This window comes from Methylosinus sp. shoA (assembly GCF_059718125.1).
Map to the genome: position 1 here is coordinate 2,155,069 of NZ_AP046091.1, position 226,110 is coordinate 2,381,178.

The window sequence follows — 226,110 nt, forward strand, 5'->3', positions numbered from 1 at the left end:
CTCCGGCGCCGCCAGCCGTCGCACGCGATGACCGTAGCGGCGCGCCGCCTTGATCGCGGTCTCCACGGCTTCGGCGCCCGTGTTCATCGGCAGGGCGACGTCGAGCCCGGTGAGCGCGCAGAGCTCGGTGAGGAATGCGTCGAGACGATCGTCGAAATAGGCGCGCGACGGCACGGCGAGGCGCTTCGCCTGCTCGGTGAGCGCGGCGAGGATGCGCGGATGCGCATGTCCATGGCTGACGGCGGAATAGGCGCTCATCATGTCGACATAGCGCCGGCCCTCCACATCATAGAGATGCGCGCCTTCGCCGCGCGTCAGCACGACCGGCAAAGGCGCGTAGTTGCGGGCGCGGTGCGGATTGTCGCGTATGTCTTGCAGTTTCGCGTTCATGAACAAACGACCTCGCTTTCTCGAGCTTCTCGCAGCCTCCGCCTCCACGATTCTTCTGCGGGCGATCGGCGGCGGCTCCCGCCGTCGCGGCGTGCAGGAGCGATTGCATAGGGGCGGAGCGCGTCGATCGGACGCTCCGGCGATCGATTGCAAATACATCGAACGCGAGCTATTTGCGAGACAAATAATCCACTGGACGGGCTCGAAGGAAAGAACAATCATGGATAAGCCAACGAATCCCTGCGGAATCACGGCGAATGCCGTAGACATTCTCGTGAAGCTCAACGTCGAGTCTGAGCTGTTCGAGCGCGGAAAGCTACAGTCGCGTTCGTCCGTCACCGGCGAAGTCATCGCTCGTGTGAAGACGAGCGATAACTCTGCTTTGGATCTGACGATCGGCGCAGCCGAGGCCGCCTTCCGCCGCTGGCGCATGGTTCCGCCGCCGCGCCGTGGCGAACTGGTGCGGCTCCTGGGCGAAGAGCTGCGCGCCGCAAAGAACGAGCTGGCGCAACTGGTGACGATCGAGGCCGGCAAGATCGCCTCCGAGGCGCAGGGCGAAGTGCAGGAGATGATCGACATCTGCGATTATGCCGTCGGCCTCTCGCGCCAGCTCTATGGGCTGACCATCGCCACTGAGCGTCCGGGCCATCGCATGATGGAGACCTGGCATCCGCTCGGCGTCGTCGGCATCGTCACGAGCTTCAATTTTCCGGTCGCGGTCTGGGCCTGGAACGCCGCCATCGCGCTCGTCTGCGGCGACGCTCTCGTGTGGAAGCCGTCGGAGAAGACGCCGCTGACCGCGCTCGCGACCCAGGCTCTGTTCGAGCGCGCGGCGAAGCGCTTCGGCGAGGACGCGCCGAGGGGGCTTTCCGGGCTCGCCATCGGCGGACGCGAGCTCGGCGAGGCGCTCGTCGACGATCGCCGCATCCCGCTCGTGTCGGCGACGGGCTCAACCGCCATGGGCCGCGCCGTCGGTCCCCGGCTCGCGCAGCGCTTCGCGCGCTCCATTCTGGAGCTCGGCGGCAACAACGCCGCCATCGTCTGCCCCTCGGCCTCGCTCGATCTCGCCGTGCGCGCCATCGCCTTCGCGGCGATGGGCACGGCCGGCCAGCGCTGCACGACGCTGCGGCGGCTGATCGCGCACGAGTCCGTCTACGATCAATTGCTGCCGCGCCTGCACGCCGCCTATCGCACGGTGGCGGTCGGCGATCCGCGCGAGGCGAAAAATCTGGTCGGTCCGCTGATCGATGAAGACTCTTATCGCCGCATGCGCGACGCACTCGCGGAGGCGCGCGATCTCGGCGCGCGCGTCACCGGCGGTGAGCGCATCCTCTCCGATCGCTATCCGGGCGCGTTCTACGCGCGCCCTGCGCTGGTGGAGTTGCGCGAGCAGGCGGGGGTCGCGAAACGCGAGACCTTCGCGCCGATCCTCTATGCGATGCGCTATCGCGAGCTCGACGAGGCGCTTTCGATGCAGAACGAGGTCGCGCACGGCCTCGCCTCGTCGATCTTCACCAATGATCTCCGCGAGGCGGAGCGCTTCCTCTCGGCGGAAGGCTCCGATTGCGGCATCGCCAATGTGAACATCGGCCCCTCGGGCGCCGAGATCGGCGGCGCCTTCGGCGGCGAGAAGGAGACCGGCGGCGGACGCGAGGCGGGCTCCGACGCGTGGAAGGCCTATATGAGACGCGCGACCAACACGATCAATTATTCGAGCGCGCTGCCGCTCGCGCAGGGCGTGCAGTTCGATCTGTGACGCGACCGTCGCCGAATGCGCCACGCCCTCATCCTTCGAGGCTTCTCGCGGAACGCGAGAAGCCTCGAAGGATGCTCCAGAGGGCGGCCGCTTCGACCCTTCGAGACGCCCGCTGCGCGGGCTCCTCGGGGTGAGGGCGTTGGACTGCGAAGGCGTATGTCGTCGAAATGCTCTCGCTCCAAACTCCGGAGGACCGGCCATGACGCAATTGGTATCCGCCGACACGATCCGCGCGATGTTCTCTGCGGAAATGACGCAGATGTATCGCGCCGAGGTTCCGCAATATCAAAAGCTCGCCCATATCGTCGCCGAGGTCGACGGCCGGGCGCTCGCCGCGGACGAGACGCTCGAGGCGCAGCTGCGGCGCGCCGGCCGCTACGATCTCATCGGCGTCGAGCGTCACGGCGCCATCCGGGTCGGCCGGCCGGAGGAACTGTCGGGCCTCAGGCGTCTCTTCGCCGTGATGGGCATGACGCCGGTCGGTTATTACGATCTCTCGCCGGCCGGCGTGCCCGTGCATTCCACCTGTTTCCGCCCGGTGACGGAGCAGGCGACGCGCATCTGTCCTTTCCGCATCTTCACGTCTCTGCTGCGTCCCGAGCTGATCGAGGACGAGGACTTGCGCCGGGAGGCGCTCGCGATCCTGGAGCGTCGGCGCATCTTCACGCCGCGCTGCGAGCATCTGATCGAGCTCGCCGAGGCGCACGGCGGCCTGAGCGAGGCGCAGGCGATGGAGTTCGTGCATGAGGCGGTGGAGACGTTCCGCTGGCACAAGCAGGCGAAGGTCTCGTCCGACGTTTATCGCAAATTCCTCGCGGCGCATCCGCTCGTCGCCGACGTGGTGTGCTTCCATGGTCCGCACATCAATCATCTCACTCTGCCTTCGCTCGACATCGACGCCGTGCAGCAATCCATGGTCGAGCATGGGCTCGATCCGAAATCGATCGTCGAGGGTCCGCCGCGCCGGCGCGCGCCGATCCTGCTGCGGCAGACGAGCTTCAAGGCGATCGAGGAGACGGCGCGGTTCGACGGCGAGGAGGGCGCGCACAAGGCGCGCTTCGGCGAGATCGAGCAGCGCGGCGCCGCGCTGACCGCCGAGGGCCGCGCGCTCTATGACGAACTGCTGGCGCAAACGCTCGCCGCCGCGCCGCCGGACAGGACGAGCCCGGCCGACTACATGCGCGAACTGGCGCGGTGCTTCGAGAATTTCCCCGACGATGCGGAGGCGCTGCGCCGCCGCCGCCTCGCCTTTTTTCGCTACGCGCCCGCAGCGGGCGCTCGCGCCGGCTCCGGACGCGGCGACCTCGACGAGCTCATCCGCGACGGCCTCGTGCGCGCCGAGCCCATCTTCTACGAGGATTTTCTACCTGTGAGCGCGGCCGGCATCTTCCAGTCCAATCTCGGCGAGGGCGGCCGTCGCGAACTCGCCGCGAACGCCGCCCGCCCGGCCTTCGAGGAGGCGCTCGGCGCGAAGGTCGCCGACGAGCTGGCGCTCTATGCGCAATCGGAGGAGGCGTCGCTCCGCGCGACGCTCGAGGCGCTGGGAACGGCGGCGGTCTCGATGTGAGGGGCGCGGAAACGCGTCACTCCGCCGCGGACGGGAGCCGCGTCGGCGCGATCCGGCGGGAGCGGGCGAGAAAGCGGCGGCACTGCTGCTCGCAATCATAGCCGAGCAGCGTGCCGAGCATGAAGTCTTCCTCCGCCGTCAGCGTGTTGAGAGGGCGCGTCACCAGCGAGCGCGCCACGGCGACGAAGGCCGGCCGGCCGAAGAAGAGATTGGCCTTCGCCGAGCCGAGCTCCTGCACGAAGCGGTCGATGCCCTGCGTCTCCAGCCGGTCGAGCGCCACGGAGAGTTCGCGGCGGTTGATGGTCATCAGGAACAGCGCACGAACGCCGCGGCTGTATTCATAGATGTTGTGATGGAGAAGCCGCAGCACCGGCGCCGCTTCCGCGGAGCGCCGGGTGAGGGAGGGGAGCGGCTGTGCCGCTTCCCCGCTCAGAGCAGCTGGCTCAGCCATGCAGTCACTCGTTTCTCGGTCATTCCGGACTGTGTGTCGAGATCGAGGGCGAGCCCCACGAATTTGCCGTCCCGCTCGGCGGTCGAGCCGACATAATCGTAGCCCTTCGTGTCGGTGAAGCCGATCACCTGTGCGCCGAGCGCGGTCACCTCGTCATAGAGTATGCCCATGGCGTCGACGAAGGAGTTCGGATAGGTCTGCTGGTCGCCGGTGCCGAATAGAGCGACTTTCTTGCCCTTCAGATTGGCGCTGCGCAGCTTGTCGATATTGTCCTCCCAATCGGTCTGCAGGGTGCCGTCGCCATAGGTCGGCGAGCCCAGGATCAGCAGATGACAATTCTCGAAGTCGTCGGCCGTCGCATCTTTTATATCGACCGAACGCCCCTGGCATTTCTTGGAGATGCGCGACGCCACGCCCCGCGTCGCCCCACCGTCGGAACCGAAGATCACCGTTATACTCATGTCCTCACCTCGTCAGTTTGGAATTGGAACAAATGGAAATTCGTCGCTGCATCGCAAAAAATACGAAATATGATCGCGCGATCGGAGACGCGCCACGAAACGAGACGGAAGAATATTGCGCCGCAACCTGGTTGTAAATGACCGGATTTTCGAGAATTATTACAATCTACGCCGTCTATATTGTATTCGTTCCAATTGTAAAAGAAGAGCGGAGAGCATCCGGGCTCGGGACCTCCCCTCCCGGCGTTCTCGAGCGGCGAGATTCAGGCTGGCGTCGGGATCACGCACGAGCGCGATCCCGAGCGCGCGCCTGATCGAAGATGGCTCGAGCAGGTGGCGGGGACCTCGATGTGCTCGACATGGACGCCCACGTCTTCCGCCGCTGGGCATGGCCAATGCGTTGCAAGCCGGACCGGATGGTCGAAGATGCGACGATCGCCGCGACGGCGATCGTCCATGGGGTCATCGTGGTCTCGCGCAATGAGAGGGTTTCGAGGCGCTGGAAGTCGAAACGCCCGAACCCGTTCGAGCCACGAACGACCGTTTCGCAGGCGAGAGCCCTGCTCGGCATGCACGAGATTGTCGAGGAACGACTCCCCGCTATCGAGGGAAGAGCTCCACATGCGTCTCGGCGGTGCGGCCGAAATAGACTGCGCGGCGACCAGAGAACGACACCACATAGCCGGCGCAGCCGCCGGCCATGATCTTTGCGCAGAACCCCGAATAGGTGTAGCCGGGCGCGGATCGTTGCGCCTCTCTGATCGCCGCCACGAGAACGCCGACATCCAGCGCCGCGGCGATCGGCGTTCGATGGCGATGCGTGGGAAACGCGACGCTTTCGCCGTCCGGCAGGTAATAGATCGCCGTCGCGCGACGGAAGTCGATTGCATAGCTCTCGAACCCCGCCTGCATCAGCTCGCCCACGATTTCAGGAAAATTCTTGCTGTCCCTTTCGGCTGCATGCAGACAGCCTTCGGCGATTTCCGAAAGTCGGGCCTCCATCGGTCTACTCCGGTTCGAAAGCGTTCAGTCGAGCGACATTCTGGTCGGGCCGAGACGCGCGACGGTTTTCCGATGACGCCCGGGACGTTCTTCCGGCGTCTGCGACGGCCGTCAGACACGGCCTCGCGTCCCTCGGGAGGGACCAGTCACATGGCGCCGATCAACGCCAATGTTTTGTAGGTCACGACCCGAGGTTGCGCTTCGCGAGCTCTCGATTTGCCGCATCCAGTTTGTCTTCCGGCAGCGGATTGTTCAGCACCCACTTCGCGAAGCGTTGCAGGCCCTGAGCAAGATCGATCGACGGGGAAAACAGGAGCTCCTGCGCTGTGCGAGTCGTGTCCGCGCAATTGTGCCTGATGTCGCCCAGCCGGTATTGCCCCGTCACGACGAGATTTGGAGTTGCGCCGAAGGCCCGACTCAGCAAAGTCGCAATCTCGGCGATGCTCGTCCTCAGGCCGCAGCCGACATTGAACACCGTCGCGCGGGAAGGGGATTCGAGCGCAGCGACGAAAGCTCGGGCGACGTCTTCGACATGGATGAAATCGCGCGTTTCTTTTCCGTCTTCGAAGAGAGGAAGGTGAGCTCCCTTGCGGATTCGGGTGGAAAAGATCGACAAAATGCCCGTATACGGATTGTCGAGCGATTGGCCCTCGCCATAGACGTTCTGAAGACGCAATATCTTGTGGTCGATATGCAGGGCGGAGCAGCAGACCCTGACGAGGTCCTCCTGGGCATATTTGGTCGCAGCGTAAACCGAAGCCGGCGAGACTTGGTCGGTCTCGCGGGTCGGCGCCGCGGTCAGCGGCGCGTCGCAAGTCGGACAACGCGGCTCCCACCGGCCTGCGGCGAAGGCGTCTCTGTCACGAGCGGGGGGATATAGCCGGCGGGCAGGATCACACGCTTCGCAAATATAGGCTCCTTCGCCGTAGACGGCGCGGCTCGAAGCCAAGAGGAATTGCTTGATCCCGAGGCTCCTGTCGTTCGTCAACAGATCGAAGATGAGCGCGGTTCCCTGGCTGTTGACCTCGTTGTAGCGCGCAATTTCATACATCGACTGCCCTGTTCCGGTTTCAGCCGCGAGATGTACGATCGCGCCTACGCCCGACAGCGCGCGAGTCAGATCCGTCGATGACAAGACCGACCCGCGCTGGAATTCGACTCCGTCGAGGCCGAGCCAAGGAAGCGCTGCCGGAATATCGCCGTGAATCTGCCTGGACAAGTTATCGAGAACGCGGACCCGATACTGCGCCTTCACAAGTTGGGGAACGAGGTGTGATCCGATAAAACCCGCCCCGCCCGTCACGAGCACGGTTCGTATGTCCGCCATTTCAACCACCTCGACCTATGCAGCCGTTTTTTTGAGCGCCGTCTTTTCATACATGGCGCGCTCTTCGACCCACAGGTTGGCGAAGTCGACCTGTTGCCAGTTGCTGAACCAAGGCCCGCCATTGGTGTAATGGATCGCGATCGGCGTCCACTCCGGCTTCGGATATTCTCCCTCCAAAAAGTTCCAGGTCAGCGGCAGCTCGCCGATCAGGCTGTCATCAGCTATCCAATTGAAGCGATGAAGAAAAGCTGGCGTTTCGTTGTTGACGACCTCGGGGGTGAGCGCCTTGACCTCCGGAGAGGCGTTGTTGAACAACATGAAAGACGACCAGTTCTTGCGCGGATAGATCGTCTGCTCCTTGTTGTCCATCTTGATGGCGTTTGCCGGGGTGTAGTCGTGCTTTACGACGTAGAGCGCCTTTCCATCGTCTACACCGTCCAACACCTTTGTTATGTCGTCGGTGAACAGGAAGTCGCAATCCACGAATATCGTCCAGCCGTCGTGAGCCGCGAGGTGCGGAGCCAAGAAGCGCGTGAGGGAGAACTCCGTCGAGGCCTTGTCCTCCGGACGCGTATAGAGCCCCATCTCACGAAGGGCGTATTGCTTGATCGGATAAATTTCGACATCGGATCGGGTATGACGTAGAATTGAATGACGACATACCTGATAGGCAATGTCTTCTCGGCTGTCCCAGCCGATGTAGACCTTCAACTTGCTGCCCATGCTTACCCCTCTCGTTCGAGAAGCCCCCAACGCGCGTCACTCACTCTAGGCGACTCCCGCCTTGAGAAGATCGTGGATGTGAACAATGCCGATCGGCTTGGAATTCTGAACGATGAACAGCACTGTAATCCGGCGCGAGTTCATCAGTTCCAGTGCGGCGCTGGCAAGCAATTCCGGAGTCGAGACGACTGGATCGGGCGTCATAACATCCTCGACCAGCATCTGCAAGAACAGGGCGCTCATATGCCGCCGAAGGTCTCCATCCGTCACAATGCCCGTCAAGCGACCCGTTTCGTCGACGACGCCCACGCAGCCGAAACGCCGTCCCGCAATGGCCAAGAGAACATCGGACATTCTCGTCCCTTGCTGAACCAGCGGGACTTCGTCCCCTTCGTGCATGAGTTGCTTGACCGTCATCAGACGGGCGGCGAGACTTCCGCCGGGGTGGAAGATTTTGAAGCTCGACGCCGTGAATCCTCTCTGCTCGAGGACGGCGACGGCGATCGCGTCTCCCATCGCCAGCTGGATCAGAGTCGAAGAGGTCGGCGCCAGATTGAGAGGGCAGGCCTCTTTCACGGCGGGAAGAGCGATCACCGTGTCGGCGGCGCGCCCGAGAGCGCTGTCCCCCTTTCCCGTGAGCGCGATCAAAGGCACTCGAAAGCGCCTCGAATAGCGGATCAGATCGCCCAATTCGACAGTCTCGCCGGACCAGGACAGCGCGAGAATCGTGTCCTCGGGCGTGATCATCCCCAGATCGCCGTGACTGGCTTCCGTCGGATGCACGAAAAAGGACGGCGTTCCCGTCGACGCAAAGGTCGCGGCGAGCTTTCTCGCGATGTGCCCGCTCTTACCGGCCCCGGACACCACGAGACGTCCCGTCGTCGCCAGGATCGTGGCCGTCGCCTTTTCGAAGCTTTCGCTAAGACCAGGAAATGCGCTCGACAAGATTTGCATCGCCGAGACACTGGATTGCACCGCTCGCAGTCCGGCCGAGAATATACTCTCCTTGTCGACAGCCGAAGGTGATTGATGAATCACTGTGGTCTTCATAAAGGCCGCGCCTTTGCCATGGTCGGTTGCTGAGGGCGGAGTGGCCAGCCCGCAACGATTTGCCTTCAATACCCGCTGCAGCAGCGTACTTAAGTATGGAGAAATTATGACGAAAGTTCGACGGTAGTTCCCGCTGCGGCGTCAGGACGCGGCTCGCGCCGATGTCGAGGGCAGGCCGGCGGCGACAGGCGGGCTATCTCGCATGCCTGCGCGGCGAGACCGAGCGTGGAGACCCGATCGCGCGAAAACGCCGAGGTCGCTCCCAGGCGTCCATAAGTCGGGCGTTCAAATCGGGCATGATGTTCGCCGCCGAAAAGGCGTGCGCTCATTCACAACTCGAGGTCGCCTGCGCCGCCGAGTTTGACCACGACAGCGGAGCCCGCCGGCGCCTCCACAATGAACGCATCGGCGCGATTTCCGAGCTCTTCTTCGGCCGCCTTCCGCGCGCCGGGAAAAAAGACGGTCGCAAAATCATCGAGGACGAGAATCCCGCCGGGAGAAATCAACGGCCAAAAAAACCGGATCGACTCTCTCGTCGGTTCATAAAGATCGACGTCGACATGCACATAACGAAAGCGCCTTCCGGCGACCTCGCTGAAACGTGTGGGAATCCAACCCTTGTAATAGCGGATGAAATCGAAGCTTCTCAAATTCGATCGCACCTGCTCTTCGGAGCAGACAAAAAGACCTCCTGTATCGTCCTTGACCGAAGGCGCTTGGTTCGCCAGAAGAAAGTTCAAATATTGCGACTGATCGACATTCGTGGCCCGAGACAACCCCTCGAACGAATCGAAGATATGGAATTCCGGCGGATTCCCGCTCTTGGACAAGATCGAGCAAGCAATGAATGCGGAGAGGCCGCGGAAGCAGCCCACCTCGGCCGCATCTCCCTGCACATCGACGGCTCTATGAAGAGCTCGGGCCAGGAGGTAATACCGGTTTCGGCGCATGGCGCGATCCGACATCTGCGTGGCCGCCAACCCCGAATCGTAGAGCGCATGGAAGTCTGCGTCCATGTCGTAACGAACTTGGGGATTCGTGACGTTCGAATGGGGCCAAAGCTCGGATTCGCGCCATGTCTTCGATGGCATTCCCGGTTCCTCGTCATTGATTTTGTCTGGTATTGTTAGTCTGAAGCTCCATAACAGGCAATCCGGTCCACGGCGACCCATGGCGCGGCGATGAGAAAGTCCCGAGACATCGACCCGCGAAACCCGGGTTGACCGCGCGCGCCGCAAAGCGGAAAAGCTTCAGATCGAGCAAGCTCCGCTTCGCCTGTCGAGTCCGCCGCGCCGCTGGAAAACATGTCGATCGTGAACAACATAGGACGTATCGCTTCGCTGGCGGCGCTCGCCGCCGCGCTGAGCGTCGAGCCCGCTCTGATTCGGTTCGCTCCCGCGCAAGAGGCCGCGCCGGCGTCTTCGGCGTCCGCCCCGACGAGCCCTCCCGCCGTCGCGCCGCAGGCCCCTGCGCCCGCCGCGGGGCCGACGTCCGTTCCGGCCGAGCCTGCCGCCGCGCCCACGCCGCCCGCTTCGGGCGACGCGCCGGCGCCGCAGGCGCAAGTCGCGCCGAAGCCCAAGCAGAAACCTAAGCCCAAGCCCGCGCCGCCGCGCGAGACGGCGTTGTCGGACGACCCGACTCCGGCCTTGCAGCCCGAGACTTTCTTCGCCACTTCGCTCGCCTCCGAGCGCTATGCGGCGATCGCAGACGCCGGAGGCTGGCCGAAGGTCGGAACGCCGCTGAAGCCCGGCGCGAGCGGACGCGCGGTCGCGGCGTTACGCAAGCGGCTCGCCGCCGAGGGCGATCTGCCGAGCGCCGCGGCCGGCGGCGAGGCCTGGGACGCCGCGTTGACGCTGGCGGTGAAGCATTTCCAGTTCCGCATGGGGCTGAAGCAGACGGGCGCCGTCACGGGCGCCACGCTGCGCGAGCTGGATGTGCCGGCGAGCGTGCGCTTCCGTCAGCTCGCCTCCTCGGCGCAGCGGCTCGCCGGCAATGATTTCCCGTTCGGCCCGCGCTACATCGTCGTGAACATCCCTTCCGCCGCGGTCGACGCGGTCGAGAACGGTCGCGTCATGCGCCGTTATACGGCGATCGTCGGCGACGTCGACCATCCGTCGCCCGAGGTCGAGGCGAAGATCGGGGCGGTCAATCTCAACCCGACCTGGACGGTGCCGGTCTCGATCATCAAGAACGAGATCATGCCCAAGATGCAGAAGGACTCGGCCTATCTCGCAAAGCTCCGCATCCGCGTGTTCGACAACCGCGGCGGCGAGGTCGACCCCAAGTCGATCAATTGGGCGAGCGAACGGGCCGCCAACTACACGCTGCGCCAGGATTCCGGCGTGCAGAACTCGCTCGGCTCGATCCGCATCGCCATGCCCAACAAGCATGCGGTCTATATGCACGACACGCCGAGCAAGAGACTGTTCGCGAGCGACTATCGCTTCCTCTCGCACGGCTGCGTGCGCGTCGAGGGCGTCTACGACCTCGCGGCCTGGCTGCTGCAGGGCGTCGGCGGCTCGCCGACGGGGCAATGGGACAAAGCTGCGATCATGGCCAGGATCGCGAGCGGGGAGCGGCAGGACGTGGCGCTGCCCAAGCCCGTGCCGGTCGTCTGGGTCTATATGACCGGATGGGCCTCGGCCGACGGGACGGTGCATTTCCGAAACGACATTTACGGCGTCGACGCGGTCGGGGAGGCGCGCGGAGACCGCTGACGGCCGAGGCCGGGCGTCAGCCGTGGCCGGCGGCCGACGACAGGCGGCCGAGATCGATGCCGATCAGACGCAACGCGCGAGCGTATTTGGACTCGAGATCGTTGTCGAACACGATGCCGGGATCGGCGGGACAGTTCAGCCAGCCATTGTGCTGGATCTCGTTCTCGAGCTGACCCGGATCCCAGCCGGCGAAGCCGAGCGCCAGCAGGGCGCGCTGCGGCCCCTCGCCCTGGGCGATGGCGCGCAGAATGTCGATCGTCGCCGTCAGCGAGACGCACTCGTCGATCGGCATGGTCGAATTGTCGATGAAGAAATCCGCCGAATGGAGCACGAAGCCGCGGTCGGTCTGCACAGGCCCGCCCTGCAGCACTTGAATCTCCTCCGCGCCCGAGGGCAGGCTGATGCGGTCCTGCGGCCGGATGATCTGCAATTGCACCAGGAGATCGGGGAAATTGCGAACCTGCGACGGTTGGTTCACGACGAGGCCCATCGCTCCGTCTTCCGAATGGGCGCAAAGATATATGACGGAGCGGGCGAAGCGCTGATCGGTCATGCCGGGCATGGCGACGAGCAGCTGTCCGTCGAGATAGCGGCGGCCGGAGGATTTCGTCCCCGTTCCCCAGGGCTGGGCATGCTCGGACGCGCGCCGGATCGGCTCGCCGCCCTTGACGCGGGAGCCCGGCTCCTTGTGGCCTTGTTTCTTCCCGATCGGGCTCATAGGATCATACTACGCTTCGCGCAGACCCTTAACAAGCGGCGTTCGACGCACGAAAAAGCGGCGCTCGGGCGCCGTCGGGCATCATGATATGACGAGAAGACGACTCGCCCGGACGGCGGCCGGCGCGCTGCTCGCGCTGTCCGCCCTCGGCGCCGCCGGGGCGGAACCTTTCGCCTCGGCGCCCGCGCGGGCCACGCGCTCGACGGCGCGCCTCCTGGCCGACGCGGGCCCGAGCGGCGGCGTCTATCGCGCCGGCGTCGAGATCGCGCTCGATCCGAAGACGATCACTTATTGGCGCCAGCCGGGCGATTCCGGCGCGCCGCCCGTCTTCGATTTTTCCGGATCGGAGAATCTGGCCTCGGCCGAGCCTCTCTATCCCGTCCCCAAGCACCTCGACGAGGTGGGACTGCTCGTCGCGGGCTATGACGAGAGCGTCGTCTTCCCGCTGCGCGTCACGCCGAAGGACGTCCACAAGCCCGTGACGCTGAAGCTCGCGCTCGATTACGCCGCCTGCGGCGACATGTGCCTGCCTGCCAAGGCGAAGCTCTCCCTCGCCCTGCCGATGAGCGGCGCCTCGCCTTACGCCGAGCGGCTCGCCGCCGCCGAAGCGCAGGTTCCGAAGCGGCTCGGCGAGGCGGAGGCGCGCGCGCTCGTCTCCCTGACGAAGGACGCAGACGGCTGGAGGCTTCGTTATACGGGCGAGGGCAAGGCGGAGGACGTCTTCGTCGAGGCGCCCGAGCCCTACGTCATCGACGTGGCGCGCGAAGACGACGGCGGCTTCACCCTGAAGCTCGCCGCAGGCGAGCGGGGATCCGCGATCGGGGCGCATCTGACGATTCGGACGGAGAAAGGCGGCGTGGAGCTGCCGCTGCGCCTGGAATAAAACCGGAGCGGCCGCCGCAGCCGCTCCCGGAGTGGAGAAGAAGAGTGCTACTTCATCCGAAATGGGCGCCGGCTAGGCGTCGGACAAGGGGTCGTGCGCTGCGGCCGGCCGTTTTCGCTGGAACGGCGCCATGCCCTTGCGCGCAAGGGCGTCGGCGCGCTCGTTCATCTCGTCGCCGGCGTGGCCGCGGACCCAGTGCCAAGCCACGTCATGGCGCTCCTGCGCCGCGTCCAGCCGCCGCCACAGCTCTGCATTCTTGACCGGCTTGCGGTCGGCGGTCTTCCAGCCCCGCGCCTTCCAGCCATGAATCCACGAAGAGACGCCGTCGCGCACATATTGCGAGTCGGTATAGAGGTCGACCGGGCAGGGGCGGGTCAAGGCCTCGAGCGCCATGATCGCCGCGGTCAGCTCCATGCGATTATTGGTCGTCTCCGGCTCGCCGCCGCTGATTTCCTTCTCTCGGTCGCCGAAGCGCAGGATCGCACTCCAGCCGCCGGGGCCCGGATTGCCCGAGCAGGCGCCGTCTGTCCAGATCGCGACCCGGCGGCTCACGACAGGCCATAGTCGCGCACGGCGCGGATCGTGCGGTGGAAGCGCAGCCGCGCGAGATATTCGCGCGGATCCTTGGGCCGCACCAGGGCGCCCGGCGGCACGTCGAGCGAGTCGACGAAGCGCGTCAGCAGGAAGCGCATCGCCGCGCCGCGGGCGAGCAGCGGAAAGGCGTCGGTCTCCGCCCCGCTCAGCGGGCGCAGCCGCCGATAGGCGTCGAGCATGGCCGCGCCCTTGGCCGCATCGTAAGTCCCGGCCGCGTCGAAGCACCAGGCGTTGAGGCAGACGGCGAGGTCATAGGCGAGCGCGTCGGTGCAGGCGAAATAGAAGTCGATGAGGCCGGAAATCTGGTCGCCGAGGAAGAACACATTGTCGGGAAAGAGATCGGCGTGGATCACGCCCTCGGGCAGGCCGCGCGGCCAGTCGCGCTCCAGGAGGTCGAGCTCGGTCTCGACGAGCGCGCCCATGTCGGCCGCCACTTCGCCGGCGCGCGCCGCGCAGGGCGCATAGAGCGGCCGCCATCCCTCGACCGAGAGCGCATTGGCGCGGCGCATCGGGAAATCGGCGCCGGCGAGATGCAGCCGCGCCAGCGCCGCGCCGAGCCGGGCGCAATGGACGGCCTCGGGATGATGGATCGAATAGCCGTCCAGAAAAGTGACGATGACCGCCGGCCGTCCCGCGAGCCGGCCGAGCGCTTCGCCTGCGCGGTCGCGCACCGGCTGCGGACAGGTGACCCCCCGCGCCGACAGATGCTCCATCAGGCCGAGGAAGAAGGGCAGATCGGCCTCCGCCACGCGTTTTTCGTAGAGCGTGAGGATGAAGCTGCCGGCGCTGACATGGAGATAGAAGTTGGAGTTCTCGACTCCCTCGGCGATGCCCTTGCAGGAGAGCAGGGCGCCGAGGTCATAGGCGCGCAGAAAAGCGATCAGCTCCTCGTCGTCGACATCCGTATAGACGGCCATGGTGATTCCCGGGCGACGGCGGATGGATGCGGCGGCGCGCGTCAAGCGTGCGCGCGCAACTCCTTGGGCAGCGGAAAGGAGACGTCCTCGTCGGCCGCCGAGACCGTCTCGACCGAAATCTCGTAGCGCTCGGCGAAGGCGTCCATGATCTCCTCGACCAGCACTTCCGGCGCGGAAGCGCCGGCGGTGATGCCGAGCGAGCCGATGGCGCCGAACAGGTCCCAGTCGATCTCCGCGCGTCCCTGCACCAGCCTGGCCGGCGCGCCGGCGCGCTCGGCGACCTCGCGCAGACGCTGGGAATTGGAGGAGTTGGGCGAGCCGACGACGATCACGGCGTCGACCTGCGGCGCCACCTGCTTGACCGCCGCCTGGCGGTTGGTGGTGGCGTAGCATATGTCCTCCTTGTGCGGTCCGACGATCTGCGGGAAGCGCCGCGTCAGCGCCCCGACGATCTCCTGCGAATCGTCGATCGACAAGGTGGTCTGCGTGACATAGGCGAGGTTGCTCTCGTCGCCGAAGGCGAGATCCGCGATCGCGCCGACCGATTCGACCAGCACCACGGCGCCGGGCGGCAATTGCCCCATGGTGCCGACCACTTCCGGATGGCCGGCGTGGCCGACGAGGAGCACGGTGCGCCCGCGCTTCCAGTGGATTTCCGCCTCGCGATGCACTTTGGTGACGAGCGGGCAGGTGGCGTCTATGGCGAGAAGGTTGCGCTCCTCGGCCTCCGCGGAGACGGATTTGGCGACGCCATGGGCGGAGAAGATGACCGGCGCCTGCGTGTCCGGCACTTCCTCGAGCTCCTCGACGAAAATCGCGCCCTTGGCCTTCAGCGCCTCGACGACGTAGCGATTGTGCACGATCTCATGGCGGACATAGACGGGCGGGCCGAATTTGGCGAGGGCGCGCTCGACGGCGTCGATGGCGCGCACCACTCCGGCGCAGAAGCCGCGCGGCGAGCACAGCAGGATTTTCAGCGGCGGCTTCGGCGGGCGGGGCTCGAACGTCATTGCTTCACGCCTCTCCTCCAAGGGACCGCGGGACCCGGCGCCGCTACGCCGGATTCTAATGTCTCGCGCGAGGGAAGGCGTCAAGCGGCTGTGCGGGCGCGGGAGCCGTCAGACCGAGGGGCCTCTCCTCGGTCCCGGGTTCCGCGGGCAGAAACCGAAGCGGAACAACCGGGGCCATCGAGCGGGTGCGCCGGGGGAAGGAGGAGGGGGCGCTCCCGCGTAGGGGGACGCACAAGCATCACAGAGTGAATCTCAAGGTTCCTCCTATCGTTCGAGGGAAGCGGTAGAAGTTGAGGACCGCCGGCGCCGTCGCGGTGCCCGGATCGATCGCTATCGCCGCCGTGTTCATGATCGGCAGCTGATTGGTCAGGTTCTTCACCCAGACATTGAGGCTGACGCGCTCGTCGTCGGTCCTGACGCCCAATCCGAGATTGGTGATGGCGTAGGCCGGCTGCCAATAGACGAAGACCGCGTCCGGATTGGTCACCTGCGTCTTGTTCTGCCAAGACACATTCACATAGGCGAAGCCGGTCATGGGCTGGTTCCACCACTCGCCTTCGCCTTCGAAGAGGCGTCCGAGCTTCCGTTCGTAATTGGCGCCGATGTTGAATTGGAAGGTCGGCACGGCGTTGAAGCGCGTGTTGCTGCGGCTCACCTTGGCCGGCGCCGTGAGGCCCGCAAAGGGACCGGTGGTCGCGATCGTCGACCAGGTCCAGGCGGCGTCGACAGGCGCATCGTCGAAGTCGATCCAACGCGCTTCGACGACGGCGCCGGAGTAATTGAGCCAGAAGCCCTCGAAGGCGTTCCAGCGGCCGTCGAACTCGAAGCCGCGCAGGCGCACATGCGGGGCGACGCCGAGATAGGTCTGCCGGACGGGCACGCCATTGCCGTCGAGGATGGAGGCGTCGACGAAGTTCGTCTGGAAGTTGTAGATGTCGTTCCAGTAGAAATTGCCGTTGAGGACGAGCCTGCCCTCGTCCCAGACGGTCTTGAGTCCGACCTCATAGTCCCAGGAGGTCTCCGGCTTGGTGATGAGGGGCTGGAACTTTTGGAACACGCCGCCGACGAAAATCGCCTGCGCGGACGTGTTGACCGCGCCCGCCTTCTCGCCCCGGCCGACCAGGCCGTACGCCGTCACATTCTCGGTGACCTTATATTGCGGATTGAAGATGCCGGTGAGCGCGTTGAGCGTCGACTTCGTCCCGCCCGTGTCGAAGAATCGCTGCCCGCCGCCGGCGACGATGGCCGCCTGCTGCTCCTCGAGCGTGCCATTGCCGGGGAGGACGGTGAACCAGCTGAAATTGGAGCCGGACCGCACCTCCCAGCTGTCGCGCAGGCCGAGCGTCACGCTCAGCTGATCGTCGAAGTGATATGTGCCGTTGCCATAGGCCGCGACCTGCACGTCGCGCGCCTTGCCGTCGCGGTTGCTCGCCATGTCTCGCAGCAGGAAGGGCCGAGGAGTCAGAATGCCATTATTGCTGATGGTTCCGAACCAATTGGCGGCGTCGGCCCCGAAGATCGTGTTGGCGCGATTCCAGACATATTCGTAGAGGCCATAGAGCCCGACCTGCCATTCGAGCGGCTGGTCGCGCGCCGATGTCAGCCGGAACTCCTGCGAGAACTGGTCGACATAAGTGTCGGAGGCGCCCTTGCTGATCTCGGTCAGATTATTGCCGCGCTGATTGCGCGGCAGCAGCCGGAAGTTTCCAAAGGCGCTGATCGAGGTGAAGACATTCTCGCCGATATTGTAGTTCAGCTCGTTCGAGACGATGTACAGACGCTGGTCGAGCGTGCCCTGGTCGGTGTTCGAGGGCTTATAGGGGTCTGTGGTGAAGAATGGCCGGCCGAGCCGCTCGGCGAGGTTCTGCGAATAAGTGCGCCCCGGACGCGTTCCGTTCCAGAAAACCTGGAAGGTGTCGGCGTAAGGGCCGGAGGAGTTGTTGTTGTATTCGTGCGATTGGGACGTATTGAAGATGAGGCGGTCGGTGAAATCGTCTCCAACATAGAGTAGCTGCCCGCGCACGCCCCATCGATTATTGTTCAGATATGTCGCGCCCGAAACCTGATCGACCACCCATCCATCGCCGCGATCGTAATAGGCGGCGATACGGTAGGCGAGCTTGTCGTCGATGATCGGCCCGGTGGTGTTCACCTGCTGAAGCACATGGGAATAGCTGCTGAACTGGGTCTCGAAGGTCGTCTTGCGTTCGAAGGACGGCAGTTGCGTGCGGACGACGAAGCTGCCGACCGTCGTGTTCTTGCCGCCCGACGTTCCCTGCGGCCCCAGGGCGACCTCGGCGGATTCGATGTCGATGAAATTGGCCCATTGGAAGCCCACATGCTTCAGGAAGACATTGTCGACCATGAAGCCCGTGTCGAATTCCGCGCCGTCGCCGGTTCCTGCGCCGGCGCTGACGCCGCGGATGGCGGGACGAGCCGTTCTCGGATTGCCCGAGCCGGGATTGTAGTTCGGAATTTTCTGGGCGAAATCCTCGAGGCGGTACAATTGCTCGCGTTGCGCCGTCTTCGGATCGACGACGACGATGGGACGTGGGATTTTTTGGACCTGAGCCTTTCGTTTCGACAGTTCTCCCGGCTTGTCCTTATCGCTGCTCGTGACGATGACGTCCTGGACCCGAGCGTCTTGGGCGCGCGCCGCCCCGACGATCGTCACTGACGCGACCATGCTCAGGAACGTGCTGGAAAGAAACCACTTCCTCAGACGCTCGACGCCGACCACCCTCTCTTGCATTTCTCGCCCCTAATACGGTTGAAACATACTAATTAAATATGATTAAAGCCAGAGCGCAAGCGCAATTTCGATCTCGGCGCCCTGCGCGGAGGAGAGCGGCTCCGGCAATAATATTTGCTATATATATCAATAATATAAATTTATACAAAGGGCCCGACGGCATCCGCGCCGCCACCCTGGCGGGTCGCTGCCGCTCGCGGGTCGGCCTTCGTTTAATGATAGTTTTCAGACGGATTTTATCGAAGCACTTCCGGGTTTTGGCGCGGCGAGCGCGCCGCCGCTTCGCGCCTCGGGGCTTCGTAACTCGCCGACATTGGCGAAATCGGTTAAGAAAGACGGTGAACGAAACGAACGGCCGCGCCCAGGTCATGCGGCCTCATCGGGGGACGGGAGGGGCATATGTCGAACATCGACGATATTGTACGATCCGCCCAGGGCGGCCGGCTCATCGACAATCTTTCGGAACGGCTCGGCCTCGCGTCCTGGCAGACCGAGGTCGCCGTGCTGGCGTTGGCGCCGGCGCTCTCCGCCGCTCTGATCAAGGCGGCCGAGACGCCCGAGACCCTTCGTCCGGTCGTCGCCGCGATCGACGAGCCGCAGCACAGAGCCTCTTTCGAGAGCGCCGAGAGCGCGAATTCTCAGGAGAGCGTCGAGGCGGGCGACGTGATCGTCGCCCATTTGTTCGGCTCGCCGGCCGCGGCCGGCGAGGTCGCGCAATTCGCCGCGCGCGCGAGCGGACTGCGCGCCGATGTGTTGCAGCGGCTGCTGCCCGTGCTCGTCTCGATCGTCGCTGGCGGACTCTCCTCGACCTTGGCCGAGCGCGGCCTCGGCGAGGCGCTCTCGCGGGCGAGGGAGCCCGCCGTCGAGCCTGAGCAGCCTGAGCCCGTTGCCGAACCTGCCGCGGCCGGCGGTCTCGCGGGCGCGCTGGCCGGACTCTTCGCCGTTCTGTTCGGCAGGCGCGCGGCGCCGGCCCCCGCCGCCCCGCCCGTGGAGCCGGCTCCCGCGCCGGCCGGAGACGCCGACGCTCTGGAGGCGGCCCTGGCGCAAATTCGACAGATCTTCGCGACGACGAGGCCGTTCCCGGACGATCACAAGGCCGAACTCGACGAACTGCTCGGGCGGACCTTCGGCGGCTCGCGCGGCTGAGGTCCGTTCAGGTCAGATTGTTCACGACCGGCATATAATAGGCCGAGGACAATTTGGTCCCGATGAGCCTCGTCGCGGTGATGATGAGAATCGACGCGAAGACGCCGATCGCCGCATATTCCAGCGCGGTCGCTCCGTTGTCGTCGGCGAGAAATCTGCGCAGCGATCTTTGCATGCCGTGAACCTCTCGTCGCGGCCGCGGGCGCTTCCGCCCTGGACGGAAAACAAAGCCTTTCCGGATCGGGCGGGATCTTCGGAAGGCCGTCAACTCCACAATAGGCTTTCGGACTGTCGAAAGCGTTAACGCCTTCACGGAGGGGAGTTTTCCGGGCGCACTTGCGCGCGGGCGTCTTTTCCGCCAATTCACCGGCCGGAACGCAGTTTGCTTCGGCGCCGTCGCCGGAGGCGGCCTCGTTCACGCCCACCCTTCCGTCCCCGCGCGGAAGTGCGCGAGAGACAATCCCAGGACCGCGGCGCCCCGGCGTCCGATCCCGTTTCGAAAGTTGCCGATGGCTCGCGACGTTAATGATTCGACGCCGGTCACGTCGCGAGACGCGCTCGTGGAATGGCTGGAGGCCGGCATCAAGAGTCCGGACGCGCTCGCCGTCGGCACGGAGCACGAGAAGATCCCGTTCTTCGCCGGCCGGCGCGCGCCCGTCCCCTACGATCCGCCGAGCGGCGGGATCCGGGCGCTGCTCGAAGGGCTCGCCGCCGCCCTCGGCTGGGCGCCGATCATGGACCGGGACGCGCTGATCGGCCTCTATGACGAGCATGGCGGCGGCGCCGTCTCGCTGGAGCCGGGCGGTCAGTTCGAATTGTCGGGCGCGCCGCTTCCGACCGTCCATGCGACCAAGGCGGAGACCGACGCCCATTTCGCCGCGCTGGAGCCGGTGGCGCGGCGGCTCGGAATAGCCTTCCTCGATCTCGGCGCGAGCCCGAAGTGGCGGCGCGACGAGACGCCGGTCATGCCCAAGCAGCGCTATCGGATCATGGCCGCCTATATGCCGAAGGTCGGCTCGCTCGGCCTCGACATGATGTTCCGCACGGCGACGGTGCAGGTCAATCTGGATTTCGTCTCAGAGACGGACATGGTGGAGAAGCTGCGCGTGGGGCTCGCGCTGCAGCCGGTCGTCACGGCGCTGTTCGCCAATTCCCCCTTCATCGACGGGGCGCCGACGGGCCTTCTGTCGCAGCGCTCGCAGATCTGGCGCGACACCGATCCGGCGCGCACCGGCATGCTGCCCTTCGCCTTCGAGCCGGGCATGGGCTTCGAGCGCTATGTGGATTACGCGCTCGACGTGCCGCTCTATTTCGTCAAGCGCGGCGACGTCTATCATGATGTGGCCGGCCAGAGCTTCCGCGATCTGCTCGCGGGAAGGCTCGCCGCTCTGCCGGGCGAGCGCGCGACCATGGCCGACTGGGCCAATCATCTCGGCGCGATCTTCCCGGAAGTGCGTTTGAAGCGCTATCTCGAGATGCGCGGGGCGGACGCCGGGCCACGCTCCCATATCGCCGCGCTGCCGGCGCTGTTCGTCGGACTGTTCTACGATCGAACCGCGCTCGACGGCGCCCTCGAGCTGATCAAGGGCTGGAGCGCGGCGCAGCGCGATGCGCTGCGCGCCGACGTTCCGCGTCTCGCGCTCCGCGCGCGCATCGACGGCCGCGAGGCGCGCGACGTGGCGCTCGACATGCTGGCGCTCGCGCGCGGCGGACTCGCGCGGCGGGCGGCGCGCGACGCGCAGGGGCGCGACGAGACTATCCATCTCGCGCCGCTCGAGGCGATCGCCGAGACCGGCCGCACGCTGGCGGAGCAGCGTCTCGAGGCCTACCGCGGCCGCTGGCGCGGCTCGGTCGATCCGGCTTTCGAGGACTGCGTGATGTGAGCGGGGGCGGAGCCCTGGTCGCGCAGGCTCTTCTGCTCACCTGCGCTCGATGGTAGGATCGCATCATGAGCGCCGCCGCCATTCTCAAACTGCAGGCTTCGGGTTTTTCCACGGAGCAGGTCTCGGCTCTGGCCGAGCTTCTCGACACCCAGGTCGCCACCAAAGCCGATATCGAGGCCAGCGAGCACCGGCTGGAACGGAAAATAGACGGGCTCAAGTCCGACCTCGAGCTCAAGATCGGCAATCTGAAGGCCGACCTCGAAGCGACGGAGCATCGGCTCGAGCTCAAGATCGGCAGTTTGAAAACCGATCTCGAGGCGACGGAGCACCGGCTCGAGTTGAAGATCGCCGATCTCAAAGCGCAGTTTCAGGCGGATAGCGCCGAGACGAAATCCGAAATGCGCGTCATGCGATGGATGATCGGCTTCACGCTCGCCTTCCAGCTCGCGATTTTCGCGAAGCTGTTCCTCCACTGAGCTTTGTCGAGCCCTCAGCGCGGATAGAGTCCGGTCCAGCCGGACGGCGCGCGGATATAGGAATGACCGACCGGCCGCATGTCCCCGCGCGACGCCGGCGCGCCGAGCGCGCCCACGTCGACGCGGACGTGACCGCCGAGCCGCACGCAGGAGCTCGATCCGGCGACCGGCACGAAGCCGTCGCCATAGCGCGCGCAAGGGCCGGGCGGGAGAGAGCCCGTCGTCTGCGCGACGGCGCATTCTGGCGCGAGGAGCGCTACGCCGAGCCACAGCCCGGCGACGAAGCGCGGGACGTCGAGCCCGAGCGGTTCGGCGGTCGATACTCTCATGCGTCGATTAGCCTCGAAAAATGTCGCATCGCAACAGCGCGGGGGACGCAGATCGCGCGCCATGGATCGATGTTGCCGGCCGATTGTTTACCAACTCGTTACAAGCACGCTCGTGACAAGTACCCTGTGGGGCGCGGCGGTCGCGGCGGACCGACCGCTCCACTAGAGGGGAACATCGTGGCGGGATCGTGTCGTCGGCGGCCTCATCGCCAATCTCCGATCGTCGCTTGAACGATCGACAGCGCGGCGACGGCCGCCGTATCCGCGCGCAGGATGCGGGGTCCGAGCGCGAGCCGCGCGACCTTGCGCGCGGACAGGATTGCGGCGCGCTCGTCCGCGTCGAACCCGCCTTCCGGCCCGACGAGCACGGCCGCCCCTCGATGCTCCGGCGCCGCGCGCAGCGCCGCGATCGGACCGGCGATCTCGGCCGCCTCGTCGCAGAAGACGAGCAGGCGGTCTGGGGATACGCCGGCCAGGAAGACGTCGAGCGGGGATTCTTCCGCAATCTCCGGAACGGCGAGGACGCCGCATTGCTCCGCGGCTTCGATCGCATTGGCGCGCAGTCGCATCAGATTGACGCGCCGCGCCTGGGTGCGGCGGGTGATGACCGGGACGAGACGCGACGCCCCCATTTCCGTCGCTTTCTGCGCCATATAGTCGAGCCGCGCATGTTTGAGCGGCGCGAAGCAATAATGCACGTCGCACGGACTCGTCTGCTCGCGCATGCGGTTCATGGCGACGAGGTCGGCGGAGCGCCGCGACACTTTCTCGAGCCGCGCCAGCCATTCGCCGTCGCGGCCGTTGAACAGCAGAATGGTCTCGCCCTCTCGCAGGCGCAGCACATTGAGCAGATAATTGAGCCGGTCGGCGTCCGGAAAGATACGTGCGCCGGCCTCGAGCCGCTCGTCGACGAAGAGGCGTTGCGCGGCGAAATCGTAAGAAGGCACGGGTGATCCGGGGGAGGGCGGCGCGCCGCCATCAAGCCGCCGCTTTGCCGGCGACACTGCCCAAAGCTTGCAAGCGGCGCAAGTGTCTTGCTAAGACCTTGCGAAATCGAAAAAGGGGACCTCGGCCATGATCGCAGGAGGGGGATCGCGCAGACGCGTCGGCGCGCCGGTTTTGGGACTGCTCTTCGCCGTCGCGGCGGCGCAGACGGCGTTCGCCCAGTCCTGCCAGGAGGACTTCCAGAAGCTGTCCGAAAAGCGCAATGCGCAGATGATGGCGTTGAACAAGATCGGCAAGGCGGCCAAGGGCAAGATGGACCCGATCGCCGCCTGTCCCGTCGCGCGCCGCCTCGTCGCGGTCGAGACGGAGATGTTCGCCTATCTGCAGAAGAACAAGGAATGGTGCAACATCCCCGATCAGATGGTGGATAATTTCAAGCAGCAGCGCGCCAAGACGCAGGGCTTCGCATCGCAGGCCTGCTCTTTCGCCGCCAAGGCGAAGAAGATGCAGGAGGAGCAGGCCTCGGGAATGGGCCCGCAGGCGCAGAAGCTGCCGGCCGGCCCATTGTGAGCGCGGCGGAGCGCGGCGAATCCCCGACATGCGACGAGCGACTGCCGGACGCCGTCGCAGATCATTTTCTCTTGCGGCTGGCGCCGGCTCCATTGCGACCCTTCGTCCAGTTGGCGCGGCTCGACCGGCCGATCGGCTGGTGGCTGCTGCTGCTGCCCTGCTGGGAGGGAAGCGCGCTCGCCTCCGCAGCGCTCGGCCGGCCGCCCGACATTCTTCATCTCATTCTGTTCTTCATCGGCGCCGTGTCGATGCGCGGCGCCGGCTCGACCTATAACGACATCGTCGACCGCGACATCGACGCCAAGGTCGAGCGCACGCGCGGCCGCCCGCTCGCCAGCGGCCGGGCGAGCCTGCGCGCCGCGATCGTCTTCCTCGTGCTGCAATGCCTCGTCGGCCTCTGCGTGCTGTTGTCCTTCAACGGTTTCACCATCGCGCTCGGCTTCGCCTCGCCGCTGATCGTGCTGCTCTATCCTTTCGCCAAGCGCGTCACTTCCTGGCCGCAGGCGGTGCTCGGCCTCGCCTTCGCCTATGGCGCGCTGCTCGGCTGGACGGCGCAGACGGGATGGCTCGCCTGGCCGGCGATCCTCCTCTATCTCGCGGCGATCTTCTGGACGATCGGCTACGACACGATCTATGCGCTGCAGGACAAGCGCGACGACGCCATCGTCGGCGTAAGGTCGACGGCGCTGCTGTTCGGCGCGCGCGTGCGCCTCGCCGTCGGCGCGCTCTATGCGGCGTCGGTCCTCTGTGCGGAGTTCGCTGTGCTGGCGGCGCATCTCGGCGCCGCCGCGCAAATCGGCGTCCTCGCCTATGCCGCGCATCTGTGCTGGCAGGTCCGGCGCACAGGGCCGGGCGTTACGCCCGCGACGGCGCTGATGCTGTTCCGCTCCAACCGCGACGCCGGCCTGCTGCTGTTCGCGGGGCTCGCGATGGAAGCCTTTTCATCGCTGGCCCGCTCATAGATATCGTTGCGCAACCACGAGCCGAGGGCGCCTGCGCTTTCGCGACGAGGCGCGGGGAGGAAGCCGGAGGCTGAACGCGCCGGATGTTTACATACTTAGTAAGTAGGTTATATTGCGTGCGGCGCTGGGCCGGCGTCTGATTACGACGCGACGAACACGGCGGAGCCAGGCAGGAGCCGGAAGGAATTTTCCATGAAAAAAATCGGATTTATCCTGGCGGCAGCCCTGGCTGCGACATTCGCCGGCGCCGTCGCAGAACTCGGCGCGGAGCCCGACAAGTCTTTCGTCTACACGGCGCCGGAGGACGTCGCCTTCAAGAGTCCCTTCGGCGTCGGGCCGGATCAGGCGGTGTTGTACGGCGATCCGTCGAAGCCCGGAGTCTATGTCGTGCGCGTGCGCTTTCCGCCCGGCGCGCATTCCAACCCGCATTTCCACTCCAAGGATCGCCATGCGACGGTGCTCAAGGGCGTGTGGTGGAACGGCGTCGGCGAATCCCTCGATTTCAACAAGGCGAGGCCGGTGAAGGCCGGTTCCTACGTTCTGCACCCGGCCGGCGGCGTGCATTGGGACGGCGCCGGCGACGAGGAGACGATCGTGCAGATCATCGGCGAAGGGCCGGTGGAGACGACCCGGCTCGACAAGCCGGGAGCGGAAGCCGGCTATTGGCCGAAGCCGAAATGACATTAGGCGAAATGACATTGTGTCATTGGACGCGCGCCTCTTCGACCGAAGCTCGCCACGCCGTTACGACGACGTGACCGCCGTCGTCCGGCAGGGGTGAGATCGAATGCTCCGCACTCGATCGTCCGTGTCAGGGAGCGGCGGCCGTCTTCAGCTTCGACAGCGCGCGAATTTTCACGCGCACGCTGGCGGGCTTGGCCGCGGCCTTCACCATCTCGCCCGTCGCGGGATTGCGGACCAGCGTGCCGGCCTTGCGGGCCGGGACCTTGCGCAGCGAGACTTTCAGCAAGCCCGGAAGGGTGAACTCGCCGACGCCGCGCGGATGCACGGAGCCGAGGAACACCTCCTCGAGCGTGGCGTAGACCGCCGCCGCGGTCTTGCGCGGAAGGTCGTTCTGCTCGGCGATATGATTGATCAGCGCCGATTTGGTCAGGCTCTCCTTCACCGGACGAACTGCGGACGCCTCGGTTTTTCTGGTCCTCTTGGCCGCCGCCGGCTTCTCGCTCTTCGCCCTGGCCATCGCATGTCTCCCTGCTGCAACAGGCCCCGCATCGTCAAAACGGATGCGGCGCGCCGTAAACCGCTTGCTAACGTTTCGAACGCTGATTCGCAATCATCGCGTCGCGTCATGCACAAGCGGCGCCGAAGGGATTCACTCGTCGAACACGCCTTCCAGCGCATAATGGGTGACCGTCTTGCGATTGGCGATCAGCTCGTCGATGGTCGGCTCGCCCTTCAGGGCGCGGGAGATCGCGAGCTTCGTCGCCTCGTAATTGGTGCGATAGAGATCGCGCTTGTCGAGATCGGGATCGGTCGCGCAGCGCGGATCGAGCCAGACCATGATGATCATGACGAGCTCGTTCACCTGATCCTTGGGGATGATTCCCTCGGTCACGGCGTCGACGATGGCGTCGCCGGTCGCGGCCTGCACCACGCCGCCGAGCAGCTCCACATAATCATTGGAGCGCACGGTCATCTTGGTGGTCATCATGGTGGCGGGGCGCACCTGCTGATTGAGATCGCGGATGACGAACATGCGGGGATGCCCCGCGACCTGTCCGGTCATCGACGCGAAGGCCTGGCCCACCGGGCCTTTCACATGGCCGATCAGCACTTCCGGCATCGCGTCGGTATATTGTCCGTCCGCCGCCAGAACCGTCGCCTCGCCCGTCGCCAGCCAAATCTCGCTCATCTCGCGCTCCTCTTCTTTCCGGAGGCGGTCGAATAGCATCGGCGGCCCGGCGCCGGAAGAGGCTGAGGGCGATCGGGTGAAGGACGTCCTCATCCCGAGGAGCCGCCGCAGGCGGCGTCTCGAAGGACGAGACGGCCTCTTCGAATCCTCCTCAGGATGAAGGATAAGGAAAGCACTCCTTCCTCCGATAGGCCGGGTCAGCCCTCCTGCGCCCATTCCGCAGCGCGACGGCCGACGAGCGCGGCGAAGGGGATCTGCTCCCGCTCGAGCGTCGCGAGCAGGCCGCGCTTGGCGCGTCCGACGAGCCCGGGCCCCGCATAGACGAGCCCGCTGTAGAGCTGAACGAGCGTCGCGCCGGCTTCGATCTTGGACAACGCCGCCTCGGGCGAATCGATTCCGCCGGCGCCGACGAGCGGGAACTGCCCCTCGACGCGGAGAAAAGCCGAAGCGAGCAGCCGCGTCGACGATTCGAACAAGGGCGCGCCCGAGAGCCCGCCGTTCTCCCGCGCGTGCGGCGAGCGCAGCGTCGAGGGACGAGCCAGGGTCGTATTGGAGACGATCATGCCGTCGATGCGGCGGTCGCGGGCGATGCGGACGATGTCGTCGAGTTCCGCGAGCGAGAGATCGGGAGCGATCTTCAGCAGCACCGGCCGGCGCGGCCGCGACCGCTCGCGCGCCGCCAGCGCGCTGGACAAGAGCTCGTCGAGCGCGGTCTTCTCCTGCAGATCGCGCAGACCGGGCGTGTTGGGCGAAGAGACATTGACGGCGAAATAACTCGCGACGTCGGCGAAGGCCTCGACGCCCACGACATAATCGCCGACGCGATCGGCCGAATCCTTGTTCGCGCCGATGTTGACGCCGACGATTCCGCCGCGCCAGCGCCGCGCCGCGAGCCGCGCATGCGTGCGCGCGTGCCCTTCATTGTTGAAGCCGTAGCGATTGACGACGGCGCGGTCCTCGGCGAGCCGGAAGACGCGCGGGCGCGGATTGCCCGCCTGCGGCCGCGGCGTCAGCGTGCCGACCTCGACGAAGCCGAAGCCGAGGCCGAGCATGGCGTCGGGGACTTCCGCGTTCTTGTCGAAGCCGGCGGCGAGGCCGATCGGATTGGGAAAATCGAGGCCGAAGGCCGCGATGCGCAGACGCGGATCGTCGCGTGGCGGCGCGCGCGGCGGCAGGAGCTTCAACGCCGCGACGGCGAGCATATGGGCGTCCTCCGCGTCGAAGCGGCGCAGCAGAGAGGAGGCGAGGCCGCCCAAAGCGGAGATCATGCGAGCAGGCCGGAGAAATCATGAGCGCCGTCGGCGCGCAGCGGCAGCGGATCGACGCGCGCGACATGCTCGAGGGCGAGCGGCCCGTAGAGGTGCGGGAACAGGTCGCCGCCGCGCGAAGGCTCGAAGCGCAGCGCAGCGCCGAGCCGCTCGGCCTCGACGGCGACGAGCAGCAGGTCGCGCGCGCCGGCGAAATGGCGCGCCGCGGTCTCCTCGACCTGGGCGCCGGTCGAGAAATGGATGAAGCCGTCGGCGAGGTCGACGCCGGCGCCGGCGAAGACGCCCGCCGCCTGCGCCTCGCGCCAGAGGCTTTCTGGAAGAATTTTGAAGACGAGGGTCATGGGCGTTCAAATAGCAGGCCCTTCGCGCGCCGCCCAGAAGCTTCGCCGTGCAATCGCGCGAAATCACGCGGAGGACGTCTCGAATTTCGACGGGGCGATACGTATAATCATGTCAGACCTCGCGTCCTCCGACGCGCGCACATGGGTCCCGCCATGGATTTCGTCGCCGCTTTCGTCTATCTGGCCATTGTCCTCTCCGCCGCGCTCGGCGTCTATCTGAAGCGCCGACAGGCGCGGGCGGCGCTCGCAAATCGCGACGCCCCGCCCGCCGAATTCGCCGAGAGCGTGACGCTGGAGGAGCATCGCCGCGCGGCCGACTACACTTCGGCGCGCATGCGGCTCTCGGCCTATGAGACGCTGTTCGAGGCGGCGCTCGCCGTCGCCTGGCTCGCCCTCCTGCTCGGCCCTCTCCATGCGCTGCTCTCGCGCGTGTTCGCGCCGGGCCTCACGCTCAGCGTCGCGGTGGTCGTGGCGGCGGCCTTCGTCGACCATATGCTGCGACTGCCCTTCTCCATCGCCGAGACCTTCGGCCTCGAGCAGCGCTTCGGCTTCAACCGCGAGACGCCGAAGACGATGCTGCTCGACGAATTGAAGGGCGCGGCGCTCTGGCTGCTGTTTGCCGTCCCGCTGCTCTATGGGCTGTTCCTCGCCCTGCGCCTGTCGCCGGATTATTGGTGGATCATGGGCTTCGCCGGCGCGCTCGCCTTCATGCTCGCCATGATGATCGTCTATCCGAGCGTCGTCGCGCCTTTGTTCAACCGCTTCACGCCGCTCGAGGACGAGGGGCTGAAAGCGCGCATGGAGGCGCTGCTCGAGCGATGCGGCTTCGAATCCGGCGGCCTGTTCGTCATGGACGCCTCGATGCGCTCCACCCATGGAAACGCTTATTTCTCGGGCTTCGGCAAGGCCAAGCGCATCGTCTTCTTCGACACTCTCCTGCGCAAGCACACGCCGGACGAGATCGTCGCCATCCTCGCCCATGAGCTCGGTCATTTCAAATTCGGCCATGTGCGCCAGCGGCTTTTCCAGGCGGCGGTTCTGGTCTTCGTCGGCTTCCTGGCGCTGCATCTCGCCTTTACGCGCGGCTTCGCCGGGGCGTTCGGCCTGCCCGACGATCCGGGCGTCGTCCTCGTCGTGGTGATGACCGCCGGCGCGCCGATTCTCCATCTCCTGTCGCCGCTGACCAATTATCTGTCGCGCCGCGCCGAGTTCCAGGCCGATGATTTCGCGCGCAGGATCTGCGGCCGCGAGCCGATGGTGAGCGCGCTGACCAAATTGTCGCGCGACAATCTGGCGACGCTGACGCCCGACCGGCTCTATGCGCTGTTCTATTATTCCCATCCGCCGGCGCCGCTGCGCATAGCCGCGCTCGGCGGCGAGCCGCGCTGACGGGGGCCCGTCCGGTTCGGGCGCCGGGCCCCTACCCAAACGCCCCGCTGTCCAATATAGCTGCGCCGAGCGCAAGCCTCTCGAGGGGAGTCCCAATTCGCCATGGCGCACGAATCCACTCCGCATTTCCACAATCAGCCCGGCGTCGCCAAAATCCGTGTCGGCGCCAAGGAATTCATGTGCATCGGCGCGCTGCCGCCCTTCGACCATCCGCATGTGTTCATCGACATGGGCGCCGCGGACGAAGCCGTCTGCCCCTATTGCTCGACTCTCTATGTCCATGACGCGAGCCTGCACGGCGGCGCCGATCCGGCCGAATGCGTCTATCATTCCGAGACGGTCCTCGACCCCGCGGCCGCCTGACGCTTCGCCGCCATGGCGGAGCCCCCCTTCGTCGTCGTCGGCGCCGGCATCGGCGGACTCGCCGCCGCGCTCGCGCTCGTGCGCGCGGGCCGGCGCGTCCAGGTCGTCGAGCGCGCCCCGCGCATAGAGGAGGTCGGCGCCGGCCTGCAGATTTCGCCCAACGCCGGCCGCATCCTGCAGGATTTCGGCCTCGGCCCGGCGATGCGCGCAACGGCGCTCGAGCCGCAGGCGCTGCGCATCCGCCGTGCGGGCGACGGCGCCGTTCTGGCGAGCCTGCCGCTCGCCGCGGTTCGCGACCGCTGGGGCGCGCCGTTCCGCGTCTTCCATCGCGCCGACCTCCAAAAACTCCTGCTCGACGAAGCCTTGCGCTCGGGCGTCGAGGTCGCGACCGGCCTGCGCTGCGAGGGAGTCGAGCAGGACGCCGGGGGCGTGCGCCTGCGTCTCGACTCCGAGTCCGGCGGGGAGACGCGCGCGGCGGCGGCCGTGATCGGCGCCGACGGCCTGCGCTCGACGATTCGCGACGCGCTGCGGCTGCGCCCCGACGATGCGCCGATCCCCGCCGGCATGACCGCCTGGCGCGCGATCCTGCCCGCGGATCTGCTCCCCACCCCGCTGCGCGAGCGGGCGACGCAGCTCTGGCTCGGGCCGAACGCGCATGTCGTCCATTACCCGCTGCGCGACGCATCGATCGTCAGCGCCGTGGCCATCCTCGGGGATCGCGTGGACGAGGGCGCTCCGGCGGAGACGCGGACCGGCGCCGGGCTCGCCGCGGCGATCGGCTTTCCGCGCTGGAGCGCCGATCTGCGCGCGCTGATCGAGGCCGGCGCGTCCTGGCGGCGCTGGCCGCTGTTCGTGCGGCCGGCGCTCGCCCGCTGGGGCCGCGGGCGCGTCGCCCTGCTCGGCGACGCCGCGCATCCGATGACGCCGTTCCTCGCCCAGGGCGCGGCCCAGGCGATCGAGGACGCGGCTGCGCTCGGCCGCGCCCTCGCCGGCGCGGACTCGATCGAGGCGGCGCTCGGCGCCTATCAATCGGCGCGGATCACGCGGGCGACCGAGATCCAGCGCGGCTCCTGGCGGCAGGGGACCTATGTGCATCTGGGCGGCTCGGCCGCCGCCGCACGCGACCTCTCGATCCGGCTGCTCGGCGGCCGCGGCATGCTGGAGCGAAACGCGTGGCTCTATCGCTGACGCGGGCAGGGTGAAGTCTCGCGCTTTGACCGGGCGGGCGCCTATGTTACGGAGGGCGACCTCCGGCCGGCGGCGCGACCGGAGCGCCGATATAAAAAGCACAACAGGGGCGGAAGGAACTTCGACACATGAGCCAGAGGCGCTCGTCATTCGGTTATGAGGATTTGCTCGCCTGCGCGCGCGAAGAGCTGTTCGGCCCCGGAAATGCGCAGCTGCCCCTCCCGCCGATGCTGATGTTCGATCGCATCACGGAGATTTTCGAGGAGGGAGGCGAGCACGGCAAGGGCTATATGCGCGCCGAGCTCGACATTTCGCCGAGCCTATGGTTCTTCGACTGTCATTTCAAGGGCAATCCCGTGATGCCGGGCTGTCTCGGCCTCGACTCGCTGTGGCAGCTCACCGGATTCTATCTCGGCTGGCTCGATCTGCCCGGCCGCGGCATGGCGCTCGGCGTGGGCGAGGTGAAATTCAGCGGCCAGGTGCGTCCGACCAACAAGCTCGTTCGCTACGGAGTCGATTTCAAGCGCGTGTTCAAGTCCAAGCTGGTGCTCGGCGTCGCCGACGGCTGGGTCGAAGTGGACGGAACGCGCATCTACGAGGCGAAAGACCTGCGCGTCGGCCTCGCCAAGCAGGACGCGCCCGCCGCGGCGTGACCGAGCCGCAACGCCGTCGGGCGGCGCGCCGAAAGCCGGACGGGACGCAAGGGCTCGCCGGCGCAAAGGAGATTGGACACGCAAAGGGAGGTTGGACATGAGACGAGTGGTCGTGACCGGAATGGGGATCGTGTCGTCGATCGGCAATAACGCGCAGGAGGTCGTCGCCTCCCTGCGCGAGGCGCGTTCCGGCGTCGTGAAGGCCGACAGATACGCCGAGCTCGGCTTCCGCTGCCAGGTGCATGGCGCGCCGACGCTCGACCCCTCCAGCGTGGTCGACCGCCGCGCCATGCGCTTCCACGCCATGGGCACCGCCTGGAACCATGTGGCGATGGATCAGGCGATCCTCGATTCCAGCCTCGGCGAAGACGAGATCTCCCATGAGCGCACCGGCATCATCATGGGCTCGGGCGGGCCGTCGACGAAAGTGGTCGTCGAATCCGCCGACATCTGCCGCGCCAAGGGGCCGAAGCGCGTCGGCCCCTTCGCCGTGCCCAAGGCCATGTCCTCGACCGCCTCGGCGACCCTCGCCACCTGGTTCAAGATCAAGGGCGTCAATTATTCGATCTCGTCGGCCTGCGCGACGTCGAACCATTGCATCGGCAACGCCTATGAGCTGATCCAATGGGGCAAGCAGGACGTGATCTTCGCCGGCGGCTGCGAGGAGCTGGAATGGGAGCTCTCCGTCCTGTTCGACGCGATGGGCGCCATGTCCTCCTCCTTCAACGACCGGCCGGCGACCGCCTCCCGCGCCTATGACAAGAATCGCGACGGCTTCGTCATCGCCGGCGGCGCCGGCGTGCTGGTGCTCGAGGAATATGAGCGCGCCAAGGCGCGCGGCGCCAAGATCTACGCCGAGATCGCCGGCTATGGCGCGACCTCGGACGGGCATGACATGGTGCAGCCCTCCGGCGAAGGCGCCGTGCGCTGCATGCGCCAAGCGCTCGCGACGGTGAAGACGCCGATCGACTACATCAATCCGCACGCCACCTCGACGCCGGTCGGCGATCTCAAGGAGATCGAGGCCATTCGCGAGGTGTTCGGCGGCGGCGACAAGAGTCCGCCGATCTCGGCGACGAAATCCTTGACCGGCCATTCGCTCGGCGCGACCGGCGTGCAGGAGGCGATCTACTCGCTGCTCATGATGCAGAACGGCTTCATCTGCGAGAGCGCCAATATCGAGGAGCTCGATCCGGAATTTTCCGACATGCCGATCCTCCGCGAACGGCGAGACAATGTGGCGCTGCGCGCCGTCTTGTCCAACTCCTTCGGCTTCGGCGGCACCAACGCCACTCTGGCGTTCAAGCATCCGGACGCCTGACGACCACCACGGGATCATCGCAATATGACGGTTTCAACGGGCCTCATGCAGGGCAAGCGCGGCCTTGTGATGGGCGTCGCCAATGATCATTCCATCGCTTACGGCGTCGCCCGGACGCTCGCGCGCCACGGGGCGACGCTCGCCTTCACCTATCAGGGCGAGGCGCTCGGCAAGCGCGTGAGGCCGCTCGCGCAGGAGCTCGGCTCGAGCCTCGTCCTGCCTTGCGACGTGGAGGATGTCGCGACCGTCGACGAAGTGTTCTCGGCGCTGCGCAACGAATGGGGCGAGATGGATTTTCTCGTCCATTCCATCGCCTATTCCGACAAGAGCGAACTGAGGGGCCTCTACGCCGACACGAGCAGGGAGAACTTCGTCCGCACGCTGGTGATTTCCTGCTTCTCCTTCACCGAAGCGGCGCGGCGCGCCGCGGCGATGATGCGGAGCGGCGGCGCCATGCTCACCGTCTCCTTCGGCGGCGGCACCCATGTCATGCCGAACTACAATGTGATGGGCGTCGCCAAGGCGGCGCTCGATTCCTCGGTGCGCTATCTCGCCGCCGATTTCGGCGCGCGCGGCATTCGGGTCAACGCCATCTCGCCCGGCCCCGTGCGCACCATGGCCGGCGCCGGCATCACCGGCGCGCGGGCGATGGGCGCGTTCCAGAAGGCCCATGCGCCGCTGCGCCGCATGATCACGCTCGACGAGATCGGCGGCTCGGCGGTCTATCTCCTGTCGGAGCTCTCGGGCGGCGTCACCGGCGAGGTTCATCTCGTCGACGCCGGCTACAACATCATGCTGCAGCCGCGCCCCGAGGATTTGAACGGCGCCGTGACGGAGTAGCATCGGATCGCGCCGCCTCCGAGCGCGCCGCGGCCGACGTGGCGATCACCGACATTCGCACGAGTTCGACGAGCGTCGCGACATTGGCCTTGGCCATGATATTGGCGCGATGGAGCTCGACGGCGCGCAGCTCGAGGCCGAGCGTGGCTGCGATCTCGGGGCTCGGCCGGCCCTCGGCGAGGCCGGCGAGCACCTCCCGCTCCTCGTCGCCGAGCGCGGCGAAACGCGCCAGAATGGCGCGCCTTTCGGCCTCGCGCGCCTTCTCGCCGCGCGCGGCCGCGAGCGCCCGCGTAACCGAGGCGAGCAGCGCTTCGTCGTCGAAGGGCTTCTCCAGCAGATCGCTCGCCCCCGCGGCCATCGCCTCGACGGCGAGCGGCGCGCAGGCGGAGGCGGTGACGACGACGGCCGGCAGAGCAAGGCCGCGCGCGCGCAATCTCGCGAGCAGCGCGAGCCCGCTCATGTCGGGCAGGCGCAAATCGGCGACGAGGCAGCCCGTCGGCCTGCGGCCGAGCCCGTCGAGGCAAGCGGTCGCGGTAGGATAGGCGCGCACGCGAAAGCCGCGTGAGCGAAACATCACCGAGAGCGCGTCGCGCACGGCGGCGTCGTCGTCGACGAGATGAACGAGCGGCGAACAGGTCATTCCGGCCTCGCTTCCACCTTGGGCAATGTGAAGCTGAAAATCGCGCCGCCATGGGGGTTGGGCTCCGCCCATATGCGGCCGCCATGCGCCTCGACGATCGAGCGCGAGATCGAGAGGCCCAGTCCCATGCCCTTCGCCTTGGTGGTGCGAAACGGCTGAAACAGCGCGCGGCGGGTCTCCTCGTCCAGTCCCTTGCCGGTGTCGGCCACGTCGAGCCGAACGAAGCCGTCCGCGATCGACGTCGACAGCGACAATTCGCGCCGCGCCGCGCCGTCCATCGCCTCGATGGCGTTGCGCATCAGATTGACGACGACCTGTTGGATCTGCACGCGGTCGGCGAGGACGAAATCGTCCGGCTCTCCTTTCGCGACCTCGAGCCGCGTATCGATTCGCCGGCCGGCGAAGGCGAGCGCGGTCGCCTCGTCGACGAGATTGGAGAGACGCTGCACGGTCTTGACCGAATCGCCACACGTCACGAATTCGCGCAGGCGGCGGATGATCTCGCCGGCGCGGATCGCCTGCGCGCCGGCCTTGTCGAGAATATCCTCGATCTCGGGGTTGCGGCGCTTGGGCTTGCGCTGCAGCAGCCAGCGCGCGGTGCGGACATAAGTGGCGATGGCGGAGAAGGGCTGGTTGATCTCATGCGCGAGCGCCGCGGCCATTTCGCCCATTGCCGAGAGGCGGCGCGCATAGACGAGCTCCGACTGCAGTTCCCGCAGCCGCGCCTCGGCGGCGTGCGCCTCGCGCAGATCGCGGACGACGGCGACGAATTGGCGCGCGCCGCCGCCACGCGCCTCGCCGATCGTCGCTTCCGCCGGAAAGCGCGCTCCGTCCTTGCGGCGCGCCTCGGTCTGCGAAGGCGCGCGCGAGGGATCCGCCCAGCCGGGAAGAATCAGCGAAATATCGCAGCCCGAAAGCTCGACGCGGGGGAAGCCGAACAGGCGCTCCGCCGCGGCGTTCGCGGCGAGCACCGATCCGCTCTCGTCGAAGATCAGCACGCCTTCCGTGACGCCCTCCATCACCGCCGCGAGCCGCGCTTCGGCGAGACGCGTCGCCTCGTCGCTCGTCGGCGCCGGCTCCCGTCGGGGCGGCCGACGCAGCGTCGCGGGCGCCGGGCGCCGTCTCACCCGCGCATCTGTCGGCGGTTGGCCCATCGACGAGCTCCCTTCGAAAAGAATGCGCAGTCAAAAAAAAATTCCGCCTCGAGAGGCGATTCAATGAAATCGAACGAGCCCGATCACGATGCGCAACGCCGTCGTCATCGCCGCCTGGTTCGAGTATTGTCGGAAAGAAGCGGCTTTCAATCCGGTATGAGCGAACAATACACAGCAAACGGCTCGGGACCTGCTCCGCTTCGGCTCGCGGCGTTTCCTATTCGAGAGGACAGATTGGCGTCGCGCAACGTGTTTTCCATTCCGCCCGGCGCTGCTTTCCTAAGCGCCTTTACGCATGCGCTGCTGGAAGGCGAGATCGTTCCCGGCCTGACGCGCGCGAGCGGTCCTCTGTCCCTGGCTCGGACCACGATCTATGTGCCGACGCGCCGCGCGGCGCGGGCGCTCGCCGCGCAATTGGCGGCGGCGATCGAGACGCCCGCGGCCCTGCTGCCGCGCATCCTGCCGCTCGGCGATCTCGACGAGCAGGAGGCCTCGGCGCTGTTTCACACGGATGCGGACGAGATCGGCGCCGACGAGGCGCTGGCGCCGGCCGCGCCGGAGATCGACCGGCGCCTCACGCTCGCCGCGCTCGTGCTGCAATGGGCGCGAGCGCTCCGCCACGCGATCGTCTCGATCGATCCGTTCGGCCGCATCGAGCATGACCCGCGCGAGATGCTGCTCGTCGCGCCTTCGCCGGCGAGCGCCTATGCGCTCGCGGAAGAACTCGCCCGCCTCATCGACGAATTCATCATAGAGGATGTCGATCCGCGCGCTCTCGGCGCCCTCTCCGACGACGCCCACGACCGCTATTTCGCCATCACCACCCATTTCCTGCGCATCGCGCTCGAGGACTGGCCGAGGATTCTCGCCGAGCGCGGCCGCGTCGACCGCGCGACGCGGCGGAAGGCTCTGGTGGCGGCGCAGATCGACTCTCTCGTAAGCGGAGCGGCGCGCGGGCCGGTCGTCGCGCTCGGCTCCACCGGCGCCCAGCCGACGACGGCGCGGCTGCTCGCCGCCATTGCGCGCCTCGAGCAAGGCGCGGTGGTGCTGCCGGGCCTCGACATGGAGATGGATGAAGACTCTTGGCGACGCGTCGGCGAAGCGGGCGGCGAGCGCGAGGAGCCCGCCGTCACGCATCCGCAGGCGATGCTGAAGCGCCTGCTCTCGGTCATCGGCGTCCCGCGCGAGGAGGTGCGGCGGCTGGGCGAGCCGCCCGCCGAGCTCGAGGCGCGCGCGCGCCTTCTCTCCGAGGCGCTGAAGCCCGCCGATTCGACCGACCTCTGGCGCGTGTTCCGCGCGGCGCATGGCGCGTCTTTCGATGCGGCGCTCGCGGGCGTTTCCGTCATCGAGGCGGCGGACGAGCGCGAGGAGGCGCTCGCCCTCGCTTTGCGCATGCGCGAGGCGCTGGAGACGCCGGGCCGGACGGCGGCGCTGATCACGCCCGACCGCTCCATCGCGCGGCGCGTCGCGGCGGAGCTCGCGCGCTGGGACATAGAGGTCGACGATTCGGCCGGGCGCCCGCTCGCGTCGACGCCGATCGGCGCGCTGGCGCGACTCGTCGCGGCGAGCCTCGAAGACGGCGTTTCCGCCGTCGACGCGGCGGCGCTGCTCGCCCATCCGCTCGTTTCGCTCGGGCTCTCGCGCGCAAAAGTCGCGCGGCTCGCGCCGCTCGTCGAGATCGGCGTGCTGCGCAATGTGGAGCGCCGCGCCGGCCCCTTCGCGGCGATGGTCGCCCCCTCCCGCGCGCGCTCCCGCGGGCAGGACGCCCATCCGGCGCTGCGGCGCATCGGCGAGGCGGATTGGCGCGCGATCGAAGATCTGCTCGCGCGGCTCGATGCGGCGCTCGAGCCGCTCGACGCGCTGCCCGCCGAGGCGCCGCTCGCGGCGCGCGTGCGCGCCCATGCGCAGGCGCTGGAGCTGATCGTCGGCGCCGAGCCGGCGGGCGAGGGCGCCGAGCAATTGCTGGAGCTCTTCGACGCGCTCGAGACGGCGGGCGGCGCGCTCGCCTTCGACGCCGCGGGCTACGTCTCCTTCTTCGACCGGCTCGCCTTCGAGGCGGCGGCGCCCAGTCCGCGGCGCGCCCATCCGCGTCTCGAGATTCTCGGCCTGCTGGAGGCGCGCCTGCTCGGCGCCGATCTCGTCCTGCTCGCCGGTCTCGACGAGACGATCTGGCCGCCGCAGGCGGAGGCCGGCGCCTTTCTCAACCGTTCCATGCGCGCACAATTGGGCCTGTCGCCGCCGGAGCGGCGCATCGGCCAGACCGCGCATGATTTCGCCATGGCCTTTTGCGCGCGCGAGGTCGTGCTGAGCCGGGCGCGCAAGAGGGACGGCGCGCCGACCGTCGTCTCGCGCTTCGTCGCCAGGCTCGCGGCGCTCGCCGGCGACGCTTTCCTCGCCTGCAAGGCGCGTGGCGACGAAACGCGCGCTCTCGCCGCGGCGCTCGATCATCCTGCCGAAATCCGCGCCGTGTCGCGGCCCCTGCCGCGCCCGCCGGCGGAGCTGCGCCCGGCGCGGCTCAGCGTCACGCGCATCGAGAAGCTGCGGCGCGATCCTTATTCGGTCTTCGCCGAGCATATTCTGCGCCTCGCGCCGCTGCCGCCGCTCGGCGCCGAGAAAGGCGCGCGCGAGATCGGCGTCGCCGTTCACGCGGCGCTGGCGAAATTCAACGAGGCGCATCCGAAAGGTCCGCTGCCCGAGGATGCGCGCGCACGTCTCCTCGCGCTCGCGCGGAAAGAGCTCGTCGCGTTTCTCGACGATCCGTCCTTTCTCGCCTTCCAATGGCCGCGCCTCGAGGCCGGGCTCGATCATGCGCTCGCCTTCGAGCGCGAGCGGCGCGCCGAGGCCTGCGAGACCTTCATCGAGATCGGCGGCGAATGGCGCGTGCCGCTCGCGGACGGGAGCGTTTTCACGCTCTCCTGCGTCGCCGACCGCATCGAGGTCGACGCGGCGGGCGCCGCCTTCGTCTTCGACTACAAGACCGGAACGCCGCCGACCGCGAAGCAGGTCGGCGCGGGATTCTCGCCGCAATTGACGCTCGAAGCCGCGATGATCGAGGCGGGCGCCTTCGAGGCGATCGGCGCGCGCGCCGCCGCCGGCGCCGCCTATGTGCGGCTCGGCGGCAAGACCGGCGGCGAGACGAAATGGCTGGAGTTCAAGGACAGGAGCTTCGCCGACATGGTCGCCGAGCATCGCGCCAATCTCCTGGTCTTGCTGAATCAATTCCGCGACCCGGCGACCCCTTACCCTTCCCGTCCCTTCGTCGAATTCGCCGCGCGCTACGGCGACTACGACCATCTCGCTCGCGTCGCGGAATGGTCGCGCGACGGCGGCGTCGCGGGAGAGGAATGATTCCGCGCGACGCCGACATTTACACTTTGCTCACGAATCGGCGGCGAATTTCCGCCGATCCCGATTCGGACCCGGTTTGTGCGAGTCCTGTGTCGAGCCTCCCGATTCTGAACAATCCCGAGAAGCTCGATGTTCATGCTTCGGCAAGCCTTCAGGCTCGCCTGGCGATCACATGCACATATTCTTCATCCTCGTTGGTCTCCGCCGCCACGCGGGCGCCGCTCGCGCCGAAGATCACCGCGTCTTCTTCGAAACCCGCTCTCGCGACCTCGCCGGGAATGGCCCAGAGGCTGATCGCATGAACGAGAATGCCGAAGTCGTGCGCCTTGTGGAGCAGAATGGAATGGTCGACGTCGGTGGATTCGAGTCCACGACGCTCGGCGATGCGCGCCCAACCGAGCACGCCGCCGACCGCGTATTTCGCGAGGCTGTATCCCAACTGCAGCGGATTGGCGGAAGCGACGATCTTGCGATTGTTTCGGCGACCGCGGAAACCCGGGCCGTCGCGATTGAAGGTCGAGTACAGCAACAGGCCGCCCTCACGGAGAACGCGCGCGCATTCCGCGAGAACGCGCGCGCGGCCCTCGTGATCGACTGCGTCGATCCCGTTCCAGCTGAAGACGACGAGGTCGAAGGAAGCGGAGGCGAAGGCCGACAGGTCGCGAGCGTCGGCTTCGACGAAGGAGAGGCCCGGAAAGCGTTCGCCGGCGAGAGCGACCATCTCCGGCGTGTAATCGACCCCGACATAACGGCCGGCGAGCGGCGCGAGGAGAGCCGCCGTGCGGCCGCCGCCCACTCCGATATCGAGTATGCTCCCTCCGCGGATCTCCGGCTCGACCGCTTCCAGCGCCGCCTGCTCTCCCGCATCCGAATATCCGCTGCTGCGGCGATAGTGGCGGAGCGAGCTGTTGGCGCTCCAGGTTCGACGATTGATGGTTTCCATCTCATGCATGATGTGTCCTCCGTATAAGCGAGCGAAATCATCGGGCGGGCTTCTGCAAATCGCATGTCAGAAAAATTGCGCAGATTTGGCACAGCTCGGCGCCACCGCGTAAGGAAGGCGTCGGCCCGAGGCCGGCCGTCGTGAGAGAGCGCCTCGAGCGACCCTGCATTCGTGTCGTTCGGTTGCGATTATGGTAAATCCAAGATAGTTTTTCGCATCTTTTCCCGGAGGTCGGCCCCTCGCGCCGGCGAAGGTCCTCGACGCTTCGTCGTCATCGGCCGAGCGCGACGCGAGCGATGCGAACCTCCCGAAGGATGCGCCGGCGTCCGTTTCCGAGCGCTTCGCGCGAAAGCACATACTCTGACAAGGAATCGAAAATGAGTCTCGACGGAGCGGACAGGCGACACAGGAACCGCATCATCTTCGCGAGCCTCGCGGGCACGACGATCGAGTTCTTCGACTTCTACATCTATGCGACCGCCGCCGTATCGGTCTTTCCCCTGCTGTTCTTTCCGGCGGGCGAGGGAAGCGCCGCGCTGCTCGCCTCCATGGCGACCTTCGGCGTCGCCTTCATCGCCCGTCCGATCGGCTCGATCGTCTTCGGCCATTTCGGCGATCGCGTCGGGCGCAAGGCGACTTTGGTCGGCTCCCTGCTGCTGATGGGTCTCGCCACATTCGCGATCGGCCTCCTGCCCACCTATCATCGCATCGGCCTCTTCGCGCCGCTGCTGCTCACCATCTTCCGCTTCTGCCAGGGCGTCGGCCTCGGCGGCGAATGGTCGGGCGCCGCGCTGCTCGCGACCGAGACCGCCGACAAGGGCGCGCGCGCAAGAGCCGCGATGTGGCCGCAGCTCGGCGCGCCCTTCGGCTTCATTCTCGCCAACGGATTCTTCCTGGCGCTCACCATCGCCTTCGGTTTCGACTCCACAAAGGCGAAGACCGACGAGCATTTTCTCGCCTGGGGCTGGCGGCTGCCCTTTCTGCTGTCGATCCTGCTGGTGACGCTCGGCCTCTATGTCCGATTGAAGCTGCATGAGACGCCGGTGTTCGCCCGTGCGCTCGAGCGCGGCGAAAAGCTCAAATCGCCGCTCGTCCATGTGTTCCGGACCAATCTGAAGGAACTCGTGCTCGGAACCTTCATCATGGTCGCGACCTATGGGCTCTTCTATCTGATGACCACCTGGATCCTCTCCTATGGCATCGGCAAGGTCGAGCTCGGCAATCTCGGCATCGGCTATCGCGATTTCCTCGTGCTGCAGCTCGTCTCGGTTCTGTTCTTCGCCGGCTTCATTCCCGTCTCCGGCCATCTCGCCGACCGTTTCGGCCGCCGCAAGCTGCTGCTCGTCGTGACCGCGGCCATCGTTCTCTTCGGCTTCGGCTTCAAATATTTTCTCTCCAAGGAGCTCGTCGGCGCGGGCGCGACGGCGAACCGCGGCCTCATCCTCCTTTTTCTCAGCGCCGGCATGACGCTGATGGGTCTGAGCTTCGGGCCGATGTCGGCGCTGCTGCCCGAATTGTTCCCGACCAACACGCGCTACACCGGATCGGGCGTCTCCTACAATCTCGCCTCGATTCTCGGCGCGGCGCTGACGCCTTTCGTCGCGACTTGGCTCGCGCAGAATTACGGCGCCGTTTCGGTCGGCTATTATCTCGCCATGCTCGGCGCGCTCACGATCATCGCGCTGCTGCTGACCAGAGAGACGAAAGCCACCGATCTCGACAGCATGATCGACGAAGCTGTCGCCGAGCGCATCGAGCAGACGTCGCCCTGAAGCGCGCATGAGCGACCGCCGCCCCATAGCGCAGGACACGCGCGAGAAGCAGCGCATCGCGTCCGACCCCGGCCTCTCGGCCTGGGTGTCGGCGCATGCGGGCTCGGGCAAGACTCATGTGCTCTCGCAGCGCGTGGTGCGGCTGCTGCTCGCGGGCGCGCCGCCCTCGCACATCCTTTGCCTCACTTATACGAAAGCCGCCGCCGCCAATATGGCGGCCCGCATCTTCGACATTCTCGCGCGCTGGGCGCTGCTCGACGACGAGCCGCTCATGGCCGCGATCATGGCGACCGGCGCGCCGCGCCCCTCCCGCGCAGAACTCTCGCGCGCGCGAAAACTCTTCGCTCATGCGGTGGAGACGCCGGGCGGCCTGAAAATCCAGACCATACACGCCTTCTGCGAGCGGCTGCTGCATCTCTTCCCCTTCGAGGCCAATGTCGCCGCCTCCTTCCGCGTGCTCGACGATCTCGAGCGCGCCGAATTGCTGGAGCGCGCGCGCCGCAAGACGCTCGCGCGCGCGGCGCTCGACAGCGGCGAATTATGCGAGGCGCTCGCGAGTCTGTCGCGGCTCTGCTCGGGCGAGGGATTCGACGGATTGATTTCCGAATTGCTCGATCATCGCGAAACGCATCGCAATCTCTCCTCGCGCGATTACGCCGGCGCGCTGCGCCGCCATCTCGGCCTCGCCGAGGGCGAGACGCTCGCGGCGATCGAAACGGAGATCGTCGAAGGCGGACTGCCTCCCCGCGTCTGGCCGGAGCTCGCGCAGACTCTGCGCCGGGGCGGAACGAACGACGGCAAGCTCGCCGACCAGCTCGACGCCGCCGCGAAGAACCTCGACGTCGACGACTATCTGCGCGTCTTCTTCAGGAGCGACGGCGAGCCGCGCGGGCTCGGCAAGCAGAAGATCATCTCGGCCGCGCTGCAGAAGCAGCAGCCCGCTCTGCTCGCGCGGCTCGAGGCGGAGCGTGACCGCCTCGTGGCGCTCGCCGAGCGGCGCAAGGCGGCGGCGGCCTTCGACCGCTCCCTGGCGCTCGCCGTGATCGGCGACGCGATCCTTTCCGAATACGAGCGGATGAAGAGCAATCGCGGCCTGTTCGATTTCGACGATCTGATCGAGCGTGCGCGGCGTCTGCTGCTGCGCTCGAACGCCGCGTGGGTGCTCTACAAGCTCGATTCGCAGATCGATCACATTCTCGTCGATGAAGCGCAGGACACGAGCGCGGCGCAATGGGACATATTGGCGGCGCTCGCCGCGGAATTCTGCGCCGGCGAAGGCGCGCGCGGCGTGCGTCGCAGCTTCTTCGCCGTCGGCGACGAGAAGCAGTCGATCTTTTCCTTCCAGGGCGCGGCGCCGGAGAAATTCGATTCGATGCGCCGCGCCTTCGCCGGCCGCTTCCGCGATGCGAGTCTGGGCTTCGAGACGGTGAGGCTCACGCGCTCTTTCCGCTCGTCGCCCGATGTGCTCGCAGCGGTCGACGACATATTCGCGCATGAGGGCAATCGCCGCGGCCTCGGCGCCGATCCGCAGGAGCCGGCGCCGCGGCACGAAGCGTGGAAGGCCGATGTGCGAGGCCGCGTCGAGATTTGGGAGCCGGAGAGCGCCGAGAGCGCCGAGGCGCCGCCCGACTGGCGCCTGCCGCTCGATTATGTGAACGACGCGACGCCCGCCGCGCGCCTCGCGCGCAAGATCGCCCGCAAGACGAAGGCGCTGCTCGCGCCGGAGAGCGGCGAATGTGTCGAGGACAAAGGCGCGATCCGCGCCGTGCGGCCGGGCGATGTGATGATCCTCGTGCGCAAGCGCGACGCCTTCTTCGAGGCCGTCATCCGCGCTTTGAAAGCGGAGGGCGTCGCCGTCGCCGGCGCCGACCGTCTCGATCTCTCCGGTCACATAGCGGTGATGGATCTCGTCGCGCTCGGCCGCGCGGCGCTGTTGCGCGAAGACGATCTCACTCTCGCCGTCCTGCTCAAATCGCCGCTCGTCGGCCTCGACGACGACGATCTCATCGCCGTCGCGCCGCAACGCCGCGGCTCTCTCCATGATGCGCTCGCCGCTTCGCTCGTCCCGCGCCACCGCGAAGCGGCGGCTTTCGTCGAGCATTGGTCGCGTTTCGCCCGCACGCTCGCGCCTTTCGATTTCTACAGCCTCGCGCTCGGCGCGGGCGGCGGCCGCGAGCGGCTGGTCGCGCGGCTCGGCGTCGAGGCCAATGACGCGATCGACGAATTCCTGCGTCTCGCCTGCGCCTTCGAGCGCGAGCAGGCGCCGACGCTCACCGGCTTTCTGGCGAGCGTCGAAGCGCTCGACCTCTCCATCAAGCGCGACATGGAGCAGGCCGGGGACGCCGTGCGCGTGATGACCGTTCACGCCGCGAAAGGACTCGAGGCGAAGATCGTTTTTCTGCCGGATACATGCGGCGCGCCGGCCGGACATCATGATCCCGAGCTCTTCGCCCTAGGCGAGGAGGACGAGGCGGCGCTCGTGTGGTCGACGAGCAAGGACGCCGATCCGCCCGCCGTGGCGCGCGCGCGCGAAACGTTGCGCGAAGCCGCGCGCGACGAGCACCGGCGTCTGCTCTATGTCGCGCTGACGCGCGCCGAGGAGCGGCTCTATATCGCCGGCTTCCACGGGCCCAAGGGCAAGGCCGCCGATTGCTGGTACGACGCGATCCGCAATGCGTTGGAGCCGTCTTGCGCGCGCGCGCCGGACCCGTTCGACGAGACGAAGGAGATTCTCGTCCGCGGCCGCGCCATGCGCGAGCAGATCGAGGCGCCGCCTCGGCGCGACGGACGCATAAATGTTCCGGCCTATGCGCTGCGGCCGGCGCCGCGCGAGAGCGCGCCGGCGCCGCCGCTGCGTCCCGTGACCGCGCTCGCCGCGGCCGACGTGATTACGGCCGCGGACGAATCCCTGTCGACGATGCGGCGCGACGGCCAGCGCCTGCTCATCGGCCGACTCACGCACGCATTGCTGCAACGCCTGCCCGACACGCCGCTGGAACGACGCGAAGAGGCCGCGCGCCGCTTTCTCGAGCTGCGCGGCGCGACGCTGGACGCCATGCAGCGCGAGCGGCTCGCACATGCGGCGCTCGATGTGCTCGCCGATTCATCGCTCGCGTCTTTGTTCGGGCCCGGCTCGGCGCCGGAAGTGGAAATCGTCGCGAAGCTCGCGGGAGCCCGAGGCGAGATCGCCGTGACGGGGCGCATCGATCGTCTCGCCGAGACGGAGGAGGAAGCGATCGTCGCCGATTTCAAGACCGGCGCGCCGCGCGATCCACCGAGCCGGACGCAATTGCGCCAGCTCGCCGTCTATCGCGCCGCCGCGGCGCAGCTCTATCCGGGGAAAAAGATTCGCTGCGTGTTGATCTTCACGGAGACGGCGACGACCGTCGAGCCGACGCCGACCGAGCTCGACGCCGCGCTCGACGAGATTTTGACAGAAATCTGAGTCGCGCTCTCCTTCTCCCGCTCGCGGGAGAAGGAGAGCGCCCTATGTCCTCAATCGCCTCCCGTCCACTCCACCTCGGCGCCGAGCGCGCGCAGATTTTCGACGAAGCGCGGATGAGCGCGCTTGATCGGCGTCGCATTATGGATGATCGAGCGCCCTTCGATGCTCGCCGCCAGCATCAAGAGAGCGATGGCGACGCGGATGATGTAAGGGCTCTCCACCTCCGCCGGCATCAGGGGCTTGCCGCCGAAGACGACGAGCCGGTGCGGATCGGACAGAAAGACATGGGCTCCGAATTTCGAGAGCTCGCCGGTCCAGCCGAGCGCGCCGTCATAGACCTTGTTCCAGAACATCACGCTGCCCTCGGCCTTCACGCCGAGCGCGATGAAGATCGGCAGCAGATCGACCGGTAGGTAAGGCCAGGGCGCCGCCTCCACCTTCTGCAGCACATTGCGGGTGAAGGGCTCGACCACTTTCAGCGGACCATTGGCCTTGGTCTTCGACCAGCCGTCCTCGTGATGGATGGCGACGCCGAATTTGGCGAAGGTGCGGTCGATCAGCGGAAACTGATCGGGCGCCGAATTCTTCACGGCGACGCCGCCGCCGGTGATCGCGCCGAGCGCGAGGAAGGTCGCGACCTCGTGGAAATCTTCCGTGAGGCGGAACTCGCCGCCCGAAAGCTCGTCGACGCCTTCTATGGTGAGCTGCGAGGTGCCGACACCCTCGATGCGCGCGCCGAGCGAACGCATGAAATCGCAGAACTCCTGCACATGCGGTTCGGAGGCGGCGTTGGTCAGCTTCGATTCTCCGGCCGCCAGCGCCGCGCAGAGCACGAAATTCTCGGTGGTGGTGACGGAAGCATAGTCGAGCCAATGGCGCGTCGCGCGCAAGGGCCCGTCGGCGCGGATGATGAGCGAATCGCGGCTCTCCTCGATCCCCGCGCCGAAGGAGCGCAGCACCTCTATATGCGGATCGATCTCGCGCACGCCGAGCGTGCAGCCCTTCACGTCATTCTCGAGCCGCGCGACGCCGAAGCGTGCGAGCAGCGGCGGCACCAGCATGATGGAGGAGCGCATCTCCACCGGCAGGCGATGCGCGGCCGGATCGAAACGCGTATCGCGATGGCAGAGCTCCAGCAGGCCGGTCGAGAAATCCATCCGCACATCGCTGCCGAGCGTGCGGAACAGGTCGAGGATCTTCTTGACGTCGGTGATCTCGGGCACGCCATAGATGCGCAGCGGATGGCGGGTCAGCAGCGTGGCGCAGAGAATCGGGAGAACGGCGTTCTTGTTCGCGGAAGGAACGATCCGCCCCTCGAGCGGGCGTCCGCCATGAACGATGAGATGAGCCATGCCGCCTCCCGGGCGAAACTTGCGAGATCATGGGACGAGATAGGGGAGCCCGCCGTTTCGTCTCCGGCGGCTGCGGGGTTTCCGCAGCTCAGCCACCGCATAACTTAGATTCATGGCGAATGACGAGTGAAAAAGGGGCTGCGGCGCCTTTCTCACCGCGCGCGCGACCTGCTATCAGGGGCGCATGACCGACAAAAAACCGCAAAAGGCCGGCCGCCGCCCGGAGGGCGGCGAGCGTCCGCCGCGTCGCCGCGCGCCCCCGAAGAGGCCGAAAGCCGAGCCGCCGGCGCCCAAGGCCTTCGAGGGCGACCGCATCGCCAAAGTGATGGCGCGCGCCGGCGCCTGCTCGCGCCGCGACGCCGAGACCTGGATCGCCGAGGGCCGCGTCGCCGTCAACGGAACCGTGCTCGCGAGCCCCGCCTTCAATGTGCGCGAGGGCGACCGCATCGAGATCGACGGCAAGCCGCTCGCCGAACGCGAGCCGACGCGGCTGTTCTTGTTCCACAAGCCCGATGGGCTCGTCACCAGCGCCAAGGATCCGGAAGGGCGCGAGACCGTCTTCGGCTTTCTGGACGAGCGTCATCCCGAGCTGCCGCGGCTCGTCAGCGTCGGGCGGCTCGACATCAACACCGAGGGCTTGCTGCTGCTGACGAATGACGGCGGCCTCGCCCGCACGCTGGAGCTGCCGGCGACCGGCTGGACCCGCCGCTATCGCGTGCGCGCCCATGGCGAGATCGACCAGGCGCGGCTCGATGAGCTGAAGAAGGGCGTCACCGTCGACGAGATCGACTACGCCCCGATCGAGGCGAGGCTCGACCGCGTGCAGGGCGCCAATGTGTGGATCACGATGACGCTGCGCGAGGGCAAGAATCGCGAGATCAAGCGCGTGCTCGAGCATCTGGGGCTCGGGGTGAACCGGCTGATCCGCATCTCCTTCGGGCCATTCCAGCTCGGCGAGCTGGCCGAAGGCGCCGTCGAGGAGGTCAGGCTCAAGACATTGCGCGAGCAGCTCGGCAAGGGCCTCGCCGAGCTCGCCGGCGTCGATTTCTCCTCGCCGCGCCGCGAGCCGGCGGAGCCCGAGCATGTGATCGAGGAGGAGAAGCGCCAGCGGGCGAAGGCGCGGTCGCGCAAGCATGTCTCGACGCTGCGCGCCGAGCGCGAGGAGACTCGCGGCAAGGGCCCGCGCGCGCGCATCGAGCGCAGCGCCACAGCCGACCGCAAGGGCCGCGCTGTTGCGGTGGAGACGATCAAGCCGGTCCGCCGCCCCCAGGAGGAGGAGCGGCCCACGACCCGCAACGCCCGCCGTTTTCAGGCGGAGCGGGAAGAGACGACACGCGGGCGCCGCGGCGAGGGCGCCGAAGCGCGCCAGGAGCGGGCGCCGCCGCGCCGCCGCTTCGGCGAGGAGCGCGACGCGCGTCGGCCGGATGGGGAGGCGCCGCCGCGACGACGCGAGGCCGCCGCCGCACATGGCGTCGATGAGCGCCGCAGGGCGCCGCGCGCCGAAGGCCGCGCCGGCCCCCGCGACGCCGGAGCGCGGCAGGAGCTGCGTCCCCGCCGGCCGCGGCCGGAAGGCGAGGCGGCTCGCCCGCGCCGCGAACGCCCGTCCGATCCCCGTCCCGAAGGGCGCGAGAGATTCGAGCGGCGCGGCCGCGACGATGCGCGTCGCGACAGCGAGCGCCCGGAGCAGCGGCCGCGCCGCGCGCGGCCGGAGGGCGCGGCCCGCGCGCGCCCCGAGGGGCGCGGCAATTTCGAGCGGCGCGGCCGCGAGGAGTTCCGGCGCGACGGCGAGCGCGCCGAGCGTTCGCGGCGCCCGCGGCCGGAGGGCGAGGCGGCGAAGCGAGAATTCGACAAGCCGCGCCGCGAGGATCGCAAGGACGCAAGGCCGCGCTCCGGCGAGCGCGACGGTTCCGAGCGGCGCGAAAGGCGCGGCCCGCCGCGCGAGAGCGCCGAGGGGCCCCGCAAGCCGCGACCGCCGCGGGACGCGCCGCGCGGAGGGAAGCCCGGCGGCAAGCCGCGCGGGGGCAAGCCCGCGGGGGGCAAGCCGGGCGGCCCGCGCAAGCCGCGCGGACGTCCGTGAATGGCGCCGATCGCCGCGCCCCCTCCCCATTCCCCCGCCGGGCGGGAGAGCAAGCAGATTCAGCGCGTCATCGACGGCTCGCGCCGCGCCCGCCGCCTCTCCTGCGCCGCGGGCGAGGGAGGGGGCGATCGCCGCACGATTCATCGGGGCGGCTGAACGATGCGCATCGTCGCCGGCGCGCTGCGCGGCCGCGTGTTGAAGACGCCGCAGAGCCAGTCCATTCGCCCGACCTCGGACCGGCTGCGCGCATCGATCTTCGACATTCTCGCCCATGCCTATGGCGATCCGGTCCCCGGCGCGCGCGTCGTCGATCTCTTCGCCGGAACCGGCGCGCTCGGCCTCGAGGCGCTGTCGCGGGGCGCCCAAAGGGCGCTGTTCGTCGACGACGGCGCGGAGGCCCGCGCGCTTTTGCGCGCCAACATCGAAGCGCTCGGCCTCGGCGGCGTCACCCGCATCTTCCGGCGTGACGCGACCAAGCTCGGCCTCGCGCCGCCCGGGGAGCGCTTCACCCTCGCCTTTCTCGATCCGCCCTATGGCCGCGGCCTCGCCCCGCGCGCGCTGGGCGCCCTGCTCGAGGGCGCCTGGCTCGCCGAGGACGCGCTGATCGTTGTCGAGGAGGCGGCGGACGATCCTCTGGCCCTGTCCGAAGGTTTTACCGAAGCCGAACGCCGTCGCTATGGCGACACGCAGATCGTCATCGCGCGCCGCGCCTGAAACGGCGCCGCCGACGCTCATCGGCTCGGCATGTTGTTCGGCGGCTCGTCCGCGACGCAGATATAGGCGAGCCTGAGCATCTCCATCGAGTAGAAGAGCCTTTTCAGCATGGGCCCACCCGATCCCCTGGAGCCCGGGCCAGACCCTATGGGGGCGAGCGACGGCCGAGACCGGGGACGTCCGCATGGGCGTTTCACACTCCCCTTCGCTAGACTCGGCGGTTTCACTCCTCCCGAGCGCCTTCGGCGCGGTTGCTCACTCACCCGATGACCATGGGCGCGAGAGCCGCGGTCCAGAGGGCGCGCGCCGACGCCCCGCCGCCGTTTCCGGCGCGGGATATGGGAGGTCCGGAACGCCGCGGCGCCGTTTCGGCCGCGAAAAGGAAGGTTGGTCGGAGCCTCGAGCGTTCCGGACCACGGCCGCCTTTTCTGTTCGCCGCCTCCGGGGCCAGGGTTGTTTTCCCCTTTCGGGTAGTCTATCCCCGCGCCACCCTCGGATATTCGGCCCGGTCCGCGCCTCGCTTTCGCGAGGCTTCCGCACGAAGGAAGACCGGCGCCGGCGGCGTGGCGTCGCGAGGGGGCGGGAGAGGGTCGCCTCCCGTCCTCGCGAACCGTGCCCCGCCGACGCCGCCCGACCCTTCGGGCGCCGCCCCATGCGGCGGAAGCGGGAGGAATGTAGGAATAAAATCCGAAAATGTCAAGTCCGCAAATGTCGAGGGCGACGGGGACGCATCCGGGACCACATTCCTCGCCCTCATGCCGAGGAGCCTGCGAAAGCGGGCGTCTTCAAAGCACGAGAGCTAGATCCAGAGGGCGGGACGTCGAGGTTCCGCGCGTGCTTCGAGACAGCTCCTTCGAAGCCTTCTCGGCATGTGGAGCTTTCACCCGATTACCCCCTCGCCCCCGCCCTTGCCTTTTCGCCCGCTCCCGCCCATACCGCGCCGCAGCGAGCATATTCGAGGACAACGGACGCCATGGGCTTCAAATGCGGAATCGTCGGCCTGCCCAATGTCGGCAAGTCGACCCTGTTCAACGCGCTGACGCAGACCGCGGCGGCGCAGGCGGCCAATTACCCCTTCTGCACGATCGAGCCCAATGTCGGCGAGGTCGCCGTGCCCGATCCGCGCCTCGACGCGCTCGCCGAGATCGCCGGCTCCAAGCAGATCATCCCGACGCGGCTCACCTTCGTCGACATCGCAGGCCTCGTGCGCGGCGCCTCCAAGGGCGAGGGGCTCGGCAATCAGTTCCTCGCCAATATCCGCGAATGCGACGCCGTCGCCCATGTGGTCCGCTGCTTCGAGGACGGCGACGTCACCCATGTCGAGGGCGGCGTCGATCCGATCCGCGATATCGACACGATCGAGACCGAGCTGATGCTCGCCGATCTCGAGAGCCTGGAAAAGCGCGTGATCCCGCTCGAGAAGAAGGCCAAGGGCGGCGACAAGGACGCCAAGGAATTGCTCGATCTGATGCGCCGCTGCCTCGATCTCCTGCGCGAGGGCAAGCCGGCCCGCCTCGTCGAAACCAAGCCCGAGGAGCGCGGCGCGCTCGCCGGCCTCGGCCTCCTCTCCTCCAAGCCCGTCCTCTATGTCTGCAATGTCGAGGAAGGTTCGGCCGCTGCGGGCAACGCTTTCTCGGAGACGGTCGCGGCGCGGGCGCGCGAGGAGGGAGCGGCGGCGGTGGTCGTCTCGGCGAAGATCGAGAGCGAGATCGCCGTGCTGCCGGCCGAGGAGCAGAAGGATTATCTCGAAGCCGTCGGCCTTTTCGAGCCCGGGCTCAACCGGGTGATCCGCGCCGGCTACGACCTCTTGCATCTCCTCACCTATTTCACCGTGGGGCCCAAGGAGGCGCGCGCCTGGACGATCGAGGCGGGCACGCGCGCGCCGCAGGCGGCCGGCGTCATTCATACCGATTTCGAGAAGGGCTTCATCCGCGCCGAGACCATCGCCTATGCCGATTATGTCGCGCTGCGCGGCGAGGCCGGCGCGCGCGAAGCGGGCAAGCTGCGGCTCGAGGGCAAGGAGTATGTGGTCGCCGACGGCGACGTGCTGCATTTCCGCTTCAACACCTGAGGCGCTCTCTCTCGCCTCGCGAAAGCCGTCGGATCGAAACGGGCTCCGGGATTTCCCACATCAGGTGACGCACCAGTCGCGCAGCAGATTGTGATAGAGCCGCGTGAGCCGTCCCACTGCCGGATTATCGGGCGATACGGCGGCGACGATCGGTCTCGCGCACGAGACTTCGAATCCGGAAGGAAGCCGCATGACGCGCGCCCGCGTCACCGGCTCGACATGACGAATCGCGCTCGACGAATGGAGAATCATATGGCTGGCGCGCAATTTCACCCGATGCGGCGCGAACTCGCCCATGACGGTCAATTCGCCGCCGTCGTAGTCGTCGGGATCGCCGAGGAACAAAGTCGCCGACATGTCCGCGCGAATCATCAATATTTGAAGTTCAACGCCAAACGATAGGCGCGCGGCGACCCGAGAATGATCCGTTGAGCGCCGAAATTGGCGCTGACCGCATATTTCGTGTCGGCGACATTGTCGATGCCGAGGCTGAGGACGACGTCCTTGTAGAGCTCGTAGGACGACATGAGATTGACGACGAAATAGCCCGGCAGCTTGCCGAAGCGGCCGTTCGGCACGATGCGATCGCCATAGTCCTGCCGGCCGGCCCATGACCAGCTGGAATAGTTCAAGCCTCCGCCCACGGTGACGGGTGTGTCCGGGATGCGATAGGTCGTCCATAAATTGCCGGTGACATTCGGCGTGAAGGCGAGCGCGTCGCCGTTCGCGCCGCGACGATAGAAGCCGTTCGCGAATGCGGCCGGAGCGTCGACGCCCGGCGCGTATACGGGATAATCGCCGGGACTCGCGGCCATCCGGAACCAATCCAGATAGGCGGCGTGCTTCTGCTCGCTGCGCATGACGAGAAATCCGCCGTACAGCCGCCAGTTGTCGGTCACATTGCCCGAGACGCCGAATTCGACGCCTTGCGCGATCTGGTCTCCGTAGCCTTTCAGAGTGATGGGCTGGGCGGCTCCGCCGATGCAGCCCGCGTCGGGAAGGCCCGGCGGATTGCCGTAGCATCCGGTGATCGGCACGGTCTTCACCGTGTGAAAGAGAGCCAAACTCGTGGACAGGCGGCCGTCGAGCAAGTCCCATTTGCCGCCGATTTCGTAATTGACCATCCGTATCGGTCGCGATCCCGGGACGAGAACGACGAGCGCGCGATCGTCTCCGCGCGAAATATCGGCGGAGTTGAGAAAGCTCGCGCCCATCGGCTCGTTGGACCAACTCACCGACCCATAGACGCTCGCCTTCTCGATCGGCTTGTAGACGACGCCGATCTTGCCGGCGACGGTCGTCGTCGTATCCGCATAGCCGTCATACTTGCCGGTCGGCAGACCGGCCAAATCCTTCATTCCGATCGCGAGGCGAAAATGCTCGAGCCGTGCGCCGCCCGTGAGGATCCATTGCGGATGCAAGCGGATCGAGTCGTATGCGTAGCCGGCGATCGTTTCGACTTCCAATCTGTTGACGTTCAACGGGATCGCCGGAGTTTGAAAACGATCCGGATCGGGGAAGAACAGGGACGTCGAGTCTTGGGTGTCGTTGAAGCGAAGCGAGAAGGATTGCTCCAGAGAGTAATCGACGCCCGTCGACAGCTCGTGGCCGAACGGCCCCGTTTCGAATTCGGCGGAGACATTGGTCTGGTTGGTCAATGTGGTGGTGGTGCGATCGTAGGACTGGTTCTGGGTCGTGACCATGCCCGTCGTCGCCACATAAGCGGGCGGCGAACCTCCGGCCGGGGCCCCTGGCAAAGTGTAATTGGCGAAGCGATGCACTTGCGACCAGCGCGTCTGATTGCCGATGGTGACGTTCGGCAGGACGTCGTAAGCGAGACGCGCCTCGGCGGAATTGGCGTCGACATTGTCGAAGTCGCGTTTCAATCCGTAGAATGTGTCCCGCGACGCCGTCATGGCGATCGGATCCGAACGGGCCATATTCGCGAGCGAGGCCGCCGGAACGCCCCAGTCCGGAAGGTCGCGACGTTCCTGATGCTCGTAGATGAAGGCAGCGCGCATATTCGCGCCGAGGCCGAAAGCGATCGACGGCGCGACGCCCCACGGCCTGTTCAAAGCGATTTCGCGCCCCGGCGCGCCGCTGTTCTCGACCATCGCGTTCAGACGAACCGCCGTTTCCGGCGCAACGATATAGTTGGCGTCGACCGTCGCGCGCTTGCGCGACTCCGATCTGTATTGGTCCCAGCCGAACCACGCATCGCCCGAAACGAAATTCGCGAGCATGGGCGCCTTGGTGACCAGATTGACATAGCCGCCGGCGCTGCCGCGACCATTGTCGGCGGCCGCGCCCTTGAAGACCTCGACCCGCTCGGTGTTGAACATATCACGGGAATAATTGCCGTTGTCGCGCGAATTGTCGATGAAGACGTCGCTCGTGGCGTTGAAGCCGCGGAGCCTGAAATTATTGCTCGACGTGAAGCCGTTCTCGCCGGCGTCGATGGTGATGCCGGGCGTGTTGCGCAAGACGTCCGTGAGCGAGCGCGAACCCGTCTCCTGCATGATCGTTTTCGGAATTACCGCGACCGACTGCGGCGTATCCAACAGCGGCAGAGCGAATTTGAATGATTCCACATGCGAGGGCGACAATGGTGCCGCACGATCGACCGTATCCCTCGACGGAGCGCGCGGGGCGCCGACGTCGATGGTCGGCAGAGTCTCTTGCGCGGATGCGATGGAAGTCGACAGGGCGAGCGCCGCGGCGCCGGCGGGAAGTCCGTGAGCTTTGTAAGACATTGTCGAACCTTTCAGCATGAGCCGCCGTCCCCAGAAACGCGGATTGGGTCGAAGGCGCCGAGCATGGCGCTCGCCCGAGGACATCGGCGAGGCGACGACCGGATCCGTCTTCGACGCTTCGCCGATCGCATGAGCTTCAGCGCTTTCGACGAGGGCTTCGTGTGACGCATTGTCGACCGGACGCGCCCTGCGCGCAGCCGAGGCAAAACGAGGGTGGACGCAAGGATGCAGGCGCAGACATGGCGTCCCTGTCGAGATGCGTCCGCGACGCAGGAGTCGACGCAAGCGGACACAGTTATGAGGGAAACGGCTCATGCCGCTGTCGGTCGCCGCGAGGGACGACATGATGAACGGTCGGCGTCCGAGTGACGGAGCGAAGCGATCAGAGACGACAAAGCAGAAAAGGCGCCAGGGCGAAAGCCGAACATTCGCGGCGCATTTCGCGACGTCGACGGCATCGGGATGCGAGCGCTGTACAGATTTGTCGTTCTTGCGAAATCATACGTTCCGCAGCGAACGAACCTCGCGATCCTTCGCCTGCAAAAGGCGAGAATGCATTGCGATCGATGGGGCGAAAGAGTGATTCGAAGGGGGCGGACGCTGTGAGGCAATGTCTCGCGGCTCGAGCGCTCGCCAGCGTCTCGAGGACCGACGCATTGCCGATTCCGACAGGCGCTTCACAAACGCCGCACGAACTCTTTCATGTCGGCCGAGGGAAGAGGGTCCCGATGTCGCGGCGCCGGCGTCCCCAGATAAAGAAACCCGACGATCTGATCGCCCTCCGCCAAGTCGAGCGCGGCGTGCAGATTCCTGTCGAACATCGGCCAGCCAGATCGCCAAATTCCTGCATATCCCAGAGCAACCGCCGCCATCTGCATCGCCATCACCGCGCAGCCCGCCGTCAGTTGCTGCTCGAGGCGCCTGACGATGGGATGAGGACGATGGATGGCCGCGACGACCACGACCATGGGGGCCCGCTTCGGCATATGCGCGGCGCGCTCGACGACGTCTTCCGGCTGCCCGGATCGGCGCGCCGCCTGCTGCATCATCACTCCGAGACGATCGAGGCCTTCGCCGACAGCGATAAAGAATCGATACGGATGCAATCCCTGAAAATCGGGAACACGTAGCGCCGCCCGCAAAATCAGGTCGAGCGCTTCTTTGTCGGGAGCCGGCTCCGCGAGAGCGGCGCAGGAGCGCCGCTCGAGCAGCAAAGTCAAAGCGTCCATCTCATTCGTCCCCGTCGTCGCCGATTCTCTGTCCCGCTCGCAGACGCCGGCGAATATCCATGATGCGTCCGTCCAACCTCTGCAATTCCTCGAGGCAAGCGCGCTCCGCCGCGCTCGTCGCGATCACGTCGGCGACGGCGCCGTTGCGCACCACGATCCTGCGGCTTCCCATGAGCGCCAGTATGGGATCATGCGTCGATATCAGCACGATCTTCTCGCTCGCGACGAGAAGGTCCAACGCCTTGCGCCGGTCGATTCCGGCGTTCTCGATCTCGTCGATCAGAACGATGGGCGAGTCCGACAGCAAGGCGGTGTCGGCGATCATCAAGGCGCGGCTCTGTCCGCCGCTGAGCTGGGTCAAGGCCGCGCCCGGACCGAACGGTTCGCCGGCCAATTCGTTGGCGCAGGCGATGATGTCGGCGACCACGTCGTCCCGCTTCTCCGTCGAACGGCACTCGGCGTGCATCTTCAGGAATTCCGTCACGGAAAGATCCACGACGAAATTCATGTTCTGCGACAGTTGGGCGATCAGCCTGCGCTTCGAGCCGAAACGCAGAGCGGCCTCCGGCTCGGCTCCGTCGATCAGGACTCGGCGCCTGGAGGGCGTGTCTCCCTGTGCGAGACATTCTATATCGCCGAGGAGCCGGCTCTTGCCGGAGCCGGTCGAACCGACCACGCACACGATCTCTCCGACCGCGATCACGAGGTTCAAGTCCTCGCGTTTTCCGCATTTGTCGACGCCGCCGAGCAAGGTCAGCGCCGACAGCGTCCGTCGGCCTTCGACGCGCGCTGCGTCGGCTTGCCGGTCGATGTGAGAAAACAGATGGTCCTGTTCCAGGCCGATATGGCCGGCGTGGAGCGATCCGCGCGCGTCCAGCGCCTGCATGTCGTTCAACGGTCGCGCTTCGAGGTCGGCGTTCATGGCGTCGCGTCTCCGAACGTCATTTTGCGGACGTTGCCGCGTTGATGATCTCCGCCGATCAGCGTCTCGCCGATGCAATAAGGGCACACGGCGGACGGCATCGGGAATCGCAGCCGGCTTCCTTCCAAGCGCTCGACGCTCGGGGCCCGGCGGAAATGAAAGGCGAGCTCGGAAGCGCCCTGGCCCGTCATTCCGTTGAATGGGAGGATCGCGGCGCGCGGATTGGCCGCCTGCACGTTGAAGGCGAAAACCTCGCGTTCGGCCTGGCTGACGATGTCGCCCTTGGTGATCACGACGATGTCGGCGAGCTTCAGCATCGGACCGATCTTGCGCGGGGTGTGAACGCCGGAAAGCGTGTCGACGACGCATACGCCGAGGATTCCATGGATATGCGGCGAGCAGCGGTTGCACAGGCCCGCGCTCTCGGCGATCAGGAGATCGATCCCCGCCTTGCGAGCCCAGTCCAGGCAATCCTCGATGTTGCTGACGAAGAAATGATCGGGGCACAGGCTGCCCGCCAGCCCCGTCACCACAGGCAATCCGGCCTTGGCGTAGATCGCCTCGTCCGAACTCGCGAGCGAATCGAACTTGACGACGCCGATTCGGCCGGCGCCGCCGGCGAGCGTTTCGGCCGTCTTGAGGACGACCGAGGTCTTGCCGACAGAGGGCGGTCCGGCCACAACGATCAGGCGCATCTCTTCTTTCCCTCCGTGTCGAGCGTCTCGCGACTCGCGTGGAACAGCGCGGCGACGCGCTTCGCGTCGCCGGCCATGGAGCGGTGGCGAAGATAGTCCCACCCGGGGAACAGCAGTCGCGCCCCGTCCGGCAAGACCCGCGGACGGCCGGGCGCGAGCGACGGATAGAGATTGTGATCCAGCCAGCGCGCCGTCGCGGGCGCGAATAAATATTCGGCGAAAGGCGCTATTTTCTCGAGATGTGCGGCTTGGGCCGTCATCCAGAGCGGAAAGGCGAGGCCGCCCTCCCGCGGCCACACCACCTCGCTGCGATCGCGTCGCGGACAGAGGTCGGCGAGCGCCCAGGGCAGGACATAGATCGCGCCGAGCGAAGCGTCGGTCCCCGCGCAGCGTGGCATTTGCGCGGAATGCATCAGGCCGGGCGCATTGGCGAGCAGAGCGTCGAGCCCTTTTTCGCCCAATAGGCGCAGCATGGCCACCAGAAAGAAGAGGTTATAGGAGCGCCAGCGCGTTTCGCCCTCGCGTCGCCAGCCGGAGAATATCACTTCGCCGCGGTAGATCGGATCGACGAGCTCCGCCCAGCTTCGCGGCGTGGGCCTCGATCCCAGTCTCTCGCGATCGATGAGAAGAACGAAAGGCGCTATCGCATAGGCGCCGATCCAGCCGAGCGGATCGATAAGCCCCGCGTCGACGAATATTTTCTCGCTCTTTTCCGGCTGCAGCGAGGCGAAGGCGCCGCGCTCGACATGGGCCGCGTGAAAAGCGCGATTGAAGACGGCGCCATGTTCGGACGAGACCAGCAATTTCGGAAAATCATCCAATTTGCGAATGAAGCGCAGCCGCTCCATCGGAGTCCGGCCGCCTTGCCCCATCGGCACACGCCATGTCAGGCGCGCGGCGCCGGCGGCGCTATGCTCTCGCGCGATCTGCGCGATGTCGTCGCGCATTCGCGCACGCAATGGAACGGGGCAGGAACCGAGAAAATCCAATCCGTTCGGCTCGTCTCGCGCCGAGAGATCGGCGAAGACGTCGAAGGCCGCGTCGAGCGCGGGCCGGCCGGTCAGGAGACCCATTGTCGAAGCTCCGTCTCGCGCATCTGCCGGCGCAGCGAATATTCGACGACATGACCGATGACGTCCGCCTGGTTCAGCCCCCATTGCGCCGCGGCGAGGCAGATCGCGCCGCTGCGACCGATATGGCAGCAAATATTGAATTCGAGGAAGACGCGCCGGCCGGTCGCCGGATCGAAACGATAGTCGAGGCGTAAATAATCCATCGGCCCCGCGACCGCCCAGAGCGCGCGGACATCGGCGTGGAAATGCCGCGCGTGATCCGGGCTCTCGAATAACTCGTAGCCGAGAGGATCATTGCGCTTCAGGTCCTCGGTGACGATGGCGCCGAGCCGATTCGACCGGGGCCGCACCAGTCCGAGAACAATCGGCTCATCGCCGCCGAGAACGGGGACCGTCACGTCGATTCCGGGGACATATCGTTCGACGAGCACCGACATGCCGAGCGCGAACAAAGTCTCCGCGATGCGCGCGGCGCCCGTCCAATCGTCCTGTATCGATTGATCCGTGACGCCTTCGGAGGCGGCTCCGAATCGATTCTTCACAAAATAAGGCCCGCCGAACGGCGGTGGATTTTCGAGGTCTTCGCGGCGGGCGTAGACCGCGCCTTCCGCCACCGGCAGGCCGATGGAACGAGCGAGAATCTTGGTCAGCCATTTGTCCTCGGCGAGCGCGCGAATATTGGGCTTGGCGCCGACATGGGGCAGACGCAGAAATTCGCAAGTCGAGGCGACGAAGATTTCCGGATTGTCGAAAGGCGCTCTGTTGTAGAGCGAGAACACCAGATCGATCGAGGGGGCTGCTGCGTCGAGCGCGCGAAAGCGGTTGGATGTCGTCACCGTATAGCCGAAATCGCGCAACACGCTCCAGACGCGATGGTAATAGGCCGGATAGCCCCCGTCTCCGGAATAGGAGGCGGGAGCGTAATCCGGCGCCAGCGGCGCCGAGCGTGCGAGAAAGAAAATATGCGTCGCCGGCGAGGGCGGCGGCCGCAACAGCCTTCTGGCGATTCCTTGTCGCTCCATTGTCGATACTCGCTCCAGAATTTGCGGTCCGGATTATCGAGCAAACCGCGCGCCAGAAATTCTGCTCGTTTTCCGGCGCTACGCCGTCGGTGAAAGTTCGCGGTGGCGTCAACGGCTCATGAAGCCGTTCACGCCGGCTCTCCGACGAGCCGAACCGGCGCCGTCTTGTTCGACGAGCAGCTCCTGCTACGCTCCGACGCCGGGCCTCCGCGCTCCCGATCACCGGCTTCGCACGGGATAACCGAGGCGCCTCCGTCGAGCTTCACCAATCTCGGCGCGGGAGGCGCGCCCATCGCGCGCATTTCGGCCGCGCGTTCCCGCATCGCGCCCATCACGGTGGCCAAACCGGCGTCGAGAGCGGCGTTGCGAAAACCGGCCGCGATCAGCGCATCGACGGCGCACTCCGCCAGAGCGAAAGCGATGGCGTCATAGGCGTGGCCCTGATGGCGCAGCGCGCCCACATATCGATTGAGCGAGATTTCGAGATGCATGATCGATCTCCAGGGTTCGGATGCGGCTCGCGCGGGATCCGAGACGACAGGGAAACGGCTCATGCCGTGTCGGACGCTCCAGCTCGGGACCGGTCGCGTCGGGAACGAGGATCGGTTCTCGATTCAGGCTGCCGCGGCGACGTCCTCGGCGAGATGGACATAGCGGCCGAAACGGCCGAAATCTTTGGGCAGCGCTCCTGCTTCGATCGCAGTCGCGAGACCGTCGGCGTCGCGCACGATGAAGCCGCCGAGGACGGCGAGGCCATATTCGTGCAAGCGCGATGTCATGGGCGTGGAGGGACCGATCAGCGCGACGGCCTGATGGTCGACGAGGCGTAAAATGCGCAGCAGGCTCTGATTGACGAGCGCCGACGAGTTGACGATGGCGCCGCTGCAGCCCGGCAGGAGCGATTCCATGGCGGCCGTCGGATATTCGCCCGGCCGCGGCTCTTTCTCGATGATGAGGCATTCGGGGAGGATGGAGTCCACTCCCGGAAACGCGCCGACGACGACCACAGGCCCCGGAACCTTGCGGAAGCGTCGAACGCCATTGCCCTGGACGCCCTCGAGATCGAAGCGATTGTAATGGGCGTTGGTCGCCGCCACTCCGAGAGCCGCCTCGAGCGGATTCCACGAAAGGCTGAAGCGAGCGAGAGTGCGAAGGCTCTCACGTCTCAGTTTCGGCAAGGAGGGCGTCAGTTCGCGCGGATGGCGGGGAAGATAGGCGAGGCCGGCGCCGCTGCGTCCCTCCACCATAATCCAGCGCGGACCGCATGTGATCCGAACGACGTCATCCTCGGCCACGCCGAGAACCAGATCCCGATAGAGTTTGTCTTGCCCCCACCATCGCCATAATGAGCGACGGTCCGGCGCGACCATCGAGCCTTCGCGTCGCACGAAACTGTGCCAATGATGGATCGATTGGCCGGCGATGGCAGTGAGAACAGGCAGCCCTTTCGCGTGACCCGAGCCGATCGGGAGGCCGACTTCCCGCGTGGCGTCGAGGCAGGCCGGAAAGCGGCCGACGGCGAAAAGATCCGCCTCGTCCTCTATCGCCCGCTCGAGATGAGCGGCCGCGGCTCCCGGCTCTTCGACGAATGCGGCGCCGGAGGAGAGATCGATCGAAAGCGGGACATTGCCGGATGCGACTGCGCCGTGGTCGCGCGCGAAACCGCGCACGGCGAAACCGCGTTGTCGTAGTTCTGCGGCGAATTCGATCAGCAGCCCGTCGACGCTCACCGAGGGATCATGCACGATCACGCCGGGACGGAGCCAGCACGGCCGCCCCGCTTCCGATTGCGCGGGCGGCAATCGGGAACGGCCGGCGTCTCCTTCCATTGCCGGCGAGGAAGCGTAGCGAGCGCGCTGCGACATTGAGGCATCCGTCGAGTTTCCGCGAGTTCCGGAGCAAGGGTCGGGCCATCTCGGTCGATGAGGCGCGCATCGACGTTTCGCGCGCGAAACGCCACGAGTTTTCGTGCGAGCCCTTCGTAACGGCGCAGTTCGCATGACCCGCACCTTCCCGAGCGGATTTTCTCGATTCGTACATTTCCGTGCAGACGAGAGAGTGCGATTCGAAGACGGGCGCGCGAAATCGCGAGCGGAAGCGTTCGACGTCCTCGTGGCGCGAATCCTGCTCGTAGGAGATCGATGATCGGGCGCTTCTCGGACGAGAGCTCGATCATGTCGCCGCTCGCGCGGCGACCGTCCGCGGCATGAGCCGTTCTCCTCGACCAGGATCGACACAGAGCCCTGTGCGCTGAGCGCGACAGGATTCTTTCGGGAGACGCCATGTCCACGGAACGCCGTTCGACGATCTCTCCACGACGTTCGACATCGCGAGCCCGAAGCTCGAATTGCCCTGCAATGGCCGCGATCGAGGCTGCTCGGACAGACGACGATCGCGCGCACGCTCCATCGTCACTTCCGAAGGCGACGACATCGAGTTCTCCAGGCTCCGTCGAGGCGCGGCGATAATGAACATGCACGTGTCTCCAAGAACCCGATTGGCCGAAGCGGCGTTGACGATCGGCGATCTCGACGTCGAGCGCAATGGCAGGCGCATTCTCGAGCGCATCTCATTCGAAGTCGAGCGTGGTCGAGTGACGGCGATCGTCGGTCCATCGGGCGCGGGAAAGACGACGCTGATCAATGTGATCAATGGTCTGATCGCGCCGACCGGCGGCCGGATCGACGCAGCCGACATAGGCCCGTTGAACGATGCGGAGAAGTGGGCGCGAATGCGCCGACAGACCGCGACGATTTTTCAGGATCATGCGCTGATCGGGCGACTCGGAGCGCTCGATAATGTGTTGCTGGGATTGGCGGACGAACGCAATCCGTTCTCGCCCCTGCCCTGGTCCGCCAGCGCGCGCGAGCGCGCCGCGCAGGCTTTGCGGGACGTCGGCATGCTGTCCCGCGCCTTCGATCGCGTCGAGAAACTATCCGGCGGCGAGAAGCAACGTATCGGGATCGCACGCGCGCTCTCCCGTCGCCCGCGTCTCCTGCTCGCCGACGAGCCGTTTTCATCTCTCGACCCTCCACGCGCTCGTCGGATCGGCGAAGACCTGCGCGCTCTCGCCGAGCGCGACGGCGTCACGATCGTTCTCGTGCTGCACCAGATCTCGCTGGCGCGCGCATTCGCCGATCGAATCGTCGCGATCAATTCCGGCCGGATCGTCTTCGAGGGGCCGACCGCGGCCTTCGACGCGGAGACTGAGGAAAGAGCGTTCGCCGCTGTCGATACGGCGACGCAACAATGGTGAGACAGGAGTCGGCAATGATCCAGATGAAAATTTCTCGCTTCCTCGGCATGGCCGCAATAGCCATGAACGTCGCCTTGTTCAGCGCATCGGGCGCCGCGGCGCAGGAGCGGCCGAAAAAGCTTCTGATCGGCCTGTTGCCCGGAGAATCGGCGCCGACGGTGATGCGTCTGAACGAGCCCTTGCGCGCCTATCTCGAAGAAAGGCTGAAACTGCCGGTCGAGATCATCGTCGGCGCCGATTACGCCGCGACATCGGAAGCGCTTCGCTTCGGGCGTCTCGATATCGCCTATCTCGGCCCGGTGACCTATATTCTTCAATCCAAACGCTCGCCGCTCGAGCCCTTCGCGCGGCCGACCCATGCCGGCGTCGGCCCGACCTTCCAGGCGACGATCATCGTTCCGGCCGACAGCCCGGCCGAGAAGCTCGCCGATCTCGAGGGCAAGGAAATCGCTTTCGGCGATCCCGCGTCCACATCTGGGACATGGGTTCCGCGATGGCAATTGTTGAATGAAGGTCTCGTTTCCGGTCGCGACTACACTTTGCGCGTCCTCGGCGCGCATGACGCCGTGGCGCTCGCCGTCGCGAACAAGAAGGTCGCGGCCGGAGGCCTGTCGAAGCCGATCTTCGAGCGATTGTCGAAGGAGGGAAGGATACCGAGCGACAAGGTGCGCGTGCTGCAGGATTCACCGCCTATTCCCGAATATATGTGGACATTCCGCGACGGTCTCGACCCGGCGTTCGAGGAGGAGATCAGAAGAGCTTTCATCGACGTCAAGGACCCGGCCGTTCTCGGCGTGTTTCGAGCCGAGGCCTTCATCCCCGCCATCGATTCGGATGTCGACAAGGTCCGCAAATGGGTCGACGCCGTCCGAGCCGTCAGCGCGAGAACCGCTTGGACTCCGCAATGAGCGAGGTCGCCGCGGCCAATGCATTCGGCGAGCTGGCCACGCAATGGCGGCATCGTCGGCTGCGCAACTTCGGCATGTCCGCTTCGGCTATGATCGTCATCGCGAGCGCCTTCGCCTACGCCGGCGCGCTCGATCCGACGCGTTACGCCGATGCGGCGCCCACAATGCTGCGCCTCGTCGTCGATTCGGCGCCGCCCGACTTCTCGCGCTGGCGCGAATGGGGCCGGCCGCTTCTCGAAACTCTGGCCACGGGCGTGGCCGGAACGGCCTTCGGCGCGGCGCTCGCGCTCCCCCTCGCGGCATTGTCGGCGCACAATGTCGGCTCCCCTTCATGGGTGAGCCAGATCGTGCGATTGGCGCTGAACGCCGTCCGCTCGCTGCCCGGCCTGGTCTGGGCCGTGATATTCGTCGCCGCGGTCGGCTTCGGACCGCTGCCGGGCGTGCTGGCCCTCGGCGTTCATTCGAGCGGCATGCTCGGTAAGCTCTTCTTCGAAGCGATCGAGCATGTTGATCCCGGGCCCGCGGCGGCGCTGCGAGCCCATGGCGCGTCGCCGATCGGCGTCTTCCGTTTCGCGATATTGCCTCAGGCGTTGCCCCGGCTCACCGATGCGATGATCTATCGTTTCGAGCACAATCTGCGTGCGGCGACGACCCTCGGACTGGTCGGCGCCGGCGGCTTCGGCCTCGAAATCGTGACGGCCTTCCACCTGTTCGAATATCGGGAGGCGTCCGCCTTGATCATCGTGCTGTCGGGCTTGGTGACGATCGTGAATATTTTGGGCGCGGCCGTACGCCGGCGTTTCCTGAACAGCGACTGACGCGACAACCAGACGCGAGTTCGGCAGGGCGGCGTCCAGCCGAACAAGAGTTCCAAATCGCTGTCAGTAGGCGCTCTGCTCCGCCAATGGCGCGCCGCTCCGGCGACTGAGCGCGCGCCGCATCCAGAGCGGCTGCGCGCCGGACATCATCGCCTGAACCTGAGCGATGACCTCCTCGATCGGCCGGACCCTTTCGCTCTTGACCGGGAAAACCTTCAGATCATTCACGCGCACGGCGGCGAGATCGCTCAGGCCCAGCGTGAAGAGAATTCCGCAACCTTCGAGGGATTCGACGCGCTCGACCAGCGGATCGCGCCCAGAGCCGTCGTCATTCTCCATATCGTCCATGACGCAGCGGCCTCCATTATTCTCGCGACCGCCGCCCTTGGCCTTCCCTTTGCCGCCGCGCGCGAAATGCGCGACGTCGACGAATTCCGAATCTTCCGCCGAAACATCGTAGAACACGAACTGCTTGGCGGCGACGAAATTGGCGTCCAGATCGACCAGATTGTTCGTCGTGATCGCGATGCGCAAATGCGGAGCGTCCATCTATTCGACTCCTTTTGGATCTCAGGTCATCGGCTGCCCGACGATGATTTTCTCCCGCGCGAAGCGGGTGCGGAAGAAAGCGGGAAGAGAGAGGCCATCCGGCGTGCGGGCGCGCCATTTGATCAACTGGTCGCGGGCGATCGAGCCACGGTCGAGCGCCTCGACCGGAATGATGTGCAAGGCGTCGTCCAGGGCGACGAAAAAATCGATCGCATAGCGCGCCGGATCGCGAAAGCGTTCGCCGATCTCGAACATCACGCGCCCGTCCTCGAGCGTGACTTTCGGATTGTCGCAATCGAAGCGGAAATGGCGATTGAACGGAGCGCGCCGACGAAACTGGTACAGAATGCGATCCTCGTCGGAGAAGCGTTTGATCTCGGCGACGACATCGGCGAAATATTCCGCCAGCATGGCCTCCACATAGGCCTCTGGATAGAGGCTGTCTCGCGCGTGGAGCCAATAGGCGACCATCGTCTCGAGCAGGTCGAGCCCGGCGGCCGTGATCTCGAGCGATAGCGCCACCTTGTCGATCGCCCCGTTGAGACAGACGATCCCGTCGCGCAGATCCGCATGGCCGAAGGCGTTGAACGAGATCTTTCGCACGATGCGCATGATGCGATGCAGCTCGCAGAGAATTTTCTCCGTCTGGGTGCTTTTGGGAATTTCTTTGCAACGCGCCCAGGAGGTCAACGGAAGCTCGGTCGGATAGGCTTCTGCGAGCGTGGCTTCGAACAGAAGCGCTGCGCGGGCGGCGGCTGCTATGCGGTCGATCGGAACGTCGTCCGGCGCCGGCGGCTCTAGAAACTCGAGCGCCTTGCGCTTCGTGTAGAGCTCGATCTGGCGATACTCGGGCAAGCGTAGATTCTTGGACCAGCCGATAGAAGGATCGACGAGCAATTTTTGCGTGAAGCCCAAGGCAAGCGCTCCGGAATTGGATAGAGATGGGGAGCGGACATTGCCGCTCCCCGAATGCATCTCACCAGGTGTTGAGGATCCACTCGCGATCGCGTGTGTATTCCATATGCGTGAACATCGCGTTGGCGATCTGCTCCGCAACCAGCATCGCGCCCTTGTAGCCCATCGTCGGATGGCGATAGAGGCCGGCGCGGTCGAAGGTCGGGAAGCCGACGCGCGCCATCGGGATATTGGCGTCGATCGCCACGTAACGGCCCTTGGAATGGCCGAGGATCAGATCGTATTTCTTCGAGCTGTCCTTGACGCGACGCTCCAGTTCCCAGAGGTCCGCGTTGCAGACGACCTCCATGTCCCAATGCACCTTCTCCTTCATGGCGATGATGCGCGGATCCTTCTTGTAGCGGGTGTTGTCGTCGCCGAGCAGCAGAAGGGTCGGCTCGAGCTCCACCTCGGCGCAGAATTCGGCGAGGCCGATCACGAGATCCGGATGGCCGAAGATCGCCACCTTCTTATTGGCGAAGAACATGTGAGCGAGGTCCTGCAGCGCGTCGATCGCGACGCCGCGCTCATGGACGAGCGAGTCGGGGATCGGCTGGCCGGTGATCTCGCTGATTTTCTTCAGCATGGCGTCGGTGTTGGCGATGCCATAGGGCGCCGCGACCTGATAGCCGGGAACGTCGAAGCTGTTCTTGAGGAAATCCACCGTCGAGGCGGCCTCGTAGCGGGCGAGAGACAGCGAAGCCAGCGCGCCGGTCGAGGCTTTGATGTCTTCGACTGTTGTCCGGCCGTGGGTGTGGATCGTGCGGTCGGGCAGCATGGGCGAGTCGAAATCTTCCGTGTCCATGAAGATGTCGGCGTCGACGCCCATTTCCTCGGCGTAATATTTCAACAGCTGCACGTCGCCGGGATTGACCCAGCCGGGGAAGATGTTGAGCTTGCCGGTCGGGGCGGCCTTCTCGGTCGCGATCGTCTTCCAGGTGGAGAGAACGCATTCGGAATAGCCGCCGACCTGGCTCGATTTGAAGCTCGGCGTGTGGCACGGCACGACATAGACCTTACGCCCTGGAAATTCCTTGGCGATCTGATCCTGCGCATATTTGATGTTGCCCTCGATGTCGTCGCCGATGACCTCCGTCGAGCAGGTCGTGATGACCTGAATGATGCGCAGGTTGGGATAGCGGCGAACGAGCGTCAGAATGCCGTCCTGTATGCGCTGATGGCCGCCGAACACCGCCGAGTCCTCGTGCAGCGACGTCGAGGCGACGTCGAAATTCTCCTTGAAATGCTGGGCGAACAGGAGGCGCACGAACATGGTGCAGCCCTGGCCGCCGTGAACGAGCGGAATGCAGTCCTTCATGCCGATGCCGGCATATTGCGCGCCCGCGGGCTGGCAGTCGTACATCGGATTGATGACGCCGGCCCTTTCACGCGTTGTGATTTCGCAACCCATGGCGGGTTCCTTTCGTTGAGCGGCGGAGCCGCGGTGAATTCGGGGCAGAGGCCGCCGCGCGAACACAGCGGCCAAATGCTCAGTAGAGCGTGTGATTGAGCTCGTGATTGAGCGATTTCGTGATCGTGTGCTCGCGCAGCATCGCCTTCAGTCCGTCGAACAACTCGGAGATCTTCGTCGGTTCGAGCGAGTCGAGCCAGGGGAAGTTCTCCTTGAAATCCTTCACGACTTCGAGCGCGTCGGCGTAGAACAGCCGATCCATCGGCGCGTGCTTCTTGGGCTGGCGTCCATGGAACAGATCGTTTGCGGCGCCGAGGATGCCCTCGATATTCTCCTCCCGGTCCCAGGACCGGGAGAAAAATTGCCACAGATAACGAGACTGCACGTAATCGAAGAGTTGCTTGACCTGCTGCTCGCTCATTCCGCCGCCTCCGTCAGAAGGGCCGTCCGATCGCCGCGAATATCATTGGCGGCGAGCTTCAGAAGGGGATTGTGGACGGCGTTGTAGGTGTCGCGGGCGAGGTTCACGAATCCTTCGAAGCCCATATACGGACCATTGTGGTAGCCGTGGCCGTTGACATAGGGGATATGCAGCTTCTTCACGAGCTCGCCGACGCGCGGGCCGGTGAAGATGACGTCCGGCTTGACGAGGTCGATGATCTCGAAGAATTCCAGCTCGTTGCCGTCATCGATGTAATAGGTGCCGGCCTGACCGCGGGCGATCACCTTTTCGAAATCCTCCTGATGGCCGAATTTCGACGACATGGCCACGACCTGAATTCCGAGATCGTCTTCCACCGACTTGGTCCAGTGCCACAGGCGCGGACCACCGGTCCAGATCGCCATTTTCTTGCCTTGCAGCCTTTCCTTGTACCAGTCGAGCTTACCTTTCCATTTGGCGTATTCGTCAGCGATCAGGGCCTCGCCACGATCCTCGATGCCGAAAAACGCGCAAATCTTTCGGATGCCTTCAGCCATATAGCTGAAGCCCCAGCTATCTATATCGAGGCGCGGAATGCCGTATTGCTTTTTCAACTCGTTGGCGATGTAGCCCGACGAGCGCGCGCAATTGACGACGTTGAGCTGTGCGCGATGCATTCCGCGCAGCGCGTCATAGGTGCCATTGCCGGTGAAGTGAGCGATAACCTGAATGCCGAGCCGGTCCCAGTACGTCTGCAACAGCTGGGTATCGCCCTGGATGTTGAAGTCGCCGATGAAATTCATCGTGTAGTCGCTGGTGATCTCGGGCTCCAGCGTTCCGACTTTCTCGTTGATCCAGCCGATGTTGAGCACGTGATGGCCCTTCGACTGCGAGACGCCTGCGAAACCGGGGCATTCGCAGGTGAAGATGTCGACGTCGGGACGCTCCGACATGACCTTCTTGGCGACCGCCTTGATGTCGTCGCCGATCAACGCCGTGGGGCAGGTCGTGTAGACGAACATGCGCTTGATGTCGGGCATTTCGTCGAAGGCTTCGTTGATCGACTTCTCGAGGCGCTTCTCGCCGCCGAAGACGATGTGGCTCTCCTTCATGTCCGTCGACCAGACATATTTCATGTTGAAATGGCCGTTGTCGGTCGGATACCGCTTGGTGTGCCAGGTGTCATAGGCGCAGCCGATCGGCCCGTGAATCATTTGGATCGTGTCCTTGAGCACGCCGCCGATCACGAGCTTGGCGCCGCAGAAAGCGCAGCCGCGCTCGGACAAGGTGCCGGGAATGGTGGAGGCGTTGGAGACGGGAAGATAGTCGCGCTGATCCTCTCCCTCGACCTTCAGATAGATATGCTGCTGGCGTTCCGGTATCGCCTTGTCGCATTCCAATAGAACCATAGGCATGAGTCTTCCTCCTCACAAAAGCGAGCCGTGTAGAGCCGGTGCGTCAGGGTGGCGGCGATGGAAACGAGCGGTATAGGACCATTGCCGTTCGGCCCTGTTTCGCAGGAAGCGTGCCAAGCGAAAAGTTCGGCCCTTCATCGCGGCGTTCAATGGGCGCAGCGAGCGCCCGATGTCGCATTTCATAAGAGAAGACAGGCGCTGCGTCCGCGCGCGCCAGTGAATTCTGCCCGTCTGCTCTCGGCCTGCTCGAGCTTCACGTGAGCCGTGAAGACCAGATCGTAAAGGCGCTGCACCGATAGGTACGAAACTCTGCGAGTTCGTACCCGACTGCGCCGGGCTTTGCGGAAATAAGGCGGATTCGTCGGGGAGCCGCCATGGCATGTCTTATGCTGCCGTCCCTCTGCCGGAAACCATGAGGGCGACCATGCTCGATACGGTTCTTCAAGAGAAGATCGAAACTCAGGAGAAGGACGACGCTTCGTTCGTTCTGCGTGTCGCGGTGGCGACGCGAGAAGGTTTGCGCGTCGATCTGCACTTCGGTCACGCCGATGTCTTCAGCGTCTTCGATCTCGACGCCGAGGGTCCGCACCCTGTCGCTACGCGCCGGGTGGCGGAGCATGCGCTGAGCGAGGACGAAGATCCGCGCGAGACGATCTATCGCATGATCGCGGACTGCGCCGTTCTCCTCGTCGCAAAGATCGGGGCCACTCCCCAGGAGTCGCTTTCGGCGCGAGGCGTCGAAGCCACGAATATGTATGCCGGTCGGAATGTCGACGAGGCTCTGCGCGAGCTCTACGCCGCCAAGATGGAAGCCAAGCGAGGGACGCCGATCGACGCCGGCGAATTTCGTCTGCTGCATGCGATGCTCCGCGTCGCCGATCTCGACCGCTCGATCGGTTTTTATACAGAGCGTCTCGGGATGCGGGTGCTGGAGCGGCGAGAGCACAAGAAGAACATGTTCTCGCAAGCCTATCTCGGATATGGCGGCGGCTATTCCGGCATGACGATCGAGCTCGTCGCCAATTGGATGCAAGACGAGCCCTATGTCGTCGGCGACGCCTTCGGCCATATCGCGATCGGCGTCGAGAACATCACGCGCCTATGCGATCGGCTCGCCGCCGCAGGGGTGCCCATGCCGCGCCCACCGCGGGCTCAAAGACATGGCGAGAGTGTCGTCGCCTTCATCGAAGATCCCGACGGCTATCGCATCGAGCTGGTTCAAGCGCCGCAGCCTGCCGATGCATCGGCGCTCGAAGGACAGAAGTCGTAAACCTCGAACAATAGGAGCGAACATGCTGCGACAGATTGCTTTCTACGGAAAAGGCGGCATCGGAAAGTCGACCACCTCTCAAAACACGCTCGCTGCGCTCTCGGAGATGGGCCACAAAATCCTCATCGTCGGATGCGACCCCAAGGCGGATTCGACCCGTCTGATCCTCCACTCCAAGGCGCAGGACACCATCCTGTCGCTCGCCGCGGAGGCCGGCTCGGTCGAGGATCTCGAGCTCGAGGACGTGATGAAGATCGGCTTCAACGACATCAAATGCGTGGAGTCCGGCGGTCCGGAGCCCGGCGTCGGCTGCGCGGGCCGCGGCGTCATCACCTCGATCAACTTCCTCGAGGAGAATGGCGCTTATGACGATGTGGACTACGTGTCCTATGACGTGCTCGGCGACGTCGTGTGTGGCGGCTTCGCCATGCCGATCCGCGAGAACAAGGCGCAGGAGATCTATATCGTCATGTCCGGCGAGATGATGGCCATGTATGCGGCCAACAACATCTCCAAGGGCATTCTGAAATACGCCAACTCCGGCGGCGTGCGTCTCGGCGGGCTCGTCTGCAACGAGCGCAAGACCGACAAGGAGTACGAGCTCGCCGACTCGCTGGCGAAGAAGCTCGGCACCCAGCTCATCCACTTTGTGCCGCGGAACAACACCGTTCAGCACGCCGAGCTGCGCCGCATGACGGTCGTCGAATACGCCCCGGACTGCAGCCAGGCGAATGAATATCGCACACTCGCGAAAAAGGTTCATGCGAACAAGGGCAATGGCATTATCCCGAGCCCGATCACGATGGACGAACTCGAAGACCTGCTCATGGAGCATGGCATCATGCAGGCGGTGGACGAGTCGCAGGTCGGCAAGACCGCGGCCGAGCTCGCCGTCTGACGGCCATTCCGGCCCGGATCGCTCCGGGCCGGAGCTGACTTGAAAAAAGGAGCTCCCGATGTCGGTCGAATCTGCGGTCGCCTACATCCGGCGCATGCGCTCGGACGATGATTTTCGACAGAAGATGAATGAGGTTTCCGAGGACGAGGAGGCGAGTTGGGCCGAGATCCGGGCCGCCGGGTACAACTTCACTATGATCGAGTTCAAGAAGGCTCAGGACGTGATCTACGAGGAGCACGGGATCACGCCCATGTGATTTTCTATTTTTCCAAATCACCAAAAAATCGGGCTCCGCGAGGAGCCCGATTTTCTTTGTTCAGCGCCGATAGCGCAGAAGCGCTTGCCGCTTGTCGGTGAAGAATTCGACGATGCGATCCGCGAGGGCGGTGTCGATCGGAACGCCATATTTGCTCGCCGCCGCCAGCAACTGGTCGGCGTCGACGCCCTGCAGAGAGCTCAATCCCGCATTGGCCAGCGCCAGCACGCGGCGCTCGAGCACTTCGTCGGTCGCTTCGGCGAGCCAGTTATCGCGGATGGCGCCGGGAGCGTAATCGGCCGGCGGCGCGAAAGTCGACCCCGCCGTCAGAATCGCGGCGGCCATGGCGATATCCGCCAATAGCAAATTAAAAATTTGGTTTTCCGTCATCTCAGCCATTTCGTGCTCCTTGTGTGGCGGCGCGCCGATAAGTCTTATAGTTGATACCGTGCTTCTCCATGCGCAGACCGAGAATTCGTCTCGTCAGCCCGAGCTCTTTCGCGGCGTCTGTCATATTTCCATTGTGATTCTTCAGCGCCTCGACGACCATCTCATACTCGACGGCCTGAATTTTGGCTTCCAGTCCACAACCGAAGCTCGTTCCCGTCTCCGCAGAAGTCTGCAGTGAAGGCGGGAGATTGTATCCGTGGATCACTTTGTCGTCGGAGAGGATGACGGCGCGCTCGATGACATTCTCCAGCTCGCGAACATTGCCGGGCCAATGATATGCGGTGAGCATGTTGAGCGCCGGCGTCGAAATGCGTTTGATCTCCCTGCCCATTTCCCTCGAACATGTCGTGACGAAGTGATCCGCGAGAAGGATCACGTCACTTCCGCGATCTCGCAGAGGCGGGATCGTTATGGGAAAGACGTTGAGCCTGTAGAAGAGGTCTTCGCGGAACTGTCCTTTTTCGATCATCTCCGGCAGATTGCGGTTTGTCGCTGCAATGATGCGCAGGTCCACCCGAATCGGCTTCGAGCCGCCGACCCGCTCGAATGTCTTTTGTTGCAGGATCCGCAGCAGCTTCGCCTGCAGCGGCAGGCTCAATTCCCCGACTTCGTCGAGGAAGATCGTGCCTCCATCGGCGAGTTCGAACCGCCCCTTCCGCATCATCGCCGCGCCTGTGAAGGCGCCTTTCTCATGGCCGAACAATTCGCTCTCCACGATGCTTTCGGGCAAGGCCGCACAGTTGAAGACGACGAAGGGGCCGCCCGCCGCGGGGCTGCTGAAATGAATCGCGCTCGCCACCAGTTCCTTGCCGACGCCGCTTTCGCCGAGAACGAGCACGGTCGCCTTGGTCGCCGAGACTTTTTCAATGAGGCTGTAGATTTCCTGCATCGGCTTCGAATTGCCGATGATGTTGCTCGGTTTGAACTTCTGCTTCAGCGCGTTTTTGAGCCAGCGGTTCTCGTTCTCGAGACGGACCTTTTCGAAGCTTTCGAGCAGATACAGCTCGACTGCCGGAGCGATCATGGAGCCGAGCGTCGCGACGAGCTCCATATCCTGCTTCAACAGCTGGCGATTGAGATAGACGCGCTCCGCGCTGATCGCGCCGAGCACTTTTTTCGCGTGAACGATCGGCACGCAGAAGAAGGAGGCGTTTCGTCCCGCGCCGTCCTTGTGCGTCTGCGTGCGATCGAGAAAACGCGCATCGTCGCCGAGGTGGGGCACCATGATCGGCTGTCCCGATTCCACGACCTCGCCCGTGATGCCTTCGCCGGGCGCGTAAACGCCGCGAGACTGTTCCTGGTCGCTGAGGCCGAAGCTCCTGTGGATGAAGATGGTTTCCGTTCCGCGGTCATAGAGGGTCACGGCGCCGCGGAGAATCTTGAGGCGGCGCTGCATGATGCTCAGGATGATATTCAGCGAATGTTCGAGATCCTCGCTTTCGGAAATGATCTGGCTAATCTTATAGAGTATCGGAAGGACATTGATCCGGCACTCGCCGGTGAAGCAATGCGTGAAGTCTTCGAGATCGTCGTCGCCAGAGGCGATCATGGACACTCGCGGACCCATGCGATCTCCGATCCTGAATCGGGCGAGGCGAACGCGCCGAGCCCTCGCCGAGCCCAATCTCGCCGCCGGGCGCTCGTCAGAACGTGGCAATTTTCATGCCGATCGTACTATAAACATATCATATAACGATGTCACCTCAGCGGAGCAAGGGGCGCTGTGGCCGGTCCATGCCGTCACGACTGGAGCTATGATATGTAATGCAGTTACATTAATGTACGAACCGGCGGCTTCCGTCGAAGAATTGCACCTCCAAGTTCGCGCACATTTGTGAACAATCGATCGATCGTGTTTTGTTTTCAAATAGTTAAATGACCGATCCGGCGGTGGCCTCTGCTTTGCAAATTGTCGAGAGACGATTGTGGAGGCCGGCATGAAGCCCGAAGAACTCCAGGCGCTGATGAACGAAACCGCCTGCGCTCATAATAAGAAATCCAAATCCGGCTGCTCAAAGCCTGCGCCGGGCGCCACACAAGGCGGCTGCTGCTTCGACGGCGCGCGCAATGCGCTTCTTCCGGTGGCAGACGTCGCCCATATCGTCCACGGACCGATCGGCTGCGCAGGCTCGTCCTGGGACAATCGCGGCACGCGTTCATCGGGGCCGGACACCTATCGGATCGGGATGACCACCGATCTCTCCGACATGGACGTTATCATGGGGCGCGGTGAGAAACGTCTCTTCCAGTCCATTCGTCAAGCGGTCGAGACGCACAAGCCCGCGGCCGTGTTTGTCTACAACACCTGTGTGCCGGCGCTCCAAGGCGACGATATCGACGCCGTCTCGAAAGCGGCGGCTCAGCGCTTCGGCGTTCCCGTCGTTCCGGTGGACTGTGCGGGTTTCTATGGAAACAAGAACCTCGGTAATCGCGTCGCGGGCGACGCCGCTTACCGACATATCATCGGCACGCGCGAGCCGGATCCAGCGCCGCCGGAAAAAGAAATCCCGGGAATTGTTCGCCATGACGTGAATTTGATCGGCGAGTGGAACGTCGGCGGCGAGTTCTGGAATGTGTCGCCGTTCTTCGACGAGCTCGGGCTCCGCGTCTTGTGCAGCTTTTCCGGCGACAGCCGGTTCCGCGAAGTTCAGACCATGCATCGCGCGGAGGCGAGCATGGTGGTCTGTTCCAAGGCGATGCTGCATGTCGCGCGCAAGTTGGAAGAAGACTATTCGATCCCGTGGTTCGAAGGCAGCTTCTACGGCGTCAAGGACACGTCCGAAGCTTTTCGAGGCTTCGCTCGCCTTCTCGGCGATCCGGATCTCGCCGCTCGCGTCGAGGCGCTCATCGCGAGGGAGGAGGCCCGTGTCGAGGCGGCGCTCGTTCCGTTGCGCGAAAGGCTCCGCGGCAAGCGCGTGCTGATCTTCACCGGCGGGTACAAATCCTGGTCGGTCGTGTCCGCCATGCAGGACCTCGGCATGATCGTCGTGGCTACAGGCACGGAAAAATCGACCGAGGAAGACAAGGCCCGCATCCGAGACCTCATGGGCCCCGACGCGCGCATGATCTCGGACAATGACCAGACCGCGCTCATCAACGTCTACCGCGAGTGCGATGCGGACATTCTCATCGCCGGCGATCGCTACATCTACCCGACGCTGAAGTCCCGCATCCCGTTCCTCGACATCGATCATGTTCGCCGCATCGGCTACGCTGCCTATGACGGGCTGATCGAGCTCGCACGCAATCTCGATCATGCGGTTCATTCCCCTGTCTGGGCGCAGGTGCGCTCCCGTCCTGCCTGGGCGGAGCGCATTCCGGCGCGCGCCGTCGCTTGAGGGAGGCCGACATGGCCGAAATCCTCACGCCGACCAAGCCGCTCTCGGTCAATCCCTTGAAGGCGAGCCAGCCGATCGGCGCGTCGCTCGCCTTCATGGGTCTCTCCGAATGCATGCCGCTCGAACATGGCGCGCGCGGCTGCACCTCCTTCAACAAGCTTTTTTTCATGCGCCATTTCAACGAGCCCATCCCGCTGCAGACGACGGCGATGGATCAGACGACGACGGTCCTCGGCGCGGACTCCAATGTGATCGAGGCGCTGGCGACGATTTGCGCGAAGAACGCGCCGAAGGTCATCGGCATCGTGACGACGGGCCTCTCGGAAATGCAAGGCGCCGACGTGCCGCGGACGGTGCAGGAATTCCGGCGCAAACATCCGGAATTCGGCTCGGTCGCGGTCGTGCCGGTCAGCGCCAGCGACACGCTCGGCTGCCTCGAGACCGGCTTCGCCGCCTCCGTCGAGGCCATGATCCGAGCGCTCGTTCCGCGGCGTCCGATCGCGCGAAAGAAGACGCGCCAGGTCAATGTGCTCGCTTCCGCATCCTCGACGCCGGGCGATCTCGAGGAGCTGCGCGCCTGGATCGAGGCTTTCGGGCTGACGCCGATCGTTCTACCCGATATCGGATCGTCGCTCGACGGCCATTTGATCGAGGCGGGCTATTCCACGCTGACCTATGGCGGCACTGGGCGCGCCGAGATCGAATCGATGGGAGAATCGGTCGCGACCTTCGTCATCGGCCGTTCGCTCTCCCGCGCCGCCGATCTCTTGAAGGAGCAGACCAATGTTCCCGATTGGCGCTTCGACCAGCTGATCGGTCTCGCCGAATCCGACGCCTTCACGGAAGCGCTCGCGACTATCTCCGGCGCGCCGGTTCCGCCGCAGTTCGAACGCAAGCGCAACCAGCTCGCCGACGCCATGGTCGATTGCCAGTTTCAGTTCGGCGGCGCGAAGATCGGAGTCTCCGGAGACGCCGATCTCGTCGGCGCCATGACCTGCTTCTTCCACGGAATGGGCGCCGATGTCGCCGTGGCGGTCGCTTCGACCGAGGCTCCGCGTCTCGAGGATCTGCCCATCGAATCTGTCGTCATCGGCGATCTCGAGGATTTCGAGACGCTCGTGCGCGAGAATGAAATCGATCTCATCGTGGCGAATTCGCATGGAGCCGAGATCGCTCGCCGTACAGGCGCGGCTCTGCTACGCGCCGGCTTTCCCGTCTACGACGCCTATGGCGCTCACGCGGACGCGTGGATCGGCTATGGCGGCACGCGGCGGCTGGTCTTCGCCGCCGCCAATCTCCTCTCGGATCACTATCAGGAATTGCGGCCTCATGTGTCGCGCTATCGCAACGAAGCGGCGGAGTGACCCATGCTCAAGATCGCCTTCGCCTCGAGCGATCAAGAGAGAGTGGACCTGCATTTCGGCGGAGCGGAGCGGCTGGTCGTCTATGATGTGTCGCCGGGCCGCGCCGATCTCATCGGCGTTCGGCAATTCTTCAAGGCGGAGCAGGTCGGCGAAACCGGCCGTAACGGCCTCACCGGAACAGTCGAAGACAAGGTCATTCCGAAACTCGAATTCGTCGAAGGATGCGCGGCCGTTTACGCCGCCTCTATCGGCAGCAACTCGATCCGCCGGCTCATGCTGGCCGGCATTCAGCCGATCATCGTCGACGAAGGCCACGACATTCTCGACCTTTTGAACGAGGTGAGCCTCGCTCTCGTCTATGGCGGCCTGGCCTGGGTCGACAAGGCGAAGAAAAAGGCCCTCGCCGCGTCGTCTCCGATCTCGCCGCCTCCGGCCGCTCTGGAGACGACGGCGAGTCGCAAGCTCGTCTCGTCGATGGAAGAGCTGGAGTGAGGCAATCGCGGGCTCGGACCGCATTCCATAGGTGGGTTTCATGTCTTCAATCGGCGCCGGCAACGAGACTGCAATGACCGAGGATGAAAGGCTACGGATCATCGCCGAGATCATCGCAGAGGCGCGGCCCGGAATTCAGGCCGATGGCGGCGACATCGAATTCCTCGCCCTGCGCGATCGGCGCGTCGAGGTGCGCTTGACGGGAAAATGTCTCACTTGCGCGCTCGCCGGCCAGACGCTCGGCTCCATTCGACGCAGACTGCTGCAGGTTCTCGACCAGCCCGTGATGGTCGTCCCCATAATGATCTGAGAAGGCGCATCTCTTCGGCGTCTCCGAAACTCACCGTGAACAGTCACTCTCCTGCCGTTCGGCGTCAGATCCGAACGCCCGACATTCATGAGGAACAGCCGATGATAACGATCGAAGATCTGATGCGAACGGCGGACGGACGGCAGGCGACGACGGCCCCCAATTCCGGCGGCTGCGCGTCCTCCTCTTGCGGCTCCTCCGAGGGAGCGGACGAGCTCGCGCCGGAAATATGGGAAAAGGTCAAGGACCACCCGTGCTACTCCGAGGAAGCGCATCATTATTTCGCGCGCATGCATGTGGCGGTCGCGCCGGCCTGCAATATTCAGTGCAACTACTGCAATCGCAAATATGATTGCGCCAATGAGAGCCGACCGGGCGTCGTTTCCGAGCGTCTCACGCCGGAGCAGGGCGCGCGCAAGGTCCTCGCTGTCGCTCAGAGCGTGCCGCAGCTCTCCGTCCTCGGCATCGCCGGACCGGGCGACGCGCTCTATGACTGGCGCCATACGAAGCAGACGTTCGATCTGGTCGCACGGGAACTGCCCGACATCAAGCTCTGTATTTCGACCAATGGCCTCGCTCTGCCGGATCATGTCGACGAGATCGTCGACATGAACATCGACCATGTGACCATCACCATCAATATGGTCGACCCCGAGATCGGCGCGAAAATCTACCCTTGGGTTTTCTACCGGCACAAGCGTTACAAAGGCATCGAAGCCGCGCGCATTCTGCATGAACGGCAAATGCTCGGTCTCGAAATGCTCACCGCGCGCGGCGTCTTGGTGAAGGTCAATTCGGTGATGATCCCGGGGATCAACGACCAGCATCTCATCGAGGTCAATCGCGAGGTCAAGGCGCGCGGCGCATTCCTTCACAATATCATGCCGCTCATTTCCGACGCCGCGCATGGGACCTATTTCGGCCTCGCCGGTCAGCGGGGCCCGACGCCGCAGGAATTGAAGACCGTGCAGGACGCCTGCGAGGGCGGCGCGAAAATGATGCGCCATTGCCGGCAATGCCGCGCCGACGCCGTCGGCCTGCTCGGCGAGGACCGTGGCCAGGAATTCACCCTCGACAAGCTGCCGGACACGATCGAAGTCGATTTCTCCCGGCGCGAGGCCTATCGCGAGGAGATCGAGCGCAAGCGCGAGGCGCATCGCCTCGCCAAAACGGCGGCGGCCAACCTCCTCGAAGAGGCGGCGGCGCCCGACCTGCGGGCTCTGACGGTGGCCGTGGCGACCAAGGGCGACGGAATCATCAATCAGCATTTCGGCCATGCGCGGGAATTTCAGGTCTATCGCGTGGACGGCGCCAGCGTGCGCTTCCTCGGCGTGCGCAAGATCGACGATCATTACTGCCAGGGCGGCTTCGGCGAGGATTCGGCGCTCGGCGGAATCATCGAAATGCTGCGCGACGTCGATGTTCTGCTCTGCGCGAAAATCGGCGGCTGCCCGAAGGCCGAGCTGAAAGAGGCCGGCATCGAGCCGAGCGACGACTACGCCTTCGAATTCATCGAGCCTTCCATCGCGGCGCTCTATGCGAAGCATCGCGAGAACGCGCCCGCCGACGCCTGACTTCTGCAACGATAGGAAAAGACAATGGCCTACAAGATCGTCGCCTCGCAATGTTCCGCCTGCGGCGCCTGTGAGTTCGAATGTCCCAACGCCGCCATTCGCATGAAGGGCGACACTTACGTCATCGAAGCCGCCAAATGCACGGAGTGCGACGGCGATCCGCCGCGCTGCGCCGACGTCTGCCCGGTCGAAAACACCTGCGTCAAAGCCTAAAGGAGGCCAAAATGCTGATTCTGACGCGCCCCGCCGTGGCGGCGATCGAAAATTCCATGAAGGCCAACGACAAGGCGAACCATGGCGTTCGTATCATGGCCGAGGCCGGCGGGTGCTCCGGCCCGAATTACGCCATGCGCTTCGAGGCGGAGCCGAGGGAGGACGATGTCGTCATCGAAATTCGCGATGTCCGGATCTTCGTCGACGAGCCGTCGATGGACATTCTCCGTGGCGCGACGGTCGACTTTTCCGAGGACGAGGAAAATTACGGCTTCAATTTCATTCTGGCGCAGCAGGAAGTGACCTCGTCCTGCAGCGGCGGCGGCAACCGCGAACAGGGTCACTCCTGTTCGTGCAGCCGCCCGAACTGAATGTGAGCGCCGAGAGCGCCGCGTGCTCTCGGCGCGTTCGCGCGCATCGAGGTCCGTGCGCCCATAGAAAGGCGAGACGCGGGCAATAGGTCATTCGTCGATCATGCGGGCCGCAACGAGCGTCTCGTCGCTCGAGGCCGGCGGCGCGCGCAGCCGCAACTCGCCTTGAACGGGATTGATAGAGGACGGATCGAAACGGGAGATGTGAAAGCCTTTCCCATCCGAAAAGCGAAAGGCGAGCCAAGTGACGAGAGAAGCTCTATGTCGAGCGTCTCGGGCGCTTGGGCCCGGGAATGCCGGATCGAAAAGTCGAGGATTCTGACGACCGACGAGCTTCAATGAGGCCCGGGCGTTTCGGCCCGGGAATGCGGCTCTCTCGCAACTGCCTATTTTGTAGGGCGCAAAACGCCGGATTGCGAGAGGTCCTCGGCCTGCTCGCTCGGAAGACGCCGAGCAGGCCTCACGACATGTTCGCGATGACAAACAACGTCCGAAGAAACAAGCATCTTTTGTACACGCGAGCGCTCCCCGGCGTTTTTGCCGTGTCGCAGCCCTCGTCGCCCATCGGCAGTCTAAAGCCACTTCCGCCGATTTGCCACCGCCGGCGCTCGGCGATAGTCGACATTGCCGCCAGAGCCTTCCCCCGGCGCGCTCGATGCCGCCGAGGGCGAGGGCTTATGTCGTAGCATCGTATCACACTACGCAATTTTGTCGCAGAGCCGCGCACGCACACGCAATAGAAATCCTCGTAGAGCGGCCGCGCCGCCCAACGTTCGGCTTTCAGAAAGGTGACGATGAAGCGCGGATTGGTCTCGCCGCCGGCGCGACCAGGAATCTTTCGTCGTCCACGAAAAATCGCGAACAGCCGAGCGCGAGGAGCCTCCTCGTCGACAAGCTCGAAAATCAGATCGCCCATGGCCGCGCTCCCCGCCCGAATCAGTGCGACCAGGGAATCACGTCCTCGAGCGAGGCGCGACGGGTGCTTGCCGACATAGCGGAACGGAAGATCGCCGCAATCCAACTCCACCCCGAATCAGAAAGCCGAATCTACGAAAACCAAAAAGTTCAACCCACACCGCGCCATTTAGAATTGCTGAAGTAACTATACGGGGTTGAACGGACTGCATCCTCATGTGCTATGTTCGAGCGGAGGTTACAATTTTGCTTTCGCCGGATGCTGCGTGTTTTGGGGTGAACCCGCCAGCGTGCGTTCAACACCGCGAGCCCGCGCCAGAAGCAGGCGCTAGACTACATGTTGTCCGTAGCTATGTTCCCTCATCGGCGCCATTTGTGTGTGGCGCCCTTTGCCGTTGATATGAGCTTGATGGCTCGAATTTAAAAGGACGGTCATGAAAGCCACCGCTGGACCCCAGACGGCTGCAGTCGCGAATGGCGAAATTTCGGCTGAATTAGCCGGCGCGAAAGATCGGAGAGCGAGGGGCCGCTCCAAAATCCTTTTCGTCGATCCCTCCGTCGGCGCCGCGGGAGACGCTCTCTCGAGAGCTGGTCGCCACGCAACAACTCGAGGGGGCTTTTAGATGGACGGCTACTTCAACGTATCCGGAATCGATCGCAACGAGGGCGCGAGCATCGTTTTCGTAATGTGTCGCTCCGCGGCCTCGGATGGCTATGTGCAATTGGGGTCGGGCCACATCGTGGGGGCCAACGGAGCTTTCGTCCCTCCGGGCGTCCAAGCGGGGCAATATAGCGTAACGTTTCGGCTCCCCGAGGGCTGCACGCCGAGCAGCATCGGTGTAAGAGACGACAAAAATGACAAGGCCTTCCTGAAGGATTTCAAGTTAATTCGTTGCTGAAAATCTTCAGGCGCCGGCTTCTATCGGAACACAGCCGCGCAGCGTGGCAGGGTGTTTAACGTATTTCTGTTTCATGTTTTCATATCAGTCTATTAAGTTTCATATCAGTCTATTAATTTGAACATAAGGGATTGAGCTATGGATGGGGAGCTTCTCCAAATTAGCGGGTTCTCCGCCGCCCAGGGCGGGCAGGCGATTTTCTTCTACTATAACATCGGGGGCGTTTATACTCTGCTAGGCACCACGGTATCGACTTCTGCCCCTTTGGGCGGTCTCGGCGGTGTGCCTGCCGGCACATTTAACGGTTTGATTTTTCTCCCGGCCACCGCTACCGGAGGCACTATCGTCGCATATGCTGCAGACGGGACTGACGTCACGCCAAGTATAATCGCGACACCAGTGACCCCGGTTGGCGCGACGGGCGACACCGGAGCGACGGGAGCCACTGGCGCGACGGGCGACACCGGAGCGACCGGCGCGACGGGTGTGACCGGCGCCACCGGCGCGGCGGGCGACGCCGGCGCGACCGGCGCGACGGGTGTGACCGGAGCCACCGGCGCGGCGGGCGACGCCGGCGCGACCGGCGCGACGGGTGTGACCGGAGCCACCGGCGCGGCGGGCGACGCCGGCGCCACCGGCGCGACGGGTGTGACCGGAGCCACTGGCGCGGCGGGCGACGCCGGCGCGACCGGCGCGACGGGTGTGACCGGAGCCACTGGCGCGGCGGGCGACGCCGGCGCCACCGGCGCGGCGGGCGACGCCGGAGCGACCGGCGCGACGGGTGTGACCGGAGCCACCGGCGCGGCGGGCGACGCCGGCGCCACCGGTGCGGCGGGCGACGCCGGAGCGACCGGCGCGACGGGTGTGACCGGAGCCACCGGCGCGGCGGGCGACGCCGGCGCCACCGGCGCGACGGGTGTGACCGGAGCCACTGGCGCGGCGGGCGACGCCGGCGCGACCGGCGCGACGGGTGTGACCGGAGCCACCGGCGCGGCGGGCGACGCCGGCGCCACCGGCGCGGCGGGCGACGCCGGCGCGACCGGCGCGACGGGTGTGACCGGAGCCACCGGCGCGGCGGGCGACGCCGGCGCCACCGGCGCGGCGGGCGACGCCGGCGCCACCGGCGCGACGGGTGTGACCGGAGCCACTGGCGCGGCGGGCGACGCCGGCGCGACCGGCGCGACGGGTGTGACCGGAGCCACTGGCGCGGCGGGCGACGCCGGCGCCACCGGTGCGGCGGGCGACGCCGGCGCGACCGGCGCGACGGGTGTGACCGGAGCCACCGGCGCGGCGGGCGACGCCGGCGCGACCGGCGCGACGGGTGTGACCGGAGCCACCGGCGCGGCGGGCGACGCCGGAGCGACTGGCGCGACGGGTGTGACCGGAGCCACCGGCGCGGCGGGCGACGCCGGAGCGACCGGAGCCACCGGTGCGGCGGGCGACGCCGGAGCGACCGGAGCCACCGGTGCGGCGGGCGACGCCGGCGCGACCGGCGCGACGGGTGTGACCGGAGCCACTGGCGCGGCGGGCGACGCCGGCGCGACCGGCGCGACGGGTGTGACCGGAGCCACTGGCGCGGCGGGCGACGCCGGAGCGACCGGCGCGACGGGTGTGACCGGAGCCACCGGCGCGGCGGGCGACGCCGGAGCGACTGGCGCGACGGGTGTGACCGGAGCCACCGGCGCGGCGGGCGACGCCGGCGCGACGGGTGTGACTGGAGCCACTGGTGCGACGGGCGATGCCGGCGCGACGGGTTTGACCGGAGCCACTGGCGCGACGGGGGCCGCTGGCGCGACGGGTGTGACCGGCGCCACCGGTTCGACAGGTCTGACCGGCGCTGGAGCCACTGGAGCGACGGGGGCCACTGGCGCGACGGGGGCCGCTGGTGCGACGGGTAACGCCGGCGCGACCGGCACGACGGGTTTGACTGGCGCGACGGGTGTGACCGGCGCCACCGGTTCGACAGGTCTGACCGGCGCTGGAGCCACTGGAGCGACGGGGGCCACTGGCGCGACGGGGGCCGCTGGTGCGACGGGTAACGCCGGCGCGACCGGCGCGACGGGTTTGACCGGAGCCACTGGCGCGACGGGTGTGACCGGCGCCACCGGTTCGACGGGTGTGACTGGCGCGACTGGTCGAACTGGAGCCACCGGAGCGACGGGTCTGACCGGCGCGACGGGTCGAACTGGGGCGACGGGCGCGACTGGTCGAACCGGCGTCACCGGAGCGACGGGTCGAACCGGGGCGACGGGAGCAACCGGCCGCACCGGCGCGACGGGTCGAACCGGAGCCACTGGAGCGACGGGTCGAACTGGAGCCACCGGAGCGACGGGGCTGACCGGCGCGACGGGAGCAACCGGCCGCACCGGCGCGACGGGAGCAACCGGCCGCACCGGCGCGACGGGTCGAACTGGCGCGACTGGTCGAACCGGAGCCACCGGAGCGACGGGAGCAACCGGCCACACCGGAAAAACGGGCCACGCCGGACCGACGGGGCACACCGGAAAGACGGGGCACGCCGGACCGACGGGGCACACCGGAAAGACGGGGCACACCGGACCGACGGGCCACACCGGAAAAACGGGCCACACCGGACCGACGGGGCACACCGGAAAGACGGGCCACACTGGACCGACGGGGCACACTGGAGCGACGGGTCGAACTGGAGCGACGGGCGCAACCGGCCACACCGGAAAGACGGGTCACACCGGATCGACGGGGCATAGCGGAAAGACGGGCTACACAGGTCTGACTGGAGCGACGGGCGCCGCCGGGACGCACTCGCAAGGGGCGACCGGAGCGAGCGGTCCTCTGACGACGCCTTTCGGCGCCAGCGGCGGTGGGTTCAATACACTGCGGTTCCTGCATTCTCCGCAGGGCGCGACCGGCTACGGCGGGACGACGCCTGCCGGCGGCGCGGGTGGTATCGGAAACCATGGCCTTGGAGGGGTGAACTTGAATGCGGCCCTTACAACTGTCGACCCGTTGATTGGCGGGTTGAAGACCAATGGAACGGGCGGAGGGTTCGGACCTCATACGCCGAACAACTCGCTGGGCAGCGCACTTGGCAGCCTAGCAGGGAACAATAAGCCCGATCCGAGAGATCTCTTCACGGATCAAGGGAACCCGCATAAGCATTGAAACGGCGTAGCGCTGGGCGGCGGCATGGACAGCCGCCGCCCAGGCTTCACCACACGAGGCTCGGGGCCACAGCAATCGGCTGATGCCCCCGAACCTCCTTCGACAAAATATGTCGTCTAATTACTGTCGACAAATTTCACGCATAGGGACTGCTTATTTGCTGCGGCAAGCGGGCATGATTGGGCGCCATGGTCGCGGGATTGGTGACCGCCGATGAATGTTTATTATCCCTTGATCACAAGCGCTGTCGCCGCGCTCGATGAAAATACCGCGGAAGGCCGCCGAGCCATTTATGAGCGTGCGCGTATCGTTCTGAGTCGGGTCAAAGAAAGCCCTTCGATTACCGAATTGGAAATCGAGCGCGAGCGTCTCGCGCTCGAAGAGGCGATCGGTGAATGCGAGGCCGAAGCTATCCTGCGGAGCCGGGAAAGTTCGTTTTCCAACATGGCTCCTGGCGCGGACGAGCAGGAAAAATCATCCTTATCGCCCTGGCTGCTTCGGATTTTGTCGCCAGTTTGGCTCCACGCTCATCGGCTCGGTCACAGCATCGTCGGTGCTGTCGGCGATAGGCTGTCGCCAAGTGAAACCAACGCTTCTCGCGCCCCGCGCGAGAGCAGTGGAGCTGCGGTTTCACTGAAATTGATCATGCCGGATCAGGGGCGGCCGCGCAAATCTTCGGATACGGCGAAGTCGCCGGCTTCGGAGCCGGATGGAGACGAGGCCGGCGGAGAAGTCCCGGTACATCCCCGCTTGGAAGCGATGCTTCAGGCTGCCCGGTATCATGGCGTAGAGCTCGATATGACCGAAATCAGACATGCGTCCGGCGAGACAGCGCTGTCGGCGGCGGCCCTCTCGGACTGGGCCGTGAATGCCGGCGTTTGGTCACGCGCCGTCCGAATTAAATGGCGACATTTGCTTCGGATCCATGACGATGGGCCGGTCGTGTTGTTGTTCACAGACGGCAGCGCCGGTTTGGCGGTGGGCGCCGACCCGGCGCGAAAGGTTGTTTTTTTAAAGGATCCGTCCGCCCCTGCCGGAGCGGAGTCGTTTCCAGTCGACGAGCTGCGGCTTTCGGAGGTCTGGACAGGAGAGGCGGTGCTCCTGCGCAAGATACGCGGATACGGCGAGACAGATGCGCTGTTCAATTTTCGTTGGCTTATCGATCTGGTGCTGCAAGAGCGTCAATCGCTACGTGACATCGGACTCGCTTCCCTAGCCATGAGCGTTCTTTCGATCTTCCCGCCGCTCTTGGTCATGACGACGGTGAACAAGGTGCTACAGTTCCATAGCATCTCGACCTTGTCGCTGCTGTCCTGGATGATGGTGATTTGTGTCGGGTACGACACGTTCCTGGGATACGCTCGGCGGCTGATTACCTCGGTCGTTGGCGCGCGGTTGGACACCAAGCTGAACCTGCATGTTTTCAATCGCCTGCTGCGCCTGCCTCTCGATTATTTCGAGCGTCACCCGGCCGGCGAGACGATGTACAAGATCGGCCAAGTCCACAAGGTGCGGGAGTTTCTCACTGGTAAGCTTTTCGCCACTTTTCTCGATCTCGTCACTCTTTGTGTGTTGCTTCCCTTTCTTTTTTATCTGAACGCGGCCCTGACATGGATCGTCGTCGCCTGCGGCGTAGCGATCATGTCGATCATCCTGGCCTATTTGGGCCGCCTCAGGGTCCTCTTCAGTCGAGTGGCCTCCGCGGAGAGCTGGAAGGCGGCCGCGCTCGGCGAAACAATTGTTGGAATAAGGACAGTGAAAGCGTTGGCGCTGGAGCCACAGCGCAGGGCCATATGGGACGAACGAATTGCGGAGTCGGGGAAGTGGCGCCTCGCTTTTGAACAATTAGCCAACTGGCCGGCGACCTTGGTGACCCCGATCGAGCGCATGATGACGCTCGGCGTCATGGTGATCGGCGCTTACATAGCGATAAACGATCCGACCGGCTACCTGGTCGGCAGCCTATTTGCATTCATGATGCTGAGCCAGCGCATGGCGCAGCCGCTCGTGGGTCTGGCGCGGCTCGTGGAAGACTTCGAGGAAGTCAATGCCGCGATCGGGGAAGCGGCGTCGGTATTGAATCACCCGCTCGAGTCCGGTTCGGGCGCCGTCGGGTTGCGGCCGAAGTTGATTGGCGCGATCAGCTTCCAGGACGTCACGTTCACCTATGGCGGCAGCAAAGTGCCGGCGCTCGATCGGGTGAGCTTCTCCATTCCCGCCGGCGCCATGCTCGGCATCGTTGGTCGCAGCGGCTCGGGAAAGTCCACGATTACCCGTCTCTTGCAGGGGCTCAACCGCGATTACAGGGGGTTCGTGAAGCTCGACGGATCGGATTTGCGCGATATCGACCTCCGGCATCTCCGTCAGAGTTTCGGCGTGGTTCTGCAGAGCAACTTTCTGTTTCGCGGCTCGGTCAGAGACAACATCATCGCCGGACGCCCTGGACTGACGTTCGCGGACGCTGTCCGCGCGGCGCGTCTCGCGGGCGCCGAGGAATTCATCGAGCGGATGCCGAATGGTTACGAAACTTATATCGAAGAGGGTTCGCCGAACCTTTCCGGCGGACAATGCCAGCGTCTGGCGATCGCGCGCGCGCTGATCCACGATCCGCGCATCCTGATCCTCGACGAGGCCACTAGCGCGCTCGACCCGGAGAGCGAAGCGGCGGTGAACGAAAATTTGTTACGCATCGCGCACGGGCGCACCATGGTCATCGTTTCGCATCGTCTGTCATCCCTGACCAACTGCGATCAGATTCTGGTCATGGAGGAGGGCAGAGTCGATGACGTTGGTCCGCACAGCGAGCTGCTCGAGCGCTGCTCGATCTATCGTCAACTCTGGAACCAGCAGAACCGGCATATGGAGAAGAGCCAAGGGGCGCGTCATCTCGCCCTTGCGCCGAGGACGGTTCCCGGAGGTTGAACGACGACGGTGGCGTCGATGCGCGTAGCGCTGCGTCATCAGGAAGGTAATCCTGCAATGAACAAAGCTTCATTGAAACTGCAGTCCTTGATCAGGCGCCCATCTGAGCGAAACGATCCGACATTGCCGGTGATTCTCGAATTTCAATGGCCGTCGGCGGCAATCGCCAACGCAGAGGTTCCACATTCGGCGCGCAATATCGTTTGGATCATTGCAAGCATGTTGGCTGTTTCGATCGTGACAATGGGGCTTATCCCGATTGACACGGTCGTAACGGCGCGAGGTATTGTAATCTCTCAATCGTCAAATATTCTCGTGCAGCCATTGGAAACCGGAATTGTACGATCGATCGACGTGCGCGACGGGCAAGAGGTGCGAGCCGGCCAGTTGCTGGCGCGGCTCGACCCTACTTTTTCCGATGCGGATAAAGCCGCGCTCCTTGCACAAGTGTCGAGCTTCGAGGCCGAGGTCTCGCGACTCGAGGCCGAGGCCGCGGGACGGCCGTTCAGCTATTCGGGATCCGATCCACACTGGCTCATTCAAGCGGAGATCTTCAGCCATCGCAAGGCCGAGTTCGATGCGAGAGTCGACAATTACCGCAATCGGCTCGATGAGGCTGGCGCGGTGATAGCGCGCTCCGAGGCCGATGCTCTCGCCTTCCGAGAACGCCTCGAAATGGCGCAGAATGTCGAGCGGGCTCGCAAGAAGCTCGAGGCGATGAAATACGGCAGTCCGATGGAAACCTGGATGGCGACGGACAACCGCGCCGAAATGGCGCGTTCGCTGGCGAACGCGGAGCAGACCGTGCTCGGGGCCAGACGCGAGCAGGCGGCCCTTGCGGCGGAGCGTGATTCTTTCATTCGAGGATGGCGGGCCGACGTTTCTCAAAAGCTCTCCGAAGCCAGAAGCAAGGCGAGCGATGGCCGGGAGTTGCTGAACAAGGCGAAGCGGCGCAGCCAGTTGACGGAACTTCGCAGTGAGGTCGACGCCGTCGTCCAATCGGTTGAAAAAGTGTCGGTTGGCTCCGTGCTGCAATCGGGAGAGCGCTTCATCACCTTGGCGCCGCTCAACGCGCCGCTGGAGATCGAGGCCAATATTGCCGGGCGTGACAACGGACATGTGCATGTCAACGCTCCGGTCATCGTCAAATTCGATACTTTTCCCTTTTCTCAGTATGGCTTTGCCGAGGGCACCGTGCGAATCGTCAGTCCCGACAGCTTCACCGCGCAATCCGAGGCGCGCAACCCTACGAGTGACGTCCCGCCGCCTACGGCCGGAGAGCCTTTCTACCGCAGCCGCATCGCCATCGATCGAGTTGCGCTGCACGGTGTTCCGGTCGGCTTTCATGTGATCCCCGGGATGCCTGTGACCGCCGATATCAAGGTGGGCAAGCGGACTGTGCTCCAATACTTCTTCGGCATGGTTGCGCCCATCCCGCAAGAGGCGATGCGCGAACCATGACGGCGGGGCGAGGCGGCGTGACGCTCATGGCAGGAGCTCGATGAGCATGGGCGTTCTGGATAGACTCGTCGGCCTTGTTTCGCCAGCGGCGGCGCTGCGCCGGGCGATCCTGTTGAGCGAGCAAGGGAAATACGCTGAATCCTTTCCCCTGCTGTCGCTTGCGGCGAAGGCTGGCGTTTCTGATGCGGAGTATCGAGTTGCGCGAGCCTATCTCGAGGGCGCCGGCGTGCCGCCGAGCAGGGCGGAGGGCGCGCGGTGGCTGCGGCGCGCGGCGTCGCATGAGTGCGTAGAGGCGCAATCGCTACTCGCGGCTTTGTGCCTGCAAGGATTGGTGGGAGGGGCGAGCGCCGACTCTGCGGATCGCGAGCCTCGGGCGGCTCAGCTGTTGTTTGGCGGAGAGACGTCGGCCGATCCCGATTTCGACCAGGCCATGACATGGGCGCGCCGAGCGGCCCTGGCAGGCTCCGCGAAAGGTCAGGCGTTGCTGGCCTACATCCTCGTCCACGGTCCAGAATCCATGCGCGATCTGGACGACGGGGAGCGATGGTATGAACGCTCCGCGGCGGCGGGCTGCCCCGAAGGAAGCTTGGGTTATGCTCTGTCGCTGGCGCGGCATGCAGAAAACGAGGAAGGCTGGCGGCGTGTCGGAGAGCAACTGAAACGGGCCGCCGAAGCGGGATTGCCGACCGCCATTTACTTGCTGGGGACGCTTGCCGAGCAAGGGCTCGGAACGGCGCGTGATCCCGAATTCGCGGCGCGACTTTATCAAGACGCGGCCGAGAAAGGACTACGTCCCGCGCAGTCGAGATGGGGGCTCGCCCTGATGGAGGGGCGCGGCGTCGCGCGAGATTTCATTACCGGTGAAACATGGTTGCGCCGCGCGGCGTTGGCCGGCGATCCAGAAGCGGCTGTTCTCGTCGGTAATTTATGCCTCGGGAATGGTGAATTGCCGCCGAATTATCCCGAAGCGGCGAGATGGTTTCGCCGAGCGGCCGAGGCGGGAGACCGGGCCGGCGCTCGTGCATTGGGATCGCTGTATCTCGTTGGCGCCGGTGTGGCGCAAGATGATGAAGAGGCGGCCCGCTGGCTGCGCGCCTCTGCCGAGGCGGGCGATCGGGCGTCGCAGGTGGACCTGGCGAATCTCGTCTTGGACGGAGCGGGCAAGGCGGAAGATGCAGGCGTAGTCGCCGATTGGTTCCGACGAGCCGCCGGGTCCGGCGATCTCACCGCCGCCTTCAATCTCGGGGTCTGTCTGGCAAAAGGCGTAGGAGTCGAGCAAAACTACGGACACGCGGCGCTCTGGCTGCGCCGCGCCGCCGAGGGACTGCCGGAAGCCCAATATATGTATGGGCTTCTGCTTACGGAAGGGCGCGGCATGGCGAGTGACTTGACCGAGGCGCGCGCTTGGTTCGCCAAGGCGTCTGACGCCGGCATGTCGGACGCGCAGGTAGCGCTAGCGGAAATGATGGTGAATGGCCGCGGCGGCCCATCCGAAATTCCTACCGCGCTGACCCTACTCGAGAAAGCGGCTGCCAAAGGTCATAGTGGCGCCATGTTCGCACTTGGCGCTCTCCACAGCGGCGGCCATGGTCTGCCGATCGATCGGGAGACAGCTCGGCGTTGGTTCCGTGCGGCGGCGGAACTCGGACACGGCCAAGCCCAGCTGATGCTCGGGCATTATCTCGTCGAAGGTGGCGCGGGCGAACCAAACCAAGGGGAAACGCGGGAGTGGTTGGAGCGCGCGCAGTCGCTCGAGGAATTGCCGACGCGCAGAGCGACCTGACAGCGCTAGCCGATCCATCCTCACTTGCGTCGTAGGCGGGCTAGCGCGCCATCAGATTCCTGGCCAAACAGAAAAAACGTCCCGGCAGTTTCTCGACCGCGTGAATTCCTTCAGGCGGATAACAATACTCGAGAACGAATCGGCCTGAGACAGGTATCTGAATGCATTCCTCAGGCCGTCACCGAAAATCGGCGATAGCTCTCCCTCGTTTCTGAACGCAGCCATGGGCGATCAGCCCGTGGCGTCGCCAGCGCCCGCGCGATCTCGGGCCCTATCAGCGCCTGCGCCCCTGTCGCATCTTCATCCATGGTCAAATAACCATAAACCTGCCGTGTGTCCAAGTATTGCGGTATCTGCCGCCGGCGCGCACAGTCCGAAAATACCACATATTCATGCCGATGACTGTCATCGACATACGAGAGCTGAGGGATCAACTCCGCCCGCACCAAATAGGTGCAATGTACGACCGGAAGCTCGCACACAGCTTTCACCTCACGATACAACAGTGGAAAATACATCTCATGATCCACGAAGTACCCGTTCGCATCGATCGCCGCGTGATAATTCGAATATGACGAATTCGGATCGACATGCCGCAACAGCGGGGCCACGATCGGCAATCCCAAGGCGACAAGCTCTCGAAGAGTGTTGGGCCGGAGAAAATTATCCACGTCCGCGACGAAGTAGTAATCGCAGCCGAGCCGTTGCGTCGCCGCCAGGCTGACATTGCGAATATGCCCCAACACGCCGAATCTGGTCGCGTTCCATTCATGCACGCCGAATTGCTCGACCGGCGCGTCTACGTCCGACTCGTCCATCTCGACCCCGGCGTAGCCGTCACGCACGCGGCTCACCCAGTCCCGCAGGATTTCGGCCGTCCGGTCGGTGTTGTTGTTTGTTCTAATGTAGAGATGGATCGCGTCCTTGGGGTAATCCAAGGCCTCGATGCATTCGAGATAGAATGGCAGAACCGCTTCCTTTTGCTTGGCCAGGATCGCCACGAGGATCCTGGGGGGGGCGACCACAATGCTATGCAGTTCGCGGGGCTCGATCGGCGCGTGGGTGTCGGCGAGGCGTCGCGCCTGATACACGCTCGACGTCGATTTCTCACTGAGATTGGCGGCAGCGGATTTCGCATTATCGAGAAATCGTTTCCGTTGCGAATCCGGACAATTGGGATGGGACACTATGCGCAAATTGGCGTCGAGGCAGTCCTTGTAATGTCCGGACCAGTACGCATTGATTGCATACTCGTCCAACAGTCCCGTCTCATAAATCCAATTTTGGATGAACAGCCCCGTGGGCGGAGACGACTCCGTGAGCTCGAGGCCGCGTTTCGCGATCTGGTATCCTTCCTCGTTCCGCCCGTGCTGGAAAAAGTAATGGCTCGCGCCGTGAAATGCCTCGGCTCGATGCGGCGCCTTGGCGATGGCGCGCTCATAGATGGCTAGAACCTCCTCCTCCGGACGGCCGAGGTCTGCAGAGATGTGCGCCGCTTCGCAGAGCGAGACGTAAATCTCATCGTCCCAAAACCCCATCTTCTCTCTAGCCAGATATCTTTCCAGGGCCTTTTCCAGGCCGCCATGATCCCTATAGCTCTGCGCCAGATAAAAGGTGTACCGGGAAATTAGAAAGGGGTCCTGTTCCGTTGCGAGCGCTCCTTCCAGCAGAGCCGCGTCTCGCTGGAATTTTTCCTTATCTTGACTGCGGCCGCCGCCACCGACGATCGTCATATGGAACCCGGTCGGCGTGACTCGATTTAATCCCTCCTGTGGTGGTTGAAGGAACTCATGCAGCACTCCGCGATAGGTGAAATTTATACTGTTGCGATAGATTTGTGGCCGGTGATGCCGAATCGATCCGTGATGGATCTCGACATCGTAAAAATCGGCCGTCATCCCTGCCTTGAACGCCGCTATATCGAAGCCATCGTCAATATCTATCCGGTCATCGGCATCGATCATGAACGCATAGTCGATCTCCGAATGCTCACGCAATTTCGCGAGGGCGTGGGACCGGTTATACGAGAAATCACGCCACGGCTCTTCGATCACGACCCCGGGGAGCCCGACGCGATCCAGCCAGTTGCGGATGAGTTGCTGCGTCCCATCGGTGGAGCCCGTGTCCTCGATGAGCACATAGTCCAGGAACGGCCGGACGCTATCGAGGCAGCGCTGAAGCACTCGGGCTTCGTTTTTCACGATCATGCAAAGGCCGATGGTAGTCACAAATTCCTCCATCATCAAAGAGAAAGTAATCTTTATTACAACTCGAAAAATGCCGGTCAGAGTGAGCGCAGGCGGCAGTAGCCCGTGCTGCTCATCATCTATTGATCCCCGTAGCAGTCGAATAAGTCGAGATGGTCGATCATATGCTTTATGATTTCACGCTGTTGAATATGCTTTTTGACTTGTCGGTCTTCCCACCGCTAACATGATTAGCGCGCCAATGACTTTCCCTGTTCCAAACGTCCTCCCTCTGTTGGCGCCAGCCACTTCTATACCACGGATCGTCGTCCTACGGCGAGCCAGAGCGCGCCGGCGTGCCGATAAGAACTGGCCTCAATTCCCGCGCTTCTGCTGTGGGGAAGCTGCGAAATTCTCCAATTTTGCGCCTGTTTGCCGCGACGACAGCTTCTCACGCGCAAAGCGCGCATTTTGCTCGACCCGTCGGCGGGTCTCGGCTGGGATTTTCGGATTGCGGAGCAAGCGTTCACAGGCGGCGAGAGAATCGGCGTAGCGCTCGGTCCAATAGGCGTTGACGGCGTATTCGTCCAACACACCGTAATCGTACACCCAATCGTCCACGAAAAGCCCGCCCGCCGGTGGCTTGATACGCAATGCACGCTCCGCGAATTCAAATCCTTCCCGGAATCTCTCGTGTTGTCGGCAGAAGCGCGCCGCGTCGTACAGCGCCTCGGCTCGGCACGCGACAACGCGATCGGCCTGAAGATAACTCTGGATGACGTCGTCCGCATCGTAGCCGAGCTCCGCCTTTATATTCGCGGACCGGTAGAGGCTGATAAATATTTCCTGCTCCCAAAAGCCGAGTTTTGCGCGCTCCTGATAAGTCGCCAATGCTTTTTGTTTTTCGCCCGCATCGAGATAGCTTTGCGCGAGATAAAATTTGTACCGCGCCACCAAGAACGGATCGGCCTCGGTTTGCAAAGCATTTTCAATAACCAAAGCATCTCGTCGATACCGCTCCGTCGATGATGTTCGCCGTCGCGCTCCGTCCTCGGTCATGACGATTTTAACCCCGGGGAGCCTTTTCTGGCTCCGGTTTTCGGCGAAAATTCTCTCACCATTCTTATCGATGCAACTGAGGAACTCATGTAGGACGCCTTCATAGCGCCACGGCACGGTATTCCGGACGAGCTGTGGGCGCAATAAACGGCGTCCCTTATTGCGGATTTCAAGCACGATGGAGTCTTCTTTCAAAAACGGCATCCGGAAACCCGGCGGCAAAGCGAGCACGTCGTCGGCGTCGATGATCAGGCTGTAATCGCCGTGGTTTCTGGCCAGTGTGAGCGCTTCGCTCCGATTATGCGCGAAGTCGAGCCAGGGGCGCTCGTGCAACTCACCAGGAATGTCTTGCAAAGAAGTTCGTATGACATTCTGCGTGCCGTCCGTAGAACCCGTATCTACGACCACCCAATAGTCGATGAGCGGCCGAACCGACGCGAGGCAACGGGCAATCACCGACGCCTCGTCCTTGACGATCATCGAAAGGCAGATCTTCTGGGAGCGTGACTTTTTGAAATGTCTCAATCCCTATCCCCGGCAAACTCAGCCCAAATGCAATAGTCCTCGAAGACGGGCGGGCAAAGACGGGGAGGCGGACAGCTCGGCGCAACTCGTCTCCCACAAGCGAAGATAATCCTCGATCGGCACGCCACTGCGGCCGGGCCAACGGTTCAGAGCGCCCAACGCCTCGATGATGGAAGGGGCTTTCTCGTATTCGTCGAGAATGGTCAAGGATGCGACCTTGGCAAACGGGCTGAGCGCGGCGACGGATTCTATTTCGACGCGGCGATCTTCGAACCACGACCCAAAGTCGGCCGAGCCTGCTTGCTCCCGAGCGAGTACGGAGTAACCTTGGATGGTTTTCCGCCGGTAGTCGGCGATGGCTTCGCCGAATGCGCCGTCATTCGGAAACGGCGGATTGGTCTTCCAGCTCTCGGCTAGACGGCCGAGGCCGTGGATCGAAAATGCTTCCACCATAGCTTCCTCGAGCCACCCACAGGGGCTTGCCGGTTTCGCATCCGGCTCCCAGCTGTTCGCCATGACATGGCCAAGTTCGTGGCCAAATTGATAGGCCAGCCTCGACCAGTCCCGCTCGCCGATATTGACGATAATCCATGCCATGGTGCTGCCGTCGGGATGCAGCCAGATCGCCGGGTTGCCAGACGTATGCTCGTCCACCCGCAGTCTCGTCGGTTGACGGTCCGAGACCAGGCGAATGCCATCGAGGCATGAGTGCCGCATGCGCTCGACAACTCGCTCCGCGGAACCAGGGAGCATATGCCCCCAGTCCCCGGCCATCTCGATGGGCGCGGAGAGCAAGGTCACGGCGCTATTCCTGATTTGAGCAACCGGGTGGTTAGACCATAACGGCAAAGCTAGGCCGAGAGTTCCCGCTCGGAGAAGCATGGTCCGGCGAGATTGCAAGCTATTCTCCTCAGGAAAAAGAGTTCTCTAAACTGTGCAAAGCATGTCGAGAATCGAGTATAGGACGAAAGGCCGGTCGAAAGCAATGATTCCGATGTGGAGAGCGGAGGCTCTGGCGCGAGCCCCGAGTTCGAGGCATGGTCGCGGGTGAGGGAGTTTCTGCGGCGATGGGGTGACAACGGCGCTGAGTGTCGATGATCTTTTCAAAGGCCGGCATTTCGATCGGGAAGTCATTCCTCGGCGTGCGCTGGTATCTGCGTACGAGCTCGGCTAGCGAGACCTCGGAAATGATGGCCGAACGCGGCTTGTCTCTGGCTCACACGACGATTATGCGCTGGGTCCAACGCTATGTTCCGGAGACACCGGGTGAAGACGATGCGGAACATCGTAAGCGCCGTTGTCGTCCCATTGCCGCTGGAATGGAAGAATAGCTTGCAATTCGTTGCGACAAGGCATTGCAAGCCTTTGGCGCAAAGCTTTGTCAGCGATTGGTTCAGCGCAATGGTGAGCGATCAGGCGGCTGGCGTCGGCGACGAGGATTTGAAGGCCCAGGGCATCAGCTCGTCGATGCGCGACTGCGGATGGCCATCGGCGATCGCCTCGAGCGTCGCCTTCATCCAGGCATAGGGATCGACGCTGTTCAACTTGCATGTCGCAATGAGCGAAGCGAGACGTGACCAGGAACGTCCACCTTCATCGTGCCCCGCGAATAACGCATTCTTGCGCGTGAGAGTCAGCGGCCGAATCTGATTTTCGACGAGGTTGGTGTCCATCTCGACGCGTCCATCGTCGAGGAACAGGGTCAGCCCGGCCCAATGATTCAGAAGATAGGCGACCGCCTTGCCCATGTCGCTGCGGCCGGAGAGGCGAGCGGCCTGGGCGCGCAAAAACTCTTCGAGCTCGACGACAAGAGGCCGCGACCGCTCGGCGCGAACGCTCTGCCGGATCGGCGCCTCTTTGCCCCGGATGTCCGCCTCGATCGCATAGAGCGCGGCGATGCGCGCCAGGATCGCCTCGGCGATGGGCGAGCCCGCTTTCGGCGTGGCGGCGATGATCTCGCGCCTGCCATGGCTCCAACACCAGGCGAGCCGCAGTGGGGCGCCACCTTTGCGCTCGGCGCGCGCCAGACGATGATAGCCGCCATAGCCGTCGACCTGGAGAACGCCGTCGAATCCTTCGAGCATCCGCTCGGCGTGCTCGCCGCTGCGACCCGGCGCGTAATGATAGACCACGATCGGCGGATCGGCGCCGCCGTGCCCGCGGTCGTCGCGCAGAACCGCCCAGAGATAGCCAGTTTTCGTCCGGCCGCGGCCGGGATCGAGAACCGGCGCCCGAGTCTCGTCCATGAATAGACGGCCGGACAGCTTCATCAGCGCGCTCATGCGCTCGACGATCGGCGCGAGGTGGAAGGCCGTCGTTCCCATCCAATCGGCCAGAACGGCGCGGTCGAGCATGATCCTGTGGCGCGCGAAGACCTGCGATTGACGGTAGAGCGGCATGTGCTCGCTGAACTTGGCGACCGCCACTTGCGCCAGCAGCGCCTCGGTGGGAACGCCGCCCTCGATCAGATGCGCAGGAGCCGGCGCCTGGGCGACGCCCGCGCATCCTGTCGGACAGGCGTAGCGGGGCCGCACGGTCTCGATGACGCGATATTGCGCCGGCGTCACGTCGAGGCGGCTGGAGCGGTCCTCGCCGATCCGAACCATCAGGCCGCAGCCGCAGGGACAGGCGAGGCTTTCTGGCTCGATCACGCGCTCGACGCGCGGCAGATGAGCAGGAAAGGCGCGCGCGGCGCGGGCGGCGCGCTCCCTGGTCGCCGGGCGCCCCGAGCGGCGCGCGCGATCGTCTTCCCGCTCCTGGACTTCGGCAATGGCGATCTCGATATCTTCCAGAACGAGCTGTAACTGATCGGGATCGAGTTTCTCCGAACGCTTGCCGAAACGCGCGCGTTCATATTCCTTGACGAGCAATTGCAGACGTTCGACCGTCTCCTTCGACGCTGCGAGCTCGCTCTCGGTGTGAAGGCGCGCGGCGAGCTCATGATCGGCGCGGATGCGTTCGGCTTCGAGCATGGCGCGCTGAGCTTCGAACAATGCGCGTAGTTCGGCAGGCAGCTCTGCGAGTCTGGAGGGATCGAAGCTCGGCGTCACGTCGGCGAATCTATCGCAAGCGAGGCGCCGAATGAAGCCGAAGTTGCGATCAGTTCGCCGCGGTCGGCGTCGCCACGATCCGCTCGCCGACGCGCTTCCAGTTGAGCCCGTCGAATAGAGCTTCGAATTGCACCCGGCTCAATTGCAGGACGCCGTCGCTGATCTGCGGCCAAGAAAAGCGGCTATCGCCGAGACGCTTGTAGACGAGCACGAGTCCGGTTCCGTCCCACAGCAAAATCTTCAAGCGATCCATTCGCTTCGAGCGGAACACGACGATGAGCCCGGAATGCGGATCGAGTCCGAGCTTGTTTTGCACGAGAGCGGCCAGCGCGTCATGCCCGCAGCGGAAATCGACGGGACGCACGGCGAGCACGATCCGCAACCCTTGCGACGGAATGATCACGCGCCGCGCTCCAGCGCCGTCATGATCTCGGCGATGCGCGTCGACGCGGTGTCCTGATCCAGCCGTAACACGACCTTGCCGACGACGATCTCGATCTTCGCATCGCTCTCGTTACGAACGGAGGGCTGCTCGAGCTCGATCTCCACGAACTCCGCGGGACCGTCGGTCACCAGCGCGAGCCGCCCGGTGCGCGCCTGGCGGCGCCACTGCGTCAATTGCTGCGCGCATATCCGATATTTGCGGGCCACGTCGGCGACGCGCGCTCCAGGCGCGAGACTCTCTCGTACGATCCGGCCCTTCAGCTCCTTCGACCACAGCCGATTGCCCGAACGTGAACGACGAAAATCCACACGTCCGACAAATCCTGCGCCAAAAGCCGTTTCGATCGTCGCATTCTCGTTCATCTTCGGATCCTTCCAGAGACATGGCTGTCCCTCAGAAGAATCTCACATCCGAAAATCCTTCCGAACCCGAAGAATCAATGGGGTCGCAACGGCGCTTACGGAACATCTTCCGGATTTGCTGTTGCGACAGGCGGCTGGTCATGGCGGCGGGGAAGAAGCCGCGATCGGCGAGCGCGGCTATCCGGCCCGCGAGGACGCGCGCGCGGGGTTGCTGGGCCAGAATATCAGCGTCGCAGAATTTCTCGATCCCGGGCCCGCCGATGGCGTTCGCCGCCGCCAATAGCCGCCAATAATAGAACCGCGCCGCGACGCACGACATGGGGTATGGCGGGCGCGAGGTGCTCCCCTGGCGTGCCAGCCATGCGTCACACGGATGTGGAACGCGCCCCAGCTGGAGCTGTTTTCTCGCGATTCGAATGATTTGCGGAATTCTGGCTGACGACGCAGTCTCGGGCGAACCGGTCTGCGCGCAGAATTCCCTGCAATCAGAGAAAATTACAGGGAAAATCATGAAAATTAGGGCGTCGACTTGAGCGAGTTTCAGAAATATCGCGCATTTTCAATTTGTTGCGATGTAATTCGCCACGCAAAATAACAGGGAGTTAATTCACTGCAACAGGGATCTTCATCGAGTGAACAGTGACGAAAAGCGGGTGGATCTACAGCACAACGTCTGAATCCAGAAAAAATCGTGACTGTGTCAAAACCATCAGTTCACATTTCCGGCAGCACCACTGACCCATCCGCGTCTTCGACAGGTGGAGGCATGTCGTCTCGGAGGAAAAGAGCGTCGATCGCCGACCTCACGGAATCCTGCACGTCAGTCGACTTCTCTCTGCGCAACATTTCTTGTAATTCGGCGATATCCGATTCCGTGTCGCCTGCCGGCCAGAGGGCCGATTCCGCTAACTTGCGCTTTCGGTGCATTAGGCTTTGAAGGAGGCAGTCGAACGTATTCTCGCGGTAGCTGGGGTGTATTGCCATTGGCAGATGAATAGACACTGGGCGCGTCTGTCCGAGGCGATGCACACGGTCGTTACATTGCTCTTCGACCGCCGGATTCCACCATCGAGATAGATGGATCACATGCGTGGCCGCTGTGAGCGTGAGACCCACGCCGGCGGCCTTCGGGCCGAGAACGAGAATATCGAAACCCTGATCTTGCTCCAGATGCTTTTGGAAACGATTCACGATCGCCTGTCGTTGACGGATGGGCGTATCGCCATTGATGAGGTCGATCCGGTCCAGGCCGAACTTGGCGCGGGCCAGTTCGATGAACCGATATTGCATCTCACGATGTTCGATGAAGACGAGGACGCGCTCTCCTTTCCGAGCGATGGCGGCGAGGACATCGAATGTCGCGGCCAGCCGTGCGGAAGCGCCGATAAAGTCGCGGGCGGAAGCCTGCACGTGCAGGCCAGGATGCACGGACACGGCGCGAATGTGATGCAGGGCTTTCAGGGCCGCGCCCAAGCCCCCTTGAGCGAGTTTCAACCTCGCGTCGTCATAGGCGATAACTTGGTCTTCTGGCATAAGACGGGGATGGAGGCGTCGTGTCTTTTTGGGTAGATCGCTAGCGACCAAGTTTTTGATGCGACGAATGGCGAGCGCCGGATGTTCGCCTGCCGACTTGAAAACGCGCGCATGCAACTCGTTCATACTTTCGCCGTCAGGCGTTCCATAGCGACCGCGGAACTCCGCGAGAGTGCCGAGCGCTCCCGACGAGAGCTGTTCCATGACGGCCCACAGGTCGACGGCGCTATTTTCGATCGGCGTGCCCGTAAGGCCGATACGAAAGTCCGCCTTCATGAAAAGCGCCGCCTGCGCGCGAAGACTCGTCGGGTTCTTTAGCGTTTGAATCTCGTCGAAGACGAGCGCGCTGAAGCGAATACGACCCAGTGAATGCTGGTAATTGGTCAGCGTCGTATACGTCGTGAGCAACCAGAATCGGTGGGCGCGGCCTTCCTCGATTGCCTCTGTCAGGAATCCGAGATCGAGCTTCGTTTCGCCGCTGTCGATGTCGCGGCCGGCTTTTCCGGCAATTTTTCGGCTGGAGATTGCGCTTCCGTAGAGACGAATGAGATGCCCGAGACCTGGTTCCTCGACGTGACGAGCGACCTCTTGTTCCCAGTTCTCCAGCAACGACGTCGGCGCAACGATGAGCACGGGGCCGCGCTGCTCTGCGCCTTGCTGCGCCATATGCGATTTCAGCCAGACGAGAAAGGCGATTGTTTGAAGCGTCTTGCCGAGTCCCTGTTCGTCGGCGTTGAGAATGCCAGGGAGGCCCGCGCGCCACGCCTCGACTTGCCACTCGAAGCTCTCGACCTGATGCTGCTTCAGAGGCGTGCGAATGGAGGTCGGCGGGTTGGCGGGAATGAGCGCGCGTCGCGGATCCAGCTTCGAGAACCATTCGAGTTGCTCGAAGTTTCTCTTGCCGTCGAGGACATATGGCCCTTTGTCCTGGAGTGGCTTGTCGTCGCCCTGGTCTTGCGTCTGCCTTTTTCTTTCGAGATGCGCATCAATTGTCGCGAGCGTTTCCGGACGCGCCGGCAGCGGGACATCGTCGAGGAAAACGGCCTCCTGACCGCGTTCTATTGCGGCGCTGACTTCGTCGTGCAAACCCTCCAGTCCGTCCGTTGGGAGATCACCCAGCGCCTTCGCCACCCGACGCGCAAATTCCTCCGGCATCCATGTCGTTCCGCTGCTTTCGAAGCCATCGATGGCCGGCTTCTGAAACAGCGAAATTCCTGTGACTCGTTCCGAAAACTCGCGCGTCTCGACGAAGATGGGACTAGCGGCAGTTTCGATGACTTCTTCTTCCGCCTCGGGGCTCAGATTGTTGAGCTCGCCGTCGCGGCGCAGCGCCGCCTCGATGGCTTCCGTGATGCGAGGGCGCGGATTTCTGATAAACGCTTCGCGTTCGGCTTTCGGAGCGCGCTGCATTTCGGCCATCACATCGAGGGCAGGCAAAGCCGATCGGTCTATGACGAGGAAGCTGCCCTGTCCTAAACGATAGGCCGGAAGCGCGCCGCGCTCTCGAACTCGCCGTTGAAAGACGCCGAGGTCCGGTCCGACAAGCTCGCTGTCGCTCTCCGAGACGAGAGCTTCGTCCCCGACGTCGTCGAGGCGCCGGCTTGAAAAAGGCAGCACGTCGAAGTCATCGCCAACACCGTTCGAAGCTATCGAGAGACGGTCGGCCATGCGCACCTGGAGGCCGGAGAGAAAATCGGTCATTGAAATTTTGGCCGCGTGACTCGGATCTCCAACGTGCACGCCGGGATCGAGCGCTTGGCGAAATCTGGCCAAGGCGCCCCAATGATCGACATCGTCGCCGCCAGGCTGGAAGGATTCGGCGACATCGAGCGCCTCGAGAAGCCACAATGGCAAACGCCGCGGACCATCGGACGTCTCGAGGATAGAACCTGTTCGCCGGGGCGCCTGCCGCTGACCGTGCCTGAACCACTCCGCTTTGAGCCGGAAATTTGGCGTGCCGACAAGACCTTCGGCATCCGTCTTCAGGGTGAGGTCGACGATCTGCGGCAGGCCGAGGATATGCGCTGCCTCGCCGGATAGCGCCGCGGCGAGGCGGTGAGAGAGACGGATATGATCGGCGCCGATGTTCAGCTCGTCCTGAGTGTCGCCTGCGAGCGCCCTGAGGTCGGCGAGAGCAATCAGAAGCTCGCGGTCGCCCGGGGGCAGTCGTGTGAGGTCGCGCTTTTTCTCGCGCGACAATAGGCGGCTCAGCAGACCCTCGCGAGGCCGCTTCAGGGTGAGGTGAACGCCCGTCTTGTCGAATTGAAAATCGAACATGTTAACCTCTAAATTCGCTCCAGGACCCAGCCTTGCCAGTCTCCGAGGTGAGGTTTCTCCACGTTGCTTTTGTGTCGGATGAGGTCGCAATCATATTCCAATTGGTAGAGCTTCGGTGAGCCTTTGTTACTTTCGTCGAAAATATGAACTTTGTAATTATGCGAACCTTCGACGATAATCTTTTTGCCGATTTTCAAGACCAACAAAGATGTCTCCGCGCGGCTTCCGCCAGCGGTCTGCCGTCCAAAGGCCAGAGCGCCTCGGGAGCCCTTGGAGCGCAGCCATTTGGTCGCCAGTTCGACCCCGCTGCCGCTGAATGCCACCCATGCTGCATCTATCCGCTTCTGCTCGTGAAGACCGAGCCAGAATTTGCGGCGAGGCTCCCACATGTGACTTACCTCCACCGCCGAAACCACATCCAGGAAAAATCGGATGTTTTCGCCGGTGAGCCAACGCATGAGAATATCGAGGTGAGCTTTCGTTATACCCGTCCAGGCGCCGCCGCCGTCGACTCGAGGGTCGCCGTACAGACCGAGCAGGCTTTCCGTGATGAATGCGAGATCGTCCGGCGGCGGATCTTGTTTCAACCATGGCTCGATGATGACCGTGATTGCTTCTGCGGCGCCGGACATTCTCGCCTGCTGCCCGGCCGGCTTCAGCCAGGAGAACAGCCGCTCCAGTCCCGTCCTGCCTTTCAGTGCAGGCCGGATCTTATCGACAAAGGCGAGATGCGCATGGTCCATTACACCCGGCGCATGCGGGCTGCGCAGACCAATTTCTTTCAATCCGCTCCAACAATCCTCCATGCCCATCATTCTCGTGGCGACGGCCGCGGGCGCCCCTGCTGGATCGAGAATTTCGGGGATGCTTTCGACGAGTTGTCTTGCGGCGGAGCCGACGTCCGGGAGAGCGCGCGTCATCGCTTTTGCCAGGCGTTTCGTATGGTCAGCCCCTGGCTGATAGGAACCGAGATAAACGGACAACATCGAATCGAGAAATGTGCGCTTCGTCGACGCCTCGATTTCGGCGTAATAGAATTCACGAAGCCTCGACAGATCGGAGCGATTTCGTCGCTCGGGGTCGAAGAGCGCCACCGCCGCGGAGGTGACGAACGACATGGGCGTGTCACCCCATTGATCGTTGTTCCAACGACGAAACATTTCCTGAACAAGACGTTCTCGGTCTTTCTCATGCGGCGTGGCGACGACATCCGGCCAGCGGTCGAGAATGCGGCTCTTGCTGCTCGCCAGTTTTTTGAGATCAGGCAGAGCCAGAGTATTGAGATCCGGCGGCGCTGCGAATTTCATCTGGCCCCTCCCGCGGCGACGCCTTTCCGCAAATCGTCCTGCACTTTCCGAATCTCATCGATAGAGCGCGGAGAATACATGATGATGCGCAGATCGATGCGACGGTTCATGGCCTTGCCCTCCGTCGTGCGGTTGTCGGCCACAGGACGCATCTTGCCATATCCCGCGACAGAAAGGACCGGCTGCTGACGATTGTTGCGGTGCTCGACCAGGGTCGGTTCGCGTTTCAACATCGCGAAGAAGGTCTCGTTGGCGCGACTGGTGGACAGTGTGAGGTTGTTATTGTCCTGTCCATCCGAATCGGTGTGCCCCTCGATTTGGACCGCCTCGATCGCCGCGCCGGCGGCGTTACAGCCGTTGCTCCAGGAGGAGAGACGACCGAGCGTGTAACAGGGCAGCACCTCGCCGAGACGCGCGGCGATCGTTTCGACGATGCGGCGCTTGTCGGGCCGCAATTCGCTCGAGCCTGTCGGAAAGAGACCGTCACCCTTGAAACGAAGGGCGTCCATTTCTTCGCTGATCACGACTTGTAGGTCCGGAAAGTCGGTCCGAAGTTTCGATTGTAAGTCTTGCAGGATACGCCGTCGCTCCGCCGCCACCGCCCCCAGATAGGTCTCTATCGGATTGTTCTTGAGCTTTTCCACTTGCTCCTTGAGGCTTTTCACTTCGTCTCGGAGCGCGTCTCGCTCGTTGACGACGCGATCATAGTCCTTGCGCGAGACGCTATCCGGCTTGAGCTGGGATGCAAAAAATGCAAGAAGAATCATGACGATGAAAAGAAAGCTTACCGTCATGTCGGTCATGGACACGAAGGCGGATTCTTCTTCATCCTCATGCTGGCGCCGTCGAACGGCTCTCACAGCGGCCTCCTGCCGCTCTGCGGCCTGAATTGTTCCGCCTGCTCGACAATAGCCCGCAAAGTATCGAGCGCCGGGCTCAATTCATCCTGCATTTTCCGGACGTGGCCGAACAGGCTTTCGACCGCCATGGCTACCCGACTCGTATATTCCTCGAAAGCTTTGTCGAGCTTCGCGTCCATGTCGTCGAGGCGGCCTGTCTGCGCGTCGAGACGATCTCCCTGATCTTTCATGCGGTTCAGCATATCGCGCAGACCAGACAGGGCCGCTTCGATCGCTCTGGTCTCGCCCCCAAGAACCTCCTTTGCCGCGGCCAAGGTTTCAGCCGCGTGGCGGGCGGTTTCCTCGGACGAGCGGACGACTGTGCTGGCCGCGTGAGACGTGCTGTCCTGCAATTGTGCGATCGCGGTCTCGATACGTTCGTTCGCCGATCGGATCGGCGTAACGGCGGCGGTTAAATCTTGCGACGCCGTCCTGAAGCTGCCGGCGGCTTGTTCGCCCGCCTGTGCCCCGGCGCGGACGCCGTCGGAAAAGCGGCGCATTTCGGCTGCTCCTTCCGAGAGCGTGCCCACGAGCGCGCCGAGCTGCCCGGTGACCTGCTCGAGCGGGGCGAATAGTTCCTGCGCGGCTTTTTGAGCGAATCTTTCGGTCTTATCGGAAATTTCCCTCGTCGTTCGGTCGACTGCGTCGACGACTGTTTCGCCGGCGGATTTGATGGCTTTGGCAGCGGTGTCCCCCTCGACGACGATCTGCTGCTGAGCGGCTTCTCGTCCATGCGCCGCAGCGGCTTCGATTTCAGCGCGAAAGCGTTGCGCTGCCTCGCTCATGTCGGCGGCCGCCTCGCTCAGCACGCGAGATCCTTCGCCGGTGTTGTCGCGGATGCCCTCAAGCGTCCGATTCATGATCGAAAGCAATTGCTCTGCGCCCTGGGTGAAAGCGCCTGAAGTTGCCTGGGCCGTGGCGTTCATCGAAGCGCGCAGATCGTCGAGCGATTGTGTCAAGCGTTCCACGGCGGCGTCGATCTCTGTGCCGACTCGTCCCGAGCTTTGATCCATTCTGTCCGATAGAGCCGCGATCCGATCGCCGGCTATGACGAGGCTCTCGCTCGCTTTGGCCAATGCGCGCCCGACATCGTCGGAGAAGCGGGCCGATAGACCCTTCACCATCTCGTCCATGCCGTCGGCGCTCGCCTGACCCATTTGTTGCATGAGCGGCTCGATAGCCGAACCAATCGAGGCCGCGATGACCGCGGGAAGCTCCTCACGAAGCGGGCGGCCCAGTTCGGCGACCAACTCGAGGCCAATCGTCCGGAAATGATCGCGCTGTTCTCTCGTAGCGGCCAATTGCTCGACAGCGAGATCCTCGAGACTAATGAACTTCAGTCGCTCTTCGAGCGTGGCGCAAAGGTCGTGCAATGCCTGCTCGACAAGAGAAATGCCTCGCCGCAACACGATCGTGAATATGATCGAGCAGAAGAGACCGGCAAGCGACATGATAAATTTGGCGGACGCAATCGTCAAAAGCTCTTTGAGAGACTTCTGAATATTCTCGCCGCCGTTCAAATCCATAGAGCTCAGAGCCGCAATGAGGCCGAGAAAGGTCAGAAGGAGCCCTATGCTGACAAAAAGCCCAGGCGCTGTCCGCCAGCTTCCTGCCCCGAAGCGCAATTCCTCCGCATTGAAAAAGACAGACGGACGCACTGAATTTCGTAGTACATTGACTCCGTCCTCCTTGTGGACGACGAGCGTTTCCCGGTATTCGCGCCACGCGATGGCAATGTGGCGACGGGCTTCGCTTTTTGCTTCCACCTGGATTCTATGATCGATGTCGGCGATCATTCCGCCGAATGCAGCTTCATCGTTCGCTTGTTCGATGAGTCGGCTTAGCCAAATTACCGCGTTTCGACGAGCTGCCGCTATTCCGCAGTAAATAATGGTCGCGATGACCAGCCCGGCCACAAGGGACAGGGTCAATATCCCGGGCGCCGCTTCGAATTTCAGGAGGAGCGCTAAATTGAGAACAAGGTCTCGAACCGAAGTCCCCAGGTGCACCACAATACCAATCATCCCGCTCATCCATTATTGAATGCGCTGCGTTCCGCCCACGAATCCCGCGCGTTATCAACCCATACGCATATCCGGCTTTTTGAAGCAACATACGACCCGCGGCGATCGCCGATTCGGCATCGAGTGGGCGGGGCGCCAGTGGCAGACCTCCATTCGGCGATGCGCCCGGTGCCGTCGGCGAATACGAGCCCCCTCGTTATCAACGAAATTTAGGGCTATGTCGAAAGCTGGCGCGCGGCGAGCCCTGCGGAGGGGCGTGACGCCGACAGCCCAACGCCTTCTCATGCGCCGTCAACGATTTCTTTGACGCCGCGCTCTGTCATGAAATCCCGTAAGAACTCGGAGCCCGGCGCAACGCCGCTGATCAGCAGCCGGTCCCGCGCGCGTGTCGCGGCGACATAGAGCAGTTGCCGTTCGGTCTCATAAGACGTCCTCGAGCTCGACCTCGTCGGCGACCGAGTCGATGCGGGATTGCAGCGGAAGGATTTCGTCATCGCAGGCCATTACCGCCACGGCCTTGAACTCGAGACCTTTGGCGAGATGCATCACGCCGATCGAGATGCGCTCGCCCGCTTCGTCGCCGCGCTCGGACAATTCTATCGGCTCGCGACCGGCGGCGGCGACAGCGGCCCGCGCCCGCGAAAGCTCCTCGGTCCTGCGCGTGAAGACGCCGATCTCGCTCGCATCGACGCCGCTCGCGAGCGCCTCCGTCAGAAAGGCCGCGACCGCATCGATCTCTGCGGCCGCGTCCGGGGCCACGAACACGCGCGGCTCGGCGCCGTTGAAGACGGAGACCGTGCCGCCCCGCGCCTCGGCGACGCCGTCGACGTCGCGAATCTCTTTCGGCAAGAGCCGATCGGCGGCGCGGCGGATTTGATGCGAGGTGCGATAATTCACCTTCAGGCAGGACGAGCGCCCGCGAATGTCGACGCCGAGCGCGCCCCAGGAGAAGGGCTGCTGAAAGATGCGCTGGCCGAGATCGCCCGCGAGAACAGGCCGTTCTCGCCCGCGTTCGCCACGGCGGCGACGAAGCGCAGCTCGGGAACGCCGAGATCCTGCGCCTCGTCGACGACGACATGGGTGAAGGGCTTTTCCGTCCGCTCCGCATAATGCCGCGTCACCGCGGAAAACACGCCCGGCCAAGTGTGGAAGCCGCGCGTCTCGAGGCTCTCCCGCGCCGCCGCGAAGATCGGCCATAGACGCTCGCGCTGCTTGGAGCCGAGCCGGTTCTTGCGGCCGAGACGCGGAACTGCAAGATAGGCCGCGCAATCCTCGACCTGCCAGGCGTCGACGACATGCGTCCATTCCGAGCGCAGGAAATTGGCGTTCACCGCCCCCTCGGCGGCCTCGGTCGCCTTTTCGAGAGCGCGGGCGAGCCGGTCCGGCGCCGCGACATGGGGGCGATGGCCATGCGCCAGCTCGAACAGCTCGGCGGCGATGACCGGGAGCGAGGCGACCCGGATGCGCGACAGCAGCCCGGCGTCGGCGCCGGCGAGCAGCCGGACCTTGCGCTCCAGCGCCGCGGCGAGCGGATCGGAGAAAGTCGCCAGCAGCACGCGCGCATGGGGCGAGGCGCGCGCCAGCCGCACGGCGCGATGCACGGCGACGACGCTCTTGCCCGTGCCGGCCGAGCCGGCGACGCGCGCCGGGCCGGAATAATTCCGCTCGACGAGATCGCGCTGCGAAGGGTGCAGGAACACCGCCCATTTGTCCCAGGGCGCATCGAGCGCCTGCGCCAGCTCCTCGATATTCTCCACGACGCGGAACCGCCGCAGCGCGTCCGGATGGGCGTAAGGATCGGCGGGCGCTGGCGCCGGGCGCACCAGCAGGCCGGTCGTCGCATATTGCAGCAGCGCCTCGGCGGCCTCCACCGGCAGGCGCGGCGCCAGCTCGAGAAAGCCGTCCTCGCTCGCCGCGCGAATGTCGGCGAGCCAATCCGCCGGCGCGCCGATCGAGAGCAGCTCGTCGTCCGACAATTTTGCGAAGGGCGGCGCCCCGGCGCTCTCGCGCGGCGCGAAGAGCAGCATCTCCTCGACCCGCTCGCGCACCTCGACGATCTGCACGGCGCCGGTCTTGGGATGCGCCTCGATCCGCCGCCGCTCCGCCCAGGCATAGGCCCTGTCGTGATGATCGACATAAGCGAGCAGCATGCTCGCCTCGGTCTTGTGGACGATGATGCGAATGTCGCGATTGACGCGCACGGACCAGAAGTTCCGGTCCTTGGAATTTTCGATGCGATGAAGTTGCAGCCCGGGGTTTTGGGGATTGGTCTGGAGATCGAAGGCCGAGGTCTTCACGGCTTTTTGGTCCGGCGCGGGAAGCCGCGCCAGGGAGTCGGTGAAGGTGTCGGCGATGCGGAATTCCATGGACCGAATTTTTGTTAAGCGAGGAAATATCGCCCTTGCTGATCTCGCCGAATTTTACCCTGACTTGTCAATCGGCTCAATGTCGACGGAACCGAAGACAACCGGAGATTCGCGTTTCCTGAGCGATCGCTTCACGAATTTGCCCGGAACTCAATCCAGACCCGTTTTCAGAAAGCGCTTTCAAGCAGAGCTGCATGATCTGCCCATGGCCCGCCCGGCTACTTCCGTCATCAAGTCCCAGAAACGCCTCCAACTGGCTTTTACGCTCCTCAAGCGCAGCAATTTCTGAATCGATTCGATCTATTTCCGCCAACACTTCGCCGCGCACCTGCGCCTCCTCCGACGCCAGACGTTCTTTCTCGTCGAGTATCCTTTTGAGTTTTACTTCCAGAGTCATCTCGCTGCTCACACCTGTCATGATCTTGTTTGCTCTATAGAACGTCTCCACTCAGAGACAGCAGCTTCTTTCGGATAAGCTTTTCCCTTTCACGTACGAACTCTGGCAGCAGGAGCACGTCCCACAGATGTCGGTCCTGCGGAATCAGGTGACATTCGTAATACGAAGAATCCACATTCAACGCCCAGTCTGCGAATTTTTGGGCATTCTTCTTATTGTTCTCGGTAGATGAGAGAATTTGAAGATTTCCAATCTTGGCAGATGCAGCTATGATCTGCTCAATTTTGGATACCGGTAAGTTCGTGGCCATCAGTTTTGATCGTGTTGTTTCGGCTTGAGGGAAGACATGATCAATATCGTAAGGCACAGCGCCCCAGCTCTTTTCATCATAAAGCAGCGAGAGGATCAAAAAAGTTAGCTTCTGCCCATATTTATAGTCGAGCAGAGACGAAATGAGCTCTTCGGTTATATAGGTTGGGCGCTTCCGTTGCCTCGAAATTGCCTCGAACAACTCGGTCAACGGAAAGTCTTGTGATAGTTTAATGCTCGGCGCGATCACGGCTTTTGCCGTTCCAATGACGTTATCGGAGTTGCCGCCAAAAGCGCCAGTTAATAATGCGGAAATCAGCCACAGGCGAATGCGTTCCCTATTTCGCGAATTGAAGGTAGATGAACCTTCAGCAAGATCGATATCTATCTTGTGAATGTAGTATGATATAGGGAGAAGCGCATTCAAGCTTGTTAACGTCTCTCTATCTATACCAAATCGGTTTATCAGGAGAAACGTTCTTCTGAGTGTGAGCTTGATTCGCGCCCAGTTTTCTCGCATTACAGCAAGATTATGATTTGTAAAATTCGAAACTTTGTAAATATGATCAAGATCGGACAATAGCAAGCAAGCCTTCATAACGAAGTCGCTCGATACGTTATTTTTTCTATCAAGGCGCTCGTTTATCATTGAAACAAAGCTGAGTATTTCCTCTTTAGCAGGCAGATCTGTCCATTTCGATGCAATCATCGACATCATCAAATCGGATTTGTTGAGCTTTGTTCCGCCGTCATTCGCTCGAACAAATATAGAAAGAACACGATCATAGTCCTGCTCAACTTCTGTAAAAAAAGATATGATCTTATCGTTCCAGATCACATTGTGAAGCCGGTCGAGGTTTTCCTCTGCACGCGCAACATGCTCACGCGGAGCCGATCCAGGTAGCCTGTCGAATACCGACTGCTTGTAGTTCTCGAAGTCCGCTATTGTTGGATAGTTCAGAACATCGCCGACCTTGATCCAGAGCTGTCCTGCTTCGTCGCGCGGAGGTTTCTCGAATAACTGAAATCCATAAGGCTTTTCGATGTCTTCCTGATCGCCTTCATCAGCGCGCTCGATGCTCGGCTCGACGAGTAGGTCGAGATAGAGGCGCTTCCGTTGCCATGCAGAACTATCGCCCCAACGTCTATTCTTTGCTTTGATATTGAGCGTGCCACGCAGACCCAGCAGAAGCGACGTCAGTCTTTGTTGCCCGTCCAAGACGAGGGTGACCGTTCGGCCATCCGTTTCGGCGGGTTCCGTATGGACTTCGCCGAAACGAAAGTTCTCTGCAAATTTGTATATCTGCCAGTTCGGCTTGTTTTCTGGCGACACAGCCCAAAAAAGAAACGAGCTGATTGGATATCGCTTCATCAGCGAATCAAAAAGAGCGACGACCTGTTCTGGCTTCCAAACAAAGGGTCGCTGAATAGCAGGGAGAAAATACTCTCTATTGAGCTTATCGACCGTGGCGGCGACAGTCGCGGCGTCATACGGCATGTCACTCAGTTCCTCCGAATGCAGAGCGTTCCATGATGGGCGACGGCGGGCGATTCGAACCGGAGCGCAAGGCCCCGGTGGCGTCCTCGAGAGCCATCAATCGCAGTGCATTGTCCTTTGTGCTGCAATCATTTCCGCATGATTCGGCGGCGTTGCCTCACTCCTGCACCGAGGTCGTCGGTTACCGCAAGAGATATTTCGTCACTTCCTATCGCCTCACACCCTGAAAACCTTCATCACCTCATCCCCGAAGTGATTGATCACCTTCACCGCGATCTTCCCCGTCGCCGGGCGCGCGAAGGGCCGCGAGACGTCGCGATACAGCGTCTCCCAGGCCTCTTTGTCGATCTCCGCCTGCAAGGCCGTCTTCAGGCTCTTATACGGATCATTCGCGCCGAGAAAATAGGCGTGGCGGACGAAGAAGCTCTCCTCATTGTAGTTCGTGTCGACGAACCAGGCGGCGATCTTATCGGTGTCGTCGCTCCTGATCTCGCCCGTGTTGGGATCGAACACGTCGACGCCCTTCACCTTCACTTTCACCCGCCCGTCGGCCTCGTGCAATATGTCGATGTCCGGCTCGCCGAACACCACGAACAAATTCCCCTTGCCGGTGTTCTTCAGATCGCCGGCCATATGCAGATCGGGGTTCATCTTCGCTTTCAGGATCGGCAGCGGGCCGAGCTTCGTCACCTCGCTCGCATGGGCGTCGAAGGCGAAGGCGCAGGCGATCAGCGCGTCGAAGCGCGCCTCCACCGCCTCGCGCGCCGCCGCGGCGAGATCGACGCGCGAGACCGAGCCGAACTCGGGGCCGATGAAAATGGCCGCGCGTCTTTCGGTGTCGCCCTCCATGAAGCGGCCTTCCGCCGCCACATATTCGCCGGGCCAGGGGGTGAGCGCGGTGAAGCGGATCGAATCGCGCTTCTCGCTCTGATGCACGCCGGCGGTGCGCAAATGCTCGAGCGTCATTTCGGCGAAATCGGTCGGCGGCATGGCCTTGTGCAGGCGCCGCCGCGCGCCTTCGTCTGCCTCTATGAAGTCGATCAGCTCCTCCTCGTCGGCCGGCGCGACGCGATGCGGCGACAGGCTCTCCACCGTGAATGGCCCGGCGACGCGCACGCGGGATTTGTCCTCATAGGGCCGGTCATAGAGCAGCTCGACATCGGCGGCCTTGGCGATCGAGGCGTCGATCTCCTTCTGCCGTTTGACGCGCGCCTCCCACCATTTGGCGTGCGCCTCTTTGGCGGCGGTGGGCCAGCCGGCGCCGGCCTCGCGCGGGATTTCCCAGTCGCGCCATTCGGCGTCGGCGCGCGGCGCGCGGCTCGGCGAGGGAGAGGAGCCCGCCCCACGGCTCTGGATTGCTTCGCCTGCGGCTCGCAATGATGGTGTGGACGGCCCCGCCTCGAGGGCATCAGAGTGCCAAAGTGTGGCCGCCGGAGCGCCACAGAGAGGGAGGCCGTCCATGAAGGAGTTTAGCAGAATCGCCGTCGACCTTGGCAAAGGCTCATTTCAGATTCATGCGATCAAGAACGAAAGCGGAGATTGCGTATGTCGGAAACTATCTCGGTCGAAGTTCCGAGAATTCATCGCCGGCGCCAAGCCTTGTCTCGTCGCCATGGAAGCCTGCGGCTCGGCGCACTACTGGGGCCGCGAGCTCGCGGCGATGGGACATGAGGTGCGGCTGATCCCGCCGGTTTACGTCAAGCCCTATGTCAAGCGCGGCAAGAACGACGCCGCCGACGCCGCGGCCATCAGCGAGGCGGCGTCGCGCCCGGATATGCGCTTCGTTCCGGTCAAGAGCGCTCAGCAGCAGGCGACGCTCATGCTGCACGGCTCGCGCGAATTGCTGGTCAAGCAGCGCACCATGCTCGTCAATTCCTTGCGCGGCCATTTGTCGGAGTTCGGGATCGTCGCCGCCAAGGGCATAAGCCGTGTCGACGAGCTGATCGAGCGGGCGAGGCAGGACGCGACGCTTCCCGAGATCGCCAAGAGCTGCGTCGATATTTTCGCCGCGCAGATCGCCTCGCTGGACACATCGATCGAGGCGATCGAGGCAAAGATCGAGCAGGCCCTGGCCCAAGACGAAGTCGCGCGCCTGCTCGACGCGATCCCCGGCGTCGGCCCCATCATCGCCACGGCCGTCCGGTCGATCGTTCCCGATGGCCGCATCTTCGCGGCGGGACGAGACTTTTCGGCCTGGATGGGGTTGACCCCGCGGCAAAACTCCACCGGCGGCAAGGAAAAACTCGGCTCGATCACCAAGCAGGGCAACCGCTACCTGCGCAAGCTGCTCGTCGTGGGCTCGACCTCGCTGATCCGGGTCGCCGAGAAATACGAGGGCGAGCTGGCCGACTGGATCAACGCCTTGCGCGCCAGAAAGCCCGAGCGCTTCGTCTCGGTGGCGCTGGCCAACAAGCTCGGCAGGATCATCTGGGCGGTCATGACGACGGGCGAGGCCTTCCGCAAGGAGAAGTTCGCCAGGGCCCGAGCATAGCCCTCCCACCAGGGAGACGATGAAGGAGCTTCACTATTTCGAGCTTGGCGAACGCGAAAGAGACGTGATGAACGATTCGGTTGCAGCCGAAAGCCGAGGACACCCCGCCGCACGTCATGAGCGCAAAGCTCGTCGCAATGATCGGGACCATGGCGATCGGACCTCATCAGGGTCAGCGGACATTCGCTCCGCGCAAAAAGGCCGGACATATGACCGAAAGCCAGCCTCGTCGTTCAGATCAGAACTTTCCGCTTGCCATCAGGGGCCGTCCACATATGACGCGCCCCCACTCTCCACCCCATCGTCATCGCGAGCGGAGCGAAGCGATCCAGAGCCATGGGGCGGCGCCTCGACGCCTTCGCCCGCCGGCTGCGACGGCTCGCGCCCCAGCGCCGCGTTCAGCGCGGCGCGCAGCGGCTCGAGCACGGCCTGCCATTTGTCGTAGATCACATCGATCTGCTCGTTGTTGGCGATCGACTTCAAGGTCACATGCGGCGCGCGCTCATAGACGAAGCCCTGGCGCAGATCGCCCTGCGTCCGCGCCTCGGGCAAGATTTTGCCGGAGACCTCCTGCTCCTTGCGCCGGCCCTCGGGCGAGTCGGCGAGGAGATAATAGGGATAGCGCGCGCTCATCAGGCGGGTGCGGGCGAGCGCCAGAGCGACGCGGGAGGTGTCGATGGTGATCCAGCGGCGGCCCCATTGCTCGGCGACGTAGGCTGTCGTTCCCGAGCCGCAGGTGGGGTCGAGCACCAGATCGCCGGGGTCGGTGGTCATGAGAATGCAGCGTTCAATGACTTTGGGCGTCGTTTCGACGACATAGCGTTTGTCTGCGGCGAAGCCGGCAACAGTCGTGTCCGACCATAAATCGGCGATCGGAAATGCTGCGAAATCGTCAAGAAAACGAACATAACGCAGCGTGTTACCAGCTGGAATCAGTCGATCGGCTTTTGCGAGACGAGACATTCCCGCTTGATTGGTTTTCCATCGTCCCTTCTCAGAGGGCCGAAAAATTTGTCCGTCCACGGAAACGGGGAACCAGCTCGCCGCTCCTTCGCCTTTCTCTCTGCCAATGCTTTGACTCGTCAAATTGTCACGGGTCAGTATTTTTCCGTCCAATTTTTCTGGCTTGGAGCGTTCTTCTGGAAGAAGTGGTCGTCGTTCGCCAGCCGGCGTCTGAATGAAATTATACCCGCTTGCGCCCGGGCCGCCGATTTCCTTTGCCCTGTATAAGGGACGAAATTTGGTGCGTTCTCGACAGCGACCATAGGCAATAATGTAATCAAATGAACCTCCTAAAAACTCTCGCGTAGAGCCGGATGTTTTTTGAAACGCGATCAAAGCGAGGTAGTTTTCGTCCCCGAACACCTCATCCATCACCGCGCGCACGCGATGCACATTCTCGTCGCCGATCTGCACGAAGATCGAGCCGCTCTCGGCGAGCAGCTCCTTGGCGACCGTCAGCCGATCGCGCAGATAGGTGAGATAGGAGTGGATGCCCTCCTTCCATGTGTCGCGGAACGCCTTGATCTGCTCGGGCTCGCGGGAAATATCCTGTTGCTTGCCGTCCTTCACATCGCGCGAGAGCGTCGAGACCTGCCAATTGCTGTTGAATTTGATGCCATAGGGCGGATCGAAGTAAATGCACTGCACTTTTCCACGCAAGGCTTCGCGTTCCGCGAGGCTCGCCATCACCGCGAGCGAGTCGCCCAAGATGAAGCGGTTCGACCAATGCTGGTCGTGCTGATAGAAATCCGTGCGCGCTTCCGGGTCGTCGAGCCCGTTGAAATCGGCGAAGAGATCGGGCGCGTCGCTCTGCGCCTTCTGCGTCTCCTCGGCGCGGCGCTTCAGATCGTCGATGATCGCCTTGGGATGGATTTTCTCCTGAATATAGAGCGGCGGCGCAGTCACCACGAGATCGGACCAGTCCTGCCGATCCTTGCCGCGCCACACGAGCTGCGCATCGCCGATCTCGACCTCGCCCGTGTCGAGAAGCTGGCGCGCCTGCTCCTTGCTGAGGCGAATGCGCGCCCCGCGCCAGACGATCTGCGGATCGAGATCCGCGTCGCGCTCGCGCGTCTCGCCCTCGGCCAGCGGCGCCGCGCGCGGAAAATGCGCCAGCGGAAAAGGCTGGCTCTCCTCGATCCGCTCATTCAGCGACTGATATTCCGCCGTCGGAATATTTTTCCGCGCCGCCTCCGCGTGAGTGAGCGTCTCGATCTTGACGGACTTGCCGCCGGGTTTCTTGGCCATGTGTATCCTCTGGGGCCCTCATCCGACCCGGCTTCGCCGGGCCACCTTCTCCCGCCCTGCGGGAGAAGGAAGCGCCTTTCCTTTTTCATTTCCGCAATCGTCGTGTTCTCCCTTCTCCCACTCGTGGGAGAAGGTGGCCCGGCGCAGCCGGGTCGGATGAGGGCCCCGCTCCAGGAACGCGGCATCTCGGTCGACTTCGAACATGCGCATTCCTGCTAGACATCACGCGACGTGATCTGAAACCTTCCGCTCGACAAGTCGCCGAACCAGGGCGTCGAACTCGCTCTGAAACACTGCCCCATCCTGGAACTCCACGAAATCCCAGCGCCCCTGCGTCCCGAGATTATTGACGCCCGGAACCCAGAAGCGCCGCATCGTCTCCGCCTTCAACTGCGCGTCATGCCCACGATACCCCTTCGTCTCGACGACGAGATTGAGCGGCTCCTCGCCGCCATCGTCGAGCCTCACGATGAAGTCGGGCACATATTTTCGCGGAATGGCGCCGTCGCGATAGGGAACCTCGAAACCGAGCCCCTGGTTCTTCACATAGGCGATCACATGAGGATTGCGCTCGATGACGCGCGCCATCTCCGCCTCCCAATCGCTGTCGCGCACCACGGCGTCGACATGGGATTTGTCCGGCGCCGTCATATGAACGGGCTTCGACGTGGTGAAGCTGACGTGGCGGGTCGAGCCGCGCGGATTATAGGGATCGAGGATCGCCTTGATGCGCTGCGCGCCCTCGGCCGCGCGCTGGCAGGCGAGATAGATGCGCTCGGCCGCCTGATCGGCGAGCTCGAGATAGGTGACCGCGGCCACTGGCACGTCCTTGACGACGAGATAGCCCTCGTCCAGCCAGCGGCGCACGACGCGCTTGGCCTCGCCGAACAAATGGGCGGGGAAATCCTCGCCCGCGTCGCGGAAGCGCGTCTCGAGCAGCCGCTTGGCGAGATGGTAGACGATCGTGCTCGGGCGGATGTCCTCGAGCACCTTCGGCCCGATCTCGACGCTCTCGCCGACGATGCCGGACAAGAGCACCGTGCAGGGGCCGACCGTCTGAGCATCGAGCACGAGGCGCGAGTCGTTGGTGAAATGCGCCTCGAGCCTCTCCTCCGGCAGATCGACCCGATAGCCCTCGACACGCGGGAAGACGATTTCCAGCGCCGCGCGCTCCTTCAGCGCTTTGACGCGCGTGACCGGCTTGGGCGCCGCCGGAGGGGCGACGACGGGCTTGGCGGTGAAATCGAAGGGGATGCCGAGGATGTCGGCATATTCGACATTGAACAGGCCTTTGTCGTTCAGCTCATAGGACTGGCGGCGCAGCGCCCGGCCGACGACCTGCTCGCAGAGGAGCTGCGTGCCGAAGGCGCGCACGCCGAGAACATGCGTGACGGTGTTTGTGTCCCAGCCTTCCGTCAGCATGGAGACGGAGACGACGCAGCGTATGGCCTCGCCGAGCCGGCCAGGCTTGCCGACCGTGTTCATCACCTCGCGCAAGAGATCGGCGTCGCTGAGCGCCTTGCCGTCGGCGCCGTCGCGCGCGGAAATCTCGCGCTTGAACTGCTCGATCTCCGGCCCGGCCAGCTCGCGAAAGGCGGGGTCGAGCGCATCGCCGGATTCGATCTGCTCGCTGTCGATGAGCAGCGTGTTGGGCCGCGGAAAGCGCGTCCCATATTCGTCGAAATTGCGGAAGGATTCGAGATGGCCCTGATGGACCATATAGGGCTCGCCATCCTCGTTCGGGCGTTGAAAGCCCGAGATCCATTCGTAGACGAGCTTCGAGACCGCCGTATTGCTGCATACGACGATGAAGACGGGCGGGACGACAATGCCCGCGCGGCGCCATGCTTCATCGACTTGTCTGTAATGGCTGTAGAGAGAATAGAGCGCGGTCTGAATTTCTGGCGCGAGCTTCAAGGGATCGAGCTCGCCCGATTTGCTGGCCCCCTTTTTCGGCAGGCTGCGGCCGCGCTTCTTCAGCTCCTCCCAGAGATTGCGATAGAGTGGCATGTCGCCGGACGGCATGCTGTCGTCGATCGGCACGCGAGGAAGCTTCACGATGCCGCATTCGATGGCGTCCATCAGCGAGAAATCGCTGACGACCCAGGGAAAGAGCGAGCCCTCGCGATAGCCGGAGCCGCGCAGGAAAAACGGCGTGGCCGACAGGTCGAAGACCGCCTGGAGCCCGACCTTGCGCTTCAACGCTTCGACGCCGGATATCCAGAGGCGCGCGGCCTCATTGGCTTTCTTGGCCTCTTCCTTCTGGTCGGCCTCGAGCTTCTCGTCCTCGCGCGGCGGCCGCTCGCGGTAGCAATGATGGGCCTCGTCATTGATGACGACGATGTTCTTCAGCGTCATCAGCGGACCGCAGGCGCGCTCGAGCATCTGGCCTTCCGACTCGATCGTCACCACCGGCGCGCCGCGCGGCCCTTGCAAAAGCGCGCGGCCAGTCTTCGAGATGTCGGTCGTCTCGCGCCGCTGGAACGCGTGGTAATTGGTGATGACGATCTTCGCCTTGGCGATGTCGGCGACGAGATCTGAGGGGACCAACTCGCGGGTCGCGTAATAATTATCGGGGTCTTCCGGACGCAGCACCCGGAGCCGATCGCGAATGGTGACGCCGGGCGCGATGATGAGAAAACCCCGGCCGAACTTGCCGCTCCCCGGCGAGCGAATGGCGTTCGCGGTCTGCCAGGCGATCAGCATCGCCATCACCGTGGTCTTGCCGGCGCCGGTCGCCATCTTCATCGCGAGCCGATACAGCTCGGGATTGGAAGCGGCGTTGGCCGCCGCAATATTCGCGAGGATCGCTTTGCCGCGCGAGAATTTCGGCGCGACCTCGGTCAGCCAGACGATCGTCTCGACCGCCTCGATCTGACAGAAGAACGGCTTCACGCCATGGAACTCGTGCGCGCGCCAATAGGCGAGCAGGCGCGCCGTCGTCGGCGTGACGCCCCAATCGGCGGGATTGGGCAGAGCGCGCCAGCTCTCCACCAGCGAGCGAATCTCATTGATGACCGGGGTCGGATTATACTCCTGCTCCGCATCCGAGACGCCGCGCGCGTCGCGAAGCCCCATGTCGAGCTGGCGCTCGCGTCCCGGTCGATTGCGCGGCTTGGGGACGGGCGTCGTCAGCTCCGATCGCCGGCGGCCCGCCACGGGCGGGGCGTCGATCGGCTGGCCGTCTGCGTCCAACGGGTGATGGAAACGCGGCGCTTCATAAGGACTATTCAAGATCGGCTGCTCGAAAAACGAGGCGGCCATCGGTGAGCATCCTTTCAGCGATTCGGGTGGATTCGACGAAATGAAGGAGCGCACTGAATATGCGGGAAGCGCCCGTGTCAATATAATGGGACCTCGGCCTTCCTGTCGTTCGATTCGAGTATCGTGCGGCACACGGGCCGTCCGACCAGGAAGCCGGGAGGGCGGCGAGGATTCTGTCTTGTCTCTAAAACCTTCGTCTATCGATCTACTCGATCGCATTTCGTCTGGCGCGGGATGGGCTATTGATCGCTCTCGACTGAGCGATCAGGAACTCTCCGCGCTCGTAGAAATGTTCGAGCCTCCTCTGAATGCAGAGGAGCGAGAGCGCTTCGGCCTGTTCGCACAGAACATTTTTGCTCACGCCGTGGAGGGATTGCTGACGCAGCGCAACTACGACGATACGCCTGCTATCATACTTCGCGAAGAGGCGCGCCATTTTTTCGATACGATGGAAAGCGCGCAGCAGGCGATCGACGGGTTGGATCAAGGCCTGCGCCAATTGCTCGACTGCGAGCTCGCCACCATGGCGAATGCGCAGAATGCGCCCCGCATGCTACCGACGACGTCGATCGAGCTGTGGCGAAGGGCGACATCGGATCTGATCGCGGTTGTCGTCGCGGCGAGCCGCAAGTTGGCCATCGCGCCAATCAAGGGGGAGAGCCGTGCAGTCTATCGACAGATGGTTCGCGGCTTGCTCGCGCTGGTGTTCGACTTGACCGGCGAGCTACCGAAACGGAGCACGACGCGCGAGCGCGCCGGCGAAGGCTCACGAGAGGATTATTGGTTCCTGCGGCTCTCCCGAGAACTGGCGCGCCTCGTGGCGTCGCACGCAGCGGCGGCCGAGCAGAGGCGGAGCGAAGTCGAAATTCCGCCTTCGAGGACCCAGCCGACAGTGAATAGCAAGCGCGCATCACGAAGGCCGCGCAAGACCATCGGCGCGCCGCCACTGTCCTCGGTCGTGCGGGAGGAGCTGCAGGCGTTGCGCCTCGAGCTCTCAGGTAGAGCGCCCCGCCGATCTGCTGGTGAAACAAACCGGCCGGCTCGTCGCTAATTCACCAGAAGCGCGCGCTGCGCGCTTCTGGTGAAAATCGGCTCCTCGAGAATCGCCTTGCACGAATGAAGGAGCCGAACATGAACAATCTCGCCGAGACTGCCGCCGGCCCGCATCCCACTTCTTTCCGCCGGATCGAGCTGCGGCCGATCGCCTCGCTGCGGCCGTTTGCGAAGAACGCCCGCGCCCATTCGAATAAGCAGCTGAAGCTCATCGCACGCAGCATCGAGGCCTTCGGCTTCACCAATCCGGTGCTGATCGACGAAGGAGGCGTCATCCTCGCCGGCCATGGCCGGGTGGAAGCGGCGAAGACGCTGGGGCTCGCGAGCGTCCCGACCTTGGTCCTCTCCGGAATGAGCGACGCGCAGAAGCGCGCCTATGTCATCGCCGACAACCGCATCGCCGAAAAGGCCGGCTGGGATCGGGAGACCCTGGCCATAGAGCTCGGCGCGCTGGTCGATCTGCTGCCCGAGATCGATCTCGATGTCGCGATCACCGGCTTCGAGATCGGCGAGATCGACATGCTGGTCGAGGATTTCACTGCGCCGAAGCCCGACCCCGCCGACGCTCTGCCCGAGATCGATCCATGCGAGCCGCCAGCGACGCGGGCCGGGGATCTCTGGCTGCTCGGCCGCCATCGCCTGCTCTGCGACGATGCGCGCGACCAGGCGGCGGTCGCCCGGCTGATGGACGGGGCGGCGGCGGAGATGGCGTTCACCGATCCGCCCTATAATGTGAAGATCGACGGCAACGCCATGGGCCGCGGCAAGATCCGCCATCGCGAATTCGCCATGGCGAGCGGCGAGATGAGCGAGGCCGCCTTCACGGCCTTTCTGGCGAAAACGCTCGGCAATCTGGCGGCGGCCTCCAAGGATGGGGCGATCCATTTCGTGTGCATGGATTGGCGGCACATGGGCGAACTGCTCGCCGCCGGCAGAGCCATCTATTCCGAGCTGAAAAACCTCTGCGTCTGGGCCAAGACCAACGCCGGCCAAGGGAGCTTCTATCGCTCGCAACATGAGCTGGTGTTCGTGTTCAAGGCGGGTGAGGCGGCGCATGTCAACACCTTCGGCCTCGGCGCCGGATCGAACGCCGAAGCCGCCGGCGCATCTTCGCTCGGCGCGGGACGGAGCCGCTCCAACTTGTGGACCTATCCGGGGGTCAACAGTTTCGGGTCCGGGCGGCTGGAGCGGCTCGCGCTGCATCCGACCGTCAAGCCGGTCGCCATGGTCGCCGACGCGATGCGCGATTGCTCGGCGCGCAACGCCGTCGTGCTCGATGGATTTGCGGGATCGGGCACGATCTTCATCGCGGCGGAAAAAGTCGGCCGTCGCGGCTTCGGCCTGGAGATCGACCCCCTCTATGTCGATGTCGCGATCAGGCGCTGGCAGAAGATGACCGGCAAGGACGCCGTCTGCGCCGGCAGCGGCGAGACCTTCGACGAGCGCGCGGAGCGGCGCTAGGCCGACTTCATTCCAGTCGAGGCGATCGATGAGGAGCACGAATTTGAGCAAGGATGACGCGGACGACGTTACGGTTCGCCCACAGGAAAACAGCGAAGCTCAGTCCGACGCCGACACGCGCGGCGCCTTCGTCGTCGGTTATCGCCGGCCGCCGCTCCACAGCCGATTCAAGCCGGGGGTGAGCGGCAATCCGCGCGGGCGGCCAAAGGGCTCGAAGAATCTCGACACCCTCTGCCACTCGCTTCTTTCACGCAAGGTGACGATCCAGGAGGCCGGCGGGCGCCGGAAAGTCACGGCGGTCGAAGCGATCCTGCTGGCGACCATCCAACGCGCCATGCGCGGCGACAATCGCGCCGCGAAGCTGGTGCTCGATATGCAGAACCGCCTCCCCGCGGCCGAAGAGGCCGGCGCCGGCGAACATACGAACGCCGAGGACGAGGCGATCGTCGCCGATTATCTCGCGAGGCTGCAGGCGGCGCGAGAGTCGCGAGAGAAGAAGGGACTGGAGGAGTCGAGCGAGGAAGACGGGACGAAAGTTTCGAGAGAGGACGCCGGTTCCGATGGCGCGCGGTGACGCTCCGGCGAGATCGGAAATCCCGCAGGCGGTCATCGACGCCGTGCTGCGCGCGGATCTCGCATCCTTCATCCGCAGGGCGTTCGGATCCGTCGCACCCGGGACAGCCTATCACCCGAACTGGCATATAGAGGCGATCGCCTGGCGGCTGCATGAAGTGCTGGCGGGTCGCGTCATGCGGCTGATCGTTACGCTGCCGCCGCGCAGCTTGAAGTCGATCGCCGCCTCTGTCGCCTTTCCCGCCTTCGCGCTTGGTCATGATCCGTCGCGCCGGATCATCACGGCGAGCTATTCCTCTGAGCTCGCCGTCAAGCACGCCAACGACTGCCGTGCGCTGATGCGCGCCGGCTGGTATCGACGGCTGTTTCCGCGAACCATCATCGATCCGGCCAAGGACAGCGAAGGGGAGTTCGCTACGCTGAGCCGCGGTCATCGGCTGTCCACGTCGGTCGGCGGAACGCTCACCGGCCGCGGCGGCGACCTCATCGTCATCGACGATCCGCTCAAGGCTGCCGACGCTCATTCCGAGGCCAAGCGCGAGGCGGTCAACGGCTGGTTCTCGAACACGCTGCTGTCGCGCCTCGACGACAAGCGCAAAGGCGCGATCGTCATCGTGATGCAGCGCGTGCATCAGAATGATCTCGTCGGCCATCTGCTGGAACAGAGTCCTGACGATTGGACGGTTCTGTCCCTGCCGGCGATCGCCGAACAAGAGCATGTCGTTCAGATCGACGCGCATCGGCGCTTACGGCGTTCGATCGGCCATGTTCTGCATGAGGAGCGCGAGCCACTCGCGGTGCTCGACGCGTTGAAGGCGGCGCTGGGCTCGGATCTCTTCTCGGCGCAATATCAGCAGTCGCCGGTCCCGCCCGGCGGCGCGATGATCCGCCGAGCCTGGATGAGGCGTGAGCCGATCCCGTCTTCGCGCGCGGAGGGGGAGCGGCTGATCCACAGCTGGGACACCGCCACCAAGGCGGGCGAGACCAACGATTGGTCCGTCTGCACCATCTGGCGCGCCGGCGCGAATGGCTATCGCTTGATCGAGGTGGTGCGGGAGCGGCTCGAATATCAGGATCTGAAGCGCCGTGCGCGTCATCTGGCGTTGCGCGACTCTCCCGACGCGATCCTGATCGAGGACGCGGGCGTCGGACCGGCGTTGATCGCCGATCTGCGCGCCGAACGTCTCCCGGCGATCGCAATCCGCCCTGAGGCCGACAAGGTGACGCGGCTCGCGGTCAAAGCTCCGCTGTTCGAGAGCGGCCTCGTGATCTTCCCCGAGCGCGCGCCCTGGCTTCCCGATCTCGAAGCGGAATTGTTCAGCTTTCCGCAGAGTCGGCATGACGATCAGGTCGATTCGATCTCGCAGGCGCTCGCCTGGCTGTCACGCCCGCGCGCCGAGCCGCGGATCAGGAGATTGTGATGCATCCAGCCTCCCGAGCGAAGTGGAAGCGGCCGTCTCGAAGCACTGGACTTCGCTGCGAAAGGAAGCATTGCTCGGGTCCGAGAGGCGCGGCGCGCGCTTCTTCTCCCACGCCCCGCCGGCGGAACGCCGTCGCGGGGCCGCGGCGGTGACGGGACGAGCCGTCGCGACCGAAGGAGAAGACCATGACGAAGCTGACCGACGCCCAACTGATCCTGCTGACCAGAGCCGCCGCACGGGACGATGGCGCGGCGACGATCCCCGCGAAGACGAACAAGGCCGCCGCGATGAAAGTCGGCGCGAGCCTCATCAAGCGCAAGCTGATGCGAGAAGCGCGCGCCAAAGGGGCGCTCCCGATCTGGCGCGAGGACGCGAGCGGACGGGGCTACAGCCTGATCATCACCCGGGCGGGACGCGAAGCGATCGGGGTCGACGATCAGCCCAGCGTAACGCCTCGAGCGCCGGCGGCCGGACGCGATACGCAGCCGAAGAGTGACGAGAGCAACAACGAGATCGCCGCGAAGCGCCGCCGCTCGTCGGAGTCCGACGCCGACTCCGAAGGCAGTCCCGCTGCGCCCCGCGCCGGCAGCAAGCAGGCGCTCGTCATCGACATGCTGTCGAAAGAGGACGGCGTGACAATCGACCAGCTGACCGCGGCGACGGGCTGGCTGCCGCATACGACTCGTGCGGCGCTCACCGGCCTGCGCAAGCGCGGCTTCGCGATCACGCGGGCCCCGCGCGAGAGCGGAGGATCGACCTATCACATCACGTCGGCGCCGACGATGACGCAGGCGTGATCGGATGACAATGTCTTTCATTCCGCCAACTCCAATGTCTCCTGCGCCTCGTCAGGATTTGCCCAGAGGCGAGCTCGAACGCATCGCGGCCATGTCGATCGTCGACCTGCGCCATCGGTGGCGCGAGACCTTCGGAAAGCCCGCTCCCGAACCGCTGACCAAGGATCTGATGGCCCGCATCCTCACCTACCGGCTGCAAGAGGCGGCGCTCGGCGGGCTCGGCGCGCCGCTGGAAAAGCATCTCGCCGCGCTCGCGCGCGGCGGGACGATGCCGGCGCGCAGGCTCAAGACCGGCTCCGTTCTCATCCGCGAGCACGAGGGAGAGCGACACGAAGTCGTCGTCACGCCGGAAGGATATCGCTGGCGCGGCGAGGCTTTTTCGAGTCTCTCGGCCATCGCCAAGAAGATCACCGGGGTCAGCTGGAGCGGACCGCGCTTTTTCGGCGTGCGGGGTAGCGCCGATCACCACGCCGCCGGCAAGCGCGGCAAGCCGGCCGCCTCGCGGCCCGAGAGCCGGCGCGACGTTCCATCGGCCGCGTCATGAAAGCGCAAATACCCAAACCTCAGCGCTGCGCGATCTACACGCGCAAATCGACCGAGCACAATCTCGATCTCGCCTTCAACTCGCTCGACGCCCAGCGGGAGGCCTGCGAGGCCTATGTCAAGAGCCAGGCCCATGAAGGCTGGCGGCTCTCGCCGGACCGTTTCGACGACGGCGGCCTCTCCGGCGCCTCGCTGGAGCGGCCGGCGCTGCAGGCGGTGCTCGACCTCGTGCGGGCGAAGCGCATCGACGTCATCGTCGTCTACAAGGTCGACCGGCTCACGCGCTCGCTCGCCGACTTCGCCAAGCTCGTCGAGATCTTCGACGAACATTCTGTCTCCTTCGTCTCGGTGACGCAGTCCTTCAACACCACCTCGAGCATGGGGAGGCTGACGCTGAATGTGCTCCTGTCCTTTGCGCAATTCGAACGCGAGGTGATCGGCGAGCGCGTGCGGGACAAGATCGCCGCGTCCAAGCGCAAGGGGCTGTGGATGGGCGGCAATGCGCCGCTCGGCTATCGCGCCAAGGACAAGAAGATCGAGATCGTCGCGGAGGACGCCGCGCTCGTTCGAAAAATCTTTTCCGACTATTTGCGCCTCGGCTCGCTCGGCGGATTGGCGACCTCGCTCGCAAAGGAAGGGATCGGGCCGAGGCGTCGCGAGCGATCCGGCGGTGCTGTCGTCGACTCGGACCGCTTCACCGTCGGAGCGCTGGCGCATATTTTGAAGAACCGCTTCTACCTCGGCGAGATCGTCTATCGGGGCGAGACGTATAAGGCCGAGCACGAAGCGATCATCGACCGTGACCTGTTCGGCGCGGTTCAGGCGAAGCTCGCCGATGGCGCGATCGAGCGAAAGAAAACCAAAGCCGCGTCCTCGGCGATTCTGTCGGGTCTCATTTTCGACGACCGCGGCCACGCCATGAGCCCGAGTTACGCCGTCAAGAAGGCGGTGCGCTATCGCTATTACGTGTCCCAGGCGCTGCTGCAGCACGACAAGGACAACGCGGGCTCCGTCGCGCGCGTTTCCGCGCCGGAGGTCGAGGAATTGATCCGAGGCGCTCTGCGTCGCGCCCTCGGAATAGAGGATGAAGCGCTCATCATCGACAGGGCGTTCGTCGGCGCCCATGTCGCGAGGATCGTCATTTGCTCCGGCCATATCGAGGCGGAGTTCCATAGCCCGTCCGAGCGCGCTGCGGCGACGGCCGACGACGAGGACAGCAGAACCGATCCGGCGGCGATTCGATCAGGAAAGTCGGCCATGGTCAGCATCCCCTTCGTGTCGACGAAGCATCCTCGCAAAGGCGTCGTCTATTCGCCGGAGGGACAAAACAACCGGCTCGACGCAGAGGCCTCGGAGCAGCTCCTCAAATCCATCGCCCGCTCACGCAAATGGATGGACGCCATTCTCGCCGGCAAGATCGCTTCCTTCGAACACATCGCGGCCGCGGAACATCTGAACGAAGCCTATGTCCGCCGGCTGGCGACGCTCGCCTTCCTCTCGCCGAAGATCATTCGCGCCCTCATTGAAGGAAGGGCGCCTGCCGGCTGCACGGCCTCGGCGCTCACGCTCTCCCTGCCGATCGTCTGGGCCGAGCAGGAGACGAAGTTCGGGATCGCGTGACGGCTGGCGCCGCCTTTTCGCCCGAGCGCGGAATAGAAGCGGGCGGCGCACGGCCCGAACTTCGCTCTTCCATTCCCATATCGCGCCGAGACGAGACCCAGCTCCGGCGATGGATAATTCGCTACGAACCTGCCACAGTCGGGCGAGACGCCGACCCACGGGACCGGCCGGGAGAGCGAACTGGTCTGCGCCACTTGCGAACTGGTCTGCCGCCGGCTCTGCCGGACAAATCCGATAAACGCCGAAACGCTGGTAGAGACCGGCGGCCGGAGGCGCCGATAATTGGACCGTGTTTTCGAGGGTGAAAGTCTACGCCGTTGCGCCGCACCTGCAATGCCCCGGAAGCCTCGGGACTTCTCGCAGAGCATAAAGTGCTGCAATATCAATATATTACACTGGCTGGGGCGGGAGGATTCGAACCTCCGTATGGCGGAATCAAAATCCGCTGCCTTACCACTTGGCGACGCCCCAACGTCCCGCGAAACTCGTCGAAGGCGGGCGCTCTCCCATAAAGCTCCCTCGCCGCCGCCGCAACTCCCTCGCGCGTCTCACCCCCAGGCGCGCAGCGGCGTGAAACGGGCGAACTTCTTGGATTGATGGCGGTCCATCCGCGCCAGCACGTCGCGCAGGAAGGTCACCGCCTCGGCGAGATAGGGCCCCTTGTTCAGCATCACGCATTCGGCCCGCTGCGCCATTGCCGCGTCGGTCGTCTCGGCGCGGCTCGGCACGCCGTCCTTGATGATCTGGTCGAGCACCTGCGTCGCCCAGATGACCGGGACATGCGCCGCCTCGCACAGCCACAGGATCTCCTCCTGCATCTCCGATAGGCGCGCAAAGCCGAGCTCCACCGCGAGGTCGCCGCGCGCGATCATCACCGCCGTCGGATGGTGGGAGGCCGATTTCACGATCAGCCGCGGCAGATTGCGCACCGCGAGCGGCGTCTCGATCTTCAGCACCAGCGCTTGCCGCGGCCGGTCCCCGCGCCGCGCCGCGAGATGATCCTGCAGCAGCTCGATGTCCGCGGGCTCCTGCACGAAGGAGAAGCCGACGAGATCGGCCTCCTCGGCGATGAAATCGAGATCGGCGAAGTCCTTCGGCGTGAGCGGCGGCAGGCGCAGATCGGTCGTCGGAAAATTCAGCCCTTTCTCGAGCTTCAGCCGCTCGCCCTTGGCGCGCGCGCTGAACACTTCGAGCTCCACCCCGTCCGGCCTCTGGTCGACGACCCGCGCGCCGATCTTCCCGTCGTTGATCCATACTTCCGCGCCCGGCGCGAGCTGGCCGACGACTTGCGGAAAGGACGGCTGGACCGCCACGGGCCCCCGCGTCTGCGGATCGAGCGCCGTGACGAAGGCGAAGCGGTCGCCGCGGAACAGCCGCAGCTTTTCGGGCGCGCGCAATTGCTCGATCCGGCATTTGGGGCCGCCGATGTCCATCAGCACGCGGCAGGAGCGCTTCAGCTCCGCTGCGACGCCGCGGACATTGGCGATCATCCGCCGCCAGGCGTCGGCGTCGTCATGCGCGCAATTTATGCGCGCGCAGCCCATGCCCGACTCCATCAGCCGCCGTATCAGCGCCGCGTCGGCCGCCGCCTCGCTCGGCAGCGTGACCATCACCACGGCGCGGGGCGTCGCCGGAACGGCGCCGAAGATGAGGTCGCGCGCGGCGAGGATCGCCTCCTCGCCGGCGCGCATGGCCGCGGGCGCCGGATAGGGCGCGTCCGCTTCTCCGCAGAGGCGCCGCAGCGTGGCGATGATCGCGTCGAGCGCGGCGACCACCTTGGCCTCGCTGCGGCCGAGCGAGGAGAGGCCGAAGGCGGCGAGGCGCGCCTGCAGCGTGCTGAGGTCGCGCCGCCGCAGGGCGAGATAGTGGGCGAGATTTTCCGCCGCCGGCGCGAACTCGCTCGCCGCGGCCTCGGGGCCCCAGCCGCGGAGAGTCACGGCGCCGTCGGCGACGACCTCGTCGCGCAGGCGCCGCAGCGCCGTCAGCAGGTCGTCGAGGTCGCGGCGCGTCGCTTCGGCGGTGGTGGTGGCGGTCATCGTTCGGCGTCCCTGCGGCTCATGTCCAAAGCTCTCGTCCGCGATCATGACATTTCTGTCACATCGACCAGCGTCAGGACGCCGCGCCTCATGCGATCATGGCGCCGGCGGCGGCCGCCGCCTGCCGCAGGGCGGCGATGTTGCGCGCATAGGCTTCGGCGCCGCCGGCGAAGGCCGCCGAGCCGGCGACGAGCGTATCCGCGCCCGCCTCCACGATCGCCGTCGCTGTCTGCGGCGTCACGCCGCCGTCCACCTCGAGGCGGATGGGACGCCTGCCGATCATCTCGCGAATGGCGTGGATCTTGGCGAGCTGAGAGCGAATGAAGCTCTGGCCGCCGAAGCCCGGATCGACGGTCATCACCAGAATGAGATCGATGTCGTCGAGCACATGGACGAGCGCGTTCTCGTGCGTCGCCGGATTGAGCGAGACGCCCGCCTTCTTGCCGCGCGCGCGGATCGCCTGCAGCGTGCGATGCAGATGCGGCCCGCCCTCCGCGTGGGCGGTGATGACGTCGGCCCCGGCCTCGGCGAAGGCGCCGATATAGGGGTCGACCGGCGAGATCATCAGATGCGCGTCGAGCGGCAGACGCGTCATGCGCCGAATCGCCGCCACCACTGCGGGGCCGAAGGTGATGTTCGGCACGAAATGCCCGTCCATGACATCGAGATGGAGCCAGTCCGCGCCGGCGGCCTCCATCGCGCGGGCTTCATCCCCGAGCCGCGCGAAATCGGCGGAGAGAACGCTGGGGGCGACGAGAACATCGGTCATTGACGCGCGGCGCTCCGGTAGAGGAGGATCGCAGGCCGAGGAGGAGGGGCCTTCGACCGAGTGAGGGAGTCGCGCCGACCGTTCGGAAACACGAATGCGCTTCCGGCCGTCGTCGCGACGCGGCGAGCCGTCGCTCGGCCGGAGCCGGAACTTTCGATCCCGTATCCGCGGGAAACGACGCCTCGAACAAAACTTATCACATAGGCCGCGGTTCCCGCGAGGCCGATGAAAATCGGGCCGCCCGCCCCGCCGCGCGGCGTCAGAGTGACGCAAGTCGTCGCGCGCATGATCGGATGGATTTCGAGGAAATTGTTCGGCCGCAGGCCGCAAGGGGGCGAAATGAAAATATTCGGGCGATTTGTCATCGCAGCGGCGTCCGCCGCCGTCGCGGCCGTCGCATTGTCTCGCGGAGCGCTGGCGGAGAGCGCCTCGCCCTCGGTCGAGGGGCGTCTTCTCGTCCGCTGGGGCGACCCGCGGCCGGGCCATTCGGGCGGCGATCTGCGCTTTGCGCTCGCGCGGCCAGACGGTTCCGTCACGCCGCTCGCTGTGGCTCCGGCCGATCGTGCGGCGGCCGTCGGCGCCTTCGGCAAGAATGTGCGGGTGGAGACGAGCGACGCGCGGCCGGCTGTGGCCGGCGCGCCGATCTCGGCGGACAAGATCACCATCCAAGACGCCGAGAGCGAGACGCTGCAACCCGCCGCCGTCACCAAGCGCGTTCTCTTCATCCTGCTCAAATACAAGGGCGACACTCAGACGCCGCATAAGCCGGCGTTCTACGCGGCGCTCGCGAATCCGCTGACGCCCGATACGTCTTTGAAGATTCCGGCGACGATCAACGGCTTCTTCAGCGCGACGTCGTGGAAGAAGCAGCTGTGGAGTTCGGATGTCGCCGGCCTCGGCGGATTGGCGGCGACGGGCTGGCTGACGCTGCCGCGCACAAAAACCCAATATGCGAATTGCGGCTGGTCGACCGCCTGCGCCGATCTCGATCTCGTCGCCGCCGACGCGATGAAGCTCGTCAAGGCGCAGGGCGTGAACGTCGGCGTCTATTCCCAAATCAATTTCGTCCTCAACAATGATCTCGACTGCTGCGCCTGGGGCGGCGGCACGGTGTATGAAGGCAAAGTCTATGGCGCGACCTGGGAGCCGCCGTGGGGGCAGGAGGCGGCGACCTATGTCCACGAGATGGGGCACAGTCTCGGCCTGCCGCATTCCGGCTGGGTCTATTACGCCTATGACAGTCCGTGGGACGAGATGAGCTCCGGCTCGACGGCGCAGTCCCTCGCTTGCGGCTCCTACAAATCCGCCAATAGCGCGAATGCGACGCGAACGCTCTCCTGCGCGGCGCCCGGCGGCGGCTATATCGCGGCCCATAAGGACAGGCTCGGCTGGATTCCCTCCGCCAACAAGCTCGTCGTCAATAGCGTCTCGACGCGGACCGTATCGCTCGAGGCGGATGCGGCGCCCTTGGGCTCGCGACTCAAAATAATCAAGATTTGCTTCGCCAACGAGGCCTGCAGCGGTTCGGCGGCGCATTATCTGACCGTCGAGGCGCGGGTCAAGACGCACGCCTATGACAAGGGCCTGCCCGGCGAAGGCGTGATCATCCACGATTTCCGCGCGAACCGCGCGCCGAGGGGGGGCGGCAACGACTGCTTCTTCAATACGACGAGCGGCTGGGCCGTGCCGGTCGACGCGACCGTCCGCGATTATCGCGGCGAGCCCTATTGCGACGCCGGCGGACGGAGCTATCCGAATTATGCGCTGTTCAATGCGCAATATGCGGTCGGCAAATCCTATGTCTCGTCGACATACGGCATGCGGGTCGACGTGCTGAGCCGCTCGGGATCGGTCTTCACCGTGCGCGTGACGCGCTCGAAATGATGGGGCGTCTCCTTCTCCCGCTCTGCGGGAGAAGGTGTCGCGCGAATGCGCGACGGATGAGGGCCGCTGCGGTTCGCAGCATGGTCGAAGCTCGGAGATCGCCGAGGTGGATCGCTCCCTCATCCGACCCCGCTTCGCGGGGCCGCCTTCTCCCGCGAGCGGGAGAAGGCGGCCCCCATGACGAGGGATACGACGTCACTCCGCAGCCTTCTTCGTCGCGAATTGCGGATCGAGCGCGCCCGAGGCGTAGCGCTTGGCCATCTCCGACAAAGGCACGGGCTTGATCTTCGACGCCTGGCCTGCAGCGCCGAACTCCTCGTAGCGCTGCTTGCAGACCTTGCGCATCGCCTCTTGCGCCGGCTTCAGATATTTGCGCGGATCGAACTCGCCCTTGTTCTTCAAGAGCGTCGCGCGGATCGAGGCGGTGACGGCGATGCGGCAGTCGGTGTCGATGTTGATCTTGCGCACGCCATATTCGATGCCGCGCTGAATCTCGTCGACCGGCACGCCCCAGGTCTGCGGCATCTCGCCGCCCGCGGCGTTGAACGCGTCCTGCAATTCCTGCGGCACGGAAGAGGAGCCGTGCATCACGAGATGCGTGTTCGGCAGGCGGTGGTGGATCTCCTTCACGACATGCATCGCGAGAATGGCGCCGTCCGGCTTGCGCGTGAACTTATAGGCGCCGTGCGAGGTGCCCATGGCGATGGCGAGCGCATCGACCTTGGTGCGCGCGACGAAATCCACCGCCTGGGAGGGATCGGTCAGCAATTGGTCGTGGCTGAGCGTCCCTTCGGCGCCATGGCCGTCCTCCTTCTCGCCCGTGCCCGTCTCCAGCGAGCCGAGCACGCCGAGCTCGCCCTCGACCGAGGCGCCGACCCAATGGGCGAGATCGACGACGCGGCGCGTTACCGCGACATTGTAGTCGTAGCTCGCCGGCGTCTTGGCGTCGGCCTCGAGCGAGCCGTCCATCATTACCGATGTGAAGCCGTAGCGGATGGCGCTGGCGCAGGTCGCTTCGCTATTGCCGTGATCCTGATGCATCACCAGCGGAATGTCGGGATACATGATGGCGAGCGCCTCGATCATCTTCGCCAGCATCACGTCATTGGCGTAGGAGCGCGCGCCGCGGCTCGCCTGGATGATCACCGGCGCGTCGACCGAGGCGGCCGCCTCCATCACCGCGAGGCCCTGCTCCATGTTGTTGATGTTGAAGGCCGGCACGCCATAGTCGTGCTCGGCGGCGTGGTCGAGTAGCTGTCGCAATGTGATGAGGGCCATGGCCGTTCCTCCCTTCGAAACCGTCAGGCTCGCAGCAGCGCTTCGGCCGCCGCCGCCACATTCTCGGCGGTGACGCCGAAATGCCGGTAGAGCGCTCCCGCCGGCGCGCTGGCGCCGAATCCGCTCATGCCGACGAAGACGCCGCGCTCGCCGAGCCAGCGGTCCCAGCCGAAGCGCGACGCCGCCTCGACGGCGACTCGCGGCGTCGAGCCCAGCACACGGTTGCGATAGGCCGCGGGCTGCGCCTCGAACAGCTCCCAGCAGGGCATGGAGACGACAGCGGCGCGCACGCCTTTCGCCCATAATAGATCGGCGGCCGCGAGCGCGATTTCCACCTCCGATCCGGTGGCGACGAGCGTCACATGGCGGCCCCAGCTCGGCTCGCGCAGGACATAGGCGCCGCGGGCGGAGAGGTTTTCGGAGATGGGCCGCTCGAGCGTCGGCAGATTCTGCCGCGACAGGCTGAGCACCGACGGCGTCGTCCGCGTCGTCAGCGCGATCTCCCAGCACTCGGCCGTCTCGATCGCGTCCGCCGGGCGGAACACGTTGAGATTGGGCATGGCGCGAAGGCTCGCGAGATGCTCGACCGGCTGATGGGTCGGTCCGTCCTCGCCGAGGCCGATCGAATCATGGGTCAGCACATAGACGATGCGCTGGCCCATCAGCGCCGACAGACGTATGGCGCCGCGCGCATAATCGGAGAAGACGAGAAAGGTTCCGCCATAGGGGACGAAGCCGCCGTGCAGCGCGATGCCGTTCATCGCCGCGGCCATGCCGTGCTCGCGCACGCCGTAGTGAATGTAGCGGCCGGAGAAATCCTCGGCCGTGACCGAGCCGAGGCCTTTGGTGATGGTGAAATTCGAGTGCGTGAGATCGGCCGAGCCGCCGATCGTCGCGCGCGTCGCCTCATTGACGACGGCGAGAGTCGTCTCCGAGGATTTGCGCGTCGCGACCTTCGGCATTTCGGCCGCGAATTTCGCCCGCAGCGCGGCGAGCGGGCCGGTGATCTCCTGCGCGATGTCGCCCGTGAGAAATCTCTCGAATTCGGCGCGCTTCGGCGATGCGGCGAGCCGCGCCTCCCAGGCGAGCCGCGCCGCCTCGCCGCGCCGTCCGGCGGCGCGCCAGTCCGCGAGCACATCGTCCGGAACCTCGAACGGCGCATAGGGCCAGCCGAGCTCGGCGCGGGCGAGCTCGATCTCGGCGTCGCCGAGCGGCGCGCCATGCACGCTCTCCTTGCCCTGCTTGCCGGGCGACCCATAGCCGATGACGCTGCGGCAGGCGATCAGCGAAGGCCGCGCGTTCGTCTGCGCCGTCGCCAGCGCTTCGGCGATCTGCGCCGGCTCATGGCCGTCGACGCTCTGCACATGCCAGCCCGATGCGGCGAAGCGCGCGAGCTGATCGGTCGAGGTCGAGAGAGTCGTCGGCCCGTCGATCGAAATGCCGTTGTCGTCCCACAGCACGATCAGCCGGCCGAGGCGCAGATGGCCGGCGAGATCGATCGCCTCGTGGCTGAGGCCTTCCATCAGGCAGCCGTCGCCGGCGAGCACATAGGTGCGATGGTCGACGAGATCGTCGCCGAAGCGCGCCGCCTGCAGCCGCTCGGCGATGGCGAGGCCGACGGCCGTGGCGAGGCCCTGGCCGAGCGGGCCGGTCGTCGTCTCCACGCCGATCGTATGGCCGAACTCGGGATGGCCGGGCGTCTTCGAGCCGAGCTGGCGGAAGCTCTTCAGATCCTCGGCCGTGACGCCCGGATAGCCGAGCAGATAGAGCAGCGCATAGAGCAGCATCGAGCCGTGGCCGGCGGACAGGACGAAACGGTCGCGGTTCGGCCAGTCGGGCGCGCCGGCGTCGAAGGTCATGACCTCCTTGAACAGCACGGTCGCGGCGTCGGCCATGCCCATCGGCATGCCGGGATGGCCGCTCTTCGCTTTTTCCACCGCATCCATCGCGAGCGCGCGTATGGCGTTGGCGTCGCGGCGCTCCTGCCGCGCGGCGGCGATGTCGGCGATTTGCTCTAGCACATTCGACATTATCTTCTACTTCCTTAGGCCGCGCCCCGCTTGCGCTTCATCAGCTCCAGAATGCGCGGCGTGAGAATGAGCTGCATGGCGAGATCGAGCTTGTTGCCGGGAATGACGATCGAATTGGCGCGCGACATCCAGCTGCCGGCGATCATCGCGACGAGATAGGGAAAATCGACGCCGCGCGGATCGCGGAAGCGGATCACGACGATCGATTCGTCCGGGCTCGGAATGGAGCGCGCGACGAAGGGATTGGAGGTGTCGACCGTCGCCGCCCGCTGGAAATTGATGTCCGTTTCGGAGAATTGCGGACAGATGTAGTGCACATAGTCCGGCATGCGGCGCAGGATGGTCTCGGTCACCGCCTCGGTCGTGTAGCCGCGCATGTTGCGGTCGCGGTGCAGCTTCTGCGTCCATTCCAGATTGATCACCGGCACCACGCCGATCTTGAGGTCGGCGTAGCGCGCGACATTGACCTCCTCGGTCACAACGGCGCCGTGCAGGCCCTCGTAGAACAAGAGGTCGGTGTTGGCCGGCAGCTCCTGCCAGGGCGTGAAGGCGCCGGGCGGCGAGCCGAGCACGGCGGCCTCGTTCTCGTCATGCACATAATGGCGATAACGCCCCGTGCCGGTCTCGCCATATTCCTTGAACAGCGATTCGAGCTCGCCGAGCAGATTGGACGCGGGACCGAAATGGCTGAAATGCGAGTTGCCGCAGGATTGCGCCTCGGCCATCGCCACTTTCATCTCCTCGCGGTCGTAGCGGTGGAAGGAATCGCCCTCGACATAGGCGACCTCGACCTTCTCGCGACGGAAAATCTGCTCGAAGGTCTGCTTGACGGAGCTCGTGCCGGCCCCGGAGGAGCCGGTGATGGAGATGATCGGGTGCCTGATCGACATGGCGACGCTCACCGCGGGGTTCATCTGGTCCGCATCGAGCGCCGCCGCGCGCCCGCTCGGCGCGCAGCGGCGTCCTCGTCGTCCTCTCCTACAAGAAAAGGCGGGCTTTTGCTCGGTCCCGGCGAAAAAAATCTCGAGGGCGGCCGCGGAATTCCGGCGAGTGGCGGCGCAGCGAGCCTCCCTTGTTGAATTTCAACGAGTTGAGCAATCCGCGCGCGAAGGTCCGCAGGCGTCGCGCCGCTCGCCTTTTTCCAGCCGCGGACGCCGCATGCGCCGCGGGGACGATTGACGGCGCGGCGCCGCGGATGACAGAGAGGGCGCCCGCGCTCCTGTTATCGATGAGGTTGGAATCATGTCGCTCGACGTCCTCGGAATCGGCAACGCCATCGTCGACACTCTGGCGCGGGCCGAGGACGACGCCCTGGTGGCCCTGGAGCTGCACAAGGGCGCGATGCAGCTCGTCGACGAGGCGCGCGCGGCGCAGCTCTACGCCGCCATGGGGCCGACGACGGTGGTGTCCGGCGGCTCGGCCGCCAATACTCTGGTGGGAGCGGCGGGCTTCGGCCTTTCCGCCGGTTTCATCGGCAAGGTGAAGGACGACGACGCCGGGCGCGAGTTCGCCCACGACATCCGCAGCGCCGGCGTCGCCTTCTCGACGCCCTTCGCCGCCGACGGCGCGGCCACGGCCCGCTGCCTCGTTCTGGTGACGCCGGACGGCCAGCGCACCATGAGCACCTTCCTCGGCGCCTGCCAGGCGCTCGGCCCCGCCGATGTGGACGAGGAGCTCGTGCGCTCGGCCGGCATTCTCTATCTCGAGGGCTATCTGTGGGACCCGCCGGCGGCGAAGGAAGCCTTTTTGAAGGCGGCCGAGGCGAGCCGGGCCGCCGGCCGGCGCGTCGCGCTCTCGCTCTCCGACGCATTCTGCGTCGACCGCTATCGCGACGAGTTTCTGGGCCTCGTGCGCGACGGGCTCGTCGACATTCTCTTCGCCAATGAGAGCGAGCTGCACTCGCTCTATCAGACCTCCGATTTCGAGACGGCGCTGAAGGCGCTCGCCGGCGAGACCAATCTGCTCGGCGTGGTGACGCGCTCGGAGAAGGGCGTCGTCGTGATCGAGGGCGGAAGGCGGTTCGCCGTTCCCGCTTTCCCGGTCGAGGCGGTCGTCGACACGACCGGGGCGGGCGATCTCTTCGCCGCCGGCTTCCTCACCGGCCTCGCGCGCGGCCTGCCCTATGAGGGCGGAGCCTCGCTCGGCGCGCTCGCGGCGGCGGAGGTCATCTCCCATGTCGGCGCCCGCCCGCAGAAAGATCTACGCCAGCTCGCGCGCGATCACGGATTGCTGGCCTGATCATCGTCATTGCGAGGAGCGCGGCGACGACGGCAGTCCGGAGCCGCCCCACGACTCTGGATCATTTCGCTACGCTCGCGATGGCGTGCTGTTCTGTGCGCCAGCGCACAGCCGACGGTCGGTTTTTGCGCGATTGACGCTCCCAACGCCGCAGCGTCGCGGCGAGACAATCCTAGGGAGCGCCGCCCATGATCAACTCCGCCATTCTTCGCCGACTGCTGCTCGCCATCGCCCTTCTTTCCGTGACCGCCGGCGCGGCGGCGACCATGGGAGGGCCGGCCGACGCGGCCGTGTTTCCGTCGTTTCATCGCGGCGGCAAGTGAGATTTGGCGGCTGATCGCGCCGTGACGAGACGGCGCGGTCAGCGCAACAAATGCAAGGCGACCATCAGCGCCACCGCCAGCGCCAGCAGGAACCAGCGGTCCGCCGAGCGGCGCGCGCGGGCGAGGCCTTCGAGCGACTCCGCGGAGAGCCGCACGCCTTTCGAGCCCGCGATCGCCAGCGTCTCCACCGCCGCCTCGGCGTCGGCGAGGAGCTTGGGCAGGCGCGTCGCATATTTCGCCACTTCCAGCGCCGCCTTGCCCGCGTCCTCGAGCTTGGCCTGCGGACCGAGATTGTCCTCGATCCAGCCGCGCACCACGGGGTCGGACGTTTTCCAGATGTTCAGCGTCGGATCGAGCGAGCGGGCGACGCCCTCGGCCACCACCATGGTCTTCTGCAGCAGCACCAGCTCGGTGCGCGTGCGCATGTCGAACAGCGCCGTCACCTCGAACAGCAGAGTGAGCAGCCGCGCCATGGAAATATCCTGCGCGTTGATCGTGTGCAGCGGCTCGCCGATCGCGCGCAGCGCTTGTGAGAACTCCTCGACCGAATGGACGGGCGGCACATAGCCGGCCTCGAAATGCACTTCCGCCACCCGTTTGTAATCACGAGTGATGAAACCGAACAGGATTTCCGCGAGGAAGCGGCGCTCCTTGAAACCGAGTCGGCCCATGATGCCGAAATCGATGGCGACGAGCCGGCCCTTGCGGTCGACGAACAGATTGCCCTGATGCATATCGGCGTGGAAGAAGCCGTCGCGCATCGCCGTGCGCAGGAAGGACTGCAGCACCTTGCGGCCGAGGTCCTTCAGATCATGCCCCAAGCTCGCGACGCGCGCGATGTCCGACAGAGGCGCGCCCTCGATCCATTCGAGAGTCAGCACCTCGCGCGTCGTGCGGTCCCAGTCGACCGTGGGCGCGCGAATATCGGGATCGTCGGCGACATTCTCGTGGAATTCGGAGGCCGCCGCCGCCTCGAGGCGGAAATCCGTCTCGAGCTTCACCGAGCGGGCGAGCGTATCGACCACCTGGATGAGCCGCAGCCGGCGCCCTTCCGCCGAGAAGCGCTCGGCGGCGCGGGCGAGGATATACATGTCGGCGAAGTCGCGGCGGAACTGACGCTCGACGTCGGGCCGCAGCACTTTCACCGCCACCTTGCGCTCGCCGTCGGAATAGGCGACGCGGGCCTGATGCACCTGGGCGATGGAGGCGGCGGCGACCGGCTCGCCGAAAGAGACGAAAATCTCGTCGATCTTCTTGCCGAAGGCCTTTTCGATGATCTCGACCGCGGCCGCCTGGCCGAAGGGCTCCATGCGGTCCTGCAGCGCCGTCAGCGCGTCGGCGATCTCGCCGCCGACGACATCCGGCCGCGTCGCCAGGAACTGGCCGAGCTTCACATAAGAGGGGCCGATCTGGGCGAAGGCGCGCACCAGCGCCTGCGGCGCGCCGCCGCTGTCGCGCCTGGCGAGCAGATTGCCGACGCGCAGCGGAAATTGCAGCGCGACCGGCAGCAGCGCCGGATCGACGCCCTTGAATACGCCCTCGCGCGCCAGGATCAGCCCGGCGCGCGCCAGTCGGAAGAGATGCCCGAAGCCGATGAGCACGAAGAGCCGCCGTTCGTCCGGGTTGCGGGGATCAGAGCTTCCAGCCGGAATGGATGGCGACGACGCCGCCGGTCAGCCGCTCGAAGCCGGTGCGGCGGAAGCCCGCGCGGCGGATCATCCGCTCGAACTCTTCCGCACGGGGAAAGCGGCGAATCGATTCGACGAGATAGCGATAGGGCTCGGAGTCGCCGGCGACGAGCTTGCCGATCGCCGGAATGACGTTGAAGGAATAGGCCTCGTAGATCTTGTCGAGGCCGGGGATCGAGACCTGCGAGAATTCGAGGCAGAGGAAACGCCCGCCCGGCCGCAGCACGCGGAACGCCTCGGCGAGCGCGGCCTCGATGCGCGGCACGTTGCGGATGCCGAAAGCGATCGTGTAGGCGTCGAAATGCGCTTCCGGGAAGGGCAGGGACTCCGCATTGGCCTGGACGAATTCCAGTTTGTCCGAAAAGCCGCGCTCGTTCGCCCGGTCGCGGCCGACATCCAGCATGTCGCCATTGATGTCGAGCACGACGATTCTTGCGTCCGCCGGCGCCGCTCTGGCGATGCGGAAGGCGATGTCGCCCGTGCCGCCCGCGACGTCGAGATGGCGGAAGCCTTCTCGCCGGGGCCGCACCTTGGCGGCGAACTCGTCCTTCCACAGCCGGTGCAGGCCGCCCGACATGAGGTCGTTCATGATGTCGTAGCGGCGCGCCACCTTGTGGAAGACGTCGTCCACGAGGCCTTGCTTCTCGTCGAGCTCCACCTCGGAGAAGCCGAAATGGGTCGAGGTCTCATGGTCCGATGTCATGCGGAAAGTGCTCGCGTCAGAGGGCGTTCCGGGCGATATAACGCGCCTTTCCGCCTGTGGCTACGGCTGGGGCCGAAAAGCGGGGGGCGGCGCTTCCGGGCCGCCGACATCGCGAGCGAAGCGATGACGCCGGAGCGAGTGATCGGAGGGGACGCGCGAGCGGCGCGGCGAGATGAAATGACGAATCGCATCAACGTCCTGGACCACGGCTACGTCCGTCTCGTCGATCATATGGGCTCGGACCTCTCGATCGTGCGCGCCGCCCGCGTCTCCTATGACGCGGCCTGGCGGGCCGGCGAGAACGAGGGTTCGGACGCGCGCCTCATCGAATATCTCTGGAGGAACAAGCATACGACGCCCTTCGAGGCGGTCGAGCTCCAGTTCGAGGTGATGGCGCCGATCTTCGTTCTGCGCCAATGGCACCGCCATCGCACCTGGACCTATAACGAGCTCTCCGGCCGCTATCGCGAGCTGCCGGAGTTCTATTACGTTCCCGGTCCCGAGACGATCGGCGAGCAGGCGGTGGCCAATAAGCAGGGCCGTCAGCCGGGCGGCGACATCGCGGCGCGGCGCGCCGAGGCGGAAAAGCTGCGCGCGGCCTGCGAGGCGGCCTTCGCGACCTATCGCGATCTGCTGGCCGCCGGCTGGCCGCGCGAGCTCGCCCGCACGGTCCTGCCGCTCTCGACCTACAGCCACATGTTCGCCAAGACCAATCTGCTCAACCTGTTCCGCTTCCTGTCGCTGCGCGCCGACGCTCATGCGCAATACGAAATCCGCGTCTATGCGCAGGCCATGGAGACTTTGATCCAGCCGCTCGTCCCCGTCGCCCTGGCGGCGTGGAAGCGGTCCCGGACCTAGTTCTCCTGCGTCACATAATCTCAAATCCTTCAAAAACAGTGTCCTTGATGTTGAGCCCGGGGATGTGGGGCTCGTCATTGCGAGCGGAGCGAAGCAAAGTGGTTGCGGTCCAAATCGGCTGCTGATCGACAACCCGCTGGAGCCACGGCCGGCCGCAGCCATCCACTTCTGTGTAACAGCGCCAGGACACGACCTAAAATGGACGATAATCTGCCAACGGGTAATGATCTGCCAACGGGTATGGACAGCGCCCAATTCTCAACTCTTCTGAACTCATTCGATATCGACGCAAATTTCGCGGTTTTTGTGGGCGCCTCGCAGAACTTCGTATATCGCGTCAACCATCTCGGCGCCAAGCGGATTGCCAGAGTGTCCATCATGCGACATCGGACGCCCGCCGAAATTAAGGGTGAACTCGAATGGATCGAATTTTTATCTGAGAAAGGCATTCCCGTCTGCGTGCCTCGATCGTCGGCATCAGGAGCTAAATATGAAGAGATGACCATCGGCGGCAGATCCTATCTGCTGGCGGTTTTCGAAGAAGCTGCAGGGCGAAAAGCGGTGCGCGACGATCTTTCGGTCGATTTTTGTCGTCGTGTTGGCGAACTTATCGGTCAGATGCACGCTGCCGCGATCGAGGCCAACGCCACGGGATTCAAAGTCTACCGGGGCGACTGGAGTTCATCCCGACTGCTTACAAAGGATATGATCGAGACGAAAGCACCAATAGGAGACAAATTCAGGAGCAGCGTTTCGAAATTGATGCAGGAAATATCGAGAATTCCCATAACAAGCAACAATTACGGCATTCTCCATGGCGATGTAAATATGGGTAATATACATATCCAAGACGATCGAATACAGATATACGATTTTGATAATGCGGAATATGGTTACTTCCTTCAGGATCTGGCGGTGATGCTATATGACTCGATTTACAGCAAGGTAGTCACCCATGTGACGCCCGAAACCCTCCCCTCCACGATAAAGACATTCTGGGATGCCATGCTCAAAGGCTATCACAGATTCAATCCCAATTTTTCCTTTTCATCAAAAGAGCTCTCAGATTTCTTCCTGCTTCGGGAGGCTATAATCTATGTGCACTATCATCGTATAATCTCTCCTGAGCGCTGGTCTGACCCGTATCTACTTGAGATGCGCAGGCATATAGAAGAAGGAGATCATCCGCTTTGTTTCGGAAGACTAGTAGACTAGTCGCCCGATTCACTCAGTCTGCGGCTTCTCTCAATCGAGCGACAGCGGCTCGCCCTCCCGCGGCGCCGGCAGCGGCTCCAACGGCGGCTCGCCGCGCGCGCGTTGCGCGGCGCGCTCCAGCATCTGGATGAAAGCGTCGATGTCTTCCTCTCGCGTGCGGTGATTGAAGATCGCCGCGCGGATGGTCGGAACGCCGTCGAGCAGGGTGAGCGAGGGCGCCGCCTCGCCGCTCTCGTGCAGCTCCATCACGATCTCGCGATTGAGCCTGCCGCTCGGATCGTCCTTCACGCCGAAGCAGACGATATCGAGCGTCACCGGCGCGCGCATCTCGAAGGTCGGCGAGGCCTCGATCAGGTCGCGCAGCCGGCGCGCCAGCCGGCAGCTCTTCTCGATGCAGGCGGCGAGCCGCTCCGCGCCGAACACCTCGATCGTGAACCAGGTCTTCAGCGCACGAAAGCCGCGCGAGAGATCGGCGCCGAGGTCGCAGGGCCAAGTCTCTCCCGCCGCGAGCCCGCGCGGCGCGCGCGTCAGATAGGCGGCGTCGGCGGCGAAGGCGCGCCGGTGAACCTCCGGGTCGCGCGCGAGGAAGAAACCGGCGTCATAGGGAACATGCAGCCATTTGTGGAAGTCGAAGGCGACCGAATCGGCGCGCTCCAGCCCCTTCACCAGCGGGCGCAGCGCCGGCGAGAGCGCGGCCAGCGCGCCGAAGGCGCCGTCGATGTGGAACCAGAGGTCCTCCCGCTGCGCGATGTCGGCGAGCGCGTCGAGATCGTCGATCGCGCCGGTGTCGACCGAGCCCGCCGTGCCGACGATGAGGAAGGGATGCAGCCCCGCGGCGCGATCCTCCGCTATCGCCTCCGTGAGCGCGTCGAGGCGCAGCGCGCGGGCGGCGTCGGACTCGATGAGCCGCAGATGGCGCGCGCCTATGCCGGCGAGCTCCATCGCCTGCCGCACGCAATTATGCGCCTCGCGCGAGGCGTAGGCGACGAGCTGATGCTCGAGCGCCTTCAGCCCGTTCTTGCGCACATTGCGCTCGCCCAGCGCATGCTCGCGCGCGATCAGCAGCGACAGGAAATTCGCCATCGACGCGCCGGTGACGAAAACGCCGCTCGCCTCCGGAGGAAAGCCGAAGGCCTCGGCCATCCAGGCGGCGATCTGCCGCTCGACGTCGATCGCGATGTGATTGCGGCCGCCGCAATTGGAGTTGAGCCCGGCGGCGAGCATTTCCGCCACCATGCCGGCCGGCGTGCCCGCGCCCTGCGCCCAGCCCATGAACAAAGGATGAATATTGCCATTGGCGTATGGCTCGATGAAGCGCTCGAAATCCGCGAGCGCGGCGGCGAGCCCGCGTCCCTGGGCCGGCAGCGGACGGCGGAAGCGCTCGCGCGCCTCGCGCGAAGGCTCGCGCCAGACGGGCCGTTCCCGCACTGCGGCGAGAAAATCGATCATATGGTCGAGCGCGCGATGGCTCTCGGCCCGGAACCGCTCCCAATCCGGCGGATCGAGATCGCCGGCGGGCTGCGGAGCGTCGGCGGACGCCGGGGCGGCCCCGCCGGTCGCCGGCCGCCGCTGTGAATGGGTCATTCCCGGAATTCCTCGCCCGGATTTTCCCCGTCCTCGGGAGCTTCGGGGGTTTCTACGCAGGACTAAACAGGTTTCATCCCGCGAAGCAATATCGCCGCCGCCGCGCGGGAGGCCGCCTCAAAGGCGCAATGCGGCGCGGATGCGCCGCCACAGCGCGTCGAAGGGGCGGTAGACGAAGCGCAGCTCGTGCCGGCCCTCGGGCACGGCGACGGCGCGGAACATCACATTGGCGCGCAGCACCGGCGCCGGCGCGCCGTCGAGCGTCGCCGCCCAGGCGGGGTGATAGACGTCGTTCAGCACGACATGGCCGCCTCCGCGCGGCGCATCGACGTCGACGACCACCTCCGACGGCTCGTAGGAGACGAGGCGGACGCCGCCGGCGCCGGATTCGGCGCGGGTATTGTGGCAGATGGGCGATTCCTCGAGCAGGACGGTCGTCCGATAGTCGATCTCCGGCCACGCCCCGTCCTTGGCCATTCGCGCGAAATCGGCGCGGACGGCGCAGGTCGCGAGCAGCACCCGCGGCAGCGCGGCCTTGTTCTCGTAGACATAGGCGTCGGCCGTGCGCGCGACGAGGTCGAGATCGCCGGGCTTGTAGGATTTGTCGATCTCCGCGATCGGAACGCCCGTCGCGATGAAGCGCAGGCCCATCAGATCGGCCATGGTCGAGCGATAGGCGGGGAAGAGCGGCGAAAAGACGCGCTGCTCCGGCAGAGCGACATGGTCGCCGGCGCCGGTCGCCTCCTCGAAGAGGGCGAGACGGATCGGATTATAGCCGAGGTCGTGGTCGAAGCCGTGCACGAGCGAGGCGTTCGGCCAATGGAAGCCGATGGCGGCGAGCTCCACGCGGTCGCGCCGATCGGGCGCCGCCGTCGCCGCGAGTCGCTCGCGCAGCAGCGCGACGGTTTCGTTGCGCGTATCGGGACGCAGCGCGTCGAACATGCCGGGCGGCAGAGCGGTCGATTCGTTCGGCCCATTGCTCGCCGCGAGATCGAGCGTCATCGTCCCGCCGACGATGGCGAGCAGCGCGAGCGGGCGCGCCGAGAGGCGGCGAGCGAAAGCGACGACGAGAAAGGCGAGCGCCGCCAGCCCCGCGCTCCGGGCGAGCGGGAAAGCCGCGGCGGCAAGTCGATCTTTGGAGACAGCGACGAAAACCGCGAGCGCGAACAGCGCGAGGATCGCCGCGGCGAGCGCGCGCAGCGGCGGCTCGCGCTCCGCGCTCACGACGAGATGAAATCCATAGCCGGCGAGAATGGCGAGCACGGCGCAGAGCGGGAAAGTCGCGTCGGCCGGACGACGGAACAGATCGACCCCGGGGAAATGGAACATCACGGAGAAAGCGGGCGAGAAGCGCCCGATCGCATAGAGGGCGAGGACGACGGCCGCGCCGGCGAAGAAGCGTATCTCGCGATGCGGCCGCGACCGGGCGGCGATAGCGGCGAGCAGCGACATGAGCGGCAGGGCGCCCATATAGACGTCGCCCATATTGCGGGCGAGGAAGAGGTCCTTCACGCCGAAGGCGGCGGAGGGCGGGCCCCAAAAATCCTTCAGCGGACCATCGGTTCCGAACAGATTGGCGGAGACGAGGGTCAGCAGAGAAGCGGGGTGCAGCGAGCCGCGCAGAGCGCCCTCGAGATCGATGGCCGGCCGGTTGGACCCGGCGGCGAGCTCCATCGTCAGCGCCAGCGGGACGGCGATGACGGCGAGGCCGCAGGCGGCGCCCGCGACGAGCGGCGCGAGCGCGCTCGCGGAATCACGCTCGTCCGAGACGATGCGGAACAGCGCGTAGGCGGAGAGGACCAGGACCTCGAGAAACGCGACCTGGTCGCGCCCGAGCGCCAGAAAGCCCGCGACGATCCCCGCCGCCGCGCCATAGGCCGCCGAGCGGTGGTCGAGCGCGCGGGCGAGCAGCCAGAGCGTCGCCGGAAACCAGGCGAGGCTCATTACCTGCCCGGTATGCTGGATGCGCCAGGCCGCCGAGCCGCCGAAAGCGAAGGCGAAAGCCGCGACCAGCGCGCCGCTCGCGGCGAAGCCGCGGTCGCGGAAATAGGCCGTCAGCGCGAGGCCGCCCATGGCCAGCATGGCGAAAGTGATCGCATCCTCGAGGATGAAGGAGGGCTCGGGCGCGAGCGCGGCGGCGGCGAGGAAGAAGGGCGCGAAGATCAACGATTGTGGATCGGCGACCTGCGGCGAGCCGGCGAAGACATTCGGCGTCCAGAACGGCGCCTGCCCCGCGTGCAGCGCATGGGCGAGGAAGACGAATTGCGGATAGAAATGCGCCTTGGCGTCCCAGGGGATCGTTACTCGGCCGCTGAGCCAGGGAGAGACCAATGCTCCCGCCCCGGCGAGGAATGTCAGCGCCGCCGCGCCATAGCCTGATCGTCGATCGTCCACGCCGTCTCGGTCTCCGATCATCCCGGCCGCGCCGCATCGCGCAAGACTGTCGCAAAAAAGCGGCGCCGCGGCCGCGGAGCCGGCGGTCGGACGCGACGGCGGTCGAGACGAAGAGAAGCTCGCGCGGCGGTCGCGGGCCGACGCCGTTCCCTTAGCCCATGTTCGCGCATCGCGCCAGAAGCGGCCGCAGCGGGTACATGGGGCGAACAGGGAACAAATCCCATGATTGATGCGGGCGCAGGGGCATTGCAAGATCAACCCTCAAATGCTGTTGGCGCACAATGCGGCGCTCGAGCTTCTTTCGCACGTAGATCGATTCAGCTAAGAATTCAAAAAAAGGGGTATCACATGGGGTTCACGCCAAAGATCAGGATTGCCAGGAACGACCCCCACTATGTCCGTCTTGGCAGCGCTTCGCTTTTTCGTGGCGACGCCCTCAAAGCCTATGAAGAATGGCTCTCCCCTGCTGTCATTATTGCCGACGGTCCCTATGGTCTCGGCAAATTCCCAGGCGAGCCGCATTCGCCCGACGGCCTGGCGGAATGGTATACCCCTCACGCCGCCGCATGGGCCAAGCATTCCGAACCGTTCACCACTCTCTGGTTCTGGAACAGCGAAATAGGGTGGGCCAAGTCTCATTTCGCCCTCGAGCTGAATGGATGGCAGTACGAGGAAACCGTCGTCTGGGATAAAGGCATCGCCCATATCGCCGGCAATGTGAATTCCCGCACGATCCGCGGCCTTCCCGTCGTCACCGAAGTCGCTGTCCGCTACACACGCAAAGCGACCCTGCCGACGATCGACGGCGCAGAACTCACCCTCAAGGAATGGCTCCGCTCCGAATGGCAACGATCCGGCCTGCCGCTCACGCAGAGCAATGAGGCTTGCTGCGTCGCAAATGCTGCGACCCGCAAATATCTCACGCAATGCCACCTCTGGTATTTCCCGCCGGGGGAAGCCGTCGTCGCCATGGCGAAATGGTGCACGAAGCACGGCCATCCGACCGACAGGCCCTATTTCTCGCTCGACGGTGTTACGCCACCCACCGCCGCGGCCTGGGACAGGATGCGCGCGAAATGGACCCACACCCACGCGCTTACGAACGTCTGGCAAGAGCCGCCGGTTCACGGTGCGGAACGCGTGAAGGCGCTGAACGGAACCGGTTACCTTCATGCCAACCAAAAACCAATCTCGCTCATGGAACGTCAGATCGTCGCTTCCAGCGATGTCAGCGATGTCGTCTGGGAACCCTTCGGCGGCCTCATGTCTGCAACCGTCGCTGCGATACGCACCGGACGCCGCGCACATGCCGCCGAGATAAATCCTGAATTCTTTACGGCTGCCGCCGCGCGCGTTCAACGCGAGCTCACGAGTGAGCAGGAGAGGGCGGTATCGTGAAAGCGACGGAACCCGCGAGGTCTGGCGGCCCGCCAAAAACCTGGGCGCATCGAGACCTGTACGACCGCGTCGTTGACGCGCTGCATGCCTTGCCGGCCAGATTCCGAACGTCGCTTCGCGTCGCCGGCATCAGCGCCACCGATCTATTCACCCTCAACACGGCTCTTGGCGCTGCGATCGAGGCATCCGTTGTCGATAACCTCAATCAGCTTCGTGAGCTATGGGACCCGGTCGGCAAATACGAAGTCTATTCGTTCGTCCGCCAGGCACAGGTTTTCCCGGACGTGCGCCTGCAGACGACTGCGCCAGGCGTCGCCGAAGCCGACCGCATTTTAATGGGAATCGAGCTGAAGGGATGGTTTTTGCTCGCCAAGGAAGGCGAACCTTCGTTCCGATACAAGGCCTCGCCGCATGCCTGCGCACCGCAAGATTTGCTTGTCGTGTTTCCCTGGGGCCTCGACGAGGTCGTGTCAGGCGGCCCGCGCCTCTACCGCCCCTTCGTCGAAGAAGCGCGCTACACCGCCGAGTGGCGCAATTATTATTGGGAGCACTTGCGCGGCCAGACAGGACCGACGGCCGCCATCAAGCCCGCCACGCACACAACGCCCTACCCATCGAAGGGACAAAAGTTCAACGACGAGGCCGTTAGCGATTCCGGCAAGAATTACGGTCGCGTTGCCCGAGGCGGCATGATGTTGAAATTCATCGACCTGCTTATGCAGGAGATCATTTCCGGCATACCGGCGAAGCATTGGCAGGAGTTCCTTCGGATATTCGCAGAGGGCGTCACAGAGAAGCAGGTTCAATCCAAACTGGAGACCATGCGTAAAGCCGCGACGGACGCCGGTCTCACAAGTGACGGTCTGGCAGCACTCGACCTTGTCCAGCAGGGTTTGCTCGAACTCTTGCTGCGCTCCAAATAGCGCAAACACTGCCGAAATGCGCCGCTGGCGCGGCCCCGCATTGTCGGTCACCCTGCCCTTGAGCCATGCCGGCCCCACCAAATGCGTTGTCGTGTACCGCGCATCGTCGGTCCTTGCCGCGCATTGCCAAACACCCAAGCTTTGAGCGCATCTTTACCCGGTCCGCGCGCCTTGTCGCCCAACCAGGGTCGGCCACAATTGCATAATTGGCACCACCATCTCATCGGCCACAAAAAACGGCGGCTCCGCACCGAGACGGAGCCGCCGAAGCGGGAAGAAAGAGGACACGTAGAAGAAAGAGGACACGTAGAAGAGAGACACGTAGAAGAAAGAGACACGTACTGGAAATTCACGCTGGCCGCCGCGACGGCGCGTCGCGTTCGACTCAACCGCGGTCGAAGACGGAGCCGAGCGCCGCTCCGATCAGCCCGAAGACGACGGCGCCGGCGATGACGGCCGGGCCGCCCACCAGCCCGTAGCCCACGACGCCGCCGATCACCGCCGCAATGCCGCCGGCGATGAACTTTCCATTGTTGTTTTCGGCCTTCTTGTCGGCCGCATTGGTGTTTTCGGTGATATTCTCGGCCATTTGCGCTTTCTCCTCGAGAGAAGCTGCCTCATGCACGCCGCACCACGCCGTCTCCATTAGCGAATGGATGTGAGGCTATCGTGTGAGTCTCTTGACGGGCGGATGACGGGCCGCGCGCAGCGAGATCGCCCGGACGGATATGGCGATCGAAGGCGGAGGCGGGCGAGGATCGCGAGGCTCGCAGCCTCCCGGCGGCGTCAGCGCGCCGAGACTTTCGCCTTGGCCGGCTTGGCGTCGGGCTTGGCCGGCGGCTTGACGTTGTCCCAGCCTCCCGGCGGCGGCGTCACGTCATTGGCGGCCTTGTCCGGCTGCTTGGGCGCAAAGCTCTCCGCCTTCGCCTTGGCGGCGGCGAGGCTCTTGGCGTCGAGCCGGGCCTTCACCTCGTCGCGCTTCTTGCCGGCGTCGTCGTCGCCTTGCGCGGCGGCGGCCGAGAACCAGACATAGGACTGCTCGAGGCTCTGCGGCACGCCGAGCCCGCGGGCGTAGAGGATCGCCAGATTGAACTGGCTGTCGCGCACGCCATATTCGGCGGCCTTCTGGAACCATTCGGCCGCCTGGGCGTAATCGGGCTTGCCGTCGCCGCCCTCGGCGTAGAGCACGGCGAGATTGTGCATCGCCCGGGCGTTGCCGGCCTGCGCCGCCCGCTGATACCAGCCGCGCGCCTGCAGATAGTCGCGCTCGACGCCCAGGCCCTTCTCGTAGAAGGAGCCGAGCCGATATTGCGCCGGCGCCAGCCCCTGCTCGGCCGCCTTCTGGATCCATTGGAACGCGGATTTCGCGTCGCGGCCGACGCCGCGGCCGTCCGCATAGCGCGACCCGAGCTCGAACTGCGCCGCGGCGCCGCCCGCCGAGGCGAGCTCGCGGATCGCCGCCACCGCGTCGCGCATGGGGAGCGCGCCGGCGCCGGCCGAGGCCGGGCCGATCGTGCCGGTCGGCGTCGCATCGACATTGGCGGCGCCGAGCCTGCCGGGCGGCGCGACGAACACGCCCGCGGCCGGCGTATTGGGGGTCAAGGGAAATTTGGCGGCGGACGGCGGCGAGAGCGATGGAGGCGGAGCCGTCGGAGCCTCTGCTTCGGCAGGCGCCGGAGCCGCAGAGGCGGCGGCGTCCCGCGGCGCCTCCGCCGGCGCGCCGGCGACGCCCGACGCTTTCGCCGCCGGCTCGCCGGTCCCGGCGGCGTTCGGCTCCATATGGACCGCGGAAGCCTGCCGGGGGGGCGGCGCGTCGAGGCTGACGCGGGCGATCTGATAGGCTCCGTAGAGCAGCACCAGCGCGCCGAGCCCGAGCAGGATCGGCCGCCGGCGCGATTGCAGAGCTGCGCCGACGGAGCCCATGACGCCGGAGGCCGTGGCGGCGACGCGCGCGGATTCCCGCTCCGCCGTCGGCGCGGGGAACTTCCTGCCCGCGCGCTCCTTGGCGGCGGCGGTCTCGGCGTCGGCGGCGGCCAGCTGGGCGGCGCGCCGCGCGGCGGCGATGAAGTCGGCCTGCACCGAGCCCGCCGGCTCGCCGTCGCGCCGCGCCGCGCGACGTGGGCGGCGATCGCCCGGCTCGAGCAGAATGTCCTCGACATCCGCCGGTTCGCGCCGGCGCTTCGGCTCCGCGCGCGGCGCCGGAGCGGCCTGCGGCGCGACGCGCCCCTTGCGCATGTCGGACAATTCGTCCTCGAACACCGCCAGCCGGTCGACGACGCGCTGCAGCGTCTCATGGACGGCGGAGAGCGTCTCATTCGTGCGATTGCCGGTCTCGTCCTGGATCTGGCGCAGATCCGCGAGCTCTTTCTCCAGGGCCTTCTGCAGGGCGTTGGGTGCGTTCGCCGCCGCGCGCGCCGCCTCCTGCGCCGCCTCGCGCGCGGCGGTCTCGGCCACGCGCGCGGTCGAGCCGCGCGTCTCCTCGACGCGGGTCATCAGCTGGCCGATCGCCGTCTCCAGCGTCGCGAAGGAGGCGATGGTCTGATCGGTACGGTCGATGCGCTCGGCGAGCCGGCCGATCTGCTGCTCCAGCGCGGAGAAGGCGACGCGGCCGGCGCGCGGATCGAGCGCGGCGTCCATCTTCTCGGCGAGCTGCGCGACGAGATCGGTCATCTGCGCCGTCGCGCCGTCGACGCGGCGACGCGCCTCCTGCTCGACCCGGGCGGAAAACTCCTCGTGGAGCCGGTCCATGCGCTGCGTCAGCTCGCGGAACTGCTCCATCCCCGCCGATTTGTCGGCGGCGGCCTTGCGTTCCAGCGCCGCGTCCATCTTCTTGGCGAGCTGGCCGACGAGATCGGTCAGCTGCGCATCGGCGCCGTCGGCGCGGCGCCGCGAATCGTCGTCGCGCCGTGCGGCGAGGTGCTCGTGGATCAGGTCGATGCGCCGGGCCAGCTCGCGGAACTGCTTGTCCTCCGCGGCCCTCTCCGCCTTGGGCTGGAGCCTCTCCTCGAGCCGCTCGATCTTGCGGCCGAGCTCGTCGAAGGCGGGCTGCGCCGACTTGGCGTCGATCGCCGCGTCGATCTTCTTGGCGAGCTCGGTGACGAGTCCCTCGAGCTGGCCGACGCCTCCGCCGCCGCTGCGGTCGATGCGCGCGGCGAGCGATTTATGCACGCGCTCGATGCGCTCGTTGATCTCGTCGAAGCGCTTGCCGCCGCCCGATTTCACCGAGACGGCGTCGATCTTGGCCGCGACTTCCTCGAGCTTGCGCTCGAAGGCCTGGAAATAGCCGTAGGTTTCCGTGGCGACGGTCGAGCGGATCGCCGAGACGAGGTCGCCGAGATCGCGCGCGCCGGCCGCGTCGCCGCTGGAAAAGCTCAATTCGTCGACGCGCGTGGTCAGAGCGGCGAGGCCGGCCTCGAGCCGGTCGAAGGGCAGGGGCCGCAGCGCCACCGCCTTCAGCAGATCGCGGATCTCGCGCGTCTCGGAGGCGATCTCCTCCAGCGTCTCGCGATCCGTCCCGCCGTCGGAGCGGCGCGCGGCGAGACGCTCGCCGAGCGTCTTCACCTCGTCATAGAGGCTGCGGACCATGCGGCTCGGGTCGAGGTCGCGGATCATCGCATGCAGATCGGCGGTCAGCCTCTCCACGGGCGCCAGCACATTGTCCTCGACGCCGTAATGGCGCTGGGCCTCGACTCGCTCGGAGAGATCGCGCAGCGCCGCCTCGATCGCGGTGACCGAGGCGCGGGGCGCGAGGTCGACGAGCGCGTGCGAGACGCCGTCGAGCTCGCGGCGCAGCATATCGATCTGCGCGGCGACGGCGGCCTGGCGGCGTTCGTCCTGCGCGTCATGCTCGAAACGGGTGGACGCGATCTGCTGCGACAGCGCGTCGATGGCGCCGGCGAGATCGGCGAAGCGCGCGGCCGTGTCGGCGAGGGGCTGCGGCTCCCCGCGCGCCGGAGAATCGGCGCGCGCGTCGAGGATGCGCTGGCGCTCGGCGATCTCCGCGACGGCGTCGGCGAGCGGGCGCCGCGCGGGAGCGGCGGCCGGCGACGCCCGCCGCAGGCGCTCGCGCGCCGCCTCCCGGCGCGCCGCCTCGGCGGCGTCCCGCCGGGCGGCCTCGGCGGCCTGAGCGCGGGCTTCGGCCTCGGCGTCGAGCCGGGCGGAAATATCGGCGAGGCGGCGGTCGAAGGCTTCGACCGCCGCTTCGATCTCGACGGAGCGCTCCTGCTCCGCCAGCTCGTCGATGCGCGTCTCGAGCCGAGAGAGGGCGTCGCGAATCGGACGGGCGCCGTCCTCCTCGACCTCGACGCGGTGCGCGATCTTGTGCTCGATGCGGCCGAGCCGGTCGATCACCGCGCCGAGATCGTCGCCGAGCCGGGCGCGGGTCTTGTGATTGGTCTCGATGAGATCGGCGAGGTTTTCGAGCGCCTTGGCGGTCTTGCGCTCGCTCTCGGCGGCGCGCCGCTCGAAGAGGGCGACGGCGTCGTCGACGATCGCTTTCGCCTCGCGCCGCCCGTCGTCGCGGCGCAGTTCCGTGGCGTTCCTCTCGATCTGCCGCATGCGCTCCGGCGCCCGCGAATGCGGCGCCTCGGCATCTTCGCCGCGCTGGGGCTGGTCGCCCCGCCATCGGCTGCGCTCGTGCTCCCGCTCCGCGCGGCCGATTGCACGCGACGAGGAGCGCAGCGGCCTTCTGCGCGCGGACGGCTCGGCGCGGTCGTCGTCTCCGCCGCTGCGAAGAGGGGGGCGCAGCTCCGAGCCGGCCTTTTCGTGGATCACATCGTCGAGCCAGTCGGTGAGGCTTTTCCCCGAACGGCGGGCCGCGGCGCGGGCGACATCCCGCGTCTCATGATCCAATCCCTTGAAGCTCCATGCATATGCTTCGGTCATGGCGGTTCCGGCGGGCGCGACCCGTGCAAGGGGGAGAGGACTGAACGAGAGACACGCGGTGCGCGAATCGCGCCGGAACGCGCGGCGCTGCGGCGCCGCCTCGGGGACTTTCCTTCGGACGCGGTAAATAAGAGGTTAATCCTTGCGCGGAGCCGTCTTCGCCGGGCCGGCGCCTATTGCGCCGGCGAGCGCCGCTCTCTACCTATTGCTGCGCAGCCGGCCCGCTCGCGGTCGCGATTTGGCGAGAGGCGCAGAGGCTTGCGCGACGCGCGCGGGCTGCGGCGCGCCGCGCATATGCGTGTCCAGCCTTCGCCTCCGAAACCGTCCGGAGGCCGCCGCCGCCATGGAGGCCGTTCATGCCGCTCTACAAAGCTCCGGTGGACGACACGCTGTTCCTGCTGACCGACGTTCTCCACATCGAGCGCTTCGGCAATCTGCCCGGCTTCGCCGACGCCACGCCGGACCTCCTGGCCCAGATCCTCGCCGAGGGAGCGAAGATCTGCGAGGAGACTCTGCAGCCGCTCAACCGCAAGGGCGACGAGGAGGGCTGCCGGCGCGACGGCGAAGGCAATGTCGCCACGCCCGCGGGATTCGAGGAGGCCTTCGACGCCTATGTCGCCGGCGGCTGGGTCGGTCTCTCCGTTCCGCCCGAATATGAGGGCCAGGGACTGCCCTATCTGCTCGCCTTGGCGATGAGCGAATACGGCTCCTCGGCCAATATGGCGCTCGCAATGTATATGGGCCTCACGCAAGGGGCGCTCGCCGCGCTGCTGCGCCACGGCAGCGAGGAGCAGAAGCGCATCTATGTTCCGCCCATGGCGGCCGGCCGCTGGACCGGCACAATGAATCTGACCGAGCCGCAATGCGGCACCGACCTCGGCCTGCTGACGACAAAGGCGACGCCGCGGGGCGACGGCTCCTATTCGATCACCGGACAGAAGATTTTCATCTCCGCCGGAGAGCACGACCTCGCCGAGAACATCATTCACATGGTGCTCGCGCGCATCGAGGGCGCGCCGGCCGGCGTGAAGGGCATTTCCCTGTTCATCGTGCCGAAATTCGACGTCGCGGCGGACGGCTCGCTCGGCGGCCGCAACAAAGTGGCCTGCGGCGCGATCGAACATAAGATGGGCATTCACGGCAACGCCACTTGCGTGATGAATTACGACGGCGCGCGCGGCTATCTGGTCGGCGAACCCAATCGCGGGCTCGCCGCCATGTTCGTGATGATGAACGAGGCGCGGCTCGGCGTCGCGGTGCAGGGCTTGGCGCTCTCCGAGGTCGCCTATCAGAACGCGCTCGCCTACGCCAAGGAGCGGCTGCAGGGGCGCGCGCTCTCCGGCGCGACGAATCCGGGCGCCGCCGCCGATCCGATCATCGTTCATCCCGACGTGCGGCGCAATCTGCTCGAGATCCGCGCCTTCAACGAGGCGGCGCGCGGCCTCGCCCTGTCGGCGGCGCTCGACAGCGACGTCGCCCATCGCTCGGAGGACGCGAAGGCGCGGCAGGCGGCGGAGGACCGTCTCGGCCTGCTGACTCCGGTGCTGAAGGGCGTCTTCACCGACATGGGCTTCGAGAATGCGGTGAAGGCGCAGCAGATATGGGGCGGCCACGGCTATATCAGCGAGAACGGCATGGAGCAGTTCGTGCGCGACGCGCGCATCGCCATGATCTACGAAGGCGCGAACGGCATTCAGGCGCTCGATCTCGTCGGCCGCAAGCTGCCCAGGGACAATGGCCGCGCCGTGACGGCCTTCTTCGCCGAGGCGGGCGAATTTTCCGCACGCGAGAGCGCGGACGACCGGATGAAGCCCTATGTCGAGCCGTTGAAGGCGGCGCTCGGCGATCTGCAGATGGCGACGGCATGGCTGGTGCAGAACGCGCTGGCGAAGCCGGACAATGGCGCCGGCGTCTCCTATGATTATATGCACCTCTTCGGCCGCGTGGCGCTCGGCTACATGTGGGCGCGCATCGCCCGCGCCGCGCTGGACCGCAAGGCGACGGCCGATGGCGAGGCCGCCCGGCTCGACGCCAAGCTGACGATCGGAAAATTTTTCATGGAGAAGATGCTGCCGGAGACGAGCTATCGTCTGGCGCGCATCACGGCGGGCGCGCAGACGATGATGAGCCTGCCGGCGGAGATGTTTTAGAAGTGCGTAGGGAGTGGTGAGTAGGAGCAGGGTCGCTCGCACTTCTATTCCCTACTCCCTCATCACGAAGCGGAGCCGCTCATGCCCGAAGCCTATATCTACGACGCCGTGCGCACGCCGCGCGGGCGCGGCAAGCCGAACGGCTCGCTGCACGAGGTGTCGAGCCTCGGCCTCGCCGTCGCGGCGCTCTCCGCGCTGAAGCAGCGCAATGGATTGGATGGCGCGCCGGTCGATGACGTGATCCTCGGCTGCGTCGATCCGGTGGGCGAAGCCGGCGGCGACATCGCGCGCGCCGCCGCGATCGCGTCCGGTTACGGCTATGAAGTGCCGGGCGTGCAGATCAACCGTTTCTGCGCCTCCGGTCTCGACGCGGTGAATTTCGCCGCGGCGCAGATCATGTCCGGCCAGCACGAGCTCGCCATCGGCGGCGGCGTCGAGAGCATGAGCCGAGTCGGCATCGGCGCCTCGGGCGGCGCCTGGCCGGTCGATCCGGCCATCGCCATTCCCTCCTATTTCATGCCGCAGGGCGTCTCGGCGGATCTCATCGCGACCAAATACGGCTTCTCGCGAACCGATGTCGACGCCTATGCGATGCAGTCGCAGCAGCGCGCCGCGCGCGCCTGGGAGGAGAAGCGGTTCGAGAAATCGATCGCGCCGGTGAAGGACGTCAACGGCCTCACCATTCTCGATCACGACGAGCATATGCGGCCCGGAACCGACATGCAGTCGCTCGCCGCGCTGAAGCCTTCCTTCGCCTTTCTCGCCGAGCAGGCGGGGTTCGACGCGGTCGCGATCCAGGCGCATCCCGATGTGGAGAAGATCGATTACGTCCACCATGCCGGCAATTCGTCGGGCATCGTCGACGGCGCCGCGGCCGTGCTGCTCGGTTCGAAAGAAGCAGGCGAGAAGGCCGGATTGAAGCCGCGCGCAAAAATTCGCGCTTTCGCCAATATCGGCTCGGAGCCCGCGCTGATGCTGACCGGCCCGATCGACGTGACGAAGAAGCTGCTCGCCAAGGCCGGCATGAGCTTTTCCGACATCGATCTCGTCGAGGTGAACGAAGCCTTCGCGGCGGTGGTGCTGCGCTTCCTGCAGGCCTTCGAGCTCGACGATTCCAAGGTCAATGTGAATGGCGGCGCCATCGCGCTCGGCCATCCGCTGGGCGCGACCGGCGCCATGCTGGTCGGCACGGCGCTCGACGAATTGGAGCGCAGCGGCAAGGGCGCGGCGCTGGTGACATTGTGCATCGGCGCCGGGATGGGAACTGCGACGATCATCGAGCGGGTGTGAGCGCCGGAACGCCCTTCGAGACGCGCCCTGCGGGCGCTCCTCAGGGCGAGGGGAATGGTGAGTGTTCGAGCTCATTTCCCGAATCCTCATCCTGAGGAGCGCCCGCAGGGCGCGTCTCGAAGGATGGGCCAAGGGCGCAATGCGGGAGAGTCGCGTGCCGGGAGCGAGCGTCTACATCCTGCTCTGCCGGGACGGATCCTACTACACCGGAATCACGCGACGCGACGTGGAGGAGCGGGTGAGCGAGCACGATCAAGGAATCGACCCGGATTGCTATACGTTTCTGCGCCGGCTGGTTCGGCTCGTCTACAGCGAGCATTTCGAGCGCGTCGACGAAGCGATTGCGACCGAACGTCGCATCAAGGGCTGGTCGCGCGCGAAAAAGGAAGCGCTCATCCGTCGTGACTATGATGCGCTTCCTGGCCTCGCGGCCCGAAGGAACGTTTCCGGACGTGCGGGCTCGGCGTCCTTCGAGACGCGCCCTGCGGGCGCTCCTCTGGACGAGGGACGGCACATCGGCGACGTCCGCCAATTCGGTGGTTCGACAAGATCCAACGGGAGCGACTCATGAACCTTCATAACTTCCGTTTCGAGACCGGCGCCGACGGCGTCGCCCTGCTCACTTGGGACATGCCCGGCCGCTCGATGAACGTCATCACCTATGAAGTGATGGACGAGCTGGAAAAAATCGTCGACGCGGTCGCGAGCGATTCCGAAATCAAAGGCTGCGTCATCACATCGGGCAAGGCCGCCTTCTCCGGCGGCGCCGATCTCTCGATGCTGCAAAAGAGCGCGGCGGACTACGCGACGGCCGTGCGCGAGCGCGGCGAAGACGCGGCGATGAAAGAGTTCTTCGAGGGCGCGCGGCGCCTCTCGCTCCTTTATCGCAAGCTCGAGACTTGCGGAAAGCCCTTCGCTATCGCCATCGCCGGAACCTGCCTCGGCGGCGCTTTCGAGCTCGCGCTCGCTTGCCATTATCGCGTGCTCGCCGACAGTGACAAGACGCGCGTCGGCCTGCCGGAGATCAAAGTGGGACTCTTCCCCGGCGCCGGCGGCACGCAGCGCGTCGCGCGGCTGATGCAGACGGGCGACGCTCTGCAAATGCTGTTCAAGGGCGAGCAGCTGAAGCCGGCCAAAGCCAAGGCCGCCGGTCTCGTCCACGAGCTCGCGCCCGAGGGCGAGATCGTCGCGCGCGCAAAATCCTGGATCGTGAATGGCGGGAAGGGGCGGGCGCCTTGGGATGTCGAAGGCTTCAAGCCGCCGTCGGGCCGCGTCTATTCGCCGGGCGGCATGATGGTGTGGCCGGCGGCCAACGCGATCTATCGCCGCGAGACCTTCGACAATTATCCGGCGGCCAAGGCGATTCTGCACAGCGTGTTCGAAGGGCTGCAACTGCCCTTCGACCTCGGCCTGCGCGTCGAGGCGCGCTGGTTCGCGCATATTCTGCGCTCGCGCCAGGCGGCGGCGATGATTCGCTCGCTGTTCCTCTCGAAAGGCGAATTGGAGAAGGGCGCGCATCGGCCGAAAGAAATTCCTCAGGCGAAATTCGCCAGGATCGGCGTGCTCGGCGCGGGCTTCATGGGCGCGGGCGTCGCTTATGTGAGCGCGCTCGCCGGGCTCGAGGTGGTGCTGATCGATCGCGACCAGGAGAGCGCCGACAAGGGCAAGGGCGTCATCGACAAGCTCATATCGGGCCAAGTGTCGCGCGGCCGCGCGAGCGCGGTCGACAAGGATGCGCTGCTTTCGCGCGTTACGGCCACGGCCGATTACGAGAGGCTGAAGGGCGTCGATCTCGTCGTCGAAGCGGTGTTCGAGGAGCGCGGCGTGAAGGCCGAGGCGACGAAGAAGGCGCAAGCGGTCGTCGGCGCCGATGTGATCTTCGCTTCGAACACATCGACCTTGCCGATCACTTCGCTCGCGGAGACGTCTTTGAAGCCGGAAAATTTCGTCGGCATCCACTTCTTCTCGCCGGTCGAGAAGATGCTGCTCGTCGAGGTGATCCGCGGCGAGAAGACCAGCGACCGCGCCGTGGCGACGGCGCTCGACTTCGTGCGCATTCTCAAGAAGACGCCGATCGTCGTCAATGATTCACGCGGCTTCTACGCCAATCGCTGCGTGCTGAATTTCGTGCGCGAAGGCCATATCATGCTGACCGAGGGCGTGCCGCCGGCGATGATCGAGACGGCCGCGCGCATGGCCGGAATGCCGGTCGGCCCGCTCTCGCTCAATGACGAGATCGCGCTCGATCTCGCCTGGAAGATTCATCTCGCGACCAAGAAGGATCTGGGCGAGGCGGCCGTCGATCCGACGCAGGAGCGCGTGCTGCGTTTCATGGTGGAGCAGGAGGGCCGCCTCGGCCGCAAGAACGGCAAGGGTTTCTACGACTATCCCGCAGTGGGCAAGAAGAGCCTGTGGCCGGGCCTCTCGGCGCTCGCCGATACGAAGCTCGATCCCGACGAAATCGACGTCGAGGAGTTGAAGCAGCGCTTCCTCGTCGTGCAGGCGGTGGAAGCGGCGCGCACATTATTCGAGGGCGTGGTCACCGATCCGCGCGAGGCGGATGTCGGCTCGATCCTCGGCTTCGGCTTCGCGCCCTTCGCCGGCGGCACGCTTTCTTACATCGATGGTCTCGGTGCGGCGGCTTTCGTCGCGATCTGCGACGCGTTCACGGCGAAATTCGGCGCGCGCTTCGCGCCGCCGCGCGAATTGCGCGAGATGGCGGAAAAGGGCGAGAGCTTCTACGGGCGATTCGCCGCGCAGGCGAAGGCGGCGTGAGACGACGCGCCCGGTCTTCGTCCATTGCCCGGTCTGCTTCGCGGTGGATGGTCGAATCGGGCTTCGGCGCGGTCAGTGGCCGGGGGGAAGATATCGGATGGCGGCGAGGATCACGCCGGTCGCCATCACGATCGAGCCGCCGAGCTTTATCGTCATGCGCAGATCGAGCTCGCGGATTTCCGAACGGATATCGACGATTTTCGCCTCAAGGCGCGTCTCGACCTCGCGCAGATCGCTTTTCGTGGCGAGTTCCTGGCCAGTGGCCTCCGCGACGGCTCCGGCGGCGGTCGCCTGTGAGGGCGTGAAGCCGCCGGCCTCGAGCTTTCGGACGAATTTCAGAGTATCGAAGGCGACGGCGGTCACGGCTTTTCTCGCTGCGCGACTCCGCAATATGGCGTGGCTGCGCTCTCGCGTCCAGCGCGGGGCGCAGCCGCGCAGCTGACGTCACTTCACGAACTTGAACGCAGCAAGGATCACGCCGCCGAGCGCGATCTGCGTCACAACGAGCCAGCGAAGAATATCGACCTTGAGATTGGCCATTTCCGTGCGAAGCTCGCCCGCTACTTCTTTGAGGTCCGCCTTGGTGGCGACCGAATCTCGCAGCGCGGCGTCCAGCGCGTCCGCTTGAGCGAGCGCCTGCTTATCATCGAAGCCGGCCTCTTTCAGCCGACGATCGAAGGTGATGACGGGCGTTGTCATGCTCATAGAATAGGCGCAGGCATTTGGTCACACCTTTCTGGAATTGCGCGCATGCGCGCGAAGCGCCGCCGGGAGGCGAACGCGAAGAGGCGGTGAGGATCGCGGGAATTGTTCAGAGCGCTCTGAACATATTGTATGCACAATCTGCTTGACGGATCGCGTAGCAAATCGTATATACAGTTATGCCGATCGAGTTCGACCCCGCCAAGGACGCCGCCAATATCGAGAAGCATGGAGTGTCTTTGTCTCGGGCGGCCGATCTCGAAATCCTCGCGTTCGTCGAGGATGACCGGAGCGATTACGGCGAGACCCGCTACCGCGCCTGGGGCCTGATCGACGGCAGGGCCTACTGCCTCGCCTTCCCCCACCGCGGCGGTCAGGTCCGGGCGATCAGCCTGCGCCGCGCCCACAAGAAGGAGATGGACCGCTATGCCCAGAAAGCCCCCGATCGATAGCGAGAATCCGGAATGGACCTCGAAAGACTTCGAGCGGGCGCGCCCGCCGAGCGATCTGCCTCCGGAAGTCCTCGCGGCGTTCCCGCGCACACGCGGGCCTCAGAAGGCGCCGAAGAAGATCGCCGTCTCGATCCGGCTGAGCGCGGATGTGCTCGAGCGGTACAAGGCCGCCGGGCCCGGATGGCAGGGGCGCATCGACGACGCGCTCCGAAAGGCCGCCGGGCTGTGATCGTTGGCGACGGGACCGCCGATAAAGCGCCCGCCGAAGGGCGGGCGCGAAACCTCGTTCTCGAATGCGAATGTGGACGAGACGCTCCAGATGTCGATCGCGACGCTACGTTCCTCGATCGAATGGGGTGACCGCCGCCTGCTTGTTCGCCCAGGCGTCGAGCGCCGCCTGCGTCTTCGGTCCCGCGAAGATCAGAACCAGCGACCAATTGCACGCACCATGAGGCACGCCTGCCGCAGTCGCCGCCGCGAGGGCGTTCGTTATCGCCGTCGTGTCGTCGGTCATGCCGTCGCCGACAGCCGAAAACGGCCACTGCCGGGGATCGAGTTTCGTAATCATCTTCTGGTCTCTCGTTCGCTGCACAGCTCGAGCATAACGCATCTCCGCTTGCCTCGGGATATCCAACGATCGCTCACGCGGCCTTCGGATCTTCGTCCTTCTTGATGGCCGTATAGAAGAAGTCGCCCTGTTGCGGCTCGGCGAGCATGCTCGGGACGATTGGCAAACCGAGGCGGAACCACAGCTCGCGCGCGGACTGGACGCCGAACGTGTGGCGGGCCTCGGTGACGAGGCCGCGCCGGGTCACCAGCGGCTCCTTCTCGTCCGGTTCGCCTTCCCTTCAGGGCCCTCGGCGCTCGGACGGGGCCCGATCGACCGGCCGTAGAAGTGGCTGAACAGGACCGCGTAGCACTCGCGCTTGTAGGCGAGGACCTCCTCCGTCACCCATTTCTCGAAGCGCTCGGCGGCCGGAAGTTTGGACCGAATGATCAGCCGATACATGTCCCCTTCCGGGATGACGATCGTCTGCGGGTCCAAACCAGAGGGGGAGGGCGATTCACCTTTCCCTACCGGAAGCCCGTGTTTACAGTGGGTTTTCACCGCACAGACCGTATCTTTGTATCCGAGGGCGGCGGCGACGTCCTTGGCGATGAACCAAAGCTCCCCATTCCGGTCGACCATTCGGATGACGGTCTCGCATTCGAAGAGGAAAGACGTTACATGCCCACTATTCATCTTCAGCGGTCCTTTCGCTGTTGGTGAGTGAGGTCGCCGCTCGGCAAAGCGGCGGTTTCGGCAGATGACGGCGGAGCTGCGCTCTGGAAAGTTCGCTCCGCCGTCACCCGTTTGCGGCGCTCGACAAGCGCCCGAACAATTTCGCTGTTCTGAGAGGCTCCATTGCGTTCGGCCTCAGACTCGATCCAATCCTTTATGACCGGCGGCACACGAATCCTCATGTGCGGCCACGTCCTTTGGTTTGCCAGCCTCCTCGTGTGTCATGCGTGCGGCATTAACACACCGTGTGGCATTTCTGTCAAGGCCAAAGTGTGCCATTGGTGTGGCATGGCACGCGAAGACCCACATTTCCGCCTGCGCATCCCGGCCGATCTGCGTGATCGCATTGCCGAACTTGCCGCGCATAACCATCGGAGCATGACTGCGGAGATTGTGGCGCGCCTGCAGGACTCGATCGACGAGGAAGAGCGGGCCGAGCGCTTGGAGGATTTCATCCGCCACGGTCGCGCGCCAGACGAGGCTCCCGGCGATGCGCTCAAAGACCAGATAAGCGCCATCCTCCAAAGGATGCGGGAGGACGCTGAAAAAGCCGCTCTCCTCTCAGAGCTGTTGCGCAGGAGCAAGGATTGACGTGTTATTGACTTTGTCAGCCTGCGGCATCGGGAACTCCGATGTTATAGACTTCGGACGAGCAAGAGGAGCAAGGGCCTCTTGCGGCCAGATGCGATCCGCCTCGCCCTGAAGGACTGGCTGATCGGCCTGCGGCTCCTACCTTTCGATACGAAGGACCCGACATGAGCGTCGCTTTTGACACCCTGAAGTTCGTCGAGAAGCTCGAGTCGGGCGGGTTCACGCACGCTCAGGCCAAGGCAGCGGCGGAGGCGTTCGCCGAAGCGACGAGTCAGGAACTCGTCACCAAGAGCGATCTCAAAGAAGCGATCGCCGACCTCAAGGTCGACATGGTTCGCTGGCTCGTCGTGACCCAAATCGCGCTCGCCGGCATTATTCTCGCCGCATTCAAGTTCGTCCGATGACGCCGTTCGCCACCAAGACCGACATCGAGCTGCTGAAGCACGAGCTCACAATTCGTGTCGGAAGCATGATCGTCGCCCTCGGTGGCGCGCTCATCGCCGTGAAGTTCTTTGGGCATTCCCCATGACCGACACCCGGCTTTCGATTCTGTCGTGCTTCCCGTCGTCCTCATCTTCGGCGGGGCCTTTATCGTGGCGTCTGCCTCGGCTTGGCGACCCCAGACCCCGCCAGCGCTCGCAATCGAAGGTCTTCGGGCTTTCGAAGCTGCCGGATCGTAGTGGCGGCCTTTCCGGGGTATAAGCCCCGGCCCCATTGAAGCATTGAAGCGGATCCGGTCAATGGTTGGTTGAGAAGTGTGCGACTCCGCATTCCCGGGCCGAAACGTCGTCGAGCGCTCCCGGATATGCACGCAGCTGGCAATCACTTCCGCGCGCTCGACATGCGCCGACACCGAAGGCGGATCGGCGAACGCCGCTGGAAATGTCCATGTATAATGTAATGTCCATGTATAATGTGTGGAAGGCGTGTAGAGCGCGCCGGAAGCTGTGGTCCACGCGACGCCGTCCTGGCCCTCCTCGTGCCAGCAAATCATCGTCCCGTCGGCGTATTTTGTGAATCTACCGTTTGCGTTCGACCCACTCTGTATAATCGCGCCTGTCGGGTATCCACCATTTTGCGCGACCGTCCCGACGACGCCAGGAGCACGCAAAAACAGACCGTTAACAGCTTCGATAGTGTGACCAATACTTTCGCAATCCTCCATCGTCGGGGCATAGGCGGGGTCTGTGATCTCGCTCCGAAACCCGCGAGACATTGTGGGCGTCGCCTGCCGATCGATCGCGCGGCAACGTCTGAACACCGTTCCGCGCGCCTGACCCGGCCTCTGTGCCGGCAGACAAGACCTGGAATCCGGCTTTCGTGACTACGGTTTGGCCTGATGCTCCGGTATTAAGTGCCCAACAGTCGACGAATAGATTGCGGTCGGTCGAGTATGGTAAGTTCGAATTGCCAGAAGCCACGTAGCTGGAGCTGCATCTGATCGCTATGCACTGTGATACTATGCATTCCTGCGCTGAATTCGCGAGTTTATATCCCCATGTGTAGGCATAATACACTACTCAATCAAAGATAATTATGCCACGATTCGACGTAGTATTTATTACAGCCAGTGATTTATATGCCATGATCGCAGAAATTTACATATGGTGACAACAATATAACTGATGTATTTCGTCAGAATGCTATGCCACGAGTAAACAAACGCGTCGGCGTGCCATTGATGATTCCGGTAGGTCCTGTTACCCTTGGCTCCAACACACTCAGTCCATTGGATGTCTCGATAACGAGGCCTTGCAGCTGGTCGTCTGTCGCCGTTGTTCTTGAATAATACATATCATGAACATATGAGCGACGAATTGTAGACGTATAGTCCAGGGACAGGAGGTATATTCCAGTACCAGAGGCATTGCCCCAGACCTCAATTTCCTCCAGCCAGTGACGCGTGCCGCCAGAGATGAATATTCCTGCAGCCGTTGAGAGCGCGCCATTCGTTGCCGACCCACTGAGTAGCCCGCCATTTGTGCCGTCTCCATTTCGATCAATCTTGACTCTGATCAGCTCGAGATTGTTGACGTTTTGGGCAAACAGCGTCTTTATTGTCAGGCTACCCGGCGCGAGCTGGTTGATCGTGATGTCGCGCATCCGCGTATTTCCGTGACGGCTGCGGAGCCGACGCCTCGATAGACGGTCGCATCGGCGAGAAGATTCGATTTTTTTCAAAGCGGCATCGATCAATTCGATTTGGCGTTTGGTCTCGGCGTCAATCGGATCGACACCGTACAGTCCGCGATTGATCTTCAAAAATCCGCCGCCAGCATATTGGACGAGCGAGTGGCGTTCTGAATCGGCGAGAGTGACAGAGGGGCCGGATGTCCAGCGACCGCCGGTCGGAGTTCCGGCCGCGTCGCGCGGCTGGTTGCGGTTGAAGGACTTTTCGCCAGCGGCCGCGTTGTCTCCCTCATCGCCCTCCTCAATGTCGCTCTCATCTTCATCGTCTGCCGGCGCCGAACCGCCCTGCGGCATCTCGCCGGCCGCCTCGAGCGGGATCGTCGATTGCGTGAGTCGCTCCGACTCGTCTTGGTTCTTCGGCGCCTGTGGCTTCGTGCTGCGAGACGCCCGCCCGCTTCCATTCATGCCCTGCAAGGGACGGCTCGGTTTCTTCGAACCGAAGTTCGAGGTCGCAGTATGACAATCCGCCCGGTCCGCCTCCAGCTCTCGCGCCGCAGGGGCTTCGATTTGCAGGTGCTCTCGCGCGCGACCAACGGCCTGCAGGCGGTGAACTGCGCGCGCCGGGGAAGCGGGGGAACCCATTTGTGGTCGCGGCGCTTACCGTCGCTCGCGGTGAGCATGAGGTGGCCTCATGACCTCCGCCCGTATCTCCTGCTGTGTGCCGTTCTGCCGGCGCACAATCGGCACCGAGAAGGGATTCCGGGAATGGATTTGCCAGAAGCACCGGCGGCTCGTCTCGCGCGAGGCCCGCGCCGCCTACGCGCTCGCCCGGCGCCGGGCTCGGCGCATCGTCGCCAGGAAGCTGATCTACTGCGAATATTGGAGGCTGAAAGGAGGCTCGGCGGCAAGACCGATGGTCGCATGACGAGGTGCGCAAGCTGGTGAAGGGCGCCTGGCGAGCCGGCTACATGGCCTCGCCGCCGTCATGGCCGTCGCCTGGGATTCGCTTCTCTCACCGGTCGATGCGCGCAGTTTGCGACCGCAAGATCGGCTCAGGGATGCGACCGGGGAATATTTCGCGCTGGCGCGGGCGAAGACGGGCTGGGCAGCCGCGGCACGCTCTCCCGGCCGGCCAGGGGGGCGTGCTGGGCGCTTATTTGGCCTCTCTCGGTGGCGGAGATCGCGCCCGCGGCGCCCATGTTCCGCAATCGCTCCGGGCGCGCCTATAGTAAAGACACACTCGGTGACGATTTCCGCGCGGTCAGGGCGCTCGTGTTCGGAAAAGAAGAGGCGAGGACCCTCGCCGATTTTCGACGTTCCGGAGCCGTCGAGGCGCTCAGGGGCGGAGCGAGCGCCGAAGGCGTCGGCACCAAGCTCGCAAACGACTTTGCTTCGTCGGCGCACCTGCAGAAGACCTATGCTCCGGTCGATCTCGAGACGGTGCGGAAGGTGGACCAGGCGCGGCGCCGCGGTCGGAACAAAGCCGGGTGAAAATTCGGAATGGCGTTCCGAAAACGCCGGAGCGGCATTTCGGAACCGTTTCGCAAGATGTTGATTCAATGGCGAGAGAGACGGGGCTCGAACCCGCGACCTCCGGCGTGACAGGCCGGCGCTCTAACCAACTGAGCTACTCCCCCGCGGCGCGACGCTTCCCGTAACGTCGGCGAGAGGCGCCGAATAGGGCAGCCGACGCTCGAAGTCAAGAAAAGATGCGCGGCGGAGCAGGGGGCGCCCACAGGCTCCGGCCGGCCGAGCCCGAGCCAGCGACAAAGCGGCGCAGGGCGCGACCTCGGCTTTCCTTCGCCGCCGCGCTATGTTCCGAATCATCGGATTCGAGCGTCGCCCCAGGCGCGCTCAGGAATTTTTCGGTCATGATGGCGAAGCGATTCGCAAATAGGATCGCCTCGCCGCGAAAGGCGTTGGGCGCCGCGCGCGCCCGCGAGGAGGCAGAGTGACCACCGATCCACCTTGGCGCGAGATCTCGCTCGCGCTCGTCGCCAAAGTCGTCGCGCTCGCCCTGCTCTATTTCGCCTTCTTCGATTCCTCCCACCGGCCGCATCTTTCGCCCGCCGCCATGGCGCAGAAACTCGTCGGCGACGGCGCGCCGCCGCGCTGATTCGTTCCGAGGCATTCCGATCCGAGGTTGTTCTCGAGGAGCCCCCATGATGTTCGATCTCGACGTGGTGACCCTGTCCAGGCTCCAATTCGCGCTCACGGCGCTCTACCACTTCCTGTTCGTGCCGCTGACGCTCGGCCTCTCGCTGATCCTCGCCATCATGGAGAGCGTCTATGTGATGACCGGCCGAACGGCTTGGCGCGACGCGGTGAAATTCTGGGGCGTGCTGTTCGGCATCAATTTCGCGATGGGCGTCGCCACCGGCGTCACCATGGAGTTCCAGTTCGGAACCAATTGGGCCTATTATTCGCATTATGTCGGCGACATCTTCGGCGCGCCGCTCGCCATCGAAGGGCTGATGGCCTTCTTCCTCGAGGCGTCCTTCGTCGGCCTGTTCTTCTTCGGCTGGAATCTCTTGAGCAGAGTCGGCCATCTCGTCGTCACCTGGCTGGTCGCGCTCGGCGCCAATTTCTCTGCGCTGTGGATTTTGATCGCCAATTCCTGGATGCAATATCCGGTCGGCGCCGCCTTCAATCCGCAGACGATGCGCATGGAGCTCACCTCCTTCTCGGAGGTCTTCTTCAATCCCGTGGCGCAATCCAAATTCGTCCACACGGTCAGCGCGGGCTATGTGACCGGCGCGATGTTCGTCCTGTCGATCTCGGCCTATTATCTGCTCCATCAGCGCCAGCACCGCGATCTCGCGCGGCGTTCCGCCAATGTGGCGGCGAGCTTCGGATTGGCCTCGGCGCTGTCGGTGGTCGTGCTCGGCGACGAGAGCGGCTATACGGCGAGCTTCAGCCAGAAGATGAAGATCGCCGCGATCGAGGCCATGTGGGAGACCGAGCCGCCGCCGGCCTCCTTCACCCTGGTCGGCCTTCCCGACCTCGAGACGCAGACGACGCGCTTCAAGGTCGAGATTCCCTATGTGCTCGGCCTCATCGCGACGCGCTCGCTCGATACGCCCGTCGAGGGCATCAAGGATCTCGTCGCGCGATCCGAGACGAAAATTCGCGACGGACTCCCGGCATATGAATGGCTCGTGGCGCAGCCGGACGGGGCGGGCGCGCCGATTCCGCCGGCGCTCGAGGGTTCGTTCGGGGCGCTCGGCCATTCGCTGCTGCTGAAGCAGTTCCGGCCCGACATAGAGAATGCGACCGACGAGCAGATTCGCCGGGCGGCGCTCTCGACCATCCCCGATGTGCCGGTGCTGTTCTGGACCTTCCGCATCATGGTGGCGCTGGGGTTCTATTTCATCTTCCTGTTCGGCGCGGCCTTCTTCGTCGCGAGCCGGCGGCGGCTGCGGCAAAATCCCTGGCTGCTGAGGCTCGCGCTCTACAGCCTGCCGCTTCCCTGGATCGCCGCCGAGCTCGGCTGGATCGTCGCCGAGTATGGCCGTCAGCCTTGGATCATCGACAGCGTGCTGCCGACGTTCCTCGGCGTCTCCAACGTGCCGGCGCATAATGTGCTGGCGAGCCTTCTGGGCTTCGTTTTGTTCTATAGCGCGCTCGCCGTCGTCGATGTGGCGCTGATCCTCAAATATGTGCGGCTCGGCCCGCCGGTCGAGCCGCGCACGCCGGCGCCCGAGTCGATCCTGATCGCGTGAGCGCGTCACACGGAGACATCGACATGCCGATCGACTACGAAATTCTGCGGCTCGTCTGGTGGGCCCTGCTCGGAACTCTGCTCGCCGGCTTCGCCATCTTCGACGGCTTCGACCTCGGCGTCGCCATCCTCCATCCCTTCGTCGCGCGCGCCGACGCGCAGCGGCGGGTGATGCTCAATGCGATCGGCCCCGTATGGGAGGGCAACCAAGTCTGGCTGATCCTCGGCGGCGGCGCAATCTTCGCGGCCTTTCCCCAGCTCTACGCCGTCTCCTTCTCGGGCTTTTATCTCGCGATGTTCCTGGTGCTGCTCGGCCTCGTGCTGCGGCCCGCGGCCATCGTCTATCGCAGCAAGCTCGATTCGCTCGGCTGGCGGCGCGCCTGGGACTGGATCTTCTTCGTCTCGGGCCTCGTTCCGGCGCTGCTGTTCGGCGTCGCCTTCGGCAATGTGCTGCTCGGCGCGCCCTTCCGCTTCGACGACCGGATGAATATCGCCTACGAGGGCGATCTCCTCGGCCTGCTCAGCCCCTTCGCGCTGCTCTGCGGCCTCGTCTCCCTCGCGATGATCACGCTGCAGGGCGCGACTTGGCTCGTTCTGAAGACCGACGGCGCCGTCGCGTCTCGCGCCAGGATCGCCGGCGCCGTCGCGGGGCTCGTCCTGCTCGCGGCCTTCACTTACGCAGGCTATTGGGGGCTGCAGAATATCGACGGCTATGTGGTGACGAGCGCCATCGATCCGAACGGCCCCTCCAATCCGCTCGCCAAGACCGTCGCGCGGGAGGCGGGCGCTTGGCGGGCGGCCTATGAGGCGCGGCCCTGGACGATGGCGGCGCCGGCCGCGGGCCTCTTCGGCGCGGCGGTCGCGCTGGTGACGATCTTCTTCGCCCCGCTCGTCGCCTTCGTCGGCTCGAGTCTCGCCGCGGCGGGCGTCGTCGCGACGGCCGGCTTCACGCTCTTTCCCTTCCTGCTGCCCTCGTCGATCGAGCCCAGCCACGGGCTGACCCTCTGGGACGCGTCCTCGAGCCAGCGCACGCTCGGCCTGATGCTCGGCGCCGTGATCGTCTTCCTGCCGATCGTGCTCGCCTATACGGCCTGGATCTATCGCGTGCTGCGGGGCGCCGTCACAGAAGCTGCGGTGAGCGCCGACGAGGACGATTTTCCGTACTGAGCCGAAAGGAGCCGGCCATGTGGTATTTCTCTTGGGTTCTCGGCCTCGGCCTCGCCTGCGCCTTCGGCGTCATCAACGCCATGTGGCTCGAGCTCGAGGATTATAGCGACGAGAAGTAGGCCGCGGAAAAGGCGGCGGGTTAACCCGGCCTTTACCGCGAAAAGCGTAAGTTGCCTCTCGCGCGGCGAGGCGAATGAGCGCCCGCGCGAGAGGCCTCTGGTCATGCTTCCGCTGGAATTTCCTCGCTTCATTCTGCCGCGCATCGCCGCGCCGCTGCTCGCCGGCCTGCTGCTCGCGGCCTCGCACGGCGCCTCGCGCGCGGAGGACGCGCGCAGCGTCTATCTCCTGCCCGGCCGCGACGGCTATGCGCTGGTCGAATGCCTCACCCAGAAGAAGGGCTGCGGCAAGGCCGTGGCCGATTCCTGGTGCGAGGCGCACGGCCACGGGCCGGCGCAGGCCTATGGCCGCGCCGACGATATCACCGGCTCGGTCGGCGCCGCCTCGGCGACGCTCGACGCCGACGCCGCCATCGTCACCTGCGGGGAGTGAGCGGGCCGGGCGCGCGGACTCATTTGAGGAAGTCGCCGCAGTGGACCGTTTCCGCCGCGGCGCCGTTCCAAGGCTGGATCGGCACGCTGGAGGTCGAATTCTCCGGCGAGCCTTCGATCAGCCGGTCGGAATAGGCCATATAGACGAGCGCATTGCGCTTGGCGTCGCAGCCGCGCACGATATGCAGGCGCTTCCACAGCGCCGAGCGGCGCTCGCTGAACACCTCTTCGCCCTGGCCGAATTTGCCCTTGATTTTCACCGGCCCATATTGCCGGCAGGCGAGCGACACGTCGGAAGTCTGCTCGGCCACGCCGAACATTCCGGCGACGCCGCCCTTTTCATGGATCGTGTAGTAGCAGGCGACGCCGTCTACCTCCGGATCGTCCAGCACATAGGTCGCGAGCTTGTCGTTGGGGGTCAGCAGCTTGAAATCCGTCGATTTGCGAAAGATGAGATCGGGCCCGTCGGCGAGGGCGGGCGCCGAGGCGCCGGCGCAAAGGCCGATGGCGACGACGGCGGACGACAGGAATTTGAACGGCTTCATTATGCGCGCTCCTTCGGGACGCTCGGGATCTTCCCCTCGCCAATGTCGTGACGCGCCTTGTTCGCGACAAGAAGCGCGCGTCAATTCCTCGTGGATTGATCGGTCGGACGATATGTTCGATATAGTCGCGCTCGCGACGCCTTCGGCTTCGCCCGGCTCTCCTTCGTCTCCGTCCGAAAGCGCGAAATAGACCCGATGGCGCGGAAATTCACCACCGCCTCTGCGTCCGCCGCGACGAGAGCCGCCGGCGCTCTGGCGCTGGCCGTCGCGCTCGCCGGTCCGGTTCGTGCGCAAAACGCCTATTGCGACAATCTTCGCGCGCAGATCGCCGGCGCCGGCGCGGGGCCGGCGGCTGCGCGCTATCGCGCCGCCGCCGCCAAGCAGCAGCAGGAGATCGACCGCACTCTCGCCTACAGCCGCTCGATCGGCTGCGATCGCCAGCAGTTCCTGTTCTTCGGCGAGCCGCCGCCGCCCCAATGCAGCGCGATCCAGCGGCGCATCGCGCAGATGCAGGCCAATCTCGGCCAGCTGATGCGCGCCGGAGGCGACGGCCAGCGGCAGGCGCTGATGGCGCGCTACGACCAGCAGTGCCGGCAGCGCGTCGCCGCGCGTCCGCGCACCTTCCTCGACGATCTGTTCGGCGGCGCGCAGGAGGAGGAGCCGCAGCCGCGGGACTATCCGACCGAACGTGAGGAGGAGGCGCCGCCGCACGGCCTCGGCGGCTCCATGGCGATTTGCGTGCGCGCCTGCGACGGCGGCTTCTTCCCGATCAGCTATTCGGCCCGCCGCGCCAATCTCGAGCAGCTCGCGGAGTTGTGCAAGGCGCAATGCCCCAATGCCGAGGTCGAGCTCTATACGCGCTCGCCCCGGCGCGATTTGGAGACGGCGCTCTCCATCGATGGCAAGCCCTATGGCGAGCACCCGAACGCGCTGAAATTCGCCAAGAGCTACGATCCGGCCTGCGGCTGCAAGGCGCCGGGCCGCAACTGGGCGGAGACGCTCGAAGAGGCCGAGCGCATTCTGGCCGAGAAGCACAAGGACGAGGTGGTCACCGAGGAGCGCGCCGAGCAGCTGTCGCGCCCGGTCGCCGCGCAGGCGAAGCGCCCGGCGCCGCCGCCCGCCGCTCAGGCGAGCGAGCCCGCGCCGCCGGATCCGACCCCGGGCCGCGCCCGCGACACCTATCGCGAGGTGGTCGGCGCCGACGGCGTGAAGCGGCGCGTGCGCGTCGTCGCGCCGATGCTGTAACACCCGAGCAGAGCGTCCGAAGCCGACGGATTCGACCCCGGTCGTCGGCGGATCAGAAGTCCACGGTGGCCGACAATCTGACGGTGCGCGGCGCGCCCATCGTCACCCAGCCGCCATCGACGCCGGCCCAATAGTTCTTGTCGAAAGCATTCTCGACACGGGCGCGCAGGACGACGGGGTAGTCGAACGCCCGAGTTCGATATTGCGCGCCGAAATCGAATCGCGTCCAGCCGGATATTTTCTGGGTGTTGCCCTGATCGATATATTGCGAGCCGGTCGAGATCATCCGGCCCGAGAGGGTCGCGCCCTCGACGAAGCCTGGATCCCATTCGATCCCGAAATTGCTCTGCCACTTGGGGACGCCGATCGCATTCTTCCCATCGAATTCGCCATTGGCCGTCTTGATGAGCGTGCCTTGCGTGTAGGCCAAGCCGCCGAGCAGTCGAATGCCCGGAACCACCTCTCCGAACAGATTGAACTCGACGCCGCGATTTTGCTGCCTTCCGTTGAGGCCGAACGTCGAAACCCCGTCCACTGTCGTGATGACGGCGTTGGGCTGAGTGATCTCGAAAAAACTGATCGTGGCGGCAACAGCGCCGAAGTCGTATTTGGCTCCCGTCTCGATCTGCTCGGTGCGCACAGGCGGAAAGAGCTGCCCGCGGTTCTCGCCGCCGTAGGCCATCGGTCCTTGCTCCAAGCCCTCGATATAGTTGGCGTAGAGGGAAAGCCCGTCGAGCGGCTTCACCACCAGACCGAAAGCGGGCGTGAACGCGAGGTTGTCATATTGCGGCGGCAAAAGGGTCCCGTCCGGATTGAAAATGTTCTGTAAGATCTGCTGGTAACGAATGCCGGCGGTCAACAGGACGCGATCTTCGAAGAAGGAGAGCGTATCGGCGAGCGTGACGGTCGGGAATTTTTGATCCCAGTATTTTGGCGGATTGGCGCTGAGCCCGGCGGTCGATGGACGCGGAACCCGCGGCGCGTTGTAGATATTCGTATCGAACATAAGGAATCCGTAATATTGCCCGGTATATTGCATCGTTTGAAACATGCTCGACGCGGTCAGTCTCAATTTATGATTGACCGGACCCGTCGAAAATTCGCCGCGGGTCCCGACTTGCGCCGATACGGCGTCGCTATCGAACGGAGTAAAATATGCCCACACCGAAGCGTTGCCGAGCTTATCTGTAACGTATATGTCGGACGATAGATATTTTTCATCGGAGTGACGATAGCCGGCGGCGCCGAATATCGTCCAGGACGGGCTCAGGTCATATTCGAACTTGCCGATCACATAGGTGCTTCTCGACTTTGCATATTCCCAATCCTGATAAATCTGCTTCCTGAGATTTGGCGGGGCAAGGGTCAAAACATCGGGGGAGACGCCGAAGCCGGCGGCGCCGGTGGGACTGTCGACCACCGAATTCACATGGCCGACGTCGATGCTCGCTCGAAAGTCGCCGCCGCGGTAGTCGAGCGCGAGGGCGCCGACGCCGAGTTGGGAATATTGGTTGTCGAGCGCGGTGTTTCCACCGCGAAATATGCCGTTGACGCGAACGCCCCATTCCTTGTCGCCGCCGAAGCGGTGGCCGACATCGATATGGGTTCCGAAGAGGCTATTGGAAAAATAGCTGGCCGTCACGCTGGCGATCGGCGCGTCGGTCGCCCGCTTCGGAACGACATTCACCATTCCTCCCAGCGCGGTGTAGCCGCTGTAGCCGTTCAGCAGCGCGTTCGGGCCCTTCAGTATCTCCACCCGTTCCATCGTCTCGACCGGGATGAGGCGCAATGGCGCGACGCCTCCCAATCCATCGAAGAAAACACTCGAGGCGCCGACGGAGAAACCTCGGATCCGGAGGCTGTCCCCCTGGCCGGCGGACGAGCCGAGCCCGGAGGTGTAGACGCGAACCGAAGGGTCGTTCGCGACGACATCGGCGACGGTGACGGCCTGCTGGTCCTGGATCGTCTTCAACGTGTAGCTGCTGACGTTGAACGGAGCGTTCATGATGCTCGTGTTGCCGAGCGCGCCGAGCGTGGCGCCGGTCGCGACCTGACCGCCCGAATAGCTGGGCGGCGCATCCCAATTGTCGACGTGTCGTCGTCGTTCCGCGCCGATATCGATCGTGTCGAGCACGGTCGCGCCGTCGGCGGCCGCCTCCGGCGCGGCTTGCTGGGCGCGAGCGGACTGCCCGACGCCGCCGAGCATCGTCGTCGCCAGCAGTATCGATGCAAGCCGCTGGTTCGATGCCTTCCGCCGACCGACAGCCAGCGCCGAACGCGCCACACCGACTCCACTGTCCATGCTCCCGCCCCCTTCTCGATCCGAGGCGCCAACGCAAAGTTGCCGCTATCCCTCGAACAGAGGACGTTTCGAAAGCTCAGAGTCGGAAAAAAAAGCGCAGGCGTCAGCGAAGGATGATGATTCCGCCCGGCAGGCGGTCCACCGTCACGCCGGCGGCGTCGGCGAGCGTGCGAATGGCGCCCTCGACATCGTCGAGCCGGTAATTGCCGGTGACGACGAACCGGTCGACCCTCGCGTCGGCGACGAAGACCGGGCTCTTGTAGTAGCGGCGCAGCTCCGCGAGCACCCGCGAAAACGGCTGATCCTCGAAGATGATGCGTCCGTCGCGCCAGGCGAGCCGGCTGCGCGGGTCGACCGGCGTCACGCCCGACAGCGCGTCCTTCTTCGCGACGACCATCTGACCCGGCGAGAGATCGACCCGGCCGGCGCGATCGGCGAGCAGGCCGACGCTGACGAGGCCGCGCTCGAGGATGACGCGATCCTCCTCCAGGTCCGTTCGCACCGAGAAGGCGGTGCCTCGAACCTCCGTCTCGCCGAAACGTCCCGTCACGAGGAAGGGATGCGCGGAATCGCGCTTCACGTCGAAGAACGCCTCGCCCTGCAGGAGCGTCACCCGGCGGCGTCCGCCCTGAAAATCGACGGCGACGGCGGAGGCGGTGTCGAGGATCATCGTGGAGCCGTCGGGAAGCTCGACCATGCGTCGGTCGCCTGTTTCCGTCAGATAATCGGCCTGCCACCGCAGTATGAGCGCGGGAAGCCGCCATGCGCCGACGGCGATGAGCACGACCGCCACAGACGCGGCGACCAGCGTCGTCCGTGGCGAGGAGAAACCCGCACCCGGGCGGCGCGTTTTGTCGAAGGCGGACCGAAACGGATCCGGACGCAGGGTCTCGGTCGCCCGCCGGAACGAGGCCGACGCCCAGATCGCTTCGAGCTTGCCATATTCCTCGGCGTGGCGGGGGGTCTGCGCGCGCCAGCGAGCGAACGCGGCTCGCATCGCCGCGTCATCGGACGAGCCGTTGCGCAGGCGGACGAACCATTCGAGCGCTTCGTCGACGATCGAGTCGTCGTGCGCCGATGCGCCCATGGGCGCGGTCTCGTCGTCCTTCTCTCGTCCCACTCGGCGCATCCGATCTCGTTCTCTTGCAGCTCCTTATAACCGAGACGCACGACGCTCTGGAATCCGGCAAATCGAGACCGAGCGAGCGGCGACGGCGGACTTTCGTCCATCGTCCGATGCGGCGGCCAGAATGATCGGACCGCGTCCGTTTCAGCGTGAATCGAGTCCGGCGAGGCTGTCCCGGCAGTGGGCCATCGCCATCTTGAGGTCGTTGAAGACCGTCCTTTCGGAAATCCCGAGATGTTCGGCGATCCGGCGGTTCGACCATTCCTCGATCCGGCTCAGGACGACGACCTGCTGGGCGCGGGGCGGGAGCTTTCGCAACGCCTGTCGGAGAATCCGGAACTTCTCCCGCTCGATGAACGCGGCCTCCTGCGAGGGAGAGGCGTCCGCGACGTTCTGGAGCGCATCCTCGTCGCCTGCGTCGACCTCGACGACGCCTCTCACGCGCCGCTGCCGCCGGTGATCGAGAGCGAGGTTGCGCGCGGTTTGATGCAGGAAGGCTTCGAGGTGCTCGATCGCGCCGGCCTCTGCGGCGCGGCGAACCCGGATGTAGGTCTCCTGCGTGAGGTCTTCCGCGATCTGCGTGTCGCCGACGATGCGCCGCACGCTCCACATCAAAGAGCGACGATGAGTTTGAAAAACCCGGTTCAGCGTCGCGAGCATCGGGCCGCGCCCCTTGCGCAACAGGCGAGAGCAGGAAACGGAGGATGACGGAGCGGCGATCTTCTAGCCAATGCGCTCCATCCGATCTCGCCATCGCCTTGCCCGTGAAACCCCCGGCCCGCCGATGACGGGCGCCGCCGAGGAGCGTCATCGAAGCATTAGCGAATACTAATTTTTCCGGCAACGAGGCCGGGCCCGAGCTTAGAACGAATACAAACTAATTGCGTTGCGTATAAAGTCGTCGGGCAATAACAATTGCGGAAGGACGATCTGCCTCTCCGCCCGTTCTTGTTCACGCGCATGAATCGGAACGAGCGATCGGACTTCACACCGCCGCGCCATAGAGGTCATAGGCGTCGGCGCGCTCGATCCTCACCGTGACCAACTCGCCCGCCCGCAGCGGGCGGCGAGACGCGACATGGACCGTTCCGTCGATCTGCGGCGCATCCGCCTTGCTGCGGCCCTTCGCCGGAGCCGCGCCGCCGCCCGGCTCGTCGATCAGCACCGGCAGCCGCTTGCCGATCTTCCTCTTCAGCAGCCGCGCGCTCACTTTCTGCTGGCGCTCCATGAAGCGCTTCCAGCGCGCGTCCTTCACGTCCGGCGCGACCGGCTCCAGCGGCAGATCATTGGCCGGCGCGCCGGCGACCGGCTCGTAGCGGAAGGCGCCGGCGCGGTCGATCTCCGCCTCCTCGAGCCAATCGAGCAAATAGGAAAAATCCGCCTCGGTCTCGCCCGGAAAGCCGACGATGAAGGTCGAGCGCAATGCGAGATCGGGGCAGGCGCGCCGCCACGCCTCGATGCGTTCCAGCGTCCTCTCCTCATTGGCGGGGCGCTTCATCGCCTTCAATACGGAGGGCGCGGCATGTTGGAATGGGATATCGAGATAGGGAAGCACCTTTCCCTCCGCCATCAGCTCGATCGCCTCGTCGACATGCGGATAGGGGTAGACGTAATGCAGCCGGACCCATACGCCGAGCGAGCCGAGCTCGCGGGCGAGATCGACGAAGCGCGCGCGCACGGCCCTGTCGCCGAAGACGCTCTCGGCGTAGCGCAGATCGCGGCCATAGGCGCTCGTGTCCTGCGAGATGACCAAGAGCTCCTTCACCCCCGCCTTCGCCAGCCGCTCGGCCTCGCGCAGCACCTCCGCCGCCGGCCGCGAGGCGAGCGATCCGCGCAGATGCGGAATGATGCAGAAGGAGCAGGAATTGTCGCAGCCTTCCGAAATCTTCAGATAGGCGTAATGGCGCGGCGTGAGCTTGACGCCCTGCTCGGGAACGAGGTCGACGAAGGGGTCGTGGCGGGGCGCTGCGGCTGCATGCACCGCCTCGACGACGCTCTCATAGGCCTGCGGCCCGGTGATGGCCAGCACGTCGGGAAAGCGCTCCGCGATCGTCTGCGGCTCCGCGCCCATGCAGCCGGTGACGACGACCTTGCCGTTCTCCTTCAGCGCGGCGCCGATCGCCGCGAGCGACTCCGCCTTGGCGCTGTCCAGAAAGCCGCAGGTGTTGACGACGACGACATCGGCGCCGGCGTGCGTGCGGGAGAGCTCGTAACCCTCGGCGCGCAGCCGCGTGAGAATGCGCTCGCTGTCGACCAGCGCCTTGGGACAGCCGAGCGAGACGAAGGAGACGCGCGGGGAGTCCGCGGACGCCGCCGGGCGGGAGGGGTTCTGCATGGAAAGACGCTTGCCATGGCGCGAGCGCCGTGGCAATCGCCCTGGGATGGACAATGCCGAAGCCGTGGCTTGCGGCTCGCATCATAGGATCGGCGAGCTTTCCGGCTCGCTCTACTGTCGAAGAAAGGGCGAAACGCCTTTGCTCAGAACCATCATCCTGGGAACGGGGTCCTATTCTCCTTCGCGGGTGCTGACCAATTCCGACCTCGAGAAAATGGTCGCGACCTCGGGTCCCTGGATCGTCAGCCGCACCGGCATCGAAGAGCGGCGTATCGCCGCGCCGCAGGAGTCGACCTCGACCATGGCGGCGGCGGCCGCGCGCAACGCCCTCGCCGCGGCCGGCGTCGATCCGCTGGAAATCGACACGATCATCCTCGGCACGGTCACCGGCGACGCCATGACGCCCGCGACCGCCGCTTATGTGCAGGCGGCGGTCGGCGCCGACAACGCCTTCGCCTTCGACGTCTCGGCGGCCTGCGCCGGCTCGCTCTATGCGCTGTCGATCGCCGACCAGTTCCTGAAGAGCGGCAAGGTCCGGCGTGCGCTGGTGATCGGCGCGGAGACGCTGAGCCGCGTCGTCGACTGGAGCAATCGCGAGACCTGCGTCCTGTTCGGCGACGGCGCCGGGGCCATGGTGCTCGGCCGCGGCGAGGAGGAAGGGCGCGGCCTGCTCTCGACCAGCCTGCGCACCGACGGCTCCCTCACGGGAATCCTCGGCATCTCTCGCGCCGCGCCGGACGCCGACGGGACGTTCGAAGGCGGCAAGATCAAGATGCGTGGCCGCGATGTCTACAAGGTCGCGACGCGCCTCTTGCCGGAGATCGTCGCCGAGGCTCTGGCGCAGGCCGGCGTGACGGCGGCCGAGGTCGATCACGTGATCGCGCATCAGGCGAACGCCCGCATCATCGAATCGGTGCTGGCCAGTCTCGGCGTGCCGCTCGAGAAATGCTGGATGAATATCTCCCGCTTCGGCAACACCTCGAGCGCGTCTCTGCCGATCACGCTGGACGAAGCCAATCGCGCCGGGCGGCTGAAGAAGGGCGATGTGATCGCAATGATGGCGATCGGCGCCGGCATGACCTGGGGCGGCGCCGTGTTGCGGTGGTGAGGGGCGCAGCCCGGCGGGGCCGCCGGCTTCAATAGAGACCGGGGATCAGTCGCGCCGTGCGGGCGCAATATGCCTCGTACCGCGCGCCGAAATGGTCGCGCAACAGCGCCTCCTCCGCCTCGATGCGCGCGACGAGCGGCGGGAGAGCGAGCGCCGCGAGCGCGAGTCCGACGGCCGAGCGGAAGACGAGCGCCCAGCCGACGAGCATGACGATCGCGCCGAGATAGCTCGGATGGCGGATCCGCGAATAGACGCCGGCAGTGACGAGCTCGTGTCCCGGCTGAATGGCGACGAGGCCGCTGAAGCGGCGCCCGAGCGCGAATACGGGCCACAGGCGCAGCGCTCCGCCGATCGCATAGAGCAGCACGCCCGCCCAGCGCAGCGTCTCGCCGTCGAGCGTGAGAATATCCAGCCGATCCGTGTAGGCGGGCACAAAGGCGTCGAGCAGGGCCAGCGCGCCGAGCGCGGGAATCACCCAGCGATTGCCGCGATCCTCGCGCTCTCCGGCGCCGAGATGACCTTCGGTGAACAGCGAGGCGACGGCGAGCACGAGCGTGATCGCCGCCGCTGCGACGAGGGGCGGATGCGCGAGGAAGGCGGCGATTCCGCCGGCGCCGAGCGCGGCGAGGCCGAGGTAGCCGAGAGTCGAGACGAGAACGACGACGAGCAGCGTGAGCCGGGTGGTCATGGCGAGCCCTCCAGCGCCTGCAGCGCCGCGCGGCGGCCGGACGCCAGCGCGCTCTCGACCGAGGGCGCGCCCTGCGCGTGCTGGCCGGCGAACAGGATCGGCCCGAGCGGCGCGCAGGCGATGCGCCGCGGCGCGGCGGAGCGGTTCAGCGCGCCGCCCGGCTTCTGCGCCGTCCCGAACAGCCAGTTCGGCGGCGGCCGCAGCATGCTGTGGCCCCAGCGATAGAGGAACAAGGCCGTGACGTCGCGGTCGAAATCGAAATCGGCGCCGCGCATCAGCCGCGCGAGATCGCTGCGCAGCGAGTCCTCGTAATCGGAGAAGGGCGTGCGCAGCAGCGCCATGCGCGCGTCGGCGAGCGCGTCGAGCTCGGCGGAGCAGCCGCCGTAGAAGGTGAGGGTCGTCGCGCGTTCGGCGTCGAAGCGCCGCGCGCCGGCCCAGTCGGCGACCGTGAAATTGACGAAATGGCGCCCGCCGAACCAGCTCTGGGCGTAGCCCAGTCCGAGCTGCAGCAGCGGCGCCGCCCGGCGCAGCGCGACATTGGCGACGACGATCGGCGCCGCGTGAATCTGGCCGAAGGCGTCCCGCCGAGCAGGATCGGCGAGATGCTCGACGAGGCGGCGGGCGCTCTGCGCCGGCGCGGCGACGATGATCCGCCGCGCCCCGACGCGGCGGAACAGACGATCCTGAAAATAGACGACGCTCGCGCCGCCGCGTTCCGAGCGCGGATCGATCCGCACGGCCGTCGCATTCAATTCGATTCGCGGCGCCGCATTGGTCTCGGCGCCCAGCCGGCGCTGAAAGCGACGCGCCAGTTCCGAGGTTCCGCCGGGAAAGGTGAAGATCGCGCGGCGCTGGAACTCGCTCGCGAGAAAACCGATCGCGCTATGCGCGTTCACTTGGCCCGAGGTCCCGCCGAAGGCGGTGAGCGTGTAGACGGTGAAGAAGTCGGCAACGGCGGGATCGCAGCGGAGCGTGGTCCGAAGATAATGCTCGAGGCTGACGGTGGAGAGCGCGTCATGCTCCGCCTCGCTCTCGTCGGCCGGATCGGTGACGCCGGCGTCCCCCAGCAGGAGGATCGCTTTGCGCGCGCGCGAGAGATCGGCGACGATTTTCGGCGGGTAGGGGAGACGCGAGAGGCCCCGTTCGAAGGTGTCGATATTCCAGCCGCGATGGCCCGGCGTCGCGCCCGGCGCATTCTCGTCGAAATAAAAGCTGTCGACCGGATCCTCGACGGCATGCGCGTTCCAGTCGACGCCGAGCGCGCGATAGACGGCCCGCAGCCAGTCGGAGCCGGGCGTCGCGCAATAGGCGCCGGCGGTCGACGCCGGCCCCGGCAAAGGCGCTGCTTCGTCGCGGCCGGCGTTGCCGCCGAGGACCGGCCCCGCCTCGAGGATCAGCAAGCGTGCGGCAGGGCGCTCGCGCAGCAGATGAAAGGCCGCGGAGAGGCCGGCGAGGCCGCCGCCGACGATGATGGCGTCGAAGCTCTCGCCGCCGTCCGCGATCGGAAAGGCGCCGACGACATCGTCGCAGCCCGGCGCGATCGTCACCGCGTTCTTTTGAACCTCGATCCGCCGGTCGCGCAGCCAATGCGAGACGAGGAAGGTCGACGGAAGATTGCCGCCGCGCAGAACGCGCGGATCGAGGCCGATGGGTCCGTCGCAGGCTTCGCCGTCCCGCGCCGAGGCGTCGAGCGAGCACAGTGGAGACGCGCCGGCGACGAGCAGGCCATTGACGAAATCGCGACGGGAGATCCCGCCCGTTGGCCGCTCGGGTCGCGCAGGCGTTCGCATCATCGGCGTTTCCCCCGTCGCGGCGCTCGAATCAGTCGACCGCGCTCCGTCCGGGCGTGAGCACGATGCGCGCGCGTCCGCGCCGGCTCTTGGCGACGGTGACGCGCGCAGCGGGGTCGCTGGCGCGCAGCTCGCCGGTTTCGGCGTAGGGGAGCGCCTTGTGGCCGGCCGCGACGGGACCGAAGGAGGCGAGACAATGATTATAGGCGTCCGCCGCCTGAATCGTTTCGCAATCGGCGATCGAACGGGGGCCGGCGGCGGCCGAAGAGGCCGCGAGCGTCGTCGCCGCGGCGACTCGAATCATGCGCAGCATCGTCATCCTCTCAATCGCGCTCCCGCTTTTTTGCCCGCCTCTGTGACGATTTTGTGGGCGAGCGCCTCGATCTCGCCGTCCGTCAACGTCTTGTCGCGTGGCTGCAACGTCACCGCGACGCCGACCGATTTCTGGCCTTCCGGCACGCCCGGCCCTTCGTAGACGTCGAACACCGTCACATCGGCGATGAGCGCGCGATCCGCGTTCCGCACCGCCTTGACCAGCTCGCCCGCCGGCGCGGCGCGATCCATGAGAAAGGCGAAATCGCGCGAGAGGGGCTGGAGATCGGAGAGCTCGAGCTTCGGCTTCGCTCTCGTCGGCTTCGCCTTCGGCGCCGGCAGCGCGTCGAGAATGATCTCGAAGGCGGCGACCGGTCCTTCGACGTCGAGTCGCTGCAGCAGGCGCGGATGCAATTCGCCGAAATGGCCGATGATCGCCTTGGGGCCGAATTGCAGCGTTCCCGAGCGGCCCGGATGATACCAGGAGGGCGCGCCGGCGACGATCTGCAGGCCGCCGGTCGCGACGCCGAGCGATCGCAGCAGGGCGAGCGCGTCGGCCTCGACGTCGAAGACGCCCGCCGCGCGCTCCTTCGCCGCCCAATGGCGCCCCGAGCCCGTCGGCAGGGCGAGACCGCGGCGCAGGCCCGCCGCGGCGATCTTCTGCCCCGTCTCGTCCTCGCTCGCAAAGATTTGACCGACCTCGAACAGCGCCACATCCGCGAAGCCGCGCGCAAGATTGCGGCCGGCGGCGGTCGCGAGGCCGGGAAGCAGGCTCGGCCGCATGTCGGAGAGCTCGGCGGCGATCGGATTGGCGAGGGCGAGCGCCGCGCCGCCGCCGCCGAAGGCCAGCGCCTGGTCCTTCGGCACGAAGGACCAGGTGACGGCCTCGACGAGGCCGCGCGCCGCGAGCGCGCGCCGCGCGAAGCGCGTTCGCTTCTGCAGCAGGGTGAGCACGGGCTCGGTCACGCCCGCGCCGCGCGACAGAGGCGCTGCGGCGATCGTGTCGAAGCCGGCGATGCGGGCGATCTCCTCGACGAGATCGGCCTTGCCTTCGACATCCGGGCGCCAGCTCGGAACGGTGACGAGCGCTTCGTCCTGCGCCGCTTCGACCGCGAATCCGAGGCTCGTCAGGATCGCGGCCGAGTCCTCGCGCGAAACGTCGAGCCCGGTGAGGCGCTTCGTCTCGCTCCAGGGAAAACGCAGCTTGCGCGCCGGCGTCTCCGCCGCGCCGGCGACGACGATGTCGGATGCTTCGCCGCCGCAGAACTCCAGCACGAGCTTCGTCGCCAGCTCGAGGCCCGGCAGGGCGAAAGCCGGATCGACGCCGCGCTCGAAACGATAGCGCGCGTCGGTCGAGATGCCGAGCTTGCGGCCGGTGTGCGCAATGTTGGTCGGGTCCCACAGAGCGGTCTCGATGAGAACGTCGGTCGTCTCTTCCGAGCAGCCCGAATGCTCGCCGCCCATGACGCCTGCGAGCGATTCGGGACCATTGCCGTCGGCGATGACGACCATGTCGGCGTCGAGCTCATAGGTCCTGCCGTCGAGCGCGAGCAGTTCTTCGCCCGCGCGCGCGCGGCGCACGACGAGATCGCCCGTGACCTTCTTCGCGTCGAACACATGTAGCGGACGGGCGCGGTCGAAAGTCAGATAATTGGTGACATCGACGAGCGCATTGATGGGACGAAGGCCGATGGCGCGCAGACGATCCTGCAGCCAAGCGGGGCTCGGTCCGTTCTTCACGCCGCGCACGAGACGCAGAGCGAACAGCGGCGCGAGATGCGCATCCGCCTTTGCGAAGTCGAGCGTCACGCGCTGCGGATTGGCGAAGCGCCCTTCGATCTTCTCGATCGGCGACGCTTTCAGCGTTCCGAGGCCGGCGGCGGCGAGATCGCGGGCGATGCCGAAGACGCCGGCGGCGTCGGGCCGGTTCGGCGTCAGATTGATCTCGATCACGGGATCGTCGAGCCCGGCCCAATTCGCATAGGCCGCGCCGATCGGCGCATCCTCCGGCAGCTCGATGATTCCGTCGTGATCGTTCGACAATTCGAGCTCGGCGGCCGAGCACAGCATGCCGAGCGATTCGACGCCGCGGATGACGCCCTTGCCGAGCGTGATCTTCTTGCCGGGAATATAAGTCCCGGGCGCGGAGAAGACGCTCTTCAATCCCGTGCGGGCGTTGGGCGCGCCGCAGACGACCTGCGCCGGCGCGCCGGCCCCCGTATCGACCATGCAGACGCGCAGCCGATCGGCGTTGGGATGCGGCTTCGCCTCGATCACATGCGCGATGACGAAATCCTTCAGCTGCGCGGCGGGATCATGCACATGCTCGACCTCGAGGCCGATGCGGGTCAGGGCTTCGACCGCTTCGTCGAGCGAGGCGTTCGTCTCGAGATGGTCTTTCAGCCAGGAGAGGGTGAGTTTCATATGTGGTCAATTCCTGCCGGCGTCGGAGATAGCGCTGCGACGCCGTTTCGTCACGAGATGGGCGGCGAGCAATAGCCTCGTTTCCGCCTCGAGAGATCTTGTTGCGGCGACGGTCTCCCGCACCTCCTCGACCAACTTGCGCGTGTCGTCCCGTCCGTGACGGAATGGTTCGGAATCATAATCCGCCTCTTCGCGCGCCTGCTGGAGGCGCAGAAACGACGAGCCGATTTTTTCGACCTCCGCGCCATGGGACTTCGAGGTCCCCGCCCTTTCGAACAAGCGGCGAGCTTCGTTGTGATCGAGGGACCGATAGACCGGACTGAAAATATTCCACGGCTTTTTCCATCCTACGAGCTCGTCGGCGCACAGGTCGGCCAGCGCATGACAAATGTAGCGCCGAGGGCTTCGCATCAGGCGCGCGAACATTGTCGACCGCATATTCGTCGCCGGGGAATTTGAAGCTGATATAGGGGAAGCGTGTGTCACCCAGCGCCAACAGCGCGTCGCTGACCGCCATTTGCGTCTCGATCGACTCCCGGGCGCTCAAGTCGTCGGCTCCCGTCTTCGTCACGATATCGAGAAACAGAGCCGGCTCGTCCGCATGGTTGTAATCTTCCCGGACGTCGACGCGGTCGAAACGCGAAGAACCCAAAGCACGGCGTAGCGCATCGTCGATCGCATGTCGCACGGCGTCGGTCATCATCCTCGTCTCTCCATGCCTCTCTCGCTTCGAGAGCCTCACCCGCTCAATCCCCCCGCCAGCGTCGGGAAGTCCAGCGGCCTGAATCCGTAATGCGTCAGCCAGCGTACATCCGCTTCGAAGAAAGCGCGCAGATCCGACATGCCGTATTTCAGCATCGCGAGCCGGTCGATGCCGACGCCGAAAGCGAAGCCTTGATATCTGTCCGGATCGAGCCCGCAATTGCGCAGCACGTTTGCGTGCACCATGCCGCAGCCCAGGATCTCCATCCAGTCCTCGCCTTCGCCGAAGCGGATGTCGCCGCCCTGGCGCCGGCACTGCACGTCCACCTCGGCCGAAGGCTCGGTGAAGGGGAAGAAGGACGGGCGAAAGCGCATCTTCACCGACTTCACCTCGAAGAAGGCCTTCAGAAACTCCTCCAGCACCCATTTCAGATGGCCCATATGGGTCGTCTCGTCGATGACGAGCCCCTCGACCTGATGGAACATCGGCGTATGCGTCTGGTCGCTGTCGCAGCGGTAGGTGCGGCCGGGGCAAATGATGCGGATCGGCGGCGCCTTGCTCAGCATGGTGCGCACCTGCACCGGGCTCGTATGCGTGCGCAAGAGCTTGCGCTTGCCGTCGGCGCCCGGCGCGAAGAAGAAGGTGTCGTGCATCTCCCGCGCCGGATGGCCTTCCGGAAAATTCAGCTTGGTGAAATTATAGTCGTCGCTCTCTATGTCCGGCCCCTCGGCGACGGAGAAGCCCATGTCGGCGAAGATCGCCGTCAGCTCGTCCGTCACCTGCGAGATCGGATGAATGCGGCCGAGCTCCTGGCCGCTCTCCTGCACGGGCAGCGTCACGTCGAGCGCCTCGGCGGAAAGGCGCTTCTCCAGCGCCTCGGCCTGCAACACGCCGCGACGATCGGCGATCGCCTGCGTCGCTCTGTCCTTCAGCGCATTGATCTTCGCGCCCTCGGTCTTGCGCTCGTCGGGCGACATTTTGCCGAGAGTGGACAGCAGAGCCGAGATGCTGCCTTTCTTGCCCAGCGCGCCGACGCGCACGGCCTCCAGCGCCGCCTCGTCCGCCGCCGCCGCGATCGCCGCCAATGTCTCGGTCTCTAGTCGAGAGATATCCGTCATCGTCCCGCCACGCATGAAATTTCTGTGGCGGGTTCTGCCATGCTCGGGCAAAGATGTCGAGAACGCGGGCGTCAGCCCCCCGCCGCGCCCTCGAGCCAGAGCCCGCGGGCGGCTTCGGCGATCACCGCCTCCTCATTGGTCGGAACGACGAGGACTTCGGTCGCGGCCCCGGCCGCGGTTATGGAGAGATCGCCGCGCGCATTGGCGTCGGCGTCGAGTCCGACGCCGAGATGGCCGAGATAGGCGCAGATGCGCGCGCGCATCGAAGGCGAATTCTCGCCGATGCCGGCTGTGAAGACCAGAATGTCGAGCCCGCCGGCGGCGCTCGCCAGCGAGCCGATTTCGCGGGCGGCGCGATAGGCGAACAGCGCCATCGCCTCCTCTGCGGCGGGCGAGCCGTCCGCCTCGAGCGCGCGCAGATCGTCGCTGATCCCGGAGACGCCGAGCAGGCCGGAGTCGGCATAGAGCAGCTCGTGCACGGCCTTCGCCGACATGTCCTCCTGCAGAATGAGATGCAGCAGCAGGCCCGGATCGATCGCGCCGCTGCGCGAGCCCATCATCAGCCCGTCGAGCGCGGTGAAACCCATCGTCGTGGCGACGCTCTCGAGCCCGCGCATGGCGCAGAGGCTCGCGCCATGGCCGAGATGGGCGACGATCACGCGGCCGTCCGCGCGCTCGCCGCGCAGCCGCCGCAGCTCCTCGGCGATGAATTGATACGAAAGTCCGTGGAAGCCGTAGCGCAGCACGCCGCGCTCGGCGAAGGCGCGCGGCAGCGGAAACAGCTGGGCGAGGCGCGGCTGCGTGCGGTGGAAAGCCGTGTCGAAACAGGCGATCTGCGGCAGGTCGGGCCGGCTCGCGAGCAGGCTGCGGATCGGCGCGAGATTATGCGGCTGGTGGCTCGGCGCGAGCGGAATATAGGCGGAAAGACGCTCCAATATTTCCGGCGTCACCCGCACGGGCCGGTCGAACTTCGAGCCGCCATGCACGACCCTATGGCCGACGACGGCGAGCGCGAACTCCGGCGTCCGCGTGGCGATCGCCTCGATCAGCCAGCGCGCCGCGCCTTCGTGATCGATGTTCGGCGCGGGCGTGGGCCCCGCCGCGAGCGCCGCCGCCGCGGAGCCCCGCGCGGAGAAATGCGCGGCCTGCCCTTTGGCGCCGAGAGCCGAGATCGCGCCACGGCACAGAGGCGAAAGCGCCGCCGCGTCATAGAGCGCGAATTTGAGGCTGGACGAGCCTGCATTCAGCGCGAGCAGGACGCCGCTCACACGGCCTCCGTCGTCCGATGGGCGAAGAGCTGTGCGAGCGCGCAGGAGACGACGCGCGCCCTCACGCCGTCGGCGCGGCTCGTCAGCACGATCGGCGCGCGTGCGCCGAGGACGAGGCCGGCGTCCTCGGCGCCGGCGAGATAGACGAGCTGCTTGGCGAGTATGTTCCCCGCCTCGAGATCCGGGGCGAGCAGAATATCGGCGTCGCCGGCGACGCTCGATTTGATCCCCTTGGCCTTCGCCGCCTCGAGCGAAATGGCGTTGTCGAAAGCGAGCGGCCCGTCCACCTCCGCTCCGGTGATCTGGCCGCGGTCGGCCATTTTGCAGAGCGCGGCTGCGTCGATGGTCGAAGGGATTTTCGCGTCGACGGTCTCGACGGCCGAGAGCACGGCGAGCTTCGGACGCGCAATGCCGAGCGCATGGGCGAGCTCGATGGCGTTCTGGGCGATGTCGCGCTTGTCCGCCAGCGACGGCGCGATGTTGATGGCCGCGTCGGTGACGAGCAGCGGCTTGCAGTAGCTCGGCACGTCGAGCACGAAGACATGGCTGATGCGCCGCTCCGTGCGCAGTCCCGAGCCCTCGCGCACCACGGCGCTCATCAATTCGTCCGTGTGGAGCGAGCCCTTCATCAAGGCTTCGACTTCGCCCTCGCGCACGAGCGCCACCGCCCGATCGGCGGCGGCGTGGCTGTGCGGCGCGTCGACGACCTCGACTCCGGCGAGCGAGACTCCGGCCGCCTCTGCGACCGCGGCGATTTTTGCGCGCGGCGCGACGAGCACGGGGGTCGCCAGTCCGGCGTCGCGCGCCGCCAGCGCGCCCTGCAGCGCCACGGCGTCGCAGGGATGCACGACGCCGAGCCGGATCGGCGGCAGCACGCGGCAGCGCTCGAGCAGCTCATCGAAAAAAGGGCGGCAGGCGCGCGCGTCGGCGGCGTTTCGGTCGAACAACATACCGTCTCTCTCCGCGACGCCGCTCGTCAGTCGCTGGGGAAGGAAGCGACTTCGGTTCCGCCGTCGGATCTCCGCGCTGGCGTTTCGGGCCGCGAGCAGCGGTCGTCGACGCGTTTTTCGCTCGACTTCAGGCCGATCCAGGCGCCGATGCGCTCGGGATCGAACCCTGCCTCACAGCGGCCGCCGACCTTGATCAACGGCCTGCGGATCAATATCGGGTCGACGATCATCATGACCAGCGCCGCCTGGGGCGTGATCTTGTCGATGTCGATCTCGCCCGATTTCACGCGCGGCGCCGCGGGATTGAACCAGTCCCGGACCGGCGTCTCGCCGAAGAAGGGCCGCAGGCTCGAGACGCTCCACGGCTCGGAGAGAAGATCGCGCACCTCGAGCGAATGGCCCGAAGCGACGAGAAGGGATTTCTGCCGCGCATTGCTCGCGCAGCCGGGCTTCTCGTAGAAAATTACGTCGGCCATGCGTCACCTCGAAAAAGTACCGGTCCCGACGAAGGATTGGGCCGGAGCATAGCGCAGTTTTGTGCGACGCGGAACGGCCGATTCATTCTTGCGGCAAATTTTGGATCGGCCCCGTGCGCAGGCGTTCACGATTTCGGCGTGCGACGGCGCGGCGCATATCATCGAGCGGGCGGTCCCTTTCGGACGCGGCGCCACGCGTTTTATTCGGCGGCGCCGTATTTGTGCAGATGCGCCCCATGGGCCGAGAGCCAGGCTTCGGCGTGGTCGGTCTCCGCGCAGAGGCGCCGGGCGAGCGCCCAGAAGCGCGCGGAGTGATCGAGATGCTGGAGATGCGCCACCTCATGCGCGGCGAGATAGTCGAGCACGAAGGGCGGCGCCATCACGAGACGCCAGGAGAAATTCAGGGAGCCGGAGGCCGAGCAGGAGCCCCAGCGGCTCACCGTGTCGCGCAGGCCGACGCCGCGCGGCGGGAGCCCGAGCGCGCGCGTGTGGCGCGAGACCGCCTCTTCGAGATCGCGCCGCGCCTCGCGCCTCAGATAATCGACGACGCGGCGGTGCATATGCTCCGCCGCGCCGGCGACGCAGAGCTGCAATTCGGCATCGTCTCCCTCGCGCGTTTCGATCCAGACCGTGCCGCGCGCGCCGGGGCGATGCGCGAGCAGATGATCGACGCCGCGCATCGGCACGATCGCGCCGTGCTCGAAAGGAATGATGTCGGGCAGGCGGCGCAGACGCGCGGCGATCCAGGCGGCGTGGCGCTCGGTGAATTCGCGCGCCTCGCGCAGGGACGAGCGCGACGGCATGGTGAGAACGGCGTCGCGCGCCGCGAAGCGCACGCGCAGAGTGAAACGCCGCGCGGCGGCCGAGCGCCGCAGCGACACCGCGATCGTCTCGCCGGCGTGCGAGACGGTGATGACCGAAGAGCCGGCGGCCTTGGCGAGGCCATCGCGTCTGATTCGAAGCATGACGCGATGCTAACGCAAAGCGCCCGCTCGTCGCGAGAGCGAAGTGCGGACCTCGGGAAAAAAACTCGAGGCGTTGCTTTTTCGCCGCTCTCTCGCGCTCACAGATAGCGCTGCAGATCGCGAGCGGCGTCGGCCGGCTTGCGGGAGAGATTGAAGGAGCCGACGAAGCGGCCGTTCTTATCCATCAGATAGACGGCCGTCGTGTGATCGACCGCATAATCGCCGTCGCCGTCCGAGGCCTTCTTGGAGTAGATGCGATATTCGCGCAGCACCGGATCGATCGCCGTGCGGTCGCCGGAGACGCCGACGATGCGCGGATCGAAATTGGACAGATAGTCTTTCATCACTTCCGGCGTGTCGCGCTCCGGATCGACGGTGACGAACAGCGCGCCGGCGTTGGCGTCGGGACCGAGCGCGCGGAGAACCTCCGAGATCTCGAACAGAGTAGCGTGGCAGATGTCGGGGCAATGGGTGTAGCCGAAGAACACCAGGAACGGACGGCCGAGGAAATCTTTCTCGGTCACCTCCTGGCCGTTCTGCGCCACGAGCCGGAACGGTCCGCCGATGGCGGAGGCCGGCGGGGGCGGCGGCTTCAGACTGGTGACGACGACGAGCGCAGCGAAAGCCAGCAGGCACGCGCCGCCGATCGCGAGGAGCGGCAGCTTCGGAAGATTGCCGCTCTTGGCGCGGCTCTTTTGCGAACCCTTGGCGAAACTCTTGGACATCGGCGTTCTTCCCGTAGATTTTTGGTTCGTGTCTCGCGTGTCGCGCGGCGAGGACGACAGGGACGAGGTTCGACGCAGACCACGCCGTTCGCGTCCCGGGCTTCGGCGACGGGCGGTTCCGCCCGCCGACCTTGCGCGGCCCCGGCTCCGCACCTTTGCGTTTCGCGTCGAGAAACGGCGCCCCTCGCGTGGCGCGTGGTTCATGCGATCGCAGCGGCGCGGCCAGACCGGCGATCATCGTCGAGGCTCCCTTCCGCCGCGGAACTTAGCCTGCGGAGCAGCGTTCGCCAAGCGTCGCCGCTTCGCTGGTCGCCGCTCTCGGGGCGGAGCCCGGCGCCGCGTCGCAGCGAAACGACGCCGGCGAGGCTGCGCCGAAAACGCCGACCGCGCCGACGGCGCTCGAGATATATATGAACGTCGGCCGATTCCCGGCCGGCGGCCCGGACGAGAGGCGCAAAGACATGTGCGAAGATGCGAACGCCGTTCCCGGCAAGATCCTGGTCGGAGCCAATACCGATGGCGTCTATTATTATCTGACGCTCGCGCTCGCCAATCGTCACGGGCTCGTCGCCGGCGCGACCGGCGGCGGTAAGACGGTGACGCTGCAGCGCCTCGCGGAAGGATTCTCCAATGCGGGAACCGCCGTGTTCCTGGCCGATGTGAAGGGCGATCTCGCCGGCCTCTCGCAGCCGGGCGAGCCGCGCCGGGCCTTCGTCGACCGCTGCCTCGAGATCGGCCTCGCCTATGCGCCGGATCGCTTCCCCGTCGTGTTCTGGGACATCTTCGGCGAGCAGGGGCATCCGGTGCGCGCCACCATCGCCGAGATGGGGCCGCTGCTGCTCGCGCGTCTGCTCGAGCTCAACGAGATTCAAGAGGGCGTGCTCAATGTGGTGTTTCGCGTCGCCGACGAGCAGGGCCTGCTGCTGCTCGACCTCAAGGATCTGCGTGCGGCGCTCGCCTTCGTCGCCGACCATGCGAGCGAATTGCAGACCAAATATGGCAATGTCGCGCCGGCCTCGATCGGCGCGATCCAGCGTCAACTGCTGACGCTCGAGGCGCAAGGCGGCGAGAGGCTCTTCGGCGAGCCGGCGCTCGACATCGCCGATTTCCTGCGCGTCGACCGCGACGGGCGCGGCGTGATCAATATTCTCGCCGCCGACCGGCTGATGCGCTCCCCGCGCCTCTATGCGACTTTCCTCTTGTGGCTGCTCTCCGAGCTGTTCGAGCATCTGCCGGAGGTCGGCGATCTCGAAAAGCCCAAGCTCGTCTTCTTCTTCGACGAGGCGCATCTTCTGTTCGACGACGCGCCGAAGTCGTTGCTCACGGCCATAGAGCAGGTGGTGCGGCTCGTCCGCTCCAAGGGCGTCGGCGTGTATTTCGTCACGCAGAACCCGCTCGACGTGCCGGACAGCGTGCTCGGCCAGCTCGGCAATCGCGTGCAGCATGCGTTGCGCGCCTTCACGCCGCGCGACCAGAAGGCGGTGCGCGCGGCGGCCGAGACGTTCCGCCGGAATCCCGCCTTCGACACGGCCGAGGCGATCATGCAGCTCGGCGTCGGCGAAGGGCTCGTCTCCATGCTCGACGCCAAGGGCAAGCCCGAGGTGGTCGACCGCGTGCTGATCGCTCCGCCCGCCGCGCGGGTCGGGCCGATCACCCCGCAGGAGCGGGCGCAGACTCTGGCGGAAAGTCCCTTGCGCGGCAAATATGATGCGGCCGTCGATCGCGAATCCGCTTTCGAGGTGCTGCAAAAGCGCGCCGAGAACCATTTGCGCTCGGCGGGCGCAGGGCCTGCGGGCGGCGCGCCGGTCGAGGCCGGCGCCTCCGGCGGCGGCGGGCTGACGGGCATGCTCGGCGGCATCGTCGGCGGACTGTTCAGGCGCGAGAACCCCAAGCGCCTCTCGACAGGAGAGATCGCTGTGCGCTCGGCCGTGCAGTCGGCGGCGCGCTCGATCGGCACGCAAGTGGCGAAGGAAGTGCTGCGCGGCGTGCTCGGCGGCATTTCACGCTGAAGGTGCGTCAGTTCGACGCCTCGGGAGCGCCGCGTCCGGCGATCAGCCAATAGATCGTTCCCGTCAGCGCTCCGGTGAGGAAGAACAGAAGCGCGAAACGGGCTTCGGCGGCGTTCATCTCGGCCGCGCGCGCCGAACCGCGCGCGGCGCGCAAAATCCAGGGAGATGCGGCCGCGAGGACGGCGGCCCCTCCCGCATACCAGGCATAGGCGCGCGCGCCGGCGGCCTCCCCGATCAGCGCGACGATGGCGAGCGGCGCCGCGCAGACGCCGATGCCGGCGGCCCAGAGGACGAAGCCGAGCGCCGCCGCCGCCTCGTCCGGATCATAGGCGTCGTCGAACAGCGCCCCCATCGCCAAGGCGACGCCGGCGTCGCGCGTCGTCGCGTCGAAGAGCGCGGCGATGGGCAGAAAGATCATCCCCGCTCCGGCCGCGACGACGAAGGCGAACGGGATCAGGACGAGACGGCGCAGCATCGAGAGCGTGGGGCTTCAGGGCTCGAGGACCGAGTCCCAATAGAGATAGTCGAGCCAGCTGTCGTGCAGATAATTGGGCGGGAACAGCCGGCCGTTGCGGTGCAGATCGGCGACGCTCGGCTGGAACGGCGCCTGAGCCGGAGTCATATGCGCCTCGTGCGGCAGCCGGTCGCCCTTGCGCAGATTGCAGGCCGAGCAGGCCGCGACGACATTCTCCCATGTGGTCGCCCCGCCCTTGGAGCGCGGGATCACATGGTCGAAGGTCAGATCGTCCTGCTCGCCGCAATATTGGCAGGTGAAGCGGTCGCGCAGGAACACGTTGAACCGCGTGAAGGCGGGATGGCGGGACGGCCGCACATAGGACTTGAGCGAGACCACGGAAGGTAGGCGCATCTCGAAAGTGGGGCTTTTGACCGTCTTGTCATATTCCGAGACGATATTGACCCGGTCGAGGAACACAGCCTTGATGGCGTCCTGCCAGCCCCAGAGAGACAGAGGATAGTAGCTCAGCGGCCGGTAATCGGCGTTGAGGACCAGCGCAGGACAGGCCTGCGGAGAGACAATGGACTGGCGAAAGTGAACGCTCACCTCAGCCCTCTCGGATGATCGGCCGGACCGCCCCTCCAGCTCCCGACGCCTCCCATAGTCTACAGGCAGGATGACGCCATTGTGAAGGCTCGTCGCGCCGCGCCCGAGGAAATCCTGGCGCGCGGACGCCAGACAACGGAGTATTGCGTCGAATAGCAATGAGTTATGCCGCCGAGCGGCCGGGCCCCGCGGGCGCCGGGCGCGTGCTTCGGCCGGCGCTGGGCGCGCCGCTTGCTGTCTTTCAGACGAACGCCGGCCGATTGCGGCAATTTGCTTCAAATCGGCACGGCGCCGAAATCATCGGGCTGGAGGCAGGCCGTGTCGCGTTTCGCCGATCTTTCCATTCCGTCCTCGCCGCGGGGCGCGGCGCATGTGCGCGGCGAGCAGAGCGCCGCCGCGCGGCGGCGCGGCTGGGCGCAGTCCATGCCGGGGCAGAACACCGCGCTGGTGCGGGCGTCGTTCTCCGTCATGGCGGCGCTGCTCGATTTCGCCATCGTGCTGTGGAGCGCGATCGGCTGCGAGTCGCTGTATTATTCCCTCGCCTACAACGCGAACGGGCTCACGCTGCCGAATCTGCGTCTCTGCCTGTTCGCGGCGATCCTGTTCGTGCTGTCCAATGTGATGCGGCACGAATATTCGATCAGGAATTATCTCGACTTCGCCGGACACGGCTGGCGTTGCTTCATGCTGTGGAGCGTCGCCGTGCTGTGCACGCTGGCCTTCGGCTTCCTCGCCAAGGCGACGGAGGAATCCTCGCGCGCCGCCTTCGTGCTGTTCTACGCCGTCGGCATGCTCGCCATCTATGCGGAGCGCGCGAGCCTCGTGCTGCTCGTCAAGCGCAGCGCCGAGCGCGGCGGCGTATCGGCGCGGCGCGTCTTTCTCGTCGGCTTCGAGCGCGAGATCGAGGCGTTCACGCAGCGCTATCATCCGTGGAAGAGCGGCATGAACATCGTCGCCGCCGTGGCCCTGCGCGAGGATCCCGAGGCGCTCGGCGACGATCTGGCGCTCGCCCAGGCCTCCGCGCGCATGCTGCGGCCGGACGACGTGTTCATCCTGGCCCCCTGGTCGCGCACCGACGTCATCGACGATTGCGTCACCGCCTTTCTGCGCGTGCCCGCCTCCATCCATCTCGGGCCGGAGCGCGTGCTCGACCGTTTCGTCGACGCGCGCGTCAACAAGATCGGCGCGATCGCCAGCCTCAACCTCAACGGCCGGCCGCACGACGCGCTGGAGGTCATCGGGAAGCGCGTCATGGACGTCGTTCTCGCCACGCTCGGCCTCCTCGTCCTGTCGCCGCTGCTGCTGCTCGTCGCCGTGGCGATCAAGCTGGACAGCGAAGGTCCCGTCTTGTTCTTCCAGCGCCGCTACGGCTTCAATCGCGAGCCCTTCCGAATCGCCAAATTCCGCTCCATGACGACGATGGAGGACGGCCGCAACGTCACCCAGGCGACCGCCGGCGACGCCCGCGTCACGCGCGTCGGCCGTTTCATCCGCCGCTACAACATCGACGAACTGCCGCAGCTCATCAATGTGCTGCGCGGAGACATGTCGCTCGTCGGCCCGCGCCCGCATGCGCTCGTCCACGATCAGCTCTACGAGAGCGAGATCGCGCTCTACGCGCGCCGCCACAATGTGAAGCCCGGCATCACCGGCTGGGCGCAGGTCAACGGATTGCGCGGCGAGATCGACTCGCCGCAGAAGATCCGCCAGCGCGTCGAGCACGACCTCTATTACATCGATCACTGGTCGCTGCCGCTCGATCTGTGGATCGTCTTCATGACCGTCTTCTCGAAGAAGGCCTATCGCAACGCGCTGTGAGCGCGAAGGCCCGTCATGCGAGGAGCGAAGCGAAGCAATCCGTCAGTCGCCGTGCGGGTCCTGGATTGCTTCGTCGCTTCGCTCTTCGCAATGACGGCTCAAACGAGCAGCGCCGAGCGCGCGTCGATGCGCACCGCGCTGCGGCCGCCGCCGCGCATCTCCACCCTGATCTGCACGGCGATGCGCTGACGCAGCGACTCCACATGGCTGATGACGCCGACCTTGCGTCCCTGGCCCTGCAGGCGCTCCAGCGCGTCGACCGCGACGTCGAGCGTCGCCTGATCCAGCGTGCCGAAGCCTTCGTCGATGAACAGAGTGTCGACGAAGGAGTCGCGTCCCTCGAGGCTGCAGAGGCCGAGCGCCAGAGAGAGTGAAGCGAGGAACCGTTCGCCCCCCGAGAGCGAGCGCGTCGAGCGTCGCTCGTCGCAGAGGTCGCGGTCGACGATCTGGAGGCCGAGATCGGCGATCTCACTCGCCGAGCGCTCCAGCCGGTAGCGCGGCGTCAAGGCCTCGAGATGGCGATTGGCGAGCGCGACGAGACGCTCGAGCGTCACGCTCTGCGCGAAGCGGCGGAATTTGTCGCCGGTCGCCGAGCCGATGGCGGCGTCGACCTCCACCCAGCTCTTCTGCGCCGCCTCGGCCGCGGCGATCTCGAGACGGAGCGTCTCCGCCTTTTCGCGCGCGAGGTCGTCGGCGGCGAGCGTCGCGCCGATCTCGCCGAGCCTTCGCGCCAGCGCCTGCTGCTCGGCTTCGGCGTACGCGCGCCGCTCTTTCAGCAGTTCCACGCTGTCCTCGGGGCGGCCGGCGGCGAGCGCCTCCGCGAGATCGCGGGCGCGCGCGTCCGCCTCGGTCGCGGCGGCGGCGGCGGCGGTCCGCGCGGCCTCGAGCCGCGCGCGCATCTCGGCGCGCTCCTGCGCGGGGACGTTCAGAAGCGCCTGCGCCCGGTCTTCGTCGATCGCCGCCGCCGCCAACGCTTCGGCGCAGGCCTTCGCGGCGTCCTCGGCTCGAGCGAGAGTCCTGGCGAGCGCTTCCGCGGCGTGGACGAGATCGCGATCGGCGCCGACCTTGGCCGCATCCATCTCCGCGCGTTTGCGCGCTGCGGCGTCACGCGCCTGCTGCGTGGCCGCGCGCCGCTCCTCGCGGCGCGCGCGATGGCTCGCCGTGGGCTCGCCGCCGAGGAGGCTGGAGCGAAGCATGCGCAGCTCCGCGAGCGCGCGGTCGCGCTTCTCCCGATCGGCGCGGGCGCCCTCGGCGGCGCCGGCGCAAGCTCGGGCTTCGACGCTCAGGCCGGCGAACCGCTGCGACAGCTCCGCGAGCGCGCGCTCCGCCTGGGCGACGCGCTCGCGCGCGCGGTGAAAGGCGTCGCCGGTCTTTTGGAGACGGCGCGTCGCGCCGGCGAGATCGCGGTCGAGATCGGCGGTCGTCAGCTCGCAGAGAGGCAGGAAAGGCGCGAGAGCGCGGTCGACGGCGCGCAGCCCGTCCGTCGCGGCGTCTCGCGTGGCCGAGAGCCGCGCCGTCTCCTCGCGCGCCTCGGCGAGCCGCGTCCGCGCCGCGTCGCGCAGCCGGCGCCGATCGCCGAGCGCGGCGAGCAGCCGATCATTCTTCTGCCGCAGTGTGTCGATGTCGACGCGCAGCCGGCGCGCGCGCTCGAGCGTCTCGTCGAGCGACGCGCCTTCGCGCTCGATCGCCTCGGCGAGGGCGGCGAGCGCCGGCGCGTCGTCGATCGCAGGCGCCTGCGCCGCGGCGACGCCCTCCGACCATTGCGCGCGCAGCTGGTCGAAGCGCGCGCGCGCGTCCTCGCGCTCGGCGCGCGCCTCGTCGCTTCGCCGTCTCGCGTCGAGGCCGCGCTCATGGGCGGCCTCGAGCCGCCCGCTCGACGCCGCAATCATCGTCTCGATCTCGCCGATCTCTCGCCGCAGCGTGTCGCGCCTTTCGCGCAGGCCGACGATGACGGCGTCGGCGGCTTCGCGCGCATCCGCATGCGGATGCGCGCGCGCGCCGCAGACGGGGCAGGGCGCGCCCGGAACGAGGCTGGCGCGCAGGGCCAGCGCCGCCTTGGAGACAGCCGCATCGGCGATCTCGCCGAGCCGCTCCACTTCTGCTCGCCGCGCTTCGGCGATGGCGCGGGCGGCGCTCGCCGCGTCGAGCGCGCGCCGCTCGCGCTCCTGCGCGGCGTCCTGGTCCTCGAGGTCGCGCGCCGCCCGCGCGAGCGCGTCCTGCGCCCGCGCGCAGCGCTGCGCCTCCGCGCCGAGGCGCGACGCCAGCCGTCCCGCCTCGTCGAGCGCGCGCCGGCGGCGCCCGATCTCCTCCTCCTTCATTGCCGCCAGCGCGCTCCGGCGTTCTTCGATCTGCCGGGCGAGCGTCGCGCATTGTGCGTCATCCGTACGATCGGCCTCGTCGAGCGCTTCGATCTCGCGGCCGGCGGCCGCAGCCGCGCCGTCCAGCGCCGCGAGGCGCGCGGCGCCGTCCGCGAGCGACGTCGCAGCATCGCGACGATCGGCGAGGGCGCGCTCGATCTCGCTCCAGCGCGTATGCAGCGGCTCGGCCTCGCGCAGGCGCTCCAGCGCTTCGCTCGCCGCCTCGCTCTCCGCCTTCGCCGCTCGCGTCTCGGCGGCGAGGCGCGCCTCGTGCGCCGCTTTCTCGCGCGCGGCCGATTCCGCCGCGCGTGCGGCCCGATCGGACTCTTCCGCCTCCCGTGCGGCGGTCGCGATCTGCGCGTCCAGCCGTTCCGCCTCGGACCATTGCGGGCCGAAGGCGTCGGTCTCTGCGACGACCGTCTCGAGGGCCCGGCTCGCGGCCGCCTCGGCGAGAATCGCCTGCTCCAGCGCCGCCGCAGCGGCGAGGCTGGCGGCGCGCGCTTCTTCGTCCGTCTCCTTCGCCCCTCGAAGCGCCACAGCCGTGTCGGCGCGCCGCGCGAGCGGCGCCCGCAGCGGCTCCGCGCGCTCCATCGCGCGCAGACGCTCGCGCGTCTCTTCCAGCGTTTCCAGCGCGGCCGTCGCGCGGTCGCGGCGCGCGACGGCCTCTTCCAGACGCATTTCCGCCTGCGCGATGGCTTCGTGCCGGCGCAGCAGAGCGAGAGCGCTCTCGCGCTCGCCGGCGAGCGCGATGCGCTCGCCCTCCGCTTCGCCGCGCTCCGTCTCCAGCGCGGCGCGCGCCTCCTCGCCGAGGAGGCCGACCTCCTCGCGCCGGCGGCGCAAGTGCTGCAGCTCGTCCAGCGCCGCCTTCGCGCGCGCATGCACGCGCCGCGAAATCTCGCCGTAGATCGAGGCGCCGGTGATCTTCTCGAGCAGATCGGCGCGCTCCTTCGAATCCGAGCGCAGGAACGCGTCGAAATCGCCCTGGGCCAGCAGCGCCGTGCGGCGGAACTGCTCGAAAGTGAGATCGGTCAACTCGACGATCTTCGCCTTCACCGGCTCGACGCCGGAGGCGACCGCCGCGATCACGGCGCCCGTGGAATCGAGACGATGCAGCGATCGGATGCGCTGCTGCAGATTGCCCGTCGCCCGCCCCCTCGCGCGCGCGAGCTCGCAGCGGGCGCGGTAGCGCTCGCCGTCGCGGCCGATGAAATCCGCCTCGGCGAAGCCGCGCCCGGCGCCGCGCCGCAGAATGGAGCGCGGATCGGCGGCGCTCATGATCTGGCCGCTCGGATCGGGAACGCCCTCGTTCACTCCTTGCGCCGTCACACGCGGAAAAGCGTCGTAGAGCGCGAGGCAGAGGGCGTCGAGAATGGTCGACTTGCCCGCGCCCGTCTCGCCGGTGATGGCGAAGAGCCCGGCGCCGCGCAGCGGCTCCGCCTCGAAATCGATCTCGAAGCGCTCGGCGAGGCTCGCGAGATTTTCGCCGCGGATCGTCAGGATGCGCATCTATTCTTCCGCCGCGGCGGCGTGGAACAGCGCGAGATGCTCCGGCGTCGGCTCGGCTCTGTGGGCGATGGCGAAGGCCTCGCGGAACAGATCGACCGGCCGGCGCTCCGAGAGGCGCAGCGCCGCGGGCCCCGGCGCGGCCGGAGCGCGCTGCGGCCGCTCGATCGCGAGAGAGGCGAGGCGGATCGGGTATTTTTCGGCGAGCGCGCCGATCTCCGCGTCGAGGCCGACGATCGGGCCCTCGGCCGCGACGGTCAGATGCACGAAGGGCCGCTCGTCGAGCGCAAGCGCGGGGTCGAGGCGGAGCGCGGCGAAAGCCGCCTCGACCTCCTTCGCCGCGAGGGCGCCGCGTACGGGCAGGCGCAGGCAGGGCGTCGGCCGCTCCAGGGGAACATGCTCGATCCGCGTGCGTCCGCCGTCGATCGTCACGATCGTCACGCCGTGATCATAATCGATCTCGGCCTTCGACATGGGGAAGAGCGAGCCGGAATAGCGCACGCTCTCACGCCCGACCCACTGGTGGCGATGCAGATGGCCGAGCGCGACATAAGCGACGTCCGGGGGAAACAGGTCCGGCGGCGCGGCGTGCTCGCCGCCGACCAGAATGCGGCGCTCGGCGCCCTCGGATTCGAGTCCGCCTGCGACATGCAGATGGCCGGTGACGACGAGCGGCGCCTCGCTGATCTTTTCCCGCGCGGCGCCGATGAGCTCGCCATAGAGCGCCCGCACGGCGTGGACGATCGCCGAGCCTTCGACCTCGCGCTCGACGACCGGCAGATCGGCGGCGCGCGGATAGGGGACGGCGAGGAGATGCGCCTCGATCGCGCCGCCGGCGCTCCGCAGCGGAACGAGGTGGATGTCGGCGTCGATCGGGCCATCACGCCGGGCGATGGCGCCGACGCCGACGACGCCGACGAGATCGAACAGCGCGCGCGGCGCCTCTATGCGCCCTCCCGGATCATGATTGCCGGCGAGCAGGACGATGGTCGCGGCGGGCCGTGCAGCGCGCAGCGCCTTCAGCGAGTCATAGAGGAGCTTTTGCGCCTCGGCCGGCGGGTTGAGGCTGTCGAAAATATCGCCGGCGACGACGACCGCATCGACCTCGCGCTCGGCGGCGACGGCGACGAGCCGGGCCAGCGCCTTGCGATGCTCGGCCTCGCGCGGCCAGCCCTGCAATTGCGCGCCGAGATGCCAGTCGGCTGTATGAAGGAGAGTGATCGCCAAATCGATTCGCTGCACAGGGTGGTCGTAACTTCTACCACGAAGCTCACGCCGACGGCAGGCGGGCGTGAGGAAAGGGTTTGAGCTTCTCCTTTGCGCCATAGAACTAAACCGCTCTCGCGGTAGTTTGCGGCCGGCGTTTCGGGCGGGCTGCGGGTAACGGGTGGTCGGCGAACTGTCTGAAGTTCACGGGGTTAGCAACCTTGCTTCAGACAGGAGCAACGCATGACGAAGGAGTGCGTCACCTTCAAATACAAGGATTACCGCGCCGAGGGCCGCGCTCGGCAAAAGGTTATGCGGCTCTCGAACGGCGAGTTCATCCGCCGCTTCCTCATCCATGTCCTGCCGACGGGCTTTCATCGCATTCGCCATTACGGCCTGTTCGCCAGCGGCGTTCGCGCCCAAAACATCGCCCGCGCGCGCGAGCTGCTCGACGCCGCGGCGCCGCGTGAGCGTGACAACGAGCGCTGCGAGGCCGCCGCCCGGCCCGAGCCGAGAATCCTCGCACATCCATGTCCATGCTGCGGCGGCCGCATGATCGTCGTCGAGACGTTCGAAGGCGGACGCGCTTCGCGCGGTTTTTCGTTCTCGAAGATCAGGATCGACAGCTCATGATCTCGATCACGTCATTCCCGGCCTCGCATCCGCGCCCTTTGTCGCCGCAGATCGCTCTACGGCTGCGACGCCGCTCGCACAAATCTGCTCTGGGCGTCGTCCATCACCGTCCCCGCCGCGAAAACTCCGATGCCATCGCCGACGAAGACAGCCCCTTCGCGCTGCTCCGTCGCTCGAAATCGACCGTGACAGTGGTGACGGTCATTCCGACGCCTCGTCGAGGTTCCCCGCCGACGCATAAATCCCCATAGCTCGCAACGGCGACGGCGCCCTTCCGACTCGCGGTTTCCTTCCTTGGAGGTTTTCGGATGCCGGCCCCACGGCTGCGCAACGGCGCGTGCTCGCAAAGGGCCGGCATCCGAAAACCTTTACAATTGCGGACATTGAGTTCGGCATCAGACCGACACATGCAGTGCGTCGACGACCCTAGAGCTTTGCGCCCAGAACGACATATTATCGTTATCGGTCGGAGAAGCAGTAGCCGGTCGCGATGGTCATTTGAGTCGAGATGTGCTTCACTCTCGGCGCTGAGAGCATGGGCATTTCGATTTTCTACTGGAGATACGTGGATGGCAGTGAGGGTATTTCAAGACGATTTGCATGAGGAATTTGGTACCTGACCGCTCGGTTACATCCCCTATGGTGGCGCGGATTTCGGAGAGGTCCGCGCCATTGCCGAAACCGTGGCCGGCGGCGATGACAGCGCTTACTTTATCGCCTGGAATCTGGAATGAAGCCGCCGATCGCATGAAAGCCGAAGCTGACACGATGCTGGCGAAAGGCAACCGTGCCGGCGCTCGCGAACTCTATCTTCGGGCAAGCGCCTTCTACGGCGCATCCTATCATCCGCTCTATGGCGCTCCTGTCGATCCGCGTCTCCTCGCGGCAGGTTGCGGCTCTCGACCGCGGCCTTTGTCTCAACGACCGACCCTTGATCCGATCAGCATTCCCTTCGGCGAAACGCCGCTGCCAGCTTATCTCCTACCGGCGCAGGGCTTCGAGGAGGACGTGCGACCGCTCGTCATTTTCAACAACGGTTATGATGGGACAATGACGGATATGTATTTCGGATCGGCGGTGGCCGCGACAAGGCGCGGCTATCACGCCCTTCTGTTTGACGGGCCAGGCCAAGGAGCAATGCTTTACCAACACGGCGTTCCGCTGCGGCATGACTGGGAAGTGGTAATTAAGGCGGTGGTCGATTTCGCGACGACTTTGCCACTGGTCGATCGGGCGCGTATCGCGCTCACCGGCTGGAGCCTTGGCGGGCATCTGGCGCCACGTGGAGCGTCTGGCGAACCCCGGATTGCGGCTCTTATAGCCGATCCGGGCACTTGGAACATCGCCAACGGCTTTCGCAGTGTGTTCGCCCGGATCTTTGGCCTTCCTCCGGAAGCCGCGAAGGATCTCGGCGTACTCGATCAGGCGGTGATCGACCGAGCGGATGCGTTCATCCGTGGTAATCGCCAGATGTATTGGAAGGTCGTTCAGCGCGGCTTCTGGACACACGGGGTCGCCGATCTGCGCGCCTACCTCGCCTCGGTCGAGTTGTTCACCATGGAAGGTCGTGCCGAACTCATTCGGTGTCCGACGCTGATAACACAGGCCGAGAACGATACGCTCGCCAGGGATGCGGGCATGTTTTTCAACTCGTTACGCTGCCCGAAGACCCTCCTGCGTTTCACCGCGGCGGAAGGCGCGGGAAATCATTGCGAAATGCAGAACCGCTCGCTTCTCAATCGAAGAGCGCTGGATTGGCTCGACGAACAGATGCGTTGAGTGCGCTGGCGCTTCCCAGATCATTGCGACAACAGGTCGTCCGCGACGACTTGCAGCGTCTGCTTTGCGTCATGAGCGGACTTTTCCAACCGCCGAAAGCTCGGGCTCGCTCTATCGCCCGCGAAACCGCGGCTCGCGCTTCTCGAGAAAGGCGGTGCGGCCTTCTACGTAATCCGCGCTGTCGAAGCAGGCGGCGGCGAGCTGTTCGCACGCCTCGGCGGAGAGCGCGTGCGGCAGGGCGGCGGCGCGGCGGATCGCCGCCTTGGCGGCGCGCAGGGTCAGCGGCGCATTGGCGGCGATTCCGGCGGCGATCGTGTCGATCGCGGCGTCGAAGCCCTCCTTCGGCGACACGCGCGAGACGAAGCCGGCGGCGCGCGCCTCCTCGGCGTCGATGCGCTGGGCGGTGAAGAACAGATCCATGGCGGTCTGCGCGCCGACCGCCGCCACTACATAGCGCATGGCTTCGGGCGGATAGCCGACGCCGAGCCGGCCGGCGGGAATGCCGAACACCGCGCCCTCGGCGGCGATGCGCAGGTCGCAGGCGGCCGCGAGCCCCATGCCGCCGCCCATGCAGAAGCCGGAAATGGCGGCGACGACCGGCTTGCCCAGTTGCGACAGCGCGTCGAAGGCCTCGACATTGGCCGCTTCATAGGCGCGTCCGCCTTCGGCGGTGGCGCGAACGGTCGAAAATTCGGAAATATCGGCGCCCGAGCAGAAGGGGAGGGACGGCGCGCCGGAGAGCACGACGACGCGCGCCGATTCGTCGGCGTCGAGCGCAGCGAGAATGTCGGGCAGCGCCCGCCACATCGAAAAATCGAAAGCGTTGCGCCGCTCGGCGTTGTCGATGAGGATGCGCGCGACGCCGCCCGCATGGGCGACGCGCAATTTCGAGCAAGCCTGCGTCATCTGCGGCTCGGGCCTCCTGCGGCGGCGGGCTCGGCGGCCCGCCGCTCCGGCGAGACGTCAGGCGCGCCCGACGCTCACATAAGTGAGGCCGTGCTTGCGCACCTCGTCGACGCCATAGATGTTGCGCAGATCGACGATGATCGGCGTCTTGAGCAGGCTCTTCACCTTCTCGAGATCGAGCGCGCGGAACGCGTCCCATTCGGTGACGATCACCAGCGCGTCGGCGCCTTCGATCGGCGCATAGGCGTCCTCGTGAAAGACGACCTCGGGCATCAGCGGGCGCGCCTGGCTCGTCGCCTCGGGATCATAGGCGTGCACCTTGGCCCCGTCGCCGACGAGCGAGGCGACGATGGCGAGCGAGGGCGCGTCGCGCATGTCGTCGGTGTTGGGCTTGAAGGCGAGGCCGAGCAGCGCGATCTTCTTGCCGCGCACCGAGCCGTCGAGCGCGGCGATCACCTTGCGCGCCATGGCGCGCTTGCGCGCGTCATTGACCGCGACCACCGTCTCGACGATGCGCAGCGGCGCGCTGTAGTCCTGGCCGGTCTTCAGCAGGGCGAGCGTGTCCTTCGGGAAGCAGGAGCCGCCATAGCCCGGCCCCGCATGCAGGAACTTGGCTCCGATGCGGCCGTCGAGGCCGATGCCGCGGGCGACGTCCTGCACATTCGCGCCGACTTTCTCGCAGAGGTCGGCGACCTCGTTGATGAAGGTGATCTTCGTCGCGAGGAAGGCGTTGGCCGCATATTTGATGAGCTCGGAGGTGCGTCGGCTCACGAAGACGAGCGGCGGCGCGTTGAGGCTCAGCGGGCGATAGATCTCCGCCATCACCGCCTTGGCGCGCTCGTCCTCGACGCCGAGGACGACGCGGTCGGGGCGCTTGAAGTCCTCGATCGCCGCGCCCTCGCGCAGGAACTCCGGATTGGAGACGACGGAGAAATCCGCCTTCGGATTGACCTCGCGGATGATGCGCTCGACCTCGTCGCCCGTGCCGACCGGCACGGTGGACTTGTCGACGATGACGGTGAAGCCGTCGAGCGCCTTGCCGATCGTCTCGGCCGCCGCATAGACATAGGAGAGGTCCGCATGGCCGTCGCCGCGCCGCGACGGCGTGCCGACCGCGATGAACACGGCGTCCGCGCTCTTGACGGCCGGCGCGAGATCCGTTGTGAAGAACAGCCGCTTCTGGCGAACATTGGAGGCGACGAGGTCGTCGAGGCCCGGCTCGTAGATCGGAATCTCGCCGCGCAGCAGGCGCTCGATCTTCGACGCGTCGCTGTCTACGCAGGTCACGACATGACCGAAATCGGCGAAACAGGCTCCCGACACCAAGCCGACATAGCCCGAGCCGATCATCGTGATGTTCATCGCAGCGCGCTCCTCCTCCGAGCTTCAAGAAATGCCGGGGCGTCGATCCACGAGCATCGACCTATTTTTCCGAGACGTCGCTCTCGAATTTCCGCCACGCGGCGCACCAATAAATATGAATCGCGGCCTTGGCAAGCTCTGGTCCGAACCGGGAACAGGCGCGTCGCCGCCCGGTCTCCATGGCTTCGGATCGCGGGCTATTCTATGACATTTCGATGTTCGACGGTCCCCCTTCACGCTGGCGACGACGAATTCATGTTTTTCCACTATCGCGCCGCGCGCCGATCGCATTTCCACTGCAGAGCGTCGGTCTCGCATCGGGATCGGCTGGGCGCGCGCCGCTGGACCGCGAACCCTCGGGCTCGCTCGTCACATTCGCGCGGCGAGCGCCGCGGCGCGGTCGCCGGAGCGGATCGCGCCTTCGATCGTCGCCGGAAGGCCGGTCGCCGTCCAGTCGCCGGCGAGAAACAGGTTGCGCCAGCGCGTCACGGAATCTGGACGGCGCCGCTGCTGCGCCGGCGTCGCGGCGAAGGTCGCGCGCTTCTCCTTCACGATCTGCCAGGGCGGAAGCTCGCCCGGCAGCCCTGTCGCGGCGGCGACCTCGGCCCAGATGCGCTCCGCGAGGCGCTCGCGCGGCTCGTCCATCAGCCGGTCGGCGCCGCTGATCGTCACCGACAGTCGATCCTCGAAGGCGAACAGCCATTCGGTCAGGGAGCCGATCATGCCGAGGAGCGGCGGTCGGCTTTTCGGCGGCGCGATCTTGAAATGCGCGTTGACGATGCCGCGGAACTCGTCCGGCGCGACGAGATCGGGAATGAGCTCCTGCGCCGTCCAGGGGGGGACGGCGAGCGCGACGGCGTCCTCGTCCCCGAGCGCGACGCGCTCTTCGCCGAAATCGAGCGCGACGGCGCGGCTGTCGGAGAATTCGATCGCGCGCAGCCGCGCGCCATAGCGCGGCGTCACGCCGGCCGCCGCGAGAACCGCCAGCGCCGGATCGATGAAGGCCGCGCCGAGTCCGTGACGGGCGATCAGCGGACGGCAGGCGGCGCCGCCGGCGCCGAGCGTCTCGCGCAGCACGGCGCCGGCGAGCTCGGCGGAGGCTTCGCGCGGCTCCGTGTTGAGCGCCGACAGCAGAACGGGTCCCCACAGCCGCTCATAGAGCGCGCCGGAGCAATCCATCGTCTCGCCGATCGTCGCGCCGCTCTTTGCGCGCAGCAGAGCGAGCGCGTCGAGATAATCGCCCGGCGAAGAGCCGGGGACGCGGCGGCTCGCGACGAATATCCACCAGGGCAGGCGCGAGGCGTTGGGCCTGAGGCGCCAGCGCTCGCCGCTGCGCGTATCGAGAAAATCGAAGACGCACTCCTTCGGGCCGACGAGCTCGCCCGCGGCGCCGATGCGCCGCGCGTAATCGAGCGCCGCGCCATTGCCCGACAGCAGCAGATGATTGCCATTGTCGATGACGATATCGAGGCTCGGATCGTGATAGGAGCGGCAGCGCCCGCCTGCGATTCGCGCGGCCTCGTAGAGCGCGACGCGTCGCCCCTCGCCGGAAAGGCGCAGGGCGCAGGCGAGCCCGGCGAGGCCCGCGCCGACGATATGAACGGCGCCCGTCACGTCAGCGCATGTTTGATGAGCGCCAGCAGCACCTTGGCGCGCGAGGCGGAGACCGGCGCGCGAGGCGGCGCGAAACCGCGCGCGACGAGACGGTCCAGAATGGAGCGATAGGCGGTCGCCATCAGATAGGGCGCCTTCACCGCGCGCGGCGGCGAGACGCGCATGATGAGCTCGGATTCCGCATAATGTTTTCGCGCGCGCTCGGCCACCGCGGCGCAGGCCTCGGGAAGGCCGGGATGGGCGAGCGCGGCGCCGGGCGAGAAATCCGTGACGCCCGCCGCCTCCAGCGCCTCGCGCGGCAGATAGAGCCGGCCTCTCGACTCGTCCTCGTCGAGATCGCGCAGGATGTTGGTGAGCTGCAGCGCGCGGCCCATGTGAAAAGCGAGCAGCCGCGCCTTGGTCGGCAGCCCGCCGGCCGCTCCGCATTCGGCCTCTTCGGCGAGGCCGAAGACGCGCACCGAGAGCCGCCCCACGGCGCTGGCGACGCGGTCGCAATAGAGGTCGAGCCGTTCCCATTCCGGCGCGCGGATGTCCTCGACGACGTCCATCGCCATGCCGTCGATCACCGCCTCGAAATCGGCGCGGTCGAGCGCAAAGCGCCGCACCGGCGCGGCGAGATCGGCGCAACGCTTGTGCGTGCGGCCGGCGTAGAGCTCGTCGAGATCGCGGCGCCAATCGTCGAGCGCAGCGAGGCGAGTCTCGCGGTCGCCCTCCTCGTCGGCGATATCGTCCACGGCGCGGCAGAAGCCGTAGATCGCATACATCGCGTCGCGCCGCTCGGGCTCGAGCACGCGCATGGCGAGATAGAAGGAGCTCTTGGCGGCGACGGGCTTCGCCGCGCCGTCGGCGAGCAGGCTCAGGCTGTCGACGCTCATGCGGATTCGCCCGCCAGCGCGCGGGAACGCGGCCGCGTCAGCCGCCGCAGCAGAACCGCGCCCGCGCCCGCGAGCGCCGTGGCGATGAATCGGCTCTTGCCGGCGTGGACTTTTTCGCTCAGCGGATCGGCGATCAGCAGGCGCCGCGTCAGCGTTTCGGCCAGGCGCTGGATCGCGCCCACCTCCATGGCGAGGCGAATGTCGGCGATGCGCTCGGCGAAGGGCGCGCTTTGCTCGAGCAGCTCGCCGGTGCGCCGCGCGAGCGCGCGCAGCGCGGCGGCGAGCTGCGGCGGCGCGGCTGTCTCGGCGAGCATCTCGACGCGCGCGCCATGAGCGGCGAGCGCGTCCTGCGGCAGATAGACACGGTCCAGCGATCGAAAATCCTTCGCGCAGTCCTGCAGATGATTGATGATCTGCAGCGCCGCGCAGAGCGCGTCATTGGCGGCCCAGGTCGCGGCGCGGTCCTCGCCGTGAACGTCGAGCACGAAGCGGCCGACCGGCATGGCCGAATAGCGGCAGTAGTCGATCAGATCGTCGAAATCGCGATAGCGCGTCTGCGTGACGTCGCGGCGGAAGGCCGTGAGGAGATCCTGCGCATGGCGCGGCTCCAGGCCGCGCTCGGCGAGCGCCGCGCGCAGCCGCCCGGCGACGGCGATCGACTCGCCGCCCGAAAGGAGCGCCGCCTCCATCCGGTCGAGCATGGCGAGCTTCTCCGCGGCGGAGAGCGTCGCGTGGTCGGCGATGTCGTCCGCCGCGCGCACGAAATCATAAAAGGCGAGGATCGGCGCGCGATGGCGCGGGGCGATGAATGTCGAGGCGACGGGAAAATTCTCGTCCTTGTGGCCCTTGCCCGATCCGGCGGCGGCGATGTCGCTCATCTAAAGCTCGTCCTCGCTCGTCACGGCGCCTGATAGCGCCCTTTCCAGGCGCCGCCCCGTCCGCGGCCGTGTCGCCAAGCCGACAGCAATGTGAACCACGTATAGCAGGCGGCGACCAGGGGCAAGGCGAAGGCGCCGATCCGGCTGAGGCCATAGAAGCGCAGGGTCGGCATATAGGCCTGGGCCATCAGCAGATAAGCGACGAGGGCCGGAAAGGCGGAGGCTTCGGCGCCGGAAAAGGCGATGACGGGCGGGGCGAGATAGACGAGTCCCATGCCGGCGACCGCGAGCGCGAGGCGCCAGGGCGAATAGCGCAGCTGCGCATAGGCCGAGCGCGTCACCATCCGCTCGATGTCGAGGTAATTGGCGTAGGGGCGCAGGCTCCAGGCGTCGTCGGTGAGGCCGAGCCAGATCGGCCCTTCCCTCTTCAGCAGCTCGCCGAGCGCGCAATCATCGATCAGCGCGCCGCGGATCTGGGCGAGGCCGCCGGCCCGCTCCAGCGCGTCCGGCCGCACCAGCATCACGCCGCCGGCCGCCGCGGCGACGCGGCTCTCCGGGTCGTTGACGCGGGAGAAGGGGTAGAGCTTCTGGAAAAAGAAGATGAAGGCAGGGACGAACCAGCGCTCGGCGAGGCTTTCGCAGCGCAGCTTGACCATGAGCGAGGCGAGCACGGTCCCGCGCGCTTCGGCCCCCGCGACGAGCCGCTCGAGCAGGTTCGGCCCGAAGCCGATGTCGGCGTCACAGAAGAGCACATAGTCCGGCCGCTGCGGCAGCGACATGACATGGCGGAAGCCCCGGTTCATCGCCGCGAGCTTGCCGGTCCAGCCCCGCTCGGTCCGGCCCTGCAGGACGGTGAGACGGTCCGGTGCGCCCTCCCGCTCCGACGTCGCGCGCGCGACGTCGGCGGTGCCGTCCGAACTCTCGTCGTCGACCAGAACCACGTGGAGCCGGCCGCTGAAGTGCTGGCCCAGCAGCGACCTCAGCGAGGCGGCGATCACCTCGGCCTCGTCGCGCGCCGGGACGACGGCGACGACGCGGGTCCTCGCCGGCGCGCGGGCGCCGGGCGGGGCGAAGCGCCTGTCGTGCTCGGCGAGTCTCCAGAAGGAGCCGTGACCGACGAGGAGATAGAGCCAGATAAAGAGGCCAGCGCCGGCGAGGAGTGTGACGATCATCTCTCGAGAGCGTTCGAGTCCCGGCCATCGCCTGCCGCGGCGAGGCCGAACACCAAGGCCACGCCTTAGCATCGGACGGCCGCGCTGGCCAGAGGGCGCGCGCGACCGCCACAAAATCGAATTTGGCCAGAAACTTCCGACGGCCGCTTCTCATCGCGTCGCGGCTGGCGTATATCGCCGCGCCGGATCGTCGTGGGCGGAGCCGGGATCGCCGGCCGTCCAGAGGAGCGGCGATCGCGCCGGGCGTCCCCAATTCTCAGGGCCTTCTTCATGGATCCCAAGACTGCGCAGGACCCGGCGAGCCCCTCGCCGCGACGCGACGGCGCCGGCGCGGCGCCCACGGGCGGCGAGGCCGCGCCGGCGGAGCCCCGCCGTTCCGGCCTGTTGTCGCTCGTCATCGGCTCGATCGGCGTCGTCTATGGCGACATCGGCACGAGCCCGCTCTACGCGCTGCGCGAGTCGCTCGCGCACGCCGAGGCGGCCGGCCTCGGCGAGGAGGCGATCATCGGCGCGATCTCTCTGTTGATCTTCGCGCTGCTGTTCACCGTCACGCTGAAATATGTGTTCTTCCTGCTGCATGCGGACAACCGCGGCGAGGGCGGCATCCTGTCGCTGATGGCGCTCGCGCAGAACGCGCTCGGCCGGCGCGCCCGGTCCGTCTTTCTGATCGGCATCGCCGGCGCCGCTCTGTTCTCGGGCGAAGCGATCATCACGCCGGCGATCTCCGTGCTGTCGGCGGTCGAGGGCCTTTCGATCGTCGATCCGAAATTCGGCGAATTCGTCTTCCCCATCTCGATCGCCATTCTCGTGACCCTGTTCTGGGTGCAGAGCCACGGCACGGCGCGCGTCGCCGCCCTGTTCGGGCCGATCATGGCGATCTTCTTCGTCACCATGGCCGTGCTCGGCGCGACGCATATCGCCGACGCGCCGCATGTGCTGCGCGCCTTCGACCCGCGCCGCGGCATCTCCTTCCTGCTCGGCCACGGCTGGGTCGGCTTCTCGGTGCTCGGCTCGATCTTCCTCGTCGTCACCGGCGTCGAGGCGCTCTACGCCGACATGGGCCATTTCGGCCGGCGGCCGATCCAGATCGCGTGGGTCGTCTTCGTGCTGCCGTCGCTGCTGCTCAACTATCTCGGCCAGGGGGCGCTGGTTCTGAACACCCGCGGAGCGGTCGAAAATCCCTTCTTCCTGATGGCGCCCGAATGGGCGACGCTGCCGCTCGTCCTTCTCTCGACCATGGCGACGGTGATCGCGAGCCAGGCGGTCATCACCGGCGCCTTCTCTCTGGTGCGTCAGGGCATTCAGCTCGGGCTTCTGCCGCGTCTCGACATCCGCCACACCTCCGAGACGCAGGAGGGCCAGATCTACATCGGCCGCGTCAACGGGCTGCTGCTCGTCGGCGTTCTGATCCTCGTCATGGCCTTCCGCTCCTCGAGCGCGCTCGCCTCCGCCTATGGCATAGCGGTCACCTGCACCATGGTGGCGACCGCGTCACTGGCCTTCGTCGTCGTCTGGCGCAAATGGCGGTGGCCTTTGTGGGCCGCGGCCCTCGTCATCGGCGCTTTTCTCACCGTCGATTTGACCTTCCTCGCCGCCAATCTGATGAAGGTCGTCGACGGCGGCTGGGTTCCTCTGACGCTCGGCGGCTGCGTCATGATCGTGATGTGGACCTGGGTGCGCGGCACGGCCCTCCTCTCGGAGAAGACCCATCGCGACTCCATCCCGATTCTCGAGCTCATCGCCATGCTGGACAAGTCGAAGCCGACGCGCGTGCCCGGCACGGCGATCTTCCTGACCAGCGACCCGGAGGTCGCGCCCACCGCGCTGATGCATAATCTCAAGCACAACAAGGTGCTGCATGAGCGCGTGCTGGTCATCTGCGTCATCACCGAGGACACGCCGCGCGTCGCCGCGGAGAAGCGCTTCGAGATCGAGAGGCTCTCGCACGACTTCACCCGCGCGACGCTGCATTACGGCTATATGGAGAGCCCGCGCGTGCCGGCGGCGCTCGCCGCCATGCGCAAGGCGGGCGTCAAATACGACATCATGACGACCTCTTTCTTCCTCGGCCGGCGCTCGATCAAGGAGAGCCCCAGTTCGGAGATGCCGCCTTGGCAGGACAAGCTCTATGTGGCGTTGACGCGGCAGTCGGCCAACGCCACCGACTTCTTCTCCATTCCGACCGACCGTGTCGTCGAGCTCGGCGCTCAGGTCACGATCTGAACGAGGCCGCGGCGACGTCCGCGTCTACGTGGTTTCCCCGATTTGCCATCATCGGGATCCTTCCCGAAAATCGCCGGGCGGGGAAAGTCGCGCGCGCGACGTCGGCCGCGCCGCCGACGGGGAGGATGTCCAATGGCCAATCTGAACTTCGACGATTTTCGCGAGCTCGGAAAATTTCAGCTCGACGCCTTCAATTCGGCGACGAGCACGACGACCAGGGGACTGAAGGCGATCGCCGCCGAGGCGACCGACTATTCCAAGCAGTCGCTCGACAATAGCCGCGCCTATTTCGAGAAGCTGCTGCGCGTGCAGAAGATCGACGACGTCATTCAGCTGCAGTCCGAATTCTGCCGCGCGGCCTATGGCGACTTCTTCGCGCGCGCATCGCGGGTCGGGGAGCTCTGCTCCAATCTCGCCAAGGAGGCCTTCGTCTCTGCGCAGACGACGAGCGAGAACGCCACCAAGGCGGCGACCGAGGCGACGGGCAAGGCGCTCTCGGGGATTTCGGAGCAGACCGAGCAATATGTGTCCAAGGCGCAGCAAGCGGCCAATCAGCGCTGAGCGCGCGCGAGGCCATGCTGGGAGGTTCCGTGGCGCGGCGCTGCCGCACGAGGGGAGATCCTACTTCGCCAGCACGGTCGCGATGCGGGTGCGGATCTGATCCGCGATCACTTTCGCGTCTCTGATTTCACTGTCGCGCGCGGCGCGGACATTGGCGAGACGATTGCTGAAGCGGTCGTAGCTCGCGACGCCGAAGGCCACGCCCTCGGTGATCGTCGTCTCGTCGGCGATCGAGATCAATTTATAGGCGGCGTCGACGATGACGGACGCCGAAGTGGCGCGGCCGGTGACGGTGTCGAGGATCGGCGTCTGCACGCGCTCTTTCAGCTCGACGAGCAGCCGATAGCGCGGCGGAACCTGCGAGCCCGTGCCGTTGAAGGCGAAGATGAGCTCGTTGCGCACATAATGGCCGGCGCGCTCCGGAATGGGCGCGACCTCGACCGCCTGCAGCTCCGCCGCGAGCGGCGCGCCCGAGCCGATCGGACCATAGAGCGGCCGCACGCCGTTGCAGGCGGAAAGGGAGAGCGCCGCGACGAGGACGACGCAGCGGCAGAAGGCGGCCGCGTTTCGCTCGACCGACCGCCGACCGCGGACCGCCGATCCATCATACGACCACATTGACGATCCTCTTGGGCACGAGGATGAATTTCTTGAGCGCCTTGCCGTCCATGGCGCGCTGGACTCCCTCCTGTTTCAGCGCCTCCTCGCGGATGACCGCCTCGGCGGCGTCATGGGCGACGGTGATCTCCGCGCGCTTCTTGCCGTTGACCTGCACCGGCAGCACGATCGTCTCCTGCGCGACGAGCGCCGCGTCCGCGGTCGGCCAGGGCGTCTCGACGATCGGCTCGGTATGGCCGAGATCGCGCCAGCATTCCTCCGCCACATGCGGCGTCATCGGCGCGATGAGCAGAACGAGCGTCTGCGCCGCTTCGCGGAATGCGAAAGCGAGATCGGCGTCGACCGGCGTCGCCTCGATCTTATCGAGCGCGGATGTCAGCTCATTGGCGAATTCGCGGATGCGTGCGATCGCCGTGTTGAAGCGCAGGCGCTCGATATTGTCGCCGACCGCGGCGATGGCGCGATGCGTCGCCTTGCGAACGTCCAGCGCCGCCGCGCCGAATTCCGCCGGCGCCGCCGCGTCGAGAGGCGCCGCCACATTGGCGAGCTCGCCCGTGAGGCGCCAGACGCGCTGCACGAAGCGAAAGGCGCCCTGGACGCCCTCCTCGGTCCACACGACGTCGCGATCGGGCGGCGAATCGGAGAGCACGAAGAGGCGCGCCGTATCTGCGCCATAGCTCGCGATGATGTCGTCCGGGTCGACCGTATTGCGCTTCGACTTCGACATCTTTTCGATCGGGCCGATCTCGACCTCTTCGCCGGTTTCGACGAGAAAGGCGCGCCGTCCCTTCTCGCTCGCCTCGAAGCGCAGCTCGCCGGGCGCGATCCATTTGCCCGAGGCGGCGCGATAGGTCTCATGCACGACCATGCCCTGAGTGAAGAGTCCGGCGAAAGGCTCGGCCACGCCGCCATGTCCGGAGTCGCGCATAGCGCGCGAGAAGAAGCGCGAATAGAGCAGGTGCAGAATGGCGTGCTCGATGCCGCCGATATATTGATCGACCGGCAGCCAGCGCGCGAGCTGTTCGGGATCGGCGGGCGCCGACTCGTTGTGCGGATCGGTGAAGCGCGCGTAATACCAGGACGAATCGACGAAGGTGTCCATCGTGTCGGTCTCGCGCCGCGCCGCCGCGCCGCACTTCGGACAGGCGACATGTTTCCATGTCGGATGATGGTCGAGCGGATTGCCGGGCTTGTCGAAGCTCACATCCTCCGGCAGCTTCACGGGGAGGTCCGCCTCGGGCACGGGCACGACGCCGCAATCGGGGCAATGGACGATCGGTATCGGACAGCCCCAATAGCGCTGCCGCGAAACGCCCCAGTCGCGCAGCTTGTAATTGATCTTGCGCTCGCCCTGCGGACGGTCGTGCAGCTGCGCCGCCTCGAGCCGCTTCGCCGCTTCTTCTTTCGCTTCCGCGACGGTCAGCCCATCCAGGAAGCTGGAGTTGACGAGCCGCCCCTCGCCGTCGAAGGCCGTCTCGCCGATGACGAGGCTCGCAGGATCGACGCCCTCGGGGCAGACGACCGGCGTCGCGCCGAGGCCATAGCGTAGCGCGAAGTCCAGATCGCGCTGGTCGTGCGCCGGGCAGCCGAAGATCGCGCCCGTGCCGTAGTCCATCAGGATGAAGTTCGCGACATAGACCGGCAGCGTCCATTGCGGATCGAAGGGATGCACGACGCGCAGCCTCGTGTCGTAACCTTTCTTGTCGGCGGTCTCGATCGCCGCGACGGACGTGCCGATGTGGCGGCACTCTTCGGCGAAGGCGGCGAGCGCCGGATCGCTCTCCGCCGCCTTGCGGGCGAGCGGATGGTCGGGCGCGAGCGCCACGAATTTCGCGCCGAACAGAGTGTCCGGCCGCGTGGTGAACACCTCGACCTCGCCCTGCGGATCGCCGGCGAGGGCGAAGCGGACCAGCAGGCCCTCGGAGCGGCCGATCCAATTGCGCTGCATCAGCCGCACCTTGTCCGGCCAGCGGTCGAGCGTGTCGAGCGAGGCGAGCAGATCGTCGGCATATGCGCCGATGCGCAGGAACCATTGAGTCAGCTCGCGCTGCTCCACGAGCGCGCCCGAGCGCCAGCCGCGCCCGTCGACCACCTGCTCATTGGCGAGCACGGTGTGGTCCACCGGGTCCCAATTCACTTTGGACTGCTTGCGGTCGACGAGCCCATTCGCGAGGAAATCGAGGAACAGCTTCTGCTGATGCCTGTAATAGGCCGGATCGCAAGTGGCGATCTCGCGCGACCAATCGAGCGAGAGGCCCATGGATTTCAATTGCGCCCGCATGGTCGCGATATTGGCGTAGGTCCAGGCGGCGGGATGCGAGCCGCTCTGCTGGGCGGCGTTCTCGGCGGGCAGGCCGAAAGCGTCCCAGCCCATCGGATGCAGAACGTCGAAGCCCTTGGCGCGCTTGTAGCGGGCGATCACGTCGCCCATCGAATAATTGCGCACATGGCCGACATGGATGCGCCCGGACGGATAGGGGAACATCTCGAGCACGTAATATTTGGGCTTTTGCGGATCGCCGCAGGCGAAGGCCCGACGCTCCTCCCAAATCTCGCGCCATTTGGGCTCGGCCGCGGCGAAATCGTAGCGTTCAGGTCTCATGGGCGGAAGGCGGGTCCTGCTCGAAAATCGGAGTTTCGCCTGTAATGCAGGGCGTCGCCCCGCTTGTCAAAGCGAGACCGCGTCGGCGGCCGGGCGGATGCGGCGCTCGGACCCCGGCCGAATCGCCGCTATGCTGACGGGCGCGCCGGCGGGGAGGCCGGCGCAGGAGCGCCGCCATGATTTACGATCTTCTCATCGTCGGGGGCGGCGTCAACGGCTGCGCGATCGCGCGCGACGCCGCCGGGCGCGGCCTGCGCGTGCTTCTCGTCGAGCAGAAGGACCTCGCCGCGGCGACTTCCTCGGCGTCGACCAAGCTGATTCATGGCGGGCTGCGCTATCTCGAGCAATATGAGTTCCGTCTCGTCCACGAGGCGCTGGCCGAGCGCGAGCTGCTGCTCGCCGCCGCGCCGCATATCATCCGCCCGCTGCAGTTCATCCTGCCGCACGAGCGCTCGGTGCGCCCGGCCTGGCTCGTCAGGCTCGGCCTCTTTCTCTACGACCATCTCGCGCGGCGAAAGCACATTCCCGGCTCGCGCACGGTCGCGCTCTCGGCCTCCGGCTTTGGCGCGCCGCTCGAGGGCGCCTATCGCCTGGGCTTCTCCTATTACGACTGCTTTGTCGATGATTCGCGCCTCGTCGCGCTCGAGGCGATCGATGCGCGGGAGCGCGGCGCGACGCTGCGCATCGGGACGAAGCTCGTCGGCGCGCGCCGCGACGGCGATGGCTGGCTCGCCTCCATCGTCGGCGCCGACGGCCGCATCGACAGCGTGCGCGCCCGCGCTTTCGTCAACGCATCGGGACCCTGGGTGTCGCAGACGCTGACGCAGCGCCTCGACCTGCGCTCGTCCAAGCATGTGCGGCTGGTCAAAGGCTCGCATATCGTGACGCGCCGGCTCTATGGCGGCGAGCACGCCTATATTCTGCAGCGCCCGGACAAGCGGATCGTCTTCGCCATTCCCTTCGAGGAGGATTTCACGCTGATCGGCACGACCGACGTCCCCTTCTCGGGCGAGCCGGGGCCGGTCGCGATCGACGCGGAAGAGACCGACTATCTGCTGGCCAGCGTCGATCATTTCTTCCGCGAGAAGATCGGGCCGGACGACATCGTCTGGAGCTATTCGGGCCTGCGGCCGCTCTATGACGACGGCGCGCTCGAAGCCTCCGTCGTCACGCGCGACTACGCCTTAGACCTCGCGCGAGAAGACGGCGCTCCGGCTCTGTCGGTGTTCGGCGGCAAGATCACCACGGCGCGCCGGCTCGCGGAACATGCGGTGGCGACGCTCGCGCCCTTTTTCCCGCGGCTCGGTCCCGCCTGGACGGAGCGTGCGACTCTGCCGGGCGGCGACATCGGGCCCGGCGGTTTCGGCGCCTTTCTCGCCGAAGTGACGCGCGCCAAGCCATTTCTGCCGCCGCGCCTCGCGCGCCGGCTCGCCCACGCCTATGGGACGCGGCTCTGGCGTTTCCTCGAGACGGCGCGATCGATGGAGGACCTCGGCGCCGATTACGGCGGTGGATTGACCGCGGCGGAGCTCGCCTATCTGCGCGAGGAGGAATGGGCGCGTTCGGCCGAGGACGTGCTGTGGCGGCGATCCAAGCTGGGCCTGCGCTTGGACCCCGCGCAGCAGGAGCGGCTGGCGCGCGATCTCACGCAGCGCGCGGGGTGAAATGCGCCACCTTGTGCCAGGTGAAGGCGGCGACCGGCTCGGCCGAGAGGCCCGCCGCCTCGGCCAGAGCCGCGAGCGTCGAAAATGTCTCGGGCAGATCATTGGCGGTCAGATGCGCGCAGGTCGCCTCGCGTTCCTCCACGGTGAGCAGACCCCAGTCGTTCCGCAACCATGAGGTGTAGCGATCGAAATAGACGGAGAGCGACTCGTCCTCCTCGCGCATCACATCCGTCAGCAGCAGCATGCCCCCTTCAGCGAGCCGGGCCGCGGCGCGGCGGAAGAACTCGCCCTTGCGCTCGGTCGGAAGGTGGTGCAGCGCAAAGCTCGTGTGGATCACGTCGAAGCGCTCGTCGCCCTCCACGACCGCCGTCAGAAGATCTTCGCGCCGCAATTCGACGGGACAGGCGAGCGCCTTCAGATTTTCCGCCGCGAGGCTCAGCGCCGTCTCCGACAGGTCGACACCGACATAGCGCGCGGGCGAAAGGCGCGCGAGCCGAGGCGCGAAGGTCGAGGCGTCGCCGCAGCCGAGATCGAGCACGGAAAATCCGCCGCCGCCGAAGGCGGCGCGCAGGCTCGCCTCGACGCGCTCGCCGATCTCGCGGTGATACATGTAGTTGGTGTCCACGATCTTGCGGTAGGTGCGCCAGGCGGCGAAGAATGCGTCTGCGGCGGAATCGGGCATGGTCTTCTCTCGTGGCGTTCGGCGCGACGGCGGCCCTCATAGCATGATTTGCCGGCGCGTCATGCCGCGGCGCCGGAAGCTTCGGCATATTGTCGTCGCAAAGCTGTGGCCGAGTGCGGCCTCTCGATGATGCGGGAAAGGGGAGAGAATGGCGGAGAAGCCGCGCATGGACCGTCCGGCGTTCACTGACAAGGAGGCGCTGCTCTATCACTCGCGCGGCCGGCCCGGAAAGATCGCCGTCGTCCCGACGAAGCCCATGTCGACGCAGCGCGATCTCTCGCTCGCCTATTCCCCGGGCGTCGCCGCGCCGGTGCTGGCGATCGCCGAGAACGCCACGCTCGCCTACGACTACACCGCCAAGGGCAATCTCGTCGCCGTCGTCACCAATGGCACGGCGATCCTCGGCCTCGGCAATCTCGGCGCGCTCGCCGCCAAGCCCGTGATGGAGGGCAAGGCGACCTTGTTCAAGCGCTTCGCCGACATCGATTCGATCGATCTCGAGATCGACGCTCAGGACGTCGAGCAGTTCATCGCCGCCGTGCGCTATCTCGGTCCTTCTTTCGGGGGCATAAATCTCGAGGACATCAAGGCGCCGGAATGCTTCATCATCGAGGAGCGCCTGCGCGAATTGATGGATATTCCGGTCTTCCACGACGATCAGCACGGCACCGCCATCATCTCCACCGCCGGCCTGCTCAATGCGCTGCATCTCACCGGCCGCGACATCGCCGATACGAAGCTCGTCTGCAACGGCGCCGGCGCCGCGGGAATCGCCTGCCTCGATCTCGCCAAGGCGGTGGGCTTCGCGCCGCAGAACGTCGTTCTCTGCGACACCAAGGGCGTCGTCTATCGCGGCCGCGTCGAAGGCATGAATCAATGGAAGAGCGCGCATGCGGTCGAGACCGGCGCGCGCACGCTGGCGGAGGCGCTGGAGGGCGCCGATATTTTCTTCGGCCTCTCGGTGAAGGGCGCGCTGACGCCGCAGATGCTGAAGGGCATGGCGCAGAATCCGATCGTCTTCGCCATGGCCAATCCCGATCCCGAGATCACGCCGGAGGAGGCGCTCGCCGCGCGCCCCGACGCCATCGTCGCGACGGGACGCTCCGACTATCCGAACCAGATCAACAATGTGCTCGGCTTTCCCTATATTTTTCGCGGCGCGCTCGACGTGCGCGCCAAGACGATCAACATGGAGATGAAAATCGCGGCGGTCCATGCGCTCGCCGAGCTCGCGCGCGAGGACGTGCCGGACGAGGTGGCCAACGCCTATCAGGGCGCGCGGCCGCGTTTCGGGCGCGATTATCTCATCCCCGCGCCTTTCGATCCGCGGCTCGTCTCCGTCGTGCCGCCGGCGGTCGCGCGCGCGGCGATGGACTCGGGCGTGGCGCGCCGGCCGATCGTCGATATGAGCGCCTATCGCGCCGAGCTCTCCGCGCGTCGCGATCCGGTCGCCGCGCTGATGCACACGATCTATGAGCGCGTGCGGCGCGACCCGAAGCGCGTCGTCTTCGCCGAGGGCGAGGAAGAGCAGGTCATTCGCGCCGCGCTGTCATTCGTCACACAGGGGCTCGGACGCGCCATTCTGGTCGGCCGCGAGGATCGCGTGGCGCAGACGGCGAAGAACGCCGGACTCGAGCTCGGCGAGTTCATCGAGGTGCACAACGCCCGCCTCTCCTCGCGCAACGCCGTCTATGCGCAGTTCCTGTTCGAGCGCCTGCAGCGCAAAGGCTTCCTGTTCCGTGACTGCCAGCGGCTCATCAACAACGACCGCAATCATTTCGCCGCCGCCATGGTGGCGCAGGGCGACGCCGACGCGATGGTGACGGGCGTCACGCGCAATTTCTCCACCGCGCTCGAGGATGTGCGCCGCGTCGTCGATCAGAAGCCCGGGCACCGGCTGATCGGCGCGTCGCTGGTGCTGGCGCGCGGACGCATCGTCGTCGTCGCCGACACGGCGATCACCGAAATGCCGGAGGCGGGCGAACTCGCCGACGTTGCGATCGAGGCTGCCGGACTGGCGCGCCGCATCGGCCTCGAGCCGCGCGTCGCCATGCTCGCCTTCTCGACCTTCGGCTATCCGCCGGGCGAGCGCACGGCGCGCGTGCACGAAGCGGTGCGCGTGCTCGACTCGCGGCGCGTCGATTTCGAATATGAGGGCGAGATGGGCGCGGACATCGCGCTCAACAAGCAGGCGATGGCCGCCTATCCCTTCTCGCGCCTCAGCGACACTGCGAATGTGCTGGTGATGCCGGCATTCCATTCGGCGGCGATCTCGACGAAGATGGTGCAGGAATTGGGCGGCGCCACCGTGCTCGGACCGCTCGTCGTCGGGCTCGACAAGCCGATCCAGATCGTTCAGCTCGGCGCGACCGACGCCGACATCGTGAACATGGCGGCGCTCGCCGCCTTCGGCGTCGGCGGTTGAGCCGCGCTCGAAGGCCCTTGCTCCCACACGACGCGCATCCGGCGCGCCGATCCAGCCTCTCGGCCCCACGCTCGATGGACCGCAATACGATCTCGTCTCTCTGCCGGGGTCCCGAGAATCGACCCTCCGAGGGGCTCGTCGCGAATTCTCGAGGCGGCGGACCCTTCGATGCGGCTCAATAGCCGAACGGATAGATCATCGGCGCGCTCTGCCAGCTCTTCACGCTGGTCACGCCGCGATAACGGCCGTCCGGTCCATAGGCCATCGCGCGAGAGCGGTGACCGGGCGCATAGGCCAGCGCCGGAGCGGCGCGATGCGGACGACGAAGGCCCGCGACATGCCGCTTCTGCCCGCCCTGCGCGGCATAGCGATGGGAGCTCGGCGAGGAGCCGGTGATCGAGATCTGCGCGCCCTCCTCCTGCACCATTTTATAGAGCGCCGCGGCGTTGCCGGGCGAGAGTCGCACGCAGCCGTGCGACGCCGGGCGGCCGAGCGCGCCGGTCGCATAAGTGCCGTGGATCGCATAGCCGCCGTTGAAGAAGATCGAATGCGGCATGGGCGACATGTGATATTTGCGCGAATAATGCATTTTCTGCAGGCCGGTCGGCGCGAAAGCGCCGCGCGGCGTCACATAGCCGGAGCGCGCCGTGGAGACGGGCCAGTTGTAGGAGCCCTTGGCGGACTCGACGTGCATCCGCTGGGTCGAGAGATCGATGTGAATCTGGACGGTGGCCCATGCCGCGCCGACCGACGCGAACAACGCGGACCCGACGAGCGCGAGAACTTTCGAGAAACGCATGACTATACTCCCACGAACTCGAGACACATGCCGCACAGCTAGCGCGGCATAGAACCGTGGCCTCTACGTAAGGGCAATCTATATCCGACGGTAAGGTTGACGCCAAAGCCGAAATTTTCATCGCCGACGGTCCGCGAAGACGAAACGAGTCGTCTCTCTCCTGTCCGATGACCGAAAGCGGCCGAAATTTCGCCGAATTGGGGCGTTTGATGCGGATCGGCCGCCGCATGGCCGCCACGAGTCGCCACCCTTCGGCCGAACCACGAAAGCCCCGCCATGGTTTATCTGCGACCGGCAATTTTGATCGTTCTGTTCCTCGTTTGCAGCGCCGCGCGCGCTCAGGACAGGGGCGCGCTCGATCCCCGGCCCCTGCCGCCGCTCGCCCATCCGTCGGATCCGAAAACGCCGGCCAAGGAACTGTTCGGCCGGGCCACAAGTCCGGCCCCGCTCGATCCGGAGCCGATCGGCTTCTATTCCCATGGCTGCCTCGCGGGCGCCGAGGCGCTGCCCGCCAGCGGACCCGGCTGGCAGGTCATGCGCCTCTCGCGCGGCCGCTTTTGGGGCCATCCGGATCTGATCGCCTTTCTCCGGCGGCTGGCGCCCGCGGCCGCGCAGGCCGCAGGCTGGCCGGGCCTGCTCGTCGGCGACATTTCCCAGCCGCGCGGCGGCCCCATGCTCACCGGCCACGCCTCCCACCAGATCGGCCTCGACGCCGACATCTGGCTCACCCCCATGCCGCGGCGCGAGCTCTCCCGCGCCGAGCGGGAGGAGATGTCGGCGACCAATGTCGTTCGGGAGGACCGGCTCGACGTCGACCCAGAGGTCTGGACCGAAGGGCACTTGGCCGTTCTGAAGACCGCCGCGCAATCGCCGCAGGTGCAGCGCATCTTCGTCAACGCCGCGATCAAGCGCGCGCTGTGCCGCTCGGCGACTGGCGATCGGCGCTGGCTCGCCAAGATTCGCCCGATGTTCGGGCACGACTATCATTTCCATGTCCGGCTGTTCTGCCCGCGCGGCGCGGAGAGCTGCAAGGATCAGGACGATGTGCCGCCGGGCGACGGCTGCGACGCCTCGCTCGCCTGGTGGTTCACCGAAGAGGCGCTGCATCCCAAGAAATCGACCAAGACCTGGCCGCCGATGACCATGGCCGGCCTGCCGGCCGAATGCCGGCAGGTGCTGAAGGCGGAGTAGTGTCAGGCCGGCTCCGCGCCGATCCCCGTCGGGCAGGCGACGCCCGTGCCGCCGAGCCCGCAATAGCCGTCGGGATTCTTGGCGAGATATTGCTGGTGATAGGCCTCGGCGTAATAAAAGGGCGGGGCCGGCGCGATCTGCGTGGTGATCGGGCCGTAGCCCTTCACGCCGAGCGCCGCTCCATAGGCGCGGCGCGAGGCCTCGGCGAGGCGCAGCTGCTGTTCCGAAAAGCAGAAGATCGCCGAGCGATATTGCGTGCCGACGTCATTGCCCTGCCGGTCGCCCTGGGTCGGGTCGTGGCTCTCCCAGAAGGTCTTCAGCAGGGTCTCATAGGAGATGCGCGCCGGATCGAAGGCGACGAGCACGACTTCGGCATGGCCCGTGCGGCCCGTGCAGACCTGCTCATAGTTCGGGTTCTCGGTCGTCCCGCCCGCATAGCCGACGGCGGTGACGAAAACACCCTCGCCGAGCCGCCAGAAGCGCCGCTCCGCGCCCCAGAAGCAGCCCATGCCGAACACCGCCGTCTCGAAGCCCTGTGGGAAGGGGCCCTGCAGGGGATGACGATTGACGAAATGCTCCATATCGGTCGCCGCCTTTCCGGCCTGCCGCAGCGTTTGCGCCGATATGGGGGCGGCCGGCCGCCGGCGGAAGAGCCGCGCGGCGTCACCGGGCCGGAAAATCGATCGGCCGGCGCCGTTTGCGGCTCGCGGCGATGAGAAGGGCGCCGAGGCCGGTGAGCGTGAGGCTCAACGGGGCGCGCAACAGCAGGCCGGCGACCGGGCCCCAGAGCTGGCGCTCGGCGGCGGCCTGCCAAGCTTTCATCTGCAACGGATAGAGATCGGCGAGGGCGACGCCGAGCGGAATGACGCGCAGGTTGCCGCCGGCGAGCGAGCGCGTGCCGTCGACGATGAGCGCCGCAAAACCGCCGGCGAGCAGGAGAAGGCCGGCGAAACGGATGAGCAATCTGAGCATGGGGTCGTCTCGACGCGCCACTGCGAGGCCGAATGAATAGATCGCGCACAGCCGCCTGTCCACGCCGGGGCCGCCGCAGACCGAGAAACGCGGAAAAAGCGCCTTTCGATGCGCAGATAGGAATTGCGCTCGGCCCACGCCCGAATATAGTGCGCCGCCATCGCGCCGGCGATTTGACGGGCGGGATCGCGGAGGGGTGGCCGAGTGGTTGAAGGCGCACGCCTGGAAAGTGTGTATACGGGAAACCGTATCGCGGGTTCGAATCCCGCCCCCTCCGCCACTTTGGAACCCCTCTGGGCACGCCAATCGCCGCCGATTGCCGCACTTGGCCCGCAATAAGCGTCCTTAGCAGTTCCGTCTTCGATCCCATGATGCGGATTGCGTCGTCGGCGACCTCGACGCGTTGCGCCAGGGCGCGCAGATGATCCCGCCGATAGCCGCCCTCCGTGCCCCGGATGCGCTCGCGTGCGCGCCGCGCAAAACCCCGGATCATGGCTGGAGTGATGGCGCTGTGGCCGGGGCTGTCGAGCAACGCTTGCGCCCGGTCGGCGTCGGCCCTGGCCTGATCGCGGATGACCTTGAGGCCGGCGATGCGCTCCTTGAGCGCCGGGTCGTCCAGGTCGGCGATGCCCGCCTCGATGGCGTCGTAAAGGCGCTTGAGGCGCAATGCCGATTCGGTCGCGCGCCGCTCCAGTTCGGCGATGTGCTGCCGGCGACGCTCGGCCTGATCGTCGCGGCGGCCGAGAACGGTGCCAAGCAATTCCTCCAGCCGGTCGGGATCGAGCAAGCGTTCCTCGATATGGCGTAAGCGCCGTTGCGACCCCATTGATTCTTCGGGTTCGGAAGGATTTTCGGATGTGAGATTCTTCTGAGGGACAGCCATGTCTCTGGAAGGATCCGAAGATGAACGAGAATGCGACGATCGAAACGGCTTTTGGCGCAGGATTTGTCGGACGTGTGGATTTTCGTCGTTCACGTTCGGGCAATCGGCTGTGGTCGAAGGAGCTGAAGGGCCGGATCGTACGAGAGAGTCTCGCGCCTGGAGCGCGCGTCGCCGACGTGGCCCGCAAATATCGGATATGCGCGCAGCAATTGACGCAGTGGCGCCGCCAGGCGCGCACCGGGCGGCTCGCGCTGGTGACCGACGGTCCCGCGGAGTTCGTGGAGATCGAGCTCGAGCAGCCCTCCGTTCGTAACGAGAGCGATGCGAAGATCGAGATCGTCGTCGGCAAGGTCGTGTTACGGCTGGATCAGGACACCGCGTCGACGCGCATCGCCGAGATCATGACGGCGCTGGAGCGCGGCGCGTGATCATTCCGTCGCAAGGGTTGCGGATCGTGCTCGCCGTGCGTCCCGTCGATTTCCGCTGCGGGCATGACGCGCTGGCCGCTCTCGTGCAAAACAAGCTCGGACTCGATCCGCATTCCGGGCTCATCGTCGTGTTCCGCTCGAAGCGAATGGATCGCTTGAAGATTTTGCTGTGGGACGGAACCGGACTCGTGCTCGTCTACAAGCGTCTCGGCGATAGCCGCTTTTCTTGGCCGCAGATCAGCGACGGCGTCCTGCAATTGAGCCGGGTGCAATTCGAAGCTCTATTCGACGGGCTCAACTGGAAGCGCGTCGGCGAGCGGATCGTGGCGACGCCGACCGCGGCGAACTGATCGCAACTTCGGCTTCATTCGGCGCCTCGCTTGCGATAGATTCGCCGACGTGACGCCGAGCTTCGATCCCTCCAGACTCGCAGAGCTGCCTGCCGAACTACGCGCATTGTTCGAAGCTCAGCGCGCCATGCTCGAAGCCGAACGCATCCGCGCCGATCATGAGCTCGCCGCGCGCCTTCACACCGAGAGCGAGCTCGCAGCGTCGAAGGAGACGGTCGAACGTCTGCAATTGCTCGTCAAGGAATATGAACGCGCGCGTTTCGGCAAGCGTTCGGAGAAACTCGATCCCGATCAGTTACAGCTCGTTCTGGAAGATATCGAGATCGCCATTGCCGAAGTCCAGGAGCGGGAAGACGATCGCGCGCGCCGCTCGGGGCGCCCGGCGACCAGGGAGCGCGCCGCCCGCGCCGCGCGCGCCTTTCCTGCTCATCTGCCGCGCGTCGAGCGCGTGATCGAGCCAGAAAGCCTCGCCTGTCCCTGCGGCTGCGGCCTGATGGTTCGGATCGGCGAGGACCGCTCCAGCCGCCTCGACGTGACGCCGGCGCAATATCGCGTCATCGAGACCGTGCGGCCCCGCTACGCCTGTCCGACAGGATGCGCGGGCGTCGCCCAGGCGCCGGCTCCTGCGCATCTGATCGAGGGCGGCGTTCCCACCGAGGCGCTGCTGGCGCAAGTGGCGGTCGCCAAGTTCAGCGAGCACATGCCGCTCTACCGTCAATCGCAGGTCTTCGCGCGCCACAGGATCATGCTCGACCGCGCCGTTCTGGCCGATTGGATGGGAACGACGGCCTTCCACCTCGCGCCGATCGTCGAGCGCATGAGCGCGCTGATGAAGCTGTCCGGCCGTCTATTCATGGACGAGACTCGGGCGCCGGTTCTCGATCCCGGCCGCGGCCGGACGAAAACTGGCTATCTCTGGGCGGTTCTGCGCGACGACCGCGGGCACGGCGGCGCCGATCCGCCGATCGTGGTCTATCATTACGCGCCGGGTCGCAGCGGCGAGCACGCCGAGCGGATGCTCGAAGGATTCGACGGCGTTCTCCAGGTCGACGGCTATGGCGGCTATCATCGTCTGGCGCGCGCCGAGCGCAAAGGTGGCGCCCCACTGCGGCTCGCCTGGTGTTGGAGCCATGGCAGGCGCGAGATCATCGCCGCCACGCCGAAAGCGGGCTCGCCCATCGCCGAGGCGATCCTGGCGCGCATCGCCGCGCTCTATGCGATCGAGGCGGACATCCGGGGCAAAGAGGCGCCGATCCGGCAGAGCGTTCGCGCCGAGCGGTCGCGGCCTCTTGTCGTCGAGCTCGAAGAGTTTTTGCGCGCCCAGGCCGCTCGCCTCTCCGGCCGCAGCGACATGGGCAAGGCGGTCGCCTATCTTCTGAATCATTGGGCCGGGCTGACCCTGTTCCTCGACGATGGACGCGTCGAGATGGACACCAACCTCGTCGAAAATCAGATTCGGCCGCTGACTCTCACGCGCAAGAATGCGTTATTCGCGGGGCACGATGAAGGTGGACGTTCCTGGTCACGTCTCGCTTCGCTCATTGCGACATGCAAGTTGAACAGCGTCGATCCCTATGCCTGGATGAAGGCGACGCTCGAGGCGATCGCCGATGGCCATCCGCAGTCGCGCATCGACGAGCTGATGCCCTGGGCCTTCAAATCCTCGTCGCCGACGCCAGCCGCCTGATCGCTCACCATTGCGCTGAACCAATCGCTGACAAAGCTTTGCGCCAAAGGCTTGCAATGCCTTGTCGCAACGAATTGCAAGCTATTCTTCCATTCCAGCGGCAATGGGACGACAACGGCGCTTACATATGGCCGACCACCATGCGGTCGAGCTTGTCCATGGGGATCGCACGGCCCTTGCAGCCAGTCTCGCCCTGCCGCGCCTTGATCGAGCAGGCATAGTAGCGATAGCGGCCGCCCTTGCCGGTGCGGATGGTCATCGCGCCCCCGCAATTGCCGCAATAGCAGATGCCCGTTAGCAGCGTCGGCCCGATCACGACGCGCGCTGGCAGCTCGGTCTTGGGGTTGCGGGCCTGCAAGAGCGTCTGCACCGCGTCGAAGGTTTCCCGCTCGACAAGCAAGCGCCGGCACCTGAACGGTGATAACCTCGTCTTCGGGCTTCACCTCGCCCTTATTGGAGCGGCGATTGAACCGATGCTCGCCGATATAGGTCTGCCGGGTCAGGACGCGGTGAACCTGACCGATGCCCCACCGCCCGCCGTCGCGGGTGAAGATGCCCTTGCCATTGAGATACTTGACGATGG

General features: G+C 65.5%; 197 protein-coding genes, 3 tRNA genes and 3 pseudogenes (2 of these 203 cut by a window edge). 91 read left to right on the plus strand and 112 right to left on the minus strand.

From position 1 onward, the window contains the following. A protein-coding gene (gene rocD / locus AC6IW9_RS09730) for an ornithine--oxo-acid transaminase (protein ID WP_497771987.1) crosses the window boundary here: on the minus strand, positions 1-390 show its 5' portion. It extends 840 nt beyond the left edge of the window; only the first 390 of its 1,230 coding nucleotides appear in the window; it begins with the start codon at positions 388-390; its stop codon lies off the left edge, out of view. A 220-nt stretch (positions 391-610) separates the two neighbouring features. Here rocD and amaB point away from each other — a divergent pair, with 220 nt between their 5' ends. Both amaB and hglS read left to right on the plus strand, forming a co-directional pair. Beyond that, positions 611-2,146 carry an L-piperidine-6-carboxylate dehydrogenase gene (amaB, locus tag AC6IW9_RS09735; RefSeq protein WP_497771988.1) on the plus strand — a complete coding sequence of 512 codons (1,536 nt, stop codon included), beginning with the start codon at positions 611-613 and terminating at the stop codon, positions 2,144-2,146. Between the two features lie 199 nt (positions 2,147-2,345). After that, positions 2,346-3,713, plus strand: coding sequence for a 2-oxoadipate dioxygenase/decarboxylase HglS (hglS, locus tag AC6IW9_RS09740; protein WP_497771989.1), 1,368 nt, complete (start codon positions 2,346-2,348; stop codon positions 3,711-3,713). A gap of 16 nt (positions 3,714-3,729) precedes the next feature. On the opposite strand, the gene AC6IW9_RS09745 is transcribed toward hglS, so the two are convergent. From AC6IW9_RS09745 to AC6IW9_RS09775, 7 genes are all read right to left on the minus strand, one after another. Next, complete coding sequence (locus AC6IW9_RS09745; protein WP_497771990.1) at positions 3,730-4,164, minus strand: DUF2023 family protein; 435 nt, start codon at positions 4,162-4,164, stop codon at positions 3,730-3,732. Then, positions 4,143-4,625, minus strand: coding sequence for a flavodoxin FldA (gene fldA, locus AC6IW9_RS09750; RefSeq protein WP_497771991.1), 483 nt, complete (start codon positions 4,623-4,625; stop codon positions 4,143-4,145). Before fldA ends, AC6IW9_RS09745 begins: the two co-directional genes overlap by 22 nt. 600 nt (positions 4,626-5,225) lie before the next feature. Continuing rightward, positions 5,226-5,627, minus strand: a complete 402-nt coding sequence (locus AC6IW9_RS09755; protein WP_497771992.1) for a DUF1398 domain-containing protein — start codon at positions 5,625-5,627, stop codon at positions 5,226-5,228. 181 nt (positions 5,628-5,808) lie between these two features. Continuing rightward, on the minus strand, positions 5,809-6,936 hold the full coding sequence (locus AC6IW9_RS09760) for an NAD-dependent epimerase/dehydratase family protein (protein ID WP_497771993.1): 1,128 nt from the start codon (positions 6,934-6,936) through the stop codon (positions 5,809-5,811). 33 nt (positions 6,937-6,969) lie between these two features. After that, positions 6,970-7,677: a glycosyltransferase gene (locus tag AC6IW9_RS09765; RefSeq protein ID WP_497771994.1), complete on the minus strand. Its 708-nt coding sequence runs from the start codon at positions 7,675-7,677 to the stop codon at positions 6,970-6,972. Between the two features lie 45 nt (positions 7,678-7,722). Next, complete coding sequence (locus tag AC6IW9_RS09770; protein ID WP_497771995.1) at positions 7,723-8,727, minus strand: KpsF/GutQ family sugar-phosphate isomerase; 1,005 nt, start codon at positions 8,725-8,727, stop codon at positions 7,723-7,725. A gap of 329 nt (positions 8,728-9,056) precedes the next feature. Then, on the minus strand, positions 9,057-9,818 hold the full coding sequence (locus tag AC6IW9_RS09775) for a TylF/MycF/NovP-related O-methyltransferase (protein WP_497771996.1): 762 nt from the start codon (positions 9,816-9,818) through the stop codon (positions 9,057-9,059). Between the two features lie 213 nt (positions 9,819-10,031). Here AC6IW9_RS09775 and AC6IW9_RS09780 point away from each other — a divergent pair, with 213 nt between their 5' ends. Next, complete coding sequence (locus tag AC6IW9_RS09780; RefSeq protein ID WP_497771997.1) at positions 10,032-11,444, plus strand: L,D-transpeptidase family protein; 1,413 nt, start codon at positions 10,032-10,034, stop codon at positions 11,442-11,444. 16 nt (positions 11,445-11,460) lie between these two features. Here AC6IW9_RS09780 and AC6IW9_RS09785 read toward each other — a convergent pair whose 3' ends face one another. Further along, complete coding sequence (locus AC6IW9_RS09785; protein WP_497771998.1) at positions 11,461-12,162, minus strand: YqgE/AlgH family protein; 702 nt, start codon at positions 12,160-12,162, stop codon at positions 11,461-11,463. An 88-nt stretch (positions 12,163-12,250) separates the two neighbouring features. Here AC6IW9_RS09785 and AC6IW9_RS09790 point away from each other — a divergent pair, with 88 nt between their 5' ends. Then, positions 12,251-13,045 carry a protein-disulfide reductase DsbD domain-containing protein gene (locus tag AC6IW9_RS09790; protein ID WP_497771999.1) on the plus strand — a complete coding sequence of 265 codons (795 nt, stop codon included), beginning with the start codon at positions 12,251-12,253 and terminating at the stop codon, positions 13,043-13,045. Between the two features lie 72 nt (positions 13,046-13,117). On the opposite strand, the gene rnhA is transcribed toward AC6IW9_RS09790, so the two are convergent. From rnhA to AC6IW9_RS09810, 4 genes are all read right to left on the minus strand, one after another. Further along, positions 13,118-13,597 carry a ribonuclease HI gene (rnhA, locus tag AC6IW9_RS09795; protein WP_497772000.1) on the minus strand — a complete coding sequence of 160 codons (480 nt, stop codon included), beginning with the start codon at positions 13,595-13,597 and terminating at the stop codon, positions 13,118-13,120. Then, complete coding sequence (gene thrB / locus AC6IW9_RS09800) at positions 13,594-14,556, minus strand: homoserine kinase (protein ID WP_497772488.1); 963 nt, start codon at positions 14,554-14,556, stop codon at positions 13,594-13,596. Before thrB ends, rnhA begins: the two co-directional genes overlap by 4 nt. A 41-nt stretch (positions 14,557-14,597) precedes the next feature. Beyond that, entirely contained in the window at positions 14,598-15,566 is a 969-nt protein-coding gene (ispH, locus tag AC6IW9_RS09805) for a 4-hydroxy-3-methylbut-2-enyl diphosphate reductase (protein ID WP_497772001.1), read from the minus strand. Between the two features lie 238 nt (positions 15,567-15,804). Then, on the minus strand, positions 15,805-18,318 hold the full coding sequence (locus tag AC6IW9_RS09810; RefSeq protein WP_497772002.1) for a TonB-dependent receptor: 2,514 nt from the start codon (positions 18,316-18,318) through the stop codon (positions 15,805-15,807). Positions 18,319-18,717: 399 nt separating this feature from the next. Between AC6IW9_RS09810 and AC6IW9_RS09815 the strand changes: the two genes are divergently transcribed. Further along, entirely contained in the window at positions 18,718-19,464 is a 747-nt protein-coding gene (locus tag AC6IW9_RS09815; RefSeq protein ID WP_497772003.1) for a DUF937 domain-containing protein, read from the plus strand. A gap of 7 nt (positions 19,465-19,471) precedes the next feature. Here AC6IW9_RS09815 and AC6IW9_RS09820 read toward each other — a convergent pair whose 3' ends face one another. Then, positions 19,472-19,639, minus strand: coding sequence for a Flp family type IVb pilin (locus AC6IW9_RS09820; RefSeq protein ID WP_497772004.1), 168 nt, complete (start codon positions 19,637-19,639; stop codon positions 19,472-19,474). Between the two features lie 334 nt (positions 19,640-19,973). On the opposite strand from AC6IW9_RS09820, the gene AC6IW9_RS09825 reads away from it, so the two are divergent. Further along, entirely contained in the window at positions 19,974-21,347 is a 1,374-nt protein-coding gene (locus AC6IW9_RS09825) for a glutamate--cysteine ligase (protein WP_497772005.1), read from the plus strand. A gap of 65 nt (positions 21,348-21,412) precedes the next feature. Beyond that, positions 21,413-21,823, plus strand: a complete 411-nt coding sequence (locus AC6IW9_RS09830; RefSeq protein WP_497772006.1) for a CCDC90 family protein — start codon at positions 21,413-21,415, stop codon at positions 21,821-21,823. A gap of 14 nt (positions 21,824-21,837) precedes the next feature. Here the strand turns inward: AC6IW9_RS09830 and AC6IW9_RS09835 are convergent, their stop codons facing one another. Beyond that, the gene (locus AC6IW9_RS09835; RefSeq protein ID WP_497772007.1) at positions 21,838-22,152 is read right to left on the minus strand and encodes a hypothetical protein; all 315 of its coding nucleotides are present in this window, start codon (positions 22,150-22,152) and stop codon (positions 21,838-21,840) included. Positions 22,153-22,355: 203 nt separating this feature from the next. Further along, positions 22,356-23,099, minus strand: coding sequence for a 16S rRNA (uracil(1498)-N(3))-methyltransferase (locus tag AC6IW9_RS09840; RefSeq protein WP_497772008.1), 744 nt, complete (start codon positions 23,097-23,099; stop codon positions 22,356-22,358). A gap of 127 nt (positions 23,100-23,226) precedes the next feature. Here AC6IW9_RS09840 and AC6IW9_RS09845 point away from each other — a divergent pair, with 127 nt between their 5' ends. The 3 genes from AC6IW9_RS09845 (at position 23,227) to AC6IW9_RS09855 (ending at position 25,310) form a co-directional block, all read left to right on the plus strand. Next, the gene (locus AC6IW9_RS09845; RefSeq protein WP_497772009.1) at positions 23,227-23,667 is read left to right on the plus strand and encodes a hypothetical protein; all 441 of its coding nucleotides are present in this window, start codon (positions 23,227-23,229) and stop codon (positions 23,665-23,667) included. Beyond that, positions 23,664-24,629, plus strand: a complete 966-nt coding sequence (gene ubiA / locus AC6IW9_RS09850; RefSeq protein ID WP_497772010.1) for a 4-hydroxybenzoate octaprenyltransferase — start codon at positions 23,664-23,666, stop codon at positions 24,627-24,629. Before AC6IW9_RS09845 ends, ubiA begins: the two co-directional genes overlap by 4 nt. A gap of 192 nt (positions 24,630-24,821) precedes the next feature. Beyond that, positions 24,822-25,310 carry a cupin domain-containing protein gene (locus AC6IW9_RS09855; RefSeq protein ID WP_497772011.1) on the plus strand — a complete coding sequence of 163 codons (489 nt, stop codon included), beginning with the start codon at positions 24,822-24,824 and terminating at the stop codon, positions 25,308-25,310. A gap of 130 nt (positions 25,311-25,440) precedes the next feature. Here AC6IW9_RS09855 and AC6IW9_RS09860 read toward each other — a convergent pair whose 3' ends face one another. The 4 genes from AC6IW9_RS09860 to AC6IW9_RS09875 all read right to left on the minus strand — a co-directional run bounded on the left by AC6IW9_RS09860 (position 25,441) and on the right by AC6IW9_RS09875 (position 28,111). Further along, a complete protein-coding gene (locus tag AC6IW9_RS09860) occupies positions 25,441-25,830 on the minus strand; it encodes an HU family DNA-binding protein (RefSeq protein WP_497772012.1) in 390 nt (129 codons plus the stop codon). 132 nt (positions 25,831-25,962) lie between these two features. Continuing rightward, positions 25,963-26,502 (minus strand): formaldehyde-activating enzyme, encoded by a 540-nt coding sequence (gene fae, locus AC6IW9_RS09865; protein WP_497772013.1) that lies wholly within the window; start codon positions 26,500-26,502, stop codon positions 25,963-25,965. Positions 26,503-26,699: 197 nt separating this feature from the next. Continuing rightward, positions 26,700-27,770 (minus strand): quinone-dependent dihydroorotate dehydrogenase, encoded by a 1,071-nt coding sequence (locus AC6IW9_RS09870; protein WP_497772014.1) that lies wholly within the window; start codon positions 27,768-27,770, stop codon positions 26,700-26,702. Next, positions 27,767-28,111: a DUF952 domain-containing protein gene (locus tag AC6IW9_RS09875; RefSeq protein ID WP_497772015.1), complete on the minus strand. Its 345-nt coding sequence runs from the start codon at positions 28,109-28,111 to the stop codon at positions 27,767-27,769. Before AC6IW9_RS09875 ends, AC6IW9_RS09870 begins: the two co-directional genes overlap by 4 nt. A 141-nt stretch (positions 28,112-28,252) precedes the next feature. Here AC6IW9_RS09875 and AC6IW9_RS09880 point away from each other — a divergent pair, with 141 nt between their 5' ends. The 6 genes from AC6IW9_RS09880 to fabI all read left to right on the plus strand — a co-directional run bounded on the left by AC6IW9_RS09880 (position 28,253) and on the right by fabI (position 33,865). Continuing rightward, complete coding sequence (locus AC6IW9_RS09880; protein ID WP_497772016.1) at positions 28,253-29,500, plus strand: M48 family metallopeptidase; 1,248 nt, start codon at positions 28,253-28,255, stop codon at positions 29,498-29,500. 102 nt (positions 29,501-29,602) lie between these two features. Next, the gene (locus AC6IW9_RS09885) at positions 29,603-29,863 is read left to right on the plus strand and encodes a zinc-finger domain-containing protein (protein ID WP_497772017.1); all 261 of its coding nucleotides are present in this window, start codon (positions 29,603-29,605) and stop codon (positions 29,861-29,863) included. A 12-nt stretch (positions 29,864-29,875) separates the two neighbouring features. Beyond that, the gene (locus AC6IW9_RS09890; RefSeq protein WP_497772018.1) at positions 29,876-31,051 is read left to right on the plus strand and encodes an FAD-dependent monooxygenase; all 1,176 of its coding nucleotides are present in this window, start codon (positions 29,876-29,878) and stop codon (positions 31,049-31,051) included. 128 nt (positions 31,052-31,179) lie between these two features. Beyond that, positions 31,180-31,704: a 3-hydroxyacyl-[acyl-carrier-protein] dehydratase FabA gene (gene fabA, locus AC6IW9_RS09895; RefSeq protein ID WP_497772019.1), complete on the plus strand. Its 525-nt coding sequence runs from the start codon at positions 31,180-31,182 to the stop codon at positions 31,702-31,704. 97 nt (positions 31,705-31,801) lie between these two features. After that, positions 31,802-33,025, plus strand: a complete 1,224-nt coding sequence (gene fabB / locus AC6IW9_RS09900) for a beta-ketoacyl-ACP synthase I (protein WP_497772020.1) — start codon at positions 31,802-31,804, stop codon at positions 33,023-33,025. 24 nt (positions 33,026-33,049) lie between these two features. Beyond that, positions 33,050-33,865, plus strand: a complete 816-nt coding sequence (fabI, locus tag AC6IW9_RS09905; RefSeq protein WP_497772021.1) for an enoyl-ACP reductase FabI — start codon at positions 33,050-33,052, stop codon at positions 33,863-33,865. Here the strand turns inward: fabI and AC6IW9_RS09910 are convergent. Both AC6IW9_RS09910 and AC6IW9_RS09915 read right to left on the minus strand, forming a co-directional pair. Then, positions 33,816-34,505, minus strand: coding sequence for a response regulator transcription factor (locus tag AC6IW9_RS09910; RefSeq protein WP_497772022.1), 690 nt, complete (start codon positions 34,503-34,505; stop codon positions 33,816-33,818). The genes fabI and AC6IW9_RS09910 overlap by 50 nt on opposite strands. Further along, positions 34,502-35,659 (minus strand): sensor histidine kinase, encoded by a 1,158-nt coding sequence (locus AC6IW9_RS09915; protein ID WP_497772023.1) that lies wholly within the window; start codon positions 35,657-35,659, stop codon positions 34,502-34,504. The genes AC6IW9_RS09910 and AC6IW9_RS09915 overlap by 4 nt, the downstream gene beginning before the upstream one ends. 234 nt (positions 35,660-35,893) lie before the next feature. Between AC6IW9_RS09915 and addB the strand changes: the two genes are divergently transcribed. Next, positions 35,894-39,007 carry a double-strand break repair protein AddB gene (gene addB, locus AC6IW9_RS09920; RefSeq protein ID WP_497772024.1) on the plus strand — a complete coding sequence of 1,038 codons (3,114 nt, stop codon included), beginning with the start codon at positions 35,894-35,896 and terminating at the stop codon, positions 39,005-39,007. A 151-nt stretch (positions 39,008-39,158) separates the two neighbouring features. On the opposite strand, the gene AC6IW9_RS09925 is transcribed toward addB, so the two are convergent. Beyond that, positions 39,159-39,959: a class I SAM-dependent methyltransferase gene (locus AC6IW9_RS09925; RefSeq protein ID WP_497772025.1), complete on the minus strand. Its 801-nt coding sequence runs from the start codon at positions 39,957-39,959 to the stop codon at positions 39,159-39,161. Between the two features lie 368 nt (positions 39,960-40,327). Here AC6IW9_RS09925 and AC6IW9_RS09930 point away from each other — a divergent pair, with 368 nt between their 5' ends. Then, positions 40,328-41,722: an MFS transporter gene (locus AC6IW9_RS09930; protein WP_497772026.1), complete on the plus strand. Its 1,395-nt coding sequence runs from the start codon at positions 40,328-40,330 to the stop codon at positions 41,720-41,722. Between the two features lie 7 nt (positions 41,723-41,729). Beyond that, positions 41,730-45,167, plus strand: a complete 3,438-nt coding sequence (addA, locus tag AC6IW9_RS09935) for a double-strand break repair helicase AddA (protein WP_497772027.1) — start codon at positions 41,730-41,732, stop codon at positions 45,165-45,167. A 50-nt stretch (positions 45,168-45,217) separates the two neighbouring features. Here the strand turns inward: addA and AC6IW9_RS09940 are convergent, their stop codons facing one another. Beyond that, positions 45,218-46,519 (minus strand): UDP-N-acetylglucosamine 1-carboxyvinyltransferase, encoded by a 1,302-nt coding sequence (locus AC6IW9_RS09940; protein ID WP_497772028.1) that lies wholly within the window; start codon positions 46,517-46,519, stop codon positions 45,218-45,220. 184 nt (positions 46,520-46,703) lie between these two features. Here AC6IW9_RS09940 and AC6IW9_RS09945 point away from each other — a divergent pair, with 184 nt between their 5' ends. The 4 genes from AC6IW9_RS09945 to ychF all read left to right on the plus strand — a co-directional run bounded on the left by AC6IW9_RS09945 (position 46,704) and on the right by ychF (position 51,381). Continuing rightward, positions 46,704-48,596: a pseudouridine synthase gene (locus AC6IW9_RS09945; RefSeq protein ID WP_497772029.1), complete on the plus strand. Its 1,893-nt coding sequence runs from the start codon at positions 46,704-46,706 to the stop codon at positions 48,594-48,596. After that, on the plus strand, positions 48,597-48,752 hold the full coding sequence (locus tag AC6IW9_RS09950) for a hypothetical protein (protein ID WP_497772030.1): 156 nt from the start codon (positions 48,597-48,599) through the stop codon (positions 48,750-48,752). Positions 48,753-48,755: 3 nt separating this feature from the next. Then, entirely contained in the window at positions 48,756-49,310 is a 555-nt protein-coding gene (gene rsmD, locus AC6IW9_RS09955) for a 16S rRNA (guanine(966)-N(2))-methyltransferase RsmD (RefSeq protein ID WP_497772031.1), read from the plus strand. Between the two features lie 973 nt (positions 49,311-50,283). Continuing rightward, entirely contained in the window at positions 50,284-51,381 is a 1,098-nt protein-coding gene (gene ychF / locus AC6IW9_RS09960) for a redox-regulated ATPase YchF (protein WP_497772032.1), read from the plus strand. A gap of 60 nt (positions 51,382-51,441) precedes the next feature. Here the strand turns inward: ychF and AC6IW9_RS09965 are convergent, their stop codons facing one another. The 9 genes from AC6IW9_RS09965 to AC6IW9_RS10005 form a co-directional block, all read right to left on the minus strand. Further along, complete coding sequence (locus AC6IW9_RS09965) at positions 51,442-51,738, minus strand: hypothetical protein (RefSeq protein ID WP_497772033.1); 297 nt, start codon at positions 51,736-51,738, stop codon at positions 51,442-51,444. Positions 51,739-51,752: 14 nt separating this feature from the next. Beyond that, on the minus strand, positions 51,753-54,134 hold the full coding sequence (locus tag AC6IW9_RS09970) for a TonB-dependent receptor (RefSeq protein ID WP_497772034.1): 2,382 nt from the start codon (positions 54,132-54,134) through the stop codon (positions 51,753-51,755). 677 nt (positions 54,135-54,811) lie between these two features. Next, complete coding sequence (locus tag AC6IW9_RS09975) at positions 54,812-55,363, minus strand: NAD(P)H nitroreductase (protein WP_497772035.1); 552 nt, start codon at positions 55,361-55,363, stop codon at positions 54,812-54,814. Position 55,364: 1 nt separating this feature from the next. Beyond that, entirely contained in the window at positions 55,365-56,285 is a 921-nt protein-coding gene (locus AC6IW9_RS09980) for an ATP-binding cassette domain-containing protein (RefSeq protein WP_497772036.1), read from the minus strand. Next, positions 56,282-56,980, minus strand: coding sequence for a GTP-binding protein (locus tag AC6IW9_RS09985; protein ID WP_497772037.1), 699 nt, complete (start codon positions 56,978-56,980; stop codon positions 56,282-56,284). Before AC6IW9_RS09985 ends, AC6IW9_RS09980 begins: the two co-directional genes overlap by 4 nt. Further along, positions 56,971-58,053, minus strand: coding sequence for an ABC transporter substrate-binding protein (locus AC6IW9_RS09990; protein WP_497772038.1), 1,083 nt, complete (start codon positions 58,051-58,053; stop codon positions 56,971-56,973). Before AC6IW9_RS09990 ends, AC6IW9_RS09985 begins: the two co-directional genes overlap by 10 nt. Then, positions 58,041-59,075: a D-alanine--D-alanine ligase family protein gene (locus AC6IW9_RS09995; RefSeq protein ID WP_497772039.1), complete on the minus strand. Its 1,035-nt coding sequence runs from the start codon at positions 59,073-59,075 to the stop codon at positions 58,041-58,043. The genes AC6IW9_RS09990 and AC6IW9_RS09995 overlap by 13 nt, the downstream gene beginning before the upstream one ends. Before the next feature lie 128 nt (positions 59,076-59,203). Further along, a complete protein-coding gene (locus tag AC6IW9_RS10000; RefSeq protein ID WP_497772040.1) occupies positions 59,204-59,566 on the minus strand; it encodes a hypothetical protein in 363 nt (120 codons plus the stop codon). A 123-nt stretch (positions 59,567-59,689) separates the two neighbouring features. After that, the gene (locus tag AC6IW9_RS10005) at positions 59,690-60,940 is read right to left on the minus strand and encodes a Rossmann-like domain-containing protein (RefSeq protein WP_497772041.1); all 1,251 of its coding nucleotides are present in this window, start codon (positions 60,938-60,940) and stop codon (positions 59,690-59,692) included. A 608-nt stretch (positions 60,941-61,548) separates the two neighbouring features. Between AC6IW9_RS10005 and AC6IW9_RS10010 the strand changes: the two genes are divergently transcribed. Genes AC6IW9_RS10010 through phnE form a run of 3 tightly spaced genes read left to right on the plus strand, consistent with a single transcriptional unit; the run spans position 61,549 to position 64,057 of the window. Beyond that, positions 61,549-62,331: an ATP-binding cassette domain-containing protein gene (locus tag AC6IW9_RS10010; protein WP_497772489.1), complete on the plus strand. Its 783-nt coding sequence runs from the start codon at positions 61,549-61,551 to the stop codon at positions 62,329-62,331. A gap of 14 nt (positions 62,332-62,345) precedes the next feature. Beyond that, on the plus strand, positions 62,346-63,239 hold the full coding sequence (phnD, locus tag AC6IW9_RS10015; RefSeq protein WP_497772042.1) for a phosphate/phosphite/phosphonate ABC transporter substrate-binding protein: 894 nt from the start codon (positions 62,346-62,348) through the stop codon (positions 63,237-63,239). Then, positions 63,236-64,057: a phosphonate ABC transporter, permease protein PhnE gene (gene phnE, locus AC6IW9_RS10020; protein ID WP_497772043.1), complete on the plus strand. Its 822-nt coding sequence runs from the start codon at positions 63,236-63,238 to the stop codon at positions 64,055-64,057. The genes phnD and phnE overlap by 4 nt, the downstream gene beginning before the upstream one ends. A gap of 63 nt (positions 64,058-64,120) precedes the next feature. Here phnE and AC6IW9_RS10025 read toward each other — a convergent pair whose 3' ends face one another. The 5 genes from AC6IW9_RS10025 to vnfD form a co-directional block, all read right to left on the minus strand. Then, positions 64,121-64,606, minus strand: coding sequence for a NifB/NifX family molybdenum-iron cluster-binding protein (locus AC6IW9_RS10025; RefSeq protein ID WP_497772044.1), 486 nt, complete (start codon positions 64,604-64,606; stop codon positions 64,121-64,123). Positions 64,607-64,627: 21 nt separating this feature from the next. Then, positions 64,628-65,521, minus strand: coding sequence for a hypothetical protein (locus AC6IW9_RS10030; RefSeq protein WP_497772045.1), 894 nt, complete (start codon positions 65,519-65,521; stop codon positions 64,628-64,630). Between the two features lie 61 nt (positions 65,522-65,582). Next, positions 65,583-66,971 carry a nitrogenase component 1 gene (locus tag AC6IW9_RS10035; RefSeq protein ID WP_497772046.1) on the minus strand — a complete coding sequence of 463 codons (1,389 nt, stop codon included), beginning with the start codon at positions 66,969-66,971 and terminating at the stop codon, positions 65,583-65,585. A gap of 79 nt (positions 66,972-67,050) precedes the next feature. After that, a complete protein-coding gene (gene vnfG, locus AC6IW9_RS10040; protein ID WP_497772047.1) occupies positions 67,051-67,392 on the minus strand; it encodes a V-containing nitrogenase subunit delta in 342 nt (113 codons plus the stop codon). Then, positions 67,389-68,807: a nitrogenase vanadium-iron protein, alpha chain gene (gene vnfD, locus AC6IW9_RS10045; protein WP_497772048.1), complete on the minus strand. Its 1,419-nt coding sequence runs from the start codon at positions 68,805-68,807 to the stop codon at positions 67,389-67,391. Before vnfD ends, vnfG begins: the two co-directional genes overlap by 4 nt. Positions 68,808-69,186: 379 nt before the next feature. Here vnfD and AC6IW9_RS10050 point away from each other — a divergent pair, with 379 nt between their 5' ends. The 3 genes from AC6IW9_RS10050 to AC6IW9_RS10060 are packed head-to-tail and all read left to right on the plus strand — an operon-like array spanning position 69,187 to position 71,231. After that, the gene (locus tag AC6IW9_RS10050) at positions 69,187-70,077 is read left to right on the plus strand and encodes a VOC family protein (protein ID WP_497772049.1); all 891 of its coding nucleotides are present in this window, start codon (positions 69,187-69,189) and stop codon (positions 70,075-70,077) included. 22 nt (positions 70,078-70,099) lie between these two features. After that, positions 70,100-70,975 carry a nitrogenase iron protein gene (gene nifH / locus AC6IW9_RS10055; RefSeq protein WP_497772050.1) on the plus strand — a complete coding sequence of 292 codons (876 nt, stop codon included), beginning with the start codon at positions 70,100-70,102 and terminating at the stop codon, positions 70,973-70,975. A gap of 58 nt (positions 70,976-71,033) precedes the next feature. Further along, complete coding sequence (locus tag AC6IW9_RS10060) at positions 71,034-71,231, plus strand: Nif11-like leader peptide family natural product precursor (RefSeq protein WP_497772053.1); 198 nt, start codon at positions 71,034-71,036, stop codon at positions 71,229-71,231. A 60-nt stretch (positions 71,232-71,291) separates the two neighbouring features. On the opposite strand, the gene AC6IW9_RS10065 is transcribed toward AC6IW9_RS10060, so the two are convergent. Together AC6IW9_RS10065 and AC6IW9_RS10070 are read right to left on the minus strand one after the other, a co-directional pair. Beyond that, on the minus strand, positions 71,292-71,576 hold the full coding sequence (locus tag AC6IW9_RS10065; protein ID WP_497772056.1) for a hypothetical protein: 285 nt from the start codon (positions 71,574-71,576) through the stop codon (positions 71,292-71,294). A gap of 46 nt (positions 71,577-71,622) precedes the next feature. Next, a complete protein-coding gene (locus tag AC6IW9_RS10070; protein ID WP_497772058.1) occupies positions 71,623-73,230 on the minus strand; it encodes a sigma-54 interaction domain-containing protein in 1,608 nt (535 codons plus the stop codon). A 388-nt stretch (positions 73,231-73,618) separates the two neighbouring features. Between AC6IW9_RS10070 and nifE the strand changes: the two genes are divergently transcribed. The 7 genes from nifE (at position 73,619) to AC6IW9_RS10105 (ending at position 79,343) form a co-directional block, all read left to right on the plus strand. Continuing rightward, positions 73,619-75,019, plus strand: coding sequence for a nitrogenase iron-molybdenum cofactor biosynthesis protein NifE (nifE, locus tag AC6IW9_RS10075; protein WP_497772061.1), 1,401 nt, complete (start codon positions 73,619-73,621; stop codon positions 75,017-75,019). Positions 75,020-75,030: 11 nt separating this feature from the next. Continuing rightward, positions 75,031-76,383: a nitrogenase iron-molybdenum cofactor biosynthesis protein NifN gene (gene nifN / locus AC6IW9_RS10080; protein WP_497772064.1), complete on the plus strand. Its 1,353-nt coding sequence runs from the start codon at positions 75,031-75,033 to the stop codon at positions 76,381-76,383. A gap of 3 nt (positions 76,384-76,386) precedes the next feature. Further along, positions 76,387-76,875 (plus strand): NifB/NifX family molybdenum-iron cluster-binding protein, encoded by a 489-nt coding sequence (locus tag AC6IW9_RS10085; RefSeq protein WP_497772067.1) that lies wholly within the window; start codon positions 76,387-76,389, stop codon positions 76,873-76,875. Positions 76,876-76,948: 73 nt separating this feature from the next. Then, positions 76,949-77,185 (plus strand): NifU family protein, encoded by a 237-nt coding sequence (locus tag AC6IW9_RS10090; RefSeq protein ID WP_497772070.1) that lies wholly within the window; start codon positions 76,949-76,951, stop codon positions 77,183-77,185. 101 nt (positions 77,186-77,286) lie between these two features. Next, complete coding sequence (gene nifB / locus AC6IW9_RS10095; RefSeq protein WP_497772073.1) at positions 77,287-78,759, plus strand: nitrogenase cofactor biosynthesis protein NifB; 1,473 nt, start codon at positions 77,287-77,289, stop codon at positions 78,757-78,759. Between the two features lie 24 nt (positions 78,760-78,783). Continuing rightward, the gene (locus tag AC6IW9_RS10100) at positions 78,784-78,972 is read left to right on the plus strand and encodes a 4Fe-4S dicluster domain-containing protein (RefSeq protein ID WP_497772076.1); all 189 of its coding nucleotides are present in this window, start codon (positions 78,784-78,786) and stop codon (positions 78,970-78,972) included. A gap of 11 nt (positions 78,973-78,983) precedes the next feature. Continuing rightward, positions 78,984-79,343, plus strand: a complete 360-nt coding sequence (locus tag AC6IW9_RS10105; RefSeq protein WP_497772079.1) for a HesB/IscA family protein — start codon at positions 78,984-78,986, stop codon at positions 79,341-79,343. 460 nt (positions 79,344-79,803) lie between these two features. Here the strand turns inward: AC6IW9_RS10105 and AC6IW9_RS10110 are convergent, their stop codons facing one another. Continuing rightward, entirely contained in the window at positions 79,804-80,259 is a 456-nt protein-coding gene (locus tag AC6IW9_RS10110; protein ID WP_497772603.1) for a hypothetical protein, read from the minus strand. A gap of 622 nt (positions 80,260-80,881) precedes the next feature. On the opposite strand from AC6IW9_RS10110, the gene AC6IW9_RS10115 reads away from it, so the two are divergent. From AC6IW9_RS10115 to AC6IW9_RS10140, 6 genes and pseudogenes are all read left to right on the plus strand, one after another. Beyond that, complete coding sequence (locus tag AC6IW9_RS10115) at positions 80,882-81,157, plus strand: hypothetical protein (RefSeq protein ID WP_497772082.1); 276 nt, start codon at positions 80,882-80,884, stop codon at positions 81,155-81,157. Positions 81,158-81,556: 399 nt separating this feature from the next. Beyond that, entirely contained in the window at positions 81,557-84,298 is a 2,742-nt protein-coding gene (locus AC6IW9_RS10120) for a hypothetical protein (RefSeq protein WP_497772085.1), read from the plus strand. A gap of 213 nt (positions 84,299-84,511) precedes the next feature. Continuing rightward, positions 84,512-87,220 (plus strand): peptidase domain-containing ABC transporter, encoded by a 2,709-nt coding sequence (locus tag AC6IW9_RS10125; RefSeq protein ID WP_497772088.1) that lies wholly within the window; start codon positions 84,512-84,514, stop codon positions 87,218-87,220. Positions 87,221-87,277: 57 nt separating this feature from the next. Then, complete coding sequence (locus tag AC6IW9_RS10130) at positions 87,278-88,681, plus strand: HlyD family type I secretion periplasmic adaptor subunit (protein WP_497772091.1); 1,404 nt, start codon at positions 87,278-87,280, stop codon at positions 88,679-88,681. Between the two features lie 46 nt (positions 88,682-88,727). Further along, positions 88,728-88,913, plus strand: a pseudogene (locus AC6IW9_RS10135) (hypothetical protein); the annotation flags it as partial. Positions 88,914-89,066: 153 nt separating this feature from the next. Continuing rightward, positions 89,067-90,464, plus strand: coding sequence for a tetratricopeptide repeat protein (locus AC6IW9_RS10140; RefSeq protein ID WP_497772490.1), 1,398 nt, complete (start codon positions 89,067-89,069; stop codon positions 90,462-90,464). Positions 90,465-90,634: 170 nt separating this feature from the next. Here the strand turns inward: AC6IW9_RS10140 and AC6IW9_RS10145 are convergent, their stop codons facing one another. The 3 genes from AC6IW9_RS10145 to AC6IW9_RS10155 form a co-directional block, all read right to left on the minus strand. Beyond that, entirely contained in the window at positions 90,635-92,707 is a 2,073-nt protein-coding gene (locus AC6IW9_RS10145) for a glycosyltransferase family 2 protein (protein ID WP_497772094.1), read from the minus strand. Positions 92,708-93,025: 318 nt separating this feature from the next. Next, positions 93,026-94,189: a glycosyltransferase gene (locus AC6IW9_RS10150; RefSeq protein WP_497772097.1), complete on the minus strand. Its 1,164-nt coding sequence runs from the start codon at positions 94,187-94,189 to the stop codon at positions 93,026-93,028. A 63-nt stretch (positions 94,190-94,252) separates the two neighbouring features. Then, a complete protein-coding gene (locus tag AC6IW9_RS10155; RefSeq protein ID WP_497772099.1) occupies positions 94,253-94,888 on the minus strand; it encodes a hypothetical protein in 636 nt (211 codons plus the stop codon). A gap of 430 nt (positions 94,889-95,318) precedes the next feature. On the opposite strand from AC6IW9_RS10155, the pseudogene AC6IW9_RS10160 reads away from it, so the two are divergent. After that, positions 95,319-95,490 (plus strand): annotated as a pseudogene (locus AC6IW9_RS10160) (IS6 family transposase); the annotation flags it as partial. 156 nt (positions 95,491-95,646) lie between these two features. On the opposite strand, the gene tnpC (AC6IW9_RS10165) reads toward AC6IW9_RS10160, so the two are convergent. The 12 genes from tnpC (AC6IW9_RS10165) to AC6IW9_RS10220 form a co-directional block, all read right to left on the minus strand. After that, positions 95,647-97,284, minus strand: a complete 1,638-nt coding sequence (gene tnpC / locus AC6IW9_RS10165) for an IS66 family transposase (RefSeq protein WP_497763766.1) — start codon at positions 97,282-97,284, stop codon at positions 95,647-95,649. A 49-nt stretch (positions 97,285-97,333) separates the two neighbouring features. Further along, on the minus strand, positions 97,334-97,687 hold the full coding sequence (tnpB, locus tag AC6IW9_RS10170) for an IS66 family insertion sequence element accessory protein TnpB (RefSeq protein WP_497763765.1): 354 nt from the start codon (positions 97,685-97,687) through the stop codon (positions 97,334-97,336). Continuing rightward, the gene (gene tnpA, locus AC6IW9_RS10175; RefSeq protein WP_497763764.1) at positions 97,684-98,091 is read right to left on the minus strand and encodes an IS66-like element accessory protein TnpA; all 408 of its coding nucleotides are present in this window, start codon (positions 98,089-98,091) and stop codon (positions 97,684-97,686) included. The genes tnpB (AC6IW9_RS10170) and tnpA (AC6IW9_RS10175) overlap by 4 nt, the downstream gene beginning before the upstream one ends. Before the next feature lie 31 nt (positions 98,092-98,122). Beyond that, positions 98,123-98,602, minus strand: a complete 480-nt coding sequence (locus tag AC6IW9_RS10180; protein WP_497772102.1) for a hypothetical protein — start codon at positions 98,600-98,602, stop codon at positions 98,123-98,125. Between the two features lie 203 nt (positions 98,603-98,805). Beyond that, positions 98,806-101,901 (minus strand): DEAD/DEAH box helicase, encoded by a 3,096-nt coding sequence (locus AC6IW9_RS10185; protein WP_497772105.1) that lies wholly within the window; start codon positions 101,899-101,901, stop codon positions 98,806-98,808. 8 nt (positions 101,902-101,909) lie between these two features. After that, on the minus strand, positions 101,910-103,208 hold the full coding sequence (locus AC6IW9_RS10190) for an EH signature domain-containing protein (RefSeq protein WP_497772108.1): 1,299 nt from the start codon (positions 103,206-103,208) through the stop codon (positions 101,910-101,912). Further along, entirely contained in the window at positions 103,205-104,011 is an 807-nt protein-coding gene (locus AC6IW9_RS10195; RefSeq protein ID WP_497772491.1) for an OmpA/MotB family protein, read from the minus strand. Before AC6IW9_RS10195 ends, AC6IW9_RS10190 begins: the two co-directional genes overlap by 4 nt. 53 nt (positions 104,012-104,064) lie before the next feature. Continuing rightward, on the minus strand, positions 104,065-106,131 hold the full coding sequence (locus AC6IW9_RS10200) for a hypothetical protein (protein WP_497772111.1): 2,067 nt from the start codon (positions 106,129-106,131) through the stop codon (positions 104,065-104,067). A gap of 420 nt (positions 106,132-106,551) precedes the next feature. Continuing rightward, complete coding sequence (locus AC6IW9_RS10205) at positions 106,552-106,980, minus strand: hypothetical protein (RefSeq protein WP_497772114.1); 429 nt, start codon at positions 106,978-106,980, stop codon at positions 106,552-106,554. Between the two features lie 50 nt (positions 106,981-107,030). Then, positions 107,031-108,497 (minus strand): UvrD-helicase domain-containing protein, encoded by a 1,467-nt coding sequence (locus AC6IW9_RS10210; RefSeq protein WP_497772117.1) that lies wholly within the window; start codon positions 108,495-108,497, stop codon positions 107,031-107,033. Positions 108,498-108,573: 76 nt separating this feature from the next. Further along, positions 108,574-108,915 carry a hypothetical protein gene (locus AC6IW9_RS10215; protein WP_497772120.1) on the minus strand — a complete coding sequence of 114 codons (342 nt, stop codon included), beginning with the start codon at positions 108,913-108,915 and terminating at the stop codon, positions 108,574-108,576. A gap of 13 nt (positions 108,916-108,928) precedes the next feature. After that, positions 108,929-110,701 carry a DUF262 domain-containing protein gene (locus tag AC6IW9_RS10220; protein ID WP_497772123.1) on the minus strand — a complete coding sequence of 591 codons (1,773 nt, stop codon included), beginning with the start codon at positions 110,699-110,701 and terminating at the stop codon, positions 108,929-108,931. A gap of 32 nt (positions 110,702-110,733) precedes the next feature. Between AC6IW9_RS10220 and AC6IW9_RS10225 the strand changes: the two genes are divergently transcribed. Beyond that, complete coding sequence (locus AC6IW9_RS10225) at positions 110,734-110,928, plus strand: hypothetical protein (RefSeq protein WP_497772127.1); 195 nt, start codon at positions 110,734-110,736, stop codon at positions 110,926-110,928. Here AC6IW9_RS10225 and AC6IW9_RS10230 read toward each other — a convergent pair. Beyond that, positions 110,918-112,078, minus strand: a complete 1,161-nt coding sequence (locus AC6IW9_RS10230) for a hypothetical protein (RefSeq protein ID WP_497772130.1) — start codon at positions 112,076-112,078, stop codon at positions 110,918-110,920. The two genes, AC6IW9_RS10225 and AC6IW9_RS10230, sit on opposite strands and share 11 nt — an antisense overlap. 82 nt (positions 112,079-112,160) lie before the next feature. Between AC6IW9_RS10230 and AC6IW9_RS10235 the strand changes: the two genes are divergently transcribed. Then, the gene (locus AC6IW9_RS10235; RefSeq protein WP_497764843.1) at positions 112,161-113,192 is read left to right on the plus strand and encodes an IS110 family RNA-guided transposase; all 1,032 of its coding nucleotides are present in this window, start codon (positions 112,161-112,163) and stop codon (positions 113,190-113,192) included. A 258-nt stretch (positions 113,193-113,450) separates the two neighbouring features. On the opposite strand, the gene AC6IW9_RS10240 is transcribed toward AC6IW9_RS10235, so the two are convergent. Beyond that, positions 113,451-115,442 carry a site-specific DNA-methyltransferase gene (locus tag AC6IW9_RS10240; RefSeq protein ID WP_497772134.1) on the minus strand — a complete coding sequence of 664 codons (1,992 nt, stop codon included), beginning with the start codon at positions 115,440-115,442 and terminating at the stop codon, positions 113,451-113,453. A 222-nt stretch (positions 115,443-115,664) separates the two neighbouring features. Continuing rightward, positions 115,665-118,706 carry a BPTD_3080 family restriction endonuclease gene (locus AC6IW9_RS10245; protein WP_497772137.1) on the minus strand — a complete coding sequence of 1,014 codons (3,042 nt, stop codon included), beginning with the start codon at positions 118,704-118,706 and terminating at the stop codon, positions 115,665-115,667. A gap of 40 nt (positions 118,707-118,746) precedes the next feature. Here AC6IW9_RS10245 and AC6IW9_RS10250 point away from each other — a divergent pair, with 40 nt between their 5' ends. The 7 genes from AC6IW9_RS10250 (at position 118,747) to AC6IW9_RS10280 (ending at position 126,174) form a co-directional block, all read left to right on the plus strand. Then, a complete protein-coding gene (locus tag AC6IW9_RS10250; protein WP_497772140.1) occupies positions 118,747-119,757 on the plus strand; it encodes a hypothetical protein in 1,011 nt (336 codons plus the stop codon). Positions 119,758-119,837: 80 nt separating this feature from the next. Next, the gene (locus AC6IW9_RS10255) at positions 119,838-121,220 is read left to right on the plus strand and encodes a site-specific DNA-methyltransferase (RefSeq protein WP_497772143.1); all 1,383 of its coding nucleotides are present in this window, start codon (positions 119,838-119,840) and stop codon (positions 121,218-121,220) included. A gap of 43 nt (positions 121,221-121,263) precedes the next feature. Continuing rightward, positions 121,264-121,794 carry a DUF5681 domain-containing protein gene (locus tag AC6IW9_RS10260; protein ID WP_497772146.1) on the plus strand — a complete coding sequence of 177 codons (531 nt, stop codon included), beginning with the start codon at positions 121,264-121,266 and terminating at the stop codon, positions 121,792-121,794. Continuing rightward, positions 121,781-123,214 (plus strand): phage terminase large subunit, encoded by a 1,434-nt coding sequence (gene terL / locus AC6IW9_RS10265; protein ID WP_497772149.1) that lies wholly within the window; start codon positions 121,781-121,783, stop codon positions 123,212-123,214. The genes AC6IW9_RS10260 and terL overlap by 14 nt, the downstream gene beginning before the upstream one ends. A 185-nt stretch (positions 123,215-123,399) precedes the next feature. Next, positions 123,400-124,011 (plus strand): DUF3489 domain-containing protein, encoded by a 612-nt coding sequence (locus tag AC6IW9_RS10270; protein ID WP_497772152.1) that lies wholly within the window; start codon positions 123,400-123,402, stop codon positions 124,009-124,011. Positions 124,012-124,045: 34 nt separating this feature from the next. Next, the gene (locus AC6IW9_RS10275) at positions 124,046-124,555 is read left to right on the plus strand and encodes a DUF2924 domain-containing protein (RefSeq protein ID WP_497772155.1); all 510 of its coding nucleotides are present in this window, start codon (positions 124,046-124,048) and stop codon (positions 124,553-124,555) included. Further along, a complete protein-coding gene (locus AC6IW9_RS10280) occupies positions 124,552-126,174 on the plus strand; it encodes a recombinase family protein (protein ID WP_497772159.1) in 1,623 nt (540 codons plus the stop codon). Before AC6IW9_RS10275 ends, AC6IW9_RS10280 begins: the two co-directional genes overlap by 4 nt. A gap of 396 nt (positions 126,175-126,570) precedes the next feature. On the opposite strand, the gene AC6IW9_RS10285 is transcribed toward AC6IW9_RS10280, so the two are convergent. From AC6IW9_RS10285 to rpe, 3 genes are all read right to left on the minus strand, one after another. Next, positions 126,571-126,645: transfer RNA gene (locus AC6IW9_RS10285), tRNA-Gln, on the minus strand. 77 nt (positions 126,646-126,722) lie between these two features. Continuing rightward, positions 126,723-128,210: a pyruvate kinase gene (locus tag AC6IW9_RS10290; RefSeq protein ID WP_497772162.1), complete on the minus strand. Its 1,488-nt coding sequence runs from the start codon at positions 128,208-128,210 to the stop codon at positions 126,723-126,725. Positions 128,211-128,298: 88 nt separating this feature from the next. Further along, positions 128,299-128,979 (minus strand): ribulose-phosphate 3-epimerase, encoded by a 681-nt coding sequence (gene rpe / locus AC6IW9_RS10295; RefSeq protein WP_497772166.1) that lies wholly within the window; start codon positions 128,977-128,979, stop codon positions 128,299-128,301. A gap of 339 nt (positions 128,980-129,318) precedes the next feature. Between rpe and AC6IW9_RS10300 the strand changes: the two genes are divergently transcribed. After that, positions 129,319-130,863, plus strand: coding sequence for a metallopeptidase domain-containing protein (locus tag AC6IW9_RS10300; protein WP_497772169.1), 1,545 nt, complete (start codon positions 129,319-129,321; stop codon positions 130,861-130,863). Between the two features lie 195 nt (positions 130,864-131,058). Here AC6IW9_RS10300 and fba read toward each other — a convergent pair whose 3' ends face one another. Genes fba through AC6IW9_RS10315 form a run of 3 tightly spaced genes read right to left on the minus strand, consistent with a single transcriptional unit; the run spans position 131,059 to position 135,061 of the window. Next, complete coding sequence (gene fba / locus AC6IW9_RS10305; protein WP_497772171.1) at positions 131,059-132,141, minus strand: class II fructose-bisphosphate aldolase; 1,083 nt, start codon at positions 132,139-132,141, stop codon at positions 131,059-131,061. Positions 132,142-132,164: 23 nt separating this feature from the next. After that, positions 132,165-134,171: a transketolase gene (gene tkt / locus AC6IW9_RS10310; RefSeq protein WP_497772174.1), complete on the minus strand. Its 2,007-nt coding sequence runs from the start codon at positions 134,169-134,171 to the stop codon at positions 132,165-132,167. 14 nt (positions 134,172-134,185) lie between these two features. Beyond that, positions 134,186-135,061 (minus strand): phosphoribulokinase, encoded by an 876-nt coding sequence (locus AC6IW9_RS10315; protein ID WP_497772176.1) that lies wholly within the window; start codon positions 135,059-135,061, stop codon positions 134,186-134,188. 352 nt (positions 135,062-135,413) lie between these two features. Between AC6IW9_RS10315 and AC6IW9_RS10320 the strand changes: the two genes are divergently transcribed. Continuing rightward, a complete protein-coding gene (locus tag AC6IW9_RS10320; RefSeq protein WP_497772179.1) occupies positions 135,414-136,409 on the plus strand; it encodes an adenosine kinase in 996 nt (331 codons plus the stop codon). A 188-nt stretch (positions 136,410-136,597) separates the two neighbouring features. Next, on the plus strand, positions 136,598-136,732 hold the full coding sequence (locus AC6IW9_RS10325; RefSeq protein WP_497772181.1) for a hypothetical protein: 135 nt from the start codon (positions 136,598-136,600) through the stop codon (positions 136,730-136,732). A 38-nt stretch (positions 136,733-136,770) separates the two neighbouring features. On the opposite strand, the gene ubiB is transcribed toward AC6IW9_RS10325, so the two are convergent. Continuing rightward, entirely contained in the window at positions 136,771-138,333 is a 1,563-nt protein-coding gene (ubiB, locus tag AC6IW9_RS10330; RefSeq protein ID WP_497772184.1) for a 2-polyprenylphenol 6-hydroxylase, read from the minus strand. Between the two features lie 31 nt (positions 138,334-138,364). Further along, positions 138,365-139,123: a bifunctional demethylmenaquinone methyltransferase/2-methoxy-6-polyprenyl-1,4-benzoquinol methylase UbiE gene (ubiE, locus tag AC6IW9_RS10335; protein WP_497772187.1), complete on the minus strand. Its 759-nt coding sequence runs from the start codon at positions 139,121-139,123 to the stop codon at positions 138,365-138,367. A gap of 177 nt (positions 139,124-139,300) precedes the next feature. Between ubiE and thyX the strand changes: the two genes are divergently transcribed. Continuing rightward, positions 139,301-139,981: an FAD-dependent thymidylate synthase gene (gene thyX / locus AC6IW9_RS10340; RefSeq protein ID WP_497772190.1), complete on the plus strand. Its 681-nt coding sequence runs from the start codon at positions 139,301-139,303 to the stop codon at positions 139,979-139,981. 198 nt (positions 139,982-140,179) lie between these two features. Beyond that, a complete protein-coding gene (locus AC6IW9_RS10345) occupies positions 140,180-141,196 on the plus strand; it encodes a phosphotransferase enzyme family protein (RefSeq protein WP_497772194.1) in 1,017 nt (338 codons plus the stop codon). Positions 141,197-141,226: 30 nt separating this feature from the next. Here the strand turns inward: AC6IW9_RS10345 and AC6IW9_RS10350 are convergent, their stop codons facing one another. Both AC6IW9_RS10350 and AC6IW9_RS10355 read right to left on the minus strand, forming a co-directional pair. Next, entirely contained in the window at positions 141,227-142,780 is a 1,554-nt protein-coding gene (locus tag AC6IW9_RS10350; protein ID WP_497772197.1) for a pyridoxal phosphate-dependent decarboxylase family protein, read from the minus strand. A gap of 117 nt (positions 142,781-142,897) precedes the next feature. Beyond that, positions 142,898-145,174 (minus strand): hypothetical protein, encoded by a 2,277-nt coding sequence (locus AC6IW9_RS10355; protein ID WP_497772201.1) that lies wholly within the window; start codon positions 145,172-145,174, stop codon positions 142,898-142,900. A 348-nt stretch (positions 145,175-145,522) separates the two neighbouring features. On the opposite strand from AC6IW9_RS10355, the gene AC6IW9_RS10360 reads away from it, so the two are divergent. Together AC6IW9_RS10360 and AC6IW9_RS10365 are read left to right on the plus strand one after the other, a co-directional pair. After that, entirely contained in the window at positions 145,523-146,572 is a 1,050-nt protein-coding gene (locus tag AC6IW9_RS10360; protein ID WP_497772204.1) for a DNA methyltransferase, read from the plus strand. Then, complete coding sequence (locus AC6IW9_RS10365; RefSeq protein ID WP_497772207.1) at positions 146,569-147,495, plus strand: hypothetical protein; 927 nt, start codon at positions 146,569-146,571, stop codon at positions 147,493-147,495. The genes AC6IW9_RS10360 and AC6IW9_RS10365 overlap by 4 nt, the downstream gene beginning before the upstream one ends. A 385-nt stretch (positions 147,496-147,880) precedes the next feature. Here the strand turns inward: AC6IW9_RS10365 and AC6IW9_RS10370 are convergent, their stop codons facing one another. Both AC6IW9_RS10370 and AC6IW9_RS10375 read right to left on the minus strand, forming a co-directional pair. Further along, positions 147,881-148,084, minus strand: a complete 204-nt coding sequence (locus AC6IW9_RS10370) for a hypothetical protein (RefSeq protein WP_497772210.1) — start codon at positions 148,082-148,084, stop codon at positions 147,881-147,883. 197 nt (positions 148,085-148,281) lie between these two features. Continuing rightward, positions 148,282-152,379, minus strand: coding sequence for an SEL1-like repeat protein (locus tag AC6IW9_RS10375; RefSeq protein ID WP_497772213.1), 4,098 nt, complete (start codon positions 152,377-152,379; stop codon positions 148,282-148,284). 356 nt (positions 152,380-152,735) lie between these two features. On the opposite strand from AC6IW9_RS10375, the gene AC6IW9_RS10380 reads away from it, so the two are divergent. The 4 genes from AC6IW9_RS10380 to AC6IW9_RS10395 all read left to right on the plus strand — a co-directional run bounded on the left by AC6IW9_RS10380 (position 152,736) and on the right by AC6IW9_RS10395 (position 158,594). Beyond that, positions 152,736-154,529 (plus strand): acyl-CoA dehydrogenase C-terminal domain-containing protein, encoded by a 1,794-nt coding sequence (locus AC6IW9_RS10380; RefSeq protein ID WP_497772216.1) that lies wholly within the window; start codon positions 152,736-152,738, stop codon positions 154,527-154,529. A gap of 81 nt (positions 154,530-154,610) precedes the next feature. Beyond that, a complete protein-coding gene (locus AC6IW9_RS10385) occupies positions 154,611-155,819 on the plus strand; it encodes an acetyl-CoA C-acetyltransferase (protein WP_497772219.1) in 1,209 nt (402 codons plus the stop codon). A gap of 61 nt (positions 155,820-155,880) precedes the next feature. Then, on the plus strand, positions 155,881-156,390 hold the full coding sequence (locus AC6IW9_RS10390; RefSeq protein ID WP_497772222.1) for a GIY-YIG nuclease family protein: 510 nt from the start codon (positions 155,881-155,883) through the stop codon (positions 156,388-156,390). Beyond that, entirely contained in the window at positions 156,387-158,594 is a 2,208-nt protein-coding gene (locus AC6IW9_RS10395; RefSeq protein WP_497772225.1) for a 3-hydroxyacyl-CoA dehydrogenase NAD-binding domain-containing protein, read from the plus strand. Before AC6IW9_RS10390 ends, AC6IW9_RS10395 begins: the two co-directional genes overlap by 4 nt. 72 nt (positions 158,595-158,666) lie before the next feature. Here the strand turns inward: AC6IW9_RS10395 and AC6IW9_RS10400 are convergent, their stop codons facing one another. After that, a complete protein-coding gene (locus AC6IW9_RS10400; protein ID WP_497772227.1) occupies positions 158,667-158,957 on the minus strand; it encodes a CCDC90 family protein in 291 nt (96 codons plus the stop codon). An 81-nt stretch (positions 158,958-159,038) separates the two neighbouring features. Further along, positions 159,039-159,299, minus strand: a complete 261-nt coding sequence (locus AC6IW9_RS10405; protein ID WP_497772230.1) for a hypothetical protein — start codon at positions 159,297-159,299, stop codon at positions 159,039-159,041. 176 nt (positions 159,300-159,475) lie between these two features. On the opposite strand from AC6IW9_RS10405, the gene AC6IW9_RS10410 reads away from it, so the two are divergent. Continuing rightward, positions 159,476-159,748, plus strand: a complete 273-nt coding sequence (locus AC6IW9_RS10410; protein WP_497772233.1) for a BrnT family toxin — start codon at positions 159,476-159,478, stop codon at positions 159,746-159,748. After that, positions 159,723-159,977 carry a BrnA antitoxin family protein gene (locus AC6IW9_RS10415; RefSeq protein ID WP_497772236.1) on the plus strand — a complete coding sequence of 85 codons (255 nt, stop codon included), beginning with the start codon at positions 159,723-159,725 and terminating at the stop codon, positions 159,975-159,977. The genes AC6IW9_RS10410 and AC6IW9_RS10415 overlap by 26 nt, the downstream gene beginning before the upstream one ends. A gap of 105 nt (positions 159,978-160,082) precedes the next feature. Here the strand turns inward: AC6IW9_RS10415 and AC6IW9_RS10420 are convergent, their stop codons facing one another. The 4 genes from AC6IW9_RS10420 to AC6IW9_RS10435 all read right to left on the minus strand — a co-directional run bounded on the left by AC6IW9_RS10420 (position 160,083) and on the right by AC6IW9_RS10435 (position 161,239). Continuing rightward, a complete protein-coding gene (locus AC6IW9_RS10420; protein ID WP_497772239.1) occupies positions 160,083-160,316 on the minus strand; it encodes a hypothetical protein in 234 nt (77 codons plus the stop codon). 73 nt (positions 160,317-160,389) lie between these two features. Beyond that, complete coding sequence (locus AC6IW9_RS10425; protein WP_497772241.1) at positions 160,390-160,563, minus strand: hypothetical protein; 174 nt, start codon at positions 160,561-160,563, stop codon at positions 160,390-160,392. Then, entirely contained in the window at positions 160,560-160,991 is a 432-nt protein-coding gene (locus tag AC6IW9_RS10430; protein WP_497772244.1) for a BRO-N domain-containing protein, read from the minus strand. The genes AC6IW9_RS10425 and AC6IW9_RS10430 overlap by 4 nt, the downstream gene beginning before the upstream one ends. Before the next feature lie 2 nt (positions 160,992-160,993). Then, positions 160,994-161,239, minus strand: coding sequence for an Arc family DNA-binding protein (locus tag AC6IW9_RS10435; RefSeq protein ID WP_497772492.1), 246 nt, complete (start codon positions 161,237-161,239; stop codon positions 160,994-160,996). A 79-nt stretch (positions 161,240-161,318) separates the two neighbouring features. Between AC6IW9_RS10435 and AC6IW9_RS10440 the strand changes: the two genes are divergently transcribed. From AC6IW9_RS10440 to AC6IW9_RS10450, 3 genes are all read left to right on the plus strand, one after another. Continuing rightward, positions 161,319-161,621, plus strand: a complete 303-nt coding sequence (locus AC6IW9_RS10440) for an Arc family DNA-binding protein (protein WP_497772246.1) — start codon at positions 161,319-161,321, stop codon at positions 161,619-161,621. 164 nt (positions 161,622-161,785) lie between these two features. Next, a complete protein-coding gene (locus AC6IW9_RS10445; RefSeq protein ID WP_497772249.1) occupies positions 161,786-162,025 on the plus strand; it encodes a hypothetical protein in 240 nt (79 codons plus the stop codon). Beyond that, positions 162,022-162,150 carry a hypothetical protein gene (locus tag AC6IW9_RS10450; RefSeq protein ID WP_497772252.1) on the plus strand — a complete coding sequence of 43 codons (129 nt, stop codon included), beginning with the start codon at positions 162,022-162,024 and terminating at the stop codon, positions 162,148-162,150. The genes AC6IW9_RS10445 and AC6IW9_RS10450 overlap by 4 nt, the downstream gene beginning before the upstream one ends. A 1,106-nt stretch (positions 162,151-163,256) precedes the next feature. Here the strand turns inward: AC6IW9_RS10450 and AC6IW9_RS10455 are convergent. Next, a complete protein-coding gene (locus AC6IW9_RS10455) occupies positions 163,257-164,225 on the minus strand; it encodes a hypothetical protein (protein WP_497772255.1) in 969 nt (322 codons plus the stop codon). Positions 164,226-164,921: 696 nt separating this feature from the next. Here AC6IW9_RS10455 and AC6IW9_RS10460 point away from each other — a divergent pair. After that, positions 164,922-165,242 (plus strand): hypothetical protein, encoded by a 321-nt coding sequence (locus AC6IW9_RS10460; protein ID WP_497772258.1) that lies wholly within the window; start codon positions 164,922-164,924, stop codon positions 165,240-165,242. A gap of 69 nt (positions 165,243-165,311) precedes the next feature. On the opposite strand, the gene AC6IW9_RS10465 is transcribed toward AC6IW9_RS10460, so the two are convergent. Continuing rightward, a tRNA-Asp gene (locus AC6IW9_RS10465) sits at positions 165,312-165,388 on the minus strand. Positions 165,389-165,702: 314 nt separating this feature from the next. On the opposite strand from AC6IW9_RS10465, the gene cydP reads away from it, so the two are divergent. From cydP to AC6IW9_RS10490, 5 genes are all read left to right on the plus strand, one after another. Continuing rightward, positions 165,703-165,867, plus strand: a complete 165-nt coding sequence (gene cydP / locus AC6IW9_RS10470) for a cytochrome oxidase putative small subunit CydP (RefSeq protein WP_497772261.1) — start codon at positions 165,703-165,705, stop codon at positions 165,865-165,867. Between the two features lie 49 nt (positions 165,868-165,916). Continuing rightward, positions 165,917-167,473: a cytochrome ubiquinol oxidase subunit I gene (locus AC6IW9_RS10475; protein WP_497772493.1), complete on the plus strand. Its 1,557-nt coding sequence runs from the start codon at positions 165,917-165,919 to the stop codon at positions 167,471-167,473. Between the two features lie 23 nt (positions 167,474-167,496). Continuing rightward, on the plus strand, positions 167,497-168,639 hold the full coding sequence (gene cydB, locus AC6IW9_RS10480) for a cytochrome d ubiquinol oxidase subunit II (RefSeq protein WP_497772263.1): 1,143 nt from the start codon (positions 167,497-167,499) through the stop codon (positions 168,637-168,639). Positions 168,640-168,656: 17 nt separating this feature from the next. Beyond that, entirely contained in the window at positions 168,657-168,758 is a 102-nt protein-coding gene (gene cydX / locus AC6IW9_RS10485) for a cytochrome bd-I oxidase subunit CydX (RefSeq protein ID WP_497772266.1), read from the plus strand. Positions 168,759-168,861: 103 nt separating this feature from the next. Further along, positions 168,862-169,188, plus strand: a complete 327-nt coding sequence (locus AC6IW9_RS10490; protein ID WP_497772269.1) for a hypothetical protein — start codon at positions 168,862-168,864, stop codon at positions 169,186-169,188. Positions 169,189-169,207: 19 nt separating this feature from the next. Here AC6IW9_RS10490 and AC6IW9_RS10495 read toward each other — a convergent pair whose 3' ends face one another. Then, positions 169,208-169,732 carry a CreA family protein gene (locus AC6IW9_RS10495; RefSeq protein ID WP_497772275.1) on the minus strand — a complete coding sequence of 175 codons (525 nt, stop codon included), beginning with the start codon at positions 169,730-169,732 and terminating at the stop codon, positions 169,208-169,210. 195 nt (positions 169,733-169,927) lie between these two features. Between AC6IW9_RS10495 and AC6IW9_RS10500 the strand changes: the two genes are divergently transcribed. After that, positions 169,928-170,977: a DUF2865 domain-containing protein gene (locus AC6IW9_RS10500; protein ID WP_497772278.1), complete on the plus strand. Its 1,050-nt coding sequence runs from the start codon at positions 169,928-169,930 to the stop codon at positions 170,975-170,977. A 52-nt stretch (positions 170,978-171,029) separates the two neighbouring features. Here AC6IW9_RS10500 and AC6IW9_RS10505 read toward each other — a convergent pair whose 3' ends face one another. From AC6IW9_RS10505 to rimO, 4 genes are all read right to left on the minus strand, one after another. Continuing rightward, a complete protein-coding gene (locus tag AC6IW9_RS10505) occupies positions 171,030-173,279 on the minus strand; it encodes a TonB-dependent receptor (RefSeq protein WP_497772281.1) in 2,250 nt (749 codons plus the stop codon). Between the two features lie 103 nt (positions 173,280-173,382). Then, on the minus strand, positions 173,383-174,408 hold the full coding sequence (locus tag AC6IW9_RS10510; protein ID WP_497772284.1) for a FecR family protein: 1,026 nt from the start codon (positions 174,406-174,408) through the stop codon (positions 173,383-173,385). Positions 174,409-174,549: 141 nt separating this feature from the next. After that, entirely contained in the window at positions 174,550-175,065 is a 516-nt protein-coding gene (locus AC6IW9_RS10515) for an RNA polymerase sigma factor (protein WP_497772287.1), read from the minus strand. 325 nt (positions 175,066-175,390) lie between these two features. Next, the gene (gene rimO, locus AC6IW9_RS10520; RefSeq protein WP_497772291.1) at positions 175,391-176,740 is read right to left on the minus strand and encodes a 30S ribosomal protein S12 methylthiotransferase RimO; all 1,350 of its coding nucleotides are present in this window, start codon (positions 176,738-176,740) and stop codon (positions 175,391-175,393) included. A 139-nt stretch (positions 176,741-176,879) separates the two neighbouring features. Here rimO and AC6IW9_RS10525 point away from each other — a divergent pair, with 139 nt between their 5' ends. Then, positions 176,880-177,848, plus strand: a complete 969-nt coding sequence (locus AC6IW9_RS10525; RefSeq protein ID WP_497772294.1) for a beta-ketoacyl-ACP synthase III — start codon at positions 176,880-176,882, stop codon at positions 177,846-177,848. Positions 177,849-177,876: 28 nt separating this feature from the next. On the opposite strand, the gene AC6IW9_RS10530 is transcribed toward AC6IW9_RS10525, so the two are convergent. From AC6IW9_RS10530 to AC6IW9_RS10580, 11 genes are all read right to left on the minus strand, one after another. Next, the gene (locus tag AC6IW9_RS10530; protein WP_497772297.1) at positions 177,877-178,536 is read right to left on the minus strand and encodes a methyltransferase family protein; all 660 of its coding nucleotides are present in this window, start codon (positions 178,534-178,536) and stop codon (positions 177,877-177,879) included. Beyond that, on the minus strand, positions 178,533-180,329 hold the full coding sequence (locus AC6IW9_RS10535) for an FAD-dependent oxidoreductase (protein WP_497772299.1): 1,797 nt from the start codon (positions 180,327-180,329) through the stop codon (positions 178,533-178,535). Before AC6IW9_RS10535 ends, AC6IW9_RS10530 begins: the two co-directional genes overlap by 4 nt. A 28-nt stretch (positions 180,330-180,357) precedes the next feature. After that, positions 180,358-180,630 (minus strand): hypothetical protein, encoded by a 273-nt coding sequence (locus AC6IW9_RS10540; RefSeq protein WP_497772301.1) that lies wholly within the window; start codon positions 180,628-180,630, stop codon positions 180,358-180,360. Positions 180,631-180,641: 11 nt separating this feature from the next. Then, complete coding sequence (gene pheT / locus AC6IW9_RS10545; protein WP_497772303.1) at positions 180,642-183,062, minus strand: phenylalanine--tRNA ligase subunit beta; 2,421 nt, start codon at positions 183,060-183,062, stop codon at positions 180,642-180,644. A gap of 175 nt (positions 183,063-183,237) precedes the next feature. Then, positions 183,238-183,765 carry a hypothetical protein gene (locus AC6IW9_RS10550; protein ID WP_497772306.1) on the minus strand — a complete coding sequence of 176 codons (528 nt, stop codon included), beginning with the start codon at positions 183,763-183,765 and terminating at the stop codon, positions 183,238-183,240. A gap of 35 nt (positions 183,766-183,800) precedes the next feature. Beyond that, complete coding sequence (gene pheS, locus AC6IW9_RS10555) at positions 183,801-184,883, minus strand: phenylalanine--tRNA ligase subunit alpha (protein ID WP_497772309.1); 1,083 nt, start codon at positions 184,881-184,883, stop codon at positions 183,801-183,803. Between the two features lie 71 nt (positions 184,884-184,954). After that, a complete protein-coding gene (locus AC6IW9_RS10560; protein WP_497772312.1) occupies positions 184,955-186,151 on the minus strand; it encodes an acetate/propionate family kinase in 1,197 nt (398 codons plus the stop codon). Then, positions 186,148-187,101 (minus strand): bifunctional enoyl-CoA hydratase/phosphate acetyltransferase, encoded by a 954-nt coding sequence (locus AC6IW9_RS10565; protein WP_497772316.1) that lies wholly within the window; start codon positions 187,099-187,101, stop codon positions 186,148-186,150. The genes AC6IW9_RS10560 and AC6IW9_RS10565 overlap by 4 nt, the downstream gene beginning before the upstream one ends. A 26-nt stretch (positions 187,102-187,127) precedes the next feature. Beyond that, positions 187,128-187,577, minus strand: coding sequence for an ArsC/Spx/MgsR family protein (locus AC6IW9_RS10570; protein ID WP_497772319.1), 450 nt, complete (start codon positions 187,575-187,577; stop codon positions 187,128-187,130). A gap of 200 nt (positions 187,578-187,777) precedes the next feature. After that, positions 187,778-188,542, minus strand: a complete 765-nt coding sequence (locus AC6IW9_RS10575; RefSeq protein ID WP_497772323.1) for a M48 family metallopeptidase — start codon at positions 188,540-188,542, stop codon at positions 187,778-187,780. A gap of 98 nt (positions 188,543-188,640) precedes the next feature. Further along, complete coding sequence (locus AC6IW9_RS10580; protein ID WP_497772324.1) at positions 188,641-189,267, minus strand: SCO family protein; 627 nt, start codon at positions 189,265-189,267, stop codon at positions 188,641-188,643. A 461-nt stretch (positions 189,268-189,728) separates the two neighbouring features. On the opposite strand from AC6IW9_RS10580, the gene AC6IW9_RS10585 reads away from it, so the two are divergent. Further along, the gene (locus tag AC6IW9_RS10585; RefSeq protein WP_497772325.1) at positions 189,729-191,276 is read left to right on the plus strand and encodes a helicase HerA-like domain-containing protein; all 1,548 of its coding nucleotides are present in this window, start codon (positions 189,729-189,731) and stop codon (positions 191,274-191,276) included. Between the two features lie 7 nt (positions 191,277-191,283). On the opposite strand, the gene AC6IW9_RS10590 is transcribed toward AC6IW9_RS10585, so the two are convergent. Together AC6IW9_RS10590 and AC6IW9_RS10595 are read right to left on the minus strand one after the other, a co-directional pair. Beyond that, the gene (locus AC6IW9_RS10590; protein WP_497772326.1) at positions 191,284-191,751 is read right to left on the minus strand and encodes a hypothetical protein; all 468 of its coding nucleotides are present in this window, start codon (positions 191,749-191,751) and stop codon (positions 191,284-191,286) included. Between the two features lie 15 nt (positions 191,752-191,766). Next, positions 191,767-192,339 (minus strand): HNH endonuclease, encoded by a 573-nt coding sequence (locus AC6IW9_RS10595; RefSeq protein ID WP_497772327.1) that lies wholly within the window; start codon positions 192,337-192,339, stop codon positions 191,767-191,769. 318 nt (positions 192,340-192,657) lie between these two features. Between AC6IW9_RS10595 and AC6IW9_RS10600 the strand changes: the two genes are divergently transcribed. Further along, positions 192,658-194,157 (plus strand): undecaprenyl-phosphate glucose phosphotransferase, encoded by a 1,500-nt coding sequence (locus tag AC6IW9_RS10600; RefSeq protein WP_497772328.1) that lies wholly within the window; start codon positions 192,658-192,660, stop codon positions 194,155-194,157. Between the two features lie 98 nt (positions 194,158-194,255). Here the strand turns inward: AC6IW9_RS10600 and AC6IW9_RS10605 are convergent, their stop codons facing one another. After that, the gene (locus tag AC6IW9_RS10605) at positions 194,256-198,020 is read right to left on the minus strand and encodes an AAA family ATPase (protein ID WP_497772329.1); all 3,765 of its coding nucleotides are present in this window, start codon (positions 198,018-198,020) and stop codon (positions 194,256-194,258) included. After that, positions 198,021-199,259, minus strand: a complete 1,239-nt coding sequence (gene sbcD / locus AC6IW9_RS10610) for an exonuclease subunit SbcD (RefSeq protein WP_497772330.1) — start codon at positions 199,257-199,259, stop codon at positions 198,021-198,023. A gap of 213 nt (positions 199,260-199,472) precedes the next feature. Between sbcD and AC6IW9_RS10615 the strand changes: the two are divergent. The 3 genes and pseudogenes from AC6IW9_RS10615 to AC6IW9_RS10625 all read left to right on the plus strand — a co-directional run. Next, positions 199,473-199,856: pseudogene (locus tag AC6IW9_RS10615) on the plus strand (transposase); the annotation flags it as partial. Then, a complete protein-coding gene (locus AC6IW9_RS10620; protein WP_497772331.1) occupies positions 199,853-200,107 on the plus strand; it encodes a hypothetical protein in 255 nt (84 codons plus the stop codon). The pseudogene AC6IW9_RS10615 and the gene AC6IW9_RS10620, both read left to right, overlap by 4 nt. A 496-nt stretch (positions 200,108-200,603) precedes the next feature. After that, entirely contained in the window at positions 200,604-201,635 is a 1,032-nt protein-coding gene (locus AC6IW9_RS10625) for an alpha/beta hydrolase family protein (protein WP_497772332.1), read from the plus strand. A gap of 111 nt (positions 201,636-201,746) precedes the next feature. Here AC6IW9_RS10625 and AC6IW9_RS10630 read toward each other — a convergent pair whose 3' ends face one another. The 6 genes from AC6IW9_RS10630 to AC6IW9_RS10655 all read right to left on the minus strand — a co-directional run bounded on the left by AC6IW9_RS10630 (position 201,747) and on the right by AC6IW9_RS10655 (position 208,442). Further along, positions 201,747-202,541 carry an enoyl-CoA hydratase gene (locus AC6IW9_RS10630; protein ID WP_497772333.1) on the minus strand — a complete coding sequence of 265 codons (795 nt, stop codon included), beginning with the start codon at positions 202,539-202,541 and terminating at the stop codon, positions 201,747-201,749. Between the two features lie 57 nt (positions 202,542-202,598). Beyond that, positions 202,599-203,903 (minus strand): UDP-glucose dehydrogenase family protein, encoded by a 1,305-nt coding sequence (locus tag AC6IW9_RS10635; RefSeq protein ID WP_497772334.1) that lies wholly within the window; start codon positions 203,901-203,903, stop codon positions 202,599-202,601. A 369-nt stretch (positions 203,904-204,272) separates the two neighbouring features. Next, positions 204,273-205,517 (minus strand): hydroxysqualene dehydroxylase HpnE, encoded by a 1,245-nt coding sequence (hpnE, locus tag AC6IW9_RS10640; protein ID WP_497772335.1) that lies wholly within the window; start codon positions 205,515-205,517, stop codon positions 204,273-204,275. Beyond that, on the minus strand, positions 205,514-206,392 hold the full coding sequence (hpnD, locus tag AC6IW9_RS10645) for a presqualene diphosphate synthase HpnD (protein WP_497772336.1): 879 nt from the start codon (positions 206,390-206,392) through the stop codon (positions 205,514-205,516). Before hpnD ends, hpnE begins: the two co-directional genes overlap by 4 nt. Then, positions 206,389-207,270: a squalene synthase HpnC gene (gene hpnC / locus AC6IW9_RS10650; RefSeq protein ID WP_497772337.1), complete on the minus strand. Its 882-nt coding sequence runs from the start codon at positions 207,268-207,270 to the stop codon at positions 206,389-206,391. The genes hpnD and hpnC overlap by 4 nt, the downstream gene beginning before the upstream one ends. 20 nt (positions 207,271-207,290) lie before the next feature. Beyond that, positions 207,291-208,442 (minus strand): glycosyltransferase, encoded by a 1,152-nt coding sequence (locus AC6IW9_RS10655; protein WP_497772338.1) that lies wholly within the window; start codon positions 208,440-208,442, stop codon positions 207,291-207,293. Positions 208,443-208,712: 270 nt separating this feature from the next. Here AC6IW9_RS10655 and AC6IW9_RS10660 point away from each other — a divergent pair, with 270 nt between their 5' ends. Next, positions 208,713-210,665 carry a potassium transporter Kup gene (locus AC6IW9_RS10660; RefSeq protein ID WP_497772339.1) on the plus strand — a complete coding sequence of 651 codons (1,953 nt, stop codon included), beginning with the start codon at positions 208,713-208,715 and terminating at the stop codon, positions 210,663-210,665. Positions 210,666-210,797: 132 nt separating this feature from the next. After that, positions 210,798-211,226, plus strand: a complete 429-nt coding sequence (locus AC6IW9_RS10665; RefSeq protein WP_497772340.1) for a phasin family protein — start codon at positions 210,798-210,800, stop codon at positions 211,224-211,226. A 60-nt stretch (positions 211,227-211,286) separates the two neighbouring features. Here AC6IW9_RS10665 and AC6IW9_RS10670 read toward each other — a convergent pair whose 3' ends face one another. After that, positions 211,287-211,844: a hypothetical protein gene (locus AC6IW9_RS10670; RefSeq protein ID WP_497772341.1), complete on the minus strand. Its 558-nt coding sequence runs from the start codon at positions 211,842-211,844 to the stop codon at positions 211,287-211,289. After that, a complete protein-coding gene (gene leuS, locus AC6IW9_RS10675) occupies positions 211,831-214,446 on the minus strand; it encodes a leucine--tRNA ligase (RefSeq protein ID WP_497772342.1) in 2,616 nt (871 codons plus the stop codon). Before leuS ends, AC6IW9_RS10670 begins: the two co-directional genes overlap by 14 nt. A gap of 176 nt (positions 214,447-214,622) precedes the next feature. On the opposite strand from leuS, the gene glpD reads away from it, so the two are divergent. Continuing rightward, a complete protein-coding gene (gene glpD / locus AC6IW9_RS10680) occupies positions 214,623-216,110 on the plus strand; it encodes a glycerol-3-phosphate dehydrogenase (protein ID WP_497772343.1) in 1,488 nt (495 codons plus the stop codon). On the opposite strand, the gene AC6IW9_RS10685 is transcribed toward glpD, so the two are convergent. Next, a complete protein-coding gene (locus tag AC6IW9_RS10685) occupies positions 216,091-216,792 on the minus strand; it encodes a class I SAM-dependent methyltransferase (RefSeq protein WP_497772344.1) in 702 nt (233 codons plus the stop codon). The genes glpD and AC6IW9_RS10685 overlap by 20 nt on opposite strands. A 148-nt stretch (positions 216,793-216,940) precedes the next feature. On the opposite strand from AC6IW9_RS10685, the gene AC6IW9_RS10690 reads away from it, so the two are divergent. Then, positions 216,941-219,217 carry an NADP-dependent malic enzyme gene (locus AC6IW9_RS10690; RefSeq protein WP_497772345.1) on the plus strand — a complete coding sequence of 759 codons (2,277 nt, stop codon included), beginning with the start codon at positions 216,941-216,943 and terminating at the stop codon, positions 219,215-219,217. 175 nt (positions 219,218-219,392) lie between these two features. Here AC6IW9_RS10690 and AC6IW9_RS10695 read toward each other — a convergent pair whose 3' ends face one another. Further along, positions 219,393-220,016, minus strand: coding sequence for a L,D-transpeptidase (locus AC6IW9_RS10695; RefSeq protein ID WP_497772349.1), 624 nt, complete (start codon positions 220,014-220,016; stop codon positions 219,393-219,395). A gap of 276 nt (positions 220,017-220,292) precedes the next feature. Here AC6IW9_RS10695 and mepA point away from each other — a divergent pair, with 276 nt between their 5' ends. Next, complete coding sequence (gene mepA / locus AC6IW9_RS10700) at positions 220,293-221,207, plus strand: penicillin-insensitive murein endopeptidase (RefSeq protein WP_497772352.1); 915 nt, start codon at positions 220,293-220,295, stop codon at positions 221,205-221,207. A 2-nt stretch (positions 221,208-221,209) separates the two neighbouring features. Here the strand turns inward: mepA and msrA are convergent, their stop codons facing one another. Both msrA and AC6IW9_RS10710 read right to left on the minus strand, forming a co-directional pair. Beyond that, positions 221,210-221,788 (minus strand): peptide-methionine (S)-S-oxide reductase MsrA, encoded by a 579-nt coding sequence (msrA, locus tag AC6IW9_RS10705; RefSeq protein ID WP_497763761.1) that lies wholly within the window; start codon positions 221,786-221,788, stop codon positions 221,210-221,212. Between the two features lie 82 nt (positions 221,789-221,870). Further along, entirely contained in the window at positions 221,871-222,179 is a 309-nt protein-coding gene (locus AC6IW9_RS10710) for a hypothetical protein (protein ID WP_497763762.1), read from the minus strand. 190 nt (positions 222,180-222,369) lie between these two features. Between AC6IW9_RS10710 and AC6IW9_RS10715 the strand changes: the two genes are divergently transcribed. From AC6IW9_RS10715 to tnpC (AC6IW9_RS10735), 5 genes are all read left to right on the plus strand, one after another. Beyond that, positions 222,370-222,459: transfer RNA gene (locus AC6IW9_RS10715), tRNA-Ser, on the plus strand. A 141-nt stretch (positions 222,460-222,600) separates the two neighbouring features. Then, on the plus strand, positions 222,601-222,987 hold the full coding sequence (locus AC6IW9_RS10720; RefSeq protein WP_497763763.1) for a hypothetical protein: 387 nt from the start codon (positions 222,601-222,603) through the stop codon (positions 222,985-222,987). A 95-nt stretch (positions 222,988-223,082) separates the two neighbouring features. Beyond that, on the plus strand, positions 223,083-223,490 hold the full coding sequence (tnpA, locus tag AC6IW9_RS10725) for an IS66-like element accessory protein TnpA (RefSeq protein ID WP_497763764.1): 408 nt from the start codon (positions 223,083-223,085) through the stop codon (positions 223,488-223,490). Further along, positions 223,487-223,840 carry an IS66 family insertion sequence element accessory protein TnpB gene (gene tnpB / locus AC6IW9_RS10730; protein ID WP_497763765.1) on the plus strand — a complete coding sequence of 118 codons (354 nt, stop codon included), beginning with the start codon at positions 223,487-223,489 and terminating at the stop codon, positions 223,838-223,840. Before tnpA (AC6IW9_RS10725) ends, tnpB (AC6IW9_RS10730) begins: the two co-directional genes overlap by 4 nt. Positions 223,841-223,889: 49 nt before the next feature. Beyond that, positions 223,890-225,527 carry an IS66 family transposase gene (gene tnpC, locus AC6IW9_RS10735; RefSeq protein ID WP_497763766.1) on the plus strand — a complete coding sequence of 546 codons (1,638 nt, stop codon included), beginning with the start codon at positions 223,890-223,892 and terminating at the stop codon, positions 225,525-225,527. Here the strand turns inward: tnpC (AC6IW9_RS10735) and AC6IW9_RS10740 are convergent. Continuing rightward, a protein-coding gene (locus AC6IW9_RS10740) for a recombinase family protein (RefSeq protein WP_497763768.1) crosses the window boundary here: on the minus strand, positions 225,413-226,110 show its end. 781 nt of this gene lie beyond the right edge of the window; 698 of the gene's 1,479 nt are visible here — the last part of the coding sequence; its start codon lies beyond the right edge, outside the window; its stop codon occupies positions 225,413-225,415. The genes tnpC (AC6IW9_RS10735) and AC6IW9_RS10740 overlap by 115 nt on opposite strands.

What these genes read in the sequence shown, in the direction of transcription:
- AC6IW9_RS10180 (WP_497772102.1), bottom strand. Translation starts at nt 98,602, where the DNA reads ATGATTTTCCCTGTAATTTTCTCTGATTGCAGGGAATTCTGCGCGCAG.
- AC6IW9_RS10375 (WP_497772213.1), bottom strand. Translation starts at nt 152,379, where the DNA reads ATGACCGAAGCATATGCATGGAGCTTCAAGGGATTGGATCATGAGACG.
- nifH (WP_497772050.1), top strand. Translation starts at nt 70,100, where the DNA reads ATGCTGCGACAGATTGCTTTCTACGGAAAAGGCGGCATCGGAAAGTCG.
- phnD (WP_497772042.1), top strand. Translation starts at nt 62,346, where the DNA reads ATGATCCAGATGAAAATTTCTCGCTTCCTCGGCATGGCCGCAATAGCC.
- AC6IW9_RS09830 (WP_497772006.1), top strand. Translation starts at nt 21,413, where the DNA reads ATGAGCGCCGCCGCCATTCTCAAACTGCAGGCTTCGGGTTTTTCCACG.
- AC6IW9_RS09745 (WP_497771990.1), bottom strand. Translation starts at nt 4,164, where the DNA reads ATGGCTGAGCCAGCTGCTCTGAGCGGGGAAGCGGCACAGCCGCTCCCC.
- hglS (WP_497771989.1), top strand. Translation starts at nt 2,346, where the DNA reads ATGACGCAATTGGTATCCGCCGACACGATCCGCGCGATGTTCTCTGCG.
- AC6IW9_RS10570 (WP_497772319.1), bottom strand. Translation starts at nt 187,577, where the DNA reads ATGGCCGACGTAATTTTCTACGAGAAGCCCGGCTGCGCGAGCAATGCG.
- AC6IW9_RS09845 (WP_497772009.1), top strand. Translation starts at nt 23,227, where the DNA reads ATGATCGCAGGAGGGGGATCGCGCAGACGCGTCGGCGCGCCGGTTTTG.
- AC6IW9_RS10025 (WP_497772044.1), bottom strand. Translation starts at nt 64,606, where the DNA reads ATGGACGCTCCGCATTTGCGCATCGCGATCACGACGAACAATCTGGTC.
- thrB (WP_497772488.1), bottom strand. Translation starts at nt 14,556, where the DNA reads ATGGCCGTCTATACGGATGTCGACGACGAGGAGCTGATCGCTTTTCTG.
- AC6IW9_RS09965 (WP_497772033.1), bottom strand. Translation starts at nt 51,738, where the DNA reads ATGTCGGCGACTTTGTTCCTCGGCGATCCCGACGACTACGACGGCGGC.
- addA (WP_497772027.1), top strand. Translation starts at nt 41,730, where the DNA reads ATGAGCGACCGCCGCCCCATAGCGCAGGACACGCGCGAGAAGCAGCGC.
- AC6IW9_RS10695 (WP_497772349.1), bottom strand. Translation starts at nt 220,016, where the DNA reads ATGCGTTTCTCGAAAGTTCTCGCGCTCGTCGGGTCCGCGTTGTTCGCG.
- AC6IW9_RS09980 (WP_497772036.1), bottom strand. Translation starts at nt 56,285, where the DNA reads ATGAACGCCGACCTCGAAGCGCGACCGTTGAACGACATGCAGGCGCTG.
- AC6IW9_RS10685 (WP_497772344.1), bottom strand. Translation starts at nt 216,792, where the DNA reads ATGCCCGATTCCGCCGCAGACGCATTCTTCGCCGCCTGGCGCACCTAC.
- AC6IW9_RS10085 (WP_497772067.1), top strand. Translation starts at nt 76,387, where the DNA reads ATGCTCAAGATCGCCTTCGCCTCGAGCGATCAAGAGAGAGTGGACCTG.
- AC6IW9_RS09930 (WP_497772026.1), top strand. Translation starts at nt 40,328, where the DNA reads ATGAGTCTCGACGGAGCGGACAGGCGACACAGGAACCGCATCATCTTC.
- AC6IW9_RS10275 (WP_497772155.1), top strand. Translation starts at nt 124,046, where the DNA reads ATGTCTCCTGCGCCTCGTCAGGATTTGCCCAGAGGCGAGCTCGAACGC.
- AC6IW9_RS09785 (WP_497771998.1), bottom strand. Translation starts at nt 12,162, where the DNA reads ATGAGCCCGATCGGGAAGAAACAAGGCCACAAGGAGCCGGGCTCCCGC.
- pheS (WP_497772309.1), bottom strand. Translation starts at nt 184,883, where the DNA reads ATGACGGATATCTCTCGACTAGAGACCGAGACATTGGCGGCGATCGCG.
- AC6IW9_RS10090 (WP_497772070.1), top strand. Translation starts at nt 76,949, where the DNA reads ATGACCGAGGATGAAAGGCTACGGATCATCGCCGAGATCATCGCAGAG.
- AC6IW9_RS10505 (WP_497772281.1), bottom strand. Translation starts at nt 173,279, where the DNA reads ATGGACAGTGGAGTCGGTGTGGCGCGTTCGGCGCTGGCTGTCGGTCGG.
- AC6IW9_RS10130 (WP_497772091.1), top strand. Translation starts at nt 87,278, where the DNA reads ATGAACAAAGCTTCATTGAAACTGCAGTCCTTGATCAGGCGCCCATCT.
- AC6IW9_RS10440 (WP_497772246.1), top strand. Translation starts at nt 161,319, where the DNA reads ATGGCACGCGAAGACCCACATTTCCGCCTGCGCATCCCGGCCGATCTG.
- AC6IW9_RS09975 (WP_497772035.1), bottom strand. Translation starts at nt 55,363, where the DNA reads ATGGACGCTTTGACTTTGCTGCTCGAGCGGCGCTCCTGCGCCGCTCTC.
- tnpA (WP_497763764.1), top strand. Translation starts at nt 223,083, where the DNA reads ATGAACGAGAATGCGACGATCGAAACGGCTTTTGGCGCAGGATTTGTC.
- AC6IW9_RS10370 (WP_497772210.1), bottom strand. Translation starts at nt 148,084, where the DNA reads ATGGCCGAGAATATCACCGAAAACACCAATGCGGCCGACAAGAAGGCC.
- AC6IW9_RS10200 (WP_497772111.1), bottom strand. Translation starts at nt 106,131, where the DNA reads ATGATTGGTATTGTGGTGCACCTGGGGACTTCGGTTCGAGACCTTGTT.
- AC6IW9_RS10320 (WP_497772179.1), top strand. Translation starts at nt 135,414, where the DNA reads ATGTCGCTCGACGTCCTCGGAATCGGCAACGCCATCGTCGACACTCTG.
- AC6IW9_RS09985 (WP_497772037.1), bottom strand. Translation starts at nt 56,980, where the DNA reads ATGCGCCTGATCGTTGTGGCCGGACCGCCCTCTGTCGGCAAGACCTCG.
- rimO (WP_497772291.1), bottom strand. Translation starts at nt 176,740, where the DNA reads ATGCAGAACCCCTCCCGCCCGGCGGCGTCCGCGGACTCCCCGCGCGTC.
- AC6IW9_RS10590 (WP_497772326.1), bottom strand. Translation starts at nt 191,751, where the DNA reads ATGCTGCGCCGTCTCGTCCTGATCCCGTTCGCCTTCGTCGTCGCGGCC.
- AC6IW9_RS09950 (WP_497772030.1), top strand. Translation starts at nt 48,597, where the DNA reads ATGGCGCCGATCGCCGCGCCCCCTCCCCATTCCCCCGCCGGGCGGGAG.
- AC6IW9_RS09855 (WP_497772011.1), top strand. Translation starts at nt 24,822, where the DNA reads ATGAAAAAAATCGGATTTATCCTGGCGGCAGCCCTGGCTGCGACATTC.
- AC6IW9_RS09775 (WP_497771996.1), bottom strand. Translation starts at nt 9,818, where the DNA reads ATGCCATCGAAGACATGGCGCGAATCCGAGCTTTGGCCCCATTCGAAC.
- AC6IW9_RS09810 (WP_497772002.1), bottom strand. Translation starts at nt 18,318, where the DNA reads ATGCAAGAGAGGGTGGTCGGCGTCGAGCGTCTGAGGAAGTGGTTTCTT.
- AC6IW9_RS10245 (WP_497772137.1), bottom strand. Translation starts at nt 118,706, where the DNA reads ATGGCCGCCTCGTTTTTCGAGCAGCCGATCTTGAATAGTCCTTATGAA.
- AC6IW9_RS10315 (WP_497772176.1), bottom strand. Translation starts at nt 135,061, where the DNA reads ATGTCGATCAGGCACCCGATCATCTCCATCACCGGCTCCTCCGGGGCC.
- AC6IW9_RS10500 (WP_497772278.1), top strand. Translation starts at nt 169,928, where the DNA reads ATGGCGCGGAAATTCACCACCGCCTCTGCGTCCGCCGCGACGAGAGCC.
- phnE (WP_497772043.1), top strand. Translation starts at nt 63,236, where the DNA reads ATGAGCGAGGTCGCCGCGGCCAATGCATTCGGCGAGCTGGCCACGCAA.
- rsmD (WP_497772031.1), top strand. Translation starts at nt 48,756, where the DNA reads ATGCGCATCGTCGCCGGCGCGCTGCGCGGCCGCGTGTTGAAGACGCCG.
- AC6IW9_RS10530 (WP_497772297.1), bottom strand. Translation starts at nt 178,536, where the DNA reads ATGACCACCCGGCTCACGCTGCTCGTCGTCGTTCTCGTCTCGACTCTC.
- AC6IW9_RS10575 (WP_497772323.1), bottom strand. Translation starts at nt 188,542, where the DNA reads ATGCTTCGAATCAGACGCGATGGCCTCGCCAAGGCCGCCGGCTCTTCG.
- AC6IW9_RS10445 (WP_497772249.1), top strand. Translation starts at nt 161,786, where the DNA reads ATGAGCGTCGCTTTTGACACCCTGAAGTTCGTCGAGAAGCTCGAGTCG.
- AC6IW9_RS10475 (WP_497772493.1), top strand. Translation starts at nt 165,917, where the DNA reads ATGTTCGATCTCGACGTGGTGACCCTGTCCAGGCTCCAATTCGCGCTC.
- AC6IW9_RS09875 (WP_497772015.1), bottom strand. Translation starts at nt 28,111, where the DNA reads ATGACCCTCGTCTTCAAAATTCTTCCAGAAAGCCTCTGGCGCGAGGCG.
- AC6IW9_RS09945 (WP_497772029.1), top strand. Translation starts at nt 46,704, where the DNA reads ATGACCGACAAAAAACCGCAAAAGGCCGGCCGCCGCCCGGAGGGCGGC.
- msrA (WP_497763761.1), bottom strand. Translation starts at nt 221,788, where the DNA reads ATGGAGCATTTCGTCAATCGTCATCCCCTGCAGGGCCCCTTCCCACAG.
- nifN (WP_497772064.1), top strand. Translation starts at nt 75,031, where the DNA reads ATGGCCGAAATCCTCACGCCGACCAAGCCGCTCTCGGTCAATCCCTTG.
- AC6IW9_RS10655 (WP_497772338.1), bottom strand. Translation starts at nt 208,442, where the DNA reads ATGATCGTCACACTCCTCGCCGGCGCTGGCCTCTTTATCTGGCTCTAT.
- AC6IW9_RS09820 (WP_497772004.1), bottom strand. Translation starts at nt 19,639, where the DNA reads ATGCAAAGATCGCTGCGCAGATTTCTCGCCGACGACAACGGAGCGACC.
- AC6IW9_RS10225 (WP_497772127.1), top strand. Translation starts at nt 110,734, where the DNA reads ATGATGGGCGACGGCGGGCGATTCGAACCGGAGCGCAAGGCCCCGGTG.
- AC6IW9_RS09995 (WP_497772039.1), bottom strand. Translation starts at nt 59,075, where the DNA reads ATGGAGCGACAAGGAATCGCCAGAAGGCTGTTGCGGCCGCCGCCCTCG.
- pheT (WP_497772303.1), bottom strand. Translation starts at nt 183,062, where the DNA reads ATGAAACTCACCCTCTCCTGGCTGAAAGACCATCTCGAGACGAACGCC.
- leuS (WP_497772342.1), bottom strand. Translation starts at nt 214,446, where the DNA reads ATGAGACCTGAACGCTACGATTTCGCCGCGGCCGAGCCCAAATGGCGC.
- AC6IW9_RS10000 (WP_497772040.1), bottom strand. Translation starts at nt 59,566, where the DNA reads ATGCATCTCGAAATCTCGCTCAATCGATATGTGGGCGCGCTGCGCCAT.
- AC6IW9_RS09970 (WP_497772034.1), bottom strand. Translation starts at nt 54,134, where the DNA reads ATGTCTTACAAAGCTCACGGACTTCCCGCCGGCGCCGCGGCGCTCGCC.
- AC6IW9_RS10430 (WP_497772244.1), bottom strand. Translation starts at nt 160,991, where the DNA reads ATGAATAGTGGGCATGTAACGTCTTTCCTCTTCGAATGCGAGACCGTC.
- vnfG (WP_497772047.1), bottom strand. Translation starts at nt 67,392, where the DNA reads ATGAGCGAGCAGCAGGTCAAGCAACTCTTCGATTACGTGCAGTCTCGT.
- AC6IW9_RS09770 (WP_497771995.1), bottom strand. Translation starts at nt 8,727, where the DNA reads ATGAAGACCACAGTGATTCATCAATCACCTTCGGCTGTCGACAAGGAG.
- AC6IW9_RS10380 (WP_497772216.1), top strand. Translation starts at nt 152,736, where the DNA reads ATGCCGCTCTACAAAGCTCCGGTGGACGACACGCTGTTCCTGCTGACC.
- AC6IW9_RS10070 (WP_497772058.1), bottom strand. Translation starts at nt 73,230, where the DNA reads ATGATCGCCTCTGGCGACGACGATCTCGAAGACTTCACGCATTGCTTC.
- tkt (WP_497772174.1), bottom strand. Translation starts at nt 134,171, where the DNA reads ATGTCGAATGTGCTAGAGCAAATCGCCGACATCGCCGCCGCGCGGCAG.
- ychF (WP_497772032.1), top strand. Translation starts at nt 50,284, where the DNA reads ATGGGCTTCAAATGCGGAATCGTCGGCCTGCCCAATGTCGGCAAGTCG.
- AC6IW9_RS10050 (WP_497772049.1), top strand. Translation starts at nt 69,187, where the DNA reads ATGTCTTATGCTGCCGTCCCTCTGCCGGAAACCATGAGGGCGACCATG.
- AC6IW9_RS10360 (WP_497772204.1), top strand. Translation starts at nt 145,523, where the DNA reads ATGGGGTTCACGCCAAAGATCAGGATTGCCAGGAACGACCCCCACTAT.
- AC6IW9_RS10620 (WP_497772331.1), top strand. Translation starts at nt 199,853, where the DNA reads ATGATCTCGATCACGTCATTCCCGGCCTCGCATCCGCGCCCTTTGTCG.
- AC6IW9_RS09780 (WP_497771997.1), top strand. Translation starts at nt 10,032, where the DNA reads ATGTCGATCGTGAACAACATAGGACGTATCGCTTCGCTGGCGGCGCTC.
- AC6IW9_RS10220 (WP_497772123.1), bottom strand. Translation starts at nt 110,701, where the DNA reads ATGCCGTATGACGCCGCGACTGTCGCCGCCACGGTCGATAAGCTCAAT.
- nifB (WP_497772073.1), top strand. Translation starts at nt 77,287, where the DNA reads ATGATAACGATCGAAGATCTGATGCGAACGGCGGACGGACGGCAGGCG.
- AC6IW9_RS10395 (WP_497772225.1), top strand. Translation starts at nt 156,387, where the DNA reads ATGAACCTTCATAACTTCCGTTTCGAGACCGGCGCCGACGGCGTCGCC.
- AC6IW9_RS10635 (WP_497772334.1), bottom strand. Translation starts at nt 203,903, where the DNA reads ATGAACATCACGATGATCGGCTCGGGCTATGTCGGCTTGGTGTCGGGA.
- AC6IW9_RS10125 (WP_497772088.1), top strand. Translation starts at nt 84,512, where the DNA reads ATGAATGTTTATTATCCCTTGATCACAAGCGCTGTCGCCGCGCTCGAT.
- AC6IW9_RS10100 (WP_497772076.1), top strand. Translation starts at nt 78,784, where the DNA reads ATGGCCTACAAGATCGTCGCCTCGCAATGTTCCGCCTGCGGCGCCTGT.
- AC6IW9_RS09860 (WP_497772012.1), bottom strand. Translation starts at nt 25,830, where the DNA reads ATGGCCAGGGCGAAGAGCGAGAAGCCGGCGGCGGCCAAGAGGACCAGA.
- AC6IW9_RS10005 (WP_497772041.1), bottom strand. Translation starts at nt 60,940, where the DNA reads ATGTCGCAGCGCGCTCGCTACGCTTCCTCGCCGGCAATGGAAGGAGAC.
- fldA (WP_497771991.1), bottom strand. Translation starts at nt 4,625, where the DNA reads ATGAGTATAACGGTGATCTTCGGTTCCGACGGTGGGGCGACGCGGGGC.
- hpnC (WP_497772337.1), bottom strand. Translation starts at nt 207,270, where the DNA reads ATGAGCGACATCGCCGCCGCCGGATCGGGCAAGGGCCACAAGGACGAG.
- AC6IW9_RS10210 (WP_497772117.1), bottom strand. Translation starts at nt 108,497, where the DNA reads ATGGAATTCCGCATCGCCGACACCTTCACCGACTCCCTGGCGCGGCTT.
- rpe (WP_497772166.1), bottom strand. Translation starts at nt 128,979, where the DNA reads ATGACCGATGTTCTCGTCGCCCCCAGCGTTCTCTCCGCCGATTTCGCG.
- AC6IW9_RS10535 (WP_497772299.1), bottom strand. Translation starts at nt 180,329, where the DNA reads ATGATGCGAACGCCTGCGCGACCCGAGCGGCCAACGGGCGGGATCTCC.
- AC6IW9_RS10515 (WP_497772287.1), bottom strand. Translation starts at nt 175,065, where the DNA reads ATGCTCGCGACGCTGAACCGGGTTTTTCAAACTCATCGTCGCTCTTTG.
- AC6IW9_RS10450 (WP_497772252.1), top strand. Translation starts at nt 162,022, where the DNA reads ATGACGCCGTTCGCCACCAAGACCGACATCGAGCTGCTGAAGCACGAG.
- AC6IW9_RS10240 (WP_497772134.1), bottom strand. Translation starts at nt 115,442, where the DNA reads ATGGCCAAGAAACCCGGCGGCAAGTCCGTCAAGATCGAGACGCTCACT.
- AC6IW9_RS10060 (WP_497772053.1), top strand. Translation starts at nt 71,034, where the DNA reads ATGTCGGTCGAATCTGCGGTCGCCTACATCCGGCGCATGCGCTCGGAC.
- AC6IW9_RS09815 (WP_497772003.1), top strand. Translation starts at nt 18,718, where the DNA reads ATGTCGAACATCGACGATATTGTACGATCCGCCCAGGGCGGCCGGCTC.
- vnfD (WP_497772048.1), bottom strand. Translation starts at nt 68,807, where the DNA reads ATGCCTATGGTTCTATTGGAATGCGACAAGGCGATACCGGAACGCCAG.
- AC6IW9_RS10585 (WP_497772325.1), top strand. Translation starts at nt 189,729, where the DNA reads ATGTGCGAAGATGCGAACGCCGTTCCCGGCAAGATCCTGGTCGGAGCC.
- AC6IW9_RS10660 (WP_497772339.1), top strand. Translation starts at nt 208,713, where the DNA reads ATGGATCCCAAGACTGCGCAGGACCCGGCGAGCCCCTCGCCGCGACGC.
- AC6IW9_RS10690 (WP_497772345.1), top strand. Translation starts at nt 216,941, where the DNA reads ATGGCGGAGAAGCCGCGCATGGACCGTCCGGCGTTCACTGACAAGGAG.
- AC6IW9_RS10290 (WP_497772162.1), bottom strand. Translation starts at nt 128,210, where the DNA reads ATGACCGCCACCACCACCGCCGAAGCGACGCGCCGCGACCTCGACGAC.
- AC6IW9_RS10550 (WP_497772306.1), bottom strand. Translation starts at nt 183,765, where the DNA reads ATGATGACCGACGCCGTGCGACATGCGATCGACGATGCGCTACGCCGT.
- AC6IW9_RS09825 (WP_497772005.1), top strand. Translation starts at nt 19,974, where the DNA reads ATGGCTCGCGACGTTAATGATTCGACGCCGGTCACGTCGCGAGACGCG.
- AC6IW9_RS09790 (WP_497771999.1), top strand. Translation starts at nt 12,251, where the DNA reads ATGACGAGAAGACGACTCGCCCGGACGGCGGCCGGCGCGCTGCTCGCG.
- AC6IW9_RS10255 (WP_497772143.1), top strand. Translation starts at nt 119,838, where the DNA reads ATGAACAATCTCGCCGAGACTGCCGCCGGCCCGCATCCCACTTCTTTC.
- AC6IW9_RS10495 (WP_497772275.1), bottom strand. Translation starts at nt 169,732, where the DNA reads ATGAAGCCGTTCAAATTCCTGTCGTCCGCCGTCGTCGCCATCGGCCTT.
- AC6IW9_RS09870 (WP_497772014.1), bottom strand. Translation starts at nt 27,770, where the DNA reads ATGATCTCCGCTTTGGGCGGCCTCGCCTCCTCTCTGCTGCGCCGCTTC.
- fabB (WP_497772020.1), top strand. Translation starts at nt 31,802, where the DNA reads ATGAGACGAGTGGTCGTGACCGGAATGGGGATCGTGTCGTCGATCGGC.
- AC6IW9_RS09755 (WP_497771992.1), bottom strand. Translation starts at nt 5,627, where the DNA reads ATGGAGGCCCGACTTTCGGAAATCGCCGAAGGCTGTCTGCATGCAGCC.
- AC6IW9_RS10605 (WP_497772329.1), bottom strand. Translation starts at nt 198,020, where the DNA reads ATGCGCATCCTGACGATCCGCGGCGAAAATCTCGCGAGCCTCGCCGAG.
- AC6IW9_RS10325 (WP_497772181.1), top strand. Translation starts at nt 136,598, where the DNA reads ATGATCAACTCCGCCATTCTTCGCCGACTGCTGCTCGCCATCGCCCTT.
- AC6IW9_RS09925 (WP_497772025.1), bottom strand. Translation starts at nt 39,959, where the DNA reads ATGCATGAGATGGAAACCATCAATCGTCGAACCTGGAGCGCCAACAGC.
- AC6IW9_RS10385 (WP_497772219.1), top strand. Translation starts at nt 154,611, where the DNA reads ATGCCCGAAGCCTATATCTACGACGCCGTGCGCACGCCGCGCGGGCGC.
- AC6IW9_RS09915 (WP_497772023.1), bottom strand. Translation starts at nt 35,659, where the DNA reads ATGGGCCAACCGCCGACAGATGCGCGGGTGAGACGGCGCCCGGCGCCC.
- AC6IW9_RS10110 (WP_497772603.1), bottom strand. Translation starts at nt 80,259, where the DNA reads ATGGGCGATCTGATTTTCGAGCTTGTCGACGAGGAGGCTCCTCGCGCT.
- AC6IW9_RS10190 (WP_497772108.1), bottom strand. Translation starts at nt 103,208, where the DNA reads ATGAAATTCGCAGCGCCGCCGGATCTCAATACTCTGGCTCTGCCTGAT.
- AC6IW9_RS10510 (WP_497772284.1), bottom strand. Translation starts at nt 174,408, where the DNA reads ATGCGCCGAGTGGGACGAGAGAAGGACGACGAGACCGCGCCCATGGGC.
- fabI (WP_497772021.1), top strand. Translation starts at nt 33,050, where the DNA reads ATGACGGTTTCAACGGGCCTCATGCAGGGCAAGCGCGGCCTTGTGATG.
- AC6IW9_RS10145 (WP_497772094.1), bottom strand. Translation starts at nt 92,707, where the DNA reads ATGATGGAGGAATTTGTGACTACCATCGGCCTTTGCATGATCGTGAAA.
- tnpA (WP_497763764.1), bottom strand. Translation starts at nt 98,091, where the DNA reads ATGAACGAGAATGCGACGATCGAAACGGCTTTTGGCGCAGGATTTGTC.
- AC6IW9_RS10270 (WP_497772152.1), top strand. Translation starts at nt 123,400, where the DNA reads ATGACGAAGCTGACCGACGCCCAACTGATCCTGCTGACCAGAGCCGCC.
- AC6IW9_RS10150 (WP_497772097.1), bottom strand. Translation starts at nt 94,189, where the DNA reads ATGATCGTCAAGGACGAGGCGTCGGTGATTGCCCGTTGCCTCGCGTCG.
- AC6IW9_RS10565 (WP_497772316.1), bottom strand. Translation starts at nt 187,101, where the DNA reads ATGTTGTTCGACCGAAACGCCGCCGACGCGCGCGCCTGCCGCCCTTTT.
- AC6IW9_RS10670 (WP_497772341.1), bottom strand. Translation starts at nt 211,844, where the DNA reads ATGTGGTCGTATGATGGATCGGCGGTCCGCGGTCGGCGGTCGGTCGAG.
- AC6IW9_RS10215 (WP_497772120.1), bottom strand. Translation starts at nt 108,915, where the DNA reads ATGACAGGTGTGAGCAGCGAGATGACTCTGGAAGTAAAACTCAAAAGG.
- AC6IW9_RS10300 (WP_497772169.1), top strand. Translation starts at nt 129,319, where the DNA reads ATGAAAATATTCGGGCGATTTGTCATCGCAGCGGCGTCCGCCGCCGTC.
- ispH (WP_497772001.1), bottom strand. Translation starts at nt 15,566, where the DNA reads ATGACGTTCGAGCCCCGCCCGCCGAAGCCGCCGCTGAAAATCCTGCTG.
- hpnD (WP_497772336.1), bottom strand. Translation starts at nt 206,392, where the DNA reads ATGAGCGTCGACAGCCTGAGCCTGCTCGCCGACGGCGCGGCGAAGCCC.
- AC6IW9_RS10010 (WP_497772489.1), top strand. Translation starts at nt 61,549, where the DNA reads ATGCACGTGTCTCCAAGAACCCGATTGGCCGAAGCGGCGTTGACGATC.
- AC6IW9_RS10235 (WP_497764843.1), top strand. Translation starts at nt 112,161, where the DNA reads ATGAAGGAGTTTAGCAGAATCGCCGTCGACCTTGGCAAAGGCTCATTT.
- AC6IW9_RS10250 (WP_497772140.1), top strand. Translation starts at nt 118,747, where the DNA reads ATGAAGGAGCGCACTGAATATGCGGGAAGCGCCCGTGTCAATATAATG.
- cydB (WP_497772263.1), top strand. Translation starts at nt 167,497, where the DNA reads ATGCCGATCGACTACGAAATTCTGCGGCTCGTCTGGTGGGCCCTGCTC.
- AC6IW9_RS10195 (WP_497772491.1), bottom strand. Translation starts at nt 104,011, where the DNA reads ATGACCGACATGACGGTAAGCTTTCTTTTCATCGTCATGATTCTTCTT.
- AC6IW9_RS10280 (WP_497772159.1), top strand. Translation starts at nt 124,552, where the DNA reads ATGAAAGCGCAAATACCCAAACCTCAGCGCTGCGCGATCTACACGCGC.
- glpD (WP_497772343.1), top strand. Translation starts at nt 214,623, where the DNA reads ATGATTTACGATCTTCTCATCGTCGGGGGCGGCGTCAACGGCTGCGCG.
- fba (WP_497772171.1), bottom strand. Translation starts at nt 132,141, where the DNA reads ATGGCCCTCATCACATTGCGACAGCTACTCGACCACGCCGCCGAGCAC.
- AC6IW9_RS10420 (WP_497772239.1), bottom strand. Translation starts at nt 160,316, where the DNA reads ATGATTACGAAACTCGATCCCCGGCAGTGGCCGTTTTCGGCTGTCGGC.
- AC6IW9_RS09940 (WP_497772028.1), bottom strand. Translation starts at nt 46,519, where the DNA reads ATGGCTCATCTCATCGTTCATGGCGGACGCCCGCTCGAGGGGCGGATC.
- AC6IW9_RS10625 (WP_497772332.1), top strand. Translation starts at nt 200,604, where the DNA reads ATGAAAGCCGAAGCTGACACGATGCTGGCGAAAGGCAACCGTGCCGGC.
- AC6IW9_RS09880 (WP_497772016.1), top strand. Translation starts at nt 28,253, where the DNA reads ATGGGTCCCGCCATGGATTTCGTCGCCGCTTTCGTCTATCTGGCCATT.
- AC6IW9_RS10415 (WP_497772236.1), top strand. Translation starts at nt 159,723, where the DNA reads ATGCCCAGAAAGCCCCCGATCGATAGCGAGAATCCGGAATGGACCTCG.
- fae (WP_497772013.1), bottom strand. Translation starts at nt 26,502, where the DNA reads ATGAGCGAGATTTGGCTGGCGACGGGCGAGGCGACGGTTCTGGCGGCG.
- AC6IW9_RS10410 (WP_497772233.1), top strand. Translation starts at nt 159,476, where the DNA reads ATGCCGATCGAGTTCGACCCCGCCAAGGACGCCGCCAATATCGAGAAG.
- AC6IW9_RS09885 (WP_497772017.1), top strand. Translation starts at nt 29,603, where the DNA reads ATGGCGCACGAATCCACTCCGCATTTCCACAATCAGCCCGGCGTCGCC.
- terL (WP_497772149.1), top strand. Translation starts at nt 121,781, where the DNA reads ATGGCGCGCGGTGACGCTCCGGCGAGATCGGAAATCCCGCAGGCGGTC.
- AC6IW9_RS10065 (WP_497772056.1), bottom strand. Translation starts at nt 71,576, where the DNA reads ATGGCCGCCGCGATTCTGACGGCGGGGTCGACTTTCGCGCCGCCGGCC.
- AC6IW9_RS10720 (WP_497763763.1), top strand. Translation starts at nt 222,601, where the DNA reads ATGATCCCGCCGATAGCCGCCCTCCGTGCCCCGGATGCGCTCGCGTGC.
- AC6IW9_RS10405 (WP_497772230.1), bottom strand. Translation starts at nt 159,299, where the DNA reads ATGAGCATGACAACGCCCGTCATCACCTTCGATCGTCGGCTGAAAGAG.
- AC6IW9_RS10630 (WP_497772333.1), bottom strand. Translation starts at nt 202,541, where the DNA reads ATGACGCAGGCTTGCTCGAAATTGCGCGTCGCCCATGCGGGCGGCGTC.
- mepA (WP_497772352.1), top strand. Translation starts at nt 220,293, where the DNA reads ATGGTTTATCTGCGACCGGCAATTTTGATCGTTCTGTTCCTCGTTTGC.
- AC6IW9_RS10350 (WP_497772197.1), bottom strand. Translation starts at nt 142,780, where the DNA reads ATGACCCATTCACAGCGGCGGCCGGCGACCGGCGGGGCCGCCCCGGCG.
- AC6IW9_RS09910 (WP_497772022.1), bottom strand. Translation starts at nt 34,505, where the DNA reads ATGACCTGTTCGCCGCTCGTTCATCTCGTCGACGACGACGCCGCCGTG.
- AC6IW9_RS09835 (WP_497772007.1), bottom strand. Translation starts at nt 22,152, where the DNA reads ATGAGAGTATCGACCGCCGAACCGCTCGGGCTCGACGTCCCGCGCTTC.
- cydX (WP_497772266.1), top strand. Translation starts at nt 168,657, where the DNA reads ATGTGGTATTTCTCTTGGGTTCTCGGCCTCGGCCTCGCCTGCGCCTTC.
- thyX (WP_497772190.1), top strand. Translation starts at nt 139,301, where the DNA reads ATGACGAATCGCATCAACGTCCTGGACCACGGCTACGTCCGTCTCGTC.
- AC6IW9_RS10490 (WP_497772269.1), top strand. Translation starts at nt 168,862, where the DNA reads ATGCTTCCGCTGGAATTTCCTCGCTTCATTCTGCCGCGCATCGCCGCG.
- AC6IW9_RS10540 (WP_497772301.1), bottom strand. Translation starts at nt 180,630, where the DNA reads ATGATTCGAGTCGCCGCGGCGACGACGCTCGCGGCCTCTTCGGCCGCC.
- AC6IW9_RS10115 (WP_497772082.1), top strand. Translation starts at nt 80,882, where the DNA reads ATGGACGGCTACTTCAACGTATCCGGAATCGATCGCAACGAGGGCGCG.
- AC6IW9_RS10665 (WP_497772340.1), top strand. Translation starts at nt 210,798, where the DNA reads ATGGCCAATCTGAACTTCGACGATTTTCGCGAGCTCGGAAAATTTCAG.
- AC6IW9_RS10035 (WP_497772046.1), bottom strand. Translation starts at nt 66,971, where the DNA reads ATGGGTTGCGAAATCACAACGCGTGAAAGGGCCGGCGTCATCAATCCG.
- AC6IW9_RS10185 (WP_497772105.1), bottom strand. Translation starts at nt 101,901, where the DNA reads ATGTTCGATTTTCAATTCGACAAGACGGGCGTTCACCTCACCCTGAAG.
- AC6IW9_RS10105 (WP_497772079.1), top strand. Translation starts at nt 78,984, where the DNA reads ATGCTGATTCTGACGCGCCCCGCCGTGGCGGCGATCGAAAATTCCATG.
- nifE (WP_497772061.1), top strand. Translation starts at nt 73,619, where the DNA reads ATGAAGCCCGAAGAACTCCAGGCGCTGATGAACGAAACCGCCTGCGCT.
- fabA (WP_497772019.1), top strand. Translation starts at nt 31,180, where the DNA reads ATGAGCCAGAGGCGCTCGTCATTCGGTTATGAGGATTTGCTCGCCTGC.
- AC6IW9_RS10345 (WP_497772194.1), top strand. Translation starts at nt 140,180, where the DNA reads ATGGACGATAATCTGCCAACGGGTAATGATCTGCCAACGGGTATGGAC.
- AC6IW9_RS10710 (WP_497763762.1), bottom strand. Translation starts at nt 222,179, where the DNA reads ATGCTCAGATTGCTCATCCGTTTCGCCGGCCTTCTCCTGCTCGCCGGC.
- amaB (WP_497771988.1), top strand. Translation starts at nt 611, where the DNA reads ATGGATAAGCCAACGAATCCCTGCGGAATCACGGCGAATGCCGTAGAC.
- AC6IW9_RS09890 (WP_497772018.1), top strand. Translation starts at nt 29,876, where the DNA reads ATGGCGGAGCCCCCCTTCGTCGTCGTCGGCGCCGGCATCGGCGGACTC.
- AC6IW9_RS09990 (WP_497772038.1), bottom strand. Translation starts at nt 58,053, where the DNA reads ATGGGTCTCCTGACCGGCCGGCCCGCGCTCGACGCGGCCTTCGACGTC.
- AC6IW9_RS09765 (WP_497771994.1), bottom strand. Translation starts at nt 7,677, where the DNA reads ATGGGCAGCAAGTTGAAGGTCTACATCGGCTGGGACAGCCGAGAAGAC.
- ubiE (WP_497772187.1), bottom strand. Translation starts at nt 139,123, where the DNA reads ATGACATCGGACCATGAGACCTCGACCCATTTCGGCTTCTCCGAGGTG.
- AC6IW9_RS10580 (WP_497772324.1), bottom strand. Translation starts at nt 189,267, where the DNA reads ATGTCCAAGAGTTTCGCCAAGGGTTCGCAAAAGAGCCGCGCCAAGAGC.